181 protein-coding genes, 1 tRNA gene and 13 pseudogenes are annotated in these 230686 nt (G+C 34.5%); 70 read left to right on the forward strand and 125 right to left on the reverse strand.

The features are described from left to right. Positions 1 to 41: 41 nt before the first annotated feature. Both OPR42_RS00005 and OPR42_RS00010 read right to left on the reverse strand, forming a co-directional pair. Positions 42 to 452 carry a transposase gene (locus tag OPR42_RS00005; RefSeq protein WP_265041403.1) on the reverse strand — a complete coding sequence of 137 codons (411 nt, stop codon included), beginning with the start codon at positions 450 to 452 and terminating at the stop codon, positions 42 to 44. Between the two features lie 34 nt (positions 453 to 486). Then, positions 487 to 984 carry a transposase gene (locus tag OPR42_RS00010; protein WP_265041404.1) on the reverse strand — a complete coding sequence of 166 codons (498 nt, stop codon included), beginning with the start codon at positions 982 to 984 and terminating at the stop codon, positions 487 to 489. Positions 985 to 1034: 50 nt separating this feature from the next. On the opposite strand from OPR42_RS00010, the gene OPR42_RS00015 reads away from it, so the two are divergent. Beyond that, positions 1035 to 2006 carry an IS110 family RNA-guided transposase gene (locus OPR42_RS00015; RefSeq protein ID WP_265041405.1) on the forward strand — a complete coding sequence of 324 codons (972 nt, stop codon included), beginning with the start codon at positions 1035 to 1037 and terminating at the stop codon, positions 2004 to 2006. A 174-nt stretch (positions 2007 to 2180) separates the two neighbouring features. Here OPR42_RS00015 and OPR42_RS08860 read toward each other — a convergent pair. Beyond that, a pseudogene (locus OPR42_RS08860) lies at positions 2181 to 2363 on the reverse strand (IS5 family transposase); the annotation flags it as partial. 102 nt (positions 2364 to 2465) lie between these two features. Here OPR42_RS08860 and OPR42_RS00025 point away from each other — a divergent pair. From OPR42_RS00025 to OPR42_RS00035, 3 genes are read left to right on the forward strand one after another with little or no spacing between them, the layout of a single operon-like run. Further along, positions 2466 to 2621, forward strand: coding sequence for a hypothetical protein (locus OPR42_RS00025; RefSeq protein ID WP_265041407.1), 156 nt, complete (start codon positions 2466 to 2468; stop codon positions 2619 to 2621). A 52-nt stretch (positions 2622 to 2673) separates the two neighbouring features. Then, complete coding sequence (locus OPR42_RS00030) at positions 2674 to 3198, forward strand: ankyrin repeat domain-containing protein (RefSeq protein WP_265041408.1); 525 nt, start codon at positions 2674 to 2676, stop codon at positions 3196 to 3198. Between the two features lie 44 nt (positions 3199 to 3242). Next, a complete protein-coding gene (locus OPR42_RS00035; protein ID WP_264954104.1) occupies positions 3243 to 3452 on the forward strand; it encodes a hypothetical protein in 210 nt (69 codons plus the stop codon). On the opposite strand, the gene OPR42_RS00040 is transcribed toward OPR42_RS00035, so the two are convergent. The 3 genes from OPR42_RS00040 to OPR42_RS00050 all read right to left on the reverse strand — a co-directional run bounded on the left by OPR42_RS00040 (position 3453) and on the right by OPR42_RS00050 (position 5523). Continuing rightward, positions 3453 to 3635, reverse strand: a complete 183-nt coding sequence (locus OPR42_RS00040) for a phospholipase D-like domain-containing protein (RefSeq protein ID WP_353272771.1) — start codon at positions 3633 to 3635, stop codon at positions 3453 to 3455. 269 nt (positions 3636 to 3904) lie between these two features. Then, entirely contained in the window at positions 3905 to 4927 is a 1023-nt protein-coding gene (locus OPR42_RS00045; RefSeq protein ID WP_114517465.1) for an IS110 family RNA-guided transposase, read from the reverse strand. Between the two features lie 155 nt (positions 4928 to 5082). Beyond that, complete coding sequence (locus tag OPR42_RS00050; protein WP_406848671.1) at positions 5083 to 5523, reverse strand: phospholipase D-like domain-containing protein; 441 nt, start codon at positions 5521 to 5523, stop codon at positions 5083 to 5085. Here OPR42_RS00050 and OPR42_RS00055 point away from each other — a divergent pair. Then, a pseudogene (locus OPR42_RS00055) lies at positions 5465 to 6382 on the forward strand (patatin-like phospholipase family protein). The gene OPR42_RS00050 and the pseudogene OPR42_RS00055 sit on opposite strands and share 59 nt — an antisense overlap. A 78-nt stretch (positions 6383 to 6460) precedes the next feature. Here OPR42_RS00055 and OPR42_RS00060 read toward each other — a convergent pair. The 5 genes from OPR42_RS00060 to wmk (OPR42_RS00080) all read right to left on the reverse strand — a co-directional run bounded on the left by OPR42_RS00060 (position 6461) and on the right by wmk (OPR42_RS00080) (position 11445). Next, positions 6461 to 6793: a WD_0736 family protein gene (locus OPR42_RS00060; RefSeq protein WP_265041409.1), complete on the reverse strand. Its 333-nt coding sequence runs from the start codon at positions 6791 to 6793 to the stop codon at positions 6461 to 6463. 296 nt (positions 6794 to 7089) lie between these two features. Beyond that, the gene (gene wmk, locus OPR42_RS00065; RefSeq protein WP_265041410.1) at positions 7090 to 8031 is read right to left on the reverse strand and encodes a WO male-killing family protein Wmk; all 942 of its coding nucleotides are present in this window, start codon (positions 8029 to 8031) and stop codon (positions 7090 to 7092) included. Positions 8032 to 8148: 117 nt separating this feature from the next. Next, complete coding sequence (locus tag OPR42_RS00070; protein WP_265041411.1) at positions 8149 to 9390, reverse strand: hypothetical protein; 1242 nt, start codon at positions 9388 to 9390, stop codon at positions 8149 to 8151. Between the two features lie 287 nt (positions 9391 to 9677). Further along, a complete protein-coding gene (locus OPR42_RS00075) occupies positions 9678 to 10346 on the reverse strand; it encodes a JAB domain-containing protein (protein WP_264704329.1) in 669 nt (222 codons plus the stop codon). Positions 10347 to 10536: 190 nt separating this feature from the next. Continuing rightward, the gene (gene wmk / locus OPR42_RS00080) at positions 10537 to 11445 is read right to left on the reverse strand and encodes a WO male-killing family protein Wmk (protein WP_265041412.1); all 909 of its coding nucleotides are present in this window, start codon (positions 11443 to 11445) and stop codon (positions 10537 to 10539) included. Between the two features lie 128 nt (positions 11446 to 11573). On the opposite strand from wmk (OPR42_RS00080), the gene OPR42_RS00085 reads away from it, so the two are divergent. After that, positions 11574 to 12479 (forward strand): Rpn family recombination-promoting nuclease/putative transposase, encoded by a 906-nt coding sequence (locus tag OPR42_RS00085; protein ID WP_265041413.1) that lies wholly within the window; start codon positions 11574 to 11576, stop codon positions 12477 to 12479. 245 nt (positions 12480 to 12724) lie between these two features. On the opposite strand, the gene OPR42_RS00090 is transcribed toward OPR42_RS00085, so the two are convergent. Next, entirely contained in the window at positions 12725 to 15649 is a 2925-nt protein-coding gene (locus tag OPR42_RS00090; RefSeq protein WP_265041414.1) for a latrotoxin-related protein, read from the reverse strand. Between the two features lie 70 nt (positions 15650 to 15719). On the opposite strand from OPR42_RS00090, the gene tnpC (OPR42_RS00095) reads away from it, so the two are divergent. Then, positions 15720 to 17072: an IS66 family transposase gene (gene tnpC / locus OPR42_RS00095; RefSeq protein ID WP_265042338.1), complete on the forward strand. Its 1353-nt coding sequence runs from the start codon at positions 15720 to 15722 to the stop codon at positions 17070 to 17072. Here tnpC (OPR42_RS00095) and OPR42_RS00100 read toward each other — a convergent pair. After that, on the reverse strand, positions 17069 to 20392 hold the full coding sequence (locus tag OPR42_RS00100; protein WP_265041415.1) for an RHS repeat domain-containing protein: 3324 nt from the start codon (positions 20390 to 20392) through the stop codon (positions 17069 to 17071). The two genes, tnpC (OPR42_RS00095) and OPR42_RS00100, sit on opposite strands and share 4 nt — an antisense overlap. Positions 20393 to 20590: 198 nt before the next feature. Here OPR42_RS00100 and OPR42_RS00105 point away from each other — a divergent pair, with 198 nt between their 5' ends. Continuing rightward, on the forward strand, positions 20591 to 21868 hold the full coding sequence (locus tag OPR42_RS00105; protein ID WP_265041416.1) for an IS4 family transposase: 1278 nt from the start codon (positions 20591 to 20593) through the stop codon (positions 21866 to 21868). Positions 21869 to 22052: 184 nt separating this feature from the next. Here the strand turns inward: OPR42_RS00105 and OPR42_RS00110 are convergent, their stop codons facing one another. From OPR42_RS00110 to OPR42_RS00130, 5 genes are all read right to left on the reverse strand, one after another. After that, positions 22053 to 25208 (reverse strand): hypothetical protein, encoded by a 3156-nt coding sequence (locus OPR42_RS00110; protein ID WP_265041417.1) that lies wholly within the window; start codon positions 25206 to 25208, stop codon positions 22053 to 22055. Positions 25209 to 25430: 222 nt separating this feature from the next. After that, positions 25431 to 27173, reverse strand: coding sequence for a hypothetical protein (locus OPR42_RS00115; protein ID WP_265041418.1), 1743 nt, complete (start codon positions 27171 to 27173; stop codon positions 25431 to 25433). A 43-nt stretch (positions 27174 to 27216) separates the two neighbouring features. Next, positions 27217 to 29685, reverse strand: a complete 2469-nt coding sequence (locus tag OPR42_RS00120; protein ID WP_265041419.1) for a hypothetical protein — start codon at positions 29683 to 29685, stop codon at positions 27217 to 27219. 232 nt (positions 29686 to 29917) lie between these two features. Continuing rightward, a complete protein-coding gene (locus OPR42_RS00125) occupies positions 29918 to 30940 on the reverse strand; it encodes an IS110 family RNA-guided transposase (RefSeq protein ID WP_264375440.1) in 1023 nt (340 codons plus the stop codon). Positions 30941 to 31131: 191 nt separating this feature from the next. Then, on the reverse strand, positions 31132 to 31287 hold the full coding sequence (locus OPR42_RS00130; protein WP_265041420.1) for a hypothetical protein: 156 nt from the start codon (positions 31285 to 31287) through the stop codon (positions 31132 to 31134). 581 nt (positions 31288 to 31868) lie between these two features. On the opposite strand from OPR42_RS00130, the gene OPR42_RS00135 reads away from it, so the two are divergent. Both OPR42_RS00135 and OPR42_RS00140 read left to right on the forward strand, forming a co-directional pair. Continuing rightward, a complete protein-coding gene (locus OPR42_RS00135) occupies positions 31869 to 34553 on the forward strand; it encodes a TomO hydrophobic C-terminal domain-containing protein (protein WP_265041421.1) in 2685 nt (894 codons plus the stop codon). 401 nt (positions 34554 to 34954) lie between these two features. Then, positions 34955 to 36274: an IS4-like element ISWosp7 family transposase gene (locus tag OPR42_RS00140; RefSeq protein ID WP_264336202.1), complete on the forward strand. Its 1320-nt coding sequence runs from the start codon at positions 34955 to 34957 to the stop codon at positions 36272 to 36274. 41 nt (positions 36275 to 36315) lie between these two features. On the opposite strand, the pseudogene OPR42_RS00145 reads toward OPR42_RS00140, so the two are convergent. The 28 genes and pseudogenes from OPR42_RS00145 to OPR42_RS00280 form a co-directional block, all read right to left on the reverse strand. Further along, positions 36316 to 37537: pseudogene (locus tag OPR42_RS00145) on the reverse strand (IS256 family transposase). A 145-nt stretch (positions 37538 to 37682) separates the two neighbouring features. Continuing rightward, complete coding sequence (locus OPR42_RS00150) at positions 37683 to 40028, reverse strand: hypothetical protein (RefSeq protein WP_265041422.1); 2346 nt, start codon at positions 40026 to 40028, stop codon at positions 37683 to 37685. After that, positions 40028 to 42259 carry a hypothetical protein gene (locus OPR42_RS00155; protein ID WP_265041423.1) on the reverse strand — a complete coding sequence of 744 codons (2232 nt, stop codon included), beginning with the start codon at positions 42257 to 42259 and terminating at the stop codon, positions 40028 to 40030. Before OPR42_RS00155 ends, OPR42_RS00150 begins: the two co-directional genes overlap by 1 nt. 209 nt (positions 42260 to 42468) lie before the next feature. Further along, positions 42469 to 43953: a recombinase family protein gene (locus OPR42_RS00160; RefSeq protein WP_265042340.1), complete on the reverse strand. Its 1485-nt coding sequence runs from the start codon at positions 43951 to 43953 to the stop codon at positions 42469 to 42471. A gap of 10 nt (positions 43954 to 43963) precedes the next feature. Beyond that, the gene (locus OPR42_RS00165; protein WP_265041424.1) at positions 43964 to 44395 is read right to left on the reverse strand and encodes a DUF2924 domain-containing protein; all 432 of its coding nucleotides are present in this window, start codon (positions 44393 to 44395) and stop codon (positions 43964 to 43966) included. A 4-nt stretch (positions 44396 to 44399) separates the two neighbouring features. Further along, positions 44400 to 44864, reverse strand: a complete 465-nt coding sequence (locus tag OPR42_RS00170) for an ankyrin repeat domain-containing protein (protein WP_265041425.1) — start codon at positions 44862 to 44864, stop codon at positions 44400 to 44402. 38 nt (positions 44865 to 44902) lie between these two features. Then, complete coding sequence (locus OPR42_RS00175; RefSeq protein ID WP_265041426.1) at positions 44903 to 45613, reverse strand: ankyrin repeat domain-containing protein; 711 nt, start codon at positions 45611 to 45613, stop codon at positions 44903 to 44905. A 168-nt stretch (positions 45614 to 45781) separates the two neighbouring features. Next, entirely contained in the window at positions 45782 to 46942 is a 1161-nt protein-coding gene (locus tag OPR42_RS00180; RefSeq protein ID WP_265030380.1) for a phage tail protein, read from the reverse strand. Next, positions 46942 to 47733 (reverse strand): baseplate assembly protein, encoded by a 792-nt coding sequence (locus tag OPR42_RS00185; protein ID WP_265041427.1) that lies wholly within the window; start codon positions 47731 to 47733, stop codon positions 46942 to 46944. Before OPR42_RS00185 ends, OPR42_RS00180 begins: the two co-directional genes overlap by 1 nt. Before the next feature lie 2 nt (positions 47734 to 47735). Next, complete coding sequence (locus OPR42_RS00190) at positions 47736 to 48071, reverse strand: GPW/gp25 family protein (protein ID WP_265041428.1); 336 nt, start codon at positions 48069 to 48071, stop codon at positions 47736 to 47738. A 46-nt stretch (positions 48072 to 48117) separates the two neighbouring features. After that, on the reverse strand, positions 48118 to 48507 hold the full coding sequence (locus tag OPR42_RS00195) for a GNAT family N-acetyltransferase (protein WP_265041429.1): 390 nt from the start codon (positions 48505 to 48507) through the stop codon (positions 48118 to 48120). Positions 48508 to 48514: 7 nt separating this feature from the next. Next, positions 48515 to 48835 (reverse strand): hypothetical protein, encoded by a 321-nt coding sequence (locus OPR42_RS00200; protein ID WP_265041430.1) that lies wholly within the window; start codon positions 48833 to 48835, stop codon positions 48515 to 48517. Then, entirely contained in the window at positions 48832 to 49086 is a 255-nt protein-coding gene (locus OPR42_RS00205; RefSeq protein WP_265041431.1) for a PAAR domain-containing protein, read from the reverse strand. The genes OPR42_RS00200 and OPR42_RS00205 overlap by 4 nt, the downstream gene beginning before the upstream one ends. Beyond that, the gene (locus OPR42_RS00210) at positions 49087 to 49551 is read right to left on the reverse strand and encodes a phage baseplate assembly protein V (RefSeq protein ID WP_265024145.1); all 465 of its coding nucleotides are present in this window, start codon (positions 49549 to 49551) and stop codon (positions 49087 to 49089) included. Next, positions 49538 to 50014 (reverse strand): hypothetical protein, encoded by a 477-nt coding sequence (locus tag OPR42_RS00215; protein ID WP_265041432.1) that lies wholly within the window; start codon positions 50012 to 50014, stop codon positions 49538 to 49540. Before OPR42_RS00215 ends, OPR42_RS00210 begins: the two co-directional genes overlap by 14 nt. Beyond that, entirely contained in the window at positions 50011 to 50523 is a 513-nt protein-coding gene (locus OPR42_RS00220; protein ID WP_406848672.1) for a phage tail protein, read from the reverse strand. The genes OPR42_RS00215 and OPR42_RS00220 overlap by 4 nt, the downstream gene beginning before the upstream one ends. Further along, on the reverse strand, positions 50516 to 50833 hold the full coding sequence (locus OPR42_RS00225; RefSeq protein ID WP_114517895.1) for a head-tail joining protein: 318 nt from the start codon (positions 50831 to 50833) through the stop codon (positions 50516 to 50518). The genes OPR42_RS00220 and OPR42_RS00225 overlap by 8 nt, the downstream gene beginning before the upstream one ends. 96 nt (positions 50834 to 50929) lie before the next feature. Continuing rightward, positions 50930 to 51934, reverse strand: a complete 1005-nt coding sequence (locus OPR42_RS00230; RefSeq protein ID WP_265041433.1) for a major capsid protein — start codon at positions 51932 to 51934, stop codon at positions 50930 to 50932. A 43-nt stretch (positions 51935 to 51977) separates the two neighbouring features. Continuing rightward, a complete protein-coding gene (locus OPR42_RS00235) occupies positions 51978 to 52349 on the reverse strand; it encodes a head decoration protein (RefSeq protein WP_038536951.1) in 372 nt (123 codons plus the stop codon). A gap of 74 nt (positions 52350 to 52423) precedes the next feature. Then, complete coding sequence (locus OPR42_RS00240) at positions 52424 to 53461, reverse strand: S49 family peptidase (protein ID WP_214303452.1); 1038 nt, start codon at positions 53459 to 53461, stop codon at positions 52424 to 52426. Beyond that, a complete protein-coding gene (locus OPR42_RS00245; protein ID WP_236514950.1) occupies positions 53461 to 54867 on the reverse strand; it encodes a phage portal protein in 1407 nt (468 codons plus the stop codon). Before OPR42_RS00245 ends, OPR42_RS00240 begins: the two co-directional genes overlap by 1 nt. Beyond that, positions 54864 to 55568, reverse strand: a complete 705-nt coding sequence (locus tag OPR42_RS00250) for a glycoside hydrolase family 25 protein (RefSeq protein WP_236514948.1) — start codon at positions 55566 to 55568, stop codon at positions 54864 to 54866. The genes OPR42_RS00245 and OPR42_RS00250 overlap by 4 nt, the downstream gene beginning before the upstream one ends. Beyond that, on the reverse strand, positions 55565 to 55789 hold the full coding sequence (locus OPR42_RS00255; RefSeq protein WP_143688727.1) for a gpW family head-tail joining protein: 225 nt from the start codon (positions 55787 to 55789) through the stop codon (positions 55565 to 55567). Before OPR42_RS00255 ends, OPR42_RS00250 begins: the two co-directional genes overlap by 4 nt. 1 nt (position 55790) lies before the next feature. Next, the gene (locus OPR42_RS00260) at positions 55791 to 57620 is read right to left on the reverse strand and encodes a phage terminase large subunit family protein (protein WP_265022345.1); all 1830 of its coding nucleotides are present in this window, start codon (positions 57618 to 57620) and stop codon (positions 55791 to 55793) included. Then, on the reverse strand, positions 57617 to 59110 hold the full coding sequence (locus OPR42_RS00265) for an ankyrin repeat domain-containing protein (RefSeq protein ID WP_265041434.1): 1494 nt from the start codon (positions 59108 to 59110) through the stop codon (positions 57617 to 57619). Before OPR42_RS00265 ends, OPR42_RS00260 begins: the two co-directional genes overlap by 4 nt. Before the next feature lie 3 nt (positions 59111 to 59113). Further along, complete coding sequence (locus OPR42_RS00270; RefSeq protein ID WP_265041435.1) at positions 59114 to 59593, reverse strand: hypothetical protein; 480 nt, start codon at positions 59591 to 59593, stop codon at positions 59114 to 59116. A 32-nt stretch (positions 59594 to 59625) separates the two neighbouring features. Next, the gene (locus OPR42_RS00275; RefSeq protein ID WP_265041436.1) at positions 59626 to 60846 is read right to left on the reverse strand and encodes a DNA modification methylase; all 1221 of its coding nucleotides are present in this window, start codon (positions 60844 to 60846) and stop codon (positions 59626 to 59628) included. A gap of 103 nt (positions 60847 to 60949) precedes the next feature. Next, the gene (locus OPR42_RS00280) at positions 60950 to 61414 is read right to left on the reverse strand and encodes a crossover junction endodeoxyribonuclease RuvC (RefSeq protein ID WP_265041437.1); all 465 of its coding nucleotides are present in this window, start codon (positions 61412 to 61414) and stop codon (positions 60950 to 60952) included. A gap of 217 nt (positions 61415 to 61631) precedes the next feature. Between OPR42_RS00280 and OPR42_RS00285 the strand changes: the two genes are divergently transcribed. Beyond that, positions 61632 to 62864: a hypothetical protein gene (locus OPR42_RS00285; RefSeq protein WP_264376971.1), complete on the forward strand. Its 1233-nt coding sequence runs from the start codon at positions 61632 to 61634 to the stop codon at positions 62862 to 62864. Further along, a complete protein-coding gene (locus tag OPR42_RS00290) occupies positions 62830 to 63945 on the forward strand; it encodes a hypothetical protein (RefSeq protein ID WP_265041438.1) in 1116 nt (371 codons plus the stop codon). The genes OPR42_RS00285 and OPR42_RS00290 overlap by 35 nt, the downstream gene beginning before the upstream one ends. Before the next feature lie 776 nt (positions 63946 to 64721). Here OPR42_RS00290 and OPR42_RS00295 read toward each other — a convergent pair. After that, positions 64722 to 64985: pseudogene (locus OPR42_RS00295) on the reverse strand (transposase); the annotation flags it as partial. A gap of 183 nt (positions 64986 to 65168) precedes the next feature. On the opposite strand from OPR42_RS00295, the gene OPR42_RS00300 reads away from it, so the two are divergent. Both OPR42_RS00300 and OPR42_RS00305 read left to right on the forward strand, forming a co-directional pair. Further along, complete coding sequence (locus OPR42_RS00300; RefSeq protein WP_265041439.1) at positions 65169 to 65423, forward strand: IS4/Tn5 family transposase DNA-binding protein; 255 nt, start codon at positions 65169 to 65171, stop codon at positions 65421 to 65423. After that, positions 65396 to 65893 (forward strand): IS4 family transposase, encoded by a 498-nt coding sequence (locus OPR42_RS00305; RefSeq protein ID WP_265041440.1) that lies wholly within the window; start codon positions 65396 to 65398, stop codon positions 65891 to 65893. Before OPR42_RS00300 ends, OPR42_RS00305 begins: the two co-directional genes overlap by 28 nt. Here the strand turns inward: OPR42_RS00305 and OPR42_RS00310 are convergent. The 9 genes and pseudogenes from OPR42_RS00310 to OPR42_RS00350 all read right to left on the reverse strand — a co-directional run bounded on the left by OPR42_RS00310 (position 65878) and on the right by OPR42_RS00350 (position 73374). Further along, on the reverse strand, positions 65878 to 66285 hold the full coding sequence (locus tag OPR42_RS00310; protein WP_320157552.1) for a transposase: 408 nt from the start codon (positions 66283 to 66285) through the stop codon (positions 65878 to 65880). The two genes, OPR42_RS00305 and OPR42_RS00310, sit on opposite strands and share 16 nt — an antisense overlap. Before the next feature lie 67 nt (positions 66286 to 66352). After that, entirely contained in the window at positions 66353 to 66631 is a 279-nt protein-coding gene (locus tag OPR42_RS00315; protein ID WP_265041442.1) for a transposase, read from the reverse strand. 63 nt (positions 66632 to 66694) lie between these two features. After that, a pseudogene (locus OPR42_RS00320) lies at positions 66695 to 67238 on the reverse strand (IS5 family transposase); the annotation flags it as partial. 59 nt (positions 67239 to 67297) lie between these two features. Continuing rightward, the gene (locus OPR42_RS00325) at positions 67298 to 69424 is read right to left on the reverse strand and encodes an AAA family ATPase (protein ID WP_265041444.1); all 2127 of its coding nucleotides are present in this window, start codon (positions 69422 to 69424) and stop codon (positions 67298 to 67300) included. A 31-nt stretch (positions 69425 to 69455) separates the two neighbouring features. Then, positions 69456 to 70649 (reverse strand): helicase RepA family protein, encoded by a 1194-nt coding sequence (locus OPR42_RS00330; RefSeq protein ID WP_265041446.1) that lies wholly within the window; start codon positions 70647 to 70649, stop codon positions 69456 to 69458. After that, positions 70646 to 71137, reverse strand: a complete 492-nt coding sequence (locus tag OPR42_RS00335) for a hypothetical protein (protein WP_264687470.1) — start codon at positions 71135 to 71137, stop codon at positions 70646 to 70648. The genes OPR42_RS00330 and OPR42_RS00335 overlap by 4 nt, the downstream gene beginning before the upstream one ends. Positions 71138 to 71170: 33 nt before the next feature. Beyond that, positions 71171 to 71977, reverse strand: a complete 807-nt coding sequence (locus tag OPR42_RS00340) for an AAA family ATPase (RefSeq protein WP_264687469.1) — start codon at positions 71975 to 71977, stop codon at positions 71171 to 71173. Between the two features lie 34 nt (positions 71978 to 72011). Next, the gene (locus OPR42_RS00345; RefSeq protein ID WP_264687468.1) at positions 72012 to 72824 is read right to left on the reverse strand and encodes an ATP-binding protein; all 813 of its coding nucleotides are present in this window, start codon (positions 72822 to 72824) and stop codon (positions 72012 to 72014) included. A gap of 52 nt (positions 72825 to 72876) precedes the next feature. Then, complete coding sequence (locus tag OPR42_RS00350) at positions 72877 to 73374, reverse strand: sigma-70 family RNA polymerase sigma factor (protein ID WP_265041449.1); 498 nt, start codon at positions 73372 to 73374, stop codon at positions 72877 to 72879. 251 nt (positions 73375 to 73625) lie between these two features. Between OPR42_RS00350 and OPR42_RS00355 the strand changes: the two genes are divergently transcribed. From OPR42_RS00355 to OPR42_RS00425, 15 genes are all read left to right on the forward strand, one after another. After that, positions 73626 to 74309 (forward strand): hypothetical protein, encoded by a 684-nt coding sequence (locus OPR42_RS00355; RefSeq protein ID WP_265041450.1) that lies wholly within the window; start codon positions 73626 to 73628, stop codon positions 74307 to 74309. Positions 74310 to 74311: 2 nt separating this feature from the next. Beyond that, a complete protein-coding gene (locus OPR42_RS00360) occupies positions 74312 to 76246 on the forward strand; it encodes a DUF4815 domain-containing protein (protein ID WP_265041452.1) in 1935 nt (644 codons plus the stop codon). Between the two features lie 11 nt (positions 76247 to 76257). After that, on the forward strand, positions 76258 to 77442 hold the full coding sequence (locus OPR42_RS00365) for a hypothetical protein (protein WP_265041454.1): 1185 nt from the start codon (positions 76258 to 76260) through the stop codon (positions 77440 to 77442). After that, positions 77442 to 77636: a hypothetical protein gene (locus tag OPR42_RS00370; RefSeq protein WP_265014487.1), complete on the forward strand. Its 195-nt coding sequence runs from the start codon at positions 77442 to 77444 to the stop codon at positions 77634 to 77636. The genes OPR42_RS00365 and OPR42_RS00370 overlap by 1 nt, the downstream gene beginning before the upstream one ends. Next, the gene (locus OPR42_RS00375; protein ID WP_265041456.1) at positions 77633 to 79087 is read left to right on the forward strand and encodes a hypothetical protein; all 1455 of its coding nucleotides are present in this window, start codon (positions 77633 to 77635) and stop codon (positions 79085 to 79087) included. The genes OPR42_RS00370 and OPR42_RS00375 overlap by 4 nt, the downstream gene beginning before the upstream one ends. 22 nt (positions 79088 to 79109) lie before the next feature. After that, positions 79110 to 79661: a hypothetical protein gene (locus tag OPR42_RS00380; RefSeq protein ID WP_265041457.1), complete on the forward strand. Its 552-nt coding sequence runs from the start codon at positions 79110 to 79112 to the stop codon at positions 79659 to 79661. Further along, positions 79654 to 80832: a phage tail sheath subtilisin-like domain-containing protein gene (locus OPR42_RS00385; protein ID WP_265042345.1), complete on the forward strand. Its 1179-nt coding sequence runs from the start codon at positions 79654 to 79656 to the stop codon at positions 80830 to 80832. Before OPR42_RS00380 ends, OPR42_RS00385 begins: the two co-directional genes overlap by 8 nt. A 17-nt stretch (positions 80833 to 80849) precedes the next feature. After that, positions 80850 to 81356, forward strand: a complete 507-nt coding sequence (locus OPR42_RS00390) for a phage major tail tube protein (RefSeq protein WP_265041458.1) — start codon at positions 80850 to 80852, stop codon at positions 81354 to 81356. Positions 81357 to 81402: 46 nt separating this feature from the next. Beyond that, positions 81403 to 81660 carry a phage tail assembly protein gene (locus tag OPR42_RS00395; RefSeq protein ID WP_264376465.1) on the forward strand — a complete coding sequence of 86 codons (258 nt, stop codon included), beginning with the start codon at positions 81403 to 81405 and terminating at the stop codon, positions 81658 to 81660. A gap of 109 nt (positions 81661 to 81769) precedes the next feature. Further along, entirely contained in the window at positions 81770 to 84052 is a 2283-nt protein-coding gene (locus tag OPR42_RS00400) for a phage tail tape measure protein (protein WP_265041459.1), read from the forward strand. Beyond that, positions 84052 to 84399, forward strand: coding sequence for a phage tail protein (locus OPR42_RS00405; protein WP_007303025.1), 348 nt, complete (start codon positions 84052 to 84054; stop codon positions 84397 to 84399). Before OPR42_RS00400 ends, OPR42_RS00405 begins: the two co-directional genes overlap by 1 nt. After that, positions 84396 to 84605, forward strand: coding sequence for a tail protein X (locus tag OPR42_RS00410; protein ID WP_006015620.1), 210 nt, complete (start codon positions 84396 to 84398; stop codon positions 84603 to 84605). Before OPR42_RS00405 ends, OPR42_RS00410 begins: the two co-directional genes overlap by 4 nt. Next, on the forward strand, positions 84606 to 85550 hold the full coding sequence (locus OPR42_RS00415) for a contractile injection system protein, VgrG/Pvc8 family (RefSeq protein WP_265041460.1): 945 nt from the start codon (positions 84606 to 84608) through the stop codon (positions 85548 to 85550). 52 nt (positions 85551 to 85602) lie between these two features. Continuing rightward, entirely contained in the window at positions 85603 to 86112 is a 510-nt protein-coding gene (locus OPR42_RS00420) for an ankyrin repeat domain-containing protein (protein WP_264686091.1), read from the forward strand. Between the two features lie 84 nt (positions 86113 to 86196). Beyond that, positions 86197 to 86415, forward strand: coding sequence for a hypothetical protein (locus OPR42_RS00425; protein ID WP_264686092.1), 219 nt, complete (start codon positions 86197 to 86199; stop codon positions 86413 to 86415). Here the strand turns inward: OPR42_RS00425 and OPR42_RS08775 are convergent. Continuing rightward, a pseudogene (locus OPR42_RS08775) lies at positions 86406 to 86897 on the reverse strand (phospholipase D family nuclease); the annotation flags it as partial. The gene OPR42_RS00425 and the pseudogene OPR42_RS08775 overlap by 10 nt on opposite strands. A gap of 5 nt (positions 86898 to 86902) precedes the next feature. Here OPR42_RS08775 and OPR42_RS00435 point away from each other — a divergent pair. Then, positions 86903 to 87817, forward strand: coding sequence for a patatin-like phospholipase family protein (locus OPR42_RS00435; RefSeq protein WP_265041461.1), 915 nt, complete (start codon positions 86903 to 86905; stop codon positions 87815 to 87817). Positions 87818 to 87912: 95 nt separating this feature from the next. Here OPR42_RS00435 and wmk (OPR42_RS00440) read toward each other — a convergent pair whose 3' ends face one another. The 7 genes and pseudogenes from wmk (OPR42_RS00440) to rnhA all read right to left on the reverse strand — a co-directional run. Beyond that, entirely contained in the window at positions 87913 to 88848 is a 936-nt protein-coding gene (wmk, locus tag OPR42_RS00440) for a WO male-killing family protein Wmk (RefSeq protein WP_265041463.1), read from the reverse strand. A gap of 89 nt (positions 88849 to 88937) precedes the next feature. After that, positions 88938 to 89846, reverse strand: coding sequence for a WO male-killing family protein Wmk (gene wmk / locus OPR42_RS00445; protein ID WP_006013992.1), 909 nt, complete (start codon positions 89844 to 89846; stop codon positions 88938 to 88940). Positions 89847 to 89932: 86 nt separating this feature from the next. Further along, entirely contained in the window at positions 89933 to 91120 is a 1188-nt protein-coding gene (locus OPR42_RS00450) for a hypothetical protein (RefSeq protein ID WP_265041464.1), read from the reverse strand. Between the two features lie 170 nt (positions 91121 to 91290). Then, positions 91291 to 91956 (reverse strand): JAB domain-containing protein, encoded by a 666-nt coding sequence (locus OPR42_RS00455; RefSeq protein ID WP_143688905.1) that lies wholly within the window; start codon positions 91954 to 91956, stop codon positions 91291 to 91293. A 168-nt stretch (positions 91957 to 92124) separates the two neighbouring features. After that, the gene (wmk, locus tag OPR42_RS00460) at positions 92125 to 93063 is read right to left on the reverse strand and encodes a WO male-killing family protein Wmk (protein ID WP_265041465.1); all 939 of its coding nucleotides are present in this window, start codon (positions 93061 to 93063) and stop codon (positions 92125 to 92127) included. A gap of 68 nt (positions 93064 to 93131) precedes the next feature. Then, entirely contained in the window at positions 93132 to 94910 is a 1779-nt protein-coding gene (gene mutL, locus OPR42_RS00465) for a DNA mismatch repair endonuclease MutL (RefSeq protein WP_265041467.1), read from the reverse strand. Between the two features lie 92 nt (positions 94911 to 95002). Beyond that, positions 95003 to 95410, reverse strand: a pseudogene (rnhA, locus tag OPR42_RS00470) (ribonuclease HI); the annotation flags it as partial. Between the two features lie 415 nt (positions 95411 to 95825). Between rnhA and OPR42_RS00475 the strand changes: the two are divergent. After that, positions 95826 to 96719, forward strand: coding sequence for an Rpn family recombination-promoting nuclease/putative transposase (locus tag OPR42_RS00475; RefSeq protein WP_265041468.1), 894 nt, complete (start codon positions 95826 to 95828; stop codon positions 96717 to 96719). On the opposite strand, the gene OPR42_RS00480 is transcribed toward OPR42_RS00475, so the two are convergent. Together OPR42_RS00480 and OPR42_RS00485 are read right to left on the reverse strand one after the other, a co-directional pair. After that, positions 96703 to 110883: an ankyrin repeat domain-containing protein gene (locus OPR42_RS00480; protein ID WP_265041470.1), complete on the reverse strand. Its 14181-nt coding sequence runs from the start codon at positions 110881 to 110883 to the stop codon at positions 96703 to 96705. The genes OPR42_RS00475 and OPR42_RS00480 overlap by 17 nt on opposite strands. 166 nt (positions 110884 to 111049) lie before the next feature. Continuing rightward, positions 111050 to 111259 carry a hypothetical protein gene (locus OPR42_RS00485; protein WP_265041472.1) on the reverse strand — a complete coding sequence of 70 codons (210 nt, stop codon included), beginning with the start codon at positions 111257 to 111259 and terminating at the stop codon, positions 111050 to 111052. A gap of 304 nt (positions 111260 to 111563) precedes the next feature. On the opposite strand from OPR42_RS00485, the gene OPR42_RS00490 reads away from it, so the two are divergent. Further along, positions 111564 to 113126, forward strand: a complete 1563-nt coding sequence (locus OPR42_RS00490; RefSeq protein ID WP_265041475.1) for an ankyrin repeat domain-containing protein — start codon at positions 111564 to 111566, stop codon at positions 113124 to 113126. Between the two features lie 87 nt (positions 113127 to 113213). Next, a complete protein-coding gene (locus OPR42_RS00495; RefSeq protein ID WP_265041477.1) occupies positions 113214 to 115628 on the forward strand; it encodes an ankyrin repeat domain-containing protein in 2415 nt (804 codons plus the stop codon). A 284-nt stretch (positions 115629 to 115912) separates the two neighbouring features. Here the strand turns inward: OPR42_RS00495 and OPR42_RS00500 are convergent, their stop codons facing one another. From OPR42_RS00500 to OPR42_RS00520, 5 genes are all read right to left on the reverse strand, one after another. Beyond that, entirely contained in the window at positions 115913 to 117397 is a 1485-nt protein-coding gene (locus OPR42_RS00500) for a recombinase family protein (protein WP_265042346.1), read from the reverse strand. Then, complete coding sequence (locus OPR42_RS00505; protein WP_265041479.1) at positions 117390 to 117830, reverse strand: DUF2924 domain-containing protein; 441 nt, start codon at positions 117828 to 117830, stop codon at positions 117390 to 117392. The genes OPR42_RS00500 and OPR42_RS00505 overlap by 8 nt, the downstream gene beginning before the upstream one ends. A 4-nt stretch (positions 117831 to 117834) precedes the next feature. Next, positions 117835 to 118332, reverse strand: a complete 498-nt coding sequence (locus OPR42_RS00510) for an ankyrin repeat domain-containing protein (RefSeq protein ID WP_265041481.1) — start codon at positions 118330 to 118332, stop codon at positions 117835 to 117837. A gap of 38 nt (positions 118333 to 118370) precedes the next feature. Further along, entirely contained in the window at positions 118371 to 119066 is a 696-nt protein-coding gene (locus OPR42_RS00515) for an ankyrin repeat domain-containing protein (RefSeq protein WP_265041482.1), read from the reverse strand. Positions 119067 to 119233: 167 nt separating this feature from the next. Further along, on the reverse strand, positions 119234 to 119497 hold the full coding sequence (locus OPR42_RS00520; protein ID WP_265041483.1) for a hypothetical protein: 264 nt from the start codon (positions 119495 to 119497) through the stop codon (positions 119234 to 119236). A 332-nt stretch (positions 119498 to 119829) separates the two neighbouring features. On the opposite strand from OPR42_RS00520, the gene OPR42_RS00525 reads away from it, so the two are divergent. Further along, positions 119830 to 120774, forward strand: a complete 945-nt coding sequence (locus OPR42_RS00525) for an IS110 family RNA-guided transposase (protein ID WP_264336326.1) — start codon at positions 119830 to 119832, stop codon at positions 120772 to 120774. An 81-nt stretch (positions 120775 to 120855) separates the two neighbouring features. Here OPR42_RS00525 and OPR42_RS00530 read toward each other — a convergent pair whose 3' ends face one another. From OPR42_RS00530 to OPR42_RS00620, 19 genes are all read right to left on the reverse strand, one after another. Next, positions 120856 to 121809 carry a phage tail protein gene (locus tag OPR42_RS00530; protein ID WP_265041485.1) on the reverse strand — a complete coding sequence of 318 codons (954 nt, stop codon included), beginning with the start codon at positions 121807 to 121809 and terminating at the stop codon, positions 120856 to 120858. Then, complete coding sequence (locus tag OPR42_RS00535) at positions 121809 to 122618, reverse strand: baseplate assembly protein (protein ID WP_265041486.1); 810 nt, start codon at positions 122616 to 122618, stop codon at positions 121809 to 121811. The genes OPR42_RS00530 and OPR42_RS00535 overlap by 1 nt, the downstream gene beginning before the upstream one ends. Positions 122619 to 122620: 2 nt before the next feature. Continuing rightward, positions 122621 to 122956, reverse strand: coding sequence for a GPW/gp25 family protein (locus OPR42_RS00540; protein ID WP_265041487.1), 336 nt, complete (start codon positions 122954 to 122956; stop codon positions 122621 to 122623). Next, positions 122953 to 123207 carry a PAAR domain-containing protein gene (locus tag OPR42_RS00545; protein ID WP_015587734.1) on the reverse strand — a complete coding sequence of 85 codons (255 nt, stop codon included), beginning with the start codon at positions 123205 to 123207 and terminating at the stop codon, positions 122953 to 122955. Before OPR42_RS00545 ends, OPR42_RS00540 begins: the two co-directional genes overlap by 4 nt. Positions 123208 to 123210: 3 nt before the next feature. Beyond that, the gene (locus tag OPR42_RS00550; RefSeq protein ID WP_265041489.1) at positions 123211 to 123675 is read right to left on the reverse strand and encodes a phage baseplate assembly protein V; all 465 of its coding nucleotides are present in this window, start codon (positions 123673 to 123675) and stop codon (positions 123211 to 123213) included. Next, the gene (locus tag OPR42_RS00555) at positions 123662 to 124144 is read right to left on the reverse strand and encodes a hypothetical protein (RefSeq protein WP_265041490.1); all 483 of its coding nucleotides are present in this window, start codon (positions 124142 to 124144) and stop codon (positions 123662 to 123664) included. The genes OPR42_RS00550 and OPR42_RS00555 overlap by 14 nt, the downstream gene beginning before the upstream one ends. Continuing rightward, positions 124141 to 124638, reverse strand: coding sequence for a phage tail protein (locus tag OPR42_RS00560; protein ID WP_265042348.1), 498 nt, complete (start codon positions 124636 to 124638; stop codon positions 124141 to 124143). The genes OPR42_RS00555 and OPR42_RS00560 overlap by 4 nt, the downstream gene beginning before the upstream one ends. A gap of 1 nt (position 124639) precedes the next feature. Then, entirely contained in the window at positions 124640 to 124945 is a 306-nt protein-coding gene (locus tag OPR42_RS00565) for a head-tail joining protein (RefSeq protein WP_264376406.1), read from the reverse strand. Between the two features lie 83 nt (positions 124946 to 125028). Continuing rightward, complete coding sequence (locus tag OPR42_RS00570; protein ID WP_265041491.1) at positions 125029 to 126033, reverse strand: major capsid protein; 1005 nt, start codon at positions 126031 to 126033, stop codon at positions 125029 to 125031. Positions 126034 to 126077: 44 nt separating this feature from the next. Then, on the reverse strand, positions 126078 to 126446 hold the full coding sequence (locus OPR42_RS00575; RefSeq protein WP_265041492.1) for a head decoration protein: 369 nt from the start codon (positions 126444 to 126446) through the stop codon (positions 126078 to 126080). 141 nt (positions 126447 to 126587) lie between these two features. Then, a complete protein-coding gene (locus OPR42_RS00580; RefSeq protein WP_264687479.1) occupies positions 126588 to 127613 on the reverse strand; it encodes a S49 family peptidase in 1026 nt (341 codons plus the stop codon). A 23-nt stretch (positions 127614 to 127636) separates the two neighbouring features. Further along, positions 127637 to 129034, reverse strand: coding sequence for a phage portal protein (locus OPR42_RS00585; RefSeq protein ID WP_265041494.1), 1398 nt, complete (start codon positions 129032 to 129034; stop codon positions 127637 to 127639). Continuing rightward, entirely contained in the window at positions 129031 to 129735 is a 705-nt protein-coding gene (locus tag OPR42_RS00590) for a glycoside hydrolase family 25 protein (protein ID WP_265041496.1), read from the reverse strand. The genes OPR42_RS00585 and OPR42_RS00590 overlap by 4 nt, the downstream gene beginning before the upstream one ends. Further along, the gene (locus OPR42_RS00595; protein WP_265041497.1) at positions 129732 to 129956 is read right to left on the reverse strand and encodes a gpW family protein; all 225 of its coding nucleotides are present in this window, start codon (positions 129954 to 129956) and stop codon (positions 129732 to 129734) included. The genes OPR42_RS00590 and OPR42_RS00595 overlap by 4 nt, the downstream gene beginning before the upstream one ends. Continuing rightward, on the reverse strand, positions 129949 to 131775 hold the full coding sequence (locus OPR42_RS00600) for a phage terminase large subunit family protein (protein ID WP_265041498.1): 1827 nt from the start codon (positions 131773 to 131775) through the stop codon (positions 129949 to 129951). Before OPR42_RS00600 ends, OPR42_RS00595 begins: the two co-directional genes overlap by 8 nt. Then, the gene (locus OPR42_RS00605; protein ID WP_265041499.1) at positions 131772 to 133247 is read right to left on the reverse strand and encodes an ankyrin repeat domain-containing protein; all 1476 of its coding nucleotides are present in this window, start codon (positions 133245 to 133247) and stop codon (positions 131772 to 131774) included. Before OPR42_RS00605 ends, OPR42_RS00600 begins: the two co-directional genes overlap by 4 nt. Positions 133248 to 133250: 3 nt before the next feature. After that, a complete protein-coding gene (locus tag OPR42_RS00610) occupies positions 133251 to 133730 on the reverse strand; it encodes a hypothetical protein (RefSeq protein WP_265041501.1) in 480 nt (159 codons plus the stop codon). A gap of 28 nt (positions 133731 to 133758) precedes the next feature. Then, the gene (locus tag OPR42_RS00615) at positions 133759 to 134973 is read right to left on the reverse strand and encodes a DNA modification methylase (RefSeq protein WP_265041503.1); all 1215 of its coding nucleotides are present in this window, start codon (positions 134971 to 134973) and stop codon (positions 133759 to 133761) included. A 108-nt stretch (positions 134974 to 135081) separates the two neighbouring features. Continuing rightward, on the reverse strand, positions 135082 to 135546 hold the full coding sequence (locus OPR42_RS00620) for a crossover junction endodeoxyribonuclease RuvC (RefSeq protein WP_265041505.1): 465 nt from the start codon (positions 135544 to 135546) through the stop codon (positions 135082 to 135084). A 225-nt stretch (positions 135547 to 135771) separates the two neighbouring features. Between OPR42_RS00620 and OPR42_RS00625 the strand changes: the two genes are divergently transcribed. The 4 genes from OPR42_RS00625 to tnpC (OPR42_RS00640) all read left to right on the forward strand — a co-directional run bounded on the left by OPR42_RS00625 (position 135772) and on the right by tnpC (OPR42_RS00640) (position 141683). After that, entirely contained in the window at positions 135772 to 137004 is a 1233-nt protein-coding gene (locus OPR42_RS00625; RefSeq protein ID WP_265041507.1) for a hypothetical protein, read from the forward strand. Then, positions 136970 to 138076 (forward strand): hypothetical protein, encoded by a 1107-nt coding sequence (locus OPR42_RS00630; protein WP_265041508.1) that lies wholly within the window; start codon positions 136970 to 136972, stop codon positions 138074 to 138076. The genes OPR42_RS00625 and OPR42_RS00630 overlap by 35 nt, the downstream gene beginning before the upstream one ends. A gap of 561 nt (positions 138077 to 138637) precedes the next feature. Next, positions 138638 to 139657 (forward strand): virulence RhuM family protein, encoded by a 1020-nt coding sequence (locus OPR42_RS00635; RefSeq protein ID WP_265035217.1) that lies wholly within the window; start codon positions 138638 to 138640, stop codon positions 139655 to 139657. Between the two features lie 673 nt (positions 139658 to 140330). Next, a complete protein-coding gene (gene tnpC / locus OPR42_RS00640; RefSeq protein ID WP_264330462.1) occupies positions 140331 to 141683 on the forward strand; it encodes an IS66 family transposase in 1353 nt (450 codons plus the stop codon). Positions 141684 to 142529: 846 nt separating this feature from the next. Here tnpC (OPR42_RS00640) and OPR42_RS00645 read toward each other — a convergent pair. After that, positions 142530 to 144425 (reverse strand): annotated as a pseudogene (locus tag OPR42_RS00645) (AAA family ATPase); the annotation flags it as partial. 100 nt (positions 144426 to 144525) lie between these two features. On the opposite strand from OPR42_RS00645, the gene OPR42_RS00650 reads away from it, so the two are divergent. Beyond that, positions 144526 to 145803, forward strand: a complete 1278-nt coding sequence (locus tag OPR42_RS00650; RefSeq protein WP_265041416.1) for an IS4 family transposase — start codon at positions 144526 to 144528, stop codon at positions 145801 to 145803. Positions 145804 to 145998: 195 nt separating this feature from the next. On the opposite strand, the pseudogene OPR42_RS00655 reads toward OPR42_RS00650, so the two are convergent. From OPR42_RS00655 to OPR42_RS00680, 6 genes and pseudogenes are all read right to left on the reverse strand, one after another. After that, a pseudogene (locus OPR42_RS00655) lies at positions 145999 to 146268 on the reverse strand (AAA family ATPase); the annotation flags it as partial. A gap of 61 nt (positions 146269 to 146329) precedes the next feature. Further along, positions 146330 to 146782, reverse strand: coding sequence for a hypothetical protein (locus OPR42_RS00660; RefSeq protein WP_265027978.1), 453 nt, complete (start codon positions 146780 to 146782; stop codon positions 146330 to 146332). Between the two features lie 37 nt (positions 146783 to 146819). Beyond that, entirely contained in the window at positions 146820 to 147323 is a 504-nt protein-coding gene (locus OPR42_RS00665; protein WP_265027977.1) for a hypothetical protein, read from the reverse strand. A 26-nt stretch (positions 147324 to 147349) separates the two neighbouring features. Continuing rightward, positions 147350 to 148153 (reverse strand): AAA family ATPase, encoded by an 804-nt coding sequence (locus OPR42_RS00670; protein WP_265035219.1) that lies wholly within the window; start codon positions 148151 to 148153, stop codon positions 147350 to 147352. A gap of 16 nt (positions 148154 to 148169) precedes the next feature. Then, positions 148170 to 148982, reverse strand: coding sequence for an ATP-binding protein (locus tag OPR42_RS00675; protein ID WP_265041511.1), 813 nt, complete (start codon positions 148980 to 148982; stop codon positions 148170 to 148172). A gap of 52 nt (positions 148983 to 149034) precedes the next feature. Then, positions 149035 to 149523, reverse strand: a complete 489-nt coding sequence (locus OPR42_RS00680) for a sigma-70 family RNA polymerase sigma factor (protein ID WP_230609203.1) — start codon at positions 149521 to 149523, stop codon at positions 149035 to 149037. A gap of 251 nt (positions 149524 to 149774) precedes the next feature. On the opposite strand from OPR42_RS00680, the gene OPR42_RS00685 reads away from it, so the two are divergent. From OPR42_RS00685 to OPR42_RS00730, 10 genes and pseudogenes are all read left to right on the forward strand, one after another. After that, positions 149775 to 150458, forward strand: coding sequence for a hypothetical protein (locus tag OPR42_RS00685; RefSeq protein WP_265041513.1), 684 nt, complete (start codon positions 149775 to 149777; stop codon positions 150456 to 150458). Between the two features lie 16 nt (positions 150459 to 150474). Next, a pseudogene (locus OPR42_RS00690) lies at positions 150475 to 152401 on the forward strand (DUF4815 domain-containing protein). 11 nt (positions 152402 to 152412) lie between these two features. Beyond that, positions 152413 to 153594: a hypothetical protein gene (locus tag OPR42_RS00695; RefSeq protein WP_265041515.1), complete on the forward strand. Its 1182-nt coding sequence runs from the start codon at positions 152413 to 152415 to the stop codon at positions 153592 to 153594. A 4-nt stretch (positions 153595 to 153598) separates the two neighbouring features. Then, on the forward strand, positions 153599 to 153793 hold the full coding sequence (locus tag OPR42_RS00700) for a hypothetical protein (RefSeq protein WP_264337301.1): 195 nt from the start codon (positions 153599 to 153601) through the stop codon (positions 153791 to 153793). Continuing rightward, entirely contained in the window at positions 153790 to 155163 is a 1374-nt protein-coding gene (locus OPR42_RS00705) for a hypothetical protein (protein ID WP_265041518.1), read from the forward strand. The genes OPR42_RS00700 and OPR42_RS00705 overlap by 4 nt, the downstream gene beginning before the upstream one ends. A gap of 22 nt (positions 155164 to 155185) precedes the next feature. Continuing rightward, positions 155186 to 155740 (forward strand): hypothetical protein, encoded by a 555-nt coding sequence (locus tag OPR42_RS00710; protein WP_265041519.1) that lies wholly within the window; start codon positions 155186 to 155188, stop codon positions 155738 to 155740. Positions 155741 to 155773: 33 nt separating this feature from the next. Continuing rightward, positions 155774 to 156955: a phage tail sheath subtilisin-like domain-containing protein gene (locus OPR42_RS00715; protein ID WP_265041520.1), complete on the forward strand. Its 1182-nt coding sequence runs from the start codon at positions 155774 to 155776 to the stop codon at positions 156953 to 156955. A gap of 17 nt (positions 156956 to 156972) precedes the next feature. Next, positions 156973 to 157473: a phage major tail tube protein gene (locus tag OPR42_RS00720; protein ID WP_265041522.1), complete on the forward strand. Its 501-nt coding sequence runs from the start codon at positions 156973 to 156975 to the stop codon at positions 157471 to 157473. Between the two features lie 16 nt (positions 157474 to 157489). Then, complete coding sequence (locus tag OPR42_RS00725; RefSeq protein ID WP_265027691.1) at positions 157490 to 157741, forward strand: phage tail assembly protein; 252 nt, start codon at positions 157490 to 157492, stop codon at positions 157739 to 157741. 112 nt (positions 157742 to 157853) lie between these two features. Beyond that, positions 157854 to 159806 (forward strand): phage tail tape measure protein, encoded by a 1953-nt coding sequence (locus tag OPR42_RS00730; RefSeq protein WP_265041523.1) that lies wholly within the window; start codon positions 157854 to 157856, stop codon positions 159804 to 159806. On the opposite strand, the gene tnpC (OPR42_RS00735) is transcribed toward OPR42_RS00730, so the two are convergent. Next, complete coding sequence (gene tnpC / locus OPR42_RS00735; protein WP_264330462.1) at positions 159789 to 161141, reverse strand: IS66 family transposase; 1353 nt, start codon at positions 161139 to 161141, stop codon at positions 159789 to 159791. The two genes, OPR42_RS00730 and tnpC (OPR42_RS00735), sit on opposite strands and share 18 nt — an antisense overlap. A 63-nt stretch (positions 161142 to 161204) precedes the next feature. Here tnpC (OPR42_RS00735) and OPR42_RS00740 point away from each other — a divergent pair, with 63 nt between their 5' ends. From OPR42_RS00740 to OPR42_RS00755, 4 genes are read left to right on the forward strand one after another with little or no spacing between them, the layout of a single operon-like run. Next, complete coding sequence (locus tag OPR42_RS00740; protein WP_265041524.1) at positions 161205 to 161513, forward strand: hypothetical protein; 309 nt, start codon at positions 161205 to 161207, stop codon at positions 161511 to 161513. Between the two features lie 3 nt (positions 161514 to 161516). Continuing rightward, positions 161517 to 161942, forward strand: coding sequence for a phage tail protein (locus OPR42_RS00745; RefSeq protein WP_264375644.1), 426 nt, complete (start codon positions 161517 to 161519; stop codon positions 161940 to 161942). A 10-nt stretch (positions 161943 to 161952) separates the two neighbouring features. Then, on the forward strand, positions 161953 to 162126 hold the full coding sequence (locus tag OPR42_RS00750) for a tail protein X (protein WP_265041525.1): 174 nt from the start codon (positions 161953 to 161955) through the stop codon (positions 162124 to 162126). A gap of 1 nt (position 162127) precedes the next feature. After that, positions 162128 to 163117: a phage late control D family protein gene (locus OPR42_RS00755; protein ID WP_264336807.1), complete on the forward strand. Its 990-nt coding sequence runs from the start codon at positions 162128 to 162130 to the stop codon at positions 163115 to 163117. Here the strand turns inward: OPR42_RS00755 and OPR42_RS00760 are convergent. Next, complete coding sequence (locus tag OPR42_RS00760; protein ID WP_265041526.1) at positions 163083 to 163619, reverse strand: ankyrin repeat domain-containing protein; 537 nt, start codon at positions 163617 to 163619, stop codon at positions 163083 to 163085. The genes OPR42_RS00755 and OPR42_RS00760 overlap by 35 nt on opposite strands. A gap of 122 nt (positions 163620 to 163741) precedes the next feature. Here OPR42_RS00760 and OPR42_RS00765 point away from each other — a divergent pair, with 122 nt between their 5' ends. The 5 genes from OPR42_RS00765 (at position 163742) to OPR42_RS00785 (ending at position 181391) form a co-directional block, all read left to right on the forward strand. Continuing rightward, the gene (locus OPR42_RS00765; protein ID WP_264375640.1) at positions 163742 to 163960 is read left to right on the forward strand and encodes a hypothetical protein; all 219 of its coding nucleotides are present in this window, start codon (positions 163742 to 163744) and stop codon (positions 163958 to 163960) included. A gap of 4 nt (positions 163961 to 163964) precedes the next feature. Beyond that, complete coding sequence (locus OPR42_RS00770; RefSeq protein ID WP_265042350.1) at positions 163965 to 164870, forward strand: patatin-like phospholipase family protein; 906 nt, start codon at positions 163965 to 163967, stop codon at positions 164868 to 164870. A gap of 105 nt (positions 164871 to 164975) precedes the next feature. Further along, on the forward strand, positions 164976 to 172199 hold the full coding sequence (locus OPR42_RS00775; protein ID WP_265041527.1) for a SpvB/TcaC N-terminal domain-containing protein: 7224 nt from the start codon (positions 164976 to 164978) through the stop codon (positions 172197 to 172199). Positions 172200 to 172348: 149 nt separating this feature from the next. Beyond that, on the forward strand, positions 172349 to 172717 hold the full coding sequence (locus OPR42_RS00780) for a hypothetical protein (RefSeq protein ID WP_265041528.1): 369 nt from the start codon (positions 172349 to 172351) through the stop codon (positions 172715 to 172717). Position 172718: 1 nt separating this feature from the next. Next, a complete protein-coding gene (locus OPR42_RS00785; protein WP_265041529.1) occupies positions 172719 to 181391 on the forward strand; it encodes a Tc toxin subunit A-related protein in 8673 nt (2890 codons plus the stop codon). 12 nt (positions 181392 to 181403) lie between these two features. Here the strand turns inward: OPR42_RS00785 and OPR42_RS00790 are convergent, their stop codons facing one another. From OPR42_RS00790 to OPR42_RS00805, 4 genes are all read right to left on the reverse strand, one after another. Then, entirely contained in the window at positions 181404 to 194888 is a 13485-nt protein-coding gene (locus tag OPR42_RS00790; RefSeq protein ID WP_265041530.1) for an ankyrin repeat domain-containing protein, read from the reverse strand. 153 nt (positions 194889 to 195041) lie between these two features. Continuing rightward, complete coding sequence (locus tag OPR42_RS00795) at positions 195042 to 195413, reverse strand: helix-turn-helix domain-containing protein (RefSeq protein ID WP_264336193.1); 372 nt, start codon at positions 195411 to 195413, stop codon at positions 195042 to 195044. A 34-nt stretch (positions 195414 to 195447) separates the two neighbouring features. Then, positions 195448 to 195780: a helix-turn-helix domain-containing protein gene (locus tag OPR42_RS00800; RefSeq protein WP_264336194.1), complete on the reverse strand. Its 333-nt coding sequence runs from the start codon at positions 195778 to 195780 to the stop codon at positions 195448 to 195450. A 51-nt stretch (positions 195781 to 195831) separates the two neighbouring features. Further along, positions 195832 to 196755 carry a hypothetical protein gene (locus OPR42_RS00805; protein WP_012673225.1) on the reverse strand — a complete coding sequence of 308 codons (924 nt, stop codon included), beginning with the start codon at positions 196753 to 196755 and terminating at the stop codon, positions 195832 to 195834. A 198-nt stretch (positions 196756 to 196953) separates the two neighbouring features. Between OPR42_RS00805 and OPR42_RS00810 the strand changes: the two genes are divergently transcribed. The 3 genes from OPR42_RS00810 (at position 196954) to OPR42_RS00820 (ending at position 200335) form a co-directional block, all read left to right on the forward strand. Beyond that, on the forward strand, positions 196954 to 197571 hold the full coding sequence (locus tag OPR42_RS00810) for a hypothetical protein (RefSeq protein ID WP_264375452.1): 618 nt from the start codon (positions 196954 to 196956) through the stop codon (positions 197569 to 197571). Positions 197572 to 197993: 422 nt separating this feature from the next. After that, complete coding sequence (locus OPR42_RS00815; RefSeq protein ID WP_214303292.1) at positions 197994 to 199748, forward strand: reverse transcriptase domain-containing protein; 1755 nt, start codon at positions 197994 to 197996, stop codon at positions 199746 to 199748. Positions 199749 to 199810: 62 nt separating this feature from the next. Beyond that, positions 199811 to 200335, forward strand: a complete 525-nt coding sequence (locus OPR42_RS00820; protein WP_265041531.1) for a hypothetical protein — start codon at positions 199811 to 199813, stop codon at positions 200333 to 200335. Positions 200336 to 200471: 136 nt separating this feature from the next. Here the strand turns inward: OPR42_RS00820 and OPR42_RS00825 are convergent, their stop codons facing one another. From OPR42_RS00825 to OPR42_RS00840, 4 genes are all read right to left on the reverse strand, one after another. Further along, a complete protein-coding gene (locus OPR42_RS00825; RefSeq protein ID WP_041582616.1) occupies positions 200472 to 200843 on the reverse strand; it encodes a helix-turn-helix domain-containing protein in 372 nt (123 codons plus the stop codon). A gap of 34 nt (positions 200844 to 200877) precedes the next feature. Beyond that, positions 200878 to 201210, reverse strand: coding sequence for a helix-turn-helix domain-containing protein (locus OPR42_RS00830; RefSeq protein ID WP_041582615.1), 333 nt, complete (start codon positions 201208 to 201210; stop codon positions 200878 to 200880). A 103-nt stretch (positions 201211 to 201313) separates the two neighbouring features. Further along, a complete protein-coding gene (locus OPR42_RS00835) occupies positions 201314 to 201973 on the reverse strand; it encodes a JAB domain-containing protein (protein ID WP_265041532.1) in 660 nt (219 codons plus the stop codon). 127 nt (positions 201974 to 202100) lie between these two features. Then, positions 202101 to 202571, reverse strand: a complete 471-nt coding sequence (locus OPR42_RS00840; protein WP_265041533.1) for a hypothetical protein — start codon at positions 202569 to 202571, stop codon at positions 202101 to 202103. A gap of 75 nt (positions 202572 to 202646) precedes the next feature. On the opposite strand from OPR42_RS00840, the gene miaA reads away from it, so the two are divergent. Further along, entirely contained in the window at positions 202647 to 203531 is an 885-nt protein-coding gene (miaA, locus tag OPR42_RS00845) for a tRNA (adenosine(37)-N6)-dimethylallyltransferase MiaA (RefSeq protein WP_264682654.1), read from the forward strand. A gap of 367 nt (positions 203532 to 203898) precedes the next feature. On the opposite strand, the gene OPR42_RS00850 is transcribed toward miaA, so the two are convergent. The 5 genes from OPR42_RS00850 to OPR42_RS00870 all read right to left on the reverse strand — a co-directional run bounded on the left by OPR42_RS00850 (position 203899) and on the right by OPR42_RS00870 (position 210780). Continuing rightward, positions 203899 to 205461, reverse strand: coding sequence for a Mur ligase family protein (locus OPR42_RS00850; protein WP_264683425.1), 1563 nt, complete (start codon positions 205459 to 205461; stop codon positions 203899 to 203901). Next, positions 205430 to 206662, reverse strand: a complete 1233-nt coding sequence (metC, locus tag OPR42_RS00855; protein WP_265041534.1) for a cystathionine beta-lyase — start codon at positions 206660 to 206662, stop codon at positions 205430 to 205432. The genes OPR42_RS00850 and metC overlap by 32 nt, the downstream gene beginning before the upstream one ends. A 7-nt stretch (positions 206663 to 206669) precedes the next feature. Next, on the reverse strand, positions 206670 to 206954 hold the full coding sequence (locus OPR42_RS00860) for a BolA family protein (protein ID WP_264682652.1): 285 nt from the start codon (positions 206952 to 206954) through the stop codon (positions 206670 to 206672). A gap of 72 nt (positions 206955 to 207026) precedes the next feature. Continuing rightward, on the reverse strand, positions 207027 to 208949 hold the full coding sequence (dnaK, locus tag OPR42_RS00865) for a molecular chaperone DnaK (RefSeq protein ID WP_264682651.1): 1923 nt from the start codon (positions 208947 to 208949) through the stop codon (positions 207027 to 207029). A 73-nt stretch (positions 208950 to 209022) separates the two neighbouring features. Further along, positions 209023 to 210780 carry an Rne/Rng family ribonuclease gene (locus OPR42_RS00870; protein WP_265041535.1) on the reverse strand — a complete coding sequence of 586 codons (1758 nt, stop codon included), beginning with the start codon at positions 210778 to 210780 and terminating at the stop codon, positions 209023 to 209025. A gap of 148 nt (positions 210781 to 210928) precedes the next feature. On the opposite strand from OPR42_RS00870, the gene rpmG reads away from it, so the two are divergent. After that, positions 210929 to 211129, forward strand: a complete 201-nt coding sequence (rpmG, locus tag OPR42_RS00875; protein WP_012481745.1) for a 50S ribosomal protein L33 — start codon at positions 210929 to 210931, stop codon at positions 211127 to 211129. Positions 211130 to 212508: 1379 nt separating this feature from the next. Here rpmG and OPR42_RS00880 read toward each other — a convergent pair. Then, positions 212509 to 213384: a zinc ABC transporter substrate-binding protein gene (locus tag OPR42_RS00880; protein WP_264374829.1), complete on the reverse strand. Its 876-nt coding sequence runs from the start codon at positions 213382 to 213384 to the stop codon at positions 212509 to 212511. Here OPR42_RS00880 and OPR42_RS00885 point away from each other — a divergent pair. From OPR42_RS00885 to OPR42_RS08740, 3 genes and pseudogenes are all read left to right on the forward strand, one after another. Beyond that, the gene (locus OPR42_RS00885) at positions 213376 to 214107 is read left to right on the forward strand and encodes a metal ABC transporter ATP-binding protein (protein WP_265015317.1); all 732 of its coding nucleotides are present in this window, start codon (positions 213376 to 213378) and stop codon (positions 214105 to 214107) included. The genes OPR42_RS00880 and OPR42_RS00885 overlap by 9 nt on opposite strands. Next, the gene (gene ubiB, locus OPR42_RS00890; protein WP_019236358.1) at positions 214104 to 215525 is read left to right on the forward strand and encodes a 2-polyprenylphenol 6-hydroxylase; all 1422 of its coding nucleotides are present in this window, start codon (positions 214104 to 214106) and stop codon (positions 215523 to 215525) included. Before OPR42_RS00885 ends, ubiB begins: the two co-directional genes overlap by 4 nt. Before the next feature lie 39 nt (positions 215526 to 215564). Further along, positions 215565 to 215657, forward strand: a pseudogene (locus OPR42_RS08740) (tyrosine recombinase XerC); the annotation flags it as partial. 11 nt (positions 215658 to 215668) lie between these two features. On the opposite strand, the gene OPR42_RS00895 reads toward OPR42_RS08740, so the two are convergent. From OPR42_RS00895 to OPR42_RS00915, 5 genes and pseudogenes are all read right to left on the reverse strand, one after another. Then, entirely contained in the window at positions 215669 to 217141 is a 1473-nt protein-coding gene (locus OPR42_RS00895) for an ankyrin repeat domain-containing protein (protein ID WP_265041536.1), read from the reverse strand. Positions 217142 to 217232: 91 nt separating this feature from the next. Then, positions 217233 to 218180 (reverse strand): thioredoxin-disulfide reductase, encoded by a 948-nt coding sequence (gene trxB, locus OPR42_RS00900; protein WP_264375537.1) that lies wholly within the window; start codon positions 218178 to 218180, stop codon positions 217233 to 217235. Next, the gene (locus OPR42_RS00905) at positions 218167 to 218766 is read right to left on the reverse strand and encodes a peroxiredoxin (protein ID WP_010401485.1); all 600 of its coding nucleotides are present in this window, start codon (positions 218764 to 218766) and stop codon (positions 218167 to 218169) included. The genes trxB and OPR42_RS00905 overlap by 14 nt, the downstream gene beginning before the upstream one ends. Before the next feature lie 146 nt (positions 218767 to 218912). Beyond that, positions 218913 to 219533 (reverse strand): annotated as a pseudogene (locus OPR42_RS00910) (IS6 family transposase). Between the two features lie 46 nt (positions 219534 to 219579). After that, a complete protein-coding gene (locus OPR42_RS00915; RefSeq protein ID WP_265041537.1) occupies positions 219580 to 219963 on the reverse strand; it encodes a hypothetical protein in 384 nt (127 codons plus the stop codon). Between the two features lie 139 nt (positions 219964 to 220102). Between OPR42_RS00915 and ubiH the strand changes: the two genes are divergently transcribed. Further along, entirely contained in the window at positions 220103 to 221260 is a 1158-nt protein-coding gene (gene ubiH / locus OPR42_RS00920) for a 2-octaprenyl-6-methoxyphenyl hydroxylase (RefSeq protein ID WP_017531641.1), read from the forward strand. 231 nt (positions 221261 to 221491) lie between these two features. On the opposite strand, the gene OPR42_RS00925 is transcribed toward ubiH, so the two are convergent. Together OPR42_RS00925 and OPR42_RS00930 are read right to left on the reverse strand one after the other, a co-directional pair. Then, positions 221492 to 222430, reverse strand: coding sequence for a gamma-glutamyl-gamma-aminobutyrate hydrolase family protein (locus tag OPR42_RS00925; protein WP_265041538.1), 939 nt, complete (start codon positions 222428 to 222430; stop codon positions 221492 to 221494). A gap of 60 nt (positions 222431 to 222490) precedes the next feature. Continuing rightward, positions 222491 to 222563: transfer RNA gene (locus OPR42_RS00930), tRNA-Phe, on the reverse strand. A 74-nt stretch (positions 222564 to 222637) separates the two neighbouring features. Between OPR42_RS00930 and coaD the strand changes: the two genes are divergently transcribed. Together coaD and OPR42_RS00940 are read left to right on the forward strand one after the other, a co-directional pair. Beyond that, positions 222638 to 223144, forward strand: coding sequence for a pantetheine-phosphate adenylyltransferase (coaD, locus tag OPR42_RS00935; protein WP_007302835.1), 507 nt, complete (start codon positions 222638 to 222640; stop codon positions 223142 to 223144). A gap of 71 nt (positions 223145 to 223215) precedes the next feature. Beyond that, positions 223216 to 223425, forward strand: a complete 210-nt coding sequence (locus tag OPR42_RS00940; protein WP_007302836.1) for a zinc-finger domain-containing protein — start codon at positions 223216 to 223218, stop codon at positions 223423 to 223425. 15 nt (positions 223426 to 223440) lie between these two features. Here the strand turns inward: OPR42_RS00940 and OPR42_RS00945 are convergent, their stop codons facing one another. The 3 genes from OPR42_RS00945 to OPR42_RS00955 all read right to left on the reverse strand — a co-directional run bounded on the left by OPR42_RS00945 (position 223441) and on the right by OPR42_RS00955 (position 227318). Next, the gene (locus OPR42_RS00945) at positions 223441 to 224067 is read right to left on the reverse strand and encodes a phosphatidate cytidylyltransferase (RefSeq protein ID WP_265041539.1); all 627 of its coding nucleotides are present in this window, start codon (positions 224065 to 224067) and stop codon (positions 223441 to 223443) included. Then, positions 224057 to 224752 carry a polyprenyl diphosphate synthase gene (gene uppS / locus OPR42_RS00950; RefSeq protein ID WP_265041540.1) on the reverse strand — a complete coding sequence of 232 codons (696 nt, stop codon included), beginning with the start codon at positions 224750 to 224752 and terminating at the stop codon, positions 224057 to 224059. The genes OPR42_RS00945 and uppS overlap by 11 nt, the downstream gene beginning before the upstream one ends. A gap of 268 nt (positions 224753 to 225020) precedes the next feature. Beyond that, positions 225021 to 227318: a hypothetical protein gene (locus OPR42_RS00955; protein WP_265041541.1), complete on the reverse strand. Its 2298-nt coding sequence runs from the start codon at positions 227316 to 227318 to the stop codon at positions 225021 to 225023. 150 nt (positions 227319 to 227468) lie between these two features. On the opposite strand from OPR42_RS00955, the gene odhB reads away from it, so the two are divergent. Continuing rightward, positions 227469 to 228641 carry a 2-oxoglutarate dehydrogenase complex dihydrolipoyllysine-residue succinyltransferase gene (gene odhB / locus OPR42_RS00960; protein ID WP_265041542.1) on the forward strand — a complete coding sequence of 391 codons (1173 nt, stop codon included), beginning with the start codon at positions 227469 to 227471 and terminating at the stop codon, positions 228639 to 228641. Between the two features lie 93 nt (positions 228642 to 228734). Here odhB and OPR42_RS08865 read toward each other — a convergent pair. Together OPR42_RS08865 and OPR42_RS00975 are read right to left on the reverse strand one after the other, a co-directional pair. Continuing rightward, positions 228735 to 229642 (reverse strand): annotated as a pseudogene (locus OPR42_RS08865) (IS5 family transposase). Between the two features lie 74 nt (positions 229643 to 229716). Beyond that, complete coding sequence (locus OPR42_RS00975; protein WP_265041543.1) at positions 229717 to 230445, reverse strand: ankyrin repeat domain-containing protein; 729 nt, start codon at positions 230443 to 230445, stop codon at positions 229717 to 229719. Positions 230446 to 230686 lie beyond the last annotated feature (241 nt).

Here is a 230686-nt window from a genome sequence, read left to right on the forward strand (position 1 = left end):
TTTGTTGCATAGCACTGATAGGCATGTAAATCACAGTGAATTTACGCAGCTAATTTAAATTCAGCCATACCTATATCAGTAAATTTGTTCAATAAGTAGCACTTAATTAACAGCTCTTTTTCACGATTTACCTCTGATTTATTTTTCAAGCCAAACCCAAATATTTGCTTCAACCTATAGAAAAAGACTTCAATATAAGACCGTGCTCCATACTTAACTTTTTTCTTCCATTCATTAATACCATCTTCATAATTCTCATATGACCTAATTCTACTAATATACTTGTTTCTTTCTGATAAGTAGTCAGCTAAACAAATTTTAGTATCCTTCCTAGGGCGAATAATAGGCACAATATTGTATTTTCTGCATTCTTTATACACACTTTTTATATCATAAGCCGCATCTGCTCGAATAGAACAAATGTTATATTTATCACTGACTTCTTCTAACATATCGCAGACCGGCAAATAGTCTACAGCAACACCACTAGATGCTTATTGCTTTCTTATCATTTATGTTTAAAACAACATGTAATTTTCTTACTTGACCATAACCACTGTATTTTCTTTTTCGAATATTAAGCTTACTATGCCCACCGTTATTATTGTAGATACTAACTCTAGTGCTATCTACGGCAATTTCAACATTTTCCAGATCATCTTTATTGCTTCTATGGTCATCAATCTTCAAATTAAGCTTTTTAAATCTTCTGGAAGCTTGTGTATAGCTGATAATCTTAAGTTTTTTGCCTATTTGTACCATATAACCTTTTACAAAACCTACAGCTTGTCTCAAGCCAATTCTAAAAAGATTGTAAGTTAAAAATGTGATATAAAAGAGATAAGAGGGAAAGATAGCCCTACTCACTATAGGAATAGGACTATCACGGGCGTGTGCGACCGAAAAAAAGTTGGTATTACAACCGTGTTCATCAAGGTACACTAGCCCTATCCCTCGATACGTTTGAATAGTTGTGTGGGACATATATATGCACCCGTTTACAATCTTAAATTAATAAAACTATCGAGGTTATCATGGTTAGATCTTATCAAAATTTTATTGGTATTGACATCGGAAAATTCAAGAATGTTGTTGCAGTTCACAAGCAGAAGAATGCTGTCGAATTTGACAATAATACTTCTGGTTGGCAACAATTGTGTCAAAAGTTCTCAGATATCTTACCTAATTCTTTAGTGACTTTAGAAAATACAGGAAAATATGAGCTTGGTTTGTCGAATTTTCTTATTGACAAGAATATCACTGTACATCGAGCTAATACTCGCAAAGTAAAAAGTTTTATTTTATCTCATGGAACTTTAGCAAAATCCGATAAATCAGATGCAAGAGCTCTTGCTCAATATGGATTTGAACGCCATAGAACTCTCTCTCTATTTGTACCTACTTCTGAAAAACAATCAACCTTGGTTGCACTTTGTCAACGTCGTGATGACATCACGCAAATGAGAACTCAGGAAAAATGTAGACTGGAAGCACCTGAAAACGACCATATAAGGGAAAGTTGTCAAAAAACTATTGAATTCTTTAATGGCCAAATAGATGAACTCAATAATGCTATACAAAAAATCATTGATGAAAGCCATGAGTTACAAGAACATCAAAAAATCCTTAAAACAGTTCCTGGAATAGGTAAAAAGTTATCACAAGATTTTCTGTGTTTAATACCAGAGCTTGGTTACTTAAACAGAAGGGAAGTAGCAAGTCTTGCTGGAGTTGCACCTCATCCTAGGGAAAGTGGTAAAGCTGTTGGTTATCGAAGGATTATAGGTGGTAGAAGTAATGTCCGTAAAAAGCTTTTTACAGCTGCGATGTCTGCTGCAAGGTCCAAATCTGCACTTGGTGCCTTTTATTCCAAGCTTGTTGAAAGTGGTAAGAAGAAAATGGTAGCTATAACAGCTCTAATGCGAAAAATTATAGTAATTGCTAATGCAAGACTTAAAGAAGCAATTAATTTGCATACTCTCACAATGGTAACTGAAATTGGCTAATGAATATGTGCGTCCGCACAGACTTAAAGCACATATTCATTAGCTAAGCAGAAATTGTTATGGCAGTTGTTTGATATAAAATTTTATTTCTACGACACATAGGTTTTTATTGTCAACATGATTGAACAAAGTTACAGAATTACACAAATAAAAAATTTTTAAAAAACATAGTTGATGAACTATTATGTGTATTAAAATTACAACTTTATCACTATAAGTGTTATTGCCACCTGCAACTTTTGGACTATTTTTATACCAATTTTCTATGGCTTGATTAACAAAATGAAAAACATTTCCTCTTTTTTTGAGAAACTCGTTATATTCTCTTTGGTTACTTACTCTCATTTTTTGTGGCATAAGTTGTACTTGTTTGAAAAATGCCTATTTTACAACAAAATGCGTTAGTAGCCATATATTAAAAAGCTTTTCTTCTTACAATAACCTCAACCAACACTAGCTATGCAACAAAGCCATCCAGAGTTATTTGCAGAAGCTAAACTTAATCTTATAGGTTTCAATCAAGCAGTAGATGGTGTATGGATAGTTAATAGAGCGGAGCATACTTTAAATAGCTCAGGTTACCTTACTATGTTGTCAGCATCTTTGAGTAAGTGATGTTAATAAAAAATGAGTAAATGATCTATTTAATATTAAAAAGATGTTGAATATGGATAAATTGGGTCAAGATACAAAAAACAAGCTGCATTTTTGGTGGCTTATAACAGTAATAGTATGTATTATTGCTACCTATTCCTACATGAAGGCAAAAGCTGTAGATAATTATAAAACGATATTACGCATTGCTTCTCAAAATTGTAACTTAGAGACTGTAAAATTCTCAGTAAAAAATTTATTAGATATTGATACACACATGCCTAAGTTAACTGCGTTACATTACGCTGCAGAAGGGGGATGTTTAGAGATAGTCAGGTTTTTAATAGATGAGGGAGTTAACGTAAACATTATTAACAAGTATGGAAGCACAGCACTACATAATGCTGCATATTATGGTGATTTAAGGATTATCAAATTTTTGCTAGAAAAAGGCGCTAATCCTAACATTATAAACGATGATGGAAAAAAACCTAGAAATGTAGCTGTGTTAAGGTCAAGGCACAACAAAGACAAGCCCTACGATCAAATAATAAAGTTACTTGCAGAAGCAGAAGATAGATACGAATCAACAAAGTAATCACTAAAGTAGCTATCCATAATAAACTCACATTTTAAATCATTATGCAAAATCAAAAAATCCCAATTACAGTAATTATTACCATATTAATCCAAACCGTAGCAATCATATGGTGGTTATCCAAGCTAGACTCAAGGGTACAATTTCACGATAAACTTATTGAATATGGTTTAATGGAAAAAGTATTAGTACTTGAGGAAAGGGTAAAAAATCTTTCTGAGGAATTGGATGAGCTTAAAGCTGATTTAAAGTAATTATTCTTCTACTTTTGGTGTATAAGGATCAGATTGAGATTGACGATCCTTCCAGTTTTCGATGTATTGCTCAACTAATGTAGGGTCTCCTGTTATAATCAGTAGATTCTCAGCGTTTTTTTTCTGCGCGGCGTCAGAGAAATTGAAAGATCCAGTTATGATTTTTTGCTCATCAATAATCATAATTTTACTGTGTGAAATTGCAGACGCCGTCTTGTCAGTCAACAAAAAAATTATAAAAATTGTCTCATTGCCTAGGCTGTATTGTAAAACTAAAAAATACTTCCAACTCACATCCTGTATAGCGGATACAGATTATAGTTATGTTGATAAGTAAATTTCTGCTGTCTTGTATATATAAAACTAATTTACTTATCAACATACTAATTACATTCAATGAATTTGTGTAAGATGCCATTTTACGTAAGATAGAATGGAAGCATTTTTTGATTTTAAAGTACTAAACCTTCAGTTAACCTCCTGGCCCTGTAGTTTTTGATATGGTCAGGATCAAAAGCCTTTTTTGATCTTAAAATACCAAAAACAATATGAAGTAACTTACGCATTGCAGACCCAACTATGGCCATATTATGCTTACCCTTTTCCTTTAATCTCTGGCAAAAGCTCATAATAATAGGATTGTGATTCTTAGCTACTATGGCAGGAAAGAAAAGTGCCTTACGTAATGGTTGTGAACCGGATTTACTTAATCTGGGTTTGGCATATACAGATGAACCTGATGTTATATTTCTCGGTATAACTCCTGCATATGCTGCCAATTGTCTGGCATTTCTAAAAACTTCTATGTCAGGAACCTCAGCTAAAATAGCTACTGCTGATTCCTCTCCTATTCCTGGAATAGTCAGTAGAAGTTGAAAATTTTCCAACAACTCTTTGTGTTGCTTTAATAGTTCACGTACGGAGTTTTTTATTGTTTCTATTTTTTGAGCTATATTCATTGCAAGGTCTTCCCAAGCATTTGCAACTTCTTTGGGCAGTCTCTCTTTTTTTTCTAAGTGGTTATTTACTAATATCAATTCATCTTTTAACGCAACCGAGCAACGATAAAGATGTTTTAATTTTTTCAGTTCAGGAGAAGGTGGTGTCCAACGAGTAGGTTCCTGTCTTTGGCAACAATCAGCAATAATTTCTGCATCAGTCTGATCATTTTTTTGCCGTGTAAGCTTACTTCTTGCGTAGGATTTTATGCAATAAGGATTTACAACACTAACAAAATGTCCAGTATTGTGTAGAAATTCAGCCAAAGCTTCACTATAACAACCGGTAGCTTCCATGCAGGCTTTTACTTGTTCTACATTATGTTTTTGTAGAAAGCTCAGTAAACCTTGAAACCCATGATCATCGTTCTTAAAGCTCCTTTTCCTAGTTTCACGTTTTCCTTTTTTACTTATAAATGAGAGAAAAACATCAAAGCGATCTTTTGATACATCTATGCCAAGAAAGTTGTTGATCATATATAACCCCATACGTTACCATTAAAAATGAAAAGTAAGGCTAACCTTGTTAATACAGAATTAGAACCATTTAGGTCTTTCTAAGACGCCGTCCAGCCTATACTTTTGAGAGGGAGCTCTTATCTGCAAAACAGATTTTATATCTAAGGTTTATATCAGAGTTCCTCCCTTCTCCAACTAATGCTTAAGCTTAAAACATTAGATGCTTTTTTCAAGATACAAGGTTTATAGTCTATGTATATTGGGATTTTTTGATGAAACAGTTCATTAATAACACTATACTTTGAGCTAACTTGCGATTCGTCGAGAATAACCATGACATCAACTCCACGCTTTTTAGCTTGAACCAAGGATTCAGCAATAGGCTTTGAGGTAAATTGGTATGCCTGAACCAACACGGATTTTTTAGCATGATCCACGGAATCAATTATTAGGTTGGTGCAATTTTCTCTAGGAGTGAAACATACAGTAGTACTAGGACAAGAAACACAACCTGATAAAAGAGAACAAGTTAATAAAATTATTAAATATCTAAACATGATTAAATATATCCTTTCAGTTGACGGAGGAGGCATAAGGGGCATAATACCAGCCATAATATTAGCAGAAATAGAAAAAAGAACAAGAAGAACTATAGCTGAAATCTTTGACTTAATGGCAGGAACCTCAACCGGTGGAATTGTTGTAGCAGGGTTATGCAAGAAAGATAATCAAGGAAATCCCCAATATTCAGCCAATGATTTAGTTGAGCTTTACCAAGAGTACGGAGCATATATTTTTAAGTCTTCATTTTTTAGGAGATCAATATTTTCTTGGTTTAACTGTGCACAATACCCACATAAAAATATTTAATTTGTACTGGATAAATATTTTGGAGAGGATATTCTAAAAAATACATTAAGTAAGGTACTGATAACAAGTTATGATATTCACAATAATCGTCCATTTTTCTTTAAAAGCTGGAAAAAAGGTAATATTAAGCTAAAAGATGCACTCAGAGCTGCAACGGCTGCACCTACTTATTTCATACCAAAACATCTAAAAATTGAGCAGATAGACAGAGTATTAGTGGATGGAGGGGTTTTTGCCAATAATCCTGCGGCTTGCGCATATGCAAGTGGTAAGAGGTTATTTCCAAATGATGATATTCTACTGTTATCGATAGGTACTGGAAGAACAGATAGAAGCATAGCTAATTCAAGGAGATTTGGAAAGATAGGTTGGATAAAACCTCTGTTGAACGTAATGTTTGCCTCAAGTTTAGATGCAGTAAATTACCAACTTGATCAAGTTATATCTGATAAATATATACGCATACAATCGCAACTGAAAATAGCATCACCTGACATGGATAATATTACATCAAAAAATATCAAATCTCTTCAGGAGGAGGCAAATGCAATGATAGAAGGCAATCAAAAAGTAATCGATAAATTTTGTGACATTGTATCTTAATTTACATCAAGTAAAATCTAAAGCTTTAGTTGAACCAGAAAAGTAAAATAAGCAAATTTGCCTTGTTGAGAAATCTTATTATCTTTGTGTACTACTTTCTTTTTCACTACTAAAAAATCCACATAAATGGTTAAAAACCTTTTCAATAAAAAGCTCGCTTTCCTTTCCTGTAAAAGCTTCTTTTATTTCATGCAAACTACTTGTTACCTTATTGCTATTTTTTATGACTGAGTAGCTTTCAATAGCTTGGCAAGCAGACAAAATAGTTATTACCCCTATTATAGTTGAAACAATTATGGCAATTAAAGGTGCTATTGTTGTAAGTACTGCTGCAATTAATGAGATGCCAACACAAAACGCAATAGCTGAAATGCAAAATGCTACTGTATGTTTCTTTTCATGACTAACCATACACACCTTCTTAATAAATCTGTTAAAAGGATAACTTATTTTTTTAGTACCGTCAATATTTTTAGAAAAATTGGCATACTCAAGATAATCATTTGTGATACCAATGAATTACATTAAGCAAATTTCTAGTACCTAATTTAGTTAATTCACTTCAATCTATTTGAACATTATATATTAAATACAGAAGCACAAGAATTTCATTCAGTAATTTAGATATATTAAATATACAACTATTTTTATTGATATTTTAATGTATTATTTATGAGTCAGTAAGCTACTGCAGTTTTTAAACCAGGCTAAGTTTTAAAAGCATAATTTTCAAGCTCCTCAATAGATAAGCCCGTTATTTCAGAAATAGCATCAATAGAAACGTCCAACATACGTAAATTATTCGCAACTTTTATTGCCTCTGCTTTGTAAATCTTTTCTTTGTAAACTTGCTTTCTTTGCGATAAAAATTCTACCCATATGTCCAGTTCATCTCGTGATTCTTGATTGTTAATTTTTTTTAACTCTCTTGCCAAGCTTAATAGCTCTTTTTCTCCTTCATCATCCTCATAACAATCTTTTTCCCTTATCAAATCTTCAGCATTCACCGATAATTTTTCTGCTATTTCCCATAGCCTTTCACTTAAAATTGTCACACTCCCCTGTTCATAATGATGTATCTGCGAGGGTCCCACATTAAGCTTTTTTGCTAACTCTTCTTGTGTATATCCTCTGATTATTCTCCACTTCTTGATCTCTTGTCCTCCGTTTTGGCTTGTATAATGTATACTCTCTTTATCAGAATATTCTTCAGTTGATAAACCTACTGCTCGGTAAATTATATCATTAGTAAACCCTGCCTTTAAAATATTTTTTGCTATTTTTATTCTTGCAACTTTTACATTACTTTCCTCTTCAGCTCCAATAGATTTAGTTAATGCATAAATTGCCTTGCGTCCTCTTGTTTTTGCTATAAAATTATACATCCATTCGATCTTACTTTCGTCAAAACAACCACTTTCTCTTAGCGCTTTTCGCCTAGGAAATAGATTTCTAACATGGATTGATAATTCCTCTGCTATCACTTTTAACTTTTCAATTGGAATGCCACATGCTCCTTGCTCATATCTTAACAAGGTATGATATTTTATGCCGGTTTTATCTACTAAATCTTTTAGGGTATACTTTTGTTTTAACCTCCAGCTTCTTATTTTTTGTGCTATTTTATATCTTATAGAGATATTTGCCATATCGTAACAATTTTACCGAAATAAACATCTGTTATTTTGCTACAACCTAAGTTTAGCTTATAAAGATTTTGTAATTTTATGATTTTGGTTAAAGAAGGGAAGAAAACCTCCCTTCGTTTAAAGTTTCCGAGAGGTCTCTTTACTACCTCCATATATCCTATTAACCCATGATAATGTTTCATTATTACTAATCGCCCTTATTTCTTCTTTTGCCTTTTCTTTACTCCACTTACCACTCCTAGGGAAACTTCCTTTTTCTACCGCTTCTGTGACCGTCATTCCTCCAAAAAAACACCCTTTTCCTATATTTTCCCCTCTCTTTTGTAGTTCAGACCACATTTCTTTATCTGCTACTCTGACCTCTACTTGACTGTCATTTTTCGCATTATGGTATACTACAATTTTTAGGCTACCAATACTTGTAGGAAATGTTATCTCAAAAGCACTATTGTCAGACACATCAACGTAATTCCTCTCACCTTCTTTTTCACTTCTAACCTCAACCTTACTATTTCCTATTTCTATAACATCACCTCCTAATTTTACCTCTCCTGTGGTTAATCCTAAATTTTTTGTACCTTCCAATATTCTTGCAATATTTACCTTACTACTCTCAGAAAATTTCATAAAAAACGTCTGATTATCCATTTCCACGTCTTCTATGATTCCTTCATTTTCAATAGCACTTTCACCGATTTCTCTCAGTTCTTTAAGCCACTCATCTATCTGTGGACGAATCTCTTGATAGAGTTTGTTATGCATTTCACTTATTCCCTTATCCTGCAATAGATCGTAACTGAATATTGCTCCATTTAGCATCAATTCACATATTATATCTTCCTTCTCATTTTCTTTGCATTTGATCAAAGGCATTTTCGATATTACTGTATCAGCAAAACTCTTCTGCCCTTCGCTATACGCATTTATCCTGATTCCAGCACTTAGTGCTTGGTCTATAGTCTTGTTCAGTTCTTCTACGCTTTTTGCCTTTACCACTCTACTTTTAAACCACCTCAATTCTGCATTTTCACTTGCACTTGGCTCTATCTTGCTTAAAGATGGAATAAACGGATTTTGACGATTTGAAGATTTTTTGTTATAAACCTCACGTCCTTCTCCAAGATTGATTGATTTTTCAGAAACATCGCTAGGGGAAGGCACACCTTCAGGCTTCTCAAACCTGCTTTTATCATCAAATATTTTCGGATCAGTCTCGTCTAAAAGTATAAGCTGCTGATTTTTTTTGCTAGTACGCCTAATAGCACTATATAGTCCTTTTGGTAACTTTTTAGAATCAATGATTAACTCATAAGTATTTCCATCCATATCATCAAATGATACTGCTTTTTTAGTAGTCATATAACCTCTCATATTAAGCATATTATTCAAGTCTATAGAGCAATTTATTGCTTTATAATTAACTTAATACGCAAATTATAAAAAGATCTTGTATATTCTGCAACTATTTATAATAAAAGAATAGCTTTATCAGGACTTTTATTCTTTAACTACAACTTAATATACAAACTATACAAAGATCTTTTATATTTTGTAATTCTCCAATACAGATTCTTGACTAAGTCTTTTTGCTACTTGATTTTATATTTCATTGTGTAGCCAAACTTCTCAAGCAATTGAAATTTGGTTTATAACAGCTCTCTTTCCTTAAAACTGCAATATCCTTTGTCTGTCATAATAATGTGATCCTCTAACTCAATTCCCACTCCTTGACATGCTGATACTAATTCTCTAGTCATTACTTTATCATCTTCTGATGGTTCTAAACTCCCCCCTGGATGATTGTGAGATAATATTATCGATGCTGCTTCCATTGATAACGCCTTTTTTACCACTTTCCTTTCAGATAAGTGTACTTCATCTATTGTACCAAAATACACTTCATCTCTTATCAAACGGTTCTGCTTATCCAAATATATTATCAGGACAGCTTCTTTTGCTGAAAAGCCTATGTTTACCCTTACATACTCTATCAGCTTTTCTTGGCTATCCATTACAGGGCCTCTCTTTAACCCTTCTCTGAGTGCTCTTTTATAAGCTTCTTTAACACATTCAATTGCTGCGGCTGCATGTTCGGTCATTCCTTCTATCATTTTCAGATCATCGATTTCTCGTCCCAAAATTTCTCCTATTCCTGGGCAGTTATCCATTAGAGTTTTAGTAACATCTTGTGCTTGCTTTCTGTCGTGAACTGCTCCTAGAAGCACTGACACTATCTCACGATCAAATAGAGCACTTCCTCCTCCACTCTGTAATACTCTCTCTATTTCTTCTGTAAGTTTTTCACTATTATTCATAAAATATACTCCTCGTTAATAACAAATTGTTTTTAATTATTTACTGCTGTTTTTTTATCAGCATTGGCATAGAGCCATAGCTTCCGAGTGAAGTCAAATCAATTTTTAAATCTTTTTTACTTATTTTTTCATGAATAGGAAAAGATATTAATATATATATTTATTTTCAAGTTATGTAAAAAGGTTGTTGTTAATCAATTATTCTAGAAATAACATCAGTAGAAAAACCTAACTGAAGTAAATTATTTGTAACTTTCATTTCCTCTACTTTATCAATCTTCTCTTTGTAAATTTGCTTTCTTTGCAAGAAAAATTCTACCCATGTATCCAGCTCATCTCGTGATTCCTGATTGTCAATTTTTCTATATTCTCTTGCCAAACTTAATAATTCATTTTCTCCTTCACCATCTTTGCAATCATTTTCTTTATATTCCTTTATCAAATCTTCAACATCCACTGATAATTCTTTTGCTATTTCCCATAATCTTTCACTTAAAATGGTAACACTACCTTGTTCATAGTGATGTATCTGTGAGGGCCCTATATTAAGCTTTTTCGCTAATTCTTCTTGTGTATATCCTTTTATTATTCTCCACTTTTTTATCTCTTGTCCTCCGTTTTGCTCGTATCTCTCTTTATCAGCATATTCTTCCGTTGATAAGCCTGTTGCTCGATAGATAATGTCATTATCAAACCCTGCCTTAACTAGATTCCTTGCAATTCTTATTCTTGCTGCTTTTATATTACTTTCTTCCTCAGCTCGGATAGATTTGGTTAATGCATAAATTGCTTTGTGTCCTCCTGTTTTTTCTATAAAATTATACATTTCCTCGGTCTTAGCTTTCTCGAAACAACTACTTTCTTTTAGTACTTTTCGCCCAGGAAATAGATTTCTAATAGGAATTGATAACGCTTCTGCTATCACTTTTAGCCTTTCAATTGGAATGCCACATGTTCCTTGCTCATATCTTAGCAGCGTATGATAGTTTATGCCTGTTTTGCCTACTAAATCCTTCAGGGTATATTTTCTCTTTAATCTCCAGCTTCTTGCTCTTTGTGCTATTTGGTACCTTATGGAAACAGTAGTATACTTTGCCATACAGAAATAGATATTATATAGGTTAATACTACCAAATAAAGATATACAAAAACTTTTATGTTTGAATTTTAGTTGAATATTTCTTCAGAATTGTGTATAATTATTAATGCTTTCTAGGTTAATTTATCATGGCTCTTTCTAAGTTTCTCGATCCCAAGAATGATATATCGTTTAAGCGTATCTTTGGTACTGAAAAAAATAAAGATATCCTTATTCACTTTCTTAATGATATTCTTGGCTTCACTGGCAAAAGTACAATAAAGGATATAGAGTTTTTAAGTACTATTCAAGACCCTGATATTGCTTCTAAAAAACAAAGCATTGTTGATGTTCTCTGTAGAGATGAAAATGGGCTGCAAGTGATAGTCGAAATGCAGGTCGCTAAAACCAAAGGCTTTGAAAAACGTGCCCAATATTACGCAGCTAAAGCTTATTCAAGACAAGCTAGTAAGGGTGATCAATACCATGACCTTAAGGAAATTATCTTTATTGCTATAGCAGATTGTATTTTATTTCCTGATAAGTCTGAGTACAAATCAAAGCATACTATTCGCGATGAAAATACTAATGAACATGATTTAAAAGATTTTTACTTCATATTTATTGAGTTGCCTAAATTTCCAAAAACTAAAGAAGATCAGCTTTCAAGTATAGTTGAAAAATGGGTCTACTTCTTTAGATATGCAGACGAAACTAGTGAAGAAGAGCTAGAGAGAATAATAGGAAGTGATTTAATAATTAAAAGAGCATATGAAGAACTAAATAGGTTCAACTGGTCAGAAAAAGAATTTATTGCCTATGAACAAGAGATCAAGCGTATTCGTGATGAACAGGCTGTCCTTGCTCAAAAACTCGATGATGCTAAACTAGAAGGCAGAGAAGAAGGCATCCAAATCGGACATCAAAAAGGTAAAATTGAAGGTAAAATTGAAGTTGCAAAAAACTCACTCAAGGCTGGTGTCTCTATTGATGTTATAGCTCAAATTACCGGTCTCTCTCATTCTGAAATTTCACAACTCAAAGAAAAGACATAATTATTCACTTTAACATTTATGAAAACCTTCTCTAAGTTAGACATATCCCCTAATTAAGAATCTAGTGAACTGTCTAAAATAGCTATGAAGATTGCACATAGAATTATATAAATTACTATCATATTATGTCTACTTCATCGATTTTACTATTAGGACCATCAAACTTGGTCTGGTATCCCTAATTATTTTGGCTACCTTCACTTTAAATTTTCCACTACTTGGCATATTACCTCTTATATTATAACCTACCTATTGAGATTACCTCCAAGCTTGGTTACTCCTATCTCAGAAAGACAAGTTGATACTTTTGAATGGCTTTGAATAGAAGCATTACTTAAATAACTTTGAGGCTCTAAACTTATCTGCTGTTTTTTTGTACCATCAACTTCTAATCTACCATCTCTGTTGTGTAATATCCGTTGTATTGATCGATTTAGTACAACATTTAGCCTGCTATTAAACTCTACCATAAACTTGTCAAACTTCTTCGAACTTAACTTACCAGGACATCCTGCTTCTCTACTAGGACATGCTTTCTCTAAATACGAACTTAAAACTCCTGAGATCTCATCAAATTTACCACTCATGATTTTTCCTGTAACTTCTTTCTGTATTTCCACAAAATCAATATTTAATCGATGCATTGATACACCACTTTTTAATCCAGCTTGCTCTATTACTTTCTTAAATACCTCTGTAATATTGAGTGCATAGCCCTGTGCTTCTAGTTGAGATATAGACTGATCTGCTGTAGAAATATACTTTTGACCCGTGACGTTTCTAACCAGCACATCAAGTAACATTATTGCACCATTTACATCCATCTTTGCATCAATTTGTGAGATTGGACTTTTAGTACCTGATACTACTTCAGGCAACTCAGAAGCTAATAACCCACTCACAGAGCTTTTTACCCAACCAAATAAATCATTTATCCATGAAGACGTTTGAGTAGCACTACTTGTAACTTTTTTGTTTATATCAACAATACTTTCCTTACTTAGTTGACTTGAAATGGAAGTTAGTTTACTAGACCTAGTTCGAGGGTTTGGTATAGTCTCTACTTCACCATGTCCAATAAATACTGACCTTTTCGTTCTGTTTGAACTAGAATTTTCTGCTTTCAACGAACCATTTGTCATGAGTGTAGGAAAATGTGGAATGTTTTTAAGGCGATCATCTAGCTTTGAATTGAATCTATCTACAAGCTCCTGAAGATCATCAACTCTACCATTCCACCCAGATTCTGTAATAACGTTGTCAACATATTTAACGGTTGATTTACACTGAAGACATGCAGGAAAAGCTTCTAAACCTTCTGTTCTGTAAGTAGCCAAATATTTTATACTTTTTTGCGTTTTAATACCAAAAAGTTCATTAGCCCTAGAAAATGCTGTGATAGCATGAGGCTCAGCACAGTTAGAAAATTCCCAAGTAGGTAACGTTACAATAGGAAATTTGATAGCGTTCCAAACTTTACCTGCTGTTTGTTCCAGCTCTTCTCGTATGTTCTTTTCCCTTTCCATCTTTTGTTTGCTTAACGATTCTATTTTATCTTTTTGACGTTGTACATCAGATAATCGATCTTCCTTTTCTTTTAGAGACTCATTTTTTGAACTCCTTTTTAAACCCTTAAGCTCTTCTTTGCCACTTGTTATCTCACCTGATATCCTTTGTAGCTCAGAATCTTTTGGAATGAAATGGTTTCTCATTATCATCTCTAAAGAACCTTTCGAAAAGTGCCTGCGTTCATTGATAATTTTAGTTAAATCCTTAATTACAAGCTCTTTCGTAACTTCATCCAGGTTACCTAGTAGTCGCATCAAACGTGCTTCACCAATAACATCGCGAAAAACTTCTTTGTTATAACCATCTATTGTCTCTCTTGCCATTTCAATTTTCTTAGTTATATCCTTGTTTATTTTAGGATCTGGATTAAGAACCACTTTGTCATTATGAGCCTCTACCTGCTTATCAGACACCTTCCCCACTTTATCGGCGGTCTCCTGTATAACCTTTCCTTGGGAATTAAATTTTGAATTCTTTCTTGATTCCGGACTAATCTTTGAATTATCATTCAATTCAACTCCTACAACCCTTTCAAAGCTCCCTAACCCTCTATTACGGCTATACGAAAGTATAAATCCGCTCCCTTTATTACCTGAAAATCCAACAATTGCGTGATTATCATCAATTGCTAAGGAAACTGCAGTATGAAGATTTTTTCTATTTCCCGCATTTGACACTTCTGCATTATTCACTTTCTCCACTCTAGCACTTTCAACCCACTTTATAGCATTTTTCGCAATTTCTCTAGATAGTTCTTCTATTCTTTCATTGTGCTTTTCTTCAATCTTCAACTCTTTTCCAATCTTCCTTCCCCGATAAAAATTTTTACCCATCATCCAATGTTGATTGATCATAGCCATTTGACGAACTATGTCAAAATAAGTGCTGGGGTTACTCATATCCAGTCGTCCCTCACTCGCCGCAGTAAGTGCAATTGATGCAATAAGCAATACATATCCCTTCAAAAGCACTCCTGAACCAAACCTCATTTCAAGGGGAGGATGCAAGCTATCTATATTATAATGGCTTATCTCAACATTTTTCCCCTTTGGCATATTCTTAATAAAACCTCTACGCGCAGATTTAAAAGCACTGCGTGCAAACACCGGCAAATTAGTAGCATCATCAAATGCTTGTAGTCCACCATAATATATTCTAGGCTTTGAAAAATCCCACTGATTGTCAAATCCACTCTTAACAAATGACCCCACACCGAAAGTTCCTCCACCACCAATGAAAGCAACTCTACTCAACCTAGAACTTAACTTTCCGTAAGCTATTCTAGCACCATGGATTCCAGCTGGTATGCTAGAGCCTAATGCAAACCCATGAAACCCTGCATTCCACGTTTCAGGCGATTTAAGATCCCACTTGCCAGGATTCCATTCATTATTAGCTGCGCTCATGCCCAAGTAACTACCACCAAGACCTAACCCTGTTGTTGTAGCAATAGCTCCTCCAGTTGACAATCCCATGGTAGTCAAAGCAGGCACAGATCCAGCAAATCCTACCGGTAAAAATCCTCCAGCAATACCTCCACCTACTATCCCAAGCCAAGTTTCTTTGTATCCGTTCAGAGGTGTGGCAAGGATAAAAAACAATTGACATAATATATTAAAGTAGTAATAACACAAAATGTTGATAGTAAAGTAAGGCTAGATGCTTCAATTGTTGATCAGTATTGTAGAGTTATGTAAAAACTTAGAGCAGAAAGTAGCAAAGCTTGAAGAAAAAAATAAAATCTTAGAAATAGAGAATGCTGAACTAAGAGAGAGACTCGGCTTAAACTCAAGGAATTCATCTTTACCAAGTTCAAAAGAGCTGTACAAAATAAAAAAAGACACACCAGAAGATAAGTCAGAGGGCGGCAGGAAGATAGGTGGTCAAGTTGGACATAAGGGGAATTGCCGAGCTAAAATGGAAGCAGATGAGGTGGTGAAGGTAGAGTTACCAAATAGATGCGAGTGTGGTGAAGAAATCGCAATATCGGAAAAACCATATGTCTATCAAAAAGTTGATTTACCAGAAATTAAGCCTTACGTAGTTGAGTATCAATTAGAACATGGTCGCTGTCGTAAATGCGGAAAAAGAAGGAGTAGCAAATTACCAGAAGGAGTTACACCGGATACCTTTGGTCCTAGAGTTAAGTCAGTAGTTGCATCACTAAGTGGGTTTTATAAGAATTCAAAGCGAGAAATAGCGAATATTATGAAAGACATCTTTAACATGAGTATAAGTGTTGGTAGTGTGTCCAATAGTGAAGCAAGGGTTTCGTCAAAATGTAAAGAAGCCTATGAACAAATAGAGGAAGAAATAAAAGCAAGCGAAATTTTGCATATTGATGAAACCAGTCACTACAACAAAGGCAAATTGGGATGGTGCTGGATGTTTGCCAACAATAAAGCAAGTCTTATGAAGTTAGCAGATACAAGAGGAATGAAATTTTTAAAGAATAGTGCATTTTGTGATTACAAAAACCTGGTAATTACTGACAGATATGCAGTTTACAACCACTTCAGTGATGAAAAACGACAAATTTGTTGGGCTCACTTATTGAGAAATTTCGAGAGGTTATCTCATAGTTGGAATAGTGAAGTAATGAGACTTAGCCATTGTTTAAAAGACGCAGCTAATGGATTGTTTGTATTAAAAAACGCTTTGTCAGAAAATGAAATTAGTATTTCAAAGTTCACTAAGCAAGCTAAAGAATTACGAAGATACATACAGTACTGCATGATAAAAATATCTTATATACTTGAAGCAAAAGGAGCTTCACGAACGGTAAAGGGTATTATAAAATCCGAGTCAATGATGTGGACATTTTTGGATGACCCAGAGAATATTCCATTAACGAATAACCATGTTGAGCGACAGATACGGCATTATGTTGTCTATCGTAAGAATTCATATTTTGCACAGTCAGAGCGAGGGAATAGATTTCTTGAGCGGATAATTTCGTTGTATCTGACTTGGAAACAAAAGGAATTAAACCCTTTTCAAAACCTGCTAGCTGTTGTTTCTTAAACCACACCTCTGAACGGATACGTTTCTTTACTTTTAAAATCCCATACCGTAAAATCCCATCTATTATTCGCTGCAGCTCCACCTAAATACCCTCCTGCTGTAGCTCCAGCTATAATAAATGGTAGAAGAGCCAAAAAGGCAAGCTCTCCATCTGGATCAACCATTGATACCGGTGAGTTACCAGCATATTTGTATGGACTAAAGTACTGCTCCTTCGGATCAATCTGATAAAAACGGCCAATACTCGGATCATAAAATCTTGAATGGTAGTTATATAAACCTATTTCTTCATCCCATTCTTGACCAGTATAACGATATGAAATTTGACCTTCAGGATCACTTTCGTACTTACGCATTAAATTACCATATGGTAAGTAATCATACGCTGCTACAACTTCATCACCCTTTACCACTAACCTTATTGAGCCTTCATGGTCAGTTATTACATTATAAAACTCATTATTCCTAATAAACCCAAACAACCCTCTCGGACCATAGATGTATGCTGTTACTGATACGTCTGGTCTCAAACCTCCAGCAATATAAGTAACTTCCCTTTCTACTAATGCTCGACCAAACTCATCTCTTATATAGTGTATTTCTTTTGTCAGCTGCCCCTTATTGTCGAAAACTCTCTTTAGTACACGCTCACCACCTCCATCATAGTAAAATTCTAATGCTCTACCGTCAGTTAATTTTATTTTTGTAGCACGATTTGATACTGGATGATAATCAATCTGCTCAATGCCTTTGTGAAGAGCCTGAATTACATTTCCTCGACTATCATGTTTTATTGAAAAATTTTGTTCTTTTTTAAATGAAGCAAAGGATTGAAACTTCACATTGCTAACTTGGTTGGTATTATTACGATAGCCAATCTCATAACGATCAAATCCAGTGTAAAAATGCCCATGATTACCGTTTGCATCTATACTATAAAACTCAACATCAAACTCCGCTTCACCAAGACGCTTAGCAAAATGTTCCGACAACACACTAACTATTTCGTGAACATATGGCTGATACCGCTCCATTACCTCATTAAACTCTTTTGCAAAAGGATTCTTTAAGTATCCCTTCTCTTCTAACATTTTCACAATCTTATTTGCATTTGCTTCCTCAATACTACCCCACCTTACAAATGCATCTCGCAAACTTACCTTCAATGATGATAAATCCCGCTTTTGAGCAAAATATTCAATCAATACCTCTTCTAAAGGTAATTTATACCGTTCATAATCAGCATTAACACTTTTAAGATCATCAAGCAGTGTGCCTTTAATAAAAGATTTTCCCCTTTTACCATGACCTAAAGATAGATCAACTTTTTCATTGTCTTCTATCAGATACCAAGACTCTTTCAATCTCTCCCAAATATCACGTGAGGCTGTTTCATTCATTCTAGGAATTTCTCTAGCAAAACTATCAGGCTGCAGCGGCATAGGCGCTTCCTTACCTACAAAATACTTGGCCTTAGTCAACTCTTGATAATTACCATAATCATAGCTATGTCCATATTCTCGAGGAAATCCTTCTCTTCCCAAGGTGTTTTGAATGTGACGACCAGTCGAACCATACCTGCAAATAATTGAAAGCTCGCCCCTCATGGTAGAAGAAACTTTTGCTTGATGCTCATTGTCATTCAGATAACCTCCTTTCTTTAGCTCGCGAAAACAAAGTGCCGATTCTTCAGAAGTGACATATTCACTTACAAATGACTTCTCATTCAATCCAAGTTTACTATCATCACAATTTTCATGCCAGTCTGCTTGAAATTCAGTGCGTGTAATAGTTCCATCACCATATCCATAACCACCATAACTTCCATTGGTATAGTAAACCCTCTCCGTTAAAAATTTATCCTTTAGTTCAGTTAAAAAGCCTGCAGAATTATAACTATATTGACGCGTAAAGTTCTTTTCTAAATCTGGTAAGTGCACCTCACTACTAATCTGCCCATAAGAATTATAGGTAAAACTTGCAAACAGGTCTTCTTTTCCCCTCACACCAATACCTTCAATCCTACCAAGCTTGTCATACTGATAGTTAATCCTCAAAGGTCTATCCTGAATATCAATTGGATATTCTACCTCCCTTAATTTCCCTGCTCCATATCTTTTATTTACTCCAATCAATAAAGGCTTTTCTCCATCTTTAGTTGGAATAACGATACGTTTACTTATGGTCTCTTCATCTATATTTAATACTGATTCTTCAATAAGAGGTTCTCCACTATTAAACGTAATAGTTCTTGCTACTTTCCTACGCAGAACAGGTTGACGTTCAGCATCGCTATAGTAAAATTCCTGATATGCTCTTGTATTGTTACCAGAAAGCTCTAAACTCAGCAGCTCTTCCTTAGGCGTTGAAGAAATTACTTCACCCGTACTTCGCAGTCTTCCTAGTTCGTCATAATCAAAATATACAGTATTATCAATCTTCTCATTATTAGAATAGTGTAAAACAAATCTTAGCAATCCATCCTTATCATATAAATTCTCTACTTTCCCTGAATCTGGCGTTGTTTTACTAATGATTTTTCCCCTTTGGTCATAACTTATATTTACGCCTAAAGAATCTTGCAAAGTCTTTTCCTCTCTAGACGTAGAATTAAGCTGTGAATTCATTTTGTAAAAAGTACCCACCTTCTCATGATAAATAGGCGGTAAACTCTTTACTAGCTTGCCATTCTCATCATATTCATAAGTGCTTAATAAACTTTTACTTTTTGGAGTGGAGATGTACCAAGCTACTCTGTTATCCTTGCTGTCAAAAACAGAAATATCTTCCGCATTTCCAGGTTTATGCTCTACACGGTAACTATAATTTTTGCTGGCAGGAAAGAGATTGCTGATAAACAAATTATCTAATGAAGAAGAAAAACGTTTTGCATAAGGACCTGAAATAGAGAACTCTTTGCCAGGTAAACCTACTACACACTCCTCATTCAGTGGATTATCGCAATATTTAACCTGACTGTAACCATATTCTCCTACAATTCTTGCAGCATCACCTTTCAATTTGCCAGTTTTCCACACCGAATTTGCTGCATAAGGATTACCATTTGTAACAAAATTAGGATAGTAGGCTAAACCATTACTCTCTATACCCACTGGTTGTGTGGCAATAGCTTCTCTACCAAGCTCATCATACAGATATTGCGTTATTACTGAAACATTTTCGCTTTCTAATACAATTTTCTGCACCTTTTTATTCAATCGATTGAAATAAGTTACCTCAACACTTGGCTGACTAAAGACAATCACATCACTTATTCTTGCTTTACCGCTAATTTCTATATTGAACAGAGAAGCATTCAAAAAACCATCAAAATATAGACCTCCATCTACCCATACGAATATCCGCTTACCCTCAGCAACTATTAGTAGTTCACCATCAAGTGGTATAGATTGACCTCACTGCCATTAAGTTAAGGAAAAGTGATGAACTGTATTATAAAATCAGGTAAGATTCACAAATTAAAAGAAGTAATGACATGAGTAAAAAAAAGAATAATCATGTTTATAAAAAATAAATTGATGAGTTTAAACTTTATAAACGCACACAGAGCATCCTCAAAAGACTTCTCACGAAAAAGAAAGCTGCCCTTCGTTAATGTATTTCTCCTGATTTTTAGAAAGAGTGTAAAGTCATTACAAGTGATGCTTAATGAGTTTGTTCTGCATACAAGAAAAGATTATACAATTACGGCAAGTGCATTTACTCAAGCAAGAAAGAAGCTAAAACATACTGCGTTTTCAGAGTTAAATGATGATATAGTTTCCCTATACTACCAAGATCAGGAATTTAAAACCCACCATGGCTTCAGAGTACTTGCATTTGATGCTTCAATACTGATTCTGCCAAAGAGCGACAAAATAATAGGTGAGTTTGGCTCAAGAGCAGTATGGAATGGAATCCAGAGATTTGAAGACTATACAAGTGCAACCTTTGAAGTTTGCTACGATGTGCTAAATAATATTGCAATAAAATCTGTGCTAAGTAGAGGTGACAGCTATGAGGTTGATTTAGCAATCGGTATGCTTGAATCCATAAAATCAGACGATTTGTTAATCTGTGATAGAGGATACGTATCTTATCGATTTCTTGCTGAGCTTACAGGAAGGAAAATCAATTATATAATTCGCTGTTCAAGTTCGTCTTTCAATGAAATAAACACTATGTTTAAGCCGGAAAGCCCATCTAGTACGGTGGTAGTGTCTACCGCACCTATTAAAGTAGCAAGACAGCTACGAAAGCTAGGATTACCTGATGAGATGAAATTCAGGTTAGTCAAAATAATACTTTCTTCTGGCGAAGTTGAAGTGTTAGTAACATCTCTGTTAGATGAGAAACGTTTTACAGTTGAAGAGTTTGAGAGATTATATTACTTGCGCTGGGGAGTAGAAACATTTTTTTCTAGGCTGAAGGGAAGATTAAATTTAGAGAATTTCACAGGAAAAAGTATTGAAACTATCAAGCAGGATTTTTGGTCAACTATCTTCATCAGTAATCTAGAAAGTATCATGATAGAAGATGATGAAGAGACATTGAGCTCACAGAATAGTAAACTAAAAAAAAGCATCAATAAATCTGTCTCATTTAATGCGATTAAAAACTTAGCCTTTGATATTTTTTCTACAGAGTCAGACATAGACTGCATTATGTATCGACTATCACAGTTATTTTTGATGAACACTTTAGTGGTGAGAAAAGGGAGAAGAGTTGATCGTCATAAGATATCTGATATTCGTTCACTCAACTACCAGAAAAGAGCTAGAAAACATGTGTTTTAAATTCAAGATATCTTTTCAGTATCATTGCATTAGTACATTCTTTGCAAAATAACCTGCAATTATTACTTTTTTAAATAACTTGCACTTTTCAGACTCCCTTTTCTTAAAAATTCACCCTAGTATTTACCATAATTATCAATCACTTCAAATTTTTTGTCCAATCTTAACTTCTCTTTCCCTTAACTTAATGGCAGTGAGATTGACCTCTCCCCGAGAATGCAATTTCCGCTTTACTTCCTGTGCGGATTACTTTTAGATTATTATTAAAATTGATCACAGTACCATCTGACTGTAGTGAGAAATAAAACCTCATTCCACATGAACTACGATTTATATCATTTGAATTTAACTGTAAGGTATTTGAATCATTGGTTAAATGGTGTAATCGACCAGGGGAAATTTGCCAAGCATCAGCACTATCTATTTTCCAGCGCTCGTTAAATGAGTCAGGAGCAAAATCCTCGTAAAAACCGTTTTCAGGCTGAATTATAACGCTACTCTTTAGCTCTGTTATTTTACCGATACTTGAGGATTTAGTATAAGTACTAAGCTCCTCAAGCTCACCATATCCACTGATTCTTCCTACTTGCTTTTGATATTTATCATAAATCTGTCTCTCAACCAATCCGCTAGCACTTATCACTTCTTTCACCTGTTTGGTATATACATTAGCTTTAAAACTACTCTTCAGCGGAGAGAAACGAACGTGATCTACATCAATAGTAGTGTTTGTACTAGGAGCTATAACAATAGATGTTATTAATTTTATATCCTCTTTTTCTACTAGAGTTTTATTTGTCTGTACTTCATTTAAATTTTTTAAAATCTCTCTCGCATAAAATAAATCTACAATAACCTCTAGATAGAACCAATTACCCAGTTGCAACTTAACCTCACCAAGCGGTAAAACCGTCTCATTTTTGTTTTCAGCTGAAACAACTGCTTTTAGATAAGGAACAATATCACCAAGTTTAAACATTTCGCTGTGTGGCCTTACCCAGCATGATGCTATGTATTCCTGATTTTGATTATTTGGCTGAAACTTCCCTACCAAGGACTTTCCTGATAAGCTCAAATAGTTCCTTCCAGTAAATGAAAAACCTTCTCTTACTACATCATTCTCATCAAATACCCATTTCTTTTCAAATGTGGAATCCTTTTTACCAATTCTATTTATCTCATAACCTTCAAAGCCATAGTATCCAACTTCTTCATCTGCTATTTCGTAAGGAAAAAACTGTGCTATTTCTAGTCTTCCTGTTTTATCCAATAAGGTAGTGTTTAAGTATAAATTCTCCTTATCTACTGCAGTAGCATTAGCTTGCTTATCTTCAAAATTTACAGTTTTTATCAACTCTTTTTGTGAGTTAAAAATTCTTTTTTCTGTTCTAGATTGATTGCCAAAATCTCTGGTTTCTTCTATCCAACCAAAAGATCCCTTATCATTGCCTGGAACTACAAAAACATTTTCATAATATATAATATTACCTAACGCTTTTGCTTTACTATATTCATATCCAGTAATACGCTTATTACCATCATCAAAACTCACTGTAACTTGTGTAATAACAGGATCAGGAAATAAATGTCCAGCCTGTTTGCGAAAGACCAAAGTCTTACCACTATTTTCACTCGTTACCAATGTTTGATAACTACTGAATGGACTTAATTCCTCTGACCAAGACAATTCATCAGTTCTATTAATATTGCCATCATTTGCAAACTTAATCACGCTTACCCTTTGATCCCTTGGCTGATAAGCTAAGTAAATCGGATATCTGACCACAGTCTGATTCAATTGATTGACTCCTAGATTTTTAACCAGCTCCTCTTTATCATTTGACTTCTTATACAGCTTGATGGAGGAATTTAAATCTTCCTTTTTCAAAACAAATTTTTCACCAAGTGGAATAGAAAATTTCTCCTGTTTCAGCTCTTCTTCAGATACCGTACCTTCCTTCCAATTATCACCAGTAAAAGTGAGCTTGGTGTTGTTACATATCACCACTTGTGAATTTAGAAATGCAAGATACTTATAAGGATTTAGCAGAAAAGGCTTTTTTGCACGATCTTCTAGAGATTTAGTGACATCCTTGAGAACTTCATCTTTTTGATCATTTCTTCGATTAGAATTATCAGTTTGCTTATGTATTTCATCAACAATACTACCACGAACATCCTTAGCAACAACCTTCAATTTATCGTTAACAATTTGATAAGCAAGTTTGAAAGAACTTCCACTACCATTTTCCAACCAATCTGAAATTTGATTTAAATCATCTTGTAGAATCTTTTTTTGTTCGCGTTTAGCTAATTTGTAACTACTATCCAGAACAAATAAGTCTATTACAGAATAAAGCTTCATTCCCTCCGTTTTCCATCTATTTAGAAACAACAAATTATTACTAACTTGCAATGCATTACTTTTGAAGAATGCGAAAAAATCATCACGCCGCTTGCTATCTAAATCAAATTTATCTAATGTTTCCTCTATATCATTAATCACTCCGGGTATTGCTTCAATTGTATTATACCGCCACCGGTCTTCATAATCCTTATATCCTATTGACAAAAGATCGTTATCATAAAAGATAAACCCTCTACCAAACACTTTGAGCAATAGTGGTGCTTCTGACTCAGCAAAAGGTTTATCCTTTCTCCACTCTTTTGAATCTTTATTCCAGCTAATCACTTCTATAGCAGAGTCACGATCTACTACAACCATAAAACCCTTGCCAGGATTGATTGTTGTTTTTTCACTAAAAGTGTAAGATTTGGATAACCATTTACCTTCTTCTTGACGTAGTAAATGTAACTCTTGATCAGTACTATAAGATAAAACAACAGCAAGAAAACCACCTGTAAGAACAACCCCATAAGATTTTGCTCCACCCCTTCCTAACAGCGGCAATTTTGATGAATCTTTCCGTGCTAGAGAAGAGTACAACTCCTCTGTCACCTCTTGATTAAACATTCTAAGTACTACTCGCTCTTGTCTATCGAGATAACTCACAAGTACGCAATCATAGACATAATCTACTCTGTAGTCTTTCCCTACATCATACCTTTGCCCAATCCTCTCATTAACTGAAATTGAAAAGTCTTTTTCCAGCAATTGGTAGTCAAATTGAACACTTGCACCAGTTGGTAAAATAACTTTCTCCAACATATGTGATTTACTGTAAGAAAATTGTAGAATCGGCTGATTAGTGGAATCACCTTCTTGCTTAATTTTAGATAATAAACGCTTTCTGTCTTTTACTTCATAAACGAAACTGATATCTTGTTGATAGTTTGTAGTACTAACCTTATAGCCACTAAGATAACGAGTTTGCACCATTTGTGTATTGATATTGCCTTGCTTATCTACTATAGGAGGTAAATCATACTCACTTTTGTCTTTATCAGAGTAATTGAAGGTAATATTATTGCCCTGATCATCACTAATGGTCTTTAAGTAAATTTCCCTGGTAAAATTTTTACCACTTGCTACTTCAACGTTAATTGCGTCATACGTACAATGCAGAACATTATTATTTTCATCCTCTATTTGAGCTAAATACTAGACATTGGCAAATTGCTCTTGTCCTGTGGAGCTACTACCTACACCTCGCCAATTTTTCCATTTCAATCCCCAACCAACAGCTCCATTTTGAGCACCACCATAACTCTGCTTAACACCCTTGCTATCTATTTCCCATCTTTCTTTGTCTCTATAATAACGTACCTGTACATCAGATTGTTCATTCGATAATTTAAAGGAATAAACGTTATCAGTTGAATTTTTAGAATCAAATACTAGTTGCTGTGGCAAATCTTGCAGTATAATATAATACTTTTCATCTTCAGGAAAAATACTCGCTTGGTGATCTACCATTATAAAATTTTGTGGTAAGGACCAACCAAGCCCCAAATTACCAGATATTTGACTATTGCCATCATAAAACACATCTAACTTAAGATCAGATGAAAGATTTGATAAATCAATTAATGGCAATTTAAAATTTAGCTTTCCTGTATTTTTATTAACCCCATCGATGATCGAAGAGTAATCTAATTGATCCCTAAGTAAAAGATGAGGCTTTTCTTCTTCAAGATGAACCTTAGATACTTGTGGCACTACCTTTGATGTTGCCACCTGAGATGAAGTATTATGTATCTCCTCTTCTAATGAGAGTGAATCTTCAACTTCGGCAATATTTGCTGAGTGCAATTGATTCTTATACTTTGTAAGCACTATCGGGTGTTTTATAATCGGAGAACTAGCAGGGAAAACTTTCACCACACTGCTATGACGCTGAGAAATAGTAAGCTGAGAATTATCCAATAAGGACTGCCATTGATTAGTAAGATTATTAAATGAAAGTAAGTTTATCCCACTTGGCCCAGTAAAGAGCATATCCTCTCTGCCATCTAAATCTATGTCTTCAAATTGAATGGAATTTACATATTCTTGCCCCCAGCCCTTTAACTTTGAGAACGAAGACTGATAATCAATCAGTCCATAATTGTTGACGCTACTATCATATTGATGGACAAATAATCCACTAGAATTTAACAAAACGATATCACGATAAGACTGCCCTGTTAAATTAGGAAAGAACAACTCCTCTTCAGAATCATCAGGTTTGGCACTACTTGGTACTTGCATCAGATGTTCTAGTCGGTGAGTTTGATTGAATGAGTATATATTCAGACCATTATTACCATGAATAATAATATTTTCTTGGCCACTATGCTTTAAGTCAGATAAGGCAAATTTAGCTTGAGAAAAATTACCAGAGATGGTATAATCATACTTAGGTGTATGAATTGGATATTGCTGTTTCTGAAGCAAATCCTTCACAACCACAAAGAGCTTTGTGCCATAGTTTCTTCGATAAGTTAATATTCCAACCAAGCCTTGATTACGGTAAAAATGGCCAAACTTTATAATACTGCCAGGTTCATTCCAGTCACGAACGCTACCAAAACCATTGTTCCTAAAATTCTCAGTTCTATTTAAGAGACTAAACTCGTTATTCTTATGCTGGTAAAAACTAATTCCTTCTTTGGTTTTTGCAATCAACATCAGTTCTCCATTTCCTAACACGTCAGCAAAATAGATTTGTTGAGCATGAAGACCTCTCATGGAGAGTGTCTCTTTCCAAGTATTGTTGTCATACCGATAGCCATTCAGTCCTTCCTTATGAAGAGCATACAATTGTAAAGGGTCACCACTTCGAGAATTATCTTGATAGAGTTGTACCCCTTCATCAAAAGGAAGTACTTGCTTGGCAAAGCTTAACTTATAAAAATTTGGCATAGAAAATCTCTTGAAAAATAAAAAAGCCGAGGGAAATAAGTGGTTACCTCGAAATAAAAGAAGAATTTTTCCCTGTCGTTTTCTCTAGAGCAATATCGCTTAGGTAAGAAGAAGGCTCTGAGTAGCTTTGTACATCACGACGCCTGCGCATATTGCTACAGTCCTCAATCTCCCACATGCATAAAGGTGTTTCCCGTCCTCCTTCCGCTACATTATTTCTTTCGTCGTCATATGGTTCAACACTTCTGATACACAAACCAGATGTATATTTGTACTTATTGGTATGAAGTATATTAACACCAGAGTTAGTGAGGTTAAGCTTCCATTTATAGGGTTGAAAATTTTCGCGAGGCAAAGTAAACGCATTACCAATCAAGTCATAACCCATATCACCAGCAGATAAATATTCATTATGCTGAGTATTCCTTATGTAATAATCCGCATTATCACGTTCAAGTTGCCATACACCCTGTGTAACCTTCTCGTTTTTATACCGCCAAGTAAATACCCTACGCTTACCTTCGTACTTAAAACCATCTGAAGCAGCATACAAATACTCATTATATCCAACATTTTTAATACATACTTTTTCCGCAAATATAGCAACCTGGAGCTGCTTGGGAAGCTCATTTTTTAACCCTAGAGCCACAAACCTCTCTCCTGGCGAAAGACCACAAACTACACCATTCACTAAGTCCTTAATACAGCGGGCTAACTCAAGTGCTGCAGGATCATAGTCAAGATGACCTTGAGCTTTCATTTTTTTTAGTATGGCTTCGTACCCATACCTACGGGAAGTACATTCACTTTGGTATATAAAGTCCAATATTACACTTTCCGTACTTACTTTGCCATATACGTTATCAATGACCTCTGTAATAAAATCTTTAAATAACTCTCCATTCAGTGAAAAAATCGCATTAGATATTTTAAAAACATCTCGATCTCCTTTATCATAAGTCTTGTTCTTCATAGCATCGCTTAACTCTTTTACTGCCATATCCCTTATTGAGCCTTTCAAACTGTTCAAAAAAGCAGTAGCGTTCTTCATAGTGTCAGAGTCGGCATTTTGTTGGTTAATAACCTTTGATTTTATATCCTTAGCTAACTCAATTACTTTTAAAACATCACTATTTCTAGTGTCCCTTAACTCATAATCTAAAGCTTTGTAAACCCAAAGTATTAACTTGGTATCTCCAATACCCTTACCAAACTCAAGCAACAAAGGAAAGTTATCTATCCGGCCACTATATACATTTTTTACTATATTAGAAGTTTCAGTTTCATTATTAATCTGTGCTAGTTTTTTTTCTGCATCTTTAAACTTCCTTGCTTCTATATCCCTAGTACATTCAACATATAGGTACTTTCGCTCATTTTCTTGAATTGTTTCCTTCAAATTTTTGACTTGTTTTTCAAGATTTTCCACAATTACCTTCAGCCCGGATATTTCACCATCTCTTTGTGTTAGTGTTTGATTAAACCGCCTTTTCATATCATTGAACGATCGTTGTAAAAAAAACAGTTGCCCTTCAAGCGGGGAGATTTGTTCTTTGTAACGTTTATCAGAAGCAGAAGAAGAATTCTTTATCTCCTCAATCTCCTTTTTTAACTCTCTCACTTTATTTTCAAGCCCAGTAACTATTTCCCCTTGATCCTCTGGAACAGTTTCCATCTCTGAAAGTGACTCGTTAGCAGAGCGTTTAGAGCGTTGGCTCTTTACATACGTTAAAACTTCTACCAGCTCATCGGTGTCTCTTAAATCTTTAAACTCACCTCTAGGTATTTTTGTAAACATACCATTAAGGTTTTGTGCAACAACTTCAACTTCTTTTCTTACCTTGTTACTATTCCTAAAATTGCTACTTTTGGAAACACTATGGATAGAAACATTTTCATTTATTCTCCCTTCAAACTCAGATAAATTAGAAAGATTATTATCAAAAGACAAAGTATCATTTCCTATAGCAAGTCCAGTAGAATTACTCATTTGAATATTAGCAGCGCTAGCAAAAGCTGATTGAGCGGCTAAAAACAGAGTTAATGCTTGTCCGGGATTACTAAAAAGCAACTTGCTAATATTCCTTAACTTATAATTGTTATTTCCCCTTTTGCTTACAGTAGCTTTATCTAGAATTGGCGATTCACTAATAACCCTTTCAGGGCTCACGTTTTTTAAGCTTCTATCATCCAATAGAGATTTATAATACTCACCTTCCTTTCTTCCTAAGTTAGCTTCACCTTCGATACATTCTTTTAATAGTGCAGGTTGTGACTTTAACTCTTCTCTAAATTCACTTCTTATTCCCTTCAATACTTTGAGATAATTACCTGCATTACTAAAATTAGATATAAAATCTTCTAATTCCCCGAGTCCATTCTCATAAATGACAGGAGACAAACTATATTTACCTATTAACCCCTGCAACTTAACAAGATTAGCTTCAACTATACTTTCTGATACTCCTAACTCTAGCTGTTCCTTTATCTCCTCTATACTCGCTCTAAACATTCCTTCCCAAACTTGTTTATCAAGATAATTAACTTGATCAAATGTTTTGGCAAAGTAATCACGAGGAAGATACCGTCTTGTCAGTCAACAAGAAAATTATAGAAATTGAATCTTAAGCTGTATTACGAAATCAAAAAATACTTTCTATCAACATATACACTAACCAACTACATTAAATAAATTTGTGTAAAATGCTATTTTACATAAGATAGAAAGTACGCATTTTTTGATTTTAAAGTACTAAATTCTCCTCCAACCGCTTTGCCCTGTAATTCTTGATATGGTCAGGATTAAAAGCACTTTTGGATTTTAGAACACCGAAAATGATATGGAGTAGCTTACGCATTGCAGCACCAACGATAGCCATATTATGCTTACCCTTTTCCTTTAATCTCTGGCAAAAACTAATAATGATAGGATTGTGATTCTTAGCTACTATAGCAGGAAAGAAAAGTGCTTTACGTAATGTTTGTGAACCGGATTTACTTAATCTGGGTTTGGCATATACAGAGGAACCTGACGTCATATTTCGTGGTATAACTCCTGTATATGCTGCCAATTGCCTGGCATCTCTAAAAACCTCTATGTCAGGAACTTCAGCTAAAATAGCTATTGCTGATTCTTCTCCTATTCCTGGAATAGTCAATAGAAGTTGAAAATTTTCCAACAATTCTTTATGTTGATTTAATAGTTCACGTACGGAGTTTTTTATTGTTTCTATTTTTTGAGCTATATTCATTGCAAGGTCTTCCCAAGCACTTGCAACTTCTTTAAGCAGTCTCTCTTTTTTTTCTAAGTGGTTATTTACTAATGTTAACTCATCTTTTAACGCAACTGAGCAACGATAAAGATGTTTTAATTTTTTCATTTCAGGAGAAGGTGGTGTCCAACTAGAAGGTTCCTGTCTTTGGCAATAATCAGCAATAACTTCTGCATCGGTCTGATCATTCTTTTGTCGTATCAGCTTACTCCTTGCATAAGATTTTATGCAATAAGGATTTACAACACTAACAGAATGTCCAGCGTTGTGCAGAAACTCAGCCAAAGCTTCGCTATAACAACCAGTAGCCTCCATGCAGGCTTTTACTTCTTCTACATTATGTTTTTGTAGAAAGCTAAGTAAACCTTGAAACCCAGAATCCTCGTTTTTAAAACTCCTTTTTCTAGTTTCACATCTTCCTTTTTTGCTTATGAACGAGAGAAAAACATCAAAGCGATCTTTCGATACATCTATACCTAAAAAGTTGTTGATCATATATAACCCCATGCGTTACCATTAAAAATGAAAAGTAAGGCTAGTCTTGTGAATACAGAATTAGAACCATTTAGGTTTTTCTACGATACCGTCCAGCCTGTACTCTTGAGAAGAGAACTCTTATCTACCTTACAGATTTTATATCTAAGACCACTGACAGAGTTCTTCTCTTCTCCATCTAATGCTTAAGCTTAAAACATTAGATGCTTTTTACAAGATACAAGACCATTAATTAAATTCAAAAACCAACGTGAGGTAGCTTGATCAATTGAAGACATAGTATTACCCACAAGACCGATAGCCCAATTTTTCCACTCATTTAGACTTGGCTTTTTACTTGCAAACATATAAACCTCTATAATATTCTAAAGGTAGAATAATAAGAATTATGATGAATGCAACATTTTTTTATTCGAATTGAAATTTTTTTTATGATAGACTTATTGCAATTTTCCTATCTCATTATCAAATGATAGACTATTAATTTATCAATATATTATATTAAAAACCTAGGTAATTTGGCCATTTTCAGCACTCAAAACCAGGAAACGTGAGAAGTGTTTTTCTTGGAATCAATTGGTCTACCATGTGTACCGTTCGAACTTTTCTATATAGTAATTTTACTATACCGCAAAACCAGCTATAATAGCCTACTTCAGCTAAATTCACATATGAACCAATTTGTCTAAATTTGTTGTAAAGATTTCAAGCTTCTATTTTCACAATCCTGCTTTTATTTGAGCTGCTCTCACAAAGGTAGGCACTTTTCTTGCGTCTTTTAAAAGAGTAAATGATCAAATTTGTTGTAACGCTATAGAATCCAGTATTTTCTGCAAACTATAATATAGTTCAGTTAATATATTAGTAAAGTTGACAATTGTTAAAATATTAATTAGAATATTAATTAAGTAATATTAACAAGGTAAAAATGAATTTCATTCAGTATACTAGAGGAAACAGATTACGTTTGCATGATCAAGAAGTAGATATCAATAAATTGATAAGCTTTTTGCAAGAGAACAAAAATATTATAGAACTTTCTCTCAGTTCTTGTAAGATTGGTAACGAAGGAGCAAAAGCTTTAGCTAATAGTAATCTTACAAACCTTACTGAACTTGATTTACATCGCAATAATATTGGTAAAGAAGGAGCAAAAGCTTTAGCTAATAGTAATCTTACAAACCTTACTAAACTTGATTTGTGGTTTAATGATATTGGTAAAGAAGGAGCAAAAGCTTTAGCTAATCTTACAAAGCTTACTCAACTTAATTTGGCAGATAATGATATTGGTAAAGAAGGAGCAAAAGCTTTAGCTAATCTTACAAAGCTTACTCAACTTAATTTAAGTTACAATAATATTGGTAACGAAGGAGCAAAAGCTTTAGCTAATCTTACAAAGCTTACTCGACTTGATTTAAGTTACAATAATATTGGTGCAGAAGGAGTAGAAGCTTTAGCTAATGGTAATCTTACAAAGCTTACTCGACTTTATTTAAATGACAATAATATTGATGCAAAAGGAGCAAAAGCTTTAGCCGAATCTGAGAAATACTGCGAATTCATAGATAAAATTACTCAGATAGAAGGTAATAACGAACCTATGGGTTTTTGTAAACGTCTGAAAAAATTATGGTCTCAAGCAAGAGCAAAATCTAAGAGTAATGTTCGCAAGCTAGATGAAAGCACTATAAGGAGTTTGTTTTTTGATCTTGCACAACACGGTTATACAGGGGGAATAGAGGTTTTGCTGGATGACTATGATAAATATCCTTTTCTAATTAATTCAAGAAATGAGCAAGGACACACACTATCTCATTTCTATAATCACGACCCTGGAATGCAAAGGTTTTTCTTTGAACGTGGTATGATACCTAAACAAAGACCTGAACAAAAAAGAGATGACTTGCGCATTGTACAAGACCGTCAATCTGTCCATGCAAGTCCAGCAGTTAAAAAAACAAACTTTCTTGCTAAAAAACTGGTTGAATCGACGAAAGCAGATGAAGAACAGTTAAAGCAAGCAGCTACTTCTTACGTAGAAAGTATAGAACTACTTAAACAATATCAGAATGATCCAATAAGACTAAATCTTCTTAGTGTAAATGACAAAGAAAAAAGAAGTGTGATGGAGAAAACATTAGGTGATAATCCTGTGCCGAATGATAAAGATTTTATTGGGGATATTATTGATAAAGTTAAGGAAGCACTAAAAAAGAAGTATTTAAAAAAGAACTCCCACGATGAATATGACCAAGGATATCCTACACAAGGATTACAATATGATTATACAAAAGATGATGCAAAAATTACTATACCTGAATCTATAGGCCGTATAAAACTACTTATTGATAATTTTTCCATTCCATTGAAAGAAAAAAAAGAATTGCTAGTTACTCTCATTGCACAAAACCAAGATTTAGTAATGAGCAAACTCTCTTCAGTAAAAAGAGAACTTGGAGATTTCGATACAGAACAACTTGATAAAACGAAACTACATACATTGTTAAATGATATAGACGACAATAAAAAAGTAGATGTGTTATTTAAAGAAATCAGTGATCTAGATATAGAAAAGATCTGGAGAGAGCAAAAAGAGTTCATTCTTCTAAAACAAATATATATAGCGTCAACAACATATGGTGAAGGTAGCAGTGCCTGCATTCAAGGTACATGGAGTCAAATTATTAATAGTATAGACGAAATTAGCTCTGAGATCTTGGAACAATATGATCATTATTTAGAAGAAGAACTAAAGCTAGAAGAACAGAAAAATGCTATTACAGAAGAGAACATTAAACCATTTCTGGAAGGTTTGGCTAAGAATCTAGTTCAACATGCGGAATCTCATCCAGAATTGAAAGAAGCTCTTAAAGATTTTGCTGTGTGCAATGTAAATATTGATGATCCTGAAGAAATTACCTTTGAACAGCAAAAAATTTTAGCAGAGATAAATAAATATTTTAGTGAATATATTAAAAATGCTTTACCGAATTACAATAGAAATATACCAAATAATGATGAATACAAACTTATCATCGAGAAACTGTCAGAGGTAAAAGAAATGCAAGATTTTGCACAAGAGCCATCTAATCAGCAGGAGAATACCATAAGAGAAACGGAAGCTCAAATTGATGAGAATAGTGAGGATAAGTTTTTTGATGCAGAAAATTATAATAAAAGTCGTGCAACTATTAGAGAAAGCGACACAGATGAAGAATTTAAAGATGTTAATGAGTCAATTTTTCTAGAGGAAAATAATACACAATTAGTTCCAGAAAGATTACACTCAGAAACTTCAGTTGTAGCAACAGATCAAACAAATGGTATTCAAAATAATAATCAACAGCCAGGTAATTTAAATAATGATGCTTCACGAAGTAAAGAAAAAAATAAACGGCCTACTGTATGTGCTTTCACATTAGCAATAGCTGGAATTATTTCAGGAATAGCTATTGCAGTTTACTCAGGAATGTTAGCGGTAGGAATAGCAGTTGGAGCTTGTTGTCTTGTTGCTGCTGCGATCATATACTGTTGTAGTGGGCCTTCAAATTCACTTGAAAAGAGCAGTGCTGAAGCTGCAACTAATAAATGTTGTTTAGAGGCTCCGAACTAAATGAAATGGGGTAGCAGAGAAGTTAAGAGAGACTCTTTTGAAGAATGTTCCATATTGGATTTTAAGTGATTAAAAGTATTGTTGGCCAATTTCATCTATGAACTAATTCGCCTAACTTTGTTGCAATAATTTAAATCTTCTATTTTTAGAACCTTATTTTTACGCGGCTTGTTCTCACAAATATACGATCTTTTTTGTGATTTTCAGAAAAGTAAAGAAGTCAATAAATGAATTTTTTGTGATGCTAAATGAGATAACCTTTTGAAAATATTCAACCAGGGAGTGTTCTGTAAACCATACGCGTCAAGTTAAGGAACTGTGGTAATAAACTTAGTGTAAGGAAGAGAAAAAGAAGATATAAGTTCTCTTAAATTTAACAAAGAAAACGGAGAACTTATACAATGAAAAGAATAGTTTGCATCTCAAAAAAGCTCAAAGAATTTTTTAATGAAAAAGCAGATAAAATCTCAGCTACAACAGGGTTCATAAAAAGAAAGAGGAAGCTAAAAGGCTCGTCGTTCATAAAAGCCATCGTTTTGGGTAATATAGGGGTTGATAATTGTAGTATAGAGACAGTGTGTCAATTATTGAATGAAGACTCGATAAATATAACAAAACAAGGTCTGGACTTTAGATTTACCAAGGAAGCAGTGGAATTCATGAAAAGAATGTATAATGAATCTTTAACGTTACTTAAAAATACCTTACAAGTTGATTGCAGAATCTTGAAGCACTTTGGAGGTGTTAAATTATTAGACAGCAGCTATATTAGCTTACCTAACAGTATGGAAGACATGTATAAAGGTTATGGTACCAGCTACAGTGGTTATGAAAGCAATACTAAGTCTGGAATAAAGTTACAATTAGTTTTTGACTACCTAAATCAGACATTAGACCAGCTTAATATAACTGAAGGAATAAGGTCAGATCAGGGTTATAGAAGCCATTTAAGCAATATATCGAACAACGATTTACTAATATCTGATTTGGGTTATTTTGTGCCAAGTTCTTTTAAACAAATCAATGAAATAGGAGCTTATTTCATAAGTCGTTATAAATCCGATACTAACATATATGATATAGAGACAGGTCAAAAAATAGATTTACTAGAACATTTGGGAGATCGATCTTTTCTAGAACAGGAGGTATTGTTAGGAAAAGAGACAAGGGTTAAAGTAAGAATTATATTTAAAAAACTAACTGAAGAACAAGCTATGGCTAGAAGAAGAAAGGCTAATAGGTTAGCAAGATCACATGGATACACATCTTCTCAAAGGAACCAAAAGTTACTAAATTGGTCGATATTTATAACTAATGTTCCAAAAAGTAAGATTAATGCTGAGCAAATACTAGTAGTTTACCGAATAAGATGGCAAATTGAATTATTGTTCAAATTATATAAGAGTAATATAAGGCTTGATAAGCTCAGAGGAAAGCCATACAGAGTATTATGTGAGCTATATGCCAAATTGTGTGCAATTCTTATATTTCATGGAATAGTGGGTTGCACAGAACTGAAAAAAAATACGGAGCTTAGCTTAACAAAGGCATTTATTGAGCTAAAAAGACGGGTTAGAGAGTTATTTTTAGCACTAAATAATAAAATTAAAGGCTTAAATATTTTTCTCAAAAAGCTTACCATAACTTGGTCGCAATTTTCATTAAAAGACAAGTACAGAAAAACTAGGGTATCCACCTTAACTTCTCTAAATTTGCTTTAACTTGACGCGTATGGTTCTGTAAACTGTGTCAAACCGCATTTTTAATTCAACTCAATTTTCAATCTGTTCGGAAAGAAAATATCAAGTTGAGACACGGTTAATGCCCAATTTTGTACAGACATTGTCCATTTCTCTTCCACCTTTTTTATAGCACAATATACCTGTTTGTACAAGGCACTTATGCTGGCCTTGGTTTTGGTAAATTTTCTGATTTGTCTATGCAGGCCCTCAATTGGATTTGTAGTGTAAACCAGCCTTTTCACTGGGTCAGAATACTTAAAATAGCCAGACAAATTTTCCCAATTATTCTGCCAAGACTTTATAACCATTGAATATTTCGTGCCCCATTTTTCATCCAGCTCCAGCAAATAATTTTCAGCAATTTCCTTGTTTGAAGCCTGATATATTTTCTTCAAATCGCTCATAAAACTTTTCACATCTTTGCTAGACACATATTTCAGCGAGTTCCTTATCTGATGCACTATACATAGCTGCACCTCTGCATTAGGGAACACGCTATTTATAGCCGTAGGAAAGCTTTTCAGCCCATCTACACAAGCAATTAGAATATCCTCTACACCCCTTTCTTTGAGGTCATTTAACACACCGAGCCAAAAGTTAGCTCCCTCACTTTCAGCCAAATAGAAGCCCAAAACCTCCTTTTTGCCTTCTTGCTAATATGTTATACATGCATTTGCTTACACACCGTCCGTCTTCTTTGACTTTGAAGAACATGCCGTCCATGAAAACTATCGGATATACAGACTGCAGCGGTCGACTGCGCCATTCATTTATCACTGGCAGTAATTTGTCGGTAATGCTTGATATCTCTGCCGCTGATATTTTGTGGTCATAAATTTCTTCAACATGCGATGCTATATCTTTGTAGCCCATGCCACTTGCAAACATACTCAGGATCTTTTTTTCAAGCTCAGGATGTAGATTAGTTTGCCTTTTCTTAACCGCCTGAGGTTCAAAACTCCCATTTCTATCTCTTGGCGTGAAGAGTTCAAATGATCCTGAACTTGTATTCAAAGTCTTTGAATTTCTACCATTTCTTCGGTTGTTTTCTTCGCTTTCAGTTGACAAATGGTTTTCTATCTCACCTTCCAGGCTCACCTCTAGCAGTTTTTTTATAAATGGTGTTAATGCACCATCTCTTCCTGTCAATGGTCTTCCTTCTCGTATAGATGATAAGATATTTGTTTCTAATTCTTTATAGTCTACCAAACCGGTAGTTCTATTTGCTATTTTTTGACTCATGTCAAACCTCCATTTTTTATATCAATTTATTACTTTACTTCTCGGTTTGACACAGTTTATTTAACACTCCCTTCAACCAATAAAAAAGCTTGTATCTCCTACCTAGTGCTCCCCCTTGCATACTTGAAAAAACTACTCAAAAAACTTATACACCAGCCCCACTGCCTTTCCCAATTCCTGCACTTGCACCTTGGCTTACATTTACATCACTAAGCGAAGTACCTTGATTTGAGAAACCTCTTACTCCTACCTCAATTATCTCAGCACTTACTCTTCCTTCTTTTATTATTTGCTCTCTATTGATTTTTATTTCCTCTATTATTGTATCTATTACCTGGTCTGGAGATCCTCTTGTACAACTTATAGCTGCTTTTATAATTTTGTCTTCACCTTCCTCACCTATTGCACCTTGTAGTTCTTCATCAAGTCCTGCTAATTTTCTAGCGCAAACCTTAACTGCTTTTTTCTCTAAGTTCTTTTGTTCCAATTCTTGTTCCAACTGTCTTACCCTTCGAGCCGCTTGTTCTGCCCTCTGAACCGCTTGTTCTCTACTTTGTTCTGATGCTCTAGTTCTAACTTCTATTTCTTCTATGCGCCTCCTTATATCATTTGATTCTTCTATTGCTTTTTTTGTTCTTTTCTTTTCTTTTTCAAAAAAGGTTTCTTTTTTCTCAAACTTTTTTTCAAGCAACTCTGTTAACTGATTTAGCGCAAAAACTGATATACTTCCTATTTCTCTCCTTTTTGGATTGCCACCGTTGTAATACTGACCTACCACCTCTTGTAACCCTTTGCCATTTTCCTTATTATAATAATAATTTACCATAAGGTTTGCAAATTTGAATAATTCCTGACACGAGAGCTTTTTTATATACTCCTTACTTATTTCAGTAAATTCAGTTTCATCTGCTCCTAACACAAATTTCTGTTGCTCAAAAAAATCACTATTATCCCAACGGAAACAATTTTCTATATTCTCACACAATTTTATTATCAATTTGTAGTATGAATTTATCAAATCAGAATACTCCAATATTGGCTCTACAAATACTTCATCAGGTTGTACTTTATCTTTTTTGTGACTCTTTAATATTTTATATTGTGTTTCACCTTCTTTTAATAACTTACCCACTTCCAATTTTATTATCTCCAACTCTTTACAATTTTTACATTCCTTACTTAACGATTTTAGATTTTCTATCCAAATCTCTTCATAGAATTTTTGATACTCTTCATTACGTTGTTCAAATTTCTTTCTTATCTCTTTTGTTGAGTCAAGAATGTTTCTTGCTTCTCTTATAGACATTTCCTCATCAAGTATCTTTTTCACAAAACCTAAGTTATTTTTTAATGGCTTTATATAGTGTTCTCTTACTTCTTCCAAATATTGATTCCTTGATTCCATTAACCTTCCTTCTTCCCAATACGCTATATAATGCAACTTATTACATGCAGCTATATTGATTATCTTAAATAAATCTTGACCGCTATTAATTAGATTGACTGAAATTTCTCCAAATAATCTATATATGTAACCATACCCTTGCTTTTCTTTCATTACATAATCATGTACATTATTTAGTGCTTTCAGTATTGCATTAATTCTCTGTTGCATACTATTTGCATTTTGTATACCTGCTTGCACATCTGGATGATACTTTAACGATAGTCTCTTAACATCATTAATTCTATCCTTAGCATATCTATTATGTTCTTCTTTGCTCTTTTTACCCGCTTCTACATCTTTCAGGCTTATATCAAGATTCATCAGTAACCATTTTAATTCAAATGACTCCAGTGCTTCGTTTAAAGTGGTATTAGAATCATTATCAATGTTATTACTTAAAATAACTGCCCTAATCAGACTACTAAACTTATCTGCTATTGCTAGCGTTCCTACTTCTGCAGTATGTCTACCAGCAAGATAAGAAGAACCTGCAGCTATAATTCCTGCTACACATATTGTTACTCCTGCACCTAATGCCGTAGCTCCTGCTCCTAACATTTTTTTTCCCATATCTTTTCCAGCATCTAGCATGTATCCCTCCTTTGTTAGCTGTTGATAATTATAAATATATCCATATTGAACAATATGCCATTGATGTACTATCACATTTGTAAATACACTAAGCACTAATCTCTGCAAAAAAGAGTAGCTATCGTAATTTATCGCTCTTTCACACTGTTCTTTAGTTAGCTCAACATCTTTGATTTTTTTGCTCCATGGCCACCACCAATAAACTCTCATTTCACCAAATGCTTCAAGTAACATCAGGTATTCATTTTCTGATACCTCACCATTTTTATTCTTTTGTAGTAGCACCTTAGAATCAAAACCCTTTTGTTTGCACAGATACTCAAATAAACTAGGACCAAACTCCCATAAAAGTACCCGATATTTCCTATGCTCAGAAAATCGCCTAATTATATTGTTTTGCCACACAGATAAACTAACACTACCAAATGTATATTCAGGAAAAATTGGTTCCATTAATTTCTTCCAATTCCTGCACTTGCACCTTGGCTTACATTTACATCACTAAGCGAAGTACCTTGATTTGAGAAACCTCTTACTCCTACCTCAATTATCTCAGCACTTACTCTTCCTTCTTTTATTATTTGCTCTCTATTGATTTTTATTTCCTCTATTATTGTATCTATTACCTGGTCTGGAGATCCTCTTGTACAACTTATAGCTGCTTTTATAATTTTGTCTTCACCTTCCTCACCTATTGCACCTTGTAGTTCTTCATCAAGTCCTGCTAATTTTCTAGTGCAAACCTTAACTGCTTTTTTCTCTAAGTTCTTTTGTTCCAATTCTTGTTCCAACTGTCTTACCCTTCGAGCCGCTTGTTCTGCCCTCTGAACCGCTTGTTCTCTACTTTGTTCTGACGCTCTGTTGCTAGCTTCTGACTCTGCCAGTCTTACACTCTCTTCACGTCTCTCTGCTTTTTCTACCTCTTCAAACTTGTTTTTTGACCATTCACCTACATCTGTACGATAATCAGGTCCTGTTAATATTTTCTCCCATGCTGGACTCCAGGTTATTGTACGAGAAACATATCTACAAAACTGAGCAACATACATTGATTTGGGCAGATCATTATAATCATATAAAATCGTAAGAAAGTTCTTGTATAATCTCTTAAGGTATGGATTGTTAGATTTTCTTACTTCCTCTTCTATCTCATTTATATAATCCACTATTACTCTATCACATCCTGTTCTTATTGCTAAGTAACCAACCTCAATACACTCATAAAGTTTAGCATATGCCTCTTCACGATCTTTTTCAGATGGCTCAGCTTTACCTACAAAGAATTCTACAATTGAACCAAAAAATGAGGTATTACGAGTATTAATATTTTCTACGCAACTTTTCAATAGACTCATGAACTCTCTTTCACCCTGACCACCTATCTCATTTAGTAATGGTACCTTTTCCCCACTTTTCACAAAAGAACCTTCTTCAGAAGGAGTTTCTGATACTAGCTTAAGTAAATCTACTTCTTCCTTTCCTATAATCGAAAAATCAAATAGCAATTTATGAACCTTTCTCATTACCGTAAAAATCGATTTATCTATTAGAGCTTTATATTCTCCCCCCAATCTTTGCAACCTCTCCTTTATTGTAATTGATTGATTTGTTCTAGGATCTATAATACAACTTGCTAATAAAGACGCACCATTGACTATCAACACGCTTATGATATGCATACTAGGTTGATCTTTATCAGCAGCATATTCCATATACTCTTTCAAAAGTTCATGCCGATTGTTTTTCTTGACCTCTTCCTTTATTCTTTCTTTTATTATTCCAACCTTTTGCTCCTTATCTCCCTCTATGTTGTTGAATTCTTGATATAAAGGATGACATCCTTCTTCAATTGCAGCATTAAGTACGTTATCGATTAATTTATCATAAACTTCTTCAATAAATTCACCATTACGTATTCCATTCACTACTTCTTTACTAATACTGGTTAATATCGACCTTAATTTATTATCACCATCCCTTAAACCATCAAGCTTTTTTACTAGTGATTCATTACCTTCATATAAAAGACGAATTGCCTGACCATTTCTAATTCTCAACTGATATTCTTGAGTAATCTTTGTATACATATCACCATATACTTTATTATAATGGTCGGATACATCTAACTTTAATACTGGCTGCAAAGCAAGGTTACTCTTAAACGCTTCAGTAATTTCCTTTAAACACTTATTTCCTTCTGTATAATCATCGCCATCATAAGAGTAAACAAATCTTCCTGCTGGATCAAACATGTCTTGCACGTTGAATACTTGATATTTATTTTCTACAGTTTCATGCTTAAAACCCTTATATCTTTCTAGTATTTCCCGCTCCACATTTTCTAATTCTTTATTTACTTTTTCTACATCATAATTACTTGCTCTTACATCTAAAAGTTCATCAGGCTGTGCAATGTTACTTCTGGTCGGTAACCTGCCATGTATAAGACGGCCGAAGTTTTTGTCTAAAACTTGCTTTTGTGCAGCAATTATATTAATAGGCAATTGATATTTTAAAGTTTGAGTTATCCCAATAATTTTATAAGAAAGTATGGAGTGAGTAAGCCAATCTTCCCATAATTGACAATATTTAGTGCTCAATAATATCTGCAGTAACTTAGGATCATTTCTATCTATCGCTTCTTTTACCCGTTCATTAAATTGCTTGTCAAAAAAATTAGGCATACTACCTCTCTAGCTATACAATAAGCATACCTTAACTATCATTAAACCACAAATCAACAATTTTTTTTGCATAAACTTTTAATTAATTTTGAGCTAAATTTTAATAAAAATCTCTATAGCAGCTCTTTTGTAGTGTTTCTTATTTTTCAGTAATAAACTGAAATATTTTCTTTTTTCATTGTCATCTCTTCTTGTTACTTTTATAAACGTTACATCGCTAATCCATAAAATTTTTCTATTTGCTCGCTCCACAGCATCGGTATTTCTCTTAAATCCACTAACCTCAAACCCCTTGGCTGCCTCCCATTTACTATATCTTCTTTAATTTTTGGTGCTAAATAATTTAATCTTAAAATTTGTTGTATACGTCTTGTACCTATATTAACTTTAGCACTCAGCTCTTTTATATTTGCGTATTTTCCTTCCTCTAGCTGACGTTTCCATAGGTGAGCCCTCACCACTGCTTTCAGTAATGCATTGTTTGTTTTCCCCTCTGGCTCTACTACTGTGCATTTGTTTCCTTTCTTTTTTATTGGTATAAATTCCACCTTATCCTCTGAGCTCACCTCTATTCCATCTTCTTTTACCATTACTCCCTTTATTAACTTTTTTACTACTTCTTTCTGCTTTCCAAAACTTAAATTTTTCCACTCTTCCGCTTTTTCTTCCCATTTTTCATATAGCTTCTCTGTCTTCCTCATTACTTCTTTTTCCACTTCTCCAGCAACTATTGTTCGATTTACTGATTCACAACCTTTTCCCCTTAAATGATCGTTGCATACGTAATATCGATATCTCTTATTCTCCTTTTTTGCATATGTCAGTGTCATATTTACACCGCAGCTCTTGCACTTAATTATTCCCCTAAGCAACGCTTCCTTATATTTTGCTTTTCTATATGGCTGATTCTTTATTAATTCTTGTGCTTTTTTCCACTTTTCCTCTTCTATTATTGCTTCATGTTTTCCTTCATACTCTTTCTCATAATGCCGTATTTTTCCCATATATATTGGGTTTGTTATTATTCTTCTCACCGTCGCTTTTTTAAAGATATCTGATTTTGTTCTGTAACCTTCTCTATTTAACTCCCTTGCCAATTCTGCCATTGATTTTAGCTCCAAATATCTTTCAAATATGTGCCCTACTATTTTCGCTTCTTTTTCATTTATTATTAATTCTTTATCTTTTACATCATATCCCAGCGGCAAAGTTCCACCCATCCATAGTCCTTGTTCTTTTGATGTTGCTATTTTATTTTTTACTCTCTCTACTATCATTTCTCTTTCTAGTTGTGCTGCTCCTGATAACACTGTTTGTACAAACTTTCCCATTGGCGTATTATTGTCAAATATTTGCGTTACTGCTACAAAATTTACTCGGTGCCTTCTAAAAAATGATGTTACTTCAATGCTGTCTTTTGTTTCCCTTGATAACCTGTCTAGCGTATATACTACCACACAATCTACTTCTCCTGTTTTTACATCTTCAAATAATCCCTTTATCGCTGGTCTTTCTAAATTCTTTCCTGAGAAACCTCCATCATCGTACCTTTTTGCCAATGCTACCCAGCCTTCTCTGCTCTTTATGTACTTTTCACATGCTACTCGCTGCGCATCAAGACTGTTAAACTTTTGTTCTAGCCCATCCTCATTTGATTTTCTTGTATATATCGCGCACCTTACCTCTTTTAGCATTTTCTCCTCTTCAGCTCCCATTTTTATCACGCATCCCGAATAATAAAGGTCCATTATAGCTCATTCCCATTATTTTTCCGGCTACTGCTGACAATGACGTAAAAAATTCTTCTCTGTAGATTAAACCCTTGTCTGTTACCATTACCGCATGCGTTTCTTCCCCTCTCTCTAATATTAGCTCTGTTCCTGCTACTGGAAGTTTGTCACTACTTATTCTTTTTCCCTTCTCTAGCCGATCTGCCAGATACTCTAGTCTTTTTGCTCCTTTTCTTGACATTTCTCCATATGCTTTTTCCTGCATTCTATAAGCTAATCTCGGTATCAGATATTTCTTTGAGTATCTAGGCGCCTCTTCCCCATATACCTTCTTCCATATTTTTCTCAGTTCACCCAAAGGTTTTTTCTCTAAATTCATTATTTTCTTTTCTATTTCTTCCTCCATATTTTTAGCCCTTCATAAATAGCTTTTCAATTCTGTCTGTTTCTTTCTTTAATACCTCGGTTACTTCTTTACTATAATCCATTGCTGTCATTCCAAATTTATCTGCTTGTTCTATTTCTCCTCCAGCTTTCACTAGCTCCTCCACTATTTCTTTTTCTCCTACCATGCACGCAAGGTGTAGAGGTATGCATTTATTTCCATATTCCTCAGCATTTACTTCTGCTCCTGATTTTATCAATTCTCTCACGATTTCTAGACGTTTCTCCGTTACTGCTAGGTGCAGTGCTGTATATCCTCCTACGTCTGCTGCATTTACATTCACTCCTTTTTCAACTAATAAACTCACTGTTTTTGCGTCTATTGCATAATGCAGAGCTGTTCTTCCATTCTCGTCTCTTGCATAAATATTTTTATATGAGTTCTCTGATAATTCTTTTGCTGATTTATTAAATTTGCCAAGCTTTAACATAATCCACCTCACCTTTTCTTTAAAATCAAGTCCCCTTTTTAAGCCTTTCTTCCTACTACATTTTCTACCTCATCTATCATTTCATTCACTTGACTGATTATCTTGCTTGCTAAATTTTGACATTCTTTCTTTATTAGCGATTTGTCTCTCTTCCTTATTTCTTCTATCTCTATTATTTTTAACTCTGGTAAATAACTCCCATTCAACATGTCTACTATTTCTCCCACTAGCCTCTCTATTCCATAGCAGGTCAGTTCTCTACTTTTTGTTACTCCACCTTTTTCTCTCAGAAATTTGCTCGCCTTTTCACTCTCTTTGCTATCACATAGACAATGCTTTTCACTTTCCCAGATGTAATACATTGGTGTTGCGCCATATTTATTCAGTTGATTAACCTCAGCTCCTGCTTTTACTAGCTCTTTTATTATTTCAACTCCTGCTCCCCCCATCTTGCACGCAGAGTGGAGTGGCGTACATCCAGTGACATATTGAGTGGCATTTACTTCTGCTCCCGACCTTAGCAGCACTTTTACATTTTCTAAGCTTTTTGCAAATACTGCACAGTGTAGTGGCGTATAACCATTTTTATCTCTTGCATTTACCTCTGCTCCTTTCTTTATTAAGAACCTCACTGTTTTGTAATCGGAGATTTCTACTGCTTGATGCAATATCGTCTCTCCTTCTTCATTTCTTTTATTAATATCTTTACTTGATACTTCTTTAAAAAACTTACTCTTGCTAAAACTCATTTCATACCTCACAAAACTAGCTTTTCTAGCGTTAGATAAATTTCTTATATTTACCTGCTGCTATTCAAGTCATGTCCTTTTTGGCATGAGAAAGCAAGTCCTTTTCTTTTTATTTCATACATTTTAACCTATTATTAATATAATATATGAGGATCTAAATATAAGTATTTAACTTATTATGCATATTGCTTGACTATTTTTCCAACTTCTGTGCAAATGTCGATGTTCGTGCCATTTCAGTACTCCTGGATAAAATACTAAAATATGATTTTCTAATTCGTGTATTGAGTCTTTTTGCTTTAAATCTAAATTGTTTTCAAAATGAACATAGTGTTCTGCCACACCAAATCTTATAACTTTCTGGTTGGTAAAATCTTCTACTTTGTAGTGGTGAGTAACGCTAAACCTTTCTAAAATTGGCTTGTATTTTAAATTCCACAGTTGTTCAGATAGTTTGCTACTTCCTAGTAAAAATTTACTTCCTTTTTCTTCCACACTACCAACTGGAAAACATGCGTTTATTTCCCCCAAGTTCCAGCTATCTGATAATACTATCTGCGCTTTCGCAAACTTAATCTCAGGTAATAAGCTCTGTGGTAGCGGATATAGCGCTTTGAAGTTATACCACACATGATTTCTTTCATAAATACCGTTATAATTCTTTGTGTGAGGCTCGGTTTCTCCAAGTATTGCTACATCTAATCGATATATGTCATTACTAAATGCTTGCTCATAATGAACACGAAAAGTACTAAACTTAAAACTTGGATTTAAGATTTTTAGCTCAAATGAGTTCTTCCGACCAAATGATAACACCGGTCCATCTTCTTCTATTTTTACACCTGAGTAATCCGATAACAAATTTCCAAAAAAACTTTCATCTAAAATGAACCTACCAATGTTGTAGTGATCGTTAAAAATTCTCATTAGTCTCGATCTTGCAGGTAATGATAGTTTTGCAAGCTCTACTACTGCATCAACAAAGAAATCATTTGGTACGTCTCTTATCCCTACCTGCAACTCAAAGAAATGTTTACCAGGTGGCTCTTCAATAATTGTAATATCTTCTATATTTGCCCATTTTAATGCTATTTTCAGTGAGGCAGGTGTTCCACGGAGTCTTTGAAATTTTACTCCTTCTTTAATCGATTTCTTCTTATCCTTCACCCATGATAGAATTTCTTCTAGGCCATATTCTTCGATTAACCAAGGTAATATTCTTTCTTCTAATCTAAATTTAAACCCTCTTATCCTGCTTGGATCAACCCTATAATCTGTTGCATCTACTAGCGCTTTTTCTTGTTTTGTTGCATTTGGGGGTAATAGCATTAATTCAACTCAATCTTTAAATTTCGCAAATTTGCACACTCATTACCTAGCACAACAACATCCTCTTTTGGCTCGATTAATTCTACGTTTTCTACACCATCTACAAATAAATTTGCTATTATCCATGATCTTGTAACATTCCATCTCAGCCTTCTACTTGCTTCAAACTTCTTGATGAACTGCTTCTTGATTTCCTCCTTTGATATCACAGGACTTATGCTCATTCTGCTGTGAATATCTATTTCCGTAATATTGCAACCAACTACTGTTACTGTATCTGTTAAAACCCTTATATCATCTCTAGTAACCTGCTTTTTTACAATTTCTAGTAGCTCTTCTGACAATATGCCAGTTTGTGTTGATAAGATTGAAATTTGTACTTTTCCTGGTATAGGTGATTCTACTAGTGCATCTTTTACTCTACTATCTGCTGACAGTGCATGATATTTATAATATTCCTTACTTCCTCCTGTTGACCAACCTGCTATTTTTGCTTTTACCCTCTTTCTAAATCTTTCATCCTCTTCTTCTTTTTCTCTCTCTACTCCATAAAATTCAGCCAAATTATCAAGATCTTCTCCCTTTGCAAATTTCAGTAAATTACTCTTTACTGCTTCGTTAATCCTTTGTCTGAGCAAAAGTTCTCGCCATGCTGCTACCTCCAGAATCTTTATCGCTGGATCACTTTCCACCAATCCTGTAAAGCTTGCATCCCGACTCACTAACTCTTCTTTCATTCTGAAAAATATTTCCTCAAAGTTCAGTGGTTCGATAATATTTGGCTGCTGCATTTTTAAACAACTACTCCATTAATATTTATGAACTTACCTTCTGAAAGATAGACACCTTCTAAATTCAATGTTACTCTCCCTTCTTTTACTTCTGTTATCTTTACTTTTTCTAACTTAAATCTCTTCTCAAATTTCCCCAGTGCTTCTGCTGTTGCTGCATAGATTTCCAAAGTTAAATCTCTATTTATTGGCTTATCTACTAATTCAAATAATCGAGAACCATAATCTCTTCTCATTACTCTACTGTTAATAGGAGTGGTCAGTATATCAATTATCGACTGCTTTAAGTGCTCTATTCCTTCTAACGCTTTTCCTGTTTTTTTGCTCATTCCCTTCATTTGTTTGAATAAACTAAGAATTCACCATGTGGCACAAAACCTAATTTTAAATACATTGATAAACCTTCCTCCGAGGCTTGAAATATTTATATCCCTGCTCTTTGATATAATTTAAAGCAAACTTTGTTATACTTGTTCCAAAACCTCTACATCTAAACTCTGGGTGAGTTATAATATCATATATTCCTGCAGTATTTCCTTTATTTAATATCACGCTTGCTGTAGCAACAGGTACATAATTGCAATATTTAACAAACAATTTTGTCTTACTATCTTTTATATATGGTTCTACCATCTTATAATATATTAATGCTTCTTTATCACCTGTAGATGCAAATACATGACTAAAATCTACCAATTCCTGCTCTGTTTCTACCATTACTATATCAAGATTGTACGAGCTCACTGCACTAATTTCGTCAACTCTTATCATCATTCCTATCTCAGTTTCTGTGTGTGATAAACCTAGTTGATTTAGTATTTCGTGAGATCTTTCTGACCTTGAACTTGCACCATGCATATGGTAAATTCTTCTTCCTATAAAGAGATATTATTTCTTTAGCTATTACAGTTATTCTAGGATCATCAAAATTACCTCCAAATATCACATTAAATGTATCAGATTCTACCAATCCGAAAACACAGACTACACTTGCAGAATAACGGTAAATACGCATTTTAGGATGTAGTGTAGGTAAATCAGAAATTTTATCTAAAAAATTATTTTCTATAACTTTATCCCAATTTCTATCAATTTTAGTCATTCTGAGAAAACATTATTACTACCTCTCTTCATTGTATTAGAACAAGAAACAATGTCACCAACTCTTCCCACTCCATAGCCATTCGCAAACACTGTTTTTGATCCTTCAGTTAATACTCTTCCTTCTGTAAAATTATCTCCTTTACGGCAAACTGGCTTACCATTCACAAAAACATTATTACTGCCGCTAATGCAAAAATGCGGTGTTGTTTCTATACAATAATCCCCTAACCGCACAACTGATTTATTCATTTAATTAAGGTTTATTTTATCTGCCTTCAATTTTATTCCACTTTTTGTCATTTCTATTCTCGATCCCCCAGCTTTCAGTGTTATTTTGTCTACTACTTCAATCTCTAAATGATGCTTACCTTTATCATATGTAAACTTCGTCCCATCTTGAAATTTTATACTATTTATTTCTTTTTTATTCTCTGGTGCAGGGTATTTTTTCTGATATATTCCTCCTAATACCACTCCTAATGATAGTTCACCAAAAGGAGAAAATACCACAACTTGTTCATCGATACCTGGTGAAGACCAATTTCTATCTTTTCCTGCTTTACTTGTTATCCACGGTAAATAATCTGTTAAAAATTCTCCTATTTTCACTCTTACTTTTGCTTTTTCATAATCTACTTCTTTTACAACTCCTATACGAATGATATTCGCTACTTTTCTCTGTAACTCTGCAATGGCAAAATTATTTTCCAACATGCATTTCTCCTACTGCTATTTTATGTGGCTTAATTTTCCCCTCTTCCCATACTGATTTACCTAAATGAAGCTGATGACTCCAATCAACCATCCACACCAAATATGCATCTAATTCGGGTCTAAATCCATCAGGCTCTGCAGAGAGAAATTCAGCAGGAGAAATATTCTTTACGTTCCAAGTATTTTTATTTACTACTCTTGCTACTTCTGCTGCTAATGACCTTACAACTACCGAGGAATCCTCGACTGTTCCATCAACTACAATTCGTGCTTCAAATTTTGCTCTCAACGCTAATTCTTCTGTTCCTGGATCATGTCCTTTTTCAAAGCCACTAAGTTCCACAAATACTGCCGGTGCTATCAATTCTTTCCTTATTATTGGATAAATTTCGCACGTCTGTATTGCTGGTATTTCTCTCTTCAGCGTGGTACAAATTTTATCATGTAAATCTTTCAAATTCATCCTTTATAGCTCAATTGACGTTCAAAAAATTTTGTAAACACTTTCTCAACCTCATAATTAACAAGATCTCTCATTACTTTTGATGCTTCAGGTTCGAGTGGCAATTTAACTTCCTTTATTGGCAATGCTGCTCTTCCTTCACGTTTAAAAATACCGCTATTTCCTTTTGGCATAACTGCTGCAAATCCTCCTATAAACTCATGCTTTCCTACTTTCGATCCTCTTCTTGTTTTTTGTATTTTGCCAATTGCTGATGCTCTAATGTCATAGAGATTTGCTCTAATTAACACTTCTAATCTGCTAGTTTTCGACTTAAAAATTCTTAATCTCTTTCTTATCAAACTTAATTTTATCTGCTTTTCCTCACTGATTTCCTTAGCTGCTTGCGCTTTTAACCATAGTGCCGTTTTGTTTAACGCTTTTATAGCTGCCAGTTTTATTTTCTGCTCTTTTCTTTCAATATTGGAGATTATTTCATTAATATTGTTACTAATTTTAATATCAAACACTTTCTATTGCTTCAATTTTCCATATTTCACTCGAAGAATCTTTTAACGGTGGTTCAAAAATCTTGTAGAACCTTTTTTCAATCTTGATATAATCGCCTATGCTAAAGGAAGTAACGTCCTGATCACGTATTTCTACAGAAGCAATTTGCTGAGTTAATGCTCCATCTGCACCTAGAGAGTACGTAGTCTCAGGACGTTTTATTAGCACTTTTATTCTACGAATACCCTCCTTATTTCGATTACAATATATGGCTTCCACTCCTAGATGCTTAAAACAATCCTCCAATAATCGCTTAATATTCTCTTGCATATTTCTTTTTGATATACTAACCTTTACATGCTAAGAAAGCGCATACCGGTAGAGTCGTTCTGTGCCTCACCAACTTGTAATTACTCTACCAGTATGTTATGCTATAGCGACTTTTACTAATACGCCAGGTCTATGGCACATTGGCAGAGGATTTGACTGCGTATGTAAATCAGTTCCTCTATCAAACCTCCTTGGTTCTTGTTTTGCATAGAGTGGCTGTCCAAGAGTATTTACTGTCTCATTAAAGTCTGCTGGTGCAAAATATGTTGTAAATGTGCTCGCTGTTCCTAGTGGAAAACAGTGCCCTGTATCTTTGTCAATAAATCTTCTCACCGTTCCTTCAGGGTCAGTTGCTTGCCCTCTATATTCCTCAAATGTTATACCACAAAACGTAAATCCTGACCTCATATCATTCCGAAGTGCTGCTCCTTCTTGCCATCTTTCGTATGCTTCTTTCACTTTACTATGCGAAGTTAATGCATCAAAAAACTCAGGGCTTACCAAAGCATGAATCCCGGTCATATATTCACCACTTAGATTATCTTCAATATGCCGCAATACTTCTAGACATTTACGCTTGACATCGGTTGTCGCTGTTCCTAGTGCAAAATTTACTACTTTTGGTGTTATTTCAAATTCGTTGTACAGATTTAGTAATTCTGACCCATCAGCATCTAAAATTATTCCTTTCAGCGCTCCCATTCGCAAATGCTCTAATGTTATTGCATGTTTGTTTCTCATTAGCTGTAAATGGTCAGTTATTACGTCTGCTAGCGCTTTAAGTTCACTTTCTGATCCAAATGCCCTTATTCCTTGTACTTCCTCTGGCAGTACTACATCATCATGTGGAATATGTGGAATCGTAAACGTTCTTACCTTTCTTTTTCCTCTTTTTCCTACTGTTGCTGGCGCCCCTGGAACTTGCGTTGGTAGTAAACTTAAAACTCCGTTATGTTCTTCTATTGTAATATGTCTAAATCTTACTGACCTATTTGGAAATAAATTTAAATTTTCAACCCGTCCATAATTTATCGGCAATATATTCATCGCATTTGTTAGTGCCGTCATGCTAAATGCTGTATTTGTAAATGGATTTTGCATTTTTTCTTTTCCCCCTTTGTGTTTTTTATTGTTTAATATAGCTTTAGGCCGCTTTACGGATAATGATTCCTCGTCCTTCAAGTTGCTTTATTGCTGTAGCTTTCTGTTCTTCAGTAATATTTGCTGGCCACACAACTGCATGATCAGCTAGCATGGCACCACGAGCAATAATTACTCCTTTACTATTTTCCTTTGCGTTTACATCGCTTGCTATCACTCCTATCGCCGTTTGTGTACCATCTGTGGCAGTTGGATTTAAAGCTTTAATAAAACCATCTTTAGTATCATAACCAACTACTGTTCCCAGCTTTAGATTTTGTCCCTTGGCTACTGTTATCTGATCTCTTGAATATAAGTTGGACACTTCATATTTCAGAAGATCTCCTAAATTATTTCCTTCAGTTATACTTATCATGTCTTTTTCTCTCCTTTTTTTATTTTTTTACCGCCATATTTGTGGTTGTTATACACGGCGGTTATACACATACTTTAAATGTTTGATTGCGCACGACTTTTCGCTACCTGCATCATCAACTCTTCTCCTGAATTCTGTGGTATTGCACTCAGTATCTCTGTCTTTTTCGTTCGCTCTGCAAGTAATTCCATTAAAACCTCCCTTGCTTGCTCAACACTTACACTTTGCTCAATAAATTCTCCTATCTTTTCTGGCATCTTCGATAAATTACATAAACGTATTAATTCAAGAACTTCAGTACGATACTTGGTTAAATTATCAGTTTCTAGGTCATTTGTAGTTTGTTCATTCATAGTAATACTCCTATTTTTATTAATAGATGAAAGAATTGTCATTCCGTCTGCAAGGCCTATTTCTACTGCTTTCTCCCCAAAATATAGCCCTGCCTCTGTTGATCGAATCTTTTCAATTGAAAGACCTCTGTTCCTTGCTATTAGCTGCAAAAACATTTCATATAGTCGGTCTACTTCTTTTTGTAAGCTTCCCAGACTTTCAGACGTCATTGGCTCATGTGGATTTAAATCATTCTTTCGACTACCAGCAAAGATTGTGGTATACTTAATACCTTGCTTTTCATCAAACCTACTTTGATCTATGTGACTTGCTATTACTCCAACACTTCCTACTCCTGAAGTTCTACTCACAAATACCTTCTCAGTGCTAGAAGCTATAGCGTACGCTGCAGAATATGCATCATCATTTGCTATCGCTATTATCCTCTTTTTTCCTCTTGCACTATAGATAAAATCAGCTAAGTCAAATACTCCATTTACCTCTCCTCCTGGGCTATCTATGTCCAGTAAAATAGTCTCTATACTACTATCTGCTAATGCTTGTGCAATTTGTTCTTCTATTTGCTCATATGATGTCATCCCAAGCATTTCATCAAACGCACCTGGTTTTTTCGTCAAGATTCCATGAATTGGTATAATTGCAGTTCTTTCTACGTTACTTTTGATAGAGTGATTTTTGAAAATTGGCTGTTTTCCTTTGTATAGCGATAGTAGCTCAAAACTCCTTGGTTCAAGCATTAATGGCTTTCCTAAGAGCATCATAATCCTTTACAATCAGAGTCAAACATTAAGTTGAGACTATTTGCACGACTCTGATCTTCTGCTATTTCTTGATCTATTTCTTCTACATCGTAACCCATTTCTGATACTACTTCCGATCGACTTTTGAAGCCATTCCTTACTGCCATTTGCTGTGCTTGTTGATCTTTTAAAGGATCCACCCAATCAAATCCCTGTGGTATCCATTTCACTTCTTCTTTCGCTGCTTTTGCTACTTTTTCATCTATACTTAGTTCTCCACAAAGCACTGCTAATTCTAGCCATCTATTCCAAATAGGTCTACAAAACTGGAACACTATCACGTTATGCTGTAACATTGCACACCTTCTGCGAAACTCTATCAGCCCTGCTCGAATGGATGAATAATTAACACCGGTTAAATCTCCTGTTAGCTGCTCATATGTTATCCCTGTACCAATCGCTATTGCTCTGAGTTGCTGTCTCATAAACGCTTCATAACTTCCTCCAACATCTGATGGCTCTGAAAATTTTATATCTTCTCCTGGGTCTAAAAGCTGCATTGTTCCAGGTTCTAGGCCAGATAGTGCTACTCCTTGCTCATTTGCTTGCTCCTCACCTAAAATATTTGCTTCAGGATCGAGTCTTGTAATAAACCCTGCAAACATCGCAGCAGTCTTTTTTCTTACCAATTCTGCATCATCGTATTGATCAAGTTCATAAAGCTTTAGCAGTATATTAGAAAGCCATGGCTCTCCCCTAATTTGCCCAGGTCTTAGTGGTCTATAGATATGTAAAACATCGTTTGCTGGCACTCTTACTGACTCTCCAAAGGTATTTTCACCAGGGTGTTCTTTAAATAGGTAGTATGCTTCTCTTTGCCCAAGCCTGTTAAACTCAATCCCGTTTCTTATTACATTACCATTTCCTAAAGTTTGATTTGTTTTATTATCTAAATGTTCAGACTCAAGTACTTGCAGTTGTAATGGTACAGAAAATCTATCTTCCAGCTTTCTCGTTCTTAAACGTACAAAACATTCTCCTCCCTCTATCATACTTCTGCATACTAGAGCCTGCAGACCATAAAAATCACTTACTCCGTTACTATCTGCTTCATCTGTCCATTTTAGCCATAATTCTTGCACTTTCTTTCTAAATTCTGCATTCTTTGCTTTTGATTGCGGCTTTATTCCTGTTCCAATAGAGTTACTTACTATTGTATCAATAATATTTGCTGCATATGGATTTTTTCTCACCATATCACGTGATCTACTACGTAAAGTTTCAAGGCTTTGAGACAGCAAATTGTTTATACTTCCTAACTCTGGTTGAAAGTGAAAAAATCTTCTTCCTGACCCTGCTGCATCCCATGCTGAACTTTTGATTTTTGGCTTGCTAAATAGTTGTTTGAAATTTTTCAGCATCATACTAACCAAAATTCTCTTAATTCTTTTAATGTGCCGTTAAATTTATTTCTGTCACATTTTCCGATTCCACTTACTTCATGTGGCTCTGGACCATTTTTACCGTCGGTGTATTGCCATAAAATCCACTTATTCCAGCCTTGCGGTAAAACAGGTTGATCTCCATATCTTGCTATCCATAATGGACATTTAGTCAAAATTGGTGTGGCAAAATCTTTCAAAAATTTAGCACCTCCATACACTAAAGGTGAACGCCCTGTTTCTTCTTGAACTTTTTTAATAAAATCTTCTGCTTGTCTTGGTTCTATATTTTTTCCACTTTCGTTCTCTTCAATATCAAGAGCAACAATTGTATTTTTAGCTTTACCCACTGTATTCAAAAAGTGATTTGCCTGATCCTTTCCATCTTCCCCTACACCGAAATGATATGAACCCCATAATAGACCCAAGTCTTCAGCTTCTTTTCTTCTTTCTTTGTATTTTGAATCTATGTACTCTGTTCCTTGCGTTGCCTTATGAATTACTCCAACTATACCACTCTCTTTAGCTAACTCAAAATCCACATTTTCTTGCCAATGTGACAAATCTATTATTCCATTTACTGAACTCTCTCTATTGTCCCATAGTTTTATGAAAGTTTTTAATTGCTCTAAAAATTCAGAATATTCCTCTTTTACAACTTTTCTCAGAAAATTTTCCCTCATATAACTCCTTTATTTGTTGCAAAAATAATCTTTCGTTTAGGCTTCATACCTGCAACTTTCAGTTCAGCCTTAATACGTTGCCGTAAATTCAGCAAGTCATTTATCTGAACTTCAGCATATCTCACCACATGGTCACCATATGCAATTGATACTACTCGCTCTCCGTTTTGTAGTTTCTTTATCGCTTCTTCGACTTGAATTAAATACTCTTCGCTGTACATCTTACTTCTCATTCAACCATTTGCTTTGTCTCACTTTTTTAGGTTTTTTGCTTTCTGGCTTTTCACTTAAACTATTCCATTTACTCTCTGGCCAACGATCGATTCCAAGCGCAATAGATGCTGCTCTTGCGTAAATTCGGCAGTCTAGCACTTCATTTCTTTCTCTTACCTTTTGCCACTCCTGTTTGGTGTATCCTTTTACTACCTTACTGACTAATTGCTCTGCCGTTAACTGCTTAAAATATTCGGGTGCATACTCAGGAAAATGACAATATCCTGCTGGCACTTTCTCTTCTTCTTTCAAAATATTAAGTAGCTGAAAAAGCTCTGACTTTAATATCGATACTCCTACTGGCCAGAGCTTTATTCCTCTTTTTAGCTTTTGACCACCAACTGTTATATCAACTCTACTTGGGCTGCTAAGTGGCACTAGGGCTTTATTTACACCTTTAACTGCCATTACTCTTCCAGATCCTTGATGACCTCTTACCCAGTTGTATACTTCTTGCGTTGCATATCCAGCATCTACTGCCATCATACTTATCATATATTCAAGCCCATTTTCACCGATAAAATGATGATTGAGGAGCTCCGAAAGCTTTCCCCATACTTCTCCACCTCCTGTATCTCCTTCAAATACTCGGTAGTCTATTGACCAACTTTCACGACTTTTTCCCCATGCTACAACTTCCACCTCTAGACGATCTTTTTGGACATCCACTCCTGCAGTAAGTACCACTTCTCTCCTTGGTACTGTGCCAATCTGAAAAAATTCTCTCCTGTTAAATAATTGCTTCCAATCAGGTACTTCTCCTTTATCTACCCAAGTTTCTCCAAGCGTAGTATTTATCCAAACTTTCAGTAATTGTTCACTTTCCTTTGCATGCAGAAAATCCTCTACTGCTTGTTGCCAACTATACCACCCAACTGGGCTATAAAGACTTGAAAGGTGAAATCCTATTACTTTGCTATTGTGTACTTGATTTGTAGCTCTCCATTCTCCACGTTCAAGCATCTCTGTCTTTTGATGATTTTCTATCTTTTCACCACATTCTATACATATATAGTGTGCTGTACTTGGATTTTTATCTTCCCATTTTATTTGTGACCATTTTAGAATTTGATAGTAATTACAATACGGACAGGGAACAAAAAAATATCTCTTATCTGTTGCTTCAAATTCTTTCTCAATTCTGCTTATTCCATGAATCGTTGGTGTCGATACTAAAAAAATCTTTCGCCTTGCAAATGTATTAGTTCGAGCAATACTGAGCAGTACTGGATCTCCTTCTCCTCCTGAATCTCCTGGGTAGGCATCTATTTCATCAAGAAAGAGATATTTTACTGGCATAGATCTCAGTCCTACACTACTATTCGCTCCAGTTATTACTACTATTCCACCTGGAAACTCCTTACTTTGTACAGTATTCCCTGAATCTCTTGACCTTGGGTCTTTTACTTTACTTTTTAAACATGGTGTACTCTCTATTAACGGTGCAAATCTTCCCTTCGACCAACGTTTTCCCATTTCAACTGTTGGCTGCACAACTAACATTGGACCTGGTGTTTGATCGATAATATAGCCAATCCAATTGTTACCTGCTTCTGTTCCTCCAATCTGCGCTCCTTTCATGAATACTACTTTTTCTGCAGGTGAAGATGGAGAAAGTGAATCCATGATTTCTTTTAAATAAGGAGTTCTTTCTGTTCTCCATTTACCTGGCTCTGATGCTGCAGTTGCTGCTAAAACTCGATACTCATTTGCCCACTCTGATACTTTAAGCTCTGGATCTGGTCTTAAACCTTCAGAAAAAGCTCTAGCGTATATCATTGTCTGCATCTACTCATAATTGGTTCTATCTCAATATTGTTAACAGTAGAGTTTATTCCTCCACACTCCTCCAATTCCATAAACATCTTTTTCTGAAATTCGTTTTCTATATATCTTTTGCTCATCTCACTTATCATTAGTGCTATAATAAGCGCAAATATCCCTGTTGTTGTTGCAAAAATGATTGCACTGCTTATTGTTGTTACTGTTAAACCTATATATGCTGCCATTACTACTGCGCTAACTGTAATACAGATGCAGATAATATTATTATGTTTTTTCATCCTTTTATCTGCTATTTCTCTCTGTGCTATATATTTATTATGAAGGGTTGGAAAATTGATAACGGTATCTCTGCAGAGCAATGCACCATTTTTTTCAGTAAATAAAACTTTAAGTAACTCCAAATTATTTGATTTGATTGCTAAGTGCAAAACAGGTGTATAATTTGCTCCTTTTTTCAGTAGTAATTTTACTACATGTAAATGTCCTTTTTCTGCAGCAAGGTAAATCGGTGATAGACCTTTATTATTTACAATATCAATATCGATTTCTTCCTTTAAAATAGATTCTACAATCTCAATTTCTCCTCTTTGTGCAGCTAAATGTAGTAGACTATTCTTTTCAGAACCGTATTTATTACTCATCAAAGCCTTCTTTATCTCAGGTTTAGCGTAATCAAATGGTGTCTTGCCGCTATCGTCTTTTACCAGAGGGTCTATATCTTCTCGCGTTAGTAAAACTTCTATTGTTTTCAGTCTTTCAGCATAATGTAGTGGTGTTTTATTTTCGTAGTCCTGCAAATTGACTTGAGCATTAGGCTCCTTTATTAAGCATTTGAGAATATCGAGACATAAATCTCTTTCATCGTAATTAGTGTTACTTACAGCTATATGCACTGGTGATAATTTCATCGAGTTTTGTCCTACACGTGCGCTATTTACATCTGCTCCTAGCTCCAGTAATAACTTTACTATCTCCAATTTTTTGTTGTTAACTGCATAGTGCATCGGTGTCTGATTTCGTACATCAAAGACATCTATTTCAGCGTTTCCTTCTCTTATCAAAATCTTTACAACTTCTGCATGTCCTATTCCTGCTGCTAGATGTAATGGAGTATGATGCAGAGCATTTCGTACATTAACGTCAACACCTTTTCCTATCAAATATCTAACTGCATTAACTTCACCTATCATTGCAGCTAAATGAAGTAAGTTATCTTGTTCTGATCCGTATTTGTTATTAATTAGCGCTTGTAATATTTCTGCTTTTTTACCTTCTTTGGCGTAATCTAAGGAGGTTTTGCCTTCATTGTCCTCAACAAAAGGATTGATATTCTTTTTTGTGAGTAGCAGATCTACCATGCTTAATTCATCAAATTCTATAGCACAATGTAGTGGTGTCTTTCCATTTAATCCTCTAACATTTACATCCACTCCTGGCTGATTAATGAGACACTTTATTAATTCTAAACTTAAGTTAGCAGACATTATTTAAAACTTAATATTAGATAATTCTTGTAATGAGTTTGTAATCTCTTCAGTGAGCGCCATATGAATCTTTTCAGTGTCACTCAGTGATGCAAGCAGTGCTGAAACTCTATTTGGAATATTAAGCAAATTATTACGGACAACTCTTGCTACGTTAAATGCCTCACTTTTTACTTCTTCTACTGCTACAAGTTCTCCTATCTCAGCCTTAGCTTTCGCCTCAAGCAGTTTACCACGTTCCATCTCATTTTTTATTCGCGTTTTTAGCAACATTGTAGAAAGGTTATTTGTATTTTCGTTTTCTGGATTTTTCCTCCTCAGTGGCTGACTTGGATCTCTTATTGCCGCTACTGCTTCATTTGCTTGTTCTCGGTCGATCAAACCATCCTCCAACTTAACTATTCCTTTTTTTACTAAATAACAGACATATTGCTTTGAAACTCCTATCTCTCTTGCCCATTCTGTTTGTGTTATTTTTTTCACTTTTTTTTTCTTCTCTCTTTTTTGCCTATTTTTTACGAATTTTCTTCTTGAATTTCTGCAAAAGTTTTACCAGTACTGGCTAAAATGGCATCTCTTCCGGTATATATTTGCCAACGTTTTATGGTTACATCTACAAATTTTGAATCTAGCTCTATTGTCCTGCAAATTCTTCCTGTTCTCTCACATGCAATCATCGTGCTGCCAGAGCCGCTAAATGGATCAAGTACTATATCCCCAGGTCTACTGCTATTAACTATTGCTCTCTCCATTAGCTCTACTGGCTTCATCGTTGGGTGTAGTGTATTGTGCGTTGGCTTATCATAAAACCACAGATCACTTTGATTTCTTCCTCCATGCCACTCACGTTTATTACCGCTTTTCCATCCATAGAGCATTGCTTCGTATTGTCTTTGATAATCAGACCTGCCTAGCGTAAAATGATTCTTTGACCAAATGATAAATGTTGACCAACGACCACCTGCTTCTTCAAATGCTTTTTGTAAAGTTGAAAACTCTGATGATGATATGCAGATGTAAATTGCACCTTTCGTATATGCTAAAATATGGGAACAGATGTCATAGAGAAAAAGCTCATACTTTTCACCTTGATTATCGTTTAATATTTTTTTATCTTCTCTCTCTTGGCTACTACCATAATCAACGTTATATGGAGGATCACATACGGTAATATCTGCCATTTTACCATCTAAAAGCGCTTTATATGATTCAACTACAGAGCTATCACCACAATAGATTCGATGATCACCTAAAATCCAAAGATCACCTGGTTTTGTTATTTCTACCCTTTTTTCATCACCAACCAAGTCAGAAAAATCTTCTTTTTCACCATCTAAGTCATCAAGGAAATGTTGAACTTTTTCTAGCTCAAATCCAGTCATTTTAAGATCAAATTGTAAATCTTCTAACTCTTGAATTTCCACCTTCAAAAGATCATCATCCCACTTTGCCCAATTAGCTGATTGATTTGCCAGTAACCGAAAAGCTTTGGTTTGTGGTTCATTTAAATTATCACTTAAGACCACTGGAATACTCTCCATACCAAGTTTTCTTGCTGCTTTAAGTCTTAAATGACCATCAACCACAGTTCCATCGCTTTTTGCAACTATTGGTATACGAAAACCAAACTCCCGAATAGAAGCACACATTCTATTTACTACGTCATCATTTTTACGTGGATTACGCTCATATTCGACCAGATTTCGAGTAGGATAGTAGTGGATTGCTAAATTCATATCTTGATAGTTAAAAAGTTAATATTTAAAATATGTCTGACGCTAAAGAAGGCCTGGGGTCGAACCCACCAAACCCGCCAGTATGGCTGAAAGGACCCACTTTTTATGGTATTTTTAATACATTAAAATCTTTACTGAAATTCATAGCGTAGAACATTAATGCTAAAGCATCCGCTTCATTATCATCTCGAGGTGAAAAAACTTTTTCACGTATCGCTTCAATAACTTCACTTTTACTTGCATTGCCTTTGCCTGCTATAAAGCGTTTTATAGTTTTAACATTAACACCTTGGTAGGGAATATTGTTCTCTTCACACCAAGCAGACAGAACTGCGAGAAAACCGCCATAGCAATGCGCTGCATCAGTTCCTAGATGTCTTCTCACTTCCTCAAAATACACTGCAGAAATGTCTTTCAAAGAATTGAGCCAATTACGAAAATTCAAGAAGCACATGCCACCTCCGCTAAAACGGCTACCATGAAAACTTTTGCTTCCACTTTCAATTACTCCATTGGTTAGAATTGCCCAGCCTGTTTGTTTGCCAAGGTCCAGTGTTAGGGTTGACATTTATATTCAGAATTTGTTTTGCTAGAGTGCTATATAATATATATTCAGGATTTGAAAAATTTTTGTCCAAAAAATCTTCTTCTTAAGCAAACTTTTTAGAAAAAACTTGGTTAAAAATCAGTAAACAGCCCTTGCATAATTATTGGTCAAGACTTTCAGATTTCTATCTTAACTATTTAAATAGTCTATTATGTTATTATGGTGTGGTTAGTTTCTTATGAACATTTATCCAAATCGTAAATTTTGGGAAGATGATTTAGAAGTCCCTGTTAACCATTTGCTTGATCGTTTTCACAATACAAAAATACGTCAGTCTTGGATAGATTCACTTTCTGGTAAGCAATTAAATATTATTTTTCAAAACTCCTTTAAAGATAAATTAAACGCTCAACTCTTTGATGATGAAAGTTACGATAATACATCTGTACAATACAAACGTAAAGTGATTGCTAATTATTCCGATTCTCTCGTTACTTACTACTTGATTACCTGTTTTGACCGTGCAAAACTAGAAGTTACTGTCAGTGAAATTGCAAGATCTGCATTAACTACAGAACTCATGAAATCCTACCTTGTAAAAAATAATAATAAATATGATAAGAAGTCTTTGCTGTTTCTACTGTTTCATGCAGATTACAATCTTTTAAAGTCTGTCTATCACTTTGAAAAAATACAAAGAAAGAGTTTCATGTCTTTTGCCTTACAAAAAATACCAAGACGACCAAGTACTCCATTTAAGGACTTTATCTCAGAGGAAATCATACAACAAATACTGAAAGAAGATAACATTAAGAGAAATGACAGTTTCGAGAATCAACTACAAGGTTTCTTCTATCATCAGAATCGTTTATATGTGTTAATACGCAAAGCTAGCGATATAGATTTGTTGTTAAATTCAAACAAAGTCATTCATGGCCATAAGGCAGAGTGGATGATTTTGGATTTTCTACTAAATGGCACTCAGGTAGATCTTGGTGCTAGAAATATTGATCAAGCTATAGAAATAGCAAATAGCATTGCAAGTTGTTACTTTGGCTGCGAATGTATTTTTGTAGATGTGCAGGATAAAAATTTCGCGGAACAGGTGCATAAATTTATAGAAACTTGTATTAATGAATCTGATTCAAATATTCGTGTTTTTGAGTTAAAGTTTCAGTCAAATCGTTTCAATTACAGCTATACTAATATCACTTTGACTGTTGCTCCATATGATCCTATTGCACCGGAATTGCATGTTTTAAAGCCATTTGTAGGAAACATAGTGCCACTTATAGAGTCGATTAAAGTAATATTTCAAGGCAAAAAGATAGGCTTATTTTTCAAGCGAAGTGATGAGTATATAGCAATTTACTACTCTGAACATCCTCTGAATAAAAGGGAAAGAGAGGATTTTAAAGCATACATAAAACAATTTTATGGTCTTACAATCTTGCCAAGAGCAAATCTCTGATCTTCTTAATTCTGGCAGCTCTTGGGTTAACCCAAATCAAAATTACATCAAAGCAGCAAGGTATTTGTCAGATCTTGAATTAATTAAGATGCAAGAGAGGTCTTACATTATCTGCTCTCGTAGACAAGATAAATTAGATTGGCCAAATATAGTTGATCCATACTGTAACAATGAGATTTTCATTGATGAGGACTTTAACGAAGCATGCGATAATATAATTTGTGAAAATTGCAACCGTGATATTTTACCTAATACCTACAAGAAGCAAAGATTTCACCGCTTATCTGTATATTTTAACCCAGAGAAATTTATGAATTGGTTTGAAGGTCAGCTAAGTGATACAAATTTTATGTGGCAAAAAGTGGAAAGTGGAGTTTATCATGTTGGTGGACAAGGTAAGATTGTAAGTTTAATCATACTTGATTTTTGCACCAATCCAACATTCTTAACGATAGATAAGCTTAAAGCTAATCCAACTGTATTAATAATACTGAGAAAAAATCCATCAAACATACCTCTTGATTTGCCCATAGTAAAAATGGTTGACCTTTTCTTTCAGCATAAGACTTTAATTGAAGTATTACAAGAAGCAGCACAAAGAGGAGTACTAGAGTTCATACCAAATACTTCAATGCAAATCTTACATACTGCACTTAATCTAATTGAACCTTCTAAAGAGAAAGAATTACTAAAGTTGCAATTGATAGAGGGCTCACTTTACGTAAACAATATAGAGATTCTAAATAAGAAAGCTGTAGCATGTATGAAGGTTTTTCGCATATTATTTGAACAATTTTTGAATGATTGTAAAAAAGAATTACCTCCTGAAAAACACATGTTGCTTAGCATAACTGAAATAGAAAAGCGCCTAAATCTTGATCCAGAAGCAGATCCAGAACATCACATCAGAAAACCACTAAACACAATCCAAAGAACAATAAAAACCACCTTAGCTAAAAAATTAGGACTAAACATCGAACGTAATGATGTGATTCAAACAGTTGGTTGGCCTGGATCATCGCGTAGAGATTATGGTTACCGTATTAACCCTTTTACTTTGGTTATAAAAGCAACTCGTTAAGTTTTAGAGATACTAAATAACCAATTAAGCGCCATAAGTTACGTAAAATATCGAATATACAAATCTGTCTCATACATTAAAAAAATTTCTTTACAACTAAAGTAAAACGTGATAAAATTAACATAGGGTCTTTACTTCTAAGTTAGGATATGGTGTTAATCGGCTTTTAAGGGCTTTTATAAGCGTTCTTTAGGTCAAGGTGGTATAATTGTACCCTTGGGTCATAGAGTCTTTTTAAAACGCTATTATAAATTGTTTTGTCTTTCACTTTTAGGTCCTTCATCTTTTTTTTCAAGTTGTTCAAAATGCAATAGTAGGTTTTTCGTATTTTTGTCTCTGTGTTGTATTTCTATTAGTGACTACTTTTCCAAACTTCTTTCTTTTTGCTCAAAAGTTACTATGAACCATTACTATAGTTATTGTATTTTATATTAGTTTATTATTATATCATTTATTATTATTTATATATATATAATATATAAGATTCTCGGAAAGTGGAAATCAGCCACTGTAGCGGGTTTGAGTATTACCAAATTAGCTAAATTTTTTGGAAATGGAAACGTAATATTTCTTATATTAGATGGCTAAAAATCAACGAATTTCAATAGTTTAAGTGTGAATATACTCTAATTTCCAAATCTTGATAAATTTTCCGGAAATCATGGAAATTTGGTCGTGTGGAATTCATTTTTTGTTCTTAAAACCTTACTTTCAGAGAGACAAAATGAACCCACAAAACTTTCATAAGTAAGCTTTAAGTATTTTTTAGAGCCTGTTCATAATCTTTTGAGGAGCAAAGCAGTAAAAGCCAGAACGACCATTTGTAGGCTAGTGTTAAGTTTACGCTCGCAATTTTTCCACAACCGTCTACATTTTTCTAACCAAGCGAAAGAGCGTTCAACAACCCATCTCTTTGGCAGCACAACAAAAGAATGTAATTCACTTCGTTTTATTACTTCAACAGTTGCACCAATAGTCGTTTTTATTTGAGTTGCAAAATTTTCTCCTGTATAACCTGCATCAACTATAGTATTTTCTAAAATGAATGATAAATTTCCATTATGGTATTACCAACCAAAAGTTGTAAGTCTGTACATTTATACATTAGAGGTCTGAGGCGGCTTTTGATGGTATGCCAACAGTGTTCTATGGGATTCAAATCTCACTTTTACCCACAAATAAAAAAGTGAGTAAAATGGATACCAAATAAATTTGGGATTAAAATGAGTGAAGTAAGTACAAATGTGCAATATACTGATGGCTTAGGGGATAAATGGCTGGAAAGAGAGTTAAAACACGTTAATTTAGGAGATATAAGACTTAATAAGAGACTTATTAAAACAGGCTATTGTATAGAGGGTAAGGCGTCTGGATCAATTAATCAAAGCTGTAGTGGATGGAAAGAAGCTAAGGGTGCATACAGATTATTTAGCAATGAAAAGCTTAAGGATTGGAAGCTATTGATTGGACTTTGCTGACTAATGTACCAGTTAATAGCACTTTAGATGCTATAGAAAGGATAAATTGGTATAAGCTAAGATGGAAAATTGAGGAGTATTTCAGGGTTTTAAAATCAGGATGTAAAATAGAAAGCTCTCGTTTAACTACAAAGGAAAGGCTACAGAAATTAATTGCTATAAAGAGCATTATTGCATTTAAAATTTTATATTTAACAAAAGTCGCTTTATCAAATCCCATGGAAACCTGTACTAAAATTTTAAGCAATGAAGAGTGGAAGGCCCTTTTCATACGTGAGCATAAAGTAGCTACATTGCCAGAAGAACCTCCAAACATAAAACAAGCTATTATTTGGTTAGGAAAATTAGGTGGATTTATGAATAGAAAAAGTGATAATTTACCAGGGGCTATGACTCTATGGCGGGGCTATGAAAATCTTAAGGAGAGCATAGTTATGCTTCACATCATGACCTCTCAAAATTGTGGGTAAAAGTGAGGATTCAAATCTGGTGAATATGTTGGAAGATACAGCACATGACAGCCAAAAGACTCTATTAATGATTTTGTTTTAGTGGTCTTATGAAATGTAGCATTATCCATAACTATGGTTGTGCCAAGTGGCAATTTAGGTAATAACATCTTCTCCAACCATGTATTGAATACCTCTTTGTCACACCCACCTTTGAAAGTCATTGGTGCAATAAATCTCATTCCAATCCACCCGGCTACTATACTGATTCTCTCTCGAGTTCTCCCTGGAATATCTGCATAAATTTTCTTTCCTCTTGGAGCACGTCCATATTCTCGGTATAACTTATTATCAACTCCTGCTTCATCTATATATAAGATGCTGGAATGGTCTATTTTTGAGATTTTATCAATAAATTGCTGCCTATCGTCTTGATTGCGCTCTTGATATAGTGTGACTTTTTTTTAAAGTAATTTTTAGCTATTTTAGTCTATACCAAATTGAATTTATTCCAAATCCAAGATTTTGTTTCATCTCTGCCAGAGTATGATCTGGATTCTTTGTAACATATTCTTCGAGAATTTTTGGGTCTATTTTTCGAATAAAGCTACCGTTTTTAGATGGCTTTAGGCTTTCACCAGCAGCTTTCTTTTTTAACCAGCGGTACAGAGTTGCTATTCCTATCTCCATTAGCTCTGCTATCTCAACCTTTGTCTTCCCTTTTTCTATCATCAATACTGCCTTTTCCCTTAAATCCACACTATATGCCATTATAACTCAAATACTTTATTATACCTTTATCATTTGCTTTGGGAAATACTATAGTATATTGTGAACTTCGGAAAGATTTTTTCTTGCTTTACAAATCATCTCTACAGCAGCATTACGATCTCCGATATTAGCTGTAGTAATATAAATTGCGTGTGGCAAACCTTGTGTATCTACTGCAATATGACGCTTTATTCCTGAAATTTTCTTACCGGCATCATAACCTTTTTCCTCAGCAGTATCGGTATTTTTTACACTTTGGGCATCAATGATGCAGAAGCTTGTTTTGGTATTCCGACCACTGTTGTAACGAACCTCTCCAACTAATTTTTTTTAAGACAACTTCTAGAACACTTTCTCTATCTTCATTCGGTTTTTTACTCCATCTCTTGAAGTAATCGTAACAATTGCGCCATTTTGGGAACTCTTTTGGCAGCATTCGCCACTGACAGCCACTTTTTAGCACATAAAGCACACCGCAAAATAACTCATATAAATCTAGTCTTCTTGGCTTTGTTTTCTTTCGCACACTTTCTAAGATTGGTCTAATCTTTTCGAATTTTTCACAACTTATATCACTTGGATATGTATTTCTCATAGTTTACCTCATATCAACTATACCTCATCTTACCATATTCATAGATCACGTACAGGCTCTTAGAAGTTACCTATTTCAAACCTTCCTGCACCTAGCTTAAACTTACCTTCTCCTCTGGCAAAAGAACCAGTTTTGATATCAAGCCATTTATCCTCTTTTGAGTTTGTAGCCATACCTTTTACTATTTTTCTTTCGTTTAATAGTTCCTGTGCTAAACGTTCAAGTCTATGCCTACTAACACCATGAAATGCAGCTGGTAATCTATGCCGTTGTTGAAACACTCCTGGTCCACCTGTATGAGTAAACGGATGACCTTCTTCTGCTGACACTGCAATAGCTTGCATCAGTATCTTTTTTAAGTATTCATCAGATAATTTTCCAAGCTTAAATTCCTCAGATATATCCTCAAGCAAGCCAGTTGAGGAGCGTAAGTAAGTTCTTATATTCCTATCTGTTGCTCCATTAGACTTAACTATAGCTCCTTGGTATACTGCATTATTAACTTTACTAACCTTTAATGTATTAAACACAGTATTCTGATGCTCTTTTGAAGCAGGCCATAATGCAAAAGAACACCTAACTCCATCAACAAGTGCAGTTGTACCTCTTATCGCATCTCTTGCCTGTTCCACAGTCGTAATCGGTTCACTGCACTTGGGTTTTCTCATATGATGTGCTACAATTACAGCTGCTCCTGTTTCATTTGCTAAGTTTGCAAGTAACCCCATTGCGTAATATCCCATTTCTGGATCTGAGTTTATATTAGCATGGACAAATGATACTAGTGGATCAAATACTATTAGTTTTAGATCTTTTACTTTATCTAATTGTCTACAGATGTCTTCAAATTTATCTGAAGTTTCAGGACATTTACCACGCATGTTGCTTTTCACTATAGAAAAGGGCTCTCCCGTATTTGGAATAGGTATAATAAATAATCGATTTTGATATTCTGCTCTCTTGCTACTAGGATCAAGACGATCAAGACGACGGTGTATCTCACCTGCATCATCTTCTGCTGAAAAAATCACTACTGATCCATGCTCTGTAACAAGGGAACCAAAACCACATATCTGATCTGCATCACTTGCAACCTTAAGTGCCAAGTCAAGGAGTAGCATACCTTTACCTGTATCTCCCATAGCAGCTACTATTGAGGTAACACCTAAAGGAAATAAACCTTCAACAAGAAACCTTTGTATTGGTACTGAACCTAAATAACGACTCACACTCCAGTCTAAAATGTTAAGCGGCTGTTTTGTAGATCTTTCTAAACTTTTCATATTTGAAGTATTTGGAATGTCAGTAGATGGGGTATCAATAGTAAGTAAAGGAGTTGAAGCTAAAAATTCTTCAATGCTTATACCCTCCTTTACACAATCAGCAGCATCCCAACCTTTCGGCCTATCTTGTGGTATCTTAAGCTTAACAAGTGATGCAACTCCAAGATCTAACAGCTTTTTTGCAGCATTTTCAGCATATCGTTTGCCTGCTTCATCATTATCTGGCCATATAATAATGTGTTTACCTTTAAGTGGAGTCCAATCTGTCTTCTCAATAGGTGCATTTGCTCCTGACATTGCTGTTGTTGCAGTTATTCCTTTCTCTATCAGCGCTTCTGCACACTTTTCTCCCTCAACAAGAATAACTTTATCGGATTTCAAAATACCTGGAATATTATATAGTGGCCTTATCTCTGGTACACTAAAGGTGGATTTTTTGATATCAAAAGGAAGATATCTCTTTCCACTATCATCATCATAACGATATACTCTAACAAGAGCTTGGCCTTTTTCATCGTAATAATCCCAATATGCAGTTGGACTACTTGAATTCTTGAAATGACCAAGCCACTCAGCTATAGAAGCCATTACTTCAGGAAACTCTATTCTTGTACTTTTTCTATTTACTCCCGCCCAAAGGTCGATAATGTCACCACCTTCTCCTGTTGCAAAATCATGCCATAGGCCAGCTTCACTGCCACTTAATTCTACTACTAGACTCTTTCCTTTATCACCTTGTACATTGCCTACATAAAACTTATCACCACGAAAAATCCCTCTTGGCAATAGATAAGAAAGGCATGATCTGATATTTAACAGAAGCTGAGCTTTAAGCTGTTCTTTTTCTACTAACGATGCATTTTTTCGTGAAGCTGCAGTATTAAAATTGCAATAGATATCCATAAAATCCTCTGAATATATTTTCAATTTAAAACTAAGCGGTAGCTATAACTTTAGAAGTCTTCCAACATCCATTAACTTTGCGAATGTATTTTGTCATAGGCTTGCTATTTCTAAGTTCATACACCACTTTCAGAGTATTTGTACGTTCGTTTGGTTTAAATATAACGATGCCAGATGTATAAACACTTCTCAAAATGTTTGAGCCGCTTAAAGCTTGAAATGGATTTTTCTCCAATACAGTCGAAGACACTTTTTTGGTACAATGTGTGAGCACTATCCCGGCCATAGGATTAGTTATTGAACGTAATTTCTCCATGTCACTTCTTACAAAAGAGATTATCTCCCTATAATCGAGAAAAGAATCAATAACAATAAGATCTACCGTTTTTGCATCAAGTTTCTCTGTTATTATTGCTCTTACCTCTTCAGAATTTAAAGTTAATGGCATTTTATTGGTAATAAATAAATTTTCTTTCCAAAGATTTTGATCAATTTTAAGCTGAAGTAAGCGTTCTTTCATATCACCATATTCCATCTCGTTTTGCAGACAAAATATTTTTAATGGTCTTGGAGACTTCATGTTGAGAAACGGCACTCCTGATGCCATATGTGCTAATAAAGAAAGAAGAAAATTACTTTTTCCTATTTTTGGAGTTCCACCTATCACCAAAAGACCGCCTGGAGTTAAAATTCTTGGACCTATTATATCTTTTGGCATTGGTGATTTATCATTTAAGTAATGCCTTGCTGAAAACGATGTAACTTTATGTTCTGTTGTGTTTTCTTTAGTATTTAACCACTTCTTAGCGGAATTTATATCACCTTTAACTAAAGTCCAAAGATCAATAATGTCACCACTAGTCCCTTTGGTAAAATTACGCCAATTTCCAGCTTCTTTACCCACTATTTTAACTGTAATCATATCCCCGTCACAGTTGCCAACATAAGTCCTCTCTCGATAAAAATTACCGTTTGGAATTAGGTAAGGTACACACTCCTTAATATTATCAATCAATAATCCTTTTATTTCCTTTCTATGCATAAAACCCCCATACATACTTTTCATACGCTTAGAGCTGAGATTAGCTAACTCACAAACAGTTTCAAAAGACTCTGAATCAAACCATCTAATTGCTTCTTTCTTTAGCTCTGGATTTTTTCCTGCTGCATCTTTGATAGCTCTCTCAATTACAGCAATCCAGAGCTTCTCTTCGTCGTACTTCAAAATGGCACCCAATCAACTTCAGGTTGCTCTGGGATAATAACCGTAGCAATCTTGTTTTTTTCTCCATATCGATCAGCTTCAATACCAACTTTTGCAGTAAACTCTAACCCGTTAAAATCAGCTATAGAGTTGATTTTTCTAGCAATAACTGCTTTCTCTGAAGTGTCATGTGCATGAATATTTCGTGCTGACTCTAAAATACTTCTAAGCATAGAACGTCCAGATTCTCCCCAAGTATCTTCTCCTTCAACGCTTGCTTTGCCACTTTTAATACCAATTACTTGAAAAATCTTGCGTTTTGCATATGGACCTTCAGTGACAGTAAATTCAACGTTTAAATAGATGCTGCCAGTAGTGTAGCTTTTAGTGAACCAATTTTCATAACCTCCTGGTTTAATTGCCATTTTTACCTTGACTATTGTACCTTTTGGTATTAAATTACTTTGTAATTTTGCAGTATTAAAATCAGTTAAAAAATCTGATAACATATTGTCTCCTATAAATTAAGTGAAAAAAAGGAATCAACTCCATTGGTCTGCAAGCTTCCAACGACCATCTATCTTATCAACAAGCTTACTTGCTACACGTTCACCATTACGAAGCTCAAATACTATTTGACGGACAGTGCTTTCCTCATCATGAGCAAACATCACCATGCCAGTGCTATAAAATCCACGTAAAGATCCAGCACCGCTTAGGCCTTGAAATGGATCTTCTTCCAGCATCTTTTTCGATAATTTTTTTGTGTGGTGAGTGAGTATTATGCCCGAATCTGGATTGATAACATTTCTCAGTCTTTCAAGCGTTTTTTGCAAAAAGAATAGCATAGCGCTATTGTCATTTTCATTGCCATATTCACTTGAGTTGAAGATGTTGCGAAGAGGATCGATTGCAATAATATCAGGTTTAAAACGCTCTTTAATAACATTTTTAATTTCATCTATTTCTTCACTGCTGAAAGATAATTGTACTCTTGGTGTAATGATTAAGTTATTGGCAGCTATATTCAAAAGTTCGTTATCCAGTTGAAGTTGTTGCAAACGTTCTTTCATATATTCATATTCAATTTCAGTTTGCAGATAGAAAATTTTCATAGGTTTGCTTGGAGTCATACCCAAAAATGAAACTCCAGCAGCCATGTAAACAAGCCAAGAGATCAAAAAGTCGCTTTTGCCAATCTTAGGTGGGCCACCCAGTACTAATAGACCTCTTTTAGTTAGAATCCTTGGTGCGATTATATCTTCTGGTATTGGCGATTGATCATCCAAGTATTCTTTTACACTGAAAAAGGGAATTTTTTGAGTAATGGTGAAAAAGTCTTGTAACATATATAACCTCTAAAAGTTAACTTTGAGTAGAAATTTAAGCAGCAGTAGCAAAAGCCTTAGCTTTAATTTTCGCAAGTAAATTACCCAGATGCGGTTCTTCAACCATATTCAGGCAGCCACTGCGATCTTTAGCAGGGTATCCCCAAGTATTAATAGTCTGACAGACAAATGAACGTTTTTCTGTGCCATCATCTTTCTTGATTCCAACCATGCTGATTACCTCATCAACTATCCCTGGAATCTCACTAGCAGTTTTAGCCCCTTCACATTGAGGTAGCCATGTTGAACGATTACAGTCATCGAGATATTGACCTAGTGTGCCAACTATGATGATGTCTTTATCTCTGATATGTTGAAACTGATTGAGCCAAGCCATCATCTCTTGAGCAAGCAACCCATAAGCAGCTCTTTTATCTTCTTTTCCTGATCTATCAGAAAAAGCTTCAGGTTGCATCCTTGCCCATAATAGACATAAACGTGAAGCAACGGTTATACTATCCACAAAGATGCATCGGTATTTAGACACTTCAGAAAGAAGATCTTTGTGCTTGCTACAGACATGCTCATAGTGTTTCTGACTATACGCCTGATCAGATTTTAGTGCAGGGTTCGGACCACCAATTAGGCAGGCAATATCCCGAGCTTGATTCCAAGTACGAACACTAATTGAATCTCCCTGCCAATCTTGAACAGCAAGCAGACCTGCTTCAAAGTCAAGACATAGTGTTGGTTCACTTATAGTCTTTAAGAGGCTGGTTTTACCAATACCGTAAGGACCAAAAATTACTACTTTTATGCCTGTAGTTGTTTTCAATCTTTCATTATTGTTTAAAATTTTAAAAGTCATTTATTCACCTCAATGGTATATGTTATATATTCAGGAAAGGTAGAATTTATGTTCAATTTTTCTTTTTGCCCTTGTAGTAGATGGAAGAGAGTTTTATACGTATTTTTCTTACCATAGTATTTAAAGTAGTTCTTGATATGTTATTCATCTTAGCAACTTCATATAAGTTAAAGTACTTGAGTTGCTCGCATATCTTTTGCATCTTTCTTGGTAGTGTTGAAATCATGTAATCTACATCAGTACGTTTCGCTACTTCATCTTCAAAAGCTTCTGTTTTCTCAATATTGATGTAGTTATTAATATTGCGTTTTATGCATAGTTGTTTCTCCAATAAGTTATTGGCACGACGTTCAGTTAATCTTGCTACAAAAGTGTTAAAGCTACCTTTACTTTCGTCATATCTATCAAGATAAGTCCAAATTTCACAGAAGAGTTCTTGCTCAAGATCTTCATGAGTTTCATGAGTAAAGCATTCAAAAAGTTTTAATCTCCTAGCTTGATAGCGTATATTTTGAACAACTATAGGATCAACACCTGTTTTTAGTTTCATAACTTTTCCCTAAAACAATTAATGCTTTAAGGATGAGAACTTATAGGTGCACTTTGTAGGACAGGAGCAAAAATAAATAATATAGATGCAATTTTTAAACTATTGATATTCTATTGTTTTTTTTCGAGAATAATACACATCCAAATTTAAATAATACTGTAACAAAAAATTAGGCAAAAATTCATTTTTTTTGGACAAAAATTTTCCAAATCCTGAATATATATTATATAAGCCTTTCAAACTCATCACAGGTGTCAATTCTTACACAATCAGGAAGAGCAGCAATAGCAGCAAGTATAAAAGAGCAGTCTATCCACCTTGCTTGGGGAACAGGTGATACGAGCTGGGAAAGTAGCCATCAGGTCGAAAAAGTTTTTATTGAGGGTGAAATAGCTCTAGATCACCACACTATTAAAGATGTAAGGGTTTTTATAGGACAAACAGTGTATCAATCCAGTATTGACTATATAGTTGAGAGCAGTAGTGGTATAATAAAACGTACGAAAAACAGCTCTATTGTAGAGAATAGTACAGTAACTATAGAATACATTCAAGACACACCACCAGAGTCCATTACATCTCAAAAACTGCTCAATGAGCTTGGCAGACGTACTGCAGATGAAGTTCTCTTTTGCACAGGTGATGAGAATGGAGAGCTTTTGACTCCAACAGGGAGGTTTAGGTCCTCAAATGTACCAACCAATAATTTATACCTTAAATTTACTTTCGATTTCACGAACGCAGCAAATCAAGTTATACGGGAATTAGGAGTTATGGTTGGTACTAAAATAAAAGAAGGATTACCTGAAGGACAGAGATATTTCGAGCCAAAAGACGTGGAAAATACTGGAATTTTGTTAGTTTTAGAACATACCGTACCACTTATCAGAACTGCAGCAACCAGGGAAACTTTTTCATTTGTAGTGACTTTTTAACTATGACACTGAGTAGCTATTATAACCGCTTTAATCCTGACAAAGAATACGAAAAAAGCTTATTTCTTGCTGGAAGAGGTCTACAGTCTGCAGAATTAAATGAGACTCAGGAGTATGCTCTTTCTAAGCTTAAAGGCATAGGAGATGCAATATTTCGTGATGGTGATGTTGTAACAGGAAGTAATTGTATTATAGATAGAGAAACTGGTAAAGTTACACTTGAATCAGGAAAAATCTATCTTCGTGGAGCAGTTAGAAAAGTCGAAAAAGAAGAGTTTGTTGTTCCTCTTAATACTATAGTTCGTATCGGTGTTTATTACGTAGAATCTACGATTACAGAACTTGAGGATGAAAATCTTCGTGATCCTGCAGTTGGTACAAGAAACTATCAGGAAGTAGGAGCTGCAAGGCTTAAAGTTTCCACCATTTGGGGTTATCAAGCAGAAGGTCTTTCTCCACGTTTTTCTGAAGGAGAATTTTACCCAATTTACCATATTGAAAATGGAGTATTGATAGAACATTCACCACCTCCACAAGCAAATATAGTAACCACAGCTCTTGCTCGTTATGACAAAGAAGCAAATGGTTCCTACGTCGTAAATGGTCTTGAAGTAATGTTCCTGCAAAAGGAAGAGGGAGAAGGAGGAAAAAAAATATTTGTGATTAATGAGGGCAAAGCTCATGTTGATGGCTATGAGATTGAACTTCCTCACAGTATTCGTGTTTCTTTTGATGAAGATCCGGATATAAAATCAGTTGAATCAGAACCACATACTTTTCAGCCAAATAGCCAAAGAGTAATGGAACTGAAGGTTAATGATTTTCCAATAAGTGAAATCAAAAAAGTAGATATAACTGTTCAAAAAACTATTACCATTACTCACGGTTCATATTCAGGAGCCATTGATCCGATACCTGACTCTGCAGTACTTGAAATTATTCAAATTAAACAAGGCAATGTTATTTATGAAAATAGTATAGATTACAAATTAAACGCAGGAAACGTTGATTGGTCATTACCTGGTAAAGAGCCAGCTCCTGGAAGTAGTTATCAAATAACTTACCGCTGTCGTACTCATGTAAGCCCTGAAGATATAAGTGAAGAGGGATGTAAAGTAAGAGGTGCCGTTGATAACAGCTTGGTTCTGGTTGATTACACCTGGAAAATGCCCCGCTATGATTTAATTACTATCGATAGCAAAGGAGTAGTAAGGAGAATAAAAGGTATAGCTCACCCTTGGCGACCATCAATGCCTAAAGCGCCCTCTGGACAACTTTTGCTCTGCTACATTCATCAGACGTGGAAAAACGGAGAAAAAGAAGGGGTAAAAATAGTGAATAATGCTATTCATGCTGTACCGATGAATGAGCTTGAAGCAATGAAAAAAGGAATAAATGATCTTTATGCTCTGGTTGCCTATGAACGTCTACGCAATGATGCAAATTCAAGAGAACCTACTACCAAAAAAGGAGTATTTGTTGATTCGTTCTTTGATGATGATATGCGTGATCAAGGAATTTCACAGTCTGCAGCAATAGTAAATAGAGAGCTAGTTCTGCCAATAGATGTAGAAGTTGCAGATATTGAAAAAGGTGGGGAAAGATATCTTTTGCCTTATAAACTTGAACCGGTACTGGAGCAGCTTTTACAGACCAAAGGAGAAAAGATCAATCCATATCAAGCTTTTGATCCAGTCCCGGCGCAAATTACTCTAAATAAAAACATTGACCACTGGACAGAGGTTACCACGAATTGGAAAAGTCCAGTAACTAGAGTGTTTAATACTAGAGAAACAACAGAGCTATTGTCAAGTAATTCTTATGAAACTGAATTTATGCGAGAAGCAGTACAGAATTTTGAGATCGAAGGCTTTGAGCCAAATGAAAAGCTCAAGGAGGTGAAGTTCGATGGTATCTTCATTCAGCCTACTGCGTAAGAGGTAAAAATATGCTCACAGCCAACAACCAGGGAAAATTAAAGGGAAAGATAAAAATCCCAGCAAATATTACAGCAGGTACTAAATTAGTACAGTTTTATGGGGATAAAGGAAGCTATGGAGAGGCAACTTATACTGGTAAAAAAACAATTACCATAGAAGAAAGAAGAAGAGTGATCTCAGCAAGACGAGTTGATCCTTTAGCGCAAACATTTACTCTAAATGAAAGCAGGCACATAGGAGGTCTAGAGTTATGGTTTATAAATAGAGGCAAAAAACGTGTTGCTGTGCAGATTAGAGAAACAGCAGTGGGAATGCCCTCACAAACTGTCATTGCTGAAAGCTATATTGAGCCAAAAGATATAAAGATAGATGGCACAGCAACACGTATAAAGTGGTCACCAGTGTTTTGCCATGCAGGAGAGGAGTATGCAATAGTACTGCTTACTGATGATCCTGGTACTGCAGTCAAAATAGCAGAACTTGGCAAATATGATGCAGTAAATAGCCGTTGGGTAACAAGTCAGCCATATCAAGTAGGAGTATTACTTTCATCTAGCAACGCAAGTACTTGGACACCACATCAAAATTTAGATCTAACTTTTAGGCTTTTAGCAGCGAAGTTCACTGAAAATTCTCACGTTATTGATCTTGGTAAAGTTACTGCAAATAACGTATCAGATTTAATTGTTTTGACGAACGTCGAAAAAGTAGCATTTGATACCAATGTAGAATTTATTCTGACAGATGAAGAAGGAAAAGAAAATTTTCTATCTGATAACTTGCCGCTCGCGCTGCGTGAAAGACTATCTGGAGAGTTAACAGTAAAGGCAAATTTAAAAGGGTCAAAAGAAAAAAGTCCAGTGCTATATCCTGGGTTACAGCTAGTTCTAGGTAATCTTTCAGAGTCCGGAGATTATGTAACGAGAAGCATTACAGCAGGAGCTAACACCAAGATCACCATAACATATGATGCGCTAATACCTGGCACTGCAGATGTAAAAGCATATGTGCAAAAAAATGTGGATTGGCAATTAGTAAATTTAACATCAGGAAAACCAATAGGGGAAAATTGGGTAGAGAGAACTCATGTGCTATCAAATTTTAATGCTAGTGAGACTAGAGTAAAATTAGTTTTGAGTGGTACGGTTGTCTATCGCCCTAAGGTAAAAAATCTCAGAGTGATTGTCACATAATGACTGTTGACCAAGCCAAACGAGGATATCCACTGCCTCATCCAGAAAATATTGCAGTTCAAGATGTGGTACGTATTCGAAGAGCTATAGAAAAAATAGATGAAGATATTACCGAAAGAGAAGATGAGCATAATCAACTAAAAAATAATTTTAAACGATTTAGATTTGAAACTTTTTTGAATTTTTGGGAATGAAAGAAGCAATAGAAGCGTTACATCAAAGGATAAAGGATTTAGCAGCAAGTAGCACACCTGATCAACTGGCATATCTTGCAAAATCGCTGGAATTGATAGCAGATAAAAAAGCTATTGCTGACATTGTACAGATGACTGAGGTAAAAGAGATAATTGATGCACTGCAAGGAAGGCTTAAGGATTTAGCAGCAAATAGTACACCAGATCAACTTGCATATCTTGCTAAGGCATTGGAATCAATAGTCGATAAAAGTTCGGTTTCTGAAATTGTGCAAATGACAGATGGAAAGTTGAAAGAACTTCTAAACGCTGCAAGATCACATTTGAATGACATAAATACCAATAAGGAAAATTCAATATCGTCCATAACTGCAGCAAAAACAGAGTCTGTCAATGAAATTAACAAGCTTAGGGATAATTCCTTAAACACTTTAAAAGCATCATCAGATTCGCATATATCACTACTTGATACGAGAAAGAATGCCAATATTGCAGCAATAAATAGCATTAGTAACAGTCATAAAGATGGTCTTAAAGGTTTAGTAGAAGATTTTCGTGCTGTTAATAATGTACCACCTGGCTCATCAATTATAGGAGAAATAGAAACTCGAATTAAAAACATCTCTAATGAGGTAAAAACTCTGGATGAACAATTAAAAGCGTCTCTTATAAATGAAATAAGAAAGCGCAACATGGTTGAATCAGGGTCATTACCTTTCTTATTTGGTGTACTTGGCAGAAAAAATAATTATTTTGGCCACGGAACTTTTACGACAGAGCTTGGAAAGTGGAGTAGTGATATAACAAAAACTGACTATATGTTACAACTACTAGCAGGTAGCCATACGTACAATACAGATTACGTTAGTTTTTATCGGCCAAGACAACTAAGTTTTATAGAGGGAAGTAAAGGAACATTTATTTACGGAGAGTTATGCACAAAAAGTTTTTCTGGTAGTTATGATGAGATATACTATTACCCATATGCTGCACTTGGAGTAGTATTTGTAAAAAATACAACCAATGTGAACATAAATAAAGCAATAGAATTTGTTGGATCATCATATTCGAGTACGGAGTATGGGGGTGCAGGATTATTTTTGGGAACTCCTGATAATACCAGTAAGTCAAGAATCTCTAAAATAATGTGGAAAAATATTTACCAATACACAAGTTCTGATAGCAAATTAGCCGGATCTGGCAACGTAGAAATTCCAGCAGGAAAAACAGTTGCAATATTACTTTACACATCGTCTTATTTATATTCCAGAACAAAAGTTAGTGAAGGTGTGCTCTCAGGTAATGTATATACCTATGGTCAATTTATCCAGTGGGGAATTTATAACATACGTAGCAATTTTCTCACCACAGGACTTGAGGTGGACGTAGAGAGAACGCTAAGAGCTTGGCAATGTCCAGGATTAGATGCCACCCACAAAATTTGGAATTGATACTAGAAAACGGAGAAAACCAATGCCAATTTATATTAGATTTGAACATAACAAACAAGTAGAAACAACAACGCTTGAAAGTAAGCCAACTGGAAATGATTGGTATGAAGCGCCAAAGAATTTCGACTGGCAAAAGAGTTATCAGTTAACAGAAGGAGGAGAAATTGCTCAGCGGAGTCAAGAAGATATTAAATTGGAGTTACTACAAAATGCGAAGTTTTCTGCACTTTCTAATCTTCGTGCTTATTATGATAACTATACTAACGAATACGCTGGAAATTCTTACCAAAAAGCTAAATCGTATCAAATACAAGAAAAAGCCGCAAAAAGCATTCTAGCAGACCAAGATGAAAAAGATGTAGAAATTATAGAGCCTTTAGCAAAAGTACGTGGTATTACAGTTATTGAAATGGCAAAAATAATTGAGGAAAAGGCAAAAAAAGCAGTAAAAGCAATAATTAAATGTGAAGAGCTTGAAGATTTAGCCAAGAGAAAAATTGAAGAAGCCAAGAGTGAAAATGAGCTACAGACTTTGCTCGATGATTTCAGGAAAAAAATACAAAGAAATGGCTGAAGAATTTTTACACGGCGTAAATGTTATAGAGGTTACCTCAGGGACAAGATCAGTACGTACAGCTAAATCATCAGTGATAGGTGTAATTGGTACTGCTCCTGAAGCAGATGGGCAAAAATTTCCACTGAATAAGCCAGTACTGATAGCAGGAAGTTTAAAGGAAGCAGCAAAGCTTGGAAAGAGTGGCAGTTTACCTTCTGCAGTAAATGGAATATTTTCCCAAATTGGTGCAACAGTTATAGTAATTAGAGTTGAGGAAAGTAAAAATATTGATCTAAAGTTAAAAGAAGAAGAAACAACTGCAAATATCATTGGTGGAGTTGACGAAGAAACTGGAGAATATCAGGGAATCGAGGCATTTCTCAGCAGTGAAAGTATAGTCCATGTTGCTCCAAGAATATTAATTGCACCTCAGTTTACTCATCAATTGCCTGAATCTGAAAATCCTAAAAACCCAGTAGTAGCAGCTTTGATAGGAGTAGCAGAAAAGCTGAGAAGCATAATAGTAGCAGATGGACCAAATACTAATGATGAAGAAGCAATAAAATGGAGAAAAAGTGTAGGCAGCTCAAGAGTTTACGTTGTTGATCCATGGGTTAAGGTATTTGAAGGGGAGGAAAAACCAGCAAGTCCGTTTGTAGCAGGTTTAATAGCTAAAATAGACAGCGAGCAAGGCTTCTGGCACTCACCTTCAAATAAAGAGATAAACGGTATTGTTGGAACAAGCAGGCCTATTGATTTTAGCTTAGGTTATGCAAATTGCAGAGCAAATCACTTAAATGAAAATGAAGTAACAACGATAATTCATCAAAATGGCTATAGGCTTTGGGGAAATAGAACATGTTCAAATGACTCAAAATGGGCTTTTTTATCAGTGAGAAGGACTGCAGATTTAATTAATGATAGTTTACTTCGAGCTCATCTCTGGGCAGTTGATCGCAATATCACCAAAACTTACATAGATGATGTGATTGAGGGGGTGAATTCTTATCTTGCAAATTTGAAAGCTCAAGGAGCTATTATCAGTGGAAAATGTTATGCAACTCCAGAACTCAACACACCGGCAAACATTGCAAGCGGGAAAGTATATTTTGACTTTGAGTTTACACCACCGTATCCAGCAGAACAGATTACTTTTAGATCACACTTGATCAATAGCGAAGTACTGTAAGAAAAGGAGAAAAACAAATGTTACCGAAAATACTGAGAAATTTTAACGTATTTGTTGATGGTAGAGGCTATGCAGGAAAAATAGATGAAATAACTTTGCCGAAGCTTACCATAAAAACAGAGGAGTACCGTGCTGGTGGTATGGATATTCCAATAAATATTGATATGGGCATTGAGAAGCTTGAAGCAGATTTCACTTTTGCTGAATACGATACAGAGCTCTTTCGGCTATTTGGCTTGATAAATGGAAATTCGGTATCTTTGACGCTCCGTGGTGGAATGCAAGGGAGTGGTAGTAACGATATTGAAGCTGTAGTAATCAATCTCAGGGGAATATTCAAAGAATTTGACTTTGGTAGCTGGAAACCTGCTGAAAAAGCCACTCTCAAATGCACTGTAGCTGCCCATTATTATAAACTTACGATAGGTGGCAATGAGCTGATAGAAATCGATGCTGAGAATATGATTCGCAAGATTAATGGTGTTGATCAGATGGCCTTGCTACAAGCAGTTCTAGGTATTTAGGTTTAGTTTTAAAAAGATTTTAGAATTTTATTTTTTAGGAGAAAGTATGACAACAGTAAAACTTGATAATCCAATAACAGTTGATGGTATTTCTATCTCAGAGCTTACCATTAGACGTCCAAAAGTTAGAGATTATCTAGCTATTGAGAGACTTAATGGTAGTGATCTAAGTAAGGAAGTAACTTTGACTGCCAATTTGACATCAGTTGCAAAAGAAGCGATTGAAGAGTTAGATATTGCTGATTATGTAAAAGTACAAGAGGTATTAAAAGATTTTTTTTCACCGATTATCCAAAAAACTTGAGATTAGAAATACTAGTGCTTGGCTCTATCATAGGTGGTGGAGTTGAGCACATTCTTGATATGGAGATTAGTGAGTTTATTTTATGGAGCAAATTAGCTAGGGAGTTCAAATGTCAGTATTATCGATAAAAATAGGTGCAGTACTTGATGGCAGTTTTAATACTGTAATAAAGGGCAGTAGTAGTCAACTCTCTAATCTTGGTGAGAATATAAGAAAGCTTGACTCATCTTTAAAATCAGTATCAAAGTTTAAGCAGTTAGGTCATGATGTTTTGACTAGCAGGAGGTCATGGAAAGGTTTTGAGGATCAGGTAAAATCTTTAGCTAAACAAATGAAAGCAATAGAGAAACCAAGCAAAACTTTAAAAGCTGAGTTTGACAAGGCCAAAATCTCCGCAACAAAAGCAAAAGAAGCATATTTGAAAAAGAGAGATGCTTTGCATTCATTTAATGAAGAAGTAAGGAAAAGTGGAAGAAATATTAAGTCATTAGTAAGTGATCAATATAAACTTGGTTCTTCTATTGAAGTGCTAAAAGGTAAGTATGGTAAGCTTGGGTCTGTAATACGTAGTCACCAAAGTTTTTTAGCAAGCAGAGCACATTTTAAGTCACAAATTATAGAAACTATTGGGCTAGGGCTAACGCTTGCAGCGCCAATCAAAGTTGCGATTGATTTTGAAAGTGCTATGGCTGATGTTACAAAAGTGGTAGATTTTAAAAAAGGAACGGATGAAGCAACTAAATTTGCAAAGAAGTTAAAAGAGATGTCACGCACTATACCATTATCAGCCGCAGAACTGGCACAAATAGCTGCAAGTGGTGGTCAACTTGGTATCAAGAAAGAAGATCTTTTTATGTTTACAGAAACAGTGGCAAAAATGTCTACAGCATTTGATATGTCTGCAGAGCAAGCAGGTGATTCTATAGCTAAACTCTCTAACGTTTATGGAATTGATGTTAGTAAAATGGAACATGTTGGTAATGTGATCAACCACTTATCAGATAACACTGCTGCTAAAGCAAGAGATATGGTTGAAACTCTAGCAATAGTTGGTGGTACTGCAAAGCAGTTTGGTTTGGATATCGAGAAAACAAGTAGTTTAGCAAATGCTTTCATTAGCTTAGGTAAAACACCTGAAAAAGCTGCAACTGCTATAAATGCTCTACTTAGTAAACTTCAGACTGCTGAAGAACAAGGAGGGGATTTTAAAGCAGCATTAGAGCAAATGGGAATAACTGCAGAAGAAATAGTACAAAGAATAAGCGAAAACGGCGAAGAAGCATTACTCTATTTTTTTCAAACTCTAAAGAAAATGGATAACCAGGAACGTTCTACAATCCTTATGAAACTTTTCGGTCAGGAATATCAAGATGATATTGCATTATTAGCTGGAAGTTTTAATAAGTATGAGGATGCAATAAAGTTATTGGCTAATACAGAAAAGTACAAGAGCTCTCTACAAGAAGAATTCAAAAATCGTGCAGACACTACAGCTAATAAATTACGACTTCTTCGAAATGCAATAGCTGAAGTTGGTATGAACCTGGGCTCAGTGATGCTGCCTACTTTAAAATCTATAGCTGAATTTTTACAAGAAAAAACTAGATATATAGCAGAGTTTGCAGAAAAATATCCAACTTTAACCACGGCGATCATGGGTACTGTAGCAGCCTTGATAAGTTTAAAAATTGTAGCAGTAGGACTAGGATACGGATTTACATTGCTAGGAAGTACGATTTTTAGTCTGAAAGCAAACCTACTTGGAGTATTTTCATTTTTATCAGCTACAGTTTTTCCTGCAGTAGTAACAGGACTAAGAGCAATAACACTCGCTAACCCTATAGGACTTTTAGTTGCTGGACTTGTTACTGGTGCAGCTCTTGTTATAGCTAACTGGCAAAAGGTGAAAGACTTTTTCTCTAGCTTGTGGAAATCACTTATTAAACCTATAGGAGAAGCTTTTTCATGGATAGGGGAAAGTGTATTTGGAAAAGTACTGGGGAATAGCACATTGAAAGAGCTTAAAAAAAGGAAAACTGAAGTAAAAGCAGTCCATACTCCCTTAAAGAGCAACATTTTCAACAGTGGAAATCCTTTGTTAGGTAACAGTATAATTAAAGAATTTTCCAAGAGAAATAAGAATATCTTTAGAGTCAAAAGCCTTATCGAAGAGAAAAAGTCCACAGAAAACGATAAGATACTTGCTGACTTTGCAAGGAGTAAATTTGAAAATAAAGAACAAAATAAAACTCAGAACATCACTAATAATTACACTATCAGCATTAAAGCAGAACCTAACCAAGATGTTCGTAGTCTTGCAGATGAAGTAATAAAAAGGATAAGAGAAAAGTCACGTGATGTTTTATTTGATACGGTAGAGACATTTTATTGATGCTATCTCTTGGTCCGTATAAGTTTGCTCCCACAAGTTTAAAGTATAGCAGAGAAAATCGTTGGAGCACGATTGAGTGTATTGAAAATATGCCACTATTACAAAATATCGGTCAAGGTGTAGAAAATATAGATTTAGAAGGAACGATTTATCTGCATAATCTCAACGGGCTAAATCAATTAAAGAGTGTGAAAGAAGCTGAAAAACCACATATTTTAGTAGATAGTTTAGGTAATATTTTAGGACAATTCGTAATTACTAGGTTAGAAGAAAAGCAGATGTATTTTTTACCTAATGGACTACCAAGAAAAGTTGAATTTAGTTTGAGTTTAAAAAGCTATAGATGACTGTATACTATGTGAGTAAAGAAAATGAGATGTTAGATCTGATTTGCTGGAAACATTACGGATTTACTGATGGAGTAGTGGAATTAGTACTAGCAGAGAACTTAGGTTTGGCAGAATACGGAAGCTTTTTGCCTGCAGGATTAAAGATAAAGCTTCCTACTATTAAGAAAATAGTACAAAAGTCAAAATTAAAGGTCTGGGAATAAATGCAGCCAGATTTTATAATAGATAAATGTGAATCAATTAAAGATAGAGTTATATCATTGCACCTTACAGATGAATCAGGAATAATAGATGATGTAGTTGAAGTGTGTGTTGATTACAGGGATGAAGACATAGATATTCCGAATGAATTGAACATAGCACTAGGTTATAAGGAAATTGGAATCTTTCCAATGGGTATATATACAGTCAACGAAGTGACTATACAGGGTCCACCTAAAACTCTACTAATAAAAGCTCATGCAACAAATTTAAGAATATCTTTGAAGGCAAAAGTATCAAAAGAATGGCATCAAATTACCATAGAAAACTTAGTGAAAGAAATAGCTCAAAAACATGGATATGGACATAAAGTTGCTGAGGAATTTAAGAATGTATTGATACCCCATATTAATCAGGCAGATGAAAGTGATATAAGTCTGTTAACAAAGATCGCAACAGAGCGTGAAGCAATGGCAAAATTAGCTGGTGGGTATATATTATTTATTTCAAAAAACATGGCAAAATCAGCCACAGGAAAAGCTTTAGGAACAACGAATATTAGACCTCAAGATACAATTAACTGGAAAGTGCATTTTACCGTACGTGATAAGTATAATTCAGTAGTGGCAAAGTGGCATAGCTATGAAAAGGGTGAAACTATTAAAGAAACAGTTGGTAGCGGCGAGCCAAGTTATATTATGCTAGAAATGTACTCAAATGCAGAATCAGCACTAAGTGCAGCAAATGCTAAGTTAAAACAACTAAAGCGAAATAATGCAGTATTGGATATCACTATACCTGGTAATCCAGAGTTATTTGCAGAAGCTAAACTTAATCTTATAGCTTTTAATCAAGCGGTAGATGGTGAATGGATAGTTAACAGAGCGGAGCATACTTTAAATAGCTCAGGTTACCTTACTATGTTGTCAGCATCTTTGAGTAAGTAATGTTAATAAAAAATGAGTAAATGATCTATTTAATATTAAAAAGATGTTGAATATGGATAAATTGGGTCAAGATACAAAAAACAAGCTGCATTTTTGGTGGCTTATAACAGTAATAGTATGTATTATTGCTACCTATTCCTACATGAAGGCAAAGGCTGCAGATAATTATAAAACGATATTACGCATTGCTTCTCAAAATTGTAACTTAGAGACTGTAAAATTCTTAGTAGAAAATCTATTAGATATTAATGTGCAGATCCCTAAATTAACAGCACTACATTATGCTGCAGAAGAGGGATGTGCAGAGGTTGTAAAATTCCTAGTAGAAAAAGGAGTTGATATAAATGCTACGAAATATGAAAGATGGACACCTTTACATGCAGCTACATATGAAGGCAAATTGGAGATAATTAGATTTTTATTAGACAAAGGTTCAGACCCTACCATTAGAGATACAGATGGAAAAACACCAAGGAAAATTGCTGTATTAAGATCACGGCATAATAAGGACAAACCTTATGATGAAATCATTAAGCTACTTGCAGAAGCAGAAGACCGATAATAAAAAGTAATCACTAAAGCTGTAAGTTTTCTATAATCTGCATATAAATTTCCAAAACTATCCATAACAAGTTAATATTTTCACATGAAAAAGCAAAAAATCCCAATTACGGTAATTATTACCATATTAATCCAAACCGTAGCATTGATATGGTGGTTATCCAAGTTAGACTCAAGGGTACAATTTCACGATAAACTTATTGAATATGGTTTAATGGAAAAAGTGTTAGTACTTGAGGAAAGGGTGAAAAATCTTTCTGAGGAATTAGATGAATTCAAAGATAACTTAAAGTCTGGTGTATAATGCTTAGACTGCGATTGGCGATTTTTCCAATTTTTGACGTATTGTTCAACTAGTGGAGAATCTCCTGTTATGATCAGTAGGTTTTCAGCATTTCTTTGCTGAGCGGCATCTGAAAAGTTAAATGATCCGGTTATGATTTTTTGCTCATCAATAATAATTACCTTGCTATGAGCAATAGCGGGTTTAAAGTCAATCCATATCGGGATTTTGTGCTCAAATAATTCGTTAATTACACTATGTTTTGAACTAGTTTGTGATTCATCTAGAATAACCTTAATATCAACTCCACGCTTTTTAGCTTGAACCAAGGATTCAGCAATAGGCTTTGAGGTAAATTGGTATGCCTGAACCAACACGGATTTTTTAGCATGACCCACGGAATCAATTATTAGGTTGGTGCAATTTTCTCCAGGCGTGAAGCAGACTGTGGCTTTTGGGCAGGAAACACATCCCGATAAAAGCGAACAAGTTAATAAAATCAATAAATATGACTAAATATATCCTTTCAGTAGATGGTGGAGGCATAAGGGGCATAATACCAGCAGTAATTCTAGCAGAAATAGAAAAGAGGACAAGAAAACCGATAGCTGAAATCTTTGATCTTATGGCAGGGACCTCAACCGGTGGAATTGTTGTAGCTGGATTATGTAAAAAAGATAAACCTCAATATTCTGCTAATGATTTAGTCGAGTTCTATCGGGAATATGGACCATATATTTTCAAGTCTTCATTTTTTAGGCGATCAATATTATCTTGGTTTAACTGTGCACAATACCCATATAAAAATATTGAATTTGTATTGGACAAATATTTTGGTGATGATACTCTACAAAACACTTTAAATAATGTACTGCTTACCAGTTACGACATTCAGAATAATTGCCCATTTTTCTTCAAAAGCTGGAAAGAAGGTAATATTAAGCTGAAAGATGCACTCAGAGCTGCAACGGCTGCACCTACTTACTTTGCACCTAAATATCTTAAAATCAACCACAAGGAAATGGTATTAGTGGATGGCGGGGTATTTGCAAATAATCCAGCGGCTTGTGCATATGCAAGTGGTAAGAGGTTATTTCCAAATGATGATATTCTACTGTTATCGATAGGTACTGGAAGAACAGATAGAAGCATAGAGTATGCCAATTCAAAGAGATTTGGAAAAATAGGCTGGATAAAACCTTTGTTAAATGTGATGTTTGCCTCTGGATTGGACTGCGTAAATTATCAGATGAATCAAGTAATAGGCAATAGATACGTAAGAATACAATCGCAATTGAAGCTAGCGTCGGCTGACATGGATAACATTACATCAAAAAATATCAAATCTCTTCAACAAGAGGCAAAGGCAATGATAGAGGACAATCAGAAATTAATAGATAAACTTTGCGATTTCATATCTTAATTTATACCAAGCAAAATTCAACTGAGCCAAAAAAGTTGGTTAGCAAATTCTGTTGGTTAAATCATTAACTAACTTTACTTATATCTTAAACACATTTAATTTTCACACTCACCCAACTCATCAGCAGTTAGGCCACTTGCTCGCACAATAATATCAATAGCAATACCTGCCTTAACTAGATCTTTTGTAATCTTGATTTTCTCTGCTTTTTTAACCTTTTCTTTACCAGTTTGCATTCCTTCAGATAAAGATCTAACTACCGTATCCAGTAATTCTTGATCCTCAATTTTTTCGCATTTACCTATAAACCCAAAAACTGGCTCATTTTCATATTCTGTTAGTCCAAGAGCTTTAATGTTAACTGATAATGTCTTTGCTATCTTATATAATATTTCAATTGGAATGTCTGTATATCCTCGTTCATAGTCGTGTATTTCTTTAGGTGTTGAACCGATTTTATTTGCCAAGTCCTCCTGAGTGTATTCCCGTATTAATCTCTGCTCTTTTATCCTTTTCCCCACTTTGTAGAGTATAGAATCAGTACAAATTTCTTTCTCTATATCATCATATTCGTAAGTAGATAAGCGAGTCACTTGGGAAATAATATCAACTGAAACTCCTTCTTTCACTAGATTCTTTGCTACTTCTATTTTCGCTTCTTCTTGGCTAATTTTCTCGCTAATATATACAAACCTTACTAATGGATACAGCTTCTTGCGTAATTCCTGATCCTTAATTTCTCTATGTATTTTTGTTAGATAGACTATTTCTTTATCCTCATCTTCATACCAACTGTTTTCTCTTAGTACTGTTGGTCCTGGAAGTAGATCTATAACATTAACTGACAATGCTCCTGCTATTATATACGATTCTTTGATTGTAATAGCCTTGCACCCTAGTTCAAAGTTATGTATTTCTTTATGTGTTAAACCAATTTTGCTTGCTAATTTTGCCTGAGTATACCCTTGTACTATCCTACAACCTTCTATTTTTTTCCCCAGCTCGTAGCTCAATATGCTCTGAATTATCATAGATAAATCCTCTAAAAGCTGTTTTTCCTACAGAAGCAAACATATATTCTATCACAAAAAAATCCACTATTGGCTAAGTTTTTATGAAATCACAAAAATTTCTCAATCATATAATTTGATAAGCCTGTCGTTTGCAAGATAATATCAACAGAAATTCCTTCTTTCACTAAATTCCTTGCAACTTCAATCTTCTTTTCCTCTCTGACCTTTTCTCTATAAACATGTATACCTTCAAATAAAGACTTGATTAGCATATCGCGTAATTCCCGACTCTCAATCTTTTTGTATTCTTCTATCAACTTTGATAGCTTTTCTTCCGCTTCACTATCCTCATCTGATTCGGGAAGTAGATCTATGATACTGATTGATAATACCTTTGCTATTTCATCTAACATTTCAAGTGAGACAGCAGCTCTCCCTTGTTCATATTCGTATATTCCTTGATTTGTTATGCCAACTTTATTCGCTAAATCTTTTTGTGTATATCCTCGTATCAATCTCCACTCTTTTATCCTTTGCCCTACTTTGTATGGAACCGGAATTTTGTTCTCCTCATACTCACCAATAGATAAGTTAGTTGTTCGAGAGATAACATGAGCAGAAACTCCTACTTTCATCAAACCCCTTGCTACTTCTATTTTTACCGCTTTTCTGCTTCTTTCCTCACTCAAACGAATAAATTTGGTTAATAAATAAAATACCTCGCTTAATTCTTTATCTTTATAACCCTTTACTAAATTTAATATTTCTTCATCTTCAAAATATCTTTTTTCATTTGGTAGCGTCTCTCCACAAACTAGACCTTTAACATTTACTGATAATGCTTCTGCTATAGCATATAATTTCTTAATTGGAATTTTACGACTCCCTTTTTCATATTGCAGTATTGCCCAGTACTTTACACCAACCTTCTCCGCTAAATCCTTCTGAGTATACCCTCTCTCTAACCTCCAATTTTTTACTTTTTGCCCTACCTCACAGTCTAGACTTTTTTCCATACAAAGAACCATACATATAATATTTTCTACTATAGCTCAAAGGCTCCAGATATAATGGTAGACTCTGGAACCTTAAAATAAATGAATTAAAGCCCCCTAAAAGTTTCTTTACTATTTTCACGTACTTTATCTACCCATGAAGACAATTTTTCACTTGGGCTATCAACCTCCTTCATAAGCTGCTTGCTATTCCATATGCCACATCTCATAAAACTTCCCTTTTCTACTGCTTCTTTAAGTTTTACTCCAGCAAAAAGACAATTTTTTCCAATTTCTTCCCCTCTTTGTTGTAGCTCAGCCCACATTTCCTTGTTTTCTACTCTGACTTGTACTTGATCATATTTTTTTACATCATGGTACAATATAATATTTAGTTTACCAGCGCTTGTAGGAATTTCTAACACAACAGAGCTATCATCTGATACATCAACGTAATTTCTTACACCTCCTTCCTCCCTTCTGATCTCAACTGCATTATTACCCATTTTTAAAATATTACTCCCTAACTCTCTCAGTATTTTTGCTACCTCTACCTTGCTATCTTCAGAGAATTCCATAAAAAGCATTTTATTATCTATCTCGATATCTATTAATTCTCCTTCCTGAACAGCACTTTCGCCAGCTTTCTCTAGTTCTTCTAGTTGCTTATCTATCTGTGGCTGAACTTCTGGTTGTAGCTCATTATAGATTTCACCTATCAATTTATTCTCCAATAAAGTATCATGAAACTCTGCACCGCTTAGCATTAATTTACGCATTATCTTTTTTCGATCACTTTTTTCTAATTTATGAAAATGTGTACCCAATACTACATATTCAGCAAAGCTCCACTCTCCATCATTACATGCATTTAGCCTTCCTCCAGAAGCTAGTACTTTGTCTATAACTTTGTGCAATTCATTTACATTCTTTGCCTCTACCACTTCACTTTTAAACCAGCTCAAAGTTTCACTTTCACCTGCACTTGGCTTTATTTTTTGCAAAGCTGAAGCAAATGGATTCAACCCTTCTGGATAATCTGCTTGATTACTCAAAGGTTTTGTGCCATATATGTAGTCAAGCCCTTTTCCGTAGTTGATTTGAACGTCTCTATTAGGGAAGGGCACTTCTCCAAACTTTTTAGCCTTATTAATTTTGCTTACAAAGGTGTTAGTACGACCTATTCCTACAATAGCATTTAACACCTCACCTTTTGATAATCTATCAAGATCAATGTTTAACTCGTAAGTACCTCCTTCTTGATCATCAAAAGGTACAATTATTTTATTACTCATATTAGCCTCCGCTATTAAATATACTTTACTAAGTCTATAACCTACTTTATTACTTTATTATTAATTCAATATATACTTTCTCATTAATTATAAGCAATGATTAATGTGATTGCAAATACTTTCTTCATTCAAGTAGTTAAACAACTCATGAAAATCTTCAAACATCTGCTTTATAACAGTCCTTGCTCTTTAAAGCTAAAATACCCAACACTTGTGATGATAATGTGATCCAGCAACCTAATCCCTATAGTCTGACAAGCTTTAGCCAAGTCTTTAGTTACAGCTTCATCCTCATCAGATGGCTTTAACCTTCCTTCTGGGTGGTTATGCGATATTATTATTGACGTCGCTTTTCTTATTAATGCCTTTCTTGTTACTTCTCTGATGTAAAAAGGTACCTTATCCACTGTACCAGTGAACACTTCTTCCCCCTTTAAACGGCACTTTTGATCAAAATATATTATTTTCATCTTTTCCTCCTCTGAATAACCAATACTCACCCTCAAATATTTTACTATGGTTTCCAAGTTATCCATTACAGGTCCTTTCTTTAACTCTTCTCTTGGTACTCTCTTTGCAGCTTCCTTTAGACATAAAATTACTGCTACTGTAGAGTCAGTTATCCCTTCTATAGTTTTCAAGTCATCTATTTCCTGACCTAAAATTCCTCCTATTCCAAAACTATCTATTAGCTTTCTAGCAATAACTCGAGCTTCTTCCCTGTCATGCACTGCACTTAGAAACGTTTCTATTACTTCACGATCAAGTAGTGCTTTACCGTTGCTTTCTAATGCTCTGAATTCTATTTCTTCTCTACGATCTTTCTTATTATTCATAAAAATTACCCTTCACTAATAACAAAATGTTTTTATATATTTACCGCTGTTTTTGTCAGCATTGGCATAAGGCCATAGCTTTTGAGTGAAGTCAAATCAATTTTTCAATCTTTTTTACTTATTTTTTCATTAAAAAGTAAAGATATTAATAGATACTGATTTTTTATTTTAAATTTGTTGAATTTCGTCTAAAGAGATGCCCACTGTTTTTAAAATAATATTGATAGAAATTCCTTCCTTAACTAAATTCTTTGCAATTTTCATCTTTTCTACTCTCTTCACTTTCTCTTTGCAAACTTGTATGCTTTCAAACAGAGATTTTATTAGTACATGACGTAATTCTTGGCTTTTAATCTTTTTGTATTCTTTTATTAACCTTGATAGTTCCACTTCACTATTCTCATTTTCTGTCGTTTCTGGAAGTAGATCTGTAACACTAATTGATAGTACCTTTGCTATTTCATCTAACATTTCAAGTGAAACAGCAGCTCGTCCTTGTTCATATTCATATATTCTTTGATTTATTATGCCCACTTTACTTGCTAAATCTTCTTGAGTGTATCCTCTTCTCAACCTCCATTCTTTTATTCTTTGACCTACTTTATACGGAATGGAAATTTTTTTCTCATCATTATCATATTCATCAATAGATAAACTGGTCGTTTGAGAGATAACATGAGCAGAAACTCCTTCCTTAACTAAACCCTTTGCCACCTCTACTTTTACTGCCTTTCCACTTTCTTCCTCACTAATACGGATGAATTTAGTTAATAAATAAAACGTTTCACGTAATTCTTGATCCTTAATCTCTTTATGTCTTCTTACTAGATTTAGTACCTCCTCTCCCTCATACCCTTTCTCATTTGATACTTCTTGTCCGCAAGCTAGGTCTCTAGCAGTTATTGATAATGCTTCTGCTAATTCATATAACTTCTTAATTGAAATTCTGCGTGTTCCTTTTTCGTATTGAAGTATTACCTGATATGTTGTTCCGATTTTTTTTGCTAAATCTTTTTGAGTATATCCCTTTGCTAATCTACGATTTCTTACTTCCTGTCCTATTACTTTGTAATCTAAAAAATTAGAGCATTTATTCTCTTTTTTCACATTTTATACTCCATAACCAGAAGAGCTGTTACGTATACTTAATTGGGAACCTTTTTGACAAACTGAACTCATCTCCTTTCAAACAATTTTTCTATATCAATTAGTTTCATTTCTATATAAGTTGGTCTTTCATGACCAGGATATGGAGTTTTCTCAATTTGTCTTAGTATCTCATTCATCTCTTCCAATTTCATTTTTCTTCCTGCTCCATGGTAAGCGATTGTGGCTGATATTTTATTCACCTTATCCTCTATTGGCAACGTATCTTCCATTTCCATTAACTTATCTACTATATCAACTAGCATCTCTTTTATATCTATTGTTCCCAAGATAGCAGGTATTTCTTTTATCGTTACTTTATCTTCTGATTGTATTTCAATATCAAAACCCATTTCAAAAAGCTCATCTTTATAAGTTTTAACCATCCCCATTCCTGCTTGGTTTTTAATTTCAACTGTTTCAGGAAGAAGTTTTTGTCTTTTTATGCTTGATTTTTGCTTTAAGCACTCGTATATCAACCTCTCATAGGCTGCATGTTGATCTACTATAATCAGCCTATCTCCAGCTTCAGCAATAATGTAAGTATTGTGGACCTGACAACGTGCATATCCTAGGGGATGATCCTCTACCAAATCAATTTGCTTCCTTTCTAAAACCATCGTTCCCTTTTGGGCTGGGGATTCTCCATACTTAAAAGTTTCTGGTAAGCTTTGCCTTCTTTCATCTGGTGCATTGAATTCTTTCATTAGACGATTTTCTAAAAGACTTGGTCTCTTTTCATAAAACTCTTTTTGATTTTTTTCCTCTTTGCTATTGACCGGCTCTTGGCTATCAAACTCCTCAATACTTTGACCACTCGCTGCAAACCTCGTTGATAGTGTTTTTATTATTCCTCTTCTCACTATTTCATATACTAGCCTCTTGTTCTGAAACCTTACCTCTGATTTATTTGGATGCACATTTACATCTACTTGATCGTATGGTATCTCTAAGTGCAGCGCTGCAAAAGGATACCTCCCAACTGGAATCAAATCTTGATATGCGTATCGAATTGCACCAACAAGTAGATTGTCTTTTATTGGCCTTCTATTAACAAACGTATAGATCTGAGTTGAATTGCCTCGATTGATAGTTGGTTTACAGATGTGTCCCGTAAGTTTGATGCCTTCCTCTTCCTCTTTTACTTCCAGCGAATTGCTCTGAAATTCTTCTTCTACTTCACATAATCTGTTAAATAATGAAGTTTGCTTAACATATTTTAAGAGCTTTTTATTACCGGAAGTGAGAGTAAACCCAATACTATAGTTAGTTATTGCTAAGTTATTTACAATATCAACAATGCTTTGTGTTTCTGCCCTTTCGGTTTTTAGAAATTTTAGTCTATTTGGTGTGGCAAAAAATAAGTCACGAACTTCAATATATGTACCCTGCAATAAAGAACAAGGGATAACCTCTCCTATTTTTTCTCCTCCCTCATAACTTATAGACCATGCTTCCTTTGCTCCACTTGCCTTAGACGATAAGTTCATTCTACTTACTGCTGCAATTGAAGGTAAAGCTTCTCCTCTAAAGCCAAGATGTCTGATTTCTATTAACTCACTATCGCTTAATTTTGAAGTAGCGTGGCGCATAAATGCAAGTTCCAAATCTTCCTTTTCTATTCCATTTCCATCGTCTGTTACAGTTATAAGATTACGCCCACCACTTTCTATTTTGATCTCTATTTCTGAACTTCCAGCATCTATTGCATTTTCTACTAATTCCTTTACTACACTTGCTGGCCTCTCTATTACCTCTCCTGCTGCTATACGATTTATAGTTTTTGTGTCTAAAAGAATTATTGCCATAATACTCCACCCAATCTATGAAACTTAGAGTTCCCTCTATTTTTTGGTGATTTCTTGACCTCACAATCTCTATATTTTAGCTTTTTAGATTCCTTTCTAGCAAGTCTATCTGCCTCTTCATTATAGGTATTACCACTGTGAGCTCTAACCCACTTCCAATTAATATCATACTGCAAAGCAACTTCATCTAGTTCCTTCCATAATTCCCTGTTCTTTACTGGCTTTTTATCAGCTGTCTTCCAACCATTTGTTTTCCACTTGTTGATCCATCCTGTTATACCTTGTTTAATATACTGACTATCAGTGTGTACAATAACTCTGCAGGAAATTTTTAACATCTTTAGCCCATTAATTACAGCCTTTAGCTCCATCTTGTTATTTGTTTTCACCTCCAGAGATACGTTTTTTCACTTTTATTTTCATACATCACCACAGCTGCCCATCCACCGGGACCAGGATTTCCATCCATCTGTATATATTATAACCTTCTTTTTGTCCATATTGACAGGATATAGATTTAACATAAATTTGCTACTGAAATGTTGACATTAAGTTTCAAGATCTTTATCATGTAAAGGTGTGGGAGGCTAATGAACCTGTCCTCACGATGTTAGGTAAATCGTAATTGAGCTTTTAGGCTCGTATTTTTATTAGGAGGTTAGTCTCTCATGCCCAAAATAATTGTTTTTAAAGCTCTTTATAGCTCATGAATTCATTTGCTGGGGTTTATAGAGGGAGTTGTAAAAGATGATAAAATAAACATTAAGGTGCGTGGTAGCATCCTAGGGTCATTTATGAAGATAGTTTTTTGCCGACTCTTGAAATTTAGCTAACCTTAATAGACTTTAGCACAAAAACGTTGAATATTTCTTCACAATTGTGTATAATTATTAATGCTTTCTAGGTTAACTTATCATGGCTCTTTCCAAGTTTCTTGATGCTCGCAATGATATAGCTTTTCGCCGTATCTTTGGTACCGAAAAAAATAAAGATATTCTTATTCACTTTCTCAATGATATACTAGGTCTTACCGATGACAATAAGATTAAAGATGTCTCCTTTCTCAGTCCCATTCAAGACCCTGTCATTGCCTCTCAAAAGCAAAGCATTGTTGATGTTCTCTGTGTTGATTCTACAGGGATAAAAACTATAATTGAGATGCAAGTCGCTAAAACTACTGGCTTTGAAAAACGTGCTCAATATTATGCCTCTAAGGCCTATTCAAGTCAAGCTGATGTAGGTGACCAGTATCATGATCTTAAAGGCGTTATCTTTATTGCCATTGCTGATTTCATCTTATTTCCTAATAAGCTGGCTTATAAGTCTGATCATATTACTTTTGATAAGATAACTTTTGAACATGATCTCAAAGACTTTAGTTTTACTTTTATAGAGTTACCTAAATTTAAAAAAAGAGAAGATCAATTAGAAAATATAATAGAGAAATGGTGTTATTTTTTTAAACACGCCGGTGAAACAAGTGAAGAGGATCTAAAAAAAATAATAGGAAGTGATTTAATTATTGGCAGGGCTTATGATGAGCTAAACCAATATAATTGGAGTAAAGAAGAACGTCTTGCTTATGATCAAGCTAAAAAACGTACCGATGATTATTTATCTAGTCTTGAAGAAAAACTTCATCAAGGCATTCTAATCGGCCATCAAAAAGGTAAAATTGAAGGTATAGCAGAGGGCGAAAAACAGGCTAAAATAGTAGTGGCAAAAAATTTACTTAAAGCTGGCATCTCTATTGACGTTGTATCACAAACTACGGGCCTTTCTTTAGATGAGATTAAGAAATTAATTTAACCTTATTCCTAGTCAAATGGCCTTGAACGGAAGCATTACTTAAATAACTTTGGGGCCCTGAGTTCGTTTTCTGTTCTTTTACACCATCAACTTCTAATCTACCATCTCCATTGTGTAATATCTGCTCTATTGATTGATTTAATGTTACATCTAGCCCCTTATTAAATTCAATCATAAACTTGTCAAACTTTTTCGGACTTAATTTACCAGGATATCCAGCTTCTCCGTCAGGACATGCTTTCTCTACATATGAGCTTAAAATCCCTGAAATCTCATTAAATTTACCACTCATGACTTTTCTAGTAATCTCTTTTTGCATTCCCATATAATCAATATTTAACCGGTGCATTGATACACCACTTTTTAATCTAGCTTGCTCTACTACTTTCTCAAATCCCTTTGTAATGTTGAGTGCATAGCCCTGTGCTTCTAGTGGAGATATAGACTGATCTGCTGTAGAAACATACTTTTGACCTGTAACTTTTCTAATGAGCATGTCAAGTAACATTATCGTACCATTTACATCCACTCTTGCATCTCCTTGTGAGATAGAACTTGGAGTGCTCTCAGGTTTAGAACTTAACAATCCACTCACAGAGCTTTTTACCCAACCAAATAAATCATTTATCCATCCAGTTGGTCTTGTGCTACTACTTGTTGTACTCCGACGATGACGAGCTTGCTCTCTATGTCTACTATGCCTATGTCTGTGCGTTACAGGTTGGTCTGATAACATCATAACTTCTGGATTGAAAACATCATTATACACTTGATCCTTATACTCTCTTTTTACAATATTTATATCTCTTGCAGCACTTATTTCCTTTTCATGATCTTTTAACACTATCTCTTTATCAGCAAACTTTATGCATAACGTTTTCATTCTAGGTGTTTCATAGAACTTACTTAGTGTAATAGTGCAGAGATCATTCTTAGTAATAGTCAAGTCAAAAGCATTGGTTATCATTAGATCATTATCATTACTACGAATAAACTTATAATTTCCTCCTTTTCTCGGTGTAATAATTTCACTACCTTCCTCTACATCTTGACCCGTTACTACAATTACTTCTTTGTCCTCTTCAAACATTAAAGGCTGTGGTTTTAAACTCCACTCATTATTATCAAAGCTGATTCTCATCGGAACATTTTCTACTATTACATGCGTCTTATTATATCTCTCCACTCCATCTTTTAACCTCACAGTACAATACTCAGCTTGCTCTTTTACCGTTGCTCTTAATAACAAATCATTTTCGAATCTAATTACTTTTAATTCACAATTACCTTTTCTTACTACATTTCTTAAGTCAATCGTATCTATTGAATTCTCCTCATCAACATCATGAATAATAACCTCCTTAGTTTCGGAATCAATTACATATACATTTTCACCACCATTGCCTACTAAATGACTCCTATACGCTGGATTACTATGTATTACTTCATGATTTCCACTTCCTATTACCACTGTTTCATTACTTAAAACTGATTGTATAAAAAATGACATTTTACTTACTCTATTTGCTACAGGTAAATAGTCTCTTATCACCTCTTCACTAGACTTATCACTACTTTCTAGCATGTACAAATTACCTTTATTCCCTATTCTTATTTCACCACTCTTTCCTAGTCTGTAAGCAGGATTTTCTGAATAAGAGATTGTGACATTAAATTCTTTATTTGACTCAACAAAATTGAATTTTACTTCATGTTCAGTTCTGTTAAAAACATTTATATATTTTACATCGATACTTTTTATATCAACTGCCTGATATGCAAACCAAAACGTGTTGTTTACATTAAATCTTTCAGGGCCATAGATAAAACTAAGCTCTGCACTTCCACTACTATTTAATGGTACTAGATAATCAAAACTTCCTTTCAATGCTCGATTGTATACTACTGTGTTAGGTCTTACTACTATTTGCATTTGATAATCACAGCTATCATCTATTATGTTTATTCTATCTTTAATTTCTTTATTACCACTTTGACCATCTATCAGTTTTACATTACTATTACAACCATCACAGGAAACTGTTATTGTCTCTGCTTTATTTGCTCTTCCTATTACCTTATTTATTTCACATATTTTTAGCCAATTGTCTCTGAAATAGTCTGCTATCTCTCCTATCTCTAATTGAATGTTTAATTGCTCTTCCTGTAAAGCAAACAATGTTGTATCTAAAGTATTGATTCCACCCTCTCCTAATAGATGTCCCTTAATGTAATTTGCCTGTAAAACAAATATATCGTCCTTACTTCCTCCATAATATTCTTTAGAGCCATTATTTACCACAAAGATATTTGGACTATTTAAAAATCCTTTTGCGTAATCCTTACCTTCTCCGAGATTAATTAAAGTATGATCTCCTGTTTTATTTGCGAATATACCAATTGCATTTTCACATAGATATGATCCATAATCTGGTGCAGGCTCATCATTTCCCTGTGGTAAACAAAATACTCGACCTCCATTTAAATCATCTGGTTTAGCTCTGCTCCATCTTATACCCGTTCTTTTTCTATCAAGTAGTACTTTACTATCTAGTTTATCAGTAGTAGGAAAGACATAGCTTTGAATATCACTATGCTGTTTTAAATACTCAAGTCCTTGCTTCACTAATTGGTTATAAAGTTGTTTTTTCTCCATGAGCTCTTCTATATATTGTTCAGGCTTAATACCTATAAACGCACGTAAACCTTCAACAAACTTCTCATTTCCAGTTAGGTGAATAATCTGATCGATTTTATCAACTCTCTTTACTGCCATGTACACGTCAGTGCCAACAAATACTACAGCGCCAATTGCAGCTCCAATAGGACCAGTAACACTTGATACTCCTTCCAGTACTCCAAAAGCTTCAGCAACTTCTACACCAATCTCTGCAGCGTCAACTCCCAAGTAAATACTATCTCCTACTACACCAACTAGTGCTTCTTCTGTACCATTTTTAAATTCTTTTATCTGATTAACTAGATCATAGACAACAAAAGCAGAAGTACCTCGAGCAAGAAAAGGTGATGCTGCTTTTAAAGATTGACCAACTAATAACTTTCCCTCTTCAGCTAATTTCAGTCCTTTAAGAGATGCAGCTTCAGCAACTTTAGCAAATCCTTGACCACCGGCTATAAAACCAACATTGATTGCTACACCTTGATAATCACCATTTAAAAAGTCAGCTAGAACATTTTTAGCCATCATTCCGTGCATGGTCATGCCTGCTACTCTACTCAAGTGATTCATGACTTTCTGATTATTAGTAAGCTTACTTACGAGACCTTGAGAACTACCTCCAATTTTAACCTCACTTGCCAATTGAATTAGCTGACTCTGCTTTTCTTTCGGTAAATCTTTAATGTAACTGACAAACTTTTCACCATCTATCTTAATCTTACTTAAATCTCTTTTCTCATCCTTTTCTACATTAAACTCATCCACATCTTCCCAAGAAAATTCACACTCACCAATCTTCGCTTCTCTTTTCCTCCTTCCTGAACTTGTGCTTGGTAAACATTTTTTAGCTGATTCTTGTTGTATAGTTTCTTGCTGTTCACCAGAAGACTGAATAGGTTTCAATCCTTTTATAAGTAACTCTACCATACCTCTTTGCTTATTACCAGCAGCAACTCGTATAAGTGTCTTGCCATCAGTGTTTCTAGCATTCAAAATTACTCTAAGTGTATCAAAATCTGTTCTTTCTCCTAATAAAGAATCAATTTTACCTTTGTCACCATCTTGAACAGCTTGAAATAATTTATCAATGTCACTAAGTAGATTCTTAACAGATTCAGACTTCGCTAGATTCAGTGGTGTCTTACTTTGTTTATTTTTAACATCATAATGTGCTCCTTTTTCTAAGAGTAATTTTACTATCTTTAAGTAACCTAATTGAACAGCAGTGTGCAGCGGTGCCCTTCCACCTTCTTCTTTAGCATTAACATCAGCGCCTTCTTCAACAAGGAATTCAATTACATTCAAGTTTCCAGAATAAGCAGCATAGTATATCAGTGACCTACTAAGTTCGTCCTTAGCATTAACATCAGCGCCTTTTTCAACAAGGGATTTAACCACATCCAAGTTTCCAAAATAAGCAGCCCATTGTAGGATTAACACATTACGTTTGTCCTCATCATTATTATTCAAAGCACCTGGTACTGTAAAAACAAAGTCATCAAAGCTGTAGTTTTCATAGTCAATACTTTGCAGCGGTGTCTTTCCATATTTGTCCTTAACATTAAGATCATCACCTTTTTCAACAAGGAAGTCAATTACATCCAATTTTACCTTTCTAGCAGACAAGTAAAGAGGTGTCCTTTCATCTTTGTTCTTAGCATTAACATCAGCTTTACCTTCTTCAACAAGGAATTTAACCATATCCAAGTTTCCACTTTCAGCAGCCATATGCAGAGGAGTTACTTGCCAACCTGTACTCATAGCATTAACATCAGCTTTACCTTCTTTAACAAGGAATTTAACCATATCCAAGTTTCCACTTTCAGCAGCCATATGCAGAGGAGTTACTTGCCAACCTGTACTCATAGCATTAACATCAGCTTTACCTTCTTTAACAAGGAATTTAACCATATCCAAGTTTCCACTTTCAACAGCCATATGCAGAGGAGTTACTTGCCAACCTGTACTCATAGCATTAACATCAGCGTCCCAGTCGTTTACCAAAATCTTAGCAACTTCTAATTGTTTATTGAGGGCTGCTACGTGTAATGGTGTGCAACCTTGATATTTATATTCCAAATCTTCATCTTTCTGGGTTTCATCTGCAGTACTTAATAATATACCACTTCCTTGCATCTTAAGATTAGGATTTGCTCCACTCTCTAAAAGGATTTTGGTCACTTGAACATCGCCTTTAAAAGCAGCATAGTGTAGTGGTGAGCCATATTTATCATCTTGACCATTAATAATTGCTTTTATGAAATCAGGTTCTATATCTTGATCTTGTAATATATTATTTATCATTTGATAGTCTTTATTTTTAATAGCCTCGGTAAGGGTCTTATATGAATCATCCAGTTTCTTTAATAATTCAAGAATTTTTGATGATTGATCAGCAAATTTGAACATCAGTTCTAATGTTCCCATTATTTTTTGCTGACCTATAAGATTTAAATGCAACCAAGTTTCACTCAAGAATTGAATACCACCACATTCATAGATTTTTGATATCAAATCTTGTAATTCTTCATTTGTATCCATGCTTTTTATAGCTAATATATCTAATATTTCTCCAGTCTCATATTTTTTATGACCTGAATTTTCTTTTAGCTTATTTATTATTTCTTTCAATCTTAATACTTCTTCTTCTACTTCTTTTAACGCATCATTAATTTCATAATCTTGTCTTATATACAAATTTAATACCCGTTCCAGCAAATCTTGTTCATAGTCATCAAGAGATTGATATCGATTTTCTTTCTCTTTTCTTTCGTCTAGTGAATAAAATTGATGATATAAGTGTTGATAATCATTGAACTTAAGCATCTCTCTATAACCAGTCAAAATTTCATTATATACCTTGCTATCAGGGTACTGTTTGAATGCCCCTATTTCTTCTTTAGCATTAGTTATATAATCACGAAATTTACCTAAGGCATTTTCTACTAGATTAGTATTACTATCCTCATAAAACTTAAAAAGTAGTTTTGGTATATTATCTGGTAGAAGAGGTATTCTTTTATTATATTTGGATGATTCATCCTTGTAATTAAGCGATAAAGATATTCCTTGTTGATGACTCTCAACAAATTCATAACCTTCGAAGTCAGGAGAACTACCTACATTATCAATAATTAGCTTTAGTATAGTGCCTAGTGGATTACTACTTTTATTAATCTTCTGATTGTGCAACTTATGTACTCCATCTAAAAGCTCATGGATGTAGTGTATCTGCTTAGCATACTGTAGTGTTGTTTTTGAATATTTAATATCCTTATGATTATATCCTACACCAGCTTTTAGTAACAGTTCGATTCTCTCAAATAAATTCAAAAACTCTTTATCAGAATGAAAAGAAGGCTGACTATTACTAGCATAATTCAGTTTATTTATAGGACTATTTAAGCTCTCGTAACAATATTCAAAAAGCAATACATTTATAACATCAGAGAAATCAATACCCTTTTTTATAGCGAGCTCAGTTATTTCTTTACCATATTTGAGGGATTGTACGGCAATCAATTGGGCAGGGGAGATCTGACTACTAATTTCAGGATATTTAAATCCATTAACAAGGTTACTATCAGTCTTTTCTATTAACAATTCAATTACATCTGACGGGGCAACGTACTGAAAAGCTTCAAGTATTGGCAATTCTTGTCGATGATTTAAATCTTCATAAGGTTTACCATCAACTATATCTAGCTTTAAACAAGATCTAAGAACATCAAATTCAATCTTTTGAAATATACGTTGAACTAAAGTCTCTGAATCCTTATCCTTCCAATTAGGATCATAAGAAAATTTTTTAACGAGAACTTCTAAAACATCTAGGTGAGCATTTTGAGCCGCTAACCATAAGGGACTATAGAACCATTTATCACGTTTTAGATATTTCTGTAAAAATTCTTTATTAAGTTTTGTTTCTAAGGCTTCAACAAGTTTTATATACCCCATTTCAGCAGATACGCATAATAATTTTAGTTGATCATTATTCTCAATAACGTCTACATTACTTTTTTCTTTTGTCGACAAAGAAAACTCAACTATCCCAAATAACAGTTTGGTTGATTGTTTACCGTTGCCATTATAATCATATCGTGTTGTTTGATCAAGAAGCTTTGTGAGTAGGGTTCTCAGCTTATTCTGCTTATCAGGAAAGTCGATGTTGCTTTCAAAATCTTTTTTTGCTTTTAATTGAAGAAACTTAGAAATTTGTATCCTATCATCCTCAATTAGGTTTTTAGTTATAATATTCTCAACAAAGTCCTCAAATTTATCAGATTTAACTGACTTAAACCTTTCCCAAAAGTAACTAGCAGCAAAATATTCAGCAAAAGTACGGTGAATGAATCTAGGCTTATTATCAATAACTTGTTCAATAATACCTGTACTTTCTTTCCCTTCTTTTATATCGTCAATTAATCCGCGTACTTTGTCCATTTCTTCTCCAGTAAGCAACTTCTTTACTTCATCTTCGTTAAAGATTGCATATAAAGCTAATTTCATATGATCTTCTATAAGTTTCTCGCGTCCTTCTTCAACCATCCCTTTCATATCTGGATCGTCAATATTCATACCAGGCTTCTTTTCTCCAAAGCGAATTTTATAAAACTTTATGTCAATAAATCTCTCATATAAAGTAACCAAATCCTGCTCTTCAATTTTCCTTTTATGTTCATCAGAAAGCTCCTGCTTATTAGAGTCATAAAAACTCTTGAATGCATCTGTGAAAACTTCAGCAACCATAGATGCATGTAGCGGTATACTCATAAAATCTTTATCACCTATGGATTTAGGAAGCTTACCTAGTAATTCATCAATAAAAACTCCTGAGCGTTGCTCATCTAATTCATTAAGTTTCAACTTTTCTTTCCAAAATTTCCTTAAAAAACCTTTCTGTTCTTCGAGAAGGAGTGGCTTTAATGAATATGAAAATACACTAAGTTGATCTTCTAGTTCTTCTTGAATAAAATTATAAGGACGAGTAGTTATCCATAGCTTTTCTACTTTAGAATTTTTTAGAACTTGCAGTAACTCAATAACTTTTTCTGTATAGTCAGGGCTAATCTCATCAAACCCATCAAACAGTAAAACAATCCTGCCCTGATTATAAAAATTATTAAATAGCTCTATTTCTAATAAGTCCAGATCCTGAGTGCTTTTTCTGTCCAAACTTATTTTACTGTCTTTTACAGTTATAGCATGGAGAACATTTTCTACCGTTTGTTCCCTTTTCCCCTTCTTTTCTGTTGTTTCTTCTTTTTCTCCTTGAAAGAGTTGAAAACCTACAATCCTGTATAGGAATTTTATCGCTTCTGCCTCGTTAAGTTTTGTTTTCTTCTCTGTTTCTATTTTTAATTCAGTTGAATAATCCAGCAAGTTGATTCTTACAATCCACAAAGATTCTTTTGTCTTTAATGCTAAAGGAGTCAGTACAGTAGACTTGCCCATACCAGGTTCAGCAGAAATAATTACTACTTTGTCTGTTATATCTGTAATTTTCTCTGGTTTATACTCCTGAATAGCCTGTGCATTTGTATCTACAGACTTTCTTAATTTAGATAGAGTACCATAAGATTTCTGCCATATCAAATCATCTCCCTCCTTTTTGAGCCAATAAATATTGTGTTTTTTGTGATTATCACATAAATGCTTAAAATCCTCACCTGTATCAGAAATTAATACTATATCCTGATCTTCCTTAAGGTTTTGCCTATTCACTTGACTGCTATAAGTTACAAGAAACTTAGAGTCTTTTTCCTTCAAAATTTCTTTTTTGATCTTTACTTGGCGATTAAATGTTCGGGAAATATAATAATCCTTAATATCCTCATACTTTGAATCTATGAGTGCTTTACCTATCTTTACCTTCTCCTTATTAATAAGCTTAGATAATACTTCTCCATCTAGTAGATGTTTTGACCCATCATCTACTAATGTACCTAAACTTACCTCCTTTCCTTGAAATATGACTTTTTCTCTTTCTAGAAGTTTTTCTTGTGACTCAGTTGTAAGATCAGTTAAGATATTTCTTTCATCTTTTTTTTCAGTATATTTAGTAGAGGAATCCTCTTTAAATTTAGCAGCTAGAGGATCTTGCTCTTGAGTAATGAGAATAACTTTTTTATTACTATTAGACTGTATTATTGAGGATAATCGATTGTATAATTCATCTACTCTTTCTACCTCTATGTCATTACAGTGAATTACTAATATATTATTTTCTCCTCCTTTTTGCTTCAATTCAGTTATTGCTTTTTCTAAATAGTCATTATCCCCTCCAAGAGAATACAGATAATCTAAGTCTATAAAATCAGCAGTTACAAAATTTTGAACTAACTTAACAGCACTTAGTAGCTTTTCCTTTGCAATAATATTTAAAATTTGTTTATTAGGATCACTTACAAAATCTTCTAACTTCAATTCTTTAATTGAATCAGAGCTAAATTCAATATCACTGCCCTTAATCTTATGAAAATATATAATCCTTAGAATATTTAATATTGGATTATTAATAATCCTGTCTTTTACTTCATTAAAATAACTGCAACTTTTTGTTAAGTATGGAGCCTCTTTTGGCAACTTCCACCATTTTTGCACTTTATCGTGTACGTCCAGAAAAATTGCATCAGTTTTAATATCAAAAAGAGATTCTCTGTTTTGTAGATAATATTCGCTTATTTCTTGCTTTAAAATTTCCTCTACTCCATCTTCTTTAGCTTGATTTGTAAAAAACTTTATTTTGTCTAGAAACTCTCTTACCAAACTTTTATCATGTTTTTCATCGATTAATGAAAGCCTAGGGAAATTCTTAACATTAATTTCAAATCTATAACTATCTAGTTTTTTGTTTGTTAAACCGTTCTCTTTTTCAATTTTGTCCTTCAATTTCTGAAAAAGTTGCTTAGCATTTTTTGGCAATGATTCTTCATTATTATTAAATTTAAGCATACTTGTTTCTTCGTCGAAGATAAGTAGATTACCTACTAAACCTCCAATACCTCCATTGATTGCTATGTCTCCTTTGTTTAATCTCTTTTGATTGCCAACCATATTGTCATCAATTGTGACAACATAATTATTTGTAACCTTGCCATCTTTTAACAAATCAATAAACTTTAAGGTTAAATGCTCTAATCTTTTTTCTTTTCTTAACGCCAAATCAAGATTACCAAAAGTACTAGGAAGTTTTAAAGAAAGCGATTGTAATTTTTTCTTTCCTGCTATCCAAATGGCGTCATTAACAATTTTTTGCGTTACTTCCTTTTCTTCCAATTTATTCTTTAAATCGATGACTTCTTGTGGAATGCCCTTTTCGACGAATTTAAGCCTACTCTCTTCAGAATCGAATGTAACCACACTTCCTATCAGTTTGCTTATTGTATCCGGAGATGTGTTCTCTAACATTGCTTCAACCAAAACTCTTATTTCTTCTGGTTTAGTTGTTGATTTTTTGTCGTATACTATTTTTTCACAAAGTACTTTCTTCAATATCCGCAAAAGGTCTTCTTTACTTTCAAAAAATTCATCGCGAAATTTCCATTTACCATCGCTCACTTTTCTTATAACTTTTTGTGCTAGGACAACATGGTAGCTTTTTATAAGCCCGTCTGACATCATGTTATCTGTGCTAGACAAAATGAACTTTGCAAAATTCTCTGCTAGTATTTTAGTATGTGATTCCGACACAATTTTTACTAAAAGACCGATATTCTCGTCTTTATACTCAAATTGAAACCTCTTTCCTTCTTCTTCGCTTGTATAAATTAGAACATCACCTGTATTAGGTTGTTCTATGCTTTTTTTCTCACTAAAGTTCTCTTTAGCAGGGGTATAAATAACAAAGTCACAATCTATATTTTGAAATTCACCTTTGAATATAACATCATCACTTTCTGGATTAAACTTATACTTAATTCTTAAGTAACTATCAAGGTAACTATGTAAACTAAAATCCCCACCTTTTTTTTGTACTTCTCCAACAGTAACTTTCTTATTGTCAGAATTATCTTTATGCTTAGCTTGTATAAATATAACTCTTGGTTTTTCTTGTCCACTCAAGTTATACCTAAAAATTATGTCATCAAGAGCTCCTACTCCATCAACATTTGTGCCTAAATAAAATTCGTTTATCTTTTCATCATTTAAAGCCCTGAACAAAATCAACATTAACAATTTAGTCTCATAAAGCTGTCCACTAATACCCGAAGTTCCACTTCTTTTTTGATAAAAATTACTGTTATCAGAAGGAGATTGCTCAGGGTGTTGCTTAACTGATGACTGTTTATGCAATTGTGTTGGATTATTAACTTGGCGAGAAGGTCCTGGCCGCTGATCATCTCGGTTTTCCTGTTTACCTTGAGCATCTATATTAGTTCTTTGTCGAAGTTGTATCTGTGTTTTTGAACTCAATAACGTTTCTAAGATTTGAATAATGCCTTGTTTATTAGGATTGCTATTATCAAGCTCATTAGCTAAGATTAGCGGTGATTTACCTGCATTATTTTCGATGTCAATCTTTGCCCCTTCTTTCAGTAGAAGTTCAACAATATCCTGATGCCCTTTACTTACAGCAACATGTAGTGGTGTATCACCTTTATTGTTTTTAGCATTAATATCTGCTTTCCACTCTTGCAGTAATTTTTTAGCTATTTCTTTTTTTTCCCTTTCAATAGCATAGTGTAAAGGGGTATTATCTTTATTATTTTTATCAATAATGTTAACCTTTACTCCTGCTTTTAGCAGCTCCTGAACTTTTTGCAGATTACTATTCTTTATAGCAGAAAATAGCTCTGTATTTTTTTCTCTTTCATCATCACTATCAATAAAGTTAGGAGAATTAGGATTTATTTGTTGATGCTGAGCGGAATCAATAGTACCTCGAACTGACTGACGATTATTAGAAGATTGCTGAGAAGAACCTGCCTGAGACTTCAAGTGTGGTATCCTTGAACTTCTCATATCTGCTTCACCTAGCACATTACTGCTCTTTTTTCTATCAACTTGCGAAGCAGCATTTTGATTAGCTAAACCAGAAGATTGGCTTACAGGAATAGGAGTTTTTGATCTTTTTCCTGGTTCTTTGATTTCAGAGCTAAAAGATTGGTGATCTGGCCTTGACTTTCCTGAAGGTGTTTGCTTTCCTCGATCATTTATTTGACTAGAAATTTCTGACTCCTGCTGTCTACTAGAGCTAAGTTGATGACTACCAGAAAGTGGCTGCCCATGTTCAGAAGACTTACGCTGTTTTGGATCAGAATGTAAAGAATGACTAATAGTAGCATGTGAAAAGTGGAGTCCTTTATGAAATATTACAGCTTCCTCTTTTTCTCCCCAAAGATTTTCATCTGATTGGTAACTTCCTAGTAATTCTTTGTTTGGCTCAAATACTTGAAGTCTATTCCCATTATCATAATAAGCAGTAATTTTGATATTAGCTAAAGATGCTAAAATAGGGACTTCTTCAAAAAACACATAATATGCATTATCACTTATTGCTTCTAGATAGGTTTCATAGAGAACTTCATCGTTCAAAAATGAATCTTTTATAATTTTAGGGTTATATGTATTACCATACTCCTTTTTACTGAGGCTAGAATTCAATATTAATGCACAAGACTCAAGATCTTCTATGATATCATTATATAACCTCTCCTTATTTTCTTCTTTAAGTAAGTCTTCAATACTGAGCAAAGTTTTTTGGTCTCTCGGAGAGTCGACATTACGCTCATTACGCTGAGTAATAGCTTTTTCTATTACTGGATATATTACTTTTCTGAAGTCACCATCATCACGAAATTTTTTTATAATTTCTTCTTGTAATTCTTTAATCTTACTGTCAGCTTCCTCGATTTTCTTATTTGTTTGCTCAGCCAATCCTTTTATTTCCTCAGATTTAACAGTTAAATCTCCTGGAGTGTTTAAAAACCCATCAAAAACCTTTTCTAGCTGATCCCTTAAAGGATTTGGCATCTTAGGATCACTTAAAGATGTAAATTGACTTAAAAATTTGTGCCATTCCATTCTCATATCTTGTGCTCTTTCAGCTTTATATGTACCAGAGCTGTTGTCACCAAAGACTGCATGGAAAAAGCAGTTGCCGAATCCTTCTGTAGTAAAGGTATCAACGAAAGGTTGTGCTTGATTATTATGTAAATCACTATCTTCTTCAAGATCAAAGCTTTTCTTATTTTCCACACCATAAACTTCTTCTCTAGGAACTTTTACATTTTCTGTAATATCTGCTGTAAGACCACCAAGAAGTGGTACAAAATGCTCCTTGTAATTTACTATTCTCAAGACCTTTTCATTACTATCTTTATGTAACTGATCAAAATTCACTCCTTCTATAAAAACTTCAGGGTCATTATTATCTGGTGTAATTTTAGTTACTGTAATTTTTTGACCATTTTCTTCATTAGTCGAATAAAAACAAAGCACCACACCATACTTATTGGAAATCATTTGACCTTCAATTTCGGGTCTTCCCCATATAGCTGGATAATCAGTTCCTGTAGCCATATTCTTAATGTCTTTTAAGTATTTACGAAAAGTCTCCCCTTTATCTATTACATTTATTTTAGTTTTTGGGTCTTGTATAGGACCATATGGACCTTTTAGCGCAGCAAAGTAGCCACCAATAGCAGCGTCTTTTATTACTGCTTCATAGGTCCAACTATCTTTATTATTATTTTCTCTAGCATAATCTGCACAATCTTTTCTCAGTGATTTTACATTAAACCTTTCACTATTTTCGACCAGACCTTTATCCTTTAACTCATTCAAGCCTTGAGCTACGGAGTCAAAAAAACAATCTCCTGTTTTAAGTGCTACTCCTATTTTAAGGTCATCAGGGTAAGAACTTCTTAATTTATTTAATAGACCCTCAAGATTTTGTTTTTTTGACTGATCTTTTTCCTTAGTTATCTTTTGGAAAATGGAAATAGGCTCTCTAGTTTGTAATTCTTTTAGAGTATCATCATTTTTGGGTTGTTGCTGAACCGAAGAAACTTGTTGATTAGAAGACCCTAATTCAGAGTATTTTTGTAATTCTCCTATAATAATCTGATTGTCAAGGCGTACAGCAATATCTAATGGACTACTGCCTATATTATTTTTGATATCAACCTTTGCTCCTTTTTTCAGAAGTAGCTTAACAATATCCTCGTGTTCTTTGCTTACAGCAACATGCAGTGGTGTATTACCATTATCATTAAAATCAATATCATTGATATTTCGTATCTGGATAAGTAACACTTTAATTTCATTAATCTTATCTAACTGAGGATTACCTGTTTTGTGCTCACGTATTGCAAGAAACAATTTTGCAATGTTAATATCATCAGGATTATATTGCCGCCTTAACCTAGATTTAGGTTGCAAAGATCTTTTACTCTGTTGTTTTTTCTTCAACAACTCAACTGCTTGTGAATCTCTTCCTTCATCTTTTAGATAATCCGATGAATGTTCAACTTTCAGCATAAAACCCCCCGCCTATATTCGAATGAAAACTTAATGTTATACTAGATATGGATATATGCTAATAAATACAATTGGCAATGCAAGTAATTTTTTATGTGTATTATAGTATTTTATTTTCACGCTGTTTTATTTTGCACTAAACTTGCGAAAGAGTTTTTTTCTATTTTTAAACTTTGTCTTTGCTGTAAATTACATCAACCTTTCTCAAAGAAATTACTATTAATCTAGCAATGTATTTCACTAATAACTTAACCACTTTCAGTAACCAAAACCAAGAAACGTGAGAGCTGTTTTCTTTGGAATCAATTGGTCTACCACGTGTACCATACGAACTTTTTAATATAGTGATTTCATTATACGCTAAAATTAGCCACATTAGCACATTTCATCCATATCTACATACGAACTGTTTTGCCTAAGATTATGGAAATAATTTAAATTTTCTATTTTTATAACCCTATTTTACGTGGCTTGTTCTCGCAAATGTATGACCTTTTTTGAAGGAGTAAATAATTGAAATCCTTATGACACTAAGTTGAGTGTTTTTCTATCCAATTTGAAATAAAAGATATTTTTCTACACCTATATACAACAAATTTGCTGTTCTAAAAAATAAACTCTTGCTAATTATATCAAGTGTATAATAATCAAAACATGGATTTTTAGAGTGAGGTAAAATTATGTGTTCTAATCAGTTGAAAGAACAAGATTTTTATGCAACATGCACCATACCAATTTATCAAGTTGGTGTGAGTGTGAGAACTACGCTGTCATATTTAGCTACTCTCAGTAGTTACTTAAAAATAGATGAACATCATGTACAAGAAAGTAATGGTAATACTGAGTTACATTGTGCTGCTTTTCATGGTAACTTAGAAGTAGTTCAAGCTCTGTTAGAAAAAGGAGCTAGTGTTGAAGAACGAAATAGCGAAGGCTGTACTGCTCTTCATTGTGCTACTGAAAATGGTTGCTTAGCAGTAGTTAAGTACTTTATAAATGAAAAAAGAATCAATATTAACCAAAAGAACGATGATAATGAAACTCCTTTACATATAGCTGCTGAAACTGGCCACTTAGAAGTAGTTAAATTTCTGTTAGAAAAAGGAGCTAGTGTTGAGGAACCAGGTAACGAAGGGCGTACTGCTTTGCATTATGCTGCTAGAGAAGGTCACTTAGGAATAGTTCAAGCTCTATTAGATAAAGATGCTGATATTGAGGCACAAAACAACAATGGCGATACTGCTTTGCATCTTGCTTCTGAAATGGGCCACTTAGGAGTAGTTCAGTACTTTATAGACGAAAAAGGAATTGATATTAACCAAGAGAACGATGATAATGAAACTCCTTTGCATATTGCTGCTAGAGAGAACCGCTTAGAAGTAGTTAAATTTCTGTTAGAAAAAGGAGCCGTTTTTGAGGCAAAAGAAAATGATGACTTAACTGCTTTGCATTATACTGCTGCAAATGGTCACTCAGAAGTAGTTCAAGCTCTATTAGATAAAATGGATAATGCTGACATACTAAAGAAGAGTTTTAAATATGTCTTGCATATTGCTGCTCGAGAGGGTTACTTAGAAATAGTACAAGCTCTACTAGACAAAGGTGCTGATATTGAGGCACAAAACAAGGATGGCGATACTGCTTTGAATGAAGCTGCTGGATGTGGTCATTTGAAAGTAATTCAATGTCTGTTAGAAAAGGGTGCTAGTTTTGAAGCACAAAATAACGAAGGCTGTACTGCTTTGCATATAGCTGCTGAAACTGGCCACTTAGAAGTAGTTCAAGCTCTGTTAGACAAAGGGGCTAACGTTGAAGCAAAAAGCAAAAGTGGCAGTACTGCGTTGCATGAAGCTGCTAGAATGGGTTACTTAGGCATAGTTCGACATCTTGTAGAGAAAAAAAAGGCTACGATTGATGTAAAAGATGTTGATCATAGCACTCCTTTGGATTTGGCTGTTTTTAGAGGTCATAAAAATATAGTTGAGTATCTTAATTTTCAAGAAAAGAAACACTCTGAAACTTCAAAAGCAATAAAGACTGGTTTCTCTGTAGGTGTAATAGCCATGTTGACAGTAACTATTGGATGTATTGTTACTCATGTGAGCTTATCAATATTAGTTATTGCTGCATTGATAGTTGGAGCCATTGCTGGCAGCATTACATATGAAATATTAAAACCTAGTACTAAGCTAAATGAATATGAAGTAGAGAGACAAAGTTTACCAGAAACCGTAATACCTTAATAGTGAATGTTATATAGCAAATTAGATCTTGTCTTTTATGTCAAGTATATAATAATAAAACATGAGGTTTTAAATCGAGGTAGAGTTATGAGTTTTGACAAGTTGGAAGAAATACTAGCTTCTATTGATGCTAACGTTGGTTTAAATGATAGTAATGTAGTTGGGGAAATAGAAGAGAAGTTAAAACAAGTAGATACATCTGGCCTATTACAGCTTGCTGTTTTGAAAAACAATAAACGAATAGTAGAAACTCTTATACAAAAAGGGGCTGATGTTAATGGGGTGGATATATACAATCGTGATCCATTATATTATGCTATCTTACATAGAAATACACGAATGGTAGAGGTTCTGATAAAAAATGGGGCAAGTGTTAGGAAGAAATATAATGATGGAAGTACTCCTTTGCATCATGCTATCTTGGGTAACAAAACAAAAATAGTAGAGCACCTAATAAACAATGGGGCTGATCTTAATGCAGTAGATGAAAAAGGTAGGACTCCATTATACTTGGCTGGCCGAAATGCAAAAATGATCTCGATTCTTATGAAGAATGGAGCATGTCCCTTACTGGAAAATAGAAATGTTGAATTTTTGAAGTATTTAATTGCACTCATTAAAGATGGTGATATAGAGAATTTGGAGAAGAGAGAAGCGAAACAGAAAGAAGAGCAAGTGGATGATGGATATGAATCACTTAAATACTCATTGCTGCTTAGTGATAACAGCTCTTTGATCTCTATTATAAAAAGGGAAGAATTCAATAATTTAATATCTGAGTGGTCTTCAGGTGCACCTGACTTAAAAGAGGGCCAAAAAAATTTGAATAAGGCGTTGTTAAGTCTCCTAAAAGACTTTCCATTTTCTAACATTACAAAGTTTGAGAATTTTTTACAAGATAACAAAAGTAATGATGATCTAAGGGTCGTTCTCAATCTTCAAAGAGGAAAGTCCAAGTTGACAATACTGCATGCAATACAAAGTATGGAGCATTTGGCAGTAGAAAAAGATATGGCCTGGGCAGTTGGAGCATTTATAACTTTACTTTTAAAAGCTGGAGCTGACCCTAACATAGTTGACAGTGAAGGACAAACACCTTTGCACTATGCTGCTTATTATAATACTTTAAATATACCTTTACTTCTGAACAAAGGAGCACGTAATCAACCTGACAAACAAGGAAAAACTCCTCTAGATATTGTAGTTATTAACAAAAAACCTTTTGAAGTGAATATTTTAGAACAAATCTTTTTAACTCAGGAGCAAATGAGAGCAAAAAGCCATTTAGAAAATATTTGCGGTCATAGCCTTGGCACTAATCAACTAAGAGAGTTTTTAAATCAGCATAGAGGAAATGAAGGTCTTAAAGAGATTTTAAATCTTCGTGATTGCAAAGGAAAGTCTCGTATTTTTCAAAAGATTAGAGATGCTTGTTATGGTGATAAAATTCGTTTTAAAGAAGCAGAAAGGTTGCTGTTAGAAGCAGGAGCAATTGATTACAAAGGATGGAAGGACAAAGAACATTTACCTAAAGATTCTGCTTTATGGAACATTTTAATATTAAACCAACGGGAAGAATTGAAAACTTTTTTAGATATGGCCAATGCAGCCGAAAACATGAACGAGTTAGAGCAAGTTGTAAAAAGAGCTATAGAAGCAGGAGTAATGCTGAACTTTGCTGTGTCAGGAAGTTTATATGACAAGAAATATGAGAGTAAATATGGCTTTGCAGATTGTGTAATAAGAAAAATTAGTGAATTAAAAAAGAACTCTAAAATTGCAAGTGATGTAGAGGTTGCTAGTCGTATAGTATGTAACTTAGTATCAAAAGGAGTAGTACTACATACTATAAGCAGCATTCTTGTCATTGATGAACTAGAAGAGTTTAAAAGCCACAAAGCTAATATGGTAAAAGCCTATGAAAGTTATGCAAAGCGTAGTTTGAAATTTATGGAAATTGTTAAAAGTGCAACTACTGGCAAGGTGAAAAATGTAAAAGTGGATAACTCTATTCTCTATTTGGAATATTCAGAAAATAGTGTAGTTGAGGTTGCGAAAATCATAAATGAAGCAAATTTAACTCATGGAAGTATAGAATCTAGAAGAGATGTAATAGCAATCGGTGAAAGTGAGGTAGAAATTATAACGGAAGATGGGATAAGAAATTATACTAACCTTACGGGCAATATAGTACTGACTTTCTATACTAGTTTGGGAAAGATAGACGTTAAACTGTATCCTGACATACAGAATAAAAGCAAAATTATAGTAGAAGTGAGTAATAGAGAAGAAATATTAGAAAAATTCAAAGGTTGCGAAGAAGAGTTAGGCAATGATTGCGAGCTTGGTAACTACTGGGTCTACGATGCTATTGAACAGGGATATTTTGAAAGATCTTGTGGATTAATGCGTCCTGAAGTAATAAGCGAGTCTAACAACAAATGGACAGAACGTGAAGAATTAAGAAGGACTTCTGATCCTAGGAGAGAAGTTTCTAGGTAGATTAATTTGCCATAAAGGTTAAAGATTATTATTTAAATATAAACTACTATAATTTATAGATTTTGGATCATTTTCTACCATTGTTGCGCCCAGTATGCTAAAATCTTCATTATTTATATTGATATTTTCACATAATTGATTCTGTAACATTGACTTACTTTTCTATATCAATTTCAGCATCTTTTTGTGTGGCCCTTTGTAGTAGCTCCTTTTGCAATAACCTTTTTTAATTTTCTGGCACATACTTTTTTCGATGTTTTTTCATATTGTTGTTTTTATAAACGTTACGACGCTGAGCCGTAAAACTTCTCTAATTGTTCACTCCATAACATTGGTATTTCTCTTAAATCAGCTAACTTCAAACCTCTTGGTTGTCTTCCCTTTACTATGTCTTCCTTTATTTTTGGAGCTAGGTAATTTAACCTTAAAATTTGTTGTACCTTTCTTGTACCTATATTAATTTTAACGCTCAGTTCCTTCACACTTGCATATTTTCCTGCCTCCAGTTGACGTTTCCACAGATGAGCCCTTACCACTGCTTTCAGTAGTGCATTGTTTGTTTTGCCTTCTGGCTCAATTACTGTGCATTTCTTTCCTTTCTTTTTTATTGGTATAAATTCCACCTTATTCTCTAAACTCACCTCTATTCCATCTTCTTTTATCATTACTCCTTTTATTAACTTGTTCACTACTTCTTTCTGCTTTCCAAAACTTAAATTTTTCCACTCTTCTGCTTTTTCTCTCCATTTTTCATATAAATCTTCTGCTCTCTTCATCACTTCTTTTTCTACTTCTCCTGCTACCACTGTTCGATTTACTGATTCACAATTTTTTCCTCTTAAATGGTTATTACATATATAATATCGGTATCTTTTATTCTCTTTTTTTGAGTATGTCAGTGTCATATTTACACCGCAGCTCTTGCATTTAATTATTCCTCTAAGCAGAGCTTCCTCATATTTTGCTTTTCTATATGGCTGATTCTTTATCAATTCTTGTGCTTTTTTCCACTTTTCCTCTTCTATTATTGCTTCATGCTTTCCCTCATACTGTTTGTCATAATGTCTTATCTTTCCCACATATATTGGATTTGTTATTATTCTTCTCACCGTTGCTTTTTTAAAGATATCTGCTTTTGTTCGGTATCCTTCCCTGTTTAACTCTCTTGCCAACTCTGCCATTGACTTCAGCTCCAAATATCTTTCAAATATATGCTGCACTGTTTTTGCTTCTTTTTCATTTATTATTAATTCCTTATCTTTTACATCATACCCAAGCGGTAAAGTTCCTCCCATCCATAACCCTTGCTCTTTTGATGTTGCTATTTTATTTTTTACTCTCTCTACTATCATCTCTCTTTCTAGTTGTGCTGCTCCTGATAATACTGTCTGTACGAATTTTCCCATTGGCGTATTATTGTCAAATATCTGTGTTACTGCTACAAAATTTACTCGGTGCCTTCTAAAAAATGACGTTACTTCTATGCTGTCTTTTGTTTCTCTTGATAACCTATCTAGTGTATATACTACTACACAGTCTATCTCTCCTCCTTTGACATCTTCAAATAATTCCTTTATCGCTGGTCTTTCTAAATTTTTTCCTGAATATCCTCCATCATCGTACTTTTTTGCCAATGCTACCCAGCCTTCTTTGCTCTTTATATACTTTTCACATGCTACTCGTTGCGCATCTAAACTATTAAACTTTTGTTCTAGACCGTCTTCATTTGACTTCCTAGTATATATTCCACATCTTATCCCTTTACACATTTTCCTTTCCCTTTTGATCACGCAAACCAAATAGGAGCGGCCCATTGTAGCTCATTCCCATTATTTTTCCTGCCACTGCTGATAATGACGTAAAAAATTCTTCTCTGTAGATTAAACCCTTATCTGTCACCATTACCGCATGTGTCTCTTCTCCTCTCTCTAGTATTAATTCTGTCCCTTCTACTGGTAGTTTATCGCTACTTATTCTTTTTCCTTTCTCTAGCCGATCTGCCAGATACTCTAGTCTTTTTGTCCCCTTTCTTGACATTTTTCCATACGCTTCCTCCTGCATTCTATAAGCTAATCTCGGTATCAGATATTTCTTTGAGTATCTAGGCGCCTCTTCCCCATATACCTTCTTCCATATTCTTCTCAACTCTACCAACGCTTTTTTCTCTAAATTCATTACCTTCTTTTCTATTTCTTTCTCCATGCTTTTAGCCTCTCATAGAAGATTTCCCACTTTGCTGTTCAAATAACTTTTCAATTCTCTCTGTTTCTTTCTTTAATACCTCGGTTATCTCTTTACTATTTTTCGCATAACCCATTGCTGCCATTCCAAATTTATCTGCTTGCTCTATTTCTGCTCCTGCTTCCACTAACTCTTTTACTATTTCCACTTTCCCCACCATACATGCAAGGTGCAGCGGCGTGCATTTATTTCCATATTCTTCCGCATTTACATTCCCTCCTGACTTTATCAATTCTCTAACTGTTTCTAGACGTTTCTCCGTTACCGCTAGGTGCAGTGCTGTGTATCCTTTCACATCTGCTGCATTCACATTCACTCCTTTTTCAACTAATAAACTCACTGTTTTTGCGTCTATTGCATAATGCAGAGCTGTTCTTCCATTCTCGTCTCTTGCATAAATATTTTTATATGAGTTCTCTGATAATTCTTTTGCTGATTTATTAAATTTGCCAAGCTTTAACATAATCCACCTCGCCTTTTCTTTAAATTTAAATCCCTCTTTTAAACCTTCCTTTTCGCTACCTCATCTATCATTTCGTTCACTTGGCTCATTATTTTGCTTGCTAAATTTTTACATTCTTCCTTTATCAGTGATTTGTCTCTCTTCCTTATTTCTTCTATCTCTATTATTTTTAACTCTGGCAAATAACTCCCATTCAACATGTCTGCTATTTCTCCCACTAGCCTCTCTATTCCATAGCATGTCAGTTCTCTACTTTTTGTTACTCCTCCTTGTTCTCTCAAAAATTTACTTGCTTTTTCACTCTCTTTGCTATCACATAGACGATACTTTTCACTTTCCCATATGTAATACATTGGTGTTGCACCATATTTATTCAGTTGATTAACCTCAGCTCCTGCCTTTACTAGCTCTTTTATTATTTCAACTCCTCCTATTTTGCATGCAGAGTGGAGTGGCGTACATCCAGTGACATATTGAGTGGCATTTACTTCTGCTCTCGACCTTAGCAGCACTTTTACATTTTCTAAACTTTTTGCAAATACTGCACAGTGTAGTGGTGTATAACCCTTTTTATCTCTTGCATTTACCTCTGATCCTTTTTTTATTAATAATCTCACTGTTTTGTAATCAGAGATTTCTACTGCTTGATGCAAGATCGTCTCTCCTTCTTCATTTCTTTTATTAATGTTTTTACTTGATACTTCTTTAAAAAACTTACTCTTGCTAAACTTCATACTTACCTCACAAAATTAGCTTTTCTAGCGCCAGACAAATTTCTTATATTTACCTGCCGCTATTCAAGTCATGTCCTTTTTAGCATGAGAAAGCAAGTCCTTTTCTTTTTATTTCATACATTTTAACCTATTATTAATATAATATATGAGAATCTAAATATAAGTACTTAACTTATTACACATATTGCTTGACTATTTTTCCAACTTCTGTGCAAATGTCGATGTTCGTGCCATTTCAGTACTCCTGGGTAAAATACTAAAATGTGTTTTTCTAATTCGTGTATCGAATCTTCTTTTCCTGAACTTCTATCATTTTCGCAACTAACGTGATATTCCGTTAAATTAGCTTTCGCAACCTTTTGATCAGTAAGATTCTTTGCTTCATATTCATAGCTGATATTAAATCTTTCCAAAATTGGTTTGTATTCCAAGTTCCATAGCTGATCAGAAAGTTTATCATTACCAAGGAAAAGTGTGCCTCCTATCTCTTCTTGATAACAAAGAGAAAAACAGCTATTTATTTCTCCTAATTTCCAGCTATTGTAAGTTAAAAATATGATATAAAGGAGATAAGAGGGAAGATAACCCTACTCACTATAGGAATAGAGTTATCACGGGCGTGTGCGACCGACCAACTGTTGGTATTATAACCGTTCGGATCAAGGTACACTAGCCCATCTCTCGATACGTTTGAATAGTTGCATGGGACATATGTATGCACCCGTTTACAATCTTAAATTAATTAAAACTAATCGAGGTTATTATGATTACATCTTATCAAAATTTTATTGGCATTGATATTGGAAAATTTAAAAATGTTGTTGCAGTTCACAAACAGAAGAACGCTGTCGAATTCGACAATGATACTGCTGGCTGGCAACAATTGTTTCAAGATTTTTCAAATATCTTACCTAATTCTTTAGTAACTCTGGAAAACACTGGAAAATATGAGCTTGGCTTAGCACATTTTCTTGTTGATAAAGATATTGCTGTACATCGAGCTAATACTCGCAAAGTAAAAAGCTTTGTTCTATCTCATGGAACTTTAGCAAAGTCTGATCAATCAGATGCAAGAGCCCTTGCTCAGTATGGGTTTGAACGCTATAGTACTCTATCTCTATTTGCACCTATGTCAAAAGAACAAACAACCTTAGTTGCACTTTGTCAACGTCGTGATGACATTACAAAAATGAGAGCTCAAGAGAAATCTAGGCTTGCAGCACCTGAAAACGACCATATAAAAGAAAGCTGTCAGAAAACTATTGAATTCTTTAATAGCCAGATAGATGAGCTCAACAATACCATACAAAAAATTATTGATGAGAATCCAGAGTTACAAAAGCGCCAAAAAATCCTTAAAACAGTTCCAGGAATAGGTGCAAAATTATCTCAAGATTTTCTGTGTCTAATGCCAGAACTTGGTTATGTAAGTAGGGGAGAAATTGCAAGTCTTGCTGGAGTTGCACCTCATCCGAAAGAAAGTGGTAAAACTATTGGTTATCGCAGAATAAGTGGTGGCAGAAGCAACGTTCGTGAAAAGCTTTTTACAGCTGCGATGTCTGCTTCAAGGTCTAAGTCTGCGCTTGGTGCCTTCTATTCAAGGCTTGTTGGTAAAGGTAAAAAGAAGATGGTGGCTATGACAGCTCTAATGCGTAAAATCATAGTAATTGCCAATGCGAGGCTTAAAGAAGCAGTCAATGTGAATTAAAAAAATCTGCATAGAAAATAGGTTAACGAATATGTGGATAAATACGTCTACACACATTTAAAGTATTTATACACATATTCGTTAACCATAAGATCTAAGCAGTAACTGTTGTTTGATACAAAATTTTTCTATGATTAAGTTAGGGTTTTTATTGTCAAAAATGCACTTTTTACTCGAATAAAAAACAAAATTACAAACAAAAGTTGTAATGAAACTAAATTCAAAAAATTTTAAAAAACATAGTTGATCTGACAGTACAATCTGTGCTTTGGCAAACTTTATTGGTGGTAGTAAGCTCTGTGGTAATGAATATAGTGCTTTGAAATTGTACCACAGGTGACTTCGTTCATATATTCCACTGTAGTTTTTGGTATGTGGCTCTGTTTCTCCAAGTACTGCTACATCTAATCGATATACATCATCATTAAATGCTTGTTCGTAATGCTCTCTTAAATAGTTGTCTACAATCTCTACTAACAGACCTCTAGAACTGCAAAAGTTTATTCTACCAAATGACAGTACTGGTCCATCTTTTTCAATTTTTATCCCTGAGTAATCCGATAACAAACTTCCAAAAAAGCTTTCATCTAATATAAACCTATCAACGTTGTAATGGTCATTAAAAATTCTCATTAATCGCGATCTTGCTGGAAGTGACAGTTTTGCTAGCTCTATAGCGGCATCAACAAAAAAGTCATTTGGAACATCCTTTATACCAATTTGCAGCTCAAAGAAGTGTTTACCAGGTGGTTCTTCAATAATTGTAATCTCATCTATATTTGCCCATTTAAGAGCTATTTTTAATGATGCGAGCGTTCCTCTAAGTCTTTGAAATTTTATCCCTTCTTCTACGGCTTTTCTTTTGTTTTTTACCCAACGTAGTATCTCTTCTAAACCATATTCTTCTATTAGCCATGGTAATAACTCTTCTTTAAAGCTAAATTTAAATCCCTTAATGCAGCTCGAATCAACTTTGTAATCTATTGCTTCAATTATTGTACGTTCTTGTTTTGTGGCATTGGGTGGAAGCAGCATCAGTTTTTCCTCACCAGTTCAATTCTCAAATTTTCTAACTTGGCACACTCATTGCCTGCTACAACAACATCTTTTTTTGGTTCGATTAATTCTACGTTTTCTACACCCTCTACAAATAAATTTGCTATTATCCATGATCTTGTAACATTCCACCCTAATCTTTTTGCTAATTCAAACTTCTCAATAAACTGCTTCTTGATTTCTTCCTCTGATATTAAAGGACTTATGCTCATTCTGCTGTGAATATCTATTTCCGTAATATTGCAACCTATCACTGTTACTGTATCGGTTAAAACCCTTATATCATCTCTAGTAACCTGCTTTTTTACAATTTCTAGTAGCTCTTCTGACACTATGCCAGTTGTGGATAATTTTGTTGATAAGATTGAAATTTGTACTTTCCCTGGTATAGGTGATTCCACTAGTGCATCTTTTACTCTACTATCTGCTGACAGTGCATAATACCTATAATACTCCTTTCTCCCACATGTGCTCCAGCCTTTTACTTTTGCTTTTACCCTCTTTCTAAATCGTTCGTCATCTTCTTCTTTTTCTCTCTCTACTCCATAAAATTCAGCCAAATTATCAAGATCTTCTCCTATCGCAAATTTAAGTAAATTACCCTTTACAGCTTCGTTTATCCTTTGTCTGAGCAAAAGTTCTCTCCATGCTGCTACCTCCAGAATCTTTATCGCTGGATCACTTTCAACTAATGCTGTAAAACTTGCGTCACGCTTCACCAACTCTTCCCTCATCCGAGACAGAATTTCTTCGAAGTTCAGTGGCTCAATAATGTTAGGCTGCTCCATCTTTATACCACAACTCCATCAAAGCGAATATTTTTTCCACTTGGTAAGTACAATCCTTCTAGGTCAAGCGTTACTTTTCCTTCTTTCACTTCTGTTATTTTTACTTTTTCTAACTTAAATCTCTTCTCAAATTTCCCCAGTGCTTCTGCTGTTGCTCCATAGATTTCCAAAGTTAAATCTCTATTTATTGGCTTATCTACTAATTCAAATAATCGAGAACCATACTCTCTTCTCATAATACGTGATCCAATAGGAGTGGTTAAAATATCAGTAATTGATTGTTTTAAATGTTCTATTCCTTCCAATTCCTTTCCCGTGCTAGCATTCATGCCTCTCATTCTGCAAATACATTTTTGCTAACACCTATCACTTTAAAACTACACGATACCAAGTCTCCTGTTCTTGTTACTCCCATACCGTTCACAAATACGCTGTTTGACCCTTGCGTTAGTGTCTCCCCTATAGTCAAGATATCACCCCTACGACACACAGATCTACTATTTACAAATACGTCTTCACTTCCACTCATACAAACATGAACCGGTATTCCTGTACAATTATCCCCTACACAAACGATTGCTTTACCCATATGCTAGTTTAGATCTATTCTCCTTCCCTTAAGTTTTATTCTTTCTTTTGTCATTTCTATACTCGATTCTCCAGCTTTCAGTGTTATTTTATCTACTACTTCAATCTCTAAATGATGTTTATCTTTATCGTATGACAACTTTGTTCCATCTTGAAATGTTAAGCTACTCACCTCTTTTTTATTCTCTGATGCAGGGTATTTTTCCTGGTATATCCCTCCTAACACCACTCCTAACGATAATTCGCCAAGAGGAGAAAATATCATAACCTGTTCACCGATATCTGGTGGAGACCAATCTCTATCTTTTCCTGCTTTGCTCGTTATCCATGGTAAATAATCTATTAAAAATTCTCCTATTTTAACTCTTACTTTTGCTTTTTCATAATCTATTTCTTTTACAACTCCTATACGAACAATGTTGGCCATTTTCCTCTGTAGTTCCGAAATTGCAAAATTATTTTCTAACATTTATTTCACCGATTTCTATTTTGTGTGGCATAAATTTTCCTTCTTTCCAAATAGATCGCCCTACGTGTATTGTATGCACCCATTCAACCATCCACACGAGATATGCATCTAATTCTGGCCTAAAATCATCTCCTCCTCCTGATATAAATTCTCCTGGTGAAACATTTTTCACGTTCCAAGTATTTTTATTTACTACTCTTGCTACTTCTGCTGCTAATGTTCTGACAATAATAGCTGCATTTTCTATTGTGCTATCAATCACAATTCGTGCTTCAAATCTTGCTTTCAGTGCTAATTCTTCTGTTCCTGGATCTTTTCCCGATTCTAAACTCACAAGCTCTACAAATAACGCTGGCGCTAATAATTCTTTTCTTATCGATGGATAAATTTCACATGTCTGTATAGACGGTATTTCTTCCTTCAGTGTGCTGCAAATTGTTTGATGTAAATCTGTCCAGAACTTTGTCATATCTTTAAAATATAGTTTAGCTCATGCTTAAAGTATTTCTCAAACTCTCTCTCACTCTCATAATTAACAAGGTCTTTTATTATTCTTGAGCCTTCTGGTTCCAGCGGTAGTTTTACTTCCTTTATTGGCAATGCTGCTCTTCCTTCACGTTTAAACATACCGCTATTTCCTTTTGGCATAACTGCTACAAATCCTCCTATAAACTCATGCTTTCCTACTTTCGATCCTCTTCTTGTTTTTTGTATTTTGCCAATTGTCGATGCTCTAATGTCATAGAGATTTGCTCTAATTAACACTTCTAATCTGCTAGTTTTCGCCTTAAAAATTCTTAATCTCTTTCTTATCAAACTTTTCTTTTCCTCACTAATTTCTTTTGCTGTCTTCAATTTTAGCCATAGTGCTGTTCTGTTTAACGCTCTCACTATTGCTAATTCTATTTTTTTTCTTTTAGCATTTACACTTTCTATTACCTCAACTTCTATATGCACAGACATTTTACACCCCATACGCTTCGATTCGCCAGACCATTCCAGATTTATCTCTAAGTGGTGGTGTGTGTATTTTGTATTTGCAATCACCTATAACAAAAATATCTCCTACAATTGGCCTCAGTATATCAAAAATGCTTACCTCAAGAAAAAGCATCTCTCCCACAAATTGTCCTTCACCAATCTCGTATAATTTATCTGGCTGTTGCTTTAATACCTGTACAATATATGACTTATCCTTTGATTTATATAAAGCCACTTCTCCTAAATGGGCAAAACAATCTTTAAATAATCGCTTAATATTTTCTTGCACATTTCTCCGTTATATACTAACATTTACATGCTAAGAAGAGGTAAAGCATTCTTCTGCCTCACACTGCTTTATAATTGCTCTACCTATGTTGCAACAACCCTGACTAATACCCCAGGTCTGTGACACATTGGCAGAGGGTTTGACTGCGTATGTAAATCAGTCCCTCTATCAAACCTCCTTGGTTCTTGCTTTGCATATAGTGGCTGTCCAAGAGTATTTACTGTCTCATTAAAATCTGCTGGTGCAAAATATGTTGTAAATGTGCTTGCTGTTCCTACTGGAAAACAGTGCCCTGTATCTTTCTCAATAAATCTTCTCACGGTTCCTTCAGGGTCAGTTGCTTGCCCTCTATATTCCTCAAATGTTATACCACAAAACGTAAATCCTGATCTCATATCATTCCGAAGAGCTGCTCCTTCTTGCCATCTCTCGTATGCTTCTTTCACTTTACTATGCGAAGTTAGTGCATCAAAAAACTCAGGGCTTACCAAGGCATGAACTCCTGTCATATATTCACCACTTAGATTATCTTCTATATGCCGGAGTACTTCCAGACACTTACGTTTTACATCAGTTGTTGCAGTTCCTAGTGCAAAATTTACTACTTTTGGTGTAATTTTAAATTCGTTGTACAGATTTAATAATTCTGACCCATCAGCATCTAAAATTATTCCTTTTAGCGCTCCCATTCGCAAATGCTCTAATGTTATTGCATGTTTGTTTCTCATCAATTGCAAATGATCGGTTATTACATCTGCCAGCGCTTTAAGTTCACTCTCTGATCCAAATGCCCTTATTCCCTGTACTTCCTCTGGTAACACTACATCATCATGTGGAATATGTGGAATCGTAAATGTTCTTACCTTTCTTTTTCCTCTTTTTCCTACTGTTGCTGGTGCTCCTGGAATTTGCGTTGGCAATAGGCTTAAAACTCCGTTGTGTTCTTCTATGGTAATATGTCTAAATCTTACTGACCTACTTGGAAACAAATTTAAATTTTCAACTCGTCCATAATTTATCGGCAATATATTCATCGCATTTGTTAGTGCCGTCATGCTAAATGCTGTATTTGTAAATGGATTTTGCATTTTTTCTTTTCCCCCTTTGTGTTTTTTTATTGTTTAATATAGCCTTAGACTGCTTTACGGATAATGATCCCTCGTCCTTCAAGTTGCTTCATTGCTGCAGTTTTCTGCTCTTCAGTGATATTTGCTGGCCATACAACTGCATGATCTGCTAGCATTGCTATACGTGTAATGATTACTGCTTTGGCATTTTCTGTCGCATTTACATCACTTGTTATTACACCTATTGCTGTTTGTGTGCCATCTGTGGCAATTGGATTTATTATCCTAATCATGTTGTCTTTATCACGACCAACAACTGTCCCTAGCTTCAGATTTTGACCCTTTGCTACCGTTATTTGGTCTCTTGAATATAGGTTGGACACTTCATATTTTAAAAGATCGCCTAAATTATTTCCTTCAGTTATACTTATCATGTCTTTTTCTCTCCTTTTTTTATTTTTTTACCGCCGTGTTTATAACTGCTATACACCGCGGTTATTACCTTATAATTAGCCATTATGGCACATTTTGGACACTTATTTACCGCAGAGCACTATATATGGCGGTTATAAAATTTAAATGCACCGACTTTTCGCTACCTGTGTCATCAAATCTTCCTGCGAATTCTGTGGTATTGCACTCAGTATCTCTGTCTTTTTCGTTCTCTCTGCAAGTAATTCCATTAAAACTTCCCTGGCTTGCTCAACACTTACGCCTTGCTCAATAAATTCTCCTATCTTTTCTGGCATCTTTGATACATTACATAATCTTATTATCTCTAAAATTTCTCTACGACAGTTCTCGTAGCCTTCCTCAGTTAACTCATTAGTTGTCATACTAACACTCCTATGATTATTGATAAATTCAAAAAATGTTGTAACTCCATCTGCAAGACCTATTTCTACTGCTTTCTCCCCAAAATATAGCCCTGCTTCCGTTGATTTGATTGCTTCTATAGAAAGGTTTCGATTTCGTGCTATTAGCTGCACAAACATTTCATATAGTCGGTCTACTTCTTTTTGTAAACTTTCCAGACTTTCAGACGTCATTGGCTCATGTGGGTTTAAATCATTCTTTCGACTACCAGCAAAGATTGTGGTGTACTTAATACCTTGCTTTTCATCAAATCTACTTTGATCTATATGACTTGCTATTACTCCTATACTCCCAACTCCTGAAGTGCGGGTGAGAAAAATCTTTTCAGCGCTAGAAGCTATAGCATATGCAGCAGAATATGCATCATCATTTGCTATTGCAATAATTCTCTTTTTTGCTCTTGATTCATAAATAAAATCAGCTAGGTCAAAGACACCGTTTACTTCCCCTCCGGGACTGTCTATGTCAAGTAGAATCGTCTCTATGCTTTTATCTTCTAAAGCACTCTCTATCTCTTCATGAATATTTTCATACGAAGTCATGTCTAAAATATGATCAAAAGCTTCTGTTTTTTTTGTCAAAACTCCATAAATACGTATTATTGCTATTCCTTTTGGGTTTATATGAAAATGCTTTAAATTCTTAAAGATAGGTTGTTTGCTGTTATATAATGATAGTAGTTCAAAGCTTCTTCTCTCTACCATTATTGGTTTATTTATCCACATCACCTTCTTCCCCTTATTGTATTTTATGGCACATTAACGTCACAATCGAAACAAAGTCCAAAAGAATTAGCACGCTTTTGATCTTCTGCTATTTCTTGGTCAATTTCTTCTACATCATAACCCATTTCTGATACTACTTCCGATCGACTCTTAAATCCATTTCTTACTGCCATTTGCTGTGCTTGCTGATCTTTTAAAGGATCAACCCAATCAAATCCCTGCGGTATCCATTTTACATCTTTAAATATTTGATTATCTGTTGTAGGAAGCTCTCCAGATAAAGTGGCAAGTTCTAGCCATCTATTCCATACTGGTCTGCAAAACTGGAATACCATAATGTTGTGTTGCAGCATAGCGCATCGACGACGAAACTCTATTAATCCAGCTCTGATTGATGAATAATTAACGCCTGTTAAATCTCCTGTTAGTTGCTCGTATGTTATCCCTGTACCTATTGCTATTGCCCTTAGCTGCTGTCTCATGAATGCTTCATAACTTCCTCCAACATCTGATGGCTCTGAAAATTTTATGTCCTCTCCTGGGTCTAAAAGCTGCATTGTTCCTGGCTCTAAACCTGATAATGCTACTCCTTGCTCATTTGCTTGCGCCTCACCTAAAATATTTGCCTCAGGATCAAGTCTCGTAATAAACCCTGCAAACATCGCTGCTGTCTTTTTTCTTACTAATTCTGCATCATCGTATTGATCAAGTTCATAAAGCTTTAGCAGTATATTAGAAAGCCATGGCTCTCCTCTAATTTGCCCAGGTCTTAAAGGTCTATAAATATGTAAAACATCATTTGCTGGTACTCTCACTGATTCTCCAAATGAGCCTTCTCCTGGATGTTCTCTAAATAAGTAATATGCCTCTCTTTGCCCAAGTCTATTGAACTCAATCCCGTTTCTTATTACATTACCATTTCCTAAAGTTTGATTTGTTTTATTATCTAAATGTTCAGACTCAAGTACTTGCAGTTGTAATGGTACAGAAAATCTATCTTCCAGCTTTCTCGTTCTTAAACGTACAAAACATTCTCCTCCCTCTATCATACTTCTGCATATCAGAGCTTGTAATCCATAAAAATCACTTACTCCGTTACTGTCTGCTTCATCTTTCCATCTTAGCCATAATTCTTGCACCTTCTTTCGAAATTCTCCATCTCTTGCTTTTGATTGCGGCTTTATTCCTGTTCCAATAGAGTTACTCACTATCGTATCAATGATATTTGCTGCATATGGATTTTTTCTTACCATATCACGTGATCTACTACGTAAAGTTTCAAGGTTTTGAGACAGCAAATTGTTTATACTTCCTAACTCTGGTTGAAAGTGAAAAAATCTTCTTCCTGAACCTGCTGCATCCCACGCTGAGCTTTTGATTTTTGGCTTGCTAAATAGTTGTTTGAAATTTTTCAGCATCATACTAACCAAAATTCTCTTAATTCTTTTAATGTGCCGTTAAATTTATTTCTGTCACATTTTCCGATTCCTTCTACTTCATGTGGCTCTGGACCATTTTTACCTTCGGTGTATTGCCATAAAATCCACTTATTCCAGCCTTGCGGTAAAACAGGTTGATCTCCATATCTTGCTATCCATAATGGACATTTCGTCAAAATTGGTGTGGCAAAATCTTTCAAAAAATTAGCACCTCCATACACTAAAGGTAAACGCCCTGTTTCTTCTTGAACTTTTTTAATAAAATCTTCTGCTTGTCTTGGTTCTATATTTTTTCCACTTTCGTTCTCTTCAATATCAAGAGCAACAATTGTATTTTTAGTTTTACCCACTGTATTCAAAAAGTGATTTGCTTGATCCTTTCCATCTTCCCCTACACCGAAATGATATGAACCCCATAATAGACCCAAGTCTTCAGCTTCTTTTCTTCTTTCTTTGTATTTTGTATCTATGTACCCTGTTCCTTGCGTTGCCTTATGAATTACTCCAACTATACCATTCTCTTTAGCTAACTCAAAATCCACATTTTCTTGCCAATGTGACAAATCTATTATTCCATTTACTGGACTCTCTCTATTCTCCCATAGTTTTATAAAAGTTTTTAATTGCTCTAAAAATTCAGAATATTCCTCTTTTACAACTTTTCTCAGAAAATTTTTCCTCATATAATTCCTTTATTTGTTGCAAAAATAATCTTTCGTTTAGGCTTCATACCTGCAACTTTCAGTTCAGCCTTAATACGTTGCCGTAAATTCAGCAAGTCATTTATCTGAACTTCAGCATATCTCACCACATGGTCACCATATGCAATTGATACTACTCGCTCTCCGTTTTGTAGTTTCTTTATCGCTTCTTCGACTTGAACTAAATACTCTTCGTTATACATTTTCCAGCCACTTACTCTGTCTTACTTTCTTAGGTTTTTTACTTTCTATTTTTCCACTCAAACTATTCCATTTACTCTCTGGCCAACGATCAATTCCAAGCGCAATAGATGCTGCTCTCGCATAAATTCGGCAATCTAGTACTTCATTTCTTTCTCTTACTTTTTGCCACTCTTGTTTGGTGTATCCTTTTACTACCTTGCTGACTAATTGCTCTGCCGTTAGCTGCTTAAAATATTCAGGTGCATATTCGGGAAAATGACAATATCCTGCTGGCACTTTCTCTTCTTCTTTTAAAATATTAAGTAGCTGAAAAAGCTCTGACTTTAATATCGATACTCCCACTGGCCAGAGCTTTATTCCTCTTTTTAGCTTTTGACCACCAACTGTTATATCTACTCTACTTGGGCTGCTAAGTGGTACTAGAGCTTTATTTACACCTTTCACTGCCATTACTCTTCCAGAGCCTTGATGACCTCTTACCCAATTGTATACTTCTTGTGTCGCATACCCAGCATCAACCGCCATCATACTTATCATGTATTCAAGCCCATTTTCACCGATAAAATGATGATTTAACAGCTCTGAAAGCTTTTTCCATACTTCTCCACTTCCTGTATCTCCTTCAAATACTCGGTAGTCTATTGACCAACTTTCACGGCTTTTTCCCCATGCTACAACTTCTACTTCTAACCGATCTTTTTGGACATCTACTCCTGCAGTAAGCACCACTTCTCTCCTAGGTACTGTGCCTACGGGAAAAAATTCTCTCCTGTTAAATAATTGCTTCCAATCAGGTACTTCTCCTTTATCTACCCAAGTTTCTCCAAGCGTAGTATTTATCCAAACTTTCAGTAATTGTTCACTTTCTTTTGCATGGAGAAAATCTTCTACTGCTTGAGTCCAGCTATACCAGCCTACTGGACTATAAAGACTTGAAAGATGAAATCCTTTTTTCTCACCTTTCATTGGATTTGTAGCTCTCCATTCTCCACGTTCAAGCATCTCTGTCTTTTGATGATTTTCTATCTTTTCACCACATTCTATACATATATAGTGTGCTGTACTTGGATTTTTATCTTCCCATTTTATTTGTGACCATTTTAGAACTTGATAGTAATTACAATACGGACAGGGAACAAAAAAATATCTCTTATCTGTTGCTTCAAATTCTTTCTCAATTCTGCTTATTCCATGAATCGTTGGCGTTGATACTAAAAAAATCTTTCGTCGTGCAAATGTATTAGTTCGGGCTATGCTGAGTAAAACTGGATCTCCTTCTCCTCCTGAATCTCCTGGGTAGGCATCTATTTCATCAAGAAAGAGATATTTTACTGGCATAGATCTCAGTGCTACACTGCTATTTGCTCCGGTTATTACTACTATTCCACCTGGAAATTCCTTACTTTGTACAGTATTGCCTGAATCTCTTGATCTTGGGTCTTTTACTTTACTTTTTAAACATGGCGTACTCTCTATTAACGGTGCAAATCTTCCTTTTGACCAACGCTTTCCCATTTCAACTGTTGGCTGTACTACTAGCATTGGTCCTGGTGTTTGATCGATGATATAGCCAATCCAATTGTTACCAGCTTCTGTTCCTCCAATTTGTGCCCCTTTCATAAACACTACTTTTTCAATTGGTGAAGATGGTGATAGAGAGTCCATTATCTCTTTTAAATAAGGCGTTCTTTCTGTTCTCCATTTACCAGGTTCTGATGCTGCAGTTGCTGCTAAAACTCGATACTCATTTGCCCACTCTGATACTTTAAGCTCTGGATCTGGTTTTAAACCTTCAGAAAATGATGTAGCGTATATCATATCGCTAGCTCTTCACCATCACTAGATGATATTTCCACATCACTTAAATTAGGACTACTTGTTTTCTCACTTTCGAGTTCAGTAAACATTTTCTTTTCAAGCGCTTCTTCTAAGTACTTTTGAGTCAAATTACTCATCATTATTGCAGCTATGAGCGCAACTATTCCCACCATTACTGCAGCTATAATGTTAGGGTAAATTCCCACTATCGCTATTGCACATACTGTTGTAGAAACACAGATGATATTGGTATATTTCTTTATTTTTTTATCTGCTATTTTTCTTTCTTCAAAATATTTATTGCTCAATAAATGAAATGTTGGAAAGTTGTCATTTTTTCCAAATAAAACTATATCCTTTTCCTTGTTTAGTAACTTTACCAGTTTTACGTTATTTGTTGTTATTGCGTACTCAAAAACATCTGTAGCATCTGCTCTTTTCTTTAGCAGTAATTTTACTATATTAAAATGCCTATTTATTGCAGCAAGATATACTGCTGATTCTCCTTGATCGTTTAAAACATCTACTTCAACTCCTTCTTTTAAAATCGCCCCTAGAATCTCCCCATATCCTTTTTTTGCTGCTAAGTGAAGTAAATTGTTCTTCTCTACTCCATACCTATTACTTATTAAAGCTTTTACTATTTCAGATTTGTTCTCTTCTTTTGCATAACAAAATGGTGTCTTGCCATTATCATCTTTAATCAAAGGATCTATATCCTCTCGGGTTAGTAATACTTCTACTGTTTTAAGTCTTTCAGCGTAATGTAGTGGTGTTTTATTTTCATAGTCTTGTAAATTAACTCCAGCATTAGGAACATTTATTAAGCATCTTACAATATCTAAACATAAGTCTCTTTCGTCGTAATTACTGCCACTTATAGCTACGTGCAAAGGAGATAATTTCATTGCATTTCTGCCGCTACCAGCTATATTGACATTCGCACCAAGATTTGAAAGTAATTTTACTACTTCTAGCTTCTTATTGTTTACTGCATAATGCATTGCTGCATGATTTCTCACGTCAAGAACATCTTTATCCGCATTTCCTTCTCTAATTAAAATTTCTACTATCCCTTCATGCCCAGCTCCTGCCGCTAAATGTAACGGTGTATGTAGTAAAGCATTCTGCTCATTAACATTAACTCCTTTGTTGAGTAAAAACCTTACAGCATTTGCTTCATTCAACATCGCAGCTAAATGAAGTAAGCTATCTTTCTCCAATCCATATTTGTGATTGATTAGTGCTTGTAATATCTCTTCTCTTGCACAAGAGAGCGCACTTTTACCATCATCATCAGTGATCAGTGGATTAATATTTTTCCTATTTAGTAAGAGCGCAACCATACTAAGCTCGTTAATTTCTACTGCATAATGTAGCGGTGTCTTTCCATTTAATCCTCTAACATTTACATCCACTCCTTGCTGATTAATGAGACACTTTATTAATTCTAAACTTAAGTTAGCAGACATTATTTAAAACTTAATATTAGATAATTCTTGTAATGAGTTTGTAATCTCTTCGGTTAGCGCCATATGAATCTTTTCAGTGTCACTCAGTGATGCAAGCAGTGCTGAAACTCTATTTGGAATATTAAGCAAATTATTACGGACAACTCTTGCTACGTTAAATGCCTCACTTTTTACTTCTTCTACTGCTACAAGTTCTCCTATCTCAGCCCTAGCTTTTGCCTCAAGAAGTTTACCTCGTTCCATTTCATTTTTTATTCTAGTTTTTAGCAACATCGTGGAAAGGTTACTTGTATTTTCGTTTTCTGGATTTTTCCTCCTCAGTGGCTGACTTGGATCTCTTATTGCTGCCACCGCTTCATTTGCTTGTTCTCTATTGATCAAACCATCCTCCAACTCAACTATTCCTTTTTTTACTAAATAACAGACATATTGCTTTGATACCCCTATCTCTCTTGCCCATTCCGTCTGCGTGATTTTTTCCACTCTTTTCCTCCTCTCTTTTCGCTCCTTTTTACGAATTTTCTTCTTGAGTCTCTGAAAAGGTTTTACCAGTACCGGCTAAAATTGCATCTCTTCCCGTGTATACTTGCCAACGTTTTATGGTTACATCTACAAATTTTGAATCTAGCTCTATTGTTCTGCAGATTCTTCCTGTTCTCTCGCATGCAATCAGTGTACTTCCAGAGCCGCTAAATGGATCAAGTACTATATCCCCAGGTCTACTGCTATTAACTATTGCTCTCTCCATTAGCTCTACTGGCTTCATCGTTGGGTGTAGTGTATTGTGCGTTGGCTTATCATAAAACCACAGATCACTTTGATTTCTACCCCCATGCCACTCACGTTTATTGCCGCTTTTCCATCCATAGAGCATTGCTTCGTATTGTCTTTGATAATCTGATCTGCCTAGCGTAAAGTGATTCTTTGCCCAAATGATAAAAGTTGACCATTTTCCTCCTGCCTCCTCAAATACTTTTTGCAACGTTGAAAACTCTGATGATGATATGCAGATGTAAATTGCTCCTTTGGTGTATGCTAAAATATGAGTGCAAATATCATAGAGAAAAAGTTCGTACTTTTCACCTTGATTATCATTTAATATCTTTTTGTCTTCTCTCTCTTGACTGTTACCATATGCTACGTTATACGGAGGATCACACACAGTAATATCTGCCATTTTATCATCTAACAGCGCTTTATATGATTCAACTACAGAGCTATCACCACAATAGATTCGATGATCACCTAAAATCCATAGATCACCTGGTTTTGTTACTTTTTTGTCATCAACAGCTAAATCAGAAAGATCTTCTTTTTCACCATCAAAATCATCGAGAAACCGTTGAACTTTTTCTAACTCAAATCCGGTCATTTTAAGGTCAAACTCCAAATCTTCTAACTCTTGAATTTCCACTCTCAAAAGATCATCATCCCACTTTGCCCAATTAGCTGATTGATTGGCCAGTAACCGAAAAGCTTTGGTTTGTGGTTCATTTAAATTATCACTTAAGACCACTGGTATACTTTCCATACCAAGTTTTCTTGCTGCTTTAAGTCTTAAATGACCATCAACCACAGTACCATCACTTTTTGCAACTATTGGTATACGAAAGCCAAATTCTCGAATAGAAGCACACATTCTATTTACTACATCGTCATTTTTACGTGGATTACGCTCATATTCGATGAGATTTTGAGTAGGATAATAGTGGATTGCTAAATTCATATAATTACTGTGCTAATTAAAAAGTTAATATTTAAAATATCTCTGACGCTAAAGAAGGCTTGGGGTCTGACCCACCAAACCCGCCAGTATGGCCGAAAGGACCCGCTTTTACGGTATTTTTAATGTGTTAAAATCTTTACTGAGATTCATAGCGTAAAACATTAATGCTAAAGCATCAGATTCATTATCATCTTTAGGCAAAAAACCTTTTTTCTTTACAGCTTCAATAACTTCACTCTTACTTGCATTGCCTTTGCCTGTTATAAAGCGTTTTATAGTTTTAACATTAACACCTTTGTACGGCACATGATGTTCTTCACACCAAGCAGACAGAACTGCGAGAAAACCGCCATAGCAATGCGCTGCATCAGTTCCTAGATGTCTTCTTACTTCCTCAAAATACACTGCAGAAATGTCCTTCAAAGAATTAAGCCAATTACGAAAATTCAAGAAGCACATGCCACCTCCGCTAAAACGGCTACCATGAAAGCTTTTGCTTCCACTTTCAATTACTCCATCTGTTAGAATTGCCCAGCCCGTTTGTTTGCCAAGGTCCAGTGTTAGGATTGACATTTATATTCAGAATTTGTTTCGCTAGAGTACGTGAAGCCTATATAATATATATTCAGGATTTGGAAAATTTTTGTCCAAAAAATCTTCTTCTTAAGCAAACTTTTTAGAAAAAACTTAGTTAAAAATCAGTAAACAGTCCTTGCATAATTATTGGTCAAGACTTTCAGATTTCTATCTTAACTATTTAAGTAGTCTATTATGTTATTATGGTGTGGTTAGTTTCTTATGAACATTTATCCAAATCGTAAATTTTGGGAAGATGATTTAGAAGTCCCTGTTGACCATTTGCTTGATCGTTTTCACAATACAAAAATACGTCAGTCTTGGATAGATTCACTTTCTGGTAAGCAATTAAATATTATTTTTCAAAACTCCTTTAAAGATAAATTAAATGCTCAACTCTTTGATGATGAAAGTTACGATAATACATCTGTACAATACAAACGTAAAGTGATTGCTAATTATTCCGATTCTCTCGTTACTTACTACTTGATTACCTGTTTTGACCGTGCAAAACTAGAAGTTACTGTCAGTGAAATTGCAAGATCTGCATTAACTACGGAACTCATGAAATCCTACCTTGTAAAAAATAATAATAAATATGATAAGAAGTCTTTGCTGTTTCTACTGTTTCATGCAGATTACAATCTTTTAAAGTCTGTCTATCACTTTGAAAAAATACAAAGAAAGAGTTTCATGTCTTTTGCCTTACAAAAAATACCAAGACGACCAAGTACTCCATTTAAAGACTTTATCTCAGAGGAAATCATACAACAAATACTGAAAGAAGATAACATTAAGAGAAATGACAGTTTCGAGAATCAACTACAAGGTTTCTTCTATCATCAGAATCGTTTATATGTGTTAATACGCAAAGCTAGCGATATAGATTTGTTGTTAAATTCAAACAAAGTTATTCATGGCCATAAGGCAGAGTGGATGATTTTGGATTTTCTACTAAATGGTACTCAGGTAGATCTTGGTGCTAGAAATATTGATCAAGCTATAGAAATAGCAAATAGCATTGCAAGTTGTTACTTTGGCTGCGAATGTATTTTTGTAGATGTGCAGGATAAAAACTTCGCGGAACAGGTGCATAAATTTATAGAAACTTGTATTAATGAATCTGATTCAAATATTCGTGTTTTTGAGTTAAAGTTTCAGTCAAATCGTTTCAATTACAGCTATACTAATATCACTTTGACTGTCGCTCCATATGATCCTATTGCACCGGAATTGCATGTTTTAAAGCCATTTGTAGGAGACATAGTGCCATTGATAGAGTCGATTAAAGTAATATTTCAAGGTAAAAAGATAGGCTTATTTTTCAAGAGAAGTGATGAGTACATAGCAATTTACTACTCTGAACATCCTCTGAATAAAAGGGAAAGAGAGGATTTTAAAGCATACATAAAACAATTTTATGGTCTTACAATCTTGCCAAGAGCAAATCTCTGATCTTCTTAATTCTGGCAGCTCTTGGGTTAACCCAAATCAAAATTACATCAAAGCAGCAAGGTATTTGTCAGATCTTAAATTAATTCAGATGCAAGAGAGGTCTTACATTATCTGCTCTCGTAGACAAGATAAATTAGATTGGCCCAATATAGTTGATCCATACTGTAACAATGAGATTTTCATTGATGAGGACTTTAACGAAGCATGCGATAATATAATTTGTGAAAACTGCAACCGTGATATTTTACCTAATACCTACAAGAAGCAAAGATTTCACCGCTTATCTGCATATTTAAACCCAGAGAAATTTATGAATTGGTTTGAAGGTCAGCTAAGTGATACAAATTTTATGTGGCAAAAAGTGGAAAGTGGAGTTTATCATGTTGGTGGACAAGGTAAGATTGTAAGTTTAATCATACTTGATTTTTGCACCAATCCAACATTCTTAACGATAGATAAGCTTAAAGCTAATCCAACTGTATTAATAATACTGAGAAAAAATCCATCAAACATACCTCTTGATTTGCCCACAGTAAAAATGGTTGACCTTTTCTTTCAGCATAAGACTTTAATTGAAGTATTCCAAGAAGCAGCACAAAGAGGAGTACTAGAGTTCATACCAAATACTTCAATGCAAATCTTACATACTGCACTTAATCTAATTGAACCTCCTAAAGAGAAGGAATTATTAAAGTTGCAATTGATAGAGGGCTCGCTTTACGTAAACAATATAGAGATTCTAAATAAGAAAGCTGCAGCATGTATGAAAGTTTTGCGCGTATTATTTGAACAATTTTTGAATGATTGTAAAAAAGAATTACCTCCTGAAAAACACATGTTGCTTCGCATAACTGAAATAGAAAAGCGCCTAAATCTTGATCCAGAAGCAGATCCAGAACATTACATTAGAAAACCAATAAACACAATCCAAAGAACAATAAAAACCACTTTAGCTAAAAAGTTAGGATTAAACATCGAACGTAATGATGTGATTCAAACAGTTGGTTGGCCTGGATCATCACGTAAAGATTATGGCTACCGTATTAACCCTTTTACTGTGGTAGTTCGTTAACTGTGTTGACGAGAAGTAAAAGTAGTATATTTTACCCTAAAGTCACATCTAGCTTTAAAATACAGTTTTTGTCTTATTTAAAAAAATATAAATTCTCAATTACGCAACTCACCAAAAACCTATCTCGTTTCTTTTGCTTTCTTCAATCTTTTCTACTCTGTTCGTTTGCCGACTTTTGTGTTTGAAGCACATCTACACTCAATGCCCTTCTATAATATATATACCGGATTTCTTGCTACTTTTTCCGGGATTTTCTGAAAAAAAGTTAAAATAATTTGAATGTAGCTCAGAAATTAAAGAGCTTTAAGAATCCGCTAAACGGAACTCCTAGACATCTTACTATTTGAGTTGTTTCCATTTTGGAAATAACTGTTTATTGGAGCTGAGAAGAGGTCAAATGGATTTTTGATAAAACATATATCCCCCTCTATCTAGCTCATTAATAAGTTATAATAGCCCTCTAAAGACGTTTTAAAGAATTTGGTTGCAGTAAAGACAATTAATTGGTTAAATTCCTTAAACTTCATTAACGGTTTGTTTGTAAGTTATAGGAGATAGATAATGGATGAGAATAAGATTGTATTTTATACTACCCCAGGTGGAAATATAGAAATTGAAGTTTTATGCAGAGATGAAAATCTTTGGCTTACGCAAAAAAGGATGGCTGAATTATTTGATGTGCAACTGCCGGCTATTAGTAAGCATATAAAGAACATATTTGAATCTGGTGAATTACAAGAAAAAGAAGTTGTTTCCACTTTTGAGGTAACTGCTGCAGATGGTAAAAATTACCCGACGCAATTTTATAATGTAGATACAATCATAGCTGTTGGTTATCGAGTTAATTCTAAAAAGGCTACATCTTTCAGAGTATGGGCTACAAAAGTTTTGAGGGATTTTATCATCAAAGGATTTGTATTGAATAGTGAACGGCTAAAAAACGGCCCAAAGTTTGGCAAAGATTACTTCAATGAATTACTTGAAAAAATCAGGGAAATACGAGCATCCGAACGTAGATTTTACCAGAAGATTACAGATATTTATGCTGAATGCTCTGCAGATTATGATCCACATTCGGATATAACAAGACAATTTTACGCAAAAGTACAAAATAAATTATATTGGGCAATTTATGGTTTAACTGCAGCAGAGTTGATATGTTCTCGAGTTGATCACGAAAAGCCACATATGGGGCTAACTACATGGAAAGATGGTTCTGGCAACAAAATTCATAAGAGTGATGTGAGTACTGCAAAAAACTATTTGACTGAAAAAGAGTTGAGTGAACTAAATCATATTGTTTCGATGTATCTAGATTATGCGGAACTTCAAGCAAGAAAGCATCGGCTAATGAAAATGCAGAATTGGGTTGAAAAGTTGGATGCATTTCTATTGTTCAATGATTATGAAGTGCTTAAAGATGCTGGTAAAGTTAGTGCTGAAGTTGCAAAAGCTCTAGCTGAAGGAGAATACGAAAAGTATAGAGTTATACAAGATAAATTACATGAATCTGACTTTGATGAATTAATTAAAGCAAGTAAAGAAAGTGAGAAAATAACTACAACAAAAACCAGCTTGTAGTTGAGCTATCTATGTTTGACATCTTGCTTTTATTTTAATTTCAAGGGGGGTGACCCACCCTTTAGAAAGCCCTATCTGCCAATAAATAGTGAAAACATAAATCTTTGTCTCCATTATACGCGATAAAATTGGAGACGTAAATAAATAAATTTAGATCTTTGTCTCCATTTTGAACTATTAAGCGGGTTAAGAGTTCTGTAGCTTCTGTTTCTTCTTCTATGGCAGTAACTTTTTTCCTTGAGCTTCATCTACAATTTGCTGATTTCATTACTGAGAGTTTTGCAATCAATTGCTCAGAGGTTTGCAATAAAAGTTGTTGTATTCTCATATAGTCTCCATTAAACCCTTATACTCACCACAAGTCGTTCAATCTTTTTTGAAGAATTTTCTTTGCAAAGTGTAAAAAATGTGTTAAACTTACCAGTAAGTTTATTTTGCAATAGTTGGGTTACTAAAGATGCCTTTTATTCGAGTTTTTAGGGGAGCTACACGCGTTAATTAAAAAAAGACGAACTTTTATATCTAAATTACAAATAGTGTTGTAAGGACCTCCTAAAGCGTTTTAAAGTATCCGTTCAGAGGTGTGGCAAGGATAAAAAACAATTGACATAATATATTAAAGTAGTAATAACACAAAATGTTGATAGTAAAGTAAGGCTAGATGCTTCAATTGTTGATCAGTATTGTAGAGTTATGTAAAAACTTAGAGCAGAAAGTAGCAAAGCTTGAAGAAAAAAATAAAATCTTAGAAATAGAGAATGCTGAACTAAGAGAGAGACTCGGCTTAAACTCAAGGAATTCATCTTTACCAAGTTCAAAAGAGCTGTACAAAATAAAAAAAGACACACCAGAAGATAAGTCAGAGGGCGGCAGGAAGATAGGTGGTCAAGTTGGACATAAGGGGAATTGCCGAGCTAAAATGGAAGCAGATGAGGTGGTGAAGGTAGAGTTACCAAATAGATGCGAGTGTGGTGAAGAAATCGCAATATCGGAAAAACCATATGTCTATCAAAAAGTTGATTTACCAGAAATTAAGCCTTACGTAGTTGAGTATCAATTAGAACATGGTCGCTGTCGTAAATGCGGAAAAAGAAGGAGTAGCAAATTACCAGAAGGAGTTACACCGGATACCTTTGGTCCTAGAGTTAAGTCAGTAGTTGCATCACTAAGTGGGTTTTATAAGAATTCAAAGCGAGAAATAGCGAATATTATGAAAGACATCTTTAACATGAGTATAAGTGTTGGTAGTGTGTCCAATAGTGAAGCAAGGGTTTCGTCAAAATGTAAAGAAGCCTATGAACAAATAGAGGAAGAAATAAAAGCAAGCGAAATTTTGCATATTGATGAAACCAGTCACTACAACAAAGGCAAATTGGGATGGTGCTGGATGTTTGCCAACAATAAAGCAAGTCTTATGAAGTTAGCAGATACAAGAGGAATGAAATTTTTAAAGAATAGTGCATTTTGTGATTACAAAAACCTGGTAATTACTGACAGATATGCAGTTTACAACCACTTCAGTGATGAAAAACGACAAATTTGTTGGGCTCACTTATTGAGAAATTTCGAGAGGTTATCTCATAGTTGGAATAGTGAAGTAATGAGACTTGGCCATTGTTTAAAAGACGCAGCTAATGGATTGTTTGTATTAAAAAACGCTTTGTCAGAAAATGAAATTAGTATTTCAAAGTTCACTAAGCAAGCTAAAGAATTACGAAGATACATACAGTACTGCATGATAAAAATATCTTATATACTTGAAGCAAAAGGAGCTTCACGAACGGTAAAGGGTATTATAAAATCCGAGTCAATGATGTGGACATTTTTGGATGACCCAGAGAATATTCCATTAACGAATAACCATGTTGAGCGACAGATACGGCATTATGTTGTCTATCGTAAGAATTCATATTTTGCACAGTCAGAGCGAGGGAATAGATTTCTTGAGCGGATAATTTCGTTGTATCTGACTTGGAAACAAAAGGAATTAAACCCTTTTCAAAACCTGCTAGCTGTTGTTTCTTAAACCACACCTCTGAACGGATACGTTTTAAAAGGTAGGAGTATTTTGTTACCCTCTCTATGATAGAAGTGACATAAGTTGGCTGTTGCAAAAATAACGTTTCAAAAAGTCTACTAACCATTTGTTCTTTAAGTTTGAAAAATTTTCTTTGCAACCAACAAAAAAACATGATAGACTAGTTTTAGGGTTTCTTGTAGTAAATAAAAGTTTGGGGTAAAAAATAATTTAGAAGTACCTCGTAATCGAGTTTTAAGCTACCCTACATGAGTAACTTAGGTCAAGGTGGTATAACTTGTACCCTTGGGTCATAGAGTCTTTTTAAAACGCTATTATAAATTGTTTTGTCTTTCACTTTTAGGTCCTTCATCTTTTTTTTCAAGTTGTTCAAAATGCAATAGTAGGTTTTTCGTATTTTTGTCTCTGTGTTGTATTTCTATTAGTGACTACTTTTCCAAACTTCTTTCTTTTTGCTCAAAAGTTACTATGAACCATTACTATAGTTATTGTATTTTATATTAGTTTATTATTATATCATTTATTATTATTTATATATATATAATATATAAGATTCTCGGAAAGTGGAAATCAGCCACTGTAGCGGGTTTGAGTGTTACCAAATTAGCTAAATTTTTTGGAAATGGAAACGTAATATTTCTTATATTAGATGGCTAAAAATCAACGAATTTCAATAGTTTAAGTGTGAATATACTCTAATTTCCAAATCTTGATAAATTTTCCGGAAATCATGGAAATTTGGTCGTGTGGAATTCATTTTTTGTTCTTAAAACCTTACTTTCAGAGAGACAAAATGAACCCACAAAACTTTCATAAGTGAGCTTTAAGTATTTTTTAGAAGTTACCTATTTCAAACCTTCCTGCACCTAGCTTAAACTTACCTTCTCCTCTGGCAAAAGAACCAGTTTTGATATCAAGCCATTTATCCTCTTTTGAGTTTGTAGCCATACCTTTTACTATTTTTCTTTCGTTTAATAGTTCCTGTGCTAAACGTTCAAGTCTATGCCTACTAACACCATGAAATGCAGATGGTAATCTATGCCGTTGTTGAAACACTCCTGGTCCACCTGTATGAGTAAACGGATGACCTTCTTCTGCTGACACTGCAATAGCTTGCATCAGTATCTTTTTTAAGTATTCATCAGATAATTTTCCAAGCTTAAATTCCTCAGATATATCCTCAAGCAAGCCAGTTGAGGAGCGTAAGTAAGTTCTTATATTCCTATCTGTTGCTCCATTAGACTTAACTATAGCTCCTTGGTATACTGCATTATTAACTTTACTAACCTTTAATGTATTAAACACAGTATTCTGATGCTCTTTTGAAGCAGGCCATAATGCAAAAGAACACCTAACTCCATCAACAAGTGCAGTTGTACCTCTTATCGCATCTCTTGCCTGTTCCACAGTCGTAATCGGTTCACTGCACTTGGGTTTTCTCATATGATGTGCTACAATTACAGCTGCTCCTGTTTCATTTGCTAAGTTTGCAAGTAACCCCATTGCGTAATATCCCATTTCTGGGTCTGAGTTTATATTAGCATGGACAAATGATACTAGTGGATCAAATACTATTAGTTTTAGATCTTTTACTTTATCTAATTGTCTACAGATGTCTTCAAATTTATCTGAAGTTTCAGGACATTTACCACGCATGTTGCTTTTCACTATAGAAAAGGGCTCTCCCGTATTTGGAATAGGTATAATAAATAATCGATTTTGATATTCTGCTCTCTTGCTACTAGGATCAAGACGATCAAGACGACGGTGTATCTCACCTGCATCATCTTCTGCTGAAAAAATCACTACTGATCCATGCTCTGTAACAAGGGAACCAAAACCACATATCTGATCTGCATCACTTGCAACCTTAAGTGCCAAGTCAAGGAGTAGCATACCTTTACCTGTATCTCCCATAGCAGCTACTATTGAGGTAACACCTAAAGGAAATAAACCTTCAACAAGAAACCTTTGTATTGGTACTGAACCTAAATAACGACTCACACTCCAGTCTAAAATGTTAAGCGGCTGTTTTGTAGATCTTTCTAAACTTTTCATATTTGAAGTATTTGGAATGTCAGTAGATGGGGTATCAATAGTAAGTAAAGGAGTTGAAGCTAAAAATTCTTCAATGCTTATACCCTCCTTTACACAATCAGCAGCATCCCAACCTTTCGGCCTATCTTGTGGTATCTTAAGCTTAACAAGTGATGCAACTCCGATCTCTAAAAGCTTTTTTGCAGCATTTTCAGCATATCGTTTACCTGGTTCATCATTATCTGGCCATATAATAATGTGTTTACCTTTAAGTGGAGTCCAATCTGTCTTCTCAATAGGTGCATTTGCTCCAGACATTGCTGTTGTTGCAGTTATTCCTTTCTCTATCAGCGCTTCTGCACATTTTTCCCCTTCAACAAAAATAACTTTATCGGATTTCAAAATACCTGGAATATTATAGAGTGGCCTTATCTTCGGTGCACCAAAGTCAGATTTTTTTATATCAAAAGGAAGATATCGCTTTCCATTATTATCATCATAACGATAGACCCTAACAATAGCTTGGCCGTTTTCATCGTAATAATCCCAATATGCAGTTGGATTACCTGCAGTTTTGTCAGTTTTGATCTTTTTAAAATGACCAAGCCATTCAGCTATAGAGTCCATTACTTCAGTAAACTCTGTTCTAGTACTTTTTCTATGCACTTCTGCCCAAAGGTCGATAATGTCACCACTGCCATTAAGTTAAGGAAAAGTGATGAACTGTATTATAAAATCAGGTAAGATTCACAAATTAAAAGAAGTAATGACATGAGTAAAAAAAAGAATAATCATGTTTATAAAAAATAAATTGATGAGTTTAAACTTTATAAACGCACACAGAGCATCCTCAAAAGACTTCTCACGAAAAAGAAAGCTGCCCTTCGTTAATGTATTTCTCCTGATTTTTAGAAAGAGTGTAAAGTCATTACAAGTGATGCTTAATGAGTTTGTTCTGCATACAAGAAAAGATTATACAATTACGGCAAGTGCATTTACTCAAGCAAGAAAGAAGCTAAAACATACTGCGTTTTCAGAGTTAAATGATGATATAGTTTCCCTATACTACCAAGATCAGGAATTTAAAACCCACCATGGCTTCAGAGTACTTGCATTTGATGCTTCAATACTGATTCTGCCAAAGAGCGACAAAATAATAGGTGAGTTTGGCTCAAGAGCAGTATGGAATGGAATCCAGAGATTTGAAGACTATACAAGTGCAACCTTTGAAGTTTGCTACGATGTGCTAAATAATATTGCAATAAAATCTGTGCTAAGTAGAGGTGACAGCTATGAGGTTGATTTAGCAATCGGTATGCTTGAATCCATAAAATCAGACGATTTGTTAATCTGTGATAGAGGATACGTATCTTATCGATTTCTTGCTGAGCTTACAGGAAGGAAAATCAATTATATAATTCGCTGTTCAAGTTCGTCTTTCAATGAAATAAACACTATGTTTAAGCCGGAAAGCCCATCTAGTACGGTGGTAGTGTCTACCGCACCTATTAAAGTAGCAAGACAGCTACGAAAGCTAGGATTACCTGATGAGATGAAATTCAGGTTAGTCAAAATAATACTTTCTTCTGGCGAAGTTGAAGTGTTAGTAACATCTCTGTTAGATGAGAAACGTTTTACAGTTGAAGAGTTTGAGAGATTATATTACTTGCGCTGGGGAGTAGAAACATTTTTTTCTAGGCTGAAGGGAAGATTAAATTTAGAGAATTTCACAGGAAAAAGTATTGAAACTATCAAGCAGGATTTTTGGTCAACTATCTTCATCAGTAATCTAGAAAGTATCATGATAGAAGATGATGAAGAGACATTGAGCTCACAGAATAGTAAACTAAAAAAAAGCATCAATAAATCTGTCTCATTTAATGCGATTAAAAACTTAGCCTTTGATATTTTTTCTACAGAGTCAGACATAGACTGCATTATGTATCGACTATCACAGTTATTTTTGATGAACACTTTAGTGGTGAGAAAAGGGAGAAGAGTTGATCGTCATAAGATATCTGATATTCGTTCACTCAACTACCAGAAAAGAGCTAGAAAACATGTGTTTTAAATTCAAGATATCTTTTCAGTATCATTGCATTAGTACATTCTTTGCAAAATAACCTGCAATTATTACTTTTTTAAATAACTTGCACTTTTCAGACTCCCTTTTCTTAAAAATTCACCCTAGTATTTACCATAATTATCAATCACTTCAAATTTTTTGTCCAATCTTAACTTCTCTTTCCCTTAACTTAATGGCAGTGATAATGTCACCACCTTCTCCTGTTGCAAAATCATGCCATAGGCCAGCTTCACTACCACTTAATTCTACTACTAGACTCTTTCCTTTATCACCTTGTACATTGCCTACATAAAACTTATCACCACGAAAAATTCCTCTTGGTAATAGGTATGAAAGACAAGACCTGATATTTAGTAGAAGTTGATCTTTTAACTGTTCTTTCTCCTCTAATGGCTTATAATTTCCATTCTTTAGTGGAGCTGCTGTATTAAAATCACAATATGTATCCATACAATCTCCAATATGTTTATAATTTAATTAATTTGAAGTTTGACTAAGCTCAGCGTCCGTTTTATGAATTTTGTTGGTATGGATTTGCCGTTTTTAAATTTGCAACTACTTTCATAACTTTGATTCGCCTTTTACTTTCTGGTATTTCTTTCTCATAAAATTTAATATAACCAGCAGCAGCTAAAGTGTTAATATGTTTGCGAATAGAATGACAACCCTTAAGGCCAAATTTATATTCAAAAAGGTAACTAAACGAGTTCTTAGCATAAGGAACTCCTCCATGTGACTTCTTATCAATTAACTGCAAAATAGTATCATACTCTCTTCTCCAACGCTGTTTAGTGGTCTTATTTAGTAAATCTTTAGCAAGATTTATATCATTTATAACTGAAGTCAAAAGTTTAGCTACATCTCGCTTAGAAAGATCATCTGCTGTTTCATGATTGTCAGACAATAAATAAGATAGACATTCTTTAAGATTATTAATTAATAGTGTTTTTTGAAATTTATTCATAAGAGTCCTCTAATATAAAAAATAATTCTTTTGCTTGCTAGAAGGGTATCCAGTCCCCTTTCTGAGGATCAGACTGCCGTTCTGGAGTAACAACTGTAGCAATTCTGTTCCTGTTCCCGTATCTACTGTCGGCTTCAATACCAACTTTTGCAGTAAACTCTAACCCGTTAAAATCAGCTATAGAGTTGATTTTTCTAGCAGTAACTGCTTTCTCTGAAGTGTCATGTGCATGAATATTTCGTGCTGACTCCAAAATGCTTCTAAGCATAGAACGTCCAGATTCTCCCCAGATGTCTTCTTCACCTTCTGCTTTGCCACTTTTGACACCTATAATCTGAAAAATCTTGCGTTTTGCATATGGACCTTCAGTGATAGTAAATTCAGCGTTTAAATAGATGCTGCCAGTAGTGTAGCTTTTCGTGAACCAATTCTCATAACCTCCAGGCTTTATTGCCATTTTTACCTTAACTATTGTACCTTTGGGTATCAAACTACTCTGTATTTTTGCAGTATTAAAATCAGTTAAAAAATCTGATAACATATTGTCTCCTATAAATTAAGTAAAAATCAGTTACTCCATTGGTCTGCAAGCTTCCAACGACCATCTATCTTATCAACAAGCTTATTTGCTACACGTTCACCATTACGAAGCTCAAATACTATTTGACGGACAGTGCTTTCCTCATCATGAGCAAACATCACCATACCAGTACTATAAAATCCCCTCAAAGAACCAGCACCGCTTAAGCCTTGAAATGGATCTTCTTCTAGCATTTTTTTAGAGAGTTTTTTTGTATGGTGAGTGAGTATTATGCCTGAATCTGGATTGATAACATTTCTCAGTCTTTCAAGTGTTTTTTGCAAGAAAAATAGCATAGCGCTATTATCATTTTCATTGCCATATTCACTACTAAAGATGTTACGAAGAGGATCAATAGCTAAAACTTCAGGTTTAAAGCCTTTTTCGTTTAAAGAATTTTTTATTTCACTTATTTCTTCACTGTTAAATGATAGTTGAACTTTTGGTGTAATGATTAAGTTTTCAGCAGCTACATTTAAAAGTTCTTGATCAAGTTGTTGCAAACGTTCTTTCATATATTCATATTCAATTTCAGTTTGCATGTATAAGATCTTCAAAGGTCTACTTGGCGTCATACCAAGAAAAGAAATACCTCCAGCCATGTGGACAAGCCAAGAGATCAAAAAGTCACTTTTGCCGATTTTAGGTGGGCCACCCAGTACCAATAGACCTCTTTTTGTTAAAATTCTTGGTGAGATTATATCCTCTGGTATTGGCGTTTGATCACTTAAATACTCCTTTACGCTGTAAAAAGGGATTTTTTGACCGATATTGAAAAAGCTTTGTTCCATATTACTCCTTTTAAAATTAGGCAACAGAAGCCAAGGTTTTGGCTTTAATTTTCGCAAGTAATTTACCCAGATGCGGCTCTTCAACCATGTTAAGGCAACCACTGCGATCTTTAGCTGGATATCCCCAAGTATTAATAGTCTGACAGACAAATGAACGTTTTTCTGTGCCATCATCTTTCTTGATTCCAACCATGCTGATTACCTCATCAACTATCCCTGGAATCTCACTAGCAGTTTTAGCCCCTTCACATTGAGGTAGCCATGTTGAACGATTACAGTCATCGAGATATTGACCTAGTGTGCCAACTATGATGATGTCTTTATCTCTGATATGTTGAAACTGATTGAGCCAAGCCATCATCTCTTGAGCAAGCAACCCATAAGCAGCTCTTTTATCTTCTTTTCCTGATCTATCGGAAAAAGCTTCAGGTTGCATCCTTGCCCATAATAGACATAAACGTGAAGCAACGGTTATACTATCCACAAAGATGCATCGGTATTTAGACACTTCAGAAAGAAGATCTTTGTGCTTGCTACAGACATGCTCATAGTGTTTCTGACTATACGCCTGATCAGATTTTAGTGCAGGGTTCGGACCACCAATTAGGCAGGCAATATCCCGAGCTTGATTCCAAGTACGAACACTAATTGAATCTCCCTGCCAATCTTGAACAGCAAGCAGACCTGCTTCAAAGTCAAGACATAGTGTTGGTTCACTTATAGTCTTTAAGAGACTGGTTTTACCAATACCGTAAGGACCAAAAATTACTACTTTTATGCCTGTAGTTGTTTTCAATCTTTCATTATTGTTTAAAATTTTAAAAGTCATTTATTCACCTCAATGGTATATGTTATATATTCAGGAAAGGTAGAATTTATGTTCAATTTTTCTTTTTGCCCTTGTAGTAGATGGAAGAGAGTTTTATACGTATTTTTCTTACCATAGTATTTAAAGTAGTTCTTGATATGTTGTTCATCTTAGCAACTTCATATAAGTTAAAGTACTTGAGTTGCTCGCATATCTTTTGCATCTTTCTTGGTAGCGTTGAAATCATGTAATCTACATCAGTACGTTTCGCTACTTCATCTTCAAAAGCTTCTGTTTTCTCAATATTGACATAGTTATTAATATTGCGCTTCATACATAGTTGTTTCTCCAATAAGTTATTGGCACGACGTTCAGTTAATCTTGCTACAAAAGTGTTAAAGCTACCTTTACTTTCGTCATATCTATCAAGATAAGTCCAAATTTCACAGAAAAGTTCTTGCTCAAGATCTTCATGAGTTTCATGAGCAAAGCATTCAAAAAGTTTTAATCTCTTAGCTTGATACCGTATATTTTGAACAACTATGGCAGTTTTTAGTTTCATAACTTTTCCCTAAAACAATTAATGCTTTAAGGATGAGAACTTATAGGTGCACTTTGTAGGACAGGAGCAAAAATAAATAATACAGATGCAATTTTTAACCTATTGATATTCTATTGTTTTTTTTCGAGAATAATATAGTTCGATTTTTAAATAATACTGCAACAAAAAATTAGGCAAAAATTCATTTTTTTTGGACAAAAATTTTCCAAATCCTGAATATATATTATATAAGCCTTTCAAACTCATCATAGGTGTCAATTCTTACACAATCAGGAAGAGCAGCAATAGCAGCAAGCATAAAAAAGCAATCTCTACATCTTGCTTGGGGAAGTGGTGATTCAAGCTCTGGAAGTAGCCATAAAGTAGAAAAAACTTTCGTTAAGGGTGAAATAAAACTTGATCATCAACCTGTTAAAGATGTGAAGGTTGTTACAGGACAAACAATGCATCAGCCAAGTGTTGACTATACAGTTGATAGCAGTACTGGTGTAATTAAACGTACGGAAAATAGCTCTATTCCAGTAAGTGATAAAGTTACCATAGAGTACATTCAAAGCACACCACCTGAACCTATAAATTCTATAAAGCTCTTGAATGAACTTGGCAGACGTACTGCAGACGAAGTTCTCTTCTGCAAAGGTGATGAAAACGGCGAACTTATAACTCCTTCTGGAAGGTTTAAATCTTCCGCTGTACCAACCAACAATCTCTACCTTAAATTTACTTTCGATTTCACGGACGCAGCAAATCAAGTTATACGGGAATTAGGGGTTATGGTTGGTACTAAAATAAAAGAAGGATTACCTGAAGGACAGAGATATTTTGAACCACAAGATATAGAAGATCCTGGAATTTTATTGGTCCTTGAGCATACAGTGCCGCTTATCAGAACTGCTGCCACCCGGGAAACTTTTTCATTTGTTGTAACTTTTTGAATTTTTCTAGCATAAAATGACTTTAAACGCCTATTATAACCGCTTTAATCCTGACAAAGAATACGAAAAAAGCTTATTTCTTGCAGGAAGAGGTCTACAGTCTGCAGAACTAAACGAGACTCAGGAATATGCTCTCTCTAAGCTTAAAGGCATAGGCGATGCAATATTTCGTGATGGTGATGTTATAACAGGAAGCAATTGTATTATAGATAGAGAAACTGGTAAAGTTACGCTTGAATCAGGAAAAATCTATCTTCGTGGAGCGGTTAGAAAAGTCGAAAAAGAAGAGTTTGTTATTCCACTGAGTACTATAGTTCGCATAGGTGTTTATTATGTAGAATCTACCATTACAGAACTTGAGGATGAAAACCTTCGTGATCCTGCTGTTGGTACAAGAAACTATCAGGAAGTAGGAGCTGCAAGACTTAAAGTTTCCACCATTTGGGGTTATCAAGCAGAAGGTCTTTCTCCACGTTTTTCTGAAGGAGAGTTTTATCTAATCTATAACATTGAAAATGGAGTATTAATAGAACATTCACCACCTCCACAAGCAAACATAGTAACTACTGCGCTTGCTCGTTATGACAAAGAGGCAAATGGTTCCTACGTCGTAAATGGTCTTGAAGTAATGTTCCTGCAAAAGGAAGAGGGAGAAGGAGGAAAACAAGTTTTTGTAATTAATGAGGGCAAAGCTCATGTTGATGGCTATGAGATTGAACTTCCTCACAGTATTCGTGTTTCTTTTGATGAAGATCCGGATATAAAATCAGTTGAATCAGAACCACATACTTTTCAGCCAAAGAGTAATGGAACTTAAAGTTAATGATTTTCCAATCAGTGAAATCAAAAAAGTAGATATCACTATTCAAAAAACCATTACTGTTACTCATGGTTCATACTCAGGAGCTGTTGATCCAATACCTGACTCTGCGGTACTTGAAATTATTCAAATTAAACAAGGCAATGTTATTTATGAAAATAGTATAGACTATAAGTTAAATGCAGGAAATGTTGATTGGTCATTACCTGGCAAAGAACCAGCACCTGGGAGTAGTTATCAAATAACTTATCGCTGTCGTACTCAGGTGAGCCCTGAAGATATAAGTGAAGAGGGGTGTAAAGTAAAAGGAGCAGTTGATAACAGCTTGGTTCTGGTTGATTACACCTGGAAAATGCCCCGCTATGATTTAATTACTATCGATAGCAAAGGGGTGGTAAGAAGAATAAAAGGCATAGCTCACCCTTGGAGACCATCGATGCCTAAAGCGCCCTCTGGACAACTTTTGCTCTGCTACATTCATCAGACATGGAAAAACGGAGAAAAAGAAGGGGTAAAAATAGTGAATAATGCTATTCATGCTGTACCGATGAATGAGCTTGAAGCAATGAAAAAAGGAATAAATGATCTTTATGCGCTGGTTGCAGAGGAACGTCTACGCAATGATGCAAATTCAAGAGAACCTACTACCAAAAAAGGAGTATTTGTTGACCCATTCTTTGATGATGATATGCGTGATCAAGGAATTTCGCAGTCTGCAGCAATAGTAAATAGAGAGCTAGTTCTGCCAATAGATGTAGAAGTTGCAGATATTGAAAAAGGTGGGGAAAGATATCTTTTGCCGTATGAACTTGAGCCGGTATTGGAACAGCTTTTACAGACTAAAAGTGAAAAAATTAATCCATATCAAGCTTTTGATAAAGTAACCGCAAAAGTTACTCTAAATAAAAACATTGATCACTGGACGGAGGTAAAAACAAATTGGAAAAGTCCAGTAACCAGAGTATTTAATGCTAAAGAAACGACAGAGCTGCTGTCAAGTACTTCATACGAAACTGAATTTATGAGAGAAGCAGTACAGAATTTTGAAATTGAAGGTTTTGAGCCAGATGAAAAGCTTAAGGAAATAAAATTTGATGGCATTTCTATTATACCTATGGCATAGAGGAAAAAAAAGTGGAAGCTAACAACCAGGGAAAATTAAAGGGAAAGGTGAAAGTACCAGCAAACATTCCAGCAGGTACTAAATTAGTACAGTTTTATGGGGATAAAGGAAGCTATGGAGAGGCAACTTATACTGGTAAAAAAACTATTACTATAGAAGAAAGAAGAAGAGTGATCGCAGCAAGAAGAGTTGATCCTTTAGCGCAAACATTTACTTTAAATGAGAGCAGACACATAGGAGGTCTAGAGTTATGGTTTGTAAATAACGGCAAAAAACGTGTTGCTGTGCAGATTAGAGAAACAGCAGTGGGAATGCCCTCGCAGACTGTCATTGCTGAAAGTTATATTGAGCCAAAAGATATAAAGATAGATGGCACGGCAACACGTATAACTTGGTCACCAGTGTTTTGCCATGCAGGAGAGGAGCATGCAATAGTACTGCTTACTGATGATCCTGGTACTGCAGTAAAGATAGCAGAACTTGGCAAATATGATGCAGTAAATAGCCGTTGGGTAACAAGTCAGCCATATCAAGTAGGAGTATTATTATCATCGAGCAATGCAAGTACCTGGACACCGCATCAGAATTTAGATTTAACGTTTCGATTACTAGCTGCAAAATTTAGCGAAAGTTCTCACGTTATTGATCTGGGCAAAGTTACTGTAAATAATGTATCAGATTTAATTGTTTTGACGAACGTCAAAAAAGTAGCATTTGATACCAATGTAGAATTTATCTTAACAGATGAAGAGGGAAGAGAAAACTTTTTGTCTGATAATTTGCCGCTCGCACTGCGTGAAAGATTATCTGGAGAGCTAACGGTAAAAGCAAGCCTAAAAGGAGGGCGAGAAAAAAGTCCAGTGCTATATCCTGGGTTACAGCTAGTTATAGGTAATATAGGGGAAAAAGGAGATTATGTTACAAGAAGCATTACAGCAGGAGCTAACACCAAGATCACCATAACATATGATGCGCTAATACCTGGCACTGCAGATGTAAAAGCATATGTGCAAAAAAATGTGGATTGGCAATTAGTAAATTTAACATCAGGAAAACCAATTGGAGAAAATTGGGTAGAGAGAGTCCACATACTGACAAACTTTAATGGCAATGAGACAAGGATAAAATTGGTTTTAAGTGGAACGGTTGTCTATCGTCCTAAAGTCAAAAATTTGCGAGTGATTATTACTTGAATCAATGCCAAATGACCAAAGCAAACGAGGATATCCTTTGCCACACCCAGAGAATATTGCGGTAGAAGATGTAGTACGTATTCGCAAAGCGATAGAAAAAATAGATGAAGATATTACCGAAAGAGAAGATGAGCATAATCAACTAAAAAATAATTTTAAACGATTTAGATTTGAAACTTTTTTAAATTTTTGGGAATGAAAGAAGCAATATACCAAAGGATAAAGGATTTAGCAGCAAACAGCACACCTGATCAACTGGCATATCTTGCAAAATCTCTGGAATTGATAGCAGATAAAAAAGCTATTTCCAACGTTGTGCAGATGACTGAAGTAAAAGGAATAATTGATGCACTACAAAAAAGACTTAAGGATTTAGCAGAAAACAGTACACCAGATCAATTAGCATATCTTGCTAAAGCATTGGAATCAATAGTCGACAAAAGTGCAGTTTCTGAAATTGTGCAGATGACAGATGGTAAGCTAAAAGAACTTCTTGATAGTGCAAAAAAACACTTAACTGATCTGGATAATAAAAAAGCTAGTTCTTTAGCAGTGATCTCTGAATCAGAGAAGCAGTTATTAAAGAGAATTGATGAAAAAGGAACAACAAATTTATCGCTACTTGATACGAGAAAGAATGCCAATATTGCAGCAATAAACAGTGTTGGCAATGATCATAAAGATGGTCTTAAAGGTTTAGTGAATAACTTCCGTACTGTTAATGATGTACCAAGTGGCTCATCAATCATGAAAGAAGTAAGAAATCGTCATATGATTGAACCTGGAGCATTACCTTTTTTATTTGGTGTACTAAGTAGAAAAAATAATTACTTTGGCCACGGAACTTTTACAACTGAGCTTGGTCAGTGGAGTAGTGATGTAACAAAAACAGACTATATGCTACAACTACTAGCAGGTACTCACACATATGAAAGCTATGTTAGTTTTTATCGGCCAAGACAACTCAGTTTTTTAGAGGGAAGCAAAGGTACATTTATCTATGGAGAATCATACCCAAGATTTATGTATGATGGATTTTCTGAGCAATTCAATATGCTGAAATACCCTTATGCTGCACTGGGAGTAATATTCGTAAAAAACACAAGCAATGTAGATATAAGTAAAACTCTAAACTTTGTTGGATCTGCAATGTGGTATAAAGATGAAGTTAATTATGGAGGAGCAGGATTATTTATAGGTACACCTGATAAAACTAATACAAGGAAGTCAGAGATTTCGAGAATTACTTGGACACGTATTTACCAGCATGAAATTAACAGTCCTGAATTTATTGCATCAGGTAACATACTCATTCCAGCAGGAAAAACTGTTGCAGTGTTACTTTATACGTCATCTAATCTTCACTCAGAAGGTGAAAGAGTTGGTGAGACACCTGAGTTCTTTGCAAGTGAGCACACGTATAGCACAATCTATGGTCAATTTATTCAGTGGGGAATATATAATTTTCGCAGCAATTTTCTAACCACGGGACTTGAGGTGGACGTAGAGAGAACGCTAAGAGCTTGGCAATGCCCAGGATTAGATGCCACTCATAAAATTTGGAATTGATACTAGAAAACGGAGAAAACCAATGCCAATTTATATTAGATTTGAACATAACAAACAAGTAGAAACAACAACGCTTGAAAGTAAGCCAATTGGAAATGATTGGTATGAAGCGCCAAAGAATTTTGACTGGCAAAAGAGTTATCAGTTAACAGAAGGAGGAGAAATTGCTCAGCGGAGTCAAGAAGATATTGAATTGGAGTTACTACAAAATGCGAAGTTTTCTGCACTTTCTAATCTTCGTGCTTATTATGATAACTATACTAACGAATACGCTGGAAATTCTCACCAAAAAGCTAAATCGTATCAAATACAAGAAAAAGCAGCAAAAAGCATTCTAGCAGACCAAGATGAAAAAGATGTAGAAATTATAGAATCTTTAGCAAAAGTACGAGGAATTTCAGTAGTAGAGATGGCAGAAATGATTCAGGAAAAGGCAAAAAAAGCAGTAAAAGCAATAATCAAATGTGAAGAATTGGTAGATATAGCTGAAAGGAAAATCAGTGAAGCTAAAAGTAAAGAAGAACTGCAAACTTTGCTAGATGATTGTAGACAAAAAATGCAAAACCTAGAAAGTTAAATTCTTTTCAAAAATCAGCGTACAAAGGAAAAAATGACAGAAGAATTTTTACACGGAGTAAATGTTATAGAGGTAACCTCTGGAGCAAGGGTAGTACGTACGGCTAAGTCATCAGTGATAGGTGTAATTGGTACTGCTCCTGAAGCCGATGAGCAAAAATTTCCGCTAAATAAACCAGTGTTAATTGCAGGAAGCTTAAAAGAAGCAGCAAAGCTTGGAAAGAGTGGCAGTTTACCTTCTGCAGTAAATGGAGTATTTTCCCAAATTGGCGCAACAGTAGTAGTTATTCGAGTTGAGGAAAGTGAAAACAGCGATCCAAAATTAAAAGAAGAAGAGACGCTGAAGAATATAATTGGCGGTGTTGATAAAGAAACTGGAGAGTATCAAGGGATAGAGGCATTCCTCAGTAGTGAAAGCATAGTTCATGTTGCGCCAAGAATACTAATTGCACCTCAGTTTACTCATCAATTATCTGGAGATGCTGGAAATCCAGTGGTTAGCGCTTTAATTCCTATAGCAGAAAAGCTAAGAGCAATAATAGTAGCAGATGGATCAAATACCAATGATGAAGAAGTAATAAAATGGAGAAAAAGTGTAGGCAGCTCAAGAGTGTACGTAGTTGATCCTTGGGTTAAGGTATTTATTGAAGGAAAAGAAGAAATTTTGCCAGTAAGCCCATTTGTAGCTGGTTTAATAGCGAAAGTAGATAGTGAGCAAGGATTTTGGCATTCACCTTCAAACAAAGAGATAAATGGTATTGTTGGAACAAGCAGGCCTATTGATTTTACGCTCGGTAATACAAATTGTAGAGCAAACCACTTGAATGAAAATGAAGTAACAACGATAATTCATCAAAATGGCTATAGGCTTTGGGGAAATAGAACATGTTCAAATGACTCAAAATGGGCTTTTTTATCAGTGAGAAGGACTGCAGATTTAATCAATGATAGTTTACTTCGAGCTCATTTATGGGCAGTTGATCGCAATATCACCAAAACTTATATAGATGATGTAATTGAGGGGGTGAATTCTTATTTGGCTAATTTAAAAGCCCAAGGAGCGATTATCAGTGGAAGATGTTATGCAACCCCAGAACTCAATACGCCGGCAAACATTGCAAGTGGAAAAGTATATTTTGACTTTGAATTTACACCACCGTATCCGGCAGAACAGATTACTTTTAGATCACACTTGATCAATAGCGAAGTACTGTAAGAAAAGGAGAAAAACAAATGTTACCGAAAATACTGAGAAATTTTAACGTATTTGTTGATGGTAGAGGCTATGCAGGAAAAATAGATGAAATAACTTTGCCGAAGCTTACCATAAAAACAGAGGAGTACCGTGCTGGTGGTATGGATATTCCAATAAATATTGATATGGGCATGGAGAAGCTTGAAGCAGATTTCACTTTTTCTGAATATGACTCTGAGCTCTTTAGACTTTTTGGATTGATAAATAATAATGCTGTCTCTCTTACTTTAAGAGGAGGTTTGCAGGGAAGTAGTGATGCCGAATCAGTAGTAATTAACTTAAGAGGGCTCTTTAAAGAACTTGATTTTGGTAGCTGGAAACCTGCTGAAAAAGCGACACTAAAATGTATAATTGCTGCCAACTATTATAAGCTTACTATTGATGGCAGAGAATTGATTGAAATTGATGCAGAAAACATGATTCGCAAAATCGATGGTGTTGATCAAATGACTTCTATGCGCATAGCTCTAGGAATTTAAATAAAGAGGTAAAATAATGCAAAAAATTAAATTAACTGAACCAATAAAAATCGATGGAACTTTAGTTTCAGAGCTAACTCTACGTCGCCCAAAAGTTCGAGACCGTTTAGCTGTTGAACGTATGGGTAATAGCGATGCAGAGAAAGAAGTAGCACTGATTGCAAATCTTGCAAGTATTTCAAGAGAAGCAGTAGAAGAACTTGATTTGGCAGACTACAGTAAGATTCAAGAAGTGTTACAAGGTTTTTTGTCTCAGCAGAAGAATTGAGGCTGAGCATATTATCACTTAGCTCAATGGTTGGTGGTGGAATCAATCAGTGGCTTGATATGGATATTGAAGAATTTATTACTTGGTTTGAAAGTAGCGGAAAATTATACAAATGAAGGCAATTTCTATAGTAATTGGAGCAACACTGCAAAGCAGTTTTAATAGTACGATAGCAGGTAGCACGAAGCAACTTTCTCGTATTGGTAGTACGATAAAACAACTTGAATCATCAAGTAAATCAGTATCCAAGTTTAAACAATTAAGCCACGATGCTCTGCTTGCTAGGCGTTCTTGGAATGAACTAGAAATAAAAACAAAATCTCTTGCCCAGCAGATAAAAAATACAGGAGCACCAAGTAAGAGCCTGCAAAACGAGTTTACAAGGTCTAAAACTGCAGCACTGAAAGCTAAAACAGCTTATTTACAAAAAAGAAGTGCTCTCCACCATTTACGCACGGAGTTCAGTAAAAGTGGTAGAAATATAAAATCTCTTATTGGAGATCAAGTTAAACTTGGCTCTTCTATTGAAAAGCTTAAAAATAACTATACAGCTTTAAATTCCGTAATACAAAAACGTAAAGGAGCTTTAGCGCAAAGAGCAAATTTTAGAGCTCAAATCATGGATACCGTGGCACTTGGCCTCACCCTTGCAGCACCACTTAAGGCTGCAATTAGTTTTGAGAGTGCTATGGCTGATGTAAAGAAAGTTGTAAAGTTTGAAGATACAGATGTAAATGGTTTAACAAAGCTTGGTGAAACATTAAAGGAAATGTCACGGACAATTCCGCTATCTGCAGCAGAACTTGCACAAATTACTGCAAGTGGTGGTCAGCTTGGTATTGCAGCTAAAGATCTTACAATCTTTACAGACACTGTGGCCAAAATGGCAACTGCATTTGATATGTCAGCAGAAGAAGCAGGCGACGCTATTGCTAAACTTTCTAATATTTATCAAATTAAAATTGGTGAAATGAAAAGCGTTGGCGATGCGATAAACCATATCTCTGATAACACTGCGGCAAAGGCTCAGGACATTGTTCCAACGCTAAACAGGATTGGTGGTACAGCAAGGCAATTTGGCTTAACTGCAGTGGAAGCAGGAGCTTTAGCAAGTAGCTTCATTAGTCTTGGCAAAACTCCTGAAAAAGCAGGTACGGCGATTAATGCAATGCTCAGCAAGTTGCAAACAGCAAGTAAGCAAGGTGGCAATTTTCAAAAAGCTTTTCAGCAGCTAAAAATAAATGCTCAGGAGTTTGAGAAAGCAATCGGTAAGAATGCACAAGGTACATTACTTAAGTTTTTAGAAACAGTTGCAAAATTAGATAAGCAAGAACGTTCTAGCGTTCTCTTTGACCTCTTTGGTCTTGAATATCAGGATGATATAGCGCTACTTACTGGTAGTCTAGATGAATATAGAAAATCTTTGCGATTAATAAACGAAGAATATCATGGCTCAATGCAAAGAGAGTTTGAAAATAGAGCAAATACTACAGCAAATAATCTTCAGTTACTTAAGAACTCAATAGCAGAATTGGGTATGAATCTTGGTACGGTATTATTACCACCTTTAAATTTTACTGTTAATCTTTTCAAGTCAGCAACTACACAAGTAGCGCTGTATGCAAAAGAATATCCAATACTGACTACAGTAATCATGAGCACAATTACTGCTTTGATTAGCATTAAAATAGCAGCCATATCTCTTGGATATGCTTGGACTTTTGTAAAAGGTTCCTTATTCGCTCTTTTATCTACTTGGAAAGTGTTTGGATCTGTTATTACTTTGGTAAAAATAGGTCTTTCTGCAGTTTTTCCAGCAATAATTGCTGGATTTAAAGCATTGACAATTGCCTTAATGAGTAACCCTATGGGACTCGTTATTGGCGGTCTTGCTGTTGCTGCAACTTTGATAATTACCAAATGGCAAGTGGTAAAGAACTTTTTTGTTACTATCTGGGAATCAGTGAAAATTGTATGGAAATCTTTTTCTGATTGGGTAGGAAAATTTTGGAATAATATTACTCAGGTATCCGTTCAGAGGTGTGGTTTAAGAAACAACAGCTAGCAGGTTTTGAAAAGGGTTTAATTCCTTTTGTTTCCAAGTCAGATACAACGAAATTATCCGCTCAAGAAATCTATTCCCTCGCTCTGACTGTGCAAAATATGAATTCTTACGATAGACAACATAATGCCGTATCTGTCGCTCAACATGGTTATTCGTTAATGGAATATTCTCTGGGTCATCCAAAAATGTCCACATCATTGACTCGGATTTTATAATACCCTTTACCGTTCGTGAAGCTCCTTTTGCTTCAAGTATATAAGATATTTTTATCATGCAGTACTGTATGTATCTTCGTAATTCTTTAGCTTGCTTAGTGAACTTTGAAATACTAATTTCATTTTCTGACAAAGCGTTTTTTAATACAAACAATCCATTAGCTGCGTCTTTTAAACAATGGCCAAGTCTCATTACTTCACTATTCCAACTATGAGATAACCTCTCGAAATTTCTCAATAAGTGAGCCCAACAAATTTGTCGTTTTTCATCACTGAAGTGGTTGTAAACTGCATATCTGTCAGTAATTACCAGGTTTTTGTAATCACAAAATGCACTATTCTTTAAAAATTTCATTCCTCTTGTATCTGCTAACTTCATAAGACTTGCTTTATTGTTGGCAAACATCCAGCACCATCCCAATTTGCCTTTGTTGTAGTGACTGGTTTCATCAATATGCAAAATTTCGCTTGCTTTTATTTCTTCCTCTATTTGTTCATAGGCTTCTTTACATTTTGACGAAACCCTTGCTTCACTATTGGACACACTACCAACACTTATACTCATGTTAAAGATGTCTTTCATAATATTCGCTATTTCTCGCTTTGAATTCTTATAAAACCCACTTAGTGATGCAACTACTGACTTAACTCTAGGACCAAAGGTATCCGGTGTAACTCCTTCTGGTAATTTGCTACTCCTTCTTTTTCCGCATTTACGACAGCGACCATGTTCTAATTGATACTCAACTACGTAAGGCTTAATTTCTGGTAAATCAACTTTTTGATAGACATATGGTTTTTCCGATATTGCGATTTCTTCACCACACTCGCATCTATTTGGTAACTCTACCTTCACCACCTCATCTGCTTCCATTTTAGCTCGGCAATTCCCCTTATGTCCAACTTGACCACCTATCTTCCTGCCGCCCTCTGACTTATCTTCTGGTGTGTCTTTTTTTATTTTGTACAGCTCTTTTGAACTTGGTAAAGATGAATTCCTTGAGTTTAAGCCGAGTCTCTCTCTTAGTTCAGCATTCTCTATTTCTAAGATTTTATTTTTTTCTTCAAGCTTTGCTACTTTCTGCTCTAAGTTTTTACATAACTCTACAATACTGATCAACAATTGAAGCATCTAGCCTTACTTTACTATCAACATTTTGTGTTATTACTACTTTAATATATTATGTCAATTGTTTTTTATCCTTGCCACACCTCTGAACGGATACTTACTCAGCCCTTTAGAACAATCAGTAATCTGTGGAATAAAAGAAATGAGTCTAAACTAGAAGTTAAGTCTGTAAATAACGTTATAAGTGATTCTCTTAAGTACCCCATTGCGGCACACAGTAAAGCTGTAGAGAATAAAACTCAAAATAATCACTTCAGTATTAATATTCATTCAACCCCTGGGCAAGATACACGTAGCATTGCTGATGAAGTAATGGAGCGAATTAGAGAGCAATTTAGTGGCGCACTTTACGATATAAATTAAATTATGTTATCTCTTGGTCCATATAGATTTTCATTAATTGAGCAAGGCTTTACACGCAGAAGTGAATATCGCTGGCCTGCACTTGAGCGTATTGGGGAAAAGCCATTGCTTCAAAGTATTGGTCCTGGAGAGGACATTGTTGAGCTTGCAGGAGTAATCTATTCAGGAGGGCTGAAGCAAATAAATAATATGCGAAATTCATCGAAACCTCTTTTACTTATTGATGGCCAAGGTAACATTTTAGGCCATTTTGTTATTGTGAAAATAGAAGAAACGCAGAAATATTTTTTTCCAAATGGTGAACCAAGAAAGATTGAGTTTCATTTAAGTTTAAAACGTTATGATAACGTATTACTAGATAGCAATTTATCATCACGAAATAGCACTACTGACTTTACTGTAACTGACAATGATGTACTACAAGACTAAAGAAAATGACATGTTGGATTTTATTTGTTGGAAACACTATGGATTCAGCTCTGGAGCAATTGAGGTTGTGTTAAAAGCTAACTCTGGGCTTGCAGAGTACGAGCTTCTTCCTGCAGGATTAATTATTAAACTTCCTGTTATTCAAAAAGAAACACAAAAGCAAGTAGTGAAACTATGGGATTGAAATGACACCAGATTTTAGCATTTCAGTAGAAGGGATTTTAATCACTGAACTAGTAAAGAGTCGGCTAATATCAATGCACATTACTGATGAAGCTGGAATAATAAGTGATACTGCTGTAATTCACCTTGACGACCGTGATTCATTATTTGAGATTCCTAGAACTGGGGCAAAGCTAAATATTTTACTCGGGTATAAGGAAACTGGCATTGTGCCAATGGGAGATTATATAGTAAATGAAATTACGCTACAAGGCCCGCCACAATCACTAAAGATTAAAAGTCATGCAGCGGATCTAAAAGAGTCATTAAAGGAACAAGTGTTTAATGAGTGGCATCAAATTACCTTAAATGATTTGGTAAAAAAGATTGCAGACAAACATGGCTATCAAGCTAAAGTTGCTGCAGAGTTTGTAAATATCATGATATCACATATTGATCAAACTGCAGAGAGCGATATGCATTTTTTAACCAGGCTTGCTCAAATTTATGGAGCAATAGCAAAACCTGCAGGAGGATATTTACTGTTTGTTTCAAAAGGAAAAGCAAAATCAGTTACCGGAAAAACTTTAAGCACTATTACTTTAACACCTAGAGATATTACAAATTGGAAAGTAAAATTTAATGAGCGTAATCAATATGGCTCGGTTATTGCTTACTGGTATGATTATGAAAAAGCAGAGACAATAACGGAAAAAGTAGGTGATCAAGAACCAAGCTATATTTTGCGAGATATTTATGCAAGTAGTGATTTGGCACAAAGTGCAGCATCTGCGAAGTTGAATCAGCTGATGAGTAATGCAGCAACACTCAATGTCACAATGCCAGGAAATCCTGAATTATTTGCTGAAGCAAAGATCAACCTTTCTGGGTTTCGCAAGGAAATTTATGGCGAGTGGATAATAAATAAGGCTGAGCATGTAGTTGATAATCTTGGCTATCGTACTATATTAACAGCAGTTATGGGAACAATTGATAGTGGGAAAGTAATTTGATAATTTCCTCATAAATATCTTCTTTATTATTGTTTAATTCCTCTACAGCAAGATCTAAAGGAGTTTTTTTATCTTTATTTTTAGCAAGAGGATGTGCTCCATTTTCCAGTAGAAATTTAGTAATTTCCAAACGTCCTTCCTGTGCAGCATAGTGCAAAGCTGTCCAGCCAAAAGCATCAGTAGTATTTATATCAATGCCCTCTTCAATTAGAAATTTTACGACTTCTAAACAGCCTCCGCTTGTAGCATAGTGTAATGATGTTGCACCAAAATGATGAGTAGCATTGATATCTACTACATTTTTTATTAAGGATCTTACAGTATCTAAATTACATTTTTCAGCTGCAGTAGATAATGTTTCCAGATCATTGCCACTTGCCTTACTTTTTATTGGCACATCTTTTGATAATTGGTCTGTACTAAAGTGCTTATACAGAACAATAACGCATATTATTGGTATTATTGAACTTGTTACCAATTTCCAAAAAAGGCTAGATTTCATGTTGATTATATTATTTACATCGCTTGTTTAGTGCAACTAATTAACTTTATTTTAGAAAAGATTTTTTGGACGTATTTTTGATGAATCTTGTATATATCTATATACAGCTTTTCCTTAAAAAAATGACAAACACAGGAAAGATTCCTATAGCAGTAATTGCTACTATGGTAATACAAACAATAGCATTGATCTGGTGGCTGGCCAAACTCGATTTAAGAGTGCATATGCATGATAAATTTATAGAGCAAAATCAAAGGACTACAGAAATCATCTATCGCCTTGAAGAAAGGGTCAAAAACCTTGCTGAGGAAGTTAATGAACTTGAGCAGAGACAAAAATAAAAAAGTGGCAAAGTATATTTTATCTGTTGATGGAGGTGGAATCAGAGGAATAATTCCTGCCATTATTCTAGCAGAAATTGAATCTAGGACAAAAAAGCCAATTTCCCAGATTTTTGATTTAATGGCAGGCACCTCAACCGGTGGAATTATTGTTGCTGGACTTTGTAAAAGCAATAAACTTCAATACTCTGCCAATGATTTGGTTGAACTTTATCAAGAGTATGGAGCATATATCTTTCAATCATCATTTTGGAGAAAATCAATTGCTTCTTGGCTGAGTGGTTCTCAGTACTCGTATAGAAATATGGAATTTATTCTCAACAAATACTTTGGTGAAAGTACTATGGCCGATGTTGCAAGTAATCTACTACTCACCAGTTATGACATTCACAATAGTTGTGAATTTTTCTTTAAAAGTTGGAAAGAAGAAAACATTAAGTTGAAAGATGCACTCAGAGCTACAACAGCTGCTCCAACGTACTTTACACCAAAACGTCTGAAAATTAGCCAAACAGAGAGAGTGTTGATAGATGGCGGAGTGTTTGCTAATAATCCAGCAGCTTGTGCATATGCAAGTGGCAAGAGATTATTTCCAAATGATGAGATTATACTGCTATCAATAGGCACTGGTGGAACAGATAGAAGTATAAAGTATGCTAACTCAAGGAAATTTGGCAAAATAGGGTGGGTCAAGCCACTACTGAATGTGATGTTTGCCTCTGGATTGGATTGTGTTGATTATCAACTAGAGCAAGTAATAGATGATAAATATATGCGAATACAATCACAATTGAAAGTAGCATCAGCTGAAATGGATGATATAACACCTCAAAATATTAAATGTTTGCAGCAAGAAGCAAAGGCAATGATAGAAAGTCATCAAAGAGTAATTGATGTGCTATCAAAGTAATATAAGTTTAAGGCAAGACTTTTTTGATAAAAATAATTTGGACGTTTTTTTTACCAATCTTGTATATATATAACATAAAAGCGCGTTTTCACGCAATCAAATCAAATGGAACATAACAAAGATACTTCACAAAAGTCTACTATTGAGGCCAAAAAGCTTGAATTACCAAAAGGTGGAGGAGCTATAAAAGGAATCAGTGAAGCTTTTCAAGCTAATTCGTTCACCGGTACTGGGTCCTTCTCAATACCAATTCCACTTCCAACGTGCCGTAATTTTTCGCCTTCTTTAAGTGTTGATTATAGCTCTGGTGGTGGCAATGGAGTATTTGGTATAGGGTTTAATGTTTCAATAGCAAGTATTATCAGAAAAACATCAAAAAAAATTCCAACTTATGATGATGAAGATGTTTTTGTACTTATAGGAGCAGATGACTTGGTTGCGATTAATCAAACAAGTAATAGCAAATATGATATTACTTATTATCAGCCAAGTGTTGAAGGATTGTTTGCTAAAATAGAGCGTTTGATAAGTAGAAATGATAATACGGTTTATTGGCAAGTCACTAGTAAAGATGGCAGTGTTGCCATTTATGGTAAAAATAAACAAGCACAAATCTATGATCCAAAGAGTAATAGCCGCATAGCAGAATGGTTACTTGAGGAATTAAGTGATGTATATGGAAATAAAATATTTTATTATTATCGCTCAAGTACAGCAAACTTAGAAAGACGAGGTGGTGGTAAAGTAATAGATCGCATTACTTATGGATATAACCAAGAACTAAATTATAACCATTTTGAAGTTCTGTTTGATTATGGCGAAAATGATTTTATCAGTCCGATAGATAAAAAGTACAACAAAGAGAGAAAAGCTATCATCCGCCCGGATCCATTTACCTCACACATTACAGGGTTTGCAGTTAGAACTGAGCTGTTATGTCGAGCTATAAGAATTTATCATCGATTTGATGCAGAGCCAATATTAGTAAATGGCACATATTTTGATTACGATGAAAAACCAACGATTACATACTTAAGAGCGGTAAAACAAGTTGGCTATTATGAAAGAGAAGGCAAAAGATTCACTAAGACTACACCAACTTTAGTTTTTTCTCATACCAGTGATGATTCTACCTACGTTTCAACAGTTTCATCGGTAACACTCAAGAAACCATCTAAACAGCTTTTGCAGATTTTAAAAGAACAAGATTTTGTCTTTTCAGAACAAAATGCAGAAATCTCTGAAGAAAACTCAAATTGGAAAATCAAAGACAGTGAAAAAACTCTTGTCATAAAAGAAAAAGGAAATTTTTTAGACCTTCACAATTCAAATAATAGAAACTCTTTTAAACCGGTAAAAATTCAAGGGTTTGCTGGGTACCTAAATGACCGAAGATTTCAATCGGTAGATCTATATCAAGAAGGTATTGAAGGAATATTATATAACGATGGCAACACAATCCTTTATTTCAGACCAAATGGTGATGGAGAGTTTGCTCAAGCTAAACTACTGGAGCGTTTTCCATCGCTGCTTCGTAAAACTACTTATTCACTGACGAGCTTAGAAGGTAACGGTGAGTTACAGCTTTATGTGAATGAAAGTGGTTTTCAGGGTTACCATGATTTTGATGGTAATAGTAAATGGAGTGAATTTAAGCCTCTTGAATCGCAAGTAATCAACTTGAGCAGCGAAATTCAAGAGATGATAGACGTCACAGGAGATGGAAGAACTGATATCGTAGTATTTGAAGGAGAAAGCGTTAGAGTATATCCATCTGCTGGTAAAAAAGGATACAAAAAAGCTATTTACAGTAAAGCGCCAAAAGACTTGCCAAATCAACGTGCCAGTTCAGAGAGTACTTTAGTACGCTTCGCTGATATGTTTGGTGATGGTAAGAGCCATCTAGTAAAAATAGAAAATGGCAAAGTAGAATGTTGGCCAAATCTTGGCTATGGAAAATTTGGAGAAAAAGTTGTATTTAAAAATGCTCCATATTTTAGGAATGGATTAAATGCAAAAAGACTTTACTTTGCTGACATTGATGGCTCTGGTACTACTGATTTAGTTTATGCTAACCATAATAGTTTAGATATCTATTATAACAATAGCGGCAACTCTTTCAGTAAACCAGTAACTTTGAAATTACCGGTGAATTACAATCAAATTGGTCGTATTGAGTTTGCTGACATTCTAGGAAATGGAACTAACTGTTTGCTTATTAGCTATCTGGATCAAAGTTTAAAGTTACAGCATTTATACTATGATTTTTACAATGGAGTAAAACCGCACTTACTGAAGCAAATAGATAATAACATGGGTAACATTACTCGTCTTCATTATGCAGCTTCTACTAAGTTTTACTTGGAGGATAGAAAAGAAAATCGTCCTTGGGTTACAAGTCTGCCATTTCCAGTACAAGTAGTTGAAAAAATAGAAACCATAGACAACATAGTAGGAAGTAAACTTACCAACAAATATAGCTATCATCATGGATTTTATGATTACACTGAAAAAGAATTTCGCGGATTTGGTTTTGTAGAAACTTGGGATACTGAAGATTTTGCTACAACTGATCAAAAAGAAGATTATGTTGCTCCTATTTATACCAAGACTTGGTACCATACTGGAGCTTATAAAAAGGCAGAAAATTTAGTTGAGAGCTATAGAAAAGAATTTTACCAAGGAGATGAGAAAGCCTTAAGAATCACTCCTCAGGTATTTGATGAAAATATCATCTTAATAGAGGACAAAAGACAGGCATACCGAGCTATTCAGGGGCAAGTGCTAAGACAAGAAGTCTATGGTTTAGATAAAGGAGAGCTCTACTTACATCCATACTCAGTCACTGAATCCAGCGCTGCAGTAAAATTATTGAAGTCTAGTAATGATAGTTCTCACAAAGTTTTTAAATACGGAACATTTTTTGTTAACTTACAAGAAACAATTAGTTATCACTATGAAAGAAATTGCTGTGATCCACGTATTCAGCACGATTTTGTTTTAGAAGTAGATGAATATGGTAATGTCACTAAATCAGCAAGTATTACTTATCCGCGTCGAAATCAGCCAAATAATTATTTAGAGCAGCAAAAGTTACACGCTACTTTAGAACAGAGCTTTTACATCAATAATACTGAAAGATTTTACTTACTTGGAACTTTATACAAATCACAAGCTTTTGAGATTGGGGGCTTACTTGACGGTTATATCAATATTAATGACTTAAGAAATCAGGTAGAGAGATCTCTACAAAAGACTATTAGGTTTGAAGAAGCTTTAAATTATACAAGCCTAGAGGCGAGACTCTTAAGTGAAAATCACAATTACTATTGGAATGAAGAGCAAAGTGGAGTTTTGCCGCTAGGATCGGTAACTAAGCAAGCGCTTCTCCACCATACTGAAGCTATGGTATTTTCTGATAGTCAAATAAAAGAAGTATTTTCTGGTAAAATAACCTCTGAGCAAATGCTCAAAGATCTTGGCTATAAGAAAACGTCAAACAACTTCTGGTGGGCACCAAGTCCTACGCAACATTATTGTGGTAGTGATAAATATTATTTACCTAAAAAAGTAATTGATGTTTTTGGCGCTGAGACTGCAGTTGTTTATGATCAGTATAATTTACTGCCAATAAAAACGATTGTAAAGGCAACTGCAAGCTCAAGTTATGAAACGACAGCAGAATATGATTATCAGCGCTTAAGTCCAGTAAAACTCACTGATCATAACGGTAACATATCAGAAGTTATTTTAAATCCACTCGGAGTTGTAATTGCTACTTCTATTTATGGCAGTGAAAATGGAGAAGAGAAAGGAGATAAACCATTATTTGAGTATCAAGTCAGAAAGAATCCGAATTTTGAAGATATTTTAAGCCTAGCAGAAGAGGCAAATGGCCCAGAGTACTATTTACAGAACGCAACAAGTTTCTTTTATTATGATCTGGAAGCATGGAGAAGAAATGGCCAACCTGTGCATGTGATTAACTTGCTGAGAGAAACTCATGTTTCAGAAGGAAGTTCTACAAGAATCAGGAGAGTTGTAACTCATATTGATGGTTTTGGCAGAAATCTTGAGACCAAAATGCTAACTAATGCTGAAACCGGAGAGTGGATGGCATCAGGCAGAGTTGTATATAACAATAAAGGCACGGAGGTGAAAAAGTATGAACCTTTTTATAGCAATACACCTCTTTATGACCTCGAAGAGAGTGTGCATAATCAAGGAGTATCTGACACTCTTTATTATGATCCTCTGCTAAGAAATATTCGTATCGACACAGCAAAAGGTTTTTTCAGCAAAGTAGAATTTGATTCGTGGACTATCAAGCACTTTGATCTTAATGATACCGTGAAAGATTCAGAGTATTACAAAGAATTTACCGAAAAATGGAATAGCGCAAGCGCAGCAGAAAAGGTAGCTTTAAGAGATGAAAAAGATGCACTGAGCAAAGCAGAAAAACACTACAATACACCAACAATAGAACATTTGGATAGTTTAGGAAGAAAGTTTTTACAGATAGAGATTTTAAACAATAACGAACAAAGCAATGTAGAATTAAAATCTCACGTAAAACTTGATATTCAAGGAAATGAACTGGAAAGTATAGACCCAAGGTTTTATGAACAAAATAAAGGCAAATCAGAAAATGAGAGAGTAAAAAACTTTCGTCATGTTTACTCTATGGCAGGACTCTTGAAAAGTATCAGTGTTGATGCTGGAGAGACCTGGAATTTAGCAAATGTTGCTGGAAGTGCAGTGTATAATTGGGATGGCAAAGGGTCGCTTACTTACACAGAATATGATAAATTGCAACGGCCAGTAAGAGTAAAAGTTACTGATCAGGATCTAAATTTAAATGGTAATGTTGTCGAAAGATTCTTTTATTCTGAAGACATTCAAGATAAAGCTACCAATCGCTATGGAACTCTGATTGCTCATTATGACCAAGCAGGATTAACTGAAGCTAAAGAAAATGATTTTAAAGGTCAGACATTAAAAAGTAGCTACATTCTGAGGAAGAATTATAAACAAGAGGCAAATTGGCAAAACGTTGAAAGTATTGTTACGGTACATGCAGATCTTGAACAGGAAGTGTTTAATTCCACAGTTAAGTACAATGCCTTAGGCGAAATAATTGAAAAGACTGATTCGCAAAATAATACTCATATTCCAATTTATGATATAGCTGGCAGAGTAAAACAAATTAACCTTAAGAAGCAAGGAGAAAATATAAAAACCTATGTTTCTGATATCAGTTATAATCCTAAAGGTCAACGTACATCGATTAGCTATGGCAATAGGGTTGTTACCAGCTATAGCTATGACTCGAAAACATTTAGATTAACCAAACTTGAAAGCGTCAAAGGGCAAAAGAAATTACAAAGTATTAACTACACTTATGACCCTGTTGGTAATATTACTACAATGGATGATGAGTCTTATAGAACTATTTTTCCAGATAATAAAAGTATAGATACTAAGTCAGATTATCATTACGATTCGCTTTATCGACTGACTCAAGCAACTGGAAAAGAGCATCCTGCCTTAAGTGGAAAGAAAGGCATTAGCGATAATGATGATTACATTACACCAATTTCGCATCTAAATAACCAAAATGCGATCAGTAATTATACTGAATATTATGATTTTGATTATGGCAGTAATATTACAAAAATTAGGCATAACGGAAAAAATAGTTCCACTAAAGAGTTTTACATATCGAATAAATCTAATCGCAGTTTGCCGATAATAGATAAAAGGCCAGTAAATGAAAATGATATAGATGGAAGTTACGCTGAAAGGGGTAATTTATTGAAGCTCAGTGGTACACAGAACTTGCACTGGAATTACCGCGATAACATCGCCTATGTTGATATTATAACTAGGCCTAGAGGGAAAAATGATAGTGAATATTATGTTTATGATAGCAGTGGACAACGAGTCCGCAAAGTAACTGAAACTTATCAGAACAATGAAAGAAATTTTACTCGAGTAGAAAAAATTTATTTTGGCGATATTCAAGTTACTAGAACTTACCAAAATAATAGTTTAAGCAAAGAGAAGTATACTGTCCATGTGATGGATGATAAAAGTAGAGTAGCTCTACATCACTGCTACACTAAAGGAAGCCCTGAAGAAACTAGAAAAAGCCAAAACCGTTATCAGCTGAGTAATCATTTAGATTCAGTAGCGTTAGAATTAAATGATAATGCTGAAATCATAACTTATGAAGAGTATTTACCGTTTGGTGGCACAGCGCTGATTGCTGGCAAAACTGCTCGTGAAGTTACAGAAAAAGAATATCGGTATTCAGGGAAAGAAAGAGATGAGAGCACAGGTCTGTATTACTATGGTATGCGTTACTACGCACCTTGGCTCTTAAGGTGGATTAATCCTGATCCGGCGGGGACTGTTGATGGGTTGAATTTATTTCAGTTTATTAAAGGTAATCCAGTTAATGGTGTTGATGTTGGGGGAATGGGATCAGAAAGACTGAGCAAAAAACAGAAAGTTAGCTATAACGATTGTGATATAAGCAATGATGATGACCAGGAAGATTTATTTGAAGATACAGGCACGCCAGAACAAGATAAAAAGGATGATAAGTTAGATCCAAAATCTAGACCATATCCAGAATACTACTTTGTCGGATCAGATTCTGAAAGTGAGAATACTGAGGATTTTCAAGCTAATATTGAAAATAAACAGAACAAAACAAGTAGGAAAGTTGTAGGTAAAAAACGCAGTACTGCAAGTCATTATCTATCTAGGTTTAAGCATTACTTGTATGTAGGTGCTATTGAGCAAAGGGCTGCAGAAAAATTGAAGGAAAAAAGAGATTTTCTTGTTGCTCCTGATAGTAAGGAAAATACTATGTTTCAAGCTCAAAGAGGAGGGTATGGAAATGATTATCCTCAAGCCCACACTGTTGCATTGACTCTTAACCCAAAATATCAAAGCTCCCGTGAGACATCACAAGAAATCAAGGAATTAATTTCTGAATTAGCTCATGTTCAAGTTCAATCACGAAAAGAGGCAAACCTTGGTACAGGGCAGGGTATTGATACTGTACAAAGAACAAGCGGAAAAGAAGGGGCACTAGGTATACTTCGAAAGATTGACTATGCCCAACGTAACACTCCTGGAAATATAGAACTAGTTAATCAAATAAAAGATAAGTTTATATCCAAGATAGAAGAAGCTAAGGCAAACAAATTATCGGAACTGTCAAAAGATAATATCGATAAAATTTTTAATCGTGCTCTCGAATATTATCAGGGACTACAACATATTCAACAGCAAAGGAAAAATAGAGGGGCGGGATAAGTAGAAAGTACATTTTAACGATATGTTGAGCAATAATAACTATATCAAAAAGGTAAGGAAAATTTCAGAGCAAGAATGGGATGTATCACTTTTTAAGTCGAGCAACAAATATTAATTTAAAAATCTAAACAACTATTAAGAGGAAAAACATGACCAACGAAAATACAGCGAACGATTCTCAAATTCGCCTAGAGAAGATGGGAATAGAAAATGGGGAAATAACTGAGAAATTACTCAGCTTTAAAAATGAAAATGATGAGTATTTATATGACTCAGCATTTAAAATAACAGATTTATGTGAGGATGTTTTTATCGAAATAGTAAAAGACAAAATCACAGAGCAAGAAGCTAAAGATATTTACCGGAAAGCGCTAAATAGGAGAGAGTTCGTCTCTCGCTATATAGAAAATGCCAGAGAAATGACCGAACCACATTATCGAGCACTACGTGTCTGCAATATTGACCACGATACTGCAGAGAAGTGCGACACAATTATACACAGTTTACAAGGAGAATAATATGACAACAGATAGCAACATGGTTGAAACTATATTTAAGACTAAAGAAGGTTATAACGAATGTGATCATTGCCAATCGGTCTTAAGCCCAGCAGCTTATTTTGTTAAGCTAGTTGAGACTATTGAAAAGTATATTCCAGGGCATAAGCTTAAAGAACGTCGTCCTGACTTATTTGAGCTTCCACTAGATTGCAACAGTACAAATAAGACAAAATTATACCTAGAGATTGCTAATGAGATAATGGAGAAGAATCTAGATAAGAAACTAGGTGGCAATGCGCTACAGAAGTTAGCAACAGCTAAATATCCATTTAATCTGCCCGCTAATTTTCCTTTGATTAGCATACGTGCTTACCTCGAAAAACAAGGCATTACCTTAACTGATCTATATAAGACGCTAAAACCAGATGCTGACAATGTTGCAGAATCTTTGAGTCTTTCACCAGAAGAATATAATCTCATTATTGATGCAACAACAACAGATTCACATTTAAATGAAGTTTACGGAATAGATAAAAGTGAATTGAGGGAAGCTGAAAAATTCATTGCTCAAACCAACATAGACTACAATAAATTAGATCAGCTAATTGACTGCTATAATAGAATTGATCCTACCAATAAGCTAATTATCAATTCTGGTACTATAGATAACATAGATCAGGCATTAGAATTTTTACATCGCTTTATTCGCCTTGCAAACAAACTTAATTGGTCGTTTGATGAATTGTGTAATCTATTGCTTGCAATTGATAAGAATGAAGTTGACGCAGGTGCTCTTAACGAGATAAGCAGAATAAAAAGCTTACAAGAAAAATTGAAAAAGCCTTTAAGTGAAGTGTGCAAGTTATATTCTAATGCTTCCATATCAATAGAAGGAAGTAAGAGTGAAGAAGACGCAAACAATGCAGCAGAATCTCTATTCTTTTTACAAGGAGTAAAAGAATCAGACTTAAAGAAAATTTATGGTATAGAGGAATCTTCTGAACCATTTAAAGAAGAAAATTTTGATGAATTCATTGCAAGAACTGGAGCAAAACGTCAGGAAGTGGAACGGCTGCTCAGTCAGTCTACTACTCACGGCAAAAAAGCTAAGAAGCAAGAAAAAATTAGCGTCAAAGAGCAAAAATTTCTACACAACTTCTATCAGTTAACTGAAAGGTTTAAACTGTTGTTTAAAAAGTTAGGTGAATTGACTCAGGCTCTACCAAAGGACCTTGTTACAAACATAGATAACAGCACTATATTACAAAAGATTTGGAACATCAGTAAAGAAGAACTGACTTCTTTGATTAATTATAATGACAAGGTATCAAGCAAAATTGGAAAATCGCTTATTTTAGAAGTAAACAAACAAATTCTGCTAGCAAGGTTGATGAATATTTCAATAGCTGAAGTTATACAGATTTTACTACAGTTAAACATTAGTGAGCTAACAATAAACAACGTAGAGCACGTTATTGAGTTAAGCGATTGGTTAAGCAACAATTCCATCACTATTGAGCAGTTAAGTACACTAGTAAATTCTTCTGCGCTTTCTCATAAGTATACAGAACAGGTAAGCAAAATATGTGAAGAACTGGAAAGGGATCCGAAGCTAAAACGTGATGAAAAAGCCTTTCATAACTTAGTACTGCAATATATAGGAGAACAGCTTAATGAAGAAGGACTAGCTGCAACACATGAGTTTACAAAAAAACAACCAACAAATTTACAACTACTAAGACTTGAATCATTAGATAAAAGTATCGTTCATGATGTAGGAATCATTGGTCAAAAGGCTGTTTTTCTTGGAGAAAGCAAAGTACTTAAAAAGGATCTTGTAGAGCATGCAATTAGTGAGCCAAGAGAGAATGTTGCAGTAGCAACGGTTGGTGCAAAGACTATTTTCTTTGGCGGTAAGAAAAGTACAAATGAGTATTCTAAAAAAATCGATATTTATGATGAAGATACCGGAAGATGGTCAACTAAAGTAGCTAGTGAGGCGCGTGACAGTGCAGCAGTAGCTGTTGTTGATAATAAAAAAGCTATTTTTCTTGGTGGCAACAAAAACGATAGAGAATGTTCTTCGAAAATAGATACTTACGATGTTGTAAGTGGAGAATGGAAAGAAAATGTACCTAATGCAAGTGAAGCACGGTCAAATGCTTCTGTTGGGGTGATTGGTGATAAAGCTATTTTCTTTGGCGGCGAAATAGGCCAAGAAAGGTCAAGTAAAATAGATATTTACGAAAATGGAAACTGGACAACACACATAGCAAGTGAAGCTCGTTCAAACGCATCAGTAGCTATAGTTGATACAAAAGTTATTTTCTTTGGTGGAAATAAAGGTGGTAACCAACCTTCTGCTAAAATTGATATATACGATGCAGCAGATATTGACATTTATAGAACTGATCCAATGAAACGTTGGACAACATATACAGTTGGTGAAGCACGTGAGAATGCGTCGGTTGCTATAGTTGATGGGAAAGCTATTTTCTTTGGTGGTAAAGCAGATCAAACTAAGTCTAATAAAATAGATATTTATGATGCTAAAACTGAGAAATGGTTAGCAGCTGATTATACAGCAAGTGAGGCACGTGATACAGTATCGGTTACAATTGTTGGTAAACAAGCTGTTTTCTTTGGTGGGTGTAAGGGTAATCAGCAATACTCTAAACATATAGATGTCTACGATAGCCCTACCAACAGCTGGAAAAAAACAGATGAAATTAACGAAGCACATGAGAGTGTATCAGCAATCGTAATTGGTGCAAAGGCTATATTCTTCACAGGAAAGAAAAGTACAGGTCAAGTGTATATTTATGATTCCACTAGTTATTCTAAAGATGAAGATATAGCTAAAAGTTGGATAAAGCGCACTGCAAAAGAAACAGGAATGCAAGATGACCTGCTCTTAAATATTGCAAACAGCACAAAATACTCTGGCAAAATAGATATTTATGATGATACAGCCAAATCCTGGAGAGCTATTGACCTTTATAAACCTGATAAGTGCAAGTCAATAAGAATACATAATAATATAGCAACTTTAACTTACCAAGGTACGGAAAGTAGCGCATATGATCGTACATATACTGTAGGCTTGTCTATAACTTATGATGCAACAATAGAAGAGCTTTTAAACAATGCTACTGTGTTTACAATGCTTAAAATGGATGCAGAAGATATTACAAATCATGCAAGTGCCTATAAGCTAAAAGCAACGTGGACAGAAGAGCAGATAAAAACTCTTGCAAATTACAAAGCATTACAAAATGAATTTTCTGGTAATGAACTTACTCTATCACAATACGCAGAATGGCTACGTGACAGTTACAATGAAAGCAAAGTTACAGAAAAAATAGCACAGCTTACTAATTGGGATAAGAAGATTCTAAATGAAATGAATGAAATTGATGCATTTAAAAAGTATTTCAGTAAAGAACATAGCCCTCTAGATTCTTTGCTAAAAATCAAGTCTTTTATAGACATGTCAGAGCAAGCGGCAATTGATGGCAAAATTCTGTTGGAATTAAAGAATCTGCACAGTTTGTCAGCATCTACTGGGTGGAATACATATGACAGTGCTGCAAAAAAACTACAATCATCACTCAGTTTTGTGGAAGGAGTGAAGGAGTATCTAGAGGATCAGAAGCGCAATATTTTAGCAAATTATATGATACATGGTCGCAACAGTACCGGTAATAAGATGTATACAGGTATCGAGAATATGCGAAACCTATACTCGTTTCTATTGATTGATGTTGAAATGAGTGATTGCTCAAAAATTTCTCCGCTCAAAGCAGGACTCAATAGCCTTCAACTTTATATTCACCGTTGCATATTAGGACTAGAAGAACGAGCTACAGTTAGCCAAGAATTAACTGAAGAAATGTGGGATTTGTTAGATAATTATAGAGAATGGGAAGCAACTAAGAAAATTGCTTTATATCCTGAAAATTATCTAGACCCAACGCTGCGTAAATCCGCAACAACAGAGTATAAAGCACTACAAAACACTTTGATGCAAGGTAACCTTACAGACGAGGAAGCAGCTAATGCGTACATTAAGTATTTTGAAGATCTTTCACAACTTGTTAGCTTAAAAATAGTTGATACTTATTACCTTGTAGACGAAAAAGCAGAAGGAGATGAAGATAAGAAGAAAGTAGGAAGTGAAAGTCAAAATGAAGGAGGGAAATTATATATTTTAGGTCGAACAATAGCTGAGCCATATACTTACTATTATCGTATTGGTAATTTTCAAAGTGGTACAGAAGAAAGCCCACAAAAATGGGGGCCTTGGGAAAAGATTGAAGTGCAAATACCAGTTAGTATAGCAAGAGTAATTCATGCATTTGGTAAGATATTTGTTTTCTGGCTACAAAAAACTGAGAAAGAAAAACAGATTGATGATGTGTCAATTGATGACTCTACTCTGAGTGTAAATTTTGCTTTTAAGAAAGTTGATAATAGCTGGTCAGCTCAACAAAAATTGCCATACAGCATTGCTAGAAACTATGAATACGAGGAAAAAATAAGAGGACATCTAGAGTCAATATCCTTACACACACAACACATAGCAGGAAGATCGGAGAATGATACAGACAATAACTACTGTAGAGATGAAATAACAAAAGAAAAAGCTTTAATAAAAAATGAGGTTAAGAGAGTAAAGGGTATCAAGTTCTATGGAAAACTAAAAGTAACTTTTAAAAACGAAGGGTTATCAATTACATCCATGGAGAACGGTTTTGACAATTTAAAATTTACTCTAAACAACAATTTTCATCTTACTAATATCTCTGAACATACTTGGGCAGAAGAAGAGTATGAGCTTAATAAGGCTTCTAACTTGTCTAGTGCATTAGCAAGCGTTGAAAGCCTATATCAAGAGAAAAAAGAAAAATATGATAAAGACATTTTAGATAAGAAAGAGCAACTGAAAGCAAAAGAATCAGATATAAGTAAGTCTAAAAAGACTAGAAGTACACTACAAGGAGACCTAAATAGTAAAGAAGTGGAAAAGCAATCCTTACAAAATGGGATAAAGCCTGTAGAGAAAATAGATGATTTAGAGCCAGAAGTAAAAAATGTGGAAAAGTCATTAGATGAATTGCCACAGGATTTACAAGATAATTTGGAAAGAGTATCGGTAGAGCAAGGAAGAATACAGGAAGCAGTAAATAATTTAGAGAAGAGGCTGAATAACTCAAAACAAAAAGTAGAAGAGCAACTGGCAGCACAATTAAAAATTGTAACAACAGAAGAAGGAACTTTGAAGTCGAGCATAGAACGATTAACAGGAGAAATAGAAAGTTTGAAATCAAGTAAAACAGGCGTTACAGACCAAACCCAAATAAACACTTTGGATGCACAAATAAGTGCGAAAGAAAAGGAAAAAGAAGAGTATGAAAATCAGAAACGTTCTTTGACTGTACTTAAGCAATTTAACAGTTTAGGTCAAAAAGCAACAGTGGATGCTAAGGTAGAAGAGCTAAAGAAAGAAGTAAGTGGTTTTGAAAATGAATTAAAACAGGATGGTATAGATCAAGCTAAAAAAGATGAGCTAAATGCAAAAATAAAGTCAAGGGGTGACAGAATAAAAGAATTTAATAATAGAGAGTTATTCTTAAAAGCACAGCAAAAATTCACAAAGTTAGCAGCAGATATTATAACTATAAAAAATAAGATAAAAACATTAGCAGATATAAAAGATAAGAAAGATAAGGTAGATGAATTAGACAAACGAATAAAAACAGAAGATATAGAAATAGAAAGGTTAAAAGGAGAAGAAAAGGATTTGAAAGATGAGATAAAAAATTTAGAAGACAGAAAAGAAAAACATTTTGAAGAGTTAAATGAACAAGAAAAACAAGATAGAGCTGAGGCAAAGAAACTGTTCATTTATGAAAAAAGCATATCAAATACAGTAATCGATTTTATAGATGAGTTATATACAAAGGCTTATATAGAAAGGTCAGGAGCAATTTTAGCTCCAGAAGTGCAAAACCAAATGCTTGATTTTAAAGGGTTTTATGGGATATATTTATGGGAGATATTCTTCCATATACCGACGCTGATTGCATACCTTTTCAATCAAGAGCAAAAGTTTGCCGAGGCACGTAAGTGGTACCAATATATCTTCAACCCTCTCAAAAAGGGATGTGATGCATGGCAATTTATTCCTTTTAAAACTAAACGTGATGAAAAACAAGACAATAACAATAAAAAATGTGATAGTGGAAAGTTAGTGGATTCACTTGATTCATACAAGGAGGCTGATAAGAAAAAAACTTCTCATGAAAAGTATATAATAATATCATATGTAGATAATCTAATTGACTGGGGTGATTTCGAATTTTCTAAAGGGACATGGGAAAGCATTAATAAAGCGACAATGCTTTATATCAGAGCTTGGGACCTTCTTGGGGAAAGACCAAAAAGGAAAGGAAAGTTCAAAGTTAAATCTAAGGATATATGTGAATTGTCAAACGATAAATACGATATATGTAAAATAGAAGCAAGCGCTCCAAAAAACATTGTTCAGAATACACAAAATCGCCCTAGCGCTGCTGTAATTGACCTTACTACATATTGTGGTTACTTCTGTACTCCAGAAAATAAAAAATTTACCAATTTATGGAATACGATCGAAGATCGTCTGTATAAGATAAGACATTGCTTGGATATTAAAGGTAAACGTTTAGAACTTCCTTTATTCCAACCATCAATTGATCCAGGGCAATTAATTAGTGCTGCAGCCGGTGGAAGTACTATAAGGTTATCAAAAATAGCCCAAGTGCCTCATTACCGTTTTAAGTACATGATTACTTATGCTAAATCAATTGCTGATACTGTTACTCAAATTGGTTCAGAGCTATTAAGCGTTTTAGAGAAAAAAGATGCTGAAGCTCTTACTTTGCTTTACAACAAGCAAGAGGGAATAATGGCAAAATTAATGATGATCATGAAGGAAAAGGCCATTGAAGGATTAAAAGAAGAAGCTAAAGCACTTAATGCAAGTTTAAGCAGTGCAAGAAATCGTAAATCCCACTATGAGAAGTTGATTGAAAAAGGCTGGTCTGCTCTTGAGATTTCTTCAATGGCCACATCTGTAGCTTCAACTATTACATTAACTGCAGCAGGTATTGCTAGACAAGTCGCAGCACCAATACACCTTATCCCTACAATATTTGGCTTTTCTTGTGGAGGTTTTCAACCTGGTAGCTCTGCAGATTCAATAGCACGTGGGCTTGAAATATTTTCTAGCGTGGCTGGTGCTCTTTCACAGAACCTTAGTACTTCAGCAAGTTATGAAAGAAGAGCTGAAGATTGGGATTTGCAGAAGACTATGGCAACTTATGATACTGAACAAATTAGCTATCAAATAGAAGCTAACAAGATAAATCAGGCAAACGCTGTACAAGACCTTAAAGCTCACGAGGAATCAATCAAGCAAATCAGAGAAAAAGAACAATTCTTTAGAAGTAAATTTACCAACCAAGAACTGTACAGTTGGATGAAAGGTGAGCTTAAAAGTTTATATATTAGGGTTTATAGACTTGCACTGGAAATTGCGAGGCAAGCTGAATGGGCTTATCAGTATGAGATTGATAATGATAAAACATTCATTCAACCAGGACACTGGAACAGTTTAAAAGAAGGTCTACTTTCAGGGCAAAAACTAAAATTTGATCTCGAACAGCTTGATAAGGAATATCATGATACCAATGAAAGAAGATTGGAGATCAACAAAGTCATTTCACTAAAACATCTTGATCCTATAGCACTTTATGAGCTTAAAACTAAGGGAAAATGTAAATTCTCTCTCACGGAAAAAATATTTGATCTTGACTTTCCTGGCCACTATGCTCGTAAGATCAAAGATATAAAGATTACTATTCCAGCAGTAGTTGGTCCTTATGAAAATGTTCATGCAAGCTTGCAACAAACAAGTAACCACATAATACTAAAAAGTGAGGGGGCAATAAATGCTATAAAATACTTATTAAACCCAGGTGAAGAAGAACAACCTGAAAATGATCTTTTAAGAGCTAACTGGAAACCAAACCAAGAGATTGCGATTTCAAGATCTGATCAAGATAGTGGACTATTTGAACTCAGCTTTGGTGATGAACGTTACTTACCATTTGAAGGTACTGGTACAGTTTCTACTTGGGAGCTGAGCTTACCTCAAGCAACTAATAGGTTTGATATTAGCACTATTTCTGATGTGATAATTCATTTGGACTATACAGCTCTAAATGGAGGTAGAACTTTGAGCAAACAGGTGAAAGATCTTAATCAAATAAAGTATTATCAAGGTACGTTAGTCGTAAATCTAAGTTCGGTCTATCCAGAAGAATGGGAAAAATTTAAACAACAAGCAAAAGGACGTTCTTCTGAGCTAAAATTCAAACTATCCTCTGAGATTTTCCCCGTTCACGTCAAAAATCCATCTGTTGATTTAGACGGAAAAAATAACATTTGCGTTATACCCACTACACCAGATATGAGTCGAATAACCATTAAGATAAATAACTATAATTGGGAACGTAATTCTAAAAAGATTGTTAATCCTTCACTTACAATTGGTAGTGATTGGAGTATTAAAATCAACAATGCAGATATAAGCAAAATCGAAGAAATAATGATTATGGTCCCTTATAAAGCAACGATTAATTGGTAACTTCTATACCTGCTATTTTAATAACGAGTAGCAGGTCTCTTTGCTTTTTTCATTTGTAATACCTTTTTCTATAAGAACACTCTGCATGTAAGTAGGAACTTGAATGCTATTATTGAACATGCTTTGCGATTCAGCGCTATTTAATATTCGGTCTTTTTCATCGTTATAGGCTTTTTTAAATCTATCGATTTGCTTTTGACTTAAATTTTGTGGAAATGCCCTGTCTACATATGAATCTAAAAGACTAGTAATTGCATCATAATTGCCACTTGTAATTTTTGCTGTAATAGTTTTTTGTACTTCTAAAAAATCAATTCTTACTGATTTCCATGCTATAGCACTGCTACAAGCTGCTTGCTTCATTACTTGCTCTAGCTTTTCCACTATACGTAAAGTACAGCCTATTATCTCCCCTTCTGATAAAGTATTACTTTCATAAGCTCTGCATGTCATGTTACATTTATTTCCATTGAACCAGCTGTACAGTATGTAATAAAGCATCATGTCTGCATTACTGATATTCTCAAGCTTTTCTTGAATAATAGGTGTAGCTTTGGCCGTATTACTCGATAAAAATGGTTGTTCAGTATTAGGTACTGGCTGTGAAAATAGCCAACCTTTTACCAAAGAAACTAAGCTACCTATCAGCGAAGAGTGCCTGCCTGCACCACTGCTTTGAAACTGATCTGCAGTAGCAAAAATATGGCGACTATGCCTGATGTTAGCAACATGCTCTTTTTCTTCCAGAGCTTGGCTTAAGTATTCTACTACACTTACACGGTTTGCAGAAATAGCTACATCAAGTGGATTTTCATGATCAATACTGAGAAGATTAATATCTGCTTCTTTTTCCTCTACAAGAAACTTGACGGTTTCTAAATGACCTTTACTGGCAGCATAATGAAGAGGCGTCCAATTGTCTGCACCTACCTTATTAACACTTATTCCTTTATCAAGGAAAAATTTTACAATATCTTTATGTCCATTTTCAGCAGCAATATGTAGAGGCATTTTACCACTCAGATCAACAGCATTAATATTTGCTCCTTTCTCTTCTACTAAAAACCTCACAGCTCCCAAATGACCATGCCTTGCAGCATAATGTAATGGCGTCCAATTATCCTGACCCAAATCATTAACATTCATTCCCTGTTCTATTAGAAGCCCTATAACTCTTTGATACCCACGCTCAGCAGCAACATGTAAAGGTTTTGCGCTATTTGCATCTACAGCATTAACATTTGCTCCCTCAGCTAAAAGGGACCGGACAAAATCCAAATTACCAGAATGAGCAGCATAATGTAATGGTGTCCACATTAAACTGGTATCTGGATCATTAACACTGAGCCCTTGTTGTACAAAAAACAGTACAATGTTTTTATGTACATTATTAGCTGCAGAGTGTATCGGTCTTTTTCCATCATCACTCACAGCTCTAATATCAGCACCTTCTTCAACTAGAGGTTTAACAACTTTCAAGCGACCATTACGAGCAGCATAATGCAAAGGTGTTAAGTGCTGATGATCAACATCATTAACATTTAATTCTTTTTGTATAAAAAACTCTACAACATCTTTATGTCCATGCTGGGCAGCAATATGTAAAGGTCCAGCACCATAAACATCTTTAGTATCGACAACATTTCTATCTTGACGAACAAGAAACCTAATAACCTCTAAAAGTTTACTATCATCAATGTGTTTATTATTCCTGCCTTTAGCAGCATAATAAAGAGGCGTCCAATTGTCTTTGCCTTTGTCATCAACACTTAGCTGCTTTTGTACAACAAAAAATTCTACTATATCCTTATGACCATACTGAGCAGCATAATGCAAAGGTTTTGCATTGCTAGAATCCTGAGCATTGACATTTGCTCCTCTGCTTACAAGAAGTTTAACCACCTCTAAATTACCACCCTTGGCAGCATAATGCAGTGGGATTTGACTATCTTTGTCTTGATAATTAACATTTAATCCTCTGCTAAGGAAAAACTCAACAGCGTTTTTATGTCCATGTTCAGCAGCAATATGCAAAGGATTTACACCATTAACATCAAAAGCAATAATATTTGCTCCTTTACCAGCAAGAAATTCAATGACGTTTAAGTTGCCACTTTTAGCAGCATAGTGCATCAGTGTTCTATTATTCTTGTCTTGGTCACTAACACTTGATTGTTTTTCTACAGTAAAAAACTCTACAATATCTTTATGACCATTTTGTGCAGCAATATGTAAAGGTTTTAAATTGTTAGAATCTTGAGCATTGATATCTGCTCCTCTAATGATAAGGAATTTTATAACTTCTAAGTTACCACTCTTAGCAGCATAGTGTAATGGCGTCCACTTATTCTTATCTAAATCATTGACACTTAATCCCCTATTGAGGAAAAACTCTACGATATCTTTATGTCCATACTCAGCAGCAATATGCAAAGCCTTTGCTCCACTTCTCGTCTGATCATGAATATTTGACCCAAAGTTAACAAGTAGTTTTACAACTGCCAAGCTACCTCCTTTAGCAGCTTCATCGAGCGGAGTAAGATAATCTTTATTATCTTTGGCACTGTTATCAGCTTTCTTTCTAAGGAGAAACCTGACAATCTCTGAATCACCACCTTGAGCAGCTTGGTGCAATGGTGTTAAATCATTATTATCTCTAGAGTTAACATCCGCGCCTATATTAAAATAGTGTTCAACCTTTCTAAAATCTTTCTGGCTTATTGCAGAAAATAATCCCGCATTTGCAAGAGCTTTTATGACTTCTAGGTGGCGATTTTCCGTAGCAAGTTGTAGCGGTGTCTTGCCATGAAAATCTTGAACATTAATATCTGCCTCTCTTTCTATAAGCAACTTCACAACCTCTGAATAACCAGCATCAGAAGCATAATGTAATGGTGTCCAGCTATTCCAACCTGCAGCATTAATATCTGATCCTCTGTTAACCAAAAATTCTGCTACGCCTTTATGGCCATATTCAGAAGCGACATGCAAAGGTCTTATATAATCATACCCAGCATTAACATCAGCTCCTTCTTCTACTAAAAATTTTACAAGTTTTAGATGATTTCCATAAGCAGCATAATGAAGAGGTGTCCAATTATTATGACCATAATAATTAACATCCGCTCCTTCCTTAAGATAATCTTTAACTTTTTGTATCTCGTTCCTTCCTGCAGAACGGAACATAGCCTCATTTGATAATAAGTCACAAACTTCTCTATTCTCTTTCTCCTTAGCAAGTTGTAATGGTGTTTTACCCTCTGAATCCCTTACGTCAATGTCTGCTCCTTTTTTTATTAGTAACTTTACAAGCTGTAAATAACCTTCCTCTGCAGCATAATGCAATGGCATTTTATTGTTTTTGCCTGGTTCATTAGCACTTGCTCCATGCTCAAGCAAGAAATCAACAATATTTTTGTGCCCATTCTTAGCAGCAACATGTAACGAGCTTTCACCGCTGGTACTTTTTATGTTTAGGTTCGCTCCTTTACTTTGTAAAAACTTTATCATTGATAAGTCACCATTTTCTGCTGCAATATGCAACATTCCCCATCCCCACCTGTTAGTCACATTAACATCAGCTCCGCTAGTAAGATACTCACTAATCTTACCATGATCTCCCTGTTTAACGGCGTTAAATAATGCCTTATCCTGTAACAATTTAATAACCTCAGGGTCAGTTGCAAGTTGCAATGGCGTATTTTCTTCAGAATCTTGAATATTAATATCTGCGCCTTTCTCTATCAAAAGTTCTACAACTGCTGAATGGCTTTTCTCAGCTGCTTGGTGCAAAGCTGTTTTTCCGCTTGCACCCTTGTCATCAATTTCTCTATTTTTCTCAAGAAAAAACTCTACCACATTCGTATGACCGTACTGAGCAGCAATATGTAATGGCTTATTTCTATTAGCATCCTTAAGATTGATGTCTGCATCTTCTCCTACTAGAAATTCCACTACTGCCAAGCGTCCATGCCTAGCAGCATAATGTAGTGGTGTCCAATCATTTCTACCACGATCATTAACTCTTTCTCTACCTTGTAGCAAAAAGCTTACTACATCTTTATGCCCATTCCTTGCTGCATAATGCAGAGGTTTTGCATTATAAGATTTAGCATCAACATTTGCTCCTTGTCCCTTGAGAAGCCTAACGATTTCAATGTAACCTTTGCTAGCAGCATCGTGCAACGGTGTCCAGTCATTTTCGTCTTTGTAATTAGGGTCAGCTCCTTCAGCAAGATATTGTTCAACTTTACTTAACTCTCCTTGTTTCACAGCATTAAATAATGCTTTATTACGCAACAATCTTGCTGCTTCCTGATGATTTTTACCACTTGCTAACTGCAGTGGTGTTTTGTCGTCAGTACTTTTAGCATCAATATCTGCTCCTTTTTCTATCAGAAACTTTACAACCTCTGGATACCCTTTGTCAGCAGCATAGTGCAGCATAGTCCAATCATTATTACCTTTATCATTAACACTTAGCTTATTTTCATGCCACCTGAGGAAAAACTCTACAATGCTTCTGTGACCACTGTCTGCAGCAATATGTAAAGGCTTATTTCCTTTGGAATCTTGAGCATTAACATTTGCCCCTTTTGCTACAAGAAGTTCTACTGTTGTTAAACCACCTCTACTTGCAGCATAGTGAAGCGGTGTCCATCCATTTTGACTTGCATCATTAACACTCAGTCCTGCTCTTTCTTCCCTAAGAAAGAACTCTACCACACTTTTACGACCACGGTCAGCAGCAACATGCAGAGGCTTGTTACCACTTTGATCTTTAGCATTAATGTTCGCTCCTCTTGATATTAAAATCTCAGCAACTCTTAGATGCCCTCTACTTGCAGCCTCATGTAATACTGTCCACCCATTCTCATCCGAATAATTAACATTAGCTCCATCATCAAGACATTTCTCAATATCCTGATTCTTACCCTGTTTCACAGTATGTAATAATACTTTATTTTGTAGCAATCCTTTAATTCGTTTTTCAGTAGCAAGCTGTAATGGCGTTTTATCATCATGATCGGTTGCGTCAACATCTGCTCCATTTTCTATAAGGAATTCTGCAACTTCTGGATGGTTATACTTGGCAGCATAATGCAGTGGTGTCCAATTATTTTTGCCCCTATCATTAATGCTATCACCTACTTCATTTGCACCATTTTTTCTGCTGAGAAAATATCTTACGACTTCTAGAGAACCGCTTCCAGCGGCAATATGCAAAGGTTTATCTCCATCTCTACTTTTAGCATTAATATTCGCTCCCTTCTCTTCCACTAAAAACCTGATTAATGGCAAATTATTTCTTACAGAAGCAGCATGTAAAAGCCCCCATTCCCACCTATTAGTAGAGTTTATATTAGCTCCATCTCTGAAATATTCTTGTGCTCTAACTAAATTTCCTTCTTTCACAGCATCAAAAAGCGCTTTATTTAACAATAACTCCTTAACTCCTTCATCGTGGGCAAGTTGTAGAGGTGTTTTACCACCAGAGTTTTCTGCATTGATATTTGCACCTCTTTCCAATAAAAGCTTTACGACTTCTGGTTCACCTTGCTCAGCAGCATAATGTAGAGGTTTCCAGCTATCTTTACCTAAATCGTTAACACTAAGTCTTTTATCAAGAAAAAACTTTACTATATCCTTATGCCCATTTTTTATAGCAAGGTGCAGAGGTTTATTTTCACCAGCATCTTTAAGATTAATATTCGCATCTTTCTCTTCCACCAAATATCGTACAACTTCAAAGTGATTATTCTCAGCAGCATAGTGTAGTGGTGTTTTATTATCTTTTCCTTTATCATTAACTCTGCCGTTAAGTAGAAGCTTTACAATCTTTATGTGGCCATATCGTGAAGCAATATGTAAAGGTTTGTCGCCGTCAGAATTTTCAGCATCAATGCTTGCTTCTCTTTCTACTAGAAGCGAAGCTATTAGCAAATGACCCTTTTTAGCTGCGTAATGTAACGGTGTCCAATCATCCTCACTTAGAGAATTAGGATCAGCTCCACTATCAAGATATCTTTGAACTTGAGTATATCCTCCTTGTTCTAAAGCATCAAGTAGTGCCTTATTTTGTAATGATCTGACAATTTCCTGATTACCACTTACAAGCTCCAAAGGTGTTTTACCTTGAGCATTCTGAATGGTAATATTTGCATCTTCTTTGACAAGAAAGCTGACTATTTGTGAATAGTTGTTTGCGCTAGCATAATGAAGTGGTGCCCAATCGTCTTTGCCTCTATCATTAACATCCATGCTCTGTTTGTTAATAAAAAACCTTACGACCTGCTGATGGCCATTCTTAACAGCAATATGTAAAGGCTTATCCTTGTCAACATTTTCAGCATGAATGTCTGCCTGATTGTCTACCAAAAATGTTATAACTCCTAAGTTTCCATCCTCAGATGCGTGATGCAGAGGAGTCCACTTATTTACATCAGTTGCATTGACATTAGCTTCATACTTGATTAAAGGTTCAACTATATTTAGGTAGCCATTTCGTGCAGCATGGTGAAGCGAAGTTCCGTTAATTTGATCCCTATAGTCAACCTCAACTCTTGTGCCGTTAACTTCCTTGTTAAGGTACCTTGTTACCTCCAACACTTTATTTTGTCTTACAGCATCAAACAGCCCTTCATTTAACAAGAACTGAATGACCTCAGAATCACTTGCCAGATCTACCGGTGTTTTACCTTGAGACTCCTGAGCATTAATATTCGCTCCTTTCTTTACAAGAAACTTTACAATCTCGATATGACCTTCTTCAGAAGCATGGTGTAAAGCTGTCCAATTATTTCTATCCTTAGTATCAACAGCAGCTTCTTTTTCTTCAATCAGATACTGTACAACATCAAGCTCATTGTTCATAGCAGCATAATGAAGGAGCGTCCACTTATTTTCTCCTTGTTCACTAACACTTAATCCTTTTTGTTCGATAAAAAATTCGACAATATCTTTGTACCCATTTTTTGCAGCAATGTGCAAAGGTTTTTCTCTACTATCTGTTCTTGTATTAATATCTGCTCCTTTTGCTACTAAAAACTCTGTAATTCTTAGATAATCATTAAGAGCAGCATAATGTAGCGGTGTCCAGCCATTTGAGTCTGAATAGTTGATATCAACTTCATTCTCAAAGAAACCCTTGACTATATTAATATCATCGTCAAGGCCGGCCTGTTTTACAGTATTAAGTAGTTTTCTACTTCGTAATAATTTTGCAATCTCTTTATGGCTGCTCACGGCAAGTTGCAATGGTGTTTCTTCACTTAAACCCATAGCATCAATGTTTGCTCCTTTTTCTATAAGAAATTTTACTACCGGTAATTGATTTTCATAAACAGCATAGTGAAGCGGTGTCCAGTTATTTTTTCCTACTTCATCAATACTTGCTTGCTTACTCAAAAAAAGCTCTATCACGTCACCTTTACCATGAGCGGCAGCAAGGTGTAAAGGTGTATTCCCGTCAGAATCTTTGGCATTAACAAGATTTGAGTCTTTATTGATAAGTTCCGTTGCCAGCGTTTTATAGCCCAAGCTAGCAGCGTAATGTAACGGCTGCCATCCGCTTTCCTCGTACGAATAATTCAGATTATCCGCACTTTGAATATATTCTCTGACCTTTGATATATCATTTTGCCTTATGGCATCAATCAATGCCTTGCCCTGCAGCATTGCTTTAACTTCTTGTCTATTCTGAGCAAGCTGCCCAGCAAGTTCAAGCGGAGTTACACTATTAGAATTTTCAGCATAAATATCTGCTTCTTTTTTTATTAAAAACCTCACAAGATCACTGCTACCTTTTTTTACAGCATGATGTAGCGGTGTCCAATTATCCTTACCACGATCATTAACGTTCATCCCTTTTTCATTAAGAAAAAACTCTACGATATCTTTATACGCCATACCAGAAGCAATATGTAAAGGCTTATCTCCACTATGGGCTTTAGCATTAACATTAGCCCCTTTTTCTTCTACCAAAAATCTAATAAACTCTAAATCATCCACTTCTCTATTGGCAGCATGGTGTAGTAAAGACCAACCATTCTGATCTGAGTGATTAATGCTGATTCCATTACTAAGATATTCTTCAACCTTATCATGATCACCTTCCTTTACTGCACCAATTACTTTTACTGCGTTAAATAGCCCTTTATTCAGTAACAACTGTGCAATGGACTGATGACCCTCATCTCTAGCAAGCTGTAATGGTGTTTTACCATCTGAGTTTTTAAGATTAGCATCTGCTTCTTTTTCTATGAGAAGTTGTACAACTGGCAAATGCCCACCTTTTGCAGCATAGTGTAGTGATGTCCAGTTGCTTTTACCTTTGTGATTAATACTTGCTTTCTCTTTTTCAAGAAGAAGTTCAACAACATCTTTGTGGCCATAAGCAGCAGCAAGGTGTATAGGTTCATCGCCATCTGAGTTTTTGGTATTAACATTAATTGAATTACTCTCTATTAGTTTTGTTGCTGATCCTTGATGGCCAAGTTTGGCAGCGTAGTGTAATGGAGTCCAGAGATTTTCTTCGTATGAATAATTAACATTAGCACCTTTATTAATATACTCACTAACTCTCGATACAATGTTCTGCTTTACAGCATCAACTAATGCTTTACCTAACAACACCTCCTTAACTTTAGTTTCTTCACTCTTAACGAGGTCTAAAGGGGTTGTACCATTAACGCTTCTAGCATCAATGTTTGCTCCTCTTTCTTTTACTAGATACTCAACAACATCAAAGTGATCGTCTAAAGTAGCATAATGGAGTGGTGTCCAATTTTCTTTTCCTAGCTCATCAACGCTTAACCCTTTCTCCTCAAGAAAGAATTTTACAACATTTTTGTGTCCATTCTTTGCAGAATAATGTAGCGGTTTATCTCTATCGTCAGTTCTGGCATCTACATTTGCCCCCTTTTCTATCAAAAATTTTACGATTTTTAAATATCCATTAAGAGCAGCATGATGAAGCGGTGTCCAATTACTTGAATTTGAATAATTAACATCAATTTCGTCAGTAAAAGAACCTTTAAGATCATCACCAAGATCTTCCTGTTTCACAGTGTTAAATAATGCTCTACTCCGCAACAATTTTGCCACTTCCCTATGACTATCTCCTTTCTCAACAGCAAGTTGCAATGGCGTTTCTTCGCTTAAACCAGTAGCATCGATATTTGCTCCTTTTTCTATAAGAAATTTTACTACTGGTAATTGGTTTTCGTAAGCAGCATAATGAAGCGGTGTCCAATCATCTTTTCCTTTACTTTCAATCAGCGTTTCTCTAGGTTCTTGAAGAAAAAATTCCACAATATTCTTGCGACCATGGGCAATAGCAATATGTAAAGGGTTACTATCATCAGCATCTTTAGCATCAGTAATATTAGCATTATTATTTATAAGTGTTTCTGCAGATCTTTGATAACCAAGACTAGCAGCGTAATGTAATGGAGTCCATTTATTATCCTCATATGAATAATCAACTTTAGCTCCTTCTTTAATGTAATCTCTGACCTTTCTTACATTATTCTGCCTGACAGCATCTATTAAAGCTTTGCCAAGTAGTTTAGGCTTAATCCCTTTGCCATCTGCGAGCTTCAATGGAGTTATATTATTATAATCTTCTGCATAAATATTGGCTCCTTTTTTTATCAAAAACTCCGCAAAGCTTTCACTGTCTTTATGAACAGCATGATGTAATGGTGTCCAATTATCCTTCCCTCGATCATTAATATCCAATTCCTTCTCGTCCACAAAGAACCTTACAATATTTATATGTGCGTGGCTGGAGGCAATATGTAGTGGTTTGTTACCATCGTTAGTTTTAGCATCAATATTTGCTCCTTTTTCTACCAAAAATCTGACAAATTCGTCATCATCTATGGTTCTATTAGCAGCATGATGTAGTGGAGTCCAGCCCTGAAGGTCTGAGTGATTAACGTTAGCACCAGCATCAAGATATCCTTTAACCTCATCAAGGTTTCCTTTTTTTACTGCTCCAAATACTTGTTCAAATAGAGCCTCATTCAATAATAGTGATACAATTTCTTGATGTTCTCTTTCTCTTGCCAATTCTAGCGGTGTTTTACCATCGGAATTTACAGCATTAATATCTGCTTTTTTTTCTATTAGAAATTTTACTATTGGCAAATGTCCACCTTCAGCAGCATAGTGAAGGGGTCTCCAATCACTTTTGCCCTTATTATTTACGCTTAATAACCCTTTTTCGTTTTTAAGAAGAAGCTTCACAATATTTTCATGCCCGCAAGCGGTTGCTATGTGTAAAGGCTCATTATTGTCAGAATCTTTAGTATCAATAACAGTGGAGTTGTTATTGATGAGTACTTCCGCAGAACTTTGATAACCTAAGTGAGCAGCATAATGTAGTGGTGTCCACTTTTTATCTTCATATGAATAATTAAGGTCAGCTCCAGAGGTAATGTAATCTCTAACTTTTTCTATATCATTTCTTTTAACAGCATCAATTAACTCCTTACCCAGCACTATCCTTTTAATTATTTCGTAACTTCCATTTTGAGCAAGTTGTAGCGGTGTCTTATTGCTAGAGTCAAGACTTTCAGCATTAATATTTGCACCTTTTTTTATTAAAAATTCTGTAAGCTCTAGCTTACCTCCAGAAACAGCATAGTGCAGTGGTGTCCACCTGTTTTTTCCTTCTTCATCAACACTTAATCCTTTTCTCTCTATAAAAAACTCCACAACTTCTGTGTGTCCATGCTTAGCAGCAACATGTATGGGCTTTTCCCTATCATTGGTTATAGTGTTTACATCTGCTCCTTTTTCGACTAAAAACTCCACAACTTTTAAATCACCATTGGAAGCAGCATAATGCAGTGGTGTCCAATTATCCAAACCCGAATAATTAACATCAATCTCACCTGTAAAAATAATCTTGATACTGTCAAGGTCATCATTAAGACTCTCTTGTTTTACAGCATTAAATAATGCTCTGCTTCGCAGTAATTTTGCAACTTCCTTATGGCTATTACCTTTTTCCTCAGCAATTTGTAAAGGCGTCTCATCGTTTAAGCCCTTGGTAGCAATGTTTGCCCCTGTTTCTATAAGAAACTTTACTACTGCAAGATGACCTTTATCAGTAGCATAGTGCAGAAGCGTCCAACCATTTTTTCCCTCGCTTTCAAGAAGCTTAGCCTTACTTTCACTTAGATGCTCTCTAGGATTCTTAAGAAAAAATTCCACAATATTCTTGTGACCATATTCAGCAGCAATATGCAAAGGGTTGCTATCTTCAGAATCTTTAGCATCAATAATAGTAGCATTGTTTCTTACAAGGACTTTTGCTGACCTCTGATAGCCCAAACTGCCAGTATAGTGTAATGATGTCCACTTCCTATCTTCATATGAATAGTCAACATTTGCCCCTTTCTTAATATGATCACTGACTTTTGTTATATCATTCCTCTTGACAGCATCGATTAACGCCTTGCCCAACAATATGCCTTTGATTACCTTACCTTCAGCGAGATCTAATGGTGTTTTGCTATTAGAGTTCTCAGCATAAATATCTGCTTCTTTTTTTATTAAAAACCTTACTAATTCCTCACTTTCCTTATTAACAGCATAGTGTAAAGGTGTAAAATTTTCCTCTCCTCGATCGTTAATGTCTAAACCCTTTTCGTTAATAAAAAATTTTACAGTATCTTTATATGCATTGCGAGAAGCAAGATGTAAGGGTTTATTACCATCATGGGTAGTAGCATTTACATTTGCCCCTTCTTTTACTAACAGTCTGATAAGCCCTAGAGCTTCTGATGTTCTATTAGTAGCATGGTGTAGTGGAGTCCAGCCGTTACGGTCTGAATGATTAATTTCAGCACCATTATCAAGATTCCCTTTGACCTCATTAATATTACCTTCTTGAACTGAGTTAATCAGTGCTTTGTTTAATAGCAATTTTACAATTGTCTGATGATTTTTGTCCTTGGCCAATTGTGATGGCGATTTCTGATTAGAGTTTTTTGTATCAATGTTTGCTCCCCTTTCAACTAATAGTTTTGCTACTCTAAAATTTCCTTTATCAGCAGCATAGTGAAGAGGAGTGGAAGCGTTCTTGCCTTCAATGTTAATATCTGCTCCTCTCTCTAGCAACAATTCTACAATATTTTCCTTGCCATAATCAGCAGCAATATGTAAAGGTGTGTTATTTTCAGAGTCTCTAGCACCTAAAGTGGAATTATTTACAAGCAATTCCGCTGATCTACGATAGCCTAGGCTAGCAGCATAGTGTAACGGTGTCCATTTATTCTCTTCACTTGAATAATCAACACTTGCATGGTCAATACCAATATATTCTCTAATTTTTTGGATATTATTTTGCTTTACAGCATCAATTAACATTTTACCTAGCAGAACCCTTTTAACATCTGAATCGCTGGTAAGTTGGAGTGGAGTTTCACTTTTAGCGTCTTCGGCATTAATATTTGCACCCTTCCCTACTAAGAACTTAACGAAATTTAAATAGCCTTTACTAGCCGCATGATGAAGTGGTGTTTTTCTACCCTTGTCTCTAGCATTTATATCAATACCTTCTTTCTCTACTAAAGCTTTTCCAAGTTCTAGATGAGTTTTATTAGCAGCATAGTGCAGCGGTGTCCAACTATCCTTACCTTGATCATTAACGCTTAACCCCTTTTCATCAAGAAAGAAATTTACGATATCTCTGTATCCATGATCAGATGCAATATGTAATGGTTTATTCCCATCAGAATCTTTAGCATTAATATCTGCTCCTTTTTCTATTAAAAATTTGATAAAGTTGAGGTCCTCAGGACTATCATCAACAGCATAGTGCAGTGGCATCCAGCCATTGTTTTGACTTGCATAATTAATATTGGCACCGTTATCAAGCTGAGTTTCCACTCCGTTTCGTTCTCTTTTCTTTACAACAGCAAGCAGTAGTTCATTTCTTAGTAAGCTTGCAACTTCTTCATGTCCTCCATCATTTGCAAGTTTCAGTGGTGTTTCGTTATCAGAGTTTTTAACATTAATCTCTGCTCCTCTTGCTATGAGAAATTCCACAATTGATAAATGCCCTTTCTTTGCAGCATAGTGCAATGGAGTTGATTGATCCGTGGTTTTAGAATTAATATGTTGTTGTTTTTCTATTAGAAGCTTTACAATCTCTAGGTACCCTTTATTAGTAGCATAATGTAAAGGTGTCCAATTATCCTTGCCTTTTTCGTCAACTTCTACTCCTTTATCAAGAAAAAACTTTACAATATTTTTATGTCCAAAATCAGCTGCAATGTGAATGGGCTTGTTTCCATCGTTAGTTTTAGTATTAAAACTTACGCCTTGATCACTTACTAAAAATTTTGCTACTTCTAAGCTGCCAAACTTAGCTGCATAGTGGAGTAAGCCCCAGCCATCTTGGCTAACAATAGTAAAGTTATTTCCTATCGCGTTCTTATCATTACGCTTTATACCCTCTATTATATCTCCAGATATGGTCATCTCTAGCCTCCAGAATCTCTATTAACAAATCCTCACTAAGACCGCTAAAAACTTTATCAGTCAATATTCTAAGTATTGTATATATCCCAAATATTTTATAGCGTAAACCTTTATTTTAAAAAGATCATACTCTTTTATACTTGTAAGTTTGCATTATTTATTAGCAAGAGCCTTTATCACTAAATGAACAATATCACGTAAAGTTTCATCCTTAATTTTTCTATATTCTCTTACTAATCGTGATATTTCTTCGCTGCTCACATCACTATGGAAAGCCTTATCATGTAAATCCTCAGAGGTTTTTGTAAAAAAATATGACATATCAACTGACAAAGCTTCTGCCAATTTATACAACCTATCAACTATAAGCCTTACCTCCCCAGTTTCATATCCTTGTATATGCTGAAATGAAATTCCAAGCTTTTTTCCCAAGTCTCTTTGGCTGAGACCACACATTAACCTTCTTTTCCTTATTCTTTCCCCTATTTGTTTATCAATAGGATGTTGTTTAGCTTGTACAGTCATTTATTGACATCCTAATTCATATATTAAAGTAATACTAACTTTCGTTAGAACTTTGAGAAAAAGATTTTACCAATATATAAACTGCACTACGTAACCTTTTGCTCTTAATTTCGTTATATCCTTTGACTAACTTTAGTATTTCTTCATCATAAGCTTCATGTGAGTCAGTGTGCATATCAGTAAAAAAGTTAGCAACATCTATCGATAGTGCTTTTGCTAAATCATATAATCTACTGGCCAAAACACAATTTGAACCATTTTCGTACTTTTGTATCTGTCTATACGAAACACCTATTCTCTTTCCCAATTCGGTCTGTGTCAAAGCACGATCTAACCTAAGTTGTTTTATTTTTTTACCTAATTGCACTTTTCACCTCTTATTCAAATTTACAACAAATTTTATGAAGTGGAAAAAAAGCTAGCAAAGTAATTGCTTTAATAATTTCTGCCTCTCGCTAATTAAATCGTTTGGCCTTACGTATTTTTTCTCAATTTCCCTCATCTCTTTTTCTCGTTCTGCAATGCTATTTCGTATTACTTCAGCCGAGTATCTGCTTTTGCCACTTGCAAACTCTGATCTTAATCTTCTAACCTTGTATTCGAGCTCAGCAAATCTTTCGTGTTGCTCAAGAAGTTCTATCATATGACTAATTTCAGAGTTTAGCTTTTTTTCCTCAACATCTCTTACAATAAAAGAAAGTAGAAGCTTATCTATTTGGTAATCAATATTTGGTTGAGCAGCAAATAGATCAATTATGGCTTTTACGTCAGTAGGATTTGTAACTAGTAAGTTAAAATTACTACATAAAAAACTATAGAACTTTATCGTCTTCTCAAGATAATTTTTCATATCTTGTGATAATTGCAATTCTTTGTGAATTCCTGACAGCAATATTTTCAATTCTTCCAAGTATTTCGTGTCAAAATTACTTACTTCTGTAGGTGAAAGGATCATTAGCAGCTTTTTTACAAGCTCAACATCATTTAACTTTACTGCATTATAAAGAGCTTTTTCTTTATCTTCTTTTAAATCATAAAGCTCTGATGAGTTATCTATGCTGAATAGATATTCAGTATTTCCTTGAGGAGAGTAGATTAAAATGTCCACTTCTCTTAGCGGGTGATCATCATTAAACTTTTCTAGTAACTGCTTATCGGTAGTTTCCTCTATTGCTACAACTGCTTTGCTTACCTCTTTCAACTTTGCAATATCATCTCTTGAGTTTTCAAGTATATCTTTAGCCTTGTCTAGCAGCTGCTCATATAGAACTATTTTTTCTTCATCATCAAGTAGCTGACAATGCTTTTTCAGCTTTTCAGTAGAGTAAGATAGGATATCCATTTTTTTCAATTTTACGATTACGATACCCCATTTTTGTTGAAACTGAAATAATTTTTATAGGATGTGTTTTTCTAGTGTAGATGCCCGCAAAACTTGTTATTATAATATACAGTAAATCAATAAGTCGTATAATATTAACAATTAAATAATATTTATCACGATATGATCGAATAGTAATGAAATTAAGTGAGGGTTACAATGAAAAAAATAAATGGTAAAAAATTGTCTAGTAAAATGTTAAAAGCGGTAGAGCGAATAGCAAAAGAAGGGTTATTACCTAATTTTATAAAAGCTGCTCCAACAGCAAATAAAAAGATTAGTAAATTACCTGTCTTAACATATCCTGAGGAGCTCAATCCATTTCGATCAGCTTTATGCAAGATAAGGCTAAGTGAATATGAAAATGTGAAATTAAATGAATTCTTGGAAAAAGCTATTGCAGCTGAAAATCTAGACAAATTAAGTAAAATCGTCGATGAAGCTTTGGATTTAGGAATAAGAGTAAACGCTCGCAACGAAGATGGCTTTAGCTTCACTAACGTTACAATGTTTAAGATGTATCGTGATGAATTCAAAGAAAATAAACAAGAAGATATAATCAGAAAGTTAGCCTTACATGGAGCAGATTTTAATGTACAAGTTGATAAGAAAATAGCTGAAATGTATCAAAAAGTGCAAAAAGAAATTGAGCCACAAATATATAGTAGGCTCAAGAAACTTAGGGAAGTTGGAGAAGACGCTACTATAGAAGGAACTGTTGAAGATGTAGAAATCGATAATAAGACCTTCGTGCGACCCGAAGTTGCGATTTTGTGATGGTTAGATTCCATCTTCCCTAGACATCAGGGATAATGTATGTCTCACATTTTAAAGAATGGCAACCTTTAGGATGCAAGCATGAGATAAAAGCAGGTAATGCTAAACCTTATAGCAAACTCCTGCAAACAGAGTTAGATATGGTTACGAGAGAAACTTATGATTGAATTGTCGTTATATTGAATATGCGAAATTAAGGTTGTTTTACGCATAGACCAAAATGGTATGAAGCATACGAGGAATTAAAGTTAGATGTCTTTGATTATAGATGTTCTCAGCTTCCGGTAAAAAGTAAGAACCTAAGTCTAACACGAAACAAAATCGTGAAACGGGATAACCATATAGGTGCTCTTATATTCATTTGAATGTAAGTAGGCAGCCAGCCATAAGCACTTACATTGGAGGGATTGTCCAAGAAGCTAATGCCCAAAGTAATATTTGGGATATGCAGACGTGGACACTATAATTTGGAAGGTAAAGTGGTGAATAGTAGTAAATATGTTATAGACCAACAATTTGTTAGGTATGAATGGAATACAATTCCTTGGCGTAAAGTTGAGAAATTTGTATTTAAGCTACAAAAGCGAATTTACCAAGCTGCAATATGTAATGATAAGAAGAAGGTACATAAACTTCAAAGATTATTACTCAATTCAATAAGTGCAAAACTACTTGCTGTCAGAAAAGTAACTCAAGATAACAGAGGGAAGAAAACTGCAGGTATTGATGGAAAAGCAAATCTTAATCATAAAGAAAGATTGCAATTAGCATATTCTTTAAATGTTAGAGAAAAAGCGAAACCATCAAAACGTGTTTGGATTCCAAAACCTGGAAAACCAATAGAATATCGCCCTCTTGGTATACTTACTATCTCAGATAGGGCAAAAGAAACACTTATGAAAATGGCACTAGAGCCAGAGTGGGAGGTAGGATTTGAACCGAACATGTATGGTTTTAGACCTGGTAGGTCATGTCATGATGCTATTGAAGCCATATTTAATTCACTGAATTGGAAAACAGCGTACTGTTTAGATGCTGATATTTCTGGATGTTTTGATAATATTAATCAAAATGCTCTGTTGGAAAAACTTAACACTACACCAACCTTTAGAAGAATTATAAAAGGATGGTTAAGAGCTGGAGTAATGGAAAACAGAAAATTTGAATCCACAAAACGTGGTACAATTCAAGGAGGGACGATCTCACCGTTACTTGCTTGTGTTGCATTAAATGGATTAGAACAATATATCAAAGAAACGTTATGGAGTGAACTTCTTCAATATAGGAAGATGAAATGTGGTGTTGCAAGCAGTAGAGAAGCAAAAAGCTCATTAAGTGTAATTTTCTACGCAGATGACTTTATCATCATACATGAGAGTAAGGAAATCATTCTGAAGGCAAAAATGATAGTTGAAGAATGGCTCAAAACCATTGGACTAGAATTGAAACCTTCAAAAACAAAGATTTCTCATACTCAAAATGGAGAAAAGCCAGGATTTAATTTTCTTGGTTTCTCAATAAGGCATTACTCTACGAAAAATAATAAGAGGGGTTATAAATTATTAGTCAAACCAAGTCGTGAATCCAGAAAACAGCATACACTCACTATAAAACATAAGATTAGAGGATTAAGAGGATCAACACAAGAAACAGTAATAAGACAGCTTAACCCAATTACTAGAGGGTGGAGCAAATATTATTCTTCGGTTGTGTCAAACAAGACCTTTAGGTTTATTGACAGTGTAATGTTTAGAAACATCTGGAAGTGGGCAGTCTACAGGCACCCAACCAAAGGAAAATACTGGATTAAAAATAAATACTTTAAAAAGTATAAAAACGATAATTGGCGATTTATGACAAATAACAAAGTTCTTCTTATTAAGCACGGAGATCATGCTATTAAAAGGCATGTCAAAGTGAAAGGAACCAAGTCTCCATATGATGGCGATTGGGTTTATTGGGGTAATCGTTTAAGGAAGATACCAGATAAACTACCAAGAGTAATAAAATTGTTGAAGTTACAACAAGGTAAATGTGGTCATTGTCAACTTTGGTTTAAAAATGATGATATCTTAGAAACACATCATATTGACCGAAACAGACGTAATAATATGAAAAAGAATTTATCCTTGTTACATGGACATTGTCACGATGAATTACATAGAAAGTGTGCATGACAAGCACCAAATTATAGAGGAGCCGTATGAGGCGAAAGTCTCACGTACGGTTCTGAAGTCGAGTGGGGAGAGGCGACTTTTCCCACTTAGATAACTATATTGAATTTTCACATAGCTGCATAGTTGATGTTGCCAAAGTTGTAGAAGGTGCAAAAAATTTGGGCTTAAGTAAAGGAGACTTAAACCTTGGCGGTAGTATCATAAAAATAGGTGATGGTGAAGTTGAGGTCAAAACTGGGAAAGACGGTAAAAGAAATTACGTAGATATATCCGATAACAGCGCTTTTACAGTAACACTTTGCACTAGCCTAGGAGAGCTAAATTTAATGGTATATCATGACACAGAAGACTATCATCAAGTACAAGTTGAGGTAGAAGATGAAGAAATGTGGAACGAGTTGCAAGAAATAGGAGAAATCGTAGGAAAGGGTTGTTTATTTGGTGGAATGTCTGTTAAAGAAGTAGTGGAAAAAGGCAGCTTTACTAGATGTGGAAGGTGGGGCGACCAAAATTCTAAAAGTAGTGAGACCTTTTCTTGGGTGAGCAAATTAAAAGATACCAAAACGACATCTGTAGGACGTTCTTGATTGGTGGCTATGTTTTTACATAGCCATAATTATTGCAAAGTAAAGTAGTTCTTGAAATTTAATCAAAATTACCATAAAAAATTTACCTTAACTAGCATTGCTTGTAGAAGTGGATTGAAGATATATTCAGGCAATATTATTTATTGGCAAGCGCTTTTATCACTGAATGCACAATATCACGCAACGTTTCATCCTTAATTTTCCTGTATTCCCTCACTAGCCTTGATATTTCTTCACTACCCACATCGCTACAAAAGGCCTTATCGTGTAAGTCTTCAGAAGCTTTGGTAAAAAAATATGACATATCAACGGACAAAGCTTCTGCCAAATTATACAATCTATCAATTACAAGCCTTACCTCTCCAGTTTCATATCCTTGTATATGCTGAAATGAAATTCCGAGCTTTTTTCCTAAGTCTCTTTGGCTAAAACCGCATATTAACCTTCTCTTCCTTATTCTTTCACCTATTTGTTTATCAATAGGATGTTGTTCATCTTGTACAATCATTTATTAATATATTAACTGAGGTATTGAAGCAATACTAACTCTCATTGTAACTTTGAGAAAAAGATTTTACCAATATATAAACTACGCTACGTAACCTTTTGCTTTTAATTTCATTATATCCTTTGACTAATTTTAGTATTTCTTCATCATAAGTTTCATGTGAGTCGACATGCACATCAGTAAAAAAATCAGCCACATTAATCGATAGTGCTTTTGCTAAGTCGTATAGCCTACTGGCCAAAATTTGGTTTGAACTATTTTCGTACCTTTGTATTTGTCTATACGAAACGCCTATTTTCTTTCCCAACTCAGTTTGTGTTAAACCACAGTATAATCTAAGTTCTTTTATTTTTTTGCCTAATTCCACCTTTCATTACTAATTTTAGCTGCTCAAGCTTATATTGAATTTTTTAATTTATGAAGTAGAAAAAAAGAAGGAAAGTTGGAGAACTTTCCTTCCGGTCTACAGATTACAATAAACCACTATCATAAAAACTAAAGTGGCTCTTCTGTGTTACGATTATGTGATCTATTAATTTCATTCCTACATTTTCGCAGGTTGCAGCTAATGTAAGTGTGTTATCCTCATCCTCCTTTGATGGTTCTGTATCTCCACTTGGATGATTATGTGAAATTGCAATAGATGATGCATCGATCAGTAATCCCTGTTTGATTATTTCTCTCACATATAGAGGTACTCTGTCTATAGTTCCACAGTCTTGAATATACTCGTATATCAAATGACCACTTCGATCTAAGTATATTACTCGCAAGCTTTCCTTTCGTGACTGCCCTATTGCTGTTTTAAAGTATTTTAGTAGCTCTTCTCTGTTATCAAGAATCGACAGCTTTTTTAACTTACCTTTCAGTATCCTATCGAAAATCTCTTTCAGACAAAAGATACTTGCTATTGCTCCATCGTTCATTCCTGTAACATTTTTTAGCTCATGAAAATCAGCATTAATTACCCTTCCTAAACTACTAAAAAGCTCCATTAGCCTTTTGGCGACTTCTCTTCCTTCTGTACACGCGGATAGATTACGTTCCAGTAGCTCATGGTCAAGTAAAGACCTACCCCTACTTGATAGAATACGAGTTTCTAATTTCTCTTTTCTCTCACTATTATTCATAAAAACCTCCAAGATCAACATTATATACAAATTCAGCGCCAGCTTTCTGACGCAGTAGTTCCCGAGGAATAACCCTTTTGAACTCTAAATTTGCAATGTTGTCCTTGTTGCTTTTACAACAGATTTACTACAATCCGAACTCCTCATTGATTTTATCGACTATCGTCTGTGGTGGATCATCTCCCCATCCTGAATATAAAATCTCTCCATAATCTGCAACATCTATAGAGCCAGTTCTGCTTTTTGCTAGAAACATCTCTCTTTTTTCTTTATCAACTAATACATAGTGCCAAGCTGACCTTCCACGGTCTTTACCACGAACTAGATATATGAGATCTGATCTACTTCTTCTTGTTGCATCAGCAAAGGATCTTTCGTTGATAGTTCTGCTTTTACTCTTTATGCCGCCACTTTCAGAAAAAGCTTCCTTGGCTTCAGCTTTTTTGTTTGCCAATTCAGAAATTTTTCCTTTTGATCCTAGTGCATGTTCTTTGGTATTTTGAGATGAATACTTACTGGAAAAACCTCCTCTTGTCTCATTAGAGGTCCTATTTGTAAAACGCTTAGTAAACGAGTTATCGTTATCATTTTCTGCCATAAAAGTCTCCAAATTTTAGATTGTAGAATCCAAATTTTTACTACACCCTATCATAGGTTAGTTAAATTAATATAAATGAAGGATAATATAGTAATTATTACAGGAATTACAGCCTCAGGTAAATCAGAATTATGCGATAACTTGATAAAAAAGTATAAAAACATTAGCATAATAAACTGTGACTCAAAGCAGGTATACAAAGAGATTCCCATAATTACTGCTCAACCGCCAAGGCAAGAAAAATTTTATAAACTATACGGTTATGTTTCAGCAAAAGAAAATTATTCCGTGGGTCTATGGTTAGAGGATTTAGAAAAAGAAGTTAATCACGCATTAGAAAATGCGCAAATACCTATCATTACTGGAGGAAGTGGGCTTTACATCAGCAGTTTAATCAAAGGCTTATCATCAATGCCACAAATAAGTCAGGAAGTTAGGAAAAATGTAAGCGAATTAAGGAAAAATTTAAGTAAAGAGGAGTTCTATAAGTTAGTGCTAAGCAAAGATCCAAGGATTCAAGGTAAAATATTTATTAATGACTCACATCGCCTCTCAAGAGCACTTGAAGTTATCACTGAAACTGGCAAGACAATCTTTGTATGGCAAGAAAATAGACAGCCTCCTTTGTTCAATAATTTTAAGGTATATACAATTCTACCTAAACGTGAGGATATATACCGAAAAATAAATTCTCGTTTTATTGAAATGGTTGAAAATGGAGCAATTGATGAAGTAAAAAACCTACTTAGCATGAACCCATCTCCACATTTGCCAGCTATGAAAGCACATGGAGTACCAGAAATTATAAGATACTTAAAAGGGGAGATTACTTTAGACGAAGCAATACAGATTGCTCAAACAAACACAAGGCATTATGCAAAACGCCAGTACACTTGGTTTAAAAATCAATTTCCGAATTCTCAAGTGATTGACTGTGCAAATAAATTGACAGAATTTTAGATATTTTGATTATTATGTATTATATTGCTATGCCTATGCAAACTTTTCTTGATAGTATTAAACTTTTTTCTTAAAGAACTTTCATCATTGCCTAAATTGTGATTATTAAATTCTTTGTAAAAATATTCTTACTTATGAAGCGCTACTATACCTGTAAGAGCCTTTATCACTAAATGAACTATATCACGCAATATTTCATCCTCAATTTTTCTATATTCTCTCACTAATCTTGTAACCACAATCTCCACTTTCATATCCTTGTATAGCTCTTCTCATAATAGTAGGAACAAGATAAGATAGTGATTTAGTGTAACAAGAAGGTAAAAATGCCAGCAGCGTACAGTTATGACTTAAGGAAAAAAGCCATTCAGGCGTTGGATGAAGGAGAGAGCAAAACAGCAGTAGCAAATTTTTGGCCCTCTCTAATAACTTCAACATCACTAAATTCAAGGGATTGGCCTTCTATTATTTGGAATCTTTCATGTCCTTTTCCTGCAACTAGCAGAATCATATTTTCATCATGTGCTATATTTATACCTTTCTCTATAGCTTTTTTTCTATCTCCTATCTCCAGTGCATCAGGGCAATGTAACAAAATATCGTGACGAATTTTCCCCGGATCTTCATCACGCGGATTGTCATCTGTGACTATAACTTTACCTGCAAGCATTTGTGCTATTTTACCCATCTCTGCACGTTTTGTTTGATCACGATTCCCGCCACAACCGAACACTAGAACTATCTTTTTATTGAAGTGCCATTTTAAAGACAACAGAGCTTGTTTGAGTGCACTTGGAGTATGAGCGTAATCGACAAATGCAAAAGTGTTCACTTTTTCCATTCTTCCAGATGGAGAAGCGAGTTTATCTATACACATTCTTTGATAGTCCATACCAGATGAAATAACTATACCGATTGCACACAACAAATTATATGCTTGAAATTGCCCAAAAATCGGAAAAAATGCGTTATAAATTTCATCACCGATTTGAATTGTCAGGTATTGACCATTGGCAGTGGGTATCTGCTTTAATAAAGTAATGTCAGAGTTTTTTTTTCCATAGGTTATAACTTTGTTGCCACGCTTTTCAGCTATGTTGAGCAACTCTCCATATTCGCCTATATCTGCATTTAAAATCGCTGTTTTTTCTTTTGGCAATACCTCATCAAACAACCTTTTCTTGGCCTCAAAATACTCATCGATACTTTTGTGATAGTCCAAATGATCTTGAGAGAAATTAGTAAAAGCTGCAGCATTGAGCCTGAGTCCATGGATTCTGTATTGATCGATTCCATGGCTTGAAGCTTCTAATGCTAAGTGTTCTACGTTCTTATTATTTATGTCACGCAATGTGGAATAAAGATCATCTGCACTTGGCGTTGTAAGGCTATTATCTTTTCTATTATTATTGACACATGTTCCCAGTGTTCCTATAGACGCTGCATTATCTTGCCAAATCTGGCGACAAAACTCCACTACTGAAGTTTTACCATTCGTACCAGTTACAGCAGCAATATATTTAGGTTGTTTGAATTGATAAAACCTGCTGACTATTTCACTGTATATTCCTTGAGGGTCCGAGTGGTAAAGCACTGCAAAACTTGGAGTACTTGTCATTCGAGTAGCGGACACTGGAATCCAGTTTTCATTATACAATTGTCTAGTATGCTTGTTTACAATTAAATTTTCTGGATCCCAGTGTCTGAGCACTGGGATGACATCTTTCTTGGCCCCTTGTATTACAACGTCTACACAGTTGTGTACACATCCATTAGGAAGACATGTTACGTGTTCTTTACTCTTTTCTGACACACAAACAAAAAGGTAACCTTCTTTAACTCTCTTAGGATTACATGTGACGCCTTTGATTTCAATATCAAAGTCAGCATTTACAATGTTATGCAGTAGCTCTTTCAGTCTCACAATCATCTTTAACACTTGAACATGGCAGTCTTATTAATGCAGTATTCAAGTCAAAAATCAAATCTTCAGGATCTTCTAGTCCGCAAAATATTCGCACAAAACTTCCACCATAATCTGAATTCATTACAGATCTTGACATAGATCTATGGTCTACTGGTAATATCAAACTGTCACATCCTCCCCAAGAAGCACCAATGCCGAAAACTTTCATGTGATCAACCATGCAGCTTAGTTCCTCACATGAATATTCTCTATCGAGTACTATACTAAATACGCTACTTGCTCCTTTGAAATAATTTTTCCATAAATCATGCTGAGAATAGGAAAAAAGTGCCGGATATAAGACTTTTTTGATTTTTGGATGTTTTTCCAGCCACTTTGCTACTTGCATTGCTGTACTTTGATGCTTCCTCATGCGTGTTTGCAGTGTTCTAAGTCCCCTGTGTGCAAGGTAACAGTCATGCGATTGAATGGTGACTCCATAATTTTTATAGCTCTCATAAAGCAATTTAAAAATTTTACTTTCAGCAACCATAGCTCCCATCACTAGATCTGAGTGACCGGCTAGATACTTTGTCACCGCGTATAGTGCAACATCAATTCCATAATCAAGCGGCTTAAACAACAAAGGAGTGGCCCATGAATTGTCACAAACGGTTACGATTCCACGTGCTTTAGCAACTTTTACTATATGCTCTATATTTGAAATCTCAAACGTTATAGAACCAGGAGTCTCAATCATGATGAGTGAAGTATTACTCTGAACTAAATCAGTTATATCCTGTGTTGGATCATAAAAAGTTACTTCTACTCCTCTTTTTGGTAGCTCATTTTCGGCAAATCTCTTTAGCCTATAATAACTATTATCTTGTATCAGGACATGTGAACCTGCTTTAGTGAAAGTCAAAATAGCAAAAGTAAGTGCAAATAATCCAGAAGGGTAGATGAGTGCTTGTCCCCTACCCTCAATTTCAGCCAGTGCATTTGAAAAATAATGAACAGTAGGCGTACCAACATTACTGTAACTGTAATCCCTTGCAACACCATCATTGATTACATCATATATACTTTCTCCATTTGCTGCATTTAAGTAGTCCTTGTAAGTAGGAAATAATATAGTAGAAGAATGATAAACTGGTGGGTTCATCGACCCTTTATAATCATTAAATTTTCTTCCTGCTTTAACTAATAAAGACTCTTCGTTCACATTTTTATTATTTATTTTTTAGATTGTATTCGCTTTGCGTATACAAGTGAAGAGAAATCGCATGTACTCGTTCTATTTCACTCTTTAATAATTCATAGATCAATTTATGCCTCTTTAAAGAGCTCATTCCAGAAAAGTCGTTAGATATTAATACTAATTTGATATGTGAAGGTAGTGTCGAAGAAGAAGCAAAATAATGATCTACATGCTTTGCTGATTCATCGATAATATTAATATCAATTACACCTATTGAATCGCGTAATTTTTCTTCTATTGTCTTAATAATATCCACAATAGTTCCTTTAAGCAACAATACGCTCCTCTTGTCATCCCACAGTATCTGGGCACTGGGATGACAATCGAATTACTTATTCTCTTCTTTATTATCCATGTCTTGATAATCAGAATCTACTACTTTTTCTTCCTTATCATTTGGATTTCCTTCTGATGAAAAGCCATTTTCAGCACTGTTTTGCTGAGATGCTTGATACATAGCTTCTCCAAGTTTCATAGATAACTGAGAGAGGTTAGTAACTTTCTGTTGTATTGAATCAGCATCATCAATGTTGTCAGATTTACTCACTTCCTTTAACTCATTAACTGCATTTTCAATAGCAGATTTATCTTCTGGAGAAATTTTATCACCATATTCTGTCAAAGATTTTTCTGTAGAATGAACTAAACTATCCGCTTGATTCTTCACTTCAATAAATTTCTTACGCTTTTCATCTTCTTGTGCTTTTTCCTCAGCTTCTCTCACCATCCGATTTATTTCATCCTCCGATAAACCACCTGAAGACTGAATACGTATTTTTTGCTCTTTTCCAGTAGCTTTATCCTTTGCAGAAACATGCGCTATTCCATTTGCATCTATATCAAATGTCACCTCAATTTGAGGAACCCCGCGAGGAGCAGGTGGTATTCCTTCTAAACTAAACTGACCAAGCAGTTTATTATCAATCGCCAATTTTCTTTCACCTTGATGTACCTTAATTGTAACGGCTGTTTGGTTATCTTCTGCAGTTGAAAACACCTGAGATTTTTTTGTGGGAATAGTAGTATTACGTTCAATAAGTGGAGTGAATACTCCACCTAGAGTTTCAATACCAAGAGAAAGTGGAGTTACGTCAAGTAGTAATACATCTCTTACATCACCTTGAATGATTCCCGCCTGTATTGCAGCTCCAATTGCTACAACTTCATCAGGGTTAACCCCTCTGTGTGGATCTTTGCCAAAGAATTCTTTAACTTTCTCTATGACTTTTGGCATACGAGTCATGCCACCAACAAGAACTACTTCACCAATTTGACTAGCAGACAAACCAGCATCTTCAAGAGCTTTTTTGCAAGGAATTATAGTCCTTTCAATTAAATCATTCACTAAACTTTCAAGCTTTGCTCTTGTTAGCTTCATATTTAAGTGTTTTGGGCCACTTGCATCAGCTGTAACAAACGGTAGATTTACTTCTGTTTCCATTGCACTTGACAATTCTACCTTTGCTTTTTCTGCAGCTTCTTTGATTCTTTGCATAGCCATTGGATCGTTTTTCAAATCAATGCCATTACTTTTCTTGAATTCACCCAGTAAATAATTTACTACTGCATTATCGAAGTCTTCCCCTCCAAGGTGAGTATCACCATTTGTAGCTTTTACTTCAAAAACTCCGTCACCTATTTCAAGAACTGAAACATCAAATGTACCACCACCAAGATCATACACTACTATTGTGTGTCCGTGCTTTTTATCAAGACCATAAGCAAGTGCTGCAGCAGTTGGTTCGTTAATTATTCTGAGGACATTTAATCCAGCAATTTTTCCTGCATCTTTTGTTGCTTGACGTTGAGAATCATTGAAGTACGCTGGCACTGTTATCACAGCATCCTTTACTTCTTCCCCAAGATAAGCCTCAGCTGCTTCTTTCAGGTTTTGTAGTATAAATGCACCAATTTGACTAGGAGAGTATTCTTTACTATCAGTTGTTTTAACCCATGCATCACCATTTTTTGCTGCAAATACCTTATACGGTACACCTAGATTCTTCATTTCAGGATCGCTATATTGGCGACCTATCAATCTCTTAGTTGCAAAAAAAGTATTACTTGCATTGGTAGTTGCTTGCCTTTTTGCTGGAGCACCAATCAACCTTTCTCCAGATGAAGTAAATGCAACTATAGATGGAGTAGTTCTTGCTCCTTCTTTATTCTCAATTACTTTTGTATCCTTGCCTTGCATTATTGCAACACAAGAATTTGTTGTCCCAAGATCTATACCTATTGCTCTTCCCATAATGAATACTCCCTTTTAAATATTATCTGATGTAAAATATATAAGTATAAAACTCGTTAATTACAAGTCCCGTTTAGTTGTTAGAGCCCAAAAGGCGCGAAAGCCATTTAGTTAACCAAAAGTTGCCCGGTAGTTTATCTGAACTACCAGCCTCTTTATCCCTGCTATTCACAATTTGACATCCAGAATTCTGCAATGGCTTATAATCATTAAAATTAATATGGTCTCCTTGCTTTAAAATAAATGTATCTGCATCTAAACTATTATCAATACTAACATTTAATGTAATATTGAACTCTTTTTCGATTGTAGAAACCATATCACGCTTATTATTAAAAATGTGCGCTATAACTGCACTGCGTGCTATTAAATCAAAGGACTTATTTTGATTTTTATTAGCAATATGTTGCAAATCCCTTAGTATCGATGCAGCAACCACTTCGTTTGATTTCACTCTTCCAATACCTTTACAGCGTAAGCACTCTGTAGTATTAATTTCCTGTATATTTGGTTTAATTCTTTGTCTTGAAAAGACCATTAAACCAAAGTCATTGATAAAGCTAAATTGAACTTTAGCTCTATCATCTTTAAACGCCTGCTTGATAGCAAATTCAACATTTTTGCAATACTCAAGTTTCAACATGTCAATAAAATCAACAACTATTAACCCTGATAAGCCCCTGAGATTCGCTTGCCTTGATATTTCAGATAATGCCTCCATATTAGTTCTATAAGCTGTTTCTTCTATGTTATCTTCTCCTGTCATTTTCCCTGAATTTACGTCTATTGAAACAAATGCCTCAGTTAAGGTTATCACCAAAGACCCACCAGATGGTAATTCTACTCTATTGCTATATAATTCAGAAATTTGATCTTCGACTCGATAGTAAGTAAAGATTGGAACAGAGCCTCTATATAACCTAGGACGTAATTTTCCTTGTAACACATTTTTAGTGTATTTTCTTACCGCTTCACAAACTTCTCTATCAGATACTATAATTTCTGTATCATTACTACAAAAGTCACGTACAGATCTCATAACTACATCTACTTCGTTGTAAATTAATGATGGAACATTTAAAGAAGAGAAGTTTTGCTGGATATTTTGCCATAATAAGGTCAAATTATCGTAATCTTGCTCAATTTCTTTCTTACTTTTTCCTGCACCAACAGTTCTTACTATTAAACCTGAGCCTTTTGGTAAATTTATTGAATTTAATATATCCTTTAACTGTTTTCTAACGTTGGTATCTTCAATTCTGCGAGATACTCCACCCCTACTTATGGAATTGGGCATGAAAACACAGTATCTACCGACCAAAGTTACGTATGTTGTAAATGAAGCTCCTTTATTTCCTCGTTCTTCTTTAGTTAATTGAACCAATAACTTTTGATTTACTGAAATCACATCTTGTAACTTATATTTTCTATGTAAAGGTACCTCCCTCACAAAACCACTGCTGGATTCATTACTAGCTGTAGAATCTAGGCCTTCTTCTGTGCAATTATCATTTGAACAGTCCACACCGCTCGAATAGCCTTCGTCAGGAAAAATTTCCTTCTCTTTTTCTGGAATATTAAAGTAATTTAGAGATATCTCAGAAAAAGACAAAAAACCTTGCTTATTTTTTCCATACTCAATGAACACGGCCTGCAAAGCAGGCTCTATACGCTTTACATAAGCAACGTATATATTACCTCTTAATTGTCTTTTTTCCTTGAATTCTTGTTCAAACTCTACAACCCTACCATTAACTAGTAGGGCAACCCTTACCTCGTTAGAACAGGTAGTACTTTCTATCAATAATAACCTTTTGCCATCACTCGCCACTTATTTACCGTCTGCTTTTCATTCTGAAATCTTCTTATACTACTTAATATATTATTGATTGTCAAGAATTTTGCGACCTGCATTATTTGGTTGACTTTCAGTGTTTTGCGTTCTAAACTTGCATAGAATTTATTATATCACTACAATTATGGCGAAAAAAAATGCTTCTTTGCTTGTCAAGCTAGTTAGCACCGCAACTAAAACAACAAAAACTGGAGAAGAGAAACTAACAGGCTATTTTTGTGTAAAAAAACGTAATCCTAAGAACCTTCCCAAGAAGCTCGAGTTTAGGAAGTATGACCCAGTGGTCAGAAGACACGTATTATTTAAAGAAGAAAAATTAAAGTAAGTATATTATCATGCAAAGCTTACAGCTAAAAGGAGTGTAGCTTATTGCTCACTAGTTATACTGTTTTGCATTAGGGAAAGTCTGTTTGAGGTTTTGAAAGATTACGGTAACTTATATAAGTTACGGGAAATTGAGCCACCTGAATAAGGGCTGAAAATGGTAGCGTTTTTGTCCTGATCTGGTCTTTTTATTGCTTAAATGGGACTTGATCTGATACTTTAAATGATCCAGATAGTCTATATACCATCACACTCTGGGACCATACACTTAGAGGTTGTTCACAAACTTTTGAATTCTTTTGTTAAACTTTTACAGAAAAAAATTGCTTGCGCATATTTTAAATCTGACTATAATCATAGTAAAAGATATTTTAAGAGCTCAAAATTTATCTTTATCTGCAGACTTTTTTCATTAAACAATCAAACTCATTAAAAAATGTGGCGTATCTTCTTCAGCGTACGTGGGTGCACACACATACTTAATCTCTGTCGTATGTGCGCCGCACTTTTTTTCTAATCTTTTTTACACAGGAGGATTTTATGTCCAGAATGCCAGATACTTGATCTTTACTTTAGCTAAAAACCATAGGCGCCTATGGTTTTTATAAAGAAAGTTTAGAAAATAACCAAAAACCACTTGCCATAAAAAGTAACTATATTAGTATGATATTCACATTTATATGTTAATATAGATATAATCAGATTAACGAGTATATTATGGTAAAATTTACACAAGATTCTGCTTCATTGACAGTGCATGGTGTTGATTTACTTAATTTGTGCCACAGACAGTGTGAAAATAAATACGAGGGTAATGATTTATTGACAAAAATTAATAGATCTTGGTGTAAGGCTGACTGTAATAGAAAATTAAAAGCTCCTGAACACCATTCACCAGAAAAAGTAACCTTAGTGAACAGTTAACAGATATTGCAAGTAATCTCCGTTTTGAGAGCATAAAATTATCGCTTATATCAGATGAAATAGACAATTACAATTCAATGTCTTTTTAATTAGAGTAAAAGAAGATATTGGTTATCTTCTTTTTTTTATACGATTATTTCTATAATTAACTACTTGAAATTAAGTTCGTTCAGGCAAGATAATTATGAGTAAAAATAGCAGATGCAAGTAGCTGGCACACAGCTGTACGAGCATTCATTTTTGAGGGCATAGCAAATGGTGTCATTCAAGTAGCTGACATTGGCTTGCCCTAATCTCATCAAGAACGTTGTGCTTTAACATAATATTTTTATGCTTACCAACTTAACTGAATCCCAGACTGGGATGATATACTTCTGGTAGATAATGTCGGTATAGTTGTGATTGGAATAGAAAGCACTAAGTTTGCAATGCTATCTGAATAGATAAAAGAACTCATTACTCAGTGAAACAAGACTTGAAATTTTGTGCAATGCTGCTGATTATATCTAGATATGCATCCTTTCCAGGCTCTACATCTGATCCAATAGGATCAAGAATCACCATTTTTACGTCACTAGAAAAGACATTAGGCTTTATGCTATCCTCTCGTGAATGAGAAACAATACATTTAACGTTTTCCTCTTTCATTACCTTTTTTAATTTCATTAAACTCTTCATACCTATGTAAGAATCCTCTTCTATAGAAAGAATGGCGCTTGGGTAACTTAAATCAAAATATTTTTCGAAATATTGATAAGCATCGTGAGTAACTATGTATTTTTGATTTTTTAACTCATCCAATTCTTTCGTAATTTTTTCTACTTCTTGGTCTATCTTTCTTATAGCCTCCTCTGCGTTAGTATTGTATCGATAGGCATTTTCTTTATCTATATTAGATAATGTTGCACTGATAGAAAGTATCATACTTTTTGCATTTTCAGGACTCAGCCAAATATGCAAATCTTTTTCATCTTGAATGTGACTAGAAAACGAATGTGGTCGAGCAGGAAGTAGATCGATTGCACTTGATAGCGGTATTAACTTCTTATTTTCTTTAGCGAAAGTTTTAACAAATGTTTCCAAAGAATCATCGATATAAAATATAATATTACTAGATTCTAATTTACTTGCATCTGAAGGCCTGAGCATGTAGTTATGTTCAGACACTATTTCGTACATTAGTAATTCTGGCTTTGAAATCCCATCTGTAACAGAAGCTACAAGTGAGTGTATAGGTTTGATTGTAGCTACAATTTTTAAATTGGATGAAAAGGCACTATTGTAGTATAGTGTAAGTGAAAGTAATAGAAAAAAAATCAGTAAATGTCTCATATAAATATTGAGAAGAAGTCAATTTTCGCCAAAAAGTTAAGTAATGTCAATAACTGCATTCTAAAAATAGAAAACCTTACTCTTGCACATGGTAGTAAAAAAGTTCTTGATAATATCAATATATCAGTAGAAAGAGGAGATATAGTTACAATACTTGGTCCAAATGGCGGAGGTAAAACCTCTTTAGTGAAAGCAGTTGCTGGTATAAATAAAGGTTTTATTGGCAGTATTGTATTCGCTGACAATATAAAAATTAGCTATATGCCACAAAATTTTAGTATTGGTAATTTGATGCCAATAACAGTTGAGTCTTTCCTTTTCAATAGCTCCTCGAAGAAATTGAAGAAAAATCAACCCATTGTTACAGAAGCAATAGAATTGGTTGGTATCGGTAACATCCTAAAAAATCAAGTATTAGAAATCTCTGCAGGACAAACACAATTACTGCTGCTTGCACGCTGTTTAATTTCAGAATCTGATTTGATCATTTTAGATGAGCCAGTCAGTGCAATGGATATTAACGCACGAGCTAAATTTTATGATATTATAAATAAAATCGCAAAAGAACGATCAGTGTCGATTCTCATGACTTCTCATGACCTTAACTCTGCTCTACCATCCTCAGATTACATAATTTGCATAAATAATACTATCTATTATCAAGGTAAACCTGATGAAATTATGGAGATAAATGAAATATTTGGCAGTTACGCAGCGAAATGATTCAAAATATTCTACGTCTTCTGCAAATAACTACAGTGCTAACACGCTACAATGTGTTACCTTATTTACTTCCACCATCAAAAAAATCAATAAATAAAATACAAGGTCATAAACTAAAGCGTGCTCTTGAAAGATTAGGTCCGGTGTTCATTAAATTTGGGCAATCCATTTCATCACGCACTGATATTTTAAATGAGGACATAACAAATAACTTGCTATTGATATGTGATAGATTGCCATCATTTTCGTATAAAATAGCAGTTAAAACTATAGAAAGTGAGTTTAATTGTAAATTAAGCGACATTTTTTCAAGTTTTTCTGAAAAGCCAATTGCAGCAGCATCAATTTCTCAGGTGCATAGAGCAGTTACAATTGAGGGTAAGGAAGTTGCTGTAAAGGTTTTGAGGCCAAATATTGAGAAAACATTCTCAAGGGATATAAAAATGCTTTCTTGGCTTGCAGAAATTGCAGAAAAATTTAGTGAACAATCAAAAAGGCTGAAGCCAGTTGAATTAGTCAAAACTTTTGCTGAAATTTGCCGATTAGAGTTAGATCTACGCTTTGAGGCTGCCCACTCTTCGGAACTGAAGGAAAATACTAAACATGACAGAGGTTTCTACGTACCTGAAATAGATTGGAGTAGAACTTCAAAAAAGGTTTTAACATTAGAATGGATGGAAGCTATACCAATATACGAAGTTGAAAAGCTGAATAACCGAAAGCAAATAGCTATCAATCTTATAGAATCTTTTTGTAATCAGGTATATAGGGATTGTTTTTTTCATGCTGATATGCATCCTGGAAATTTAATGATCGATAGTAATAACAATATTATTGCCCTGGATTGTGGAATCATGGGTAGAATAGATCGTGAGACATGCTATTACGTTATAGAGATACTCAAAGGCTTTTTAAATAGGGATTATGATCACGTTGCAAAAATGCACTTTAGAGCCGGTTATGTTCCATCACAGCATAGAAATTTTGTTACAGCTTGCAGAGCAATAGGTGAGCCCATTGTTGGACAGCCTATACAGAAGATTTCATTTGCTCGATTACTTACTCAGCTATTAAAAATAACTGGTGATTTTGATATGAAAGTTCAAACACAATTGTTATTGCTGCAGAAAACTATGATTTTATTAGAAGGAACATGTAGGAAAGTCTATCCAGAAATCAATATGTGGAAAGTAGTTGAAACATGGATAAACAGTCAACATGAAAGTAAAATAGGGTATAGGGAAAAAATTAAAAGCTCTTATCCCATCAAAACAATCCAAGGAATATTTAGCCTTATAGAAAAATTAAACCTAATAGCTGACAAAAAATTACAGGTGAAAAATAAATCAAATGGAAAAGCCTACTTTTTACTTTGGTCTGTAATTATAATTCTCATCGTTAAACTTTTAATTTCTTGAACTAAAAGATAATAGAAGCAAGTTTACAACAACTATTTCAGTCTTGAAACCACTCAGGTTTACATTCACTCGAATTATCAAGGTATTTTCAGTATGTACAAAAATTTTCAGAAGAGTTTAGAGAAGAAGTAAAAACCTTAACTTCATCCTAAACGGATAACATTACCAAGCTCAGTGCTTATCACATCACTCAGTACTGTACTTGCTTTATATGAACAGTAGCATCCAATTGTAAGGAAGACAAATGCAGCTACAGCAAGTGAAATACATATTTCTAAATTCGATATTGTTAAACATGCACCAACAGCAAACGCTCCAGATAACACAAAAGAAGCATAGGCATAGTTACTTTGCCTTCTATTATAAATGTTTGCTTCTGAAAGTTTTCTGTTTTTGTTCTTTAAGTCTTGATTTTGAGCTTGAAGTTCTGATCTCTCTTGCCTAAAATTCCTTTCTAACTGTGAAATTTTGTTAGTGTCTCTTTCACTTACAACCCTATTCAGCTCTTTCTCTTTTTCTGTAAGTCGAATTTTTGTTCTTTCAAGCTCATTTCTAAGGTTTTCGAGCTGCTGCAATTCTTGAGCAATCAAATCGTCGTTTATTTCCGGGGCAACATTATGTACATTTGCTGAAGACTGTTCCACAGTTGCAGGGAATTTTCCATTTAGATATTCTCTGACAGGATTAAAACTTTTAAGCAACTCAATAACAATTTGATCATTCATAAAGCAATTATCTTCTACTAATTTTTTTATATCATCCAAATCTTTTCTATTAATAGCATCAGTTAATCGCTCTTTCATAACTTGCTCAATTATTTGCTTCACCCATGGATTTTGCTCTATAGCTGATATTGGCTTTATTTGACTAAAATCTAGCTCCTTATGTTTTAAAAGTTTTCTCAATACTTCTTTGTTACTTTCTGTTATTCCTTGTAAACATGATTTGATAATCAGGCTAAGTGGTGTTTCTATTTCTCCATTTGAATTTCTTTTCCAACAATTAGGGTTGAGTTCTTGATTTAATAGTTCTTTTGCTCGGTCAATATTTCTGTTAGAAAGAGCATTCAATAATTGTTTTCCTGTTTCTGCTTTTTGTATTTCTATGATCAAATGCTCAGCACGATTTTTTTTAGCACATTTCTCAGGATCTTGAAGTCTTTTATTTAGTAGATACATCATTATTCTCGGATGACTTAGTAAGAGTTGTAACACTTTCCTTTGTTGAAAGGACATTGCTAGATGCAAAGCTGTATTGCCATCACCTTTTTTTTGAATATTAACATCTATGCTTCGGTGAAGTAGAAGTAACCTAATCATACTCTGATATTCTTTTTCTTCTTCTGTTTCAGAGCCTGCAGATAAATCATAAATTATAGATATCAAAGGTGTCATGCCTTCTTCATTAAACGCATTAACATCCGCACCTTCTTGCAATGCTTGTTGAAAATGATTCAAAGCTTCTTCAGGTGTTACTCTTTCATCATCAGTGCCTTGAAATTGAATAGCTTTAAATAATTTTTTTGTTGATTGTCCTGAAGTTGTTTGATTTTGAGCTCGTAATCCTGTATCATTAACAACACTTCTTCTAAAACCTACATTACTTCTCGAAAGCATACTAAATTCTCCTCAATCTATAATTTATTAACATAATTATAAAAAAAACAAAGAAAATTGCAAGTAATTTAGTTAAAAATTTTAGAACTAATTATGATTCCAAAAATTTTTCTGCATCAAGTGCAGCCATGCACCCTGTACCTGCTGCAACTACTGCCTGGCGATATACCTTATCTTGAACATCACCAGCAGCAAACACCCCTGCCCTACTGGTTAGAGTTGTTCCAGGTTTCGTAATTATATAACCTTGCTGATCCATTTCAACAAAGCCCTTAAAAATACCTGTATTTGGTGCATGCCCAATTGCAATGAACACTCCATCTACTTTCAATTCCTGGGTTTTATTGATGTCTGTCGATTTAATTGTAATGCCAGTAACTTTTTTAGGATTTTCTTCTCCAAGAATCTGCTCTACGGTATGATTCCATATTACCTTTATCTTATCATTTTTAAAGAGCCTGTCTTGCATTACTTTCTCTGCTCTTAACTTATCACGCCTGTGTATCAGTATAACTTCCTTAGCAAATCGAGTTAAAAATATTGCTTCTTCAACAGCAGTATTTCCACCACCAACCACAGCTACAACTTTATTTCTAAAAAATGCACCATCACAAGTTGCGCATGCCGAAACTCCGTAACCTTGAAATTTCTTTTCACTCTCCAGGCCAAGCCATTTTGCTTGTGCACCAGATGCAATTATAATTGCATTTGAATAGTAGTCACTAGCATTACCACAAGATCTAAATCCATATTCACCAGAACCTTCAAGTTGTTCTACACTTTTTATCTCATCGTCTATTATTCTTGCTCCCGCCTTCTCTGCATGCAACCTCTTTTGTTCCATGAGTTCTGGACCTTGTATAGAAATAAAACCTGGATAGTTTTCAACATCCGTAGTAATTGTAAGCTGACCACCAGGTTGCATTCCTGTTACTACAATTGGCTCTAAATTTGCACGTGCTGCATATATAGCAGCAGCATAACCCGCTGCTCCAGATCCAATAATAAGAACTTTTGTACTCAATTTATAATTCTGCACTGTGTGAGTTTAGATAATCAGCCACTCCTTCATCGCTTGCCTGCATTGCTGGCTTACCTTTTTTCCACCCTGCTGGACATACTTCACCATGCTCTTCATTATGTTTTATTGCATCAATAATTCTAATAAACTCATCGATATTACGCCCTAAAGGAAAATCATTTATCGATTGGTGACGTACAACAAACTTATCATCAATAACAAAAGTTGCTCTTAGTGCAATTGAGTCATCATATAAGACCCCATAGTCTCTTGATATAGACTTTTTGATATCAGACACTAAATTGTAGCTAACCTCTCCAATACCACCATCATTAACTGGAGTGTTTCGCCATTTATAGTGTGAAAATTTTGAATCTATACTTATTCCTATCACTTCAACATTACGTTTTGAAAAATCTTCTATTTTGTTGCTAAATGATATCAACTCAGTTGGACAGACAAAAGTAAAATCAAGTGGATAGAAAAAAAGGACAGCATACTTATCCTTTATATGTTTACTTAAACAGAAATCATCAACTATTTTTCCACTAGCAAGAACAGCCGAAGCAGTAAAATCGATAGCGGATTTTGTTACAAGATTCATAACTAACCTATTCATTCTTAATATTTATAATTTTATACCTTGATACATTTACATGCAAGTTTTCTTTAGCCCCAATCCTATAAAAACGGTTCTGTTGCATCTATAAACCATAGGAAAGAAGATCATTAAAGGTGGGATTATAGGAGTTATGAAGCCATTAACATAGCAAAATTCTCAAAAGTAGAAACATTATTTAATAATTTGTCTTTTTTGAATCATACGAATATTTTCTATGCCTGTGATGGTAATCTTTGCGGAATGGAAGCTTTTAAACCCAAGCATTGGCTTTATTAGTTTTTTGATAAATCTATCAACAATATTATTTAGATATTTTATTTGAAGAACTGTAATCTTCAGAAATTTCTGCATTCAAATCATCAAGAGCAGCAGTATTACTGCCGCTTTTATCAATTACAATTTTCTCAGGAAGATAGTTACTCCTGAAGGCTTTATGAAAGAATGCAAGTGCTGCAGACTTGTCTCTACTAACACACAAGTCTACAGTATATAAATAAACCCATTTACCGTTTAATTTAATGTAAGTCTCTCCAACTACTACCAACCTGCTTCTTTCTTTTCCTTACTGCCTCATCTATCAGTGGTGATAACCCACCTTTGTAACGTAGCATTTTGCTCCCCTTATACTCATCATTTCTTCCAAATCTCGATAGCTCAAAGAGAATCGACATTTCATGTATACAGATAACATCCGCTGAAAAGCTAAATCCTTTGAAATATGGCAACAATTTTTGATTGATACGAAACATCTTTGCTTTTTCTTTAGACAATTATATCATTCTTCTTTCTACTTCCCTACAAATGCGACAGAACCTTTTCATGATACTGTTTATAATCCTCAAGACTCTTTGATATTTTGCCTTTTAACTCTTCTTGCGAATCTTTGCTTTTTAACGTTTTTTGCAAATTTTTGTCTTTTAACAACTCGTTAGCGTGAGATTTTTCAATTTTTTGCTTCCATTCATCATACGTATATTTACCACGTTGTGTATCTTGACACTCGCCTCCTACATTAAATAGTTCTTCATTACAGATTGTATTACCCTGATAAAAGTAATCGCTTATATTGATTTTATTATTGCCAGTTATGATTTGTTCAATTGCTTCTTTGTTGTTTACAATTTCTTCTCTGTACCTAGAAATGCAATTTGATAATTCTTTTTTGCAATCTGTAGTCATAAGCTGTTTCCTTTAATAAAATAATTAATACTTTATTACTAATCTGAGGTATACTAAGGTAGTGATAAGAAGTCCAGCATCTACAAAGTTTGTTTAAACTATTTTCAAAACGAATAAAATGTAATTTTAGGTAAATAAAATGAATTACGATGTAATCATTTCAGGTAGTGGGCTAATTGGTCTTATTACTGCTATTGGCCTGAGTAATGACTCTGTATCTGTAGCCGTAATTGAGAAAAATAGTTTACCACGTGCAGTTGATGATAATCGAGCATTCGCTATTTCTCAAGGGTCAAAAAAAATACTAGAAAAATTAGGAATTTGGCAGTTCTTAGAAGATGAAGCTGAACCAATACTTGATATATGCATATTAGATGGAGATAGCCCATTTACTGTTCATTATGACCATAAAATGGTTGGTGAAGAGCCAATGGGTTATGTAATCAAGAGCGCTATTATATGGAATGCAATTAATAATAATTTTTTGCATAAACTCAATATATATTCTCCACGTTTCTATAAAACAATCGCTTGTGACGAAGGATACGTGGAAGTTACTCTTGATAATGATCAAAAATTGATATCATCGCTATTTATCTGCGCTGAAGGTAAAAACTCTAAGCTGCCAGAGTTGTTTTCTATAACAATAATAAAATTTGATTATAAACAAAATAGCATGGTATTTAATGTAAAACATGAACTACATCACCAAAACTTAGCTGTAGAGCGGTTTTTTCCTGGTGGTCCATTTGCAATTTTGCCAATGAAAGGTGGCTATACTTCTTCAATAGTTTGGACAGAAAAATGCGAAATTTCAAAAATGCTGATGAGCTTATCTGAAGAGGAGTTTATCATAGAACTCAAAAAAAGATTTGGTTCTTATTTGGGAGAAATTGAATTAGAGGGTGAAAGAAAATCTTACCCTTTGAGTTTTACTTTTGCGAGAAAGCTTCATAAAAGCAGAATTTTGCTTATTGGCGATGCAGCACATTCAATCCATCCAGTTGCAGGTCAAGGACTTAACCTTGGAATGAGAGATGTAGAGAGTGTTATTAGACAAATAACTGCTGCAAAATCCTCTGGCATTGATGTTGGCAGTAATTATCTATTAAAGAAAATTTCACGTGATAGATACTTTGATAATTTTACTATGGCACTTGCAACTGATGGACTAAATAGAATATTTTCCAACAGAATACTTTGCGTTAAAGTTCTGAGCAATCTTGGTTTAATGGTAGTTGAAAATTCAGATTTTCTTAAAAAAAGCTTCGTTCGACATGCTATGGGGTTTATATAAATCATTAGATTTCTTTCATCATAATCAGGTGTCATTAGAGTAGTTGACACTGGAGCCCAAATTCCATAATGTCATGCCAGTGCCCAGACACTGGCATCCAGAAAAATTTATAAGCAAACTTGAGCTTATGCTAAATTTGATGAAATGAAAAACTGAATTCCAGCGTCACGCACTGGAATGACAAGAAAAAGGGTACTGGCATGACATTAAATGATTTTCCTTATTTTAGCATTAAACGCGATGAAGAAAATCATTTATAATCGCTATAGCAACTAGTGTTGAAACCTGACGTACCTTTTGGCTTGACAAACGAGAGTTTTTATCTGATTTGACAACAAGGGCTTCTAGATGACTTTGAAAGTAAATATTACCATGCTTATCTTCGATAGCTTCTATTACCCCGTCATTGGCAAATGCTGCAATTTTATATCCAAGTAGCTCTAGCCTTCTTCTATTCTCTGTAGTATTACTTACTGTACCTGAATGAGCATTCGGAAAATAAGTTGAAAACCAGCCATTTTGATTAGGTAGTAAAAATCTAGCTACCACTTTTTCCAAACGACTACCTGGAACAATTTTTATCTGCTGAAGAGATATATTCTCTTTTTGTGGATAGGATGATGATTTTAAATGATTCTTCTCATCATTAACAACATTTGTTATTTCAATTTCTTTTGCATGCATAATGTCTTGTAAACCACCGCATATGGCAAGCAAATGAATTGTAGGATTGTCATCTACTGTTTTTACAATTGCTTCATTCACAAGCTGGCGGTAAGGGTTAAGAGCTGAATGAAAGTTATCTGAAATAAATATTCTGTTTATCTTTTGCTCTTTGATAAATTTTGCAACTTCAACTTTTATTCGATCTAGTATCAGCTTTTTTGCCAATATTTCATCTTGTTTTGCGAACTCTTCTTGGATTTCTTTTAGATTAATTATTTTGTCGTAGTCAATGAATATAGTTTTAACCCCAAAATTATTGAATATCTCATAGATATTTTGAGATTCATCTGTTTGCAATAAACCAACAATTATATTATAATTTACTGCATTTTCCACTGTCAAAGCAGATAATTCTTTGTTTACTTTTTCACTATAAGCGATATTACTTAATAGTAGAAATGTAATTAATAGTATATTAAATATTCTATTGTAATATTTATACATTATTTCCTAAATAATTATATTAATATTATAATATATTATAGAACATTAAGAAAAAGAATGTGGCCTGAGCAGGAATCGAACCAGCGACACAAGGATTTTCAGTCCTTTGCTCTACCAACTGAGCTATCAGGCCAACTACGTACTTTCATTTTTAGATAAAAAACGTTATCATGTCCATCAAAAGTTTTTGAAGTATAGAAACAAAGAATGAACATTAGTAACAAAATAGGAATTTATCCTGGTACATTTGACCCCATAACTTTTGGGCACCTTGACATAATAAAAAGAGCATGTAAGCTAGTCGATAAGTTGATAATTGGTGTTGCAGAGAATGTTAATAAACATACTAATTTTGACATAAGACTGCGCACAAGCATGGCTAAAAATGAAGTGAAAGGAGCAGGAATTGATGCAGATATTATATCCTTTAATGGGTTGCTAGTGAAGTTTGCCAAAGAGCAAAATGCTTCTGTTATTATTAGAGGACTGAGAGCAGTATCGGATTTTGATTACGAGTTTCAAATGAGTTGGGTAAATTATAAGCTCTTTCCTGAAATCGAAACTATATTTCTTCCTGCATCTGAGGATACTCAATTTATCTCATCAAGTTTTGTAAAGGAAATAGCGAGATTAGGAGGAGATGTTAGCAACTTTGTGTCAAAAAGTGTCCAAAGTGAATTGATTAATCTAAATAGGGTAGAAAATGGAGAATAAGTATTTGTTGTCTTTTTTATTTCCAAACGAGTATGTTAGATGTGTAAAATATTGTAAGCTAAAGGAGAGACATGTTAAAAGTGAGGGATAATAATGTAATAGTTTGCTGCCGTGGTGATGAGAATGATGATGGTTCTGGTCATCCAATAGTATACTTACACAAAGAAGGAGAAATGTATTGTCCTTATTGTAATAAGTCAATGGATGAAATAGTGAGTGCCGAAGAATTTCAATCTGTTGAGGTGAAAGTAATAAGCAAGAAGGAAAGAACCAAAGGTTAATAGTACTTCATTTTTTTAGCTTATGTAAATAGCAATGAGAGGGGCAGTAAAAATGAAACTATCCATACGGTCGAGTACTCCTCCATGGCCTGGTATAATACCTCCACTATCTTTAACATTGTAAACTCTTTTGATGAGTGACTCAGTGAAATCTCCAAGTTGGGCTAGAATAGCAACTATCAAACCAATTATTGGAGAATAAAAAATTGGAAATAAACTCAAAAATATTGAGCCAAAAATTGTACACACTATTCCAGCTAAGACTGCACCAAAAAGTCCTAACCAAGTTTTCCCAGGGCTAATGATTGGACAAATTCTAGTTTTACCAAAATTTTTGCCGAAAAAATAGGCAGCAATATCGATGCTCCAAATAGTTAAGATAAGCCATACTAATGCATATTTTCCCTGTGGTAGATTATATAGGCATATTAGCGAGGCATTTGGTAGTGCAATGAGTAGTAATGCAAAAATGTATAAGATTCTATTGCCCTGAGTTAGATTATACCATTCAAAAGAAGATAAAACTGCAATTGAAAAAATTAGTAGATAAAATGATAAATCACTGAAATATGTAGCAAAAGAAAATATCAGTAATATTACTATTGAAGACAGTGTTCTCACCATAAAATTATTATCTACCATATTTTTTCTCTCTCTTTGTATAATCTGCTAATGCTTTACTCAAATCTTGACAAGAAAAATCGGGCCACAAAGTATCACAAAAATACAATTCAGCATAAGCTGCTTGCCATAATAAAAAATTGCTTAACCTTTTTTCGCCACCAGTGCGAATTAATAAATCCAATTTTGGCAAATCTTTAGTATACAGAAATTTTTCAAATTCCTCTTCCAATACGCAATCAATATTTCCTTTTATGACGTTGTTGATAGCATGTATAATTTCCTGCTTTGCTCCATAACTAACTGCAACAGTGAGTAATAGACCATCGTTCTTATGTGTCACTTCTTCTGCTTTTTTGATTTGATCGAATATTTTACTGGGCAATAGACTTAAATTGCCAATAAAATTTAACTTAATGTTACAATTGTAAATGAATTTCATTTTATCTTCATTAGTTAAAGTGGAGTAAAATAAATTAAATAGGTAGTCTGTTTCGTTTTCAGATCTGAGCCAATTTTCCATGGAAAATGCATACAAAGTTAAGTAAGGTATGGCCAGGACTGTGCAATGCTTAGCAATATCAAATGCAACCTCACTGCCTTTTCTATAGCCATCAATTTTTACCCTTCCTTTATTGTTTGCCCACCTACCATTACCATCCATAATAATTGCTAGATGTTTTGGCAGAGATTCTAGATTTAACATTTGAATTCAACCTGTTATTCGGTTTTACCAATATTACCTATATTAAATTAGCTTAATTTCTATATTTCTGTATGAAACGTTCACTATATTCACCTGAAACTATATTATTACTGAAAAATCATCGAAGGTCTATATTATAAAAATTTTCTCAATCAGCTGCTTAGTGATCTTACCAAGAAAAAGCGGAGAGAAAATATAGCAAAAACAGTCTAATATAGATGATTTTACGGTATAGTGAAATTATTATAAACAAATGAATTTAGTGGTGTTAGGAATACCTGGCTCTTTTATGTGGATTTATATTCTCAATAACCTGCTCTAAAGATAAATTATATAATTTTGACACAGGTTCTTCGCATTCAGTATATCTTTTAAATGTAGGGAGTGGTATAAGTGACTCTATATTTATGTCCAGCTCTTGGGAAACATATTTAATTATATCTTCGTAAATACGTTCCTTGTTGTTCAAGTAATCGATATTAATATCTGTAATTTTACCAGCTTTACGCAGGAGTATAGCAAGCCTCAAAGTCGACTTTACGCTAGGTTTAAAATTTTTAAATATATTGACAAATACCTTACCAGTAACATTATCTGTTATTGCTTTTAGCTCTTCATTATTGACAGCATTAATATGCTTAACAGCATTTTGATCTTTTAGTAGTGTTATAATCCTTTTGCCATGCAATTTGATACTATTAAGTAGAAGTCGAAATTTTTCAGTATTAATAGAATCGATAAAATTCTGACTTTTTAGTAAATCCATAATCATGGGTCGATAAAACTTACTACTATTAGATATAAGTTCAAGTTTTTCAAGATCAATAGAATTGACTCGAGCGAGTAAACTCTGATCTTTTAGTATTTCTACAATCTCTTCATCTGTACAAAAATTATTACTTATCATGATACTAACTTTATTCCCATCAAGAGAATTGATTTGATCAAACAAACTCTGATATTTCAGTAAATCCATAATATATCCTTTATCAAGATATTTAAATATCAAGTTAAATATTTCACTATTCATCGAATTGATGCGTTTAACAACTTCCTGATTTTTTAGTAATTCTATAATAATGGTATAATCAAATTTCCTAAATACGGATTTAGATTTTTCAGAATCAATCAAATTAGTAAGCTTAATAAATTCTCGATCTTTTAGTACTTTTATAGTATATTCACTACTAAACCTATCACTTTTAACTATGTATTTAAGCAGTTCTTCACTAATAATATTGATGTTCTCAGCAATTCCCTTGTTTTTTAGTAATTCTATAATAATGGTATAATCAAATTTCCTAAATACGGATTTAGATTTTTCAGAATCAATCAAATTAGTAAGCTTAATAAATTCTCGATCTTTTAGTACTTTTATAATATATTCACTACTAAACCTATCACTTTTAACTATGTATTTAAGCAGTTCTTCACTAATAATATTGATGTTCTCAGCAATTCCCTTGTTTTTTAGTAGTTCTACAATAACACTGGTATCATTAAACTTATCACTATTAAGTATGATTTTAGATTTTCCAGGATCAATCAATTTGATAAGCTTAATAAATTCTCGATCTTCTAGTGCTTTTATAATATGTTCACTACTAAACTCATTATTCTTAACTATTTGTTCAAACAGTTCTTCACTAAGAAGGTTGATGTTCTTAGCAACTTTCTTATTTTTTAGTAATTCTACAATAATATTGATATCATCAAACTTACCACTATTAAGTATGATTTTAGATTTTTTAGGACCAATCGAATTAATGCGTTCAACAACTTCCTGATTTTCTAGTAATTTTATGATATCTTTAAGACTAAATTTATCATTCTCAATTATATATTTCAACGTTTCTTTATCAATAAGATCGATGTTCCTAGCAGCATTTTGATTTTCTAGTAATTCTATAATACTGGTACCGTCAAACTTATTACTACTAAGTATGAGTTCAAATCTTTCATCAGTAACTGAATTAATGCGTTCAAGAATTTCCTTATTGTCGTATAACTTTGTAAAATCTTTATCAGTAAACTTATTACTTTTAAGCATGTATATAAATATTACGTGATTAATATTATGAAACTGACCATCATCAACACGTTTTTCATTAGTTCCTTTATTTCCTAGTGCTTCTTTAGCAAAGTTATTCAGATCATTTTTTTCATCTTCCTCGTAATCAGAATTATCATAATATCCATAATCTTCTTCATTTTCCTCACTATCGCTACTCTCAAATTCATTATTGGTATTGCAAACCTCTCCACCTTTTAGTATTTCTAGAATATTGTGCTCCGAAGTTGCATGATTTATCATAGACCTCAACATTTCATCATCGTAATCGTTGATGTTATCAACAATTTCTTTATCTGATAGTAATTCTTCAATACCTTTGTAACTAAACTTATTATTATACTTGCATAAGATTTTAAGTTTACTGTAATTCATTGAATTGATGCCATCAATAACTCTTTGATTTGATAGTAATTCTCTGTTATAAGCCTTACATATCAGTTGAAGTTTTTCGTTATCTAAATCTTCTGCATTGCCTGCTTTATCAAAATCCATAATCTTATTTCAATTTACTTAGTATTTTGATTTTAAATATATAAAAAGAAATAATCAAGCATTATGATAAAAGGCCTAATGAATTTATTAGTTTATTTATGTTTCTTTTCATGTATAAATTTATAGAAAGTTTTATAAAGAAGTTGTTTTATGAGCAAAATTATAGAAGTCAGAGCACCAAAAACTCTTGGTGGTGAATCGGTTACGGAAGGTATAGTAAAAATAAAGAAAAATATCGGTGAAGCAATAAAAGTAGATGACTTGATCTTTGAAATTGAAACTGATAAAACGGCGCTAGAACTAACTGCAGAAGCTTCAGGACAAATAACCGAATTTTTTGTGAAAGAAGATGATGTAATCAGCCCTGATCAATTACTGGCAAAACTTGCTGTAGGAGAAGTAAAAGAAGAAGTGAAAAAAGAAGATAAAGGCGAAAGCGCTGATAAAAAAGATGCCCCTTCAGCTCGTAAAATTATGGAAGAAAATGCAATTAGTGCAGAAAATGTAAAAGGAACTGGCATGGGAGGCAGAATAACTAAAGCGGATGTGATAGACCATATGAGTAAAGCTGAACAACCTCCGGTAAAACAATATGAATCGCCAAAAAGTGTAGTAAGTGGAGAGAGAAGAGAAGAGCGAGTGAAAATGAGCAAAATAAGGCGAGTAATATCTGCTCGTTTGAAAGCATCGCAAAATACTGCTGCAATACTGACCACGTTCAATGAAATTGACATGAAAAACGTCATGGATCTGAGGGCAAAGTATAAAGAAACTTTTGAAAAGAAATATGGAATAAAACTGGGTTTCATGTCGTTTTTTATAAAGGCAGCAGTGCAAGCACTAAAAGAAATTCGTGAGATTAACGCTGAGATTTCATGTGATGAAATTGTATATAAAAATTACTATGACATAGGTGTTGCTGTTGGCACTGACAAAGGTCTTGTTGTACCAGTTATTCGTGATGCTGATCAAATGTCATTTGCTGAAATTGAACTAACTTTAGTTGCTCTTGGCAAAAAAGCACGAGAAGGTAAGCTGCAAGTATCGGAAATGGAAGGTGCAACATTTACTATCTCAAACGGTGGTGTGTATGGTTCACTTCTTTCTACTCCGATAATAAACCCTCCGCAATCTGGAATACTTGGAATGCATACTATACAAAACAGGCCAGTTGCTGTGAGTAACTCAATTGAAATCAGACCTATGATGTACATTGCCCTCTCTTACGATCACAGAATAGTTGATGGCAAAGGAGCAGTTACTTTCCTTGTGAAAATCAAAAATTACATAGAAGATCCAAATAGATTGGTTTTGGAAATTTAAGCAGGTTAAAAGCGACAAGTAAGTTTTTCTGAAGTTTTCAAGATGGGTGGCTTTGTTGAATGGCAAGGAATGAGGAGGAGTAATGAAAGGAATTTACGAGGCAAATTTGAAAATAGGCATACCTATATCAGTAAAGTTATTAATCAAATAGCATTTTAAAAGCACCTCTTGAGAGCGATTTACCTCAGATTTATTCTTAAAACTAAATCCAAATGTTTTTTTGAGCCTCAGGAAAAAACTCTCGATACGTGAACGTATTTCATACCTTGTCTTCTTTTTCCAGTGGGTTAAATTGTAAGTTTTCCTTATACTAATGTTGTTGTTTCTTTCTGATAGATAATCTATATTGCTGCAGATTTTTTCTTGGCTTTATGATGGGTTTCAAATTGTATTGATTGCACAACTTATATAAATTATCTGTATCATAAGCTCCATCTGCACGCAGAGACTTAATCTTATAGATATCACCCATTTCCTTTAGTATTTTAGATGCTATCATGTGAAAGAAAATTAGTATATCGAATTGCTATTGCCTTTTTGCTGTTTTCGTCCAAAGCAACATGTAGCTTTCTTATTTGATCTGTACCATTATACTTCCTTATCTTGGCGTTATCTTTGTTATGTTGAGTACTGTTACTATAAATATGGATTACAGTACTATCTATAGCAATTTCAATATTCTCTATGTCATTTTTATCTGTTCTGTGGTCACATAATTTCAAATTAAGTTTGACGAGAAGCTTGTGAATACTTGGAGATTCTTCACTATACTTTGTAAATATCCTTTTATAAATCCAACTGCTTGCCTTAAGCCTATTCTAAATAGATTAACAACTATATGTACTGCAATAACAACCTTATCGCTATAAATCTCCAGGAATTTTTTCTGAACTTTCGTACCAGTTTTCTATAGCTTCATCGATAAAATGAAAGACATTTCCTCTTTTTTCTAAAAATTGATTATACTCTTTATGACTACTGACTTTCATCTTCTGTGGCATATACTCTACAAAATGTTCATTTCTTAATAGAGTAACCACTTTCTTTAGATTTTCTCCCTTTTTTTCTCCCATCTCTACTCGCTATGCAACAAAGCCAGCTCTGCTCTATTATAACTACTACCAATGCTGAATATTGCTTCTTGAAGAACTTTAATTCCAATAAGAGAAAAGGCCTTTATTTTTATGTCTTCTGTTCCACTGTTTCCTATATCCATTATTTTATTAGCAAACTCAGCCCATTTACCTGGCTTTCCTATTTGATTTTCTAGTCTCTCATAGTACTCTGATAAAGAGCGTTCATAAATAAAAACAAAATCTTCAACAAACTTTCTGAGCTTTTCATGCACTTCCTTTTCTTGCGCAGAAAGTCTTTCTGCTTGATTAGAAGATTCTGTTAAATGTTCTTCTAAAGTTTCAATAATCTTTTCCTTATTGGATTGCTTAGCAATATCGAGTGGAGTTTTACCTTGATTATTTTTAATGTTTTGGTCTATACCAGACACATTCAAAAGAAGTTCGACAATGTCTTGATGTTCTTTGCTTACAGCAGCATGTAGTGGTGTATTACCACCATCATTGAGATCTATATCATTAATATTTTCTACTTGAGTAAGTAATTCTGTAATTGCATTAGTCTTGTCTAGCTCAGGATTGCCCGTTTTGTGTTCACGTATCATAAGAAACAACTTGGCAATATTAGTATCATCAGGGTTATATTGACGTCTTATTCTATTTTTAAACTGAAAAGATTTTTCTTCCCTATCTGAACTAGTTGCTTGTGGGTTAGTCTTTATATCTTGCATAAAATCCCTCTCTATTTCACATAAAAACCTAAATTTTATTATATGCTAATCAATACAATTGGCAATGCAAGTAGTTTTTATGTGTCTTTTAATATTTTATCTTCAGGCTATTTTATTTAAGTTTTTGACTAAAGAGTTATATATCTCTTTGGCCTAGCAATACATTCTACTAAAAATTTAGATAAATAACCATTTCCAGAACTCAAAACCAGCTAGTGAGTTATCTAAGTGGAGAAAGTCA

Origin of the sequence: Wolbachia endosymbiont (group B) of Melanostoma mellinum (assembly GCF_947251465.1) — a bacterium.
In the GTDB taxonomy this organism is placed as follows: domain Bacteria; phylum Pseudomonadota; class Alphaproteobacteria; order Rickettsiales; family Anaplasmataceae; genus Wolbachia.

What these genes read in the sequence shown, in the direction of transcription:
- OPR42_RS00005 (WP_265041403.1), bottom strand. Translation starts at nt 452, where the DNA reads ATGTTAGAAGAAGTCAGTGATAAATATAACATTTGTTCTATTCGAGCA.
- OPR42_RS00010 (WP_265041404.1), bottom strand. Translation starts at nt 984, where the DNA reads ATGTCCCACACAACTATTCAAACGTATCGAGGGATAGGGCTAGTGTAC.
- OPR42_RS00015 (WP_265041405.1), top strand. Translation starts at nt 1,035, where the DNA reads ATGGTTAGATCTTATCAAAATTTTATTGGTATTGACATCGGAAAATTC.
- OPR42_RS00025 (WP_265041407.1), top strand. Translation starts at nt 2,466, where the DNA reads ATGCAACAAAGCCATCCAGAGTTATTTGCAGAAGCTAAACTTAATCTT.
- OPR42_RS00030 (WP_265041408.1), top strand. Translation starts at nt 2,674, where the DNA reads ATGGATAAATTGGGTCAAGATACAAAAAACAAGCTGCATTTTTGGTGG.
- OPR42_RS00035 (WP_264954104.1), top strand. Translation starts at nt 3,243, where the DNA reads ATGCAAAATCAAAAAATCCCAATTACAGTAATTATTACCATATTAATC.
- OPR42_RS00040 (WP_353272771.1), bottom strand. Translation starts at nt 3,635, where the DNA reads ATGATTATTGATGAGCAAAAAATCATAACTGGATCTTTCAATTTCTCT.
- OPR42_RS00045 (WP_114517465.1), bottom strand. Translation starts at nt 4,927, where the DNA reads ATGATCAACAACTTTCTTGGCATAGATGTATCAAAAGATCGCTTTGAT.
- OPR42_RS00050 (WP_406848671.1), bottom strand. Translation starts at nt 5,523, where the DNA reads ATGGCTGGTATTATGCCCCTTATGCCTCCTCCGTCAACTGAAAGGATA.
- OPR42_RS00060 (WP_265041409.1), bottom strand. Translation starts at nt 6,793, where the DNA reads ATGGTTAGTCATGAAAAGAAACATACAGTAGCATTTTGCATTTCAGCT.
- wmk (WP_265041410.1), bottom strand. Translation starts at nt 8,031, where the DNA reads ATGGCAAATATCTCTATAAGATATAAAATAGCACAAAAAATAAGAAGC.
- OPR42_RS00070 (WP_265041411.1), bottom strand. Translation starts at nt 9,390, where the DNA reads ATGACTACTAAAAAAGCAGTATCATTTGATGATATGGATGGAAATACT.
- OPR42_RS00075 (WP_264704329.1), bottom strand. Translation starts at nt 10,346, where the DNA reads ATGAATAATAGTGAAAAACTTACAGAAGAAATAGAGAGAGTATTACAG.
- wmk (WP_265041412.1), bottom strand. Translation starts at nt 11,445, where the DNA reads ATGGCAAAGTATACTACTGTTTCCATAAGGTACCAAATAGCACAAAGA.
- OPR42_RS00085 (WP_265041413.1), top strand. Translation starts at nt 11,574, where the DNA reads ATGGCTCTTTCTAAGTTTCTCGATCCCAAGAATGATATATCGTTTAAG.
- OPR42_RS00105 (WP_265041416.1), top strand. Translation starts at nt 20,591, where the DNA reads ATGTTTATAAAAAATAAATTGATGAGTTTAAACTTTATAAACGCACAC.
- OPR42_RS00110 (WP_265041417.1), bottom strand. Translation starts at nt 25,208, where the DNA reads ATGGTGCAAACTCGTTATCTTAGTGGCTATAAGGTTAGTACTACAAAC.
- OPR42_RS00115 (WP_265041418.1), bottom strand. Translation starts at nt 27,173, where the DNA reads ATGCCAAATTTTTATAAGTTAAGCTTTGCCAAGCAAGTACTTCCTTTT.
- OPR42_RS00120 (WP_265041419.1), bottom strand. Translation starts at nt 29,685, where the DNA reads ATGTTTAGAGCGAGTATAGAGGAGATAAAGGAACAGCTAGAGTTAGGA.
- OPR42_RS00125 (WP_264375440.1), bottom strand. Translation starts at nt 30,940, where the DNA reads ATGATCAACAACTTTTTAGGTATAGATGTATCGAAAGATCGCTTTGAT.
- OPR42_RS00130 (WP_265041420.1), bottom strand. Translation starts at nt 31,287, where the DNA reads ATGTTTGCAAGTAAAAAGCCAAGTCTAAATGAGTGGAAAAATTGGGCT.
- OPR42_RS00135 (WP_265041421.1), top strand. Translation starts at nt 31,869, where the DNA reads ATGAATTTCATTCAGTATACTAGAGGAAACAGATTACGTTTGCATGAT.
- OPR42_RS00140 (WP_264336202.1), top strand. Translation starts at nt 34,955, where the DNA reads ATGAAAAGAATAGTTTGCATCTCAAAAAAGCTCAAAGAATTTTTTAAT.
- OPR42_RS00150 (WP_265041422.1), bottom strand. Translation starts at nt 40,028, where the DNA reads ATGGAACCAATTTTTCCTGAATATACATTTGGTAGTGTTAGTTTATCT.
- OPR42_RS00155 (WP_265041423.1), bottom strand. Translation starts at nt 42,259, where the DNA reads ATGCCTAATTTTTTTGACAAGCAATTTAATGAACGGGTAAAAGAAGCG.
- OPR42_RS00160 (WP_265042340.1), bottom strand. Translation starts at nt 43,953, where the DNA reads ATGCTAAAAGAGGTAAGGTGCGCGATATATACAAGAAAATCAAATGAG.
- OPR42_RS00165 (WP_265041424.1), bottom strand. Translation starts at nt 44,395, where the DNA reads ATGGAGGAAGAAATAGAAAAGAAAATAATGAATTTAGAGAAAAAACCT.
- OPR42_RS00170 (WP_265041425.1), bottom strand. Translation starts at nt 44,864, where the DNA reads ATGTTAAAGCTTGGCAAATTTAATAAATCAGCAAAAGAATTATCAGAG.
- OPR42_RS00175 (WP_265041426.1), bottom strand. Translation starts at nt 45,613, where the DNA reads ATGAGTTTTAGCAAGAGTAAGTTTTTTAAAGAAGTATCAAGTAAAGAT.
- OPR42_RS00180 (WP_265030380.1), bottom strand. Translation starts at nt 46,942, where the DNA reads ATGCTATTACCCCCAAATGCAACAAAACAAGAAAAAGCGCTAGTAGAT.
- OPR42_RS00185 (WP_265041427.1), bottom strand. Translation starts at nt 47,733, where the DNA reads ATGCAGCAGCCAAATATTATCGAACCACTGAACTTTGAGGAAATATTT.
- OPR42_RS00190 (WP_265041428.1), bottom strand. Translation starts at nt 48,071, where the DNA reads ATGAAGGGAATGAGCAAAAAAACAGGAAAAGCGTTAGAAGGAATAGAG.
- OPR42_RS00195 (WP_265041429.1), bottom strand. Translation starts at nt 48,507, where the DNA reads ATGATGATAAGAGTTGACGAAATTAGTGCAGTGAGCTCGTACAATCTT.
- OPR42_RS00200 (WP_265041430.1), bottom strand. Translation starts at nt 48,835, where the DNA reads ATGACTAAAATTGATAGAAATTGGGATAAAGTTATAGAAAATAATTTT.
- OPR42_RS00205 (WP_265041431.1), bottom strand. Translation starts at nt 49,086, where the DNA reads ATGAATAAATCAGTTGTGCGGTTAGGGGATTATTGTATAGAAACAACA.
- OPR42_RS00210 (WP_265024145.1), bottom strand. Translation starts at nt 49,551, where the DNA reads ATGTTGGAAAATAATTTTGCCATTGCAGAGTTACAGAGAAAAGTAGCG.
- OPR42_RS00215 (WP_265041432.1), bottom strand. Translation starts at nt 50,014, where the DNA reads ATGAATTTGAAAGATTTACATGATAAAATTTGTACCACGCTGAAGAGA.
- OPR42_RS00225 (WP_114517895.1), bottom strand. Translation starts at nt 50,833, where the DNA reads ATGCAAGAGAATATTAAGCGATTATTGGAGGATTGTTTTAAGCATCTA.
- OPR42_RS00230 (WP_265041433.1), bottom strand. Translation starts at nt 51,934, where the DNA reads ATGCAAAATCCATTTACAAATACAGCATTTAGCATGACGGCACTAACA.
- OPR42_RS00235 (WP_038536951.1), bottom strand. Translation starts at nt 52,349, where the DNA reads ATGATAAGTATAACTGAAGGAAATAATTTAGGAGATCTTCTGAAATAT.
- OPR42_RS00240 (WP_214303452.1), bottom strand. Translation starts at nt 53,461, where the DNA reads ATGCTCTTAGGAAAGCCATTAATGCTTGAACCAAGGAGTTTTGAGCTA.
- OPR42_RS00245 (WP_236514950.1), bottom strand. Translation starts at nt 54,867, where the DNA reads ATGATGCTGAAAAATTTCAAACAACTATTTAGCAAGCCAAAAATCAAA.
- OPR42_RS00250 (WP_236514948.1), bottom strand. Translation starts at nt 55,568, where the DNA reads ATGAGGGAAAATTTTCTGAGAAAAGTTGTAAAAGAGGAATATTCTGAA.
- OPR42_RS00255 (WP_143688727.1), bottom strand. Translation starts at nt 55,789, where the DNA reads ATGTACAGCGAAGAGTATTTAATTCAAGTCGAAGAAGCGATAAAGAAA.
- OPR42_RS00260 (WP_265022345.1), bottom strand. Translation starts at nt 57,620, where the DNA reads ATGATATACGCTAGAGCTTTTTCTGAAGGTTTAAGACCAGATCCAGAG.
- OPR42_RS00265 (WP_265041434.1), bottom strand. Translation starts at nt 59,110, where the DNA reads ATGTCTGCTAACTTAAGTTTAGAATTAATAAAGTGTCTCATTAATCAG.
- OPR42_RS00275 (WP_265041436.1), bottom strand. Translation starts at nt 60,846, where the DNA reads ATGAATTTAGCAATCCACTACTATCCTACTCGAAATCTGGTCGAATAT.
- OPR42_RS00280 (WP_265041437.1), bottom strand. Translation starts at nt 61,414, where the DNA reads ATGTCAACCCTAACACTGGACCTTGGCAAACAAACAGGCTGGGCAATT.
- OPR42_RS00285 (WP_264376971.1), top strand. Translation starts at nt 61,632, where the DNA reads ATGAACATTTATCCAAATCGTAAATTTTGGGAAGATGATTTAGAAGTC.
- OPR42_RS00290 (WP_265041438.1), top strand. Translation starts at nt 62,830, where the DNA reads ATGGTCTTACAATCTTGCCAAGAGCAAATCTCTGATCTTCTTAATTCT.
- OPR42_RS00300 (WP_265041439.1), top strand. Translation starts at nt 65,169, where the DNA reads ATGAGTGAAGTAAGTACAAATGTGCAATATACTGATGGCTTAGGGGAT.
- OPR42_RS00325 (WP_265041444.1), bottom strand. Translation starts at nt 69,424, where the DNA reads ATGGATATCTATTGCAATTTTAATACTGCAGCTTCACGAAAAAATGCA.
- OPR42_RS00335 (WP_264687470.1), bottom strand. Translation starts at nt 71,137, where the DNA reads ATGTTATCAGATTTTTTAACTGATTTTAATACTGCAAAATTACAAAGT.
- OPR42_RS00340 (WP_264687469.1), bottom strand. Translation starts at nt 71,977, where the DNA reads ATGTTACAAGACTTTTTCACCATTACTCAAAAAATTCCCTTTTTCAGT.
- OPR42_RS00345 (WP_264687468.1), bottom strand. Translation starts at nt 72,824, where the DNA reads ATGACTTTTAAAATTTTAAACAATAATGAAAGATTGAAAACAACTACA.
- OPR42_RS00350 (WP_265041449.1), bottom strand. Translation starts at nt 73,374, where the DNA reads ATGAAACTAAAAACAGGTGTTGATCCTATAGTTGTTCAAAATATACGC.
- OPR42_RS00360 (WP_265041452.1), top strand. Translation starts at nt 74,312, where the DNA reads ATGACACTGAGTAGCTATTATAACCGCTTTAATCCTGACAAAGAATAC.
- OPR42_RS00365 (WP_265041454.1), top strand. Translation starts at nt 76,258, where the DNA reads ATGCTCACAGCCAACAACCAGGGAAAATTAAAGGGAAAGATAAAAATC.
- OPR42_RS00370 (WP_265014487.1), top strand. Translation starts at nt 77,442, where the DNA reads ATGACTGTTGACCAAGCCAAACGAGGATATCCACTGCCTCATCCAGAA.
- OPR42_RS00375 (WP_265041456.1), top strand. Translation starts at nt 77,633, where the DNA reads ATGAAAGAAGCAATAGAAGCGTTACATCAAAGGATAAAGGATTTAGCA.
- OPR42_RS00380 (WP_265041457.1), top strand. Translation starts at nt 79,110, where the DNA reads ATGCCAATTTATATTAGATTTGAACATAACAAACAAGTAGAAACAACA.
- OPR42_RS00385 (WP_265042345.1), top strand. Translation starts at nt 79,654, where the DNA reads ATGGCTGAAGAATTTTTACACGGCGTAAATGTTATAGAGGTTACCTCA.
- OPR42_RS00390 (WP_265041458.1), top strand. Translation starts at nt 80,850, where the DNA reads ATGTTACCGAAAATACTGAGAAATTTTAACGTATTTGTTGATGGTAGA.
- OPR42_RS00395 (WP_264376465.1), top strand. Translation starts at nt 81,403, where the DNA reads ATGACAACAGTAAAACTTGATAATCCAATAACAGTTGATGGTATTTCT.
- OPR42_RS00400 (WP_265041459.1), top strand. Translation starts at nt 81,770, where the DNA reads ATGTCAGTATTATCGATAAAAATAGGTGCAGTACTTGATGGCAGTTTT.
- OPR42_RS00405 (WP_007303025.1), top strand. Translation starts at nt 84,052, where the DNA reads ATGCTATCTCTTGGTCCGTATAAGTTTGCTCCCACAAGTTTAAAGTAT.
- OPR42_RS00410 (WP_006015620.1), top strand. Translation starts at nt 84,396, where the DNA reads ATGACTGTATACTATGTGAGTAAAGAAAATGAGATGTTAGATCTGATT.
- OPR42_RS00415 (WP_265041460.1), top strand. Translation starts at nt 84,606, where the DNA reads ATGCAGCCAGATTTTATAATAGATAAATGTGAATCAATTAAAGATAGA.
- OPR42_RS00420 (WP_264686091.1), top strand. Translation starts at nt 85,603, where the DNA reads ATGGATAAATTGGGTCAAGATACAAAAAACAAGCTGCATTTTTGGTGG.
- OPR42_RS00425 (WP_264686092.1), top strand. Translation starts at nt 86,197, where the DNA reads ATGAAAAAGCAAAAAATCCCAATTACGGTAATTATTACCATATTAATC.
- OPR42_RS00435 (WP_265041461.1), top strand. Translation starts at nt 86,903, where the DNA reads ATGACTAAATATATCCTTTCAGTAGATGGTGGAGGCATAAGGGGCATA.
- wmk (WP_265041463.1), bottom strand. Translation starts at nt 88,848, where the DNA reads ATGATAATTCAGAGCATATTGAGCTACGAGCTGGGGAAAAAAATAGAA.
- wmk (WP_006013992.1), bottom strand. Translation starts at nt 89,846, where the DNA reads ATGGAAAAAAGTCTAGACTGTGAGGTAGGGCAAAAAGTAAAAAATTGG.
- OPR42_RS00450 (WP_265041464.1), bottom strand. Translation starts at nt 91,120, where the DNA reads ATGAGTAATAAAATAATTGTACCTTTTGATGATCAAGAAGGAGGTACT.
- OPR42_RS00455 (WP_143688905.1), bottom strand. Translation starts at nt 91,956, where the DNA reads ATGAATAATAAGAAAGATCGTAGAGAAGAAATAGAATTCAGAGCATTA.
- mutL (WP_265041467.1), bottom strand. Translation starts at nt 94,910, where the DNA reads ATGGCAATAATTCTTTTAGACACAAAAACTATAAATCGTATAGCAGCA.
- OPR42_RS00475 (WP_265041468.1), top strand. Translation starts at nt 95,826, where the DNA reads ATGGCTCTTTCCAAGTTTCTTGATGCTCGCAATGATATAGCTTTTCGC.
- OPR42_RS00480 (WP_265041470.1), bottom strand. Translation starts at nt 110,883, where the DNA reads ATGCTGAAAGTTGAACATTCATCGGATTATCTAAAAGATGAAGGAAGA.
- OPR42_RS00485 (WP_265041472.1), bottom strand. Translation starts at nt 111,259, where the DNA reads ATGTGGCTAATTTTAGCGTATAATGAAATCACTATATTAAAAAGTTCG.
- OPR42_RS00490 (WP_265041475.1), top strand. Translation starts at nt 111,564, where the DNA reads ATGTGTTCTAATCAGTTGAAAGAACAAGATTTTTATGCAACATGCACC.
- OPR42_RS00495 (WP_265041477.1), top strand. Translation starts at nt 113,214, where the DNA reads ATGAGTTTTGACAAGTTGGAAGAAATACTAGCTTCTATTGATGCTAAC.
- OPR42_RS00500 (WP_265042346.1), bottom strand. Translation starts at nt 117,397, where the DNA reads ATGTGTAAAGGGATAAGATGTGGAATATATACTAGGAAGTCAAATGAA.
- OPR42_RS00505 (WP_265041479.1), bottom strand. Translation starts at nt 117,830, where the DNA reads ATGGAGAAAGAAATAGAAAAGAAGGTAATGAATTTAGAGAAAAAAGCG.
- OPR42_RS00510 (WP_265041481.1), bottom strand. Translation starts at nt 118,332, where the DNA reads ATGTTAAAGCTTGGCAAATTTAATAAATCAGCAAAAGAATTATCAGAG.
- OPR42_RS00515 (WP_265041482.1), bottom strand. Translation starts at nt 119,066, where the DNA reads ATGAAGTTTAGCAAGAGTAAGTTTTTTAAAGAAGTATCAAGTAAAAAC.
- OPR42_RS00525 (WP_264336326.1), top strand. Translation starts at nt 119,830, where the DNA reads ATGATTACATCTTATCAAAATTTTATTGGCATTGATATTGGAAAATTT.
- OPR42_RS00530 (WP_265041485.1), bottom strand. Translation starts at nt 121,809, where the DNA reads ATGCTGCTTCCACCCAATGCCACAAAACAAGAACGTACAATAATTGAA.
- OPR42_RS00535 (WP_265041486.1), bottom strand. Translation starts at nt 122,618, where the DNA reads ATGGAGCAGCCTAACATTATTGAGCCACTGAACTTCGAAGAAATTCTG.
- OPR42_RS00540 (WP_265041487.1), bottom strand. Translation starts at nt 122,956, where the DNA reads ATGAGAGGCATGAATGCTAGCACGGGAAAGGAATTGGAAGGAATAGAA.
- OPR42_RS00545 (WP_015587734.1), bottom strand. Translation starts at nt 123,207, where the DNA reads ATGGGTAAAGCAATCGTTTGTGTAGGGGATAATTGTACAGGAATACCG.
- OPR42_RS00550 (WP_265041489.1), bottom strand. Translation starts at nt 123,675, where the DNA reads ATGTTAGAAAATAATTTTGCAATTTCGGAACTACAGAGGAAAATGGCC.
- OPR42_RS00555 (WP_265041490.1), bottom strand. Translation starts at nt 124,144, where the DNA reads ATGACAAAGTTCTGGACAGATTTACATCAAACAATTTGCAGCACACTG.
- OPR42_RS00560 (WP_265042348.1), bottom strand. Translation starts at nt 124,638, where the DNA reads ATGTCTGTGCATATAGAAGTTGAGGTAATAGAAAGTGTAAATGCTAAA.
- OPR42_RS00570 (WP_265041491.1), bottom strand. Translation starts at nt 126,033, where the DNA reads ATGCAAAATCCATTTACAAATACAGCATTTAGCATGACGGCACTAACA.
- OPR42_RS00575 (WP_265041492.1), bottom strand. Translation starts at nt 126,446, where the DNA reads ATGATAAGTATAACTGAAGGAAATAATTTAGGCGATCTTTTAAAATAT.
- OPR42_RS00580 (WP_264687479.1), bottom strand. Translation starts at nt 127,613, where the DNA reads ATGTGGATAAATAAACCAATAATGGTAGAGAGAAGAAGCTTTGAACTA.
- OPR42_RS00585 (WP_265041494.1), bottom strand. Translation starts at nt 129,034, where the DNA reads ATGATGCTGAAAAATTTCAAACAACTATTTAGCAAGCCAAAAATCAAA.
- OPR42_RS00590 (WP_265041496.1), bottom strand. Translation starts at nt 129,735, where the DNA reads ATGAGGAAAAATTTTCTGAGAAAAGTTGTAAAAGAGGAATATTCTGAA.
- OPR42_RS00595 (WP_265041497.1), bottom strand. Translation starts at nt 129,956, where the DNA reads ATGTATAACGAAGAGTATTTAGTTCAAGTCGAAGAAGCGATAAAGAAA.
- OPR42_RS00600 (WP_265041498.1), bottom strand. Translation starts at nt 131,775, where the DNA reads ATGATATACGCTACATCATTTTCTGAAGGTTTAAAACCAGATCCAGAG.
- OPR42_RS00605 (WP_265041499.1), bottom strand. Translation starts at nt 133,247, where the DNA reads ATGTCTGCTAACTTAAGTTTAGAATTAATAAAGTGTCTCATTAATCAG.
- OPR42_RS00615 (WP_265041503.1), bottom strand. Translation starts at nt 134,973, where the DNA reads ATGAATTTAGCAATCCACTATTATCCTACTCAAAATCTCATCGAATAT.
- OPR42_RS00620 (WP_265041505.1), bottom strand. Translation starts at nt 135,546, where the DNA reads ATGTCAATCCTAACACTGGACCTTGGCAAACAAACGGGCTGGGCAATT.
- OPR42_RS00625 (WP_265041507.1), top strand. Translation starts at nt 135,772, where the DNA reads ATGAACATTTATCCAAATCGTAAATTTTGGGAAGATGATTTAGAAGTC.
- OPR42_RS00630 (WP_265041508.1), top strand. Translation starts at nt 136,970, where the DNA reads ATGGTCTTACAATCTTGCCAAGAGCAAATCTCTGATCTTCTTAATTCT.
- OPR42_RS00635 (WP_265035217.1), top strand. Translation starts at nt 138,638, where the DNA reads ATGGATGAGAATAAGATTGTATTTTATACTACCCCAGGTGGAAATATA.
- OPR42_RS00650 (WP_265041416.1), top strand. Translation starts at nt 144,526, where the DNA reads ATGTTTATAAAAAATAAATTGATGAGTTTAAACTTTATAAACGCACAC.
- OPR42_RS00660 (WP_265027978.1), bottom strand. Translation starts at nt 146,782, where the DNA reads ATGAATAAATTTCAAAAAACACTATTAATTAATAATCTTAAAGAATGT.
- OPR42_RS00665 (WP_265027977.1), bottom strand. Translation starts at nt 147,323, where the DNA reads ATGTTATCAGATTTTTTAACTGATTTTAATACTGCAAAAATACAGAGT.
- OPR42_RS00670 (WP_265035219.1), bottom strand. Translation starts at nt 148,153, where the DNA reads ATGGAACAAAGCTTTTTCAATATCGGTCAAAAAATCCCTTTTTACAGC.
- OPR42_RS00675 (WP_265041511.1), bottom strand. Translation starts at nt 148,982, where the DNA reads ATGACTTTTAAAATTTTAAACAATAATGAAAGATTGAAAACAACTACA.
- OPR42_RS00680 (WP_230609203.1), bottom strand. Translation starts at nt 149,523, where the DNA reads ATGAAACTAAAAACTGCCATAGTTGTTCAAAATATACGGTATCAAGCT.
- OPR42_RS00700 (WP_264337301.1), top strand. Translation starts at nt 153,599, where the DNA reads ATGCCAAATGACCAAAGCAAACGAGGATATCCTTTGCCACACCCAGAG.
- OPR42_RS00705 (WP_265041518.1), top strand. Translation starts at nt 153,790, where the DNA reads ATGAAAGAAGCAATATACCAAAGGATAAAGGATTTAGCAGCAAACAGC.
- OPR42_RS00710 (WP_265041519.1), top strand. Translation starts at nt 155,186, where the DNA reads ATGCCAATTTATATTAGATTTGAACATAACAAACAAGTAGAAACAACA.
- OPR42_RS00715 (WP_265041520.1), top strand. Translation starts at nt 155,774, where the DNA reads ATGACAGAAGAATTTTTACACGGAGTAAATGTTATAGAGGTAACCTCT.
- OPR42_RS00720 (WP_265041522.1), top strand. Translation starts at nt 156,973, where the DNA reads ATGTTACCGAAAATACTGAGAAATTTTAACGTATTTGTTGATGGTAGA.
- OPR42_RS00725 (WP_265027691.1), top strand. Translation starts at nt 157,490, where the DNA reads ATGCAAAAAATTAAATTAACTGAACCAATAAAAATCGATGGAACTTTA.
- OPR42_RS00730 (WP_265041523.1), top strand. Translation starts at nt 157,854, where the DNA reads ATGAAGGCAATTTCTATAGTAATTGGAGCAACACTGCAAAGCAGTTTT.
- OPR42_RS00740 (WP_265041524.1), top strand. Translation starts at nt 161,205, where the DNA reads ATGTCAATTGTTTTTTATCCTTGCCACACCTCTGAACGGATACTTACT.
- OPR42_RS00745 (WP_264375644.1), top strand. Translation starts at nt 161,517, where the DNA reads ATGTTATCTCTTGGTCCATATAGATTTTCATTAATTGAGCAAGGCTTT.
- OPR42_RS00750 (WP_265041525.1), top strand. Translation starts at nt 161,953, where the DNA reads ATGTTGGATTTTATTTGTTGGAAACACTATGGATTCAGCTCTGGAGCA.
- OPR42_RS00755 (WP_264336807.1), top strand. Translation starts at nt 162,128, where the DNA reads ATGACACCAGATTTTAGCATTTCAGTAGAAGGGATTTTAATCACTGAA.
- OPR42_RS00760 (WP_265041526.1), bottom strand. Translation starts at nt 163,619, where the DNA reads ATGAAATCTAGCCTTTTTTGGAAATTGGTAACAAGTTCAATAATACCA.
- OPR42_RS00765 (WP_264375640.1), top strand. Translation starts at nt 163,742, where the DNA reads ATGACAAACACAGGAAAGATTCCTATAGCAGTAATTGCTACTATGGTA.
- OPR42_RS00775 (WP_265041527.1), top strand. Translation starts at nt 164,976, where the DNA reads ATGGAACATAACAAAGATACTTCACAAAAGTCTACTATTGAGGCCAAA.
- OPR42_RS00780 (WP_265041528.1), top strand. Translation starts at nt 172,349, where the DNA reads ATGACCAACGAAAATACAGCGAACGATTCTCAAATTCGCCTAGAGAAG.
- OPR42_RS00785 (WP_265041529.1), top strand. Translation starts at nt 172,719, where the DNA reads ATGACAACAGATAGCAACATGGTTGAAACTATATTTAAGACTAAAGAA.
- OPR42_RS00790 (WP_265041530.1), bottom strand. Translation starts at nt 194,888, where the DNA reads ATGACCATATCTGGAGATATAATAGAGGGTATAAAGCGTAATGATAAG.
- OPR42_RS00795 (WP_264336193.1), bottom strand. Translation starts at nt 195,413, where the DNA reads ATGACTGTACAAGCTAAACAACATCCTATTGATAAACAAATAGGGGAA.
- OPR42_RS00805 (WP_012673225.1), bottom strand. Translation starts at nt 196,755, where the DNA reads ATGGATATCCTATCTTACTCTACTGAAAAGCTGAAAAAGCATTGTCAG.
- OPR42_RS00810 (WP_264375452.1), top strand. Translation starts at nt 196,954, where the DNA reads ATGAAAAAAATAAATGGTAAAAAATTGTCTAGTAAAATGTTAAAAGCG.
- OPR42_RS00815 (WP_214303292.1), top strand. Translation starts at nt 197,994, where the DNA reads ATGCCCAAAGTAATATTTGGGATATGCAGACGTGGACACTATAATTTG.
- OPR42_RS00825 (WP_041582616.1), bottom strand. Translation starts at nt 200,843, where the DNA reads ATGATTGTACAAGATGAACAACATCCTATTGATAAACAAATAGGTGAA.
- OPR42_RS00835 (WP_265041532.1), bottom strand. Translation starts at nt 201,973, where the DNA reads ATGAATAATAGTGAGAGAAAAGAGAAATTAGAAACTCGTATTCTATCA.
- OPR42_RS00840 (WP_265041533.1), bottom strand. Translation starts at nt 202,571, where the DNA reads ATGGCAGAAAATGATAACGATAACTCGTTTACTAAGCGTTTTACAAAT.
- miaA (WP_264682654.1), top strand. Translation starts at nt 202,647, where the DNA reads ATGAAGGATAATATAGTAATTATTACAGGAATTACAGCCTCAGGTAAA.
- OPR42_RS00850 (WP_264683425.1), bottom strand. Translation starts at nt 205,461, where the DNA reads ATGATTGTGAGACTGAAAGAGCTACTGCATAACATTGTAAATGCTGAC.
- dnaK (WP_264682651.1), bottom strand. Translation starts at nt 208,949, where the DNA reads ATGGGAAGAGCAATAGGTATAGATCTTGGGACAACAAATTCTTGTGTT.
- rpmG (WP_012481745.1), top strand. Translation starts at nt 210,929, where the DNA reads ATGGCGAAAAAAAATGCTTCTTTGCTTGTCAAGCTAGTTAGCACCGCA.
- OPR42_RS00885 (WP_265015317.1), top strand. Translation starts at nt 213,376, where the DNA reads ATGTCTCATATAAATATTGAGAAGAAGTCAATTTTCGCCAAAAAGTTA.
- OPR42_RS00880 (WP_264374829.1), bottom strand. Translation starts at nt 213,384, where the DNA reads ATGAGACATTTACTGATTTTTTTTCTATTACTTTCACTTACACTATAC.
- ubiB (WP_019236358.1), top strand. Translation starts at nt 214,104, where the DNA reads ATGATTCAAAATATTCTACGTCTTCTGCAAATAACTACAGTGCTAACA.
- OPR42_RS00895 (WP_265041536.1), bottom strand. Translation starts at nt 217,141, where the DNA reads ATGCTTTCGAGAAGTAATGTAGGTTTTAGAAGAAGTGTTGTTAATGAT.
- OPR42_RS00905 (WP_010401485.1), bottom strand. Translation starts at nt 218,766, where the DNA reads ATGAATCTTGTAACAAAATCCGCTATCGATTTTACTGCTTCGGCTGTT.
- OPR42_RS00915 (WP_265041537.1), bottom strand. Translation starts at nt 219,963, where the DNA reads ATGACTACAGATTGCAAAAAAGAATTATCAAATTGCATTTCTAGGTAC.
- ubiH (WP_017531641.1), top strand. Translation starts at nt 220,103, where the DNA reads ATGAATTACGATGTAATCATTTCAGGTAGTGGGCTAATTGGTCTTATT.
- OPR42_RS00925 (WP_265041538.1), bottom strand. Translation starts at nt 222,430, where the DNA reads ATGTATAAATATTACAATAGAATATTTAATATACTATTAATTACATTT.
- coaD (WP_007302835.1), top strand. Translation starts at nt 222,638, where the DNA reads ATGAACATTAGTAACAAAATAGGAATTTATCCTGGTACATTTGACCCC.
- OPR42_RS00940 (WP_007302836.1), top strand. Translation starts at nt 223,216, where the DNA reads ATGTTAAAAGTGAGGGATAATAATGTAATAGTTTGCTGCCGTGGTGAT.
- OPR42_RS00945 (WP_265041539.1), bottom strand. Translation starts at nt 224,067, where the DNA reads ATGGTAGATAATAATTTTATGGTGAGAACACTGTCTTCAATAGTAATA.
- uppS (WP_265041540.1), bottom strand. Translation starts at nt 224,752, where the DNA reads ATGTTAAATCTAGAATCTCTGCCAAAACATCTAGCAATTATTATGGAT.
- OPR42_RS00955 (WP_265041541.1), bottom strand. Translation starts at nt 227,318, where the DNA reads ATGGATTTTGATAAAGCAGGCAATGCAGAAGATTTAGATAACGAAAAA.
- odhB (WP_265041542.1), top strand. Translation starts at nt 227,469, where the DNA reads ATGAGCAAAATTATAGAAGTCAGAGCACCAAAAACTCTTGGTGGTGAA.
- OPR42_RS00975 (WP_265041543.1), bottom strand. Translation starts at nt 230,445, where the DNA reads ATGCAAGATATAAAGACTAACCCACAAGCAACTAGTTCAGATAGGGAA.